Genomic DNA, 230686 nt, shown 5'->3' on the forward strand with positions numbered 1-230686 from the left:
GAATCATGGCGTTTTCTTCCGGTTTTTGGGCGAAACGGGGAGATTTATGGTGGATATTATACTCGAAACTCAAGCCAACTCATTGCTTTGTTTCAGTTTTTTGGTTTTGCAGGGACGACTACTTCTGAAAAAACGACCGATCATTCGTCCCTGCCAAAACATTCTTGCAGCTTCGATGCCGCCCGAATCAGTGGCCACGCGATCTTCGATTAGAGCTGCGTATCGAAACCCAATAGTGACAATAATAGGAAGAGGTATCAGGCCCAAAAAAAGGCTGGCGAAGCCGATGTATGCCGCGATGACAATACTTTCGTCAGTCATCACTTCGCACACAGTTAATATCAATCGGACGTATCCTAAAACAAACCCCAAGTAGCGCTAAAGGACAGCTCCGGCCACCAGAACAACAGCAAGAACCCCATACATTGCCAAGGCAGGTATCAAACACCAGGCCTGCCAACTTCTAGGCAAGGGCACATCCGGATCTCCGAGCAAAGCCGCTCTTTTTTTTAAGGGTGACACGCGGCAATTTCTCAGAACTATATACGCAAAAATATGGCTACTCCTTACCAAGCGGCCAATCACACCGTCGGACCAAATTGTCATTACACTAGATATGCTTCCCTCTTTCGTCGCTACAAGCTCCTCAACTTTGCGTACGTAAATAAACCCGCAAGTAACCATTACTAGAATCGGCAACAGACTGATAAAGATACCGCCATACACAATATAAGCTGCGATAATCCTAACTTCCTCAGTCAGCATTGTGCACCTCGTATATCAACTCTCCGGCCGAGGCTCCCAGCTCACCAAACACGTTGCCACCGACCACACTGCCTACACCTGAAGCAACAACTCCGCGCGCAATACCGCCAACGCCCACAGTTCCGACGCCAATAGCGACGCAGAGCAATGGGACAACGACAGCGCCAGCAGTTCCTCCAGCAACAGCTCCTACCAATCGCCCAGATTCAGTAAACCCAACTTGCTCGCACTGCTCCGCTCGACCAGCCGAACACGCCTCATAGATCTTATATCCCGTTAAGCCAACATCCAACGCTAGAGCCAATCGCCCTCCGTTCTCAATGAAACGAGCAGCACCAGAAACTTTTGTGTAATTCGTGCCATACCCCGGAATACCACCCACGCCCGAAGCCTTCCACTCATGAACAATGCTCTTGGACGACAACCCCAGCGCCCGCTTGAGTTTCGCATTATCATCCAGTGACATCCCTTTCTTGGCCACTTTACCAAGCGCGAAGTCCAGCTTGGTAAACAAACGTTGACGCTGCTCAAAGAACTCCGGATGGCTCAGCTTTCCATGCTTTCGGAAGGTATCCTGATGCAGAACCTCCAGTTCTTTCAATGTAGTGTTGATGCTCTTGATCTGTTGCCCAATCATGGTGGCCCCCACACCAAGACCCGTTGCGGCATTAGATGTCATCATTTCCAGCAGGTCGTAATGGTCGACAATGAATTGAGCTTCTTGCTCACTTAACTGACGAACCTCCTGGTTTACCTGTTGGGCAACTTCCATCAGGTTGTTTTCTTCAATCGTGCATTCAAGACTGTTGGGATCGGCGATCACAATCATTTCGCCAGGCAATATCCGGTTATTTAATCCGGGATTTAGGCGTTCAAAATTATCCGGTTTGGCAGACGCATCGCCATAGAGCAGTGTGAGTAATTCGTTTTTGCTCATTGGCTGACGAACAACGTGGAAACCAGGCTCACTCACCGTCGGATCCTGTTTGACGACAGGCTCACCAGTGGCTTTCTCAGCGGTGTTCAGGCTCGCAACAGGGGCGGACTGTTCTCGCTGTGTTCCCGTCTGACTGGGAGCTTTCGATGCTTCAGCGGTAGATGTGTTTTTCTCCGACAACGAAGCCTGTCTGGCTGCAGGTGCACTCCTGGCGGTTAATGCCATGGGCGTCACGCCAGAAAATGCTGCCGGCGCATGAATATCGCCAATGACCACCGACCCCGAACCAATCGTCACGCCACCACAAGTAATAGCACCACCAGTCACTGCTGCGGGCATGCCATTAATCAGCACAGTGCCAGAACCGGCAGCAATGGCGCGTGGGTGTGGAGGATGTTTCGGTTTGGAGTGAGGCGCCAATGGATCGCCCACTCGGGCGACTGGTTTGCCATCAATCAGTACATCGGGGGAGCCGGCTAGCACCGGCGTAGGCGGGAAACCTTGGTGATCAGAGCCCAAGTCTCCGAGAAGCACAACTGCTTTGCTCATGACGCATCCTTTGCGTTGTATTCATCCGTGAGGGCGCATTATAGCAGCTGCAGTATGGTTTCATACTCACGCTCTATTTTGGCGTGTGAGTCGTCTCTCAGAAATGCTGCGATCTTCTTACCCACCAGCGGCACATCGCAGCGCACACTCAGGGTCACATGATTGGTACAGGCATCATCTGAGCCTTCCAGCCTCATCATGCCTTTGATTTTTGCCGGCACGCCTTCAATGTGCACACGAAATTCGCAATGCCATTCGCCGTCACTTTTACGAAACCAGTGCTCTTCTTGCCGCACCTGGTTCCATTCACGGTGGAAGTGGGAAAGAAAACCTGGCACCTCCATGGAAGTTGTCATCTGCCGTTCAATAACCAGCTTTGCCGTAGTCTCGCCTTTTTCCAACTCTGCGACACGCACATTACGGGAGCCCAACAAAGCGTTTTTCTCAAGGATATGATCCTCGTTAAAGAAAGCCCCAAGCACTCGCTCAATGCCGGCCTGGTAGGGGTGGGTCAGTTGAACTTCCATCGTATATGCGCCTCTGTTTTATTGTGCAGGAATTGTCAGGGGGCAGCCAAGTGGGTGCATTGGCCATCCGGTCGATGGGTATTGGCATAGTAGTCAGTCGCCGCTGTTAACTGTATTATCACCCGAGGTTAACAGCCGCCACATTAACAGTTCAGAACCATCGCCTTACCGGAGACTCTCTATGCGCAATGCCGACCTCGTCGCCCGCGGCCTCAAATCTGTATGGCACCCCTGCACACAGATGAAAGACCACGAAACCTTGCCCCTGGTGCCCATCAAACGAGGCGAAGGTGTTTGGCTGGAGGACTTTGAAAACAACCGGTTTATCGACGCAGTCAGCTCCTGGTGGGTTAACCTCTTCGGCCATGCGAACCCCAGAATAAACGCAGCCATCAACAAGCAAATCAATGAGCTGGAGCATGTCATTCTGGCGGGCTTTACCCACGAGCCTGTGGTCAATTTGTCTGAACGGCTTATCGAAGTAACCCCCGAAGGCCTGAACAAATGCTTCTACGCTGACAACGGATCATCGGCCATCGAGGCTGCGCTCAAGATGAGCTTCCATTACTGGAAGAACCAGGGAAAACCCGGCAAAAAGAATTTTGTGAATTTGAGCAACAGTTATCACGGTGAAACCCTGGGTGCCTTGGCACTGGGCGACGTGGCTTTGTACAAGGACACCTATCAGCCATTGCTGATGGAAGTGCTGACCGCGCCCTCACCCGACGCCTACAACAAGGAAGAAGGCGAAGCCGACGAGGCCTATGCCCTGCGTCAGTTTGAAGCCATGGAAAAACTGCTGGAAGAAAAGCACGAAGAAATCTGTGCCGTTGTGGTGGAACCGCTGATCCAGTGCGCCGGCGGCATGCGCATGCACCATCCGATTTACCACACCAAGCTACGTGAAGCCTGTGACCGCTACGGCGTGCATTTGATTGCAGATGAAATTGCGGTGGGCTTTGGCCGCACCGGCACCATGTTTGCCTGTGAGCAATCTGGCATCACCCCGGATTTCATGTGCCTTTCCAAAGGCCTGACGGCTGGTTATCTGCCACTCTCCGTTGTGCTGACCACCGATACGGTTTACAACGCCTTTTACGATGATTACGAAACCCTGAAGGCCTTTCTGCACAGCCACAGCTACACCGGCAACCCCATCGGCTGCGCCGTGGCACTGGCCACTCTGGACATCTTCCGGGATGATAACGTGATTGAGAACAACCGCAGACTTTCGGCTTGCATGGCTGATTCCGTAGCTCACCTGGCTGATCACCCGAATGTTGGGGATATCCGCCAGCACGGAATGACTCTGGCAATTGAGATGGTGAAAGACAGAGCCTCGAAAACACCCTTCCCCTGGCAGGAGCGCCGGGGTGTTCGTGTGTATCAGCACTCTCTCACCCGCCAGGCCTTGCTTCGCCCCCTGGGTAATGTGGTTTACTTCATGCCGCCTTACGTCATTACTGAAGATCAGATACGCCATCTGGCCCAGGTTGCGACCGAAGGTATCGATATAGCTGTTAGGGACTGATCAAGGTACACACATGCGCATCCCCAGAATTTATACCGACTCGCCTTTGAGCGAAGGCTCTCATGCAGATCTGGATGAGAACGCTGCCCAGCATGTCGGCCGGGTGCTGCGCATGCAGCCAGGGCAAGCTTTGAGACTCTTCAACGGGGATGGCCAGGATTACCCTGCCACTATTACGGAAGCGAGCAAGAAGCGTGTTGAAGTGCTAGTCGCTGCGCCCGAAGCCAACCTTACTGAATCCCCCCTGTTAATCACCCTTGGTCAGACTTTGTCGAAGGGTGACCGCATGGATTACGCCATTCAAAAAGCGGTAGAGATGGGCGTGTCCCGAATCGTGCCGCTCACCACTGAGCGTTGTGAGGTAAAGCTTAAAGGCGACCGGGAAGACAAGCGTTTGCGCCAATGGCAGTCAATTGCCATAAGCGCTGCCGAACAATGCGGTCGTGCTCGTATACCGGAAATCCTGCCGGTTATGACCGTAGCGCAATGGCTGGAGCACAGTCGTAGCTGCGATTTGCGGCTGGTGCTGCACCACCGCACTGAACAATCACTGAGCTCTATGGCCAAGCCTGACAGCGTAGCCTTGATGATTGGGCCCGAGGGCGGTCTCACCGCCGATGAAATTGCCCAAGCGGAGAAGGAAGGGTTTTTGCCTGTGGCTCTCGGTCCGAGAGTGCTGAGAACAGAAACTGCACCCGTTGCCGCCATGGCTTTGTGTCAGTGGTTATGGGGTGACATGGCAGGCTAGATCATTCCGCCATCCCGGGAGGGCTCTCAGGTCATTGACAGCCGCGCACCTTCCAAACATGCTTCTGCCCGCAGACATAAACAAAAAAGCGAGTGCAACCTCCGGATGACAAACCTGTTTAGCAACCCCGAATTCTGGCAATACCTCAGTATTCCCATTATTGCTGCCCTGATTGGCTGGATCACTAACTGGCTTGCCATCAAAATGACCTTCTTTCCGCTAGAGTTTGTTGGCAAGCCCCCTCTGCTGGGCTGGCAGGGCATCATTCCCTCCAAAGCAGGTAAAATGGCCGCCATCGCCGTAGACGCCACTATTTCCAAAATCGGCACCGTGCGGGAGATTTTTGAACAGATTGACCCCAAAATACTCGCGGCTCATATTGTCCAATCTGTAGAGCCCCGCATCGAAGAGTATGTGGACGAAATGATGCTGCGGGAGTACCCGACGTTCTGGGAAAACCTCCCCGCTTCTGCCCGGAAAATGGTCTACGACCGGGTGCGCAAATCTGCACCGCAACTGGTAGACAACCTGGTCGACGATATCGCCAACAACGTAGAAGACCTGCTTGATATCAAAACCATGACCATTGAGAAACTGACAGCCGACAAGCAATTGCTGAACCGCATTTTCCTGGAGTGTGGCGACGCAGAGTTTCGCTTTATTGTGAATTCCGGTCTCTATTTCGGCTTCCTGTTCGGCCTTATTCAGATGGCTGTCTGGTACTTTTATCAAAGCTGGTGGGTACTGCCTTTCTTCGGCTTGATGGTGGGCTGGGCCACCAACTGGATCGCCCTGAACGTGATCTTCCGGCCTCTGCATGCCAAAAAGGTCGGCCCTTTCAAGATTCAGGGGCTGTTCCTCAAGCGGCAACCTGAGGTGGCCCATTCTTTCTGCCACATTATCACTCACGAGATTCTAACGGTTGGCAATATCATTGAAGCCATAATGGAGGGCCCAAAAGGTGATCGCGCCCGCAATATGGTTAAAAAGCATATCAAGCCGCTGGTTGATGAAACCGCTGGCATGGGCAAAGCTCTGACCCAAATGGCTTTTGGTCCAACCGGTTTTGCTACTCTGAAAAACCAGGTGGGCGAAAAGGCTATCGAAATATCAAAAACATCTTTCAGCAACCCGATGTTTGAGACTGACCGTGCCCGTGCTGTTGAAGCAATTATGGTGGAGCGAATGATTGCCCTCTCCTCCGAGGAGTTTCAGGATTTGCTTCGCCCCTGCTTCCAGGAAGATGAAATCAAGCTGATTCTTGTAGGCGCAATGCTTGGGTGTGCGGCAGGTGTCTGCCAGCTCATTTTTGTATTCGGTGGAGCGCTGGTGTAAATAGTCTACTGGCAGCAAAGGTTTAGCCTGTGCAATGCAGCGACGGCCCCCTATACTGCAAGTTACAGGCACGTACAGTTTCACGACTGATTCATTCGGAGGCAACGGATGCCAGGCTTTTTTTCCTGGGTAGCAGATTTTTTTAAAACTGAGCAACCCTCACCTCCTCCGGCTCCTGAGGCGCGACTGTTCAATCCTGCGAAAACTACTGAGCCTGCCGAATCAGCCGAAGACGCACAAAGCCTGACAATGCAGCTTGAAGAAAATCTCTTCTGCTGGTTACTCGACACCGGCCCCGCAAAGCTACGGGATGAGCAGTCATTATCTGAACGCGCCTTGCAAGAGCTGGAACACCGCCTCACGAACAAAAAGATGGAAGAGCTGCCACGGCAGCCCATGACGCTCCCCATGCTTATGAGAGCCCTCTCGGACGAGTCTGGCGATCGGCAGAAGCTGAGCCAGATTATTCTGGGAGACCCCTCTTTAACCAATCAGATACTGCAGATTGCCAACAGCCCTTATTTCCGCACCGGCGATCACACCATTGAGTCTGTCGACCAGGCCGTGTTCATCCTTGGTATTGATGGCATCCGGAATGTGATTTCAGCAGCTGTTATGCGTCCTATGATGGCAGCCCGAAATAGCCGGGAAGCACTGTTTGCCCAGCGTGCCTGGCAATGGGGCCTTACGTGTGCCCGTGCAGCAGAATTTATAGCAAAGCTTCGTGGGGAGGACGCAAGCGCCTGCTTCACCGTCGGCCTGCTACCGGCATTATCCTATATCACCCTCCGTAGAGAGCTTCAGCAGATATGCAAGGCTCAGCCTGGGGCTGGAGAGCCAAACGTGGTACTGGTTCGCACAGCTCTGGCACGCTATCAGTGGGTGGCTTCGCAGGTGATTGCCAGTGAGTGGGGGCTTCCGCCCAAATACCATGCGTACCTTATGTCTGCAGAACGCCCGGCGCCCGCTCGGGAAGGTACAACCCTGGTGGATGGCATGGTGATAGGCAGCCGAGAAGTATTACGTCATGCCCACCAGCGCAACCTGCCCGAGGAAGACCTCGAGAAAATCCTAAGCCTTGATACAGAACAGACAGGCCGCGTACGGGTAGCTTTGAAGGCCGCTCTCAGCGCTGGCGCTCGCGGTTAGCCTCTGCGCCAGGGGCATTTTTCAGCAAGACGGCAAACGTAGTAGATTCATTCTCCCGCTCTCCTTTGAGCAACTCAGGGGGGAACACCGGAGGCAGCCGGTCCACCACGCGATCCTCGTCGTGGCGAACGGCCTTCAGCACATCTCCCACCGTAATAAGATCCAGCGCCCGCCCCGGCACCAACTGATCACCCTGGCGGCCGGCAAGCGTGAGTATGCCGGCACGAATCAGCTTGTCACTTACTCCTCGCGTAACTTCTCCTGGCACTCGTAAGGATTGCTCCAGAACCTCCTGCTGCGGTGCTGTACTGCCCTCACTGAAGGGGCGAGCCACCAGCCACATCATGGCCAAAGCAATTTTTTCCTGAAGCTCTGGAGACAGTTGAACATGACTGCGCTTGGCAACCGAACCCGGGTTTTGCAAATAGAACGCGAGGCTGGCGCCCAAAAGCAGAATCATCCAGTTCAGGTATATCCAGGTCAGCATGATAATGCCGATCGCAAAGCTGGAATATATTGCGGCATACTTGGCTGAGCCTGCGACAAACGACGCAAACAGCATTCCGCCAGCCTGCCAGGAAACCCCGGCAACCAGACCACCAATAAACGCATACCGCAGCTTTACGCGGGTATTGGGCATAAACACGTATACAAAGGTGAAGGCGCCCACCACAAGAAAGAACGGCGTAAAGCGGCTGAGCACAAGAATCACTGAGCCAAATGGCTCAATGGCAATCAGCGTCTGCACAAAAGACGAAGAAAAAATCGTCGCACTTACGCCAATAGCCGATACCATTAACAGAGGCCCAACCATGATAACGCTCAGGTAGTTACTGAACCTCTGGGCCACGGAGCGCATCTCTGGCACCCGCCAGATCATGTTGAATGACCGCTCTATTTTCTGAACCAGCGACACCACGGTGTACACCAGTAACGCAAGACCCACAGAGCCCAGCACTCCCACCTTCATGTTGTCTACGAAGCCCAGTATGCGCTCTGCCATTTCAACGCCTTCAGGCCCCATAGGCTGAAAAAACTGAAACAGGAAAGGCTCCATGCGCTGATGCACACCAAGTGCTTTCAGCACCGAAAAACTCAACGCCAACAGCGGCACAATACTCAGCAGTGTGGTGTATACCAGGCTCATGGCGTGCAGGGTTAACTGGCCGCTGACGACATCACGTATGAGAGCATAAATGGAACGCCCGGCCTTGTATAACAGGGTCCAGGGCCAGGTTTGCGGCGGATTCGGGTTTGCAAGAATCCATGTCTCTGCTGCCTGGAGTCGTTCTTTGAATTGGAAAGAGGCCACTTTAGATCCTGTTGTTCCTGTTTTGTTCAGATTATCAGCTAGATATCCGATACCGCTCAAGTATGACTGATTAACAGTTTTTTGCGAGGCACTCAATTCGATATAACCACATCATCATTTTTCACTTCCCCTTATAACAACAATTCTGTAAAAAGATGCCTACCTAAGATATGTCGCTTAACCAACCGGGTCTTTACATGCGCATCAAATCTGCGTTAGGAGCTATAGCTCTCGCAACTCTCCCAACCACCGTTCTCGCAACCAACGGCTACTTCAGCCATGGCTACGGAACCATCAGCGCTGGTATGGCAGGCGCAGGTTCGGCGTTATCACAAGACAGCCTGGCAGCGGCGACCAACCCGGCAGGCATGGCGTTTGTTGGCAGCAGATCAGACGGTGGGCTGGAAATTTTCTCTCCTCGCCGGAGCTACACAGTTGAAGGTGGTGCCCCCAATACAGCGCAGACCTTCTATCTGGCGCCAGGTGCTGTATCCAGTGAGAACAAAGCCTTTTTCATTCCTCACTTCGGCTATAACCGTGATCTGGACAACGGCCACAGCCTGGGTCTGTCTATATTTGCCAATGGCGGCATGAACACCGAATACTCTGGTGATAATGGCGGGACGTTTGGAGGGGGTAAAACCGGAGTAAATCTGGAGCAGGTTTTCATTGCGCCCACCTGGTCCTGGGAGTTCTCTGAAGGGCAAGCTTTGGGCATTTCACCACTGATTGCCTACCAGCGCTTCAAGGCCGAAGGTTTGCGCAATTTTTCGGGCTTCTCCTCCAACCCGAACGCATTAACCAACAACGGCACCGATGATGCCTGGGGCTATGGCCTTCAAATTGGCTGGCAGGGGCAAGTAACAGAAACTCTTCGCGCTGGGGCTAGCTGGCGCACGATTATCGAAATGGAAGAGTTCAGCAAATACGAAGGTCTGTTTGCCGAGCAAGGTGGTTTCGATATTCCACAAATGTTCAACGCAGGCGTTGCATGGTCTGGCATTCAAAACCACTGGCTTCTGCTGGATGTTCAGCACATCCGTTACAGCGACATCAACAGCGTCGGCAACCCGATGATGCCTAATCTGATGCAAGCTCAACTGGGTGACGATCAGGGTGCCGGCTTTGGCTGGGACGACATGACCATCGTCAAACTGGGGTGGCAGTGGCAGCAAGACGCAGCTCAAACCTGGCGCGCCGGTGTCAGCTACGGCAAACAACCGATTCCCGATGAGGAAGTACTGTTTAATATCCTTGCACCGGGCGTTCAGGAGTGGCACTTCACCGGCGGCTTCACCCATCACTTCAGCGAAAGCCTGGAAGTGTCCGGCATGGCATTTTACTCACCACGTAAAAACGTCCGGGGCGATAACCCCATGGGCCCCGGCCAGGAAATTGAACTGGGTATGACCCAGATCGGTACATCTTTAAGCGTTGGCTACCAGTTCTGAGCTTAAAGCAGGCGGGCACCCCCGCCTGCTTTTACCAGGTAACCGACTTGTCAGACCCCCGTTTGATGATAGGGGTTTCACCTTCCCAAATGGCCAGACCAGACGCCAATTCTGTCAAAGACAGCTGGATGTAATACTCAACCTGCTGCTCTTTTCCTACCTTGTGATTACGCTGGAGAATCTTTCCTGAAAGGCTCAGGTCGGGCGCCTGGAGCGTGCCTTTGCGCTGCACGCCAGATTGATCAAACTCCTCGGAATCTCGCAGCTCTCGCGCCTTCATATTCATTTCATCTTCAGCACCGTTGAGACCAACAGCGGTGGTAGTCACAACCTTGCCTGAGCGCAGCAGTGATACGCGGATTTTCTTGGTGAGCTGGTCGGTATCAATGCGCTGCATGGTGTCGTTGGTTATGCGGCTTACCACCATGATGTAACGGCTGCCGTCCGGGTTGTTCACGGCACCGCTGGAAAGCATATCTTCTACAGCGTCGGTTGCCGCTTTTTCAAAGTCCCGGTAATCCATGGTCATTGCTACAGGACCATCGTCTGCAGCCGGGTCAATATAGCGGGTGGGCGCGGCACAGCCGGCCAGAACAGCAATACCGACAGAAATGGCAAGGGCACGTATCAACATTGGGTTTTCCTTCTTATTTAGGTTCACGAAGATGTAACTGGAAACTGGTGGCTCGGGAATGCGGAGCGGTCGCTTTAAAATAGCGGGGCTGGCCAGTTAGCAACGTCGCCTGGCGGTAGCTCTCGCCAACACCCTTCACCACCCTGCCAAGGTCATCGAACCAGGTAACCTTCCAAGCCAGCTCTGTATCTGATCTCGCTTCCACAGCAAACTGCACCTGCAGGAGGCTGCTGCCATCAGGCAGTGTCAGTCTCGATTTGAAGAGTTCTGTTACGTCTGCGGCATAGACCACTTCAGGATCGACCCTCAGCTCCTGACGGTCGATCATTGTAGTGTTGGTTTCTGGCTGAGAAGCGCAGCCCGCCAAACCAAGAACCAGCAAGCTGGCCAAGAATAACGATTTCATAACGAACATCCTGCTTTTCTGGTGTATTGATTACTTGATCTGTGAAACCCGTGAAGGTTCATGCTACTCGGGAAAGCGTGCAAAAGTCGCATTCGTTTTACCCTGCAAATCCATGATTATCACTGTTGCCGGTGCCTGAGCGGTCGGTCGTTTAACATACACCAGGGTGAAAGGCTGTTGTGGAACGTCCAGGTTACCCAACACCTCACCCCGATGACCCAGCAGTGTCAGGTGCCCATCGTCCGGGCGGTCGATGCGAGCAGCCTGCCAATGGTTAGGCAGGGCTTGCCAACTGCGCAGATCCGCCTGGGTTGTTGCAACAGTCAATACGGTCGCGAAAAGCTGGCCTATCGGGCCGAACTGATCAGCGGCTTCCTTTTGAAGAACTGCCTTGCCAATCGCCGATGTAACGGCCCGGGCCAACACCCCCGGAAAGCGCTCTTTCATTTCAGTACGAAACACCTTGCCCATATCCGAGATTCGTTCCGTTGTTGCCACTTGGCCAGAGGCGTTTGACACACCAATACTACCGGGTATAGCGGGACGTTCGGCGTATTCAGGCAACGCAATTCCAAAATAGGCCGGTACTTGCTGGTTGCCATGAAGCAATATCAGAGGCACATCGAGGCGCGACTCTCTCAAAACCGGGCCCAACCCGTTTTCATACACAACCCACACCTGTGATGGCAAGGCTGCAAGGCTCTGAGTACCGGAGGCAAGGCCGGTTGCCAAGTCTGCATCAGCCCGCAGCGCAGCGCTTTGCGGGCTCATTTCTGCCACCCGCTTGAGTGAGGTGGCGGCACGCTCATAGTCAGCACCGCCTTCGGCATTGGCCAGAAAATAGATGCCGTGTAGCCAGGTGCTTGCGGGTACAATAAATTCAGGGAACACAGACCAGGTCGACGATGAACCGTAGCGATTATGGACTGCTGACTGGAATTCCCTGCTCCCGAGACTGCTTTGCACCATAGAGGCTTTTCTGTTGCCGCTCTGAGCCTCACTTTTCAGAACGGCTTGCTGCTCCGCGATTTCCTTGCGAAAAAATTCAACGGCGCGCCGGGTACGATCATTGGCTCTGTTAAATTCCACTCTGGCATAGTCATTGTTGCCCTCAGCCAGGAACGCCAGTGCTTTGTATGTGTTGACGAGAACCGCCTCAGACATCAGCGCTTTGTAGTCGCGCTCGGAGTCGTTAACCATCACGGCCATCAAGCCTTCCACGGTGTTTTCAAACAGTCCCGCCGTGTCGAGGTTTTTCATTCCGTCTTCAGCCAGATCATAAGCCTTCACAGACTCACTGTTGCGATCAGTCAAACGGTACATTTCGCCCTGATGCAGCAATTCGAGCAGGTGCGCCCCGGAATCAACTGGCTTGTTTTCGGGTTGGCTAAAGCTCACCGCCTTCAGTGCAGAGTCGTAGTCCCCGGCAGCATAGGCTGAGTTGAACAAGGCTAGCTGGTCGCGATGCTGCGCTGTCGAACACCCTGAAAGCATGGCCGCCGCAACAACTACAAAAACTGCACACCAAGGTTTTATCAAACCGTCATACCCTGCAAACCATATCCCCCTGCCACTCTCTGTTGCTCCCCCGCCTTATGATCCTTCAAGAAACCGATGCAAGATTATGCGCGGTAATTTCCACAATCCGCTGCCGCGCTTCGCGACTGGCCCAAGCCGAGTGCGGTGTAACAATCAGATTCGGAATTCCATCGGCGAGTAAGGGATTACCATTTTGTGGCGGCTCCTCTGTCAGCACATCAAACCCGGCGCCGCCGATCACGCCATTACGAAGTGCATCGGCCAGCGCCTGTTCATCCACCAAACCTCCGCGGCTGGTATTAATCAGCAGGGCATCGGGCTTCATCATCTGCAACTCTCGAGCGCCAATCAAATTTCGGGTTTCGTCGGTGAGCAGGCAGTGCAACGAGAGCACGTCTACTTGCGGCAGCAATTCATCGAGGGGAATCCGCGGGTAGCCATCTGTCTCCCCCGCCGGCTGCCCGGGCCTGGCACCGAGTAATATTTTCATACCAAAGGCTTTGGCCCGCTCAGCAACGCCTTGGCCCAGATCGCCATAGCCAATAATACCGAGGGTTCGGCCTTCCAGTTCCAGGATCGGGTGATCCATCAGGCAAAACATGTCGCTTTTGCCCCAGCGCCCTGCCCTCACATCCCGGTCATAATCCAGCAGGCGTGTTGCCAGCGCCAGCATCAGTGCCATGGTGTGCTGCGCCACGGTTGAGCGCCCGTAATTCGTGACATTCAGCACCCGAACGCCGTGATCTTTTGCCGCCTTCAGGTCAACGTTGTTCAGCCCGGTAGCTACAACAGCAATGGTTTTCAGCTCCGGGCATCGTTCGATATGCGCCCGGGTAAGTACCACCTTGTTCACCAGCACCGTATCGAAGCCCCTAATTCGCTCAAGCACTTCACCCGGCGCTGTCGCGGCATGTTTCACTATGCCGCCGGCAACCTGCTCAATGGGGGTCAAATCGACATCGTTGCCAAGCGTAGTGGCATCAAGAAACACGGCTTTCATAGGTTTGTCCTTCGTCAATATGCGCAAAGATTAGGGTAGACTGAATCAAACGTCCAAGTAAGGGAGCAGCAACCATGGAACATGACTTTTGGCACGAACGCTGGAGCAAAAAAGAAATCGGCTTCCACGAAGGTTCCGTCAACAAATACCTGTACGACCATTGGCCCGAACTCTCTGGCGGCGGCACAGAGGGTGTTTTGGTGCCCTTGTGCGGCAAAGCTCACGATATGTGGTGGCTACATGATCGCGGGCACCCGGTCATCGGCGTGGAGCTGAGCGAAATCGCCTGCAAGGATTTCTTTGCTGAGGCTGGCGAGAAAGCCATGGTGCACCCAAGCGAGCCATTTACCACCTTCGAGCACGGCAGCCTGCAACTCTGGTGCGGTGATTTCTTTCAACTGGTGCCAGATGATCTGCGACACATACGTCTGGTATATGACCGCGCCGCCTTGATCGCCTTACCCCAGTCGATGCGCAAGCCTTATGTGGATCATCTTACGGCCGTCATCCCCGACGGCACACGCATTCTGCTCATTACTCTGGACTACAACGCAAAAATCACCGGGCCGCCATTCAACGTTAGCGACGATGAAGTTCACGAGCTCTACAGCGCTGACTATGACATCAAGTGTGTTCTTACCAACACTCTTGCCAGCGACAATCCATTCACCAAACGCAAAGGCCTTGCCAGCGCTACGGAGAGTGTTTTCCAGCTTACCAAACGCTGAGGCTGAGGCCATGGCAATAACATAATTTAATGAACCTTAACCATTTGCTCCCTGTCCAACCTCGTGACCGTGGACTAAGCTCAGACAGAGCAGGCCGAAACCCGACACAGATCGCGGCCGGCCAGAACGGATGATTCCAGCCACCCATAACCAAAACGAATCGCCACCAAGGCGACCGTAAACCCAACGGGGATATTGCGTGCATTAGAAGCTAAAGAACCGCGAGCGAGGGGCTACCCATGAGCATACTGCAGCAGTTTAAAAACCGGTATGAGAGCACCCAGGAAGAAGAATACAGCCTCGAGGAATATCTCGAGATCTGCAAGAAAGACCCAACGGCCTATGCATCGGCCGCAGAACGACTACTGATCGCCATCGGCGAACCTGAGTTTGTCGATACGTCCCGCGACCCACGTCTGTCGCGCATCTTTTCCAACAAAATCATCAAGCGATACCCGGAGTTTTCCGAATTCTATGGCATGGAAGAAGCCGTAGAAAACATCGTGTCGTTCTACCGGCACGCAGCTCAGGGCCTGGAAGAAAAGAAACAGATCCTTTACCTGCTGGGACCGGTTGGTGGCGGTAAATCATCACTGGCGGAAAAGCTCAAATACCTGATGCAGAAGGTGCCCTTCTATGCCATCAAGGGCTCCCCGGTAAACGAATCCCCCCTGGGGCTTTTTGATCCGGCAGAAGACGCGGCCATCCTGGAAGAAGAGTACGGGATCCCAACACGCTACACCAAGAACATCATGTCCCCCTGGGCAGTGAAACGCCTGCACGAGTTTGGCGGCGATATCAGTAAGTTCCGCGTGGTAAAAAAATACCCTTCTGTGCTGGACCAGATTGGCGTATCCAAAACCGAACCGGGAGACGACAACAACCAGGACATTTCTGCCCTGGTGGGCAAGGTGAACATCCGCATGCTGGAGGATTACTCCCAGGATGATCCCGATGCCTACAGCTTCAGTGGCGGCTTGTGCAAAGCCAACCAGGGGCTGATGGAATTTGTGGAGATGTTCAAAGCGCCCATCAAAGTACTGCACCCACTGTTAACCGCAACTCAGGAGGGCAACTACAACACCACCGAAGGCATGGGTTCGGTGCCATTCGATGGCGTTATTCTGGCTCACTCCAACGAGTCGGAGTGGCAAACCTTCCGCAACAACAAGCACAACGAGGCGTTTCTTGACCGGGTGTATATCGTCAAGGTGCCTTACTGTGTGCGGGTTACGGAAGAAGTGGAGATCTACAAGAAGCTGCTGAAAAACAGCTCCCTTGCCGGCTCGCCCTGCGCACCGGACACTCTGGACATGCTGGCGCAGTTCTCTGTGCTCTCCCGCATCAAGGAGCCGGAGAACTCCAGCATCTTCTCCAAGATGCGGGTTTACGATGGCCAGAACATTAAAGACACAGACCCCAAAGCCAAATCCATTCAGGAATACCGGGATGCTGCAGGCGTAAACGAAGGCATGGACGGCCTCTCTACCCGGTTTGCGTTCAAGATTCTCTCCAAGGTGTTCAACTTTGACACCACCGAAGTGGCCGCCAACCCGGTTCATCTGCTGTATGTAATTGAGAAGCAGATTGAACAGGAGCAATTTGCGCCAGAAGTTCAGGAGCGCTACCTGCGCTTCATCAAGGAATTCCTGGCACCGCACTACGTTCAGTTTATTGGCAAGGAAATCCAGACAGCCTATCTGGAAAGCTACAGCGAATACGGGCAGAACCTGTTCGACCGCTATGTGACCTATGCCGACCTGTGGATTCAGGATCAGGAGTTCCGGGATCCTGAAACCGGTGAAATTCTCGACCGCTCTTCTATCAACGAGGAACTGGAAAAAATCGAAAAGCCGGCGGGCATCAGCAACCCAAAGGATTTCCGCAACGAGGTGGTCAACTTTGTGCTGCGGGCACGAGCCAATAATCAGGGTGAGAACCCGTCCTGGCTCAGTTATGAAAAACTCCGCAGCGTGATCGAGAAGAAGATGTTCTCCAACACCGAAGACCTGCTGCCGGTTATTTCATTCAATCCCAAAGCCAGCCAGGAGGATCAAAGCAAGCACAAGCAGTTCGTCGAACGTATGGTCGATCGGGGCTACACCGAGAAGCAGGTGCGCCTGCTTGCAGAATGGTACCTGCGAGTTCGCAAGTCGCACTAGCAGGGCAGTATGGCCGGGCACAACCGGCCTGCAGCTTTTGCCCCGAACGTGTAAGTGGAGTGTGAATTATGGGTATGACCCACATTGTCGACCGACGACTGAATGGCAAGAACAAGAGCGCGGTGAACCGGGAGCGGTTTTTGCGCCGCTACCGGCATCACATCAAGAAGGCGGTTTCGGATGCGGTGCACCGGCGCTCAATCACCGACATAGAACGGGGGGAGAGCGTCAGTATTCCCACGCGGGACATTGATGAGCCGGTGTTTCATCACGGCCAGGGTGGTCATCGCGAGATGGTTCACCCGGGCAACCGGGATTTTGTAACGGGAGACCTGTTGCCCAAGCCCGAAGGTGGTGGCGGCCAGGGTCAGGGGCAAGGCAATGCCAGCCCAGATGGCGAAGGCATGGATGAATTTGCCTTCCAGATTACCCAGGACGAGTTTCTGAACTTCCTGTTCGATGATCTGGAACTCCCGAACCTTGTCCGAAAGCAGCTCAAGGATACCGAGTCCTTCAATTATGTGCGTTCCGGGTTCAGCACCCAAGGCGTACCCGCCAAGCTCGACGTTATCCGGTCACTGCGCGGTGCCCATGCTCGCCGGTTGGGTCTGGGTGGCGCACGCAAGAAGAAAATTCGTGAACTTGAGGCCCAACTCGCGGACCTCAAAAGCGCGCCTGCCGATCTGGATGCAGCCTTCAGCCACGATGATCAAATCCGGGTGCTTGAGGACGAAATTGCCCGGCTGAAAGCCAATGTAAAACGCATCCCCTTCATTGATGAAATCGACCTGCGCTACCGACAGCACCTGAAGCAGCACAAACCGGCCACCAGCGCCGTCATGTTCTGCCTGATGGATGTGTCCGGTTCCATGACCCAGATGCACAAGGATACCGCCAAACGGTTTTTCATCCTTCTCTACCTGTTCCTGAAAAAGAACTACAAGAAAATCGATGTGGTGTTTATCCGCCACCACACCAGCGCCAAGGAAGTGGATGAAGAAGAGTTTTTCTATTCCCGGGAAACCGGTGGCACCATTGTTTCCAGTGCTTTGAAGTTGATGCACAAGATCATCGACTCCCGCTACTCGCCTGCAGAGTGGAATATCTATGCAGCCCAGGCCTCCGATGGCGACAACTGGAACGACGACTCCCCCATCTGCGGCAAGCTTTTAACTGACCGCATTCTGCCCCTGGTGCAGTACTTTGCCTATGTGGAGATTACGCCTCAGGATCACCAGATGCTCTGGCACGAATACGAGCGGGTACAGGAGCAATTTCCGGGGAGCTTTGCCCAGCAGCAAATTGCCGACCCGAGCGAGATCTACCCGGTTTTCCGTCGGTTGTTTGAAAGGAAAGCGGCATGAGCGATGCAATAGACCGCCCCAATGCGCCAGGCAATGACAGCCCGGCCACTCGCAAGCCCATCTCCACTGGCTCGGAATGGACCTTCGATCTGATTCGGCAGTACGATGAAGAAATCGCCAAGTGCGCTGCCGAGTTCGGCCTGGACACCTACCCCAATCAGGTTGAAGTAATCAGCGCCGAGCAAATGATGGATGCCTACAGCTCGGTTGGCATGCCGGTTGGCTACAATCACTGGTCCTTCGGCAAGCAGTTTCTCAGCACCTCCAAAGGCTACCAGCGCGGGCAGATGGGGCTGGCCTATGAAATAGTCATCAACTCCAACCCCTGCATTGCCTACCTGATGGAAGAAAACACTCTGCCCATGCAGGCACTGGTCATCGCCCATGCCTGCTATGGCCACAACTCCTTCTTCAAAGGCAATTACCTGTTCCGCACCTGGACAGACGCCAGTGCCATTATTGATTACCTGGTGTTTGCCCGGAATTATGTATCCGAATGCGAAGAGCGCTATGGCGTGGATGCAGTTGAGCAAATACTGGATTCCTGCCACGCGTTAATGAACCACGGCGTTGACCGTTACAAGCGACCTGCACCCATTTCTGCCGCCAGGGAAGCCCAGCGCCAGGAAGAGCGGGAAGAATACCTGCAACGGAGGGTGAATGATCTGTGGCGCACCATTCCAAAAATGAGCGAGGATGAAGACCCGGTAAAGCGCAAAAAACGCTACCCGGAGGAGCCCCAGGAAAACCTGCTGTACTTCATCGAGAAAAATGCCCCGCTACTGGAAACCTGGCAACGGGAGATTATCAGGATTGTGCGCAAGCTGGCTCAGTACTTCTATCCACAGCGCCAGACCCAGGTGATGAACGAAGGCTGGGCTACCTTCTGGCATTACACCTTGCTGAACAGAATGTACGAGAAAGGTCTGGTAACCGATGGCTTCATGCTGGAGTTCCTGCAGAGCCACACGGCGGTTGTGTACCAGCCACCATTCAATAGCCCCTGGTACTCCGGCATCAACCCTTACACTCTTGGCTTTTCGATCTTCACCGATCTGCGCCGAATCTGCGAAACACCCACCCATGAGGATCGCGAATGGTTCCCCGACATCGCCGGCACAGACTGGGTGAAAACCCTGCACTTTGCCATGGCCAACTTCAAGGATGAGAGTTTTATCCAGCAGTTCCTTTCGCCCAAAGTGATGCGGGACTTGAGGCTGTTTGCCATTGAGGATGACGATATGGAAGACAACTACAAGGTAACGGCCATTCACGACGAGCCAGGCTACCGGGAATTGCGGGAGAAACTGGCACGCCAGTACAACCTCAGTTACCGGGAACCCAATATTCAGGTGTGGAACGTGGATTTACGGGGCGACCGCTCACTGATGCTCAGGCATGTGCCGGTGGACAGAGTGCCTCTGGGCAAAGATACAGAAGAAGTGCTGCGGCATGCACACAGGCTCTGGGGCTTTGATGTGCATCTTGAAAGTGTCGACGAAGGTAGGGTGTTGCATGAGTACCATTGCCCGCACCCGCCGCCGTTAACCCCCTGAGCGCAGCTGGGCCAGGGGCAGAATCACTTCGGCTCGCAAGCCGCCTTCGGGGCTGTCATCCAGCCGGAGCTCGCCGCCGTGCAACTCCACCAATTCAGTAACTATCGATAGCCCCAGCCCGGAACCGGACTTTGCTTCATCCAGCTTGCCACCACGGCTCAGAGCCTGCTGACGGGTTTCCGGAGACATGCCAGGCCCATCGTCTGAAACGCTGAGCACCAGCCAGCCCCCTTCAACGGTGCCGGTCAAATTTATGAAACTTTTAGCCCAGTTGATCGCATTTTCCAGCAGATTTCCGACAATTTCCTGCAAGTCCTGGGCATCAATCCGCACCCTGAGCCCTGAGTTCAACTCGCTATGAAACTCCAGGCCGCGCCTGCCCGCTAGGCGCCGAACACCCTCAACCACGGGCTTGAGTACGACAATGAGTTCCTGTTCCGCTCCCAGTGCGACCGGTCCTGCTGCGGAAGCACGGGCAAGATGGTGCCTTACAGCCTCATCCAGGCGTTTAAGTTCCGCAGCCATGGCCTGTTGCTGCTCCTGGGGCAAGCGCTCTACCAGAGTGCCCAGTACCGCGACCGGAGTTTTCAGGGCGTGAGCCAGATTACCGGCAGCTGTTCTACCCCGCTCCATCAGGCGCTGATCTCTATCCAGCACGGTATTGATCGCGTCCGCCAGCCGTGCCAACTCTCTGGGCAGGTTCGTCTCAATGGCTGGTTGGCGACCCTGTTCTACCGCTTTCAGGCTTTGTTCAATCCGGCGCAGAGGCGCCAGTCCCCAGCGGATCTGCAATCCGGTCAGCACAATAAGAAGACCGCCCAGTGTCGCCAACGACAACCACAGTAAGGTCTGAAACCTCGCAACCTGTGCTTCGACTTCATCCAGGCTGGCGGCCACCTGCACATGTAAAACCTCATCAAGGTTGGGAAGGCGTATATCGCGCTCCAGCAACCGGAGCTGTTTATCTCTGGGCCCGATGATGGTTCGAAAGGCCATGCCAGGCTCATGAGAAATGGCCAGCCGTTGATCCCATAGCGAGCGGGAAGTAAGCACCCGCTCACCCTCATCACGCACTTGCCAGTACCAGCCCGAAAACACACGATCAAAACGGGAATCACCCAGCTGTCTGTTGGTCACCAGAGTGTCTTGCCGAACATCATAACTGACGCCGGCAATGACCACATTGAGCAGGCTTTCAAGTCGTTCATTGAAGGCGGTATTCACCGCCTCCCTGAAATTCCACGACAACAGAGCGCCGGCAGCCGGCAGTATCAGCACAGTCAGCACCAGTGCCGACGCCAGCATTCGTGTGGCTATTGGAAGTCGGCGCAGCTTGTCTGCCGATATCATGATGCCGTGTTATCCGAAACCATCCGGTAGCCCCGGCCGCGCAAGGTTTCAATACTCCGGCTGCCCAGTTTTCGCCGCAGGCGGCTGACTTGAACATCAATCACATTGGAATCAGGCTCTGTGTCGCCGTCATACACATGCTCGGTTAACTCCGCACGGCTGACCACGCGAGGCGCGGCATGTACAAGATGGGAAAGCAGCCGGAATTCCTGAGCCGTCAGGGATACCGGCATTCCGGCACGGGTAACCTGTGCACTGTGTGTATCCAGAGAAATATCTCCTATGCGGATAACCGGGTGGGCGTGGCCATGGGCCCGGCGCACCAGGGCTCGCAACCGGAACAGGATTTCGGCCGTTTCAAACGGTTTGGTGACGTAGTCATCGGCGCCCGCAGAAAAACCTGCGGCTTTGTCTGACCAGCGTTCACGCGCGGTCAGAATCAGAACCGGCAACTCAATGCCCTGTTCGCGCCATCCGGACAACCATTGAGCGCCGTTGCCATCGGGTAGCCCGAGATCCAGAATCACTGCGTCGTAGCGCTCGGTAGTGATCAGAAAATCCGCGGTACGGCCGTCTCCTGCGATCTCCACCAGCAAGCCGGCATCCTCAAGTGAAGCGGCAAGCCCCTGTGCCAGCGGTTGATCATCCTCTACCAGTAAAATTTTCATTGGCGCTTCATTCCCTTGATGTTTTTGCCCTCAATGCCGATCAGCTCACCGGTTACTGCGTCCACTTCAAACTCCACCACCTGGCCTTGTGAGCCCAGCAGTTCGATTTCGTAGATCCGCCGGCCATCGTCTTCCTCAAACTCCACATCAATCACCTGGCCATCCCAGTCGCGCAGCAGGCTGTCCAGAATATCACCCAAGGGCTTTATGCGGCCGGCCTGCACCTCTTCATGGAGTTTGCGCCAGTCTTCATCTGCGGAGGCTGGCATGGGAAGGGTCAGGCACAAGGCAATGGCAAACGCCGCAACAATAAACGCAGCGGTGGGGATGATCAGCTTCAGAAGATAGCAGGGCAGTTTTTTCATGGGTTCATTCTGTCAGAGCCAACATGAATGAACCATGAACGAAACACTCACCCTCCTGCAAGCAGGCGTTACTTAAGATGCACTCAACGCTCAGGAAGCCCTGCATCAGCCAGCTTGCCTCGGGCGCATTGCCACAAGCACTGAAAAGACGATTGAAAGACACATTGCAACCAACGAGTCAGGAGTAACACAATGAAAAAACTTATCGCATCTGTACTTGCCGCCAGCCTTGTTGCCGCACCACTGGTCTTTGCATCCGGAACCATTGACGACGCCAAAGGCGCCATCCAGATCGGTTCGGACTATGGTATTTCCCACTTTCACAGCATTGAACTGGAAGATGACCGCAACGATGATGGCAACATGGAAATCGAAGGCTGGGTAGATGGGGAGTGGTTTGTCGAGCTGGATGTAAGCAGCGATGGCACCATTCAAAAAGAAGAGCGCCGCAAGCGTACAGATGGCCCCTGGGGCCTGTCTGCCGCCGAAGTATCTGATTACATTGATGCCAGTATGAATCAGGGCATGAGCCGGATTGAGGAAATCAGCATCAACGCCAAAGGCGATATTGAAGTGGAAGGTGATAACGCCGACGGGTATGAGTTGGAAATCGATTTCCGCAATGGCAGTCTGGAGCCTACCAAAATAGATAAAGACGGCCGGAAGTAATTACCTGATCATTGCCGGCGAGGGAGCGCCGGCAGCTCCTACTCCCCAAGGCCCGCCGTGGTTTTGGGGATAACGCGCCGACCATACATAGCCAGCAAAAATCCGATCGGGAACATGAGCACGCCGTAGACCGCTGCCGGAATGGACATAGTGCTGGACTCCAGCAGAGTGAGCGTGACCATCAGGCCAATCGTTCCATTCTTAACTCCCAGTTCCACCGCCACCGCCAGGGATTCCCGCTGCGTCAGGCTAGCTGCACGGCCGGCGAGCAAACCGATAAAAATGCCCGCCCCGTTCAGCAACAGGGTTGCCGGTCCCGCTTGCGCAAGAAGCTTCCAGATCTGATCCCGCGTTCCGTAGACAAGCGCCACAATCAGCACCGCCAGCACAATGCCGCCAAACACACTCACAATACTCTCTGCCTTGCGCGCCACTTCAGGTTTGCGAGAACGCACCAGCATACCTATCGCCACCGGCAACAGAACAATACCAACCAGCATGCCAATGGTTTTCCCTACCGGCAGCGTAATGTCCTCTTCGGTACCCATGTAAAACTGAAGAGCCATATTGGTGATCAGTGGCAGAGTAATAATGGTAATCAGGCTGGCGCTGACGGTCAGCACAATGGAGAGGGCGATATTACCCCGGGCAAGCAGTACAAACAGGTTGGAGGTGGTCCCACCGGGGCAGGCGGCAATAATAATCAACCCCACCGCGATGGCGGGCGGCAGTGCCAGTAACGACGCCAACGCAAAGGCAATAATGGGCATTAATACAATCTGCGCGACTGTGCCCACAACCATGCCTTTGGGGTAAACGGCCACCTGGCGAAAATCACGAAGGGTGAGGGTCATGCCTATACCGATCATAATAATAAACAGAGCGATTGGCAGTCCGGCTGAGATAAGGGGGCTGGATTCCACAGCGCCTCCGATGTTGTTGTTTTTATTAATCCAATACTGTGAACCTATCACAAGCGTTTCACTTTCGGGAGCATGAATGTAACAAAAGCCTCGAACAGCTTGTGATCCATTCTTACTTTTTTTCATCCAGGTGATCGTCTGTCGGGTCTACAACCCGTATACTTGCAAGCAACAACTAAAAGTCCAACTTTTCAAAGTCCAACTTTCAAGCCCCCAATTGGGCAGAGGTGCGCAAGGAATGAAACGCCTGGGAACACTGGATGCCTCGTGGCTCGCTGTAGAGTCTGAAGACACACCAATGCATGTCGGTAACATGCTGATCTTTTCGCTACCGGAGGGTGCTCCTGACACCTTCCTTCGCGATATGGTGCGCAGCATGAAGGAAACCGGGGAAATTGCGCCCCCCTGGTGTACAAAACTGGCCTGGTCAGGCGCGATCGGCCGGCTAATTGCACCGGCCTGGATACGCGATAAGAATCTCGATCTTGACTACCACGTACGCCACTCAGCCCTGCCAAAACCTGGCGGCGAAAGGGAACTCGGCGTTCTGGTATCGCGCCTGCACTCCAACCCTCTTGATTTCGCTCGCCCGCTCTGGGAATGCCACGTTATTGAAGGTTTGGAAAACAACCGCTTTGCGCTTTACACCAAAATGCACCACTCAATGATTGATGGTATCAGTGGCGTGCGTTTACTCCAGCGGGTTTTGAGCAAAGACCCTGGTGAGCGAGGCATGTTGCCGCCTTGGGCTATGCGGCCAGAAAGGCTCAAACCCCGCAAGGGCGAGACCAGGCATAGTGTTCCCGCCATTTTTTCTCAGGCATTGGGGGCGGTCAAACTGCAGGCTGATATGGCACCCACGCTGCTGCGTGCGGGTAACCGTCTCATGCAGTCTGCTCGCCACCCGGAGACCGGCCTTACTGCACCCTTTGCCGGGCCGGTATCCAAGATCAACCACCGGGTAACAGGCCAGCGCCGCTTCGCCACGCAGCACTACCAGCTTGATCGCCTGAAAGATCTGGCCCACATATCCAAGTCATCCCTGAACGACATCGTTCTTTATCTATGCGGCACGGCACTTCGGCACTTTCTGATGGAGCAGGGTGATCTGCCAAATACCGCTCTTACAGCAGGCATTCCCGTAAACATACGGCCTGCAGATGATCAGGGCACGGGCACGGCAATCAGCTTTATGATCGCATCTCTGGCCACAAACGAATCCGATCCACTTACTCGTTTGCAGAACATCAAGACATCCACCCATCAAGCAAAAGAACACCTGCAAAAGCTGCCAAAGAGCGCCCTCACCCAGTACACCATGCTGCTGATGTCGCCTTATATTCTGCAGCTTTTATCAGGCCTTGGCGGCCGTATGCGCCCAGTGTTCAACGTTACCATCTCGAACGTACCCGGCCCTCAGGAACCCTTGTATTACGAGGGTGCCAAACTGGAAGCCATGTATCCGGTTTCGTTGATTGCCCATGGCGGCGCACTGAACATTACCTGCCTGAGCTACGCGGGATCGTTGAACTTCGGGTTTACCGGATGCCGGGATACCCTGCCCAGCATGCAGAAGCTTGCGGTGTACACAGGAGAAGCTTTGGATGAACTGGAGAAGTTGATTCTTCCGCCCAAGCGCAAACCGAAAAAAGCACGGGTCAGCAAAAGCGCGAAGCCTTGACCGCAGGCAGCCCTGTGTTCAGGGCTGCGGGTTGTTCCAGTGGGCCGCACCCACAAAGATAAGCTGAAGGAAGCGGCATGTTCGCTTCCTTATTTGCTCTACCTGATACTCGTCTTCTGCCGACACACCGATCAGATCTGTAAGGCTGAAGGCCACACTGCGAACTACCAGATCACAGGTCATATCCAGATCGCCATCTGAAAGATGATCCGCCATTTTCAGACGCCGCAAATCGTTCGCCAGCTCACTGGCAAAATACCGCATTTCACTGCGAATACCGTCCTGAATTGCCCGACTTTCACCGGCTAGCCCCTGCGCCATAAACAGAAAAAAGCTGCGGTTTGCCTGGGCGTGACTGACAAAAATCCCCACCGACTCTTCAATCAGCTTGTCTGCCTGAAGCACGTTTTCCCGCGCCTCCCGCATCATTCGGCGCAGGACTAGTCCAAGCTCATCAACCAGCTGCAGCCCGAGATCGTCCATATTGCGGAAGTGCCGGTAAAAAGATGTGGGCACCACGCCAGCCTGGCGGGTCACCTCACGAATACCAAGACTGGCAAAATGCCTGCCCTTGCCCACCAATGTAAGCACCGCACTCATCAGCTTGTCACGGGTTTCACCGGGCTTGCGCCTTTTTCGTTCCGACATCACCTGCCCATACTGCCGTTATCATTGAGTCCAAGTCACAAGTGTACACAGACGAGGACTTTAAAACACCGGATACTTGTCATATTGCGCCAAAGAAACCATCTCCATTGTGCGCCCGAAAGGCCATGTGTACAGTCGTACACAACATGTGAACAAGTGTACACATTAGTCAGACCGCATAAGGAGAAAGCATCATGCTGGCAAGAATTCCCCAAACACGAGCTCTGCACTGGCTAGGAAGGCAGCTTTTTAACCGGAATGATCCGGCTGCCTTCTTCGATCCATTGCTTGAGACACTCAACCCCATGCTGGTGCAGGGGCAAACCCTCGCAAGGGTTGAGCAAGTAATTCAGGAAACCTCTGATACCCGCACATTTACACTGAAACCTGCCGCACGCTGGGCGGGTTTTCAAGCGGGCCAACACGTAAACATTTGCGTTGAGATTGATGGCGTTCAGCGCACCCGCACCTTCAGTCTTTCAAGTTCTCCGGAGTTGTGGGCCAAACAAGGGCTTGTCACCTTGACCATCAAACGTCTGCCGGGCGGCCTGGTAACCAACTGGCTGCACGACAACCTGAGTGAGGGTCAGGTGCTGGGACTGGGCGAGGCCTTCGGCGATTTCCTGCTGCCAGAACCCCCGCAGCCTGTGCTCTTTATTGCCGGCGGTAGCGGGATTACGCCCGTTTTAAGCCATCTGGAAACTATGGCAGCTCAGGATTTCCGGGCACCGGTCACTCTGCTCTATTTCGTGCGCACCCAGCAGGACATCATTGCCGCCGAGCGTTTGCATGCTCTTGAACGCCGCTACAGCGCGCTGACTTTGAGAATCATCGCGACGGATGAAAGCGACAAACCCCGGTACTTAAAAAGCCAGGACCTGAGCACTGTGCCCGGGCTCAAAGCAAGGCAGGTCTACCTGTGCGGCCCCAAGGGACTGATGGACCTGGCCAAAAAGCAATTGCACGAGCATGGCATACGCAAAAAAGACATCCACAGCACCTTTTTTTCCACCGCAGCGCCGGCACTGAATGCCGACCTTGCGAACCAGGTTCTTGGCGGCAAGGTTCAGTTTGGAAAGAGCAATCTGGAAGCCAGTTCTGAGGGCGACGCCAGTCTTCTGGAAATCGCAGAGGCGTCCGGTCTTTCGCCCCGCCACGGCTGTCGTATGGGCATATGCCACCAATGCAGCTGCCGCAAAACCAGCGGCACAGTGATTAACCGGCTCACAGGCAAGGCTTCCGGGCCAGGGGAAGAGAGCGTTCAGCTTTGCATATCCATCCCCCATGGCCCTGTCACCATCGAGATTTAAGGAGCAACCCCATGTCACAGATGACCGAAGACCAGCTCCAGGAATTGGCACAAGATCTGAACAGCATCCGCGATGAAATCGTCGCGGATCTGGGAGAGCGTGACGCCAATTACATTCGCCGCGTAATTCGCTTGCACCGCGCCCTCGAAGTGGGTGGCCGGGTAATGATGCCGTTCGGTTTTATCCCACCCGTTTTTGTGGCGGCAACGGTCTCACTGGGCCTTTCCAAAATCATAGAGAACATGGAAATTGGCCATAACGTGATGCACGGCCAGTATGACTGGATGAACGACCCCTCTCTGCATTCTCAAACCTACGAGTGGGACACCGCCTGTTCATCCGACTCCTGGCGCCGCACGCACAATTACGAACACCACACCTACACCAACATCATCGGCAAGGATCGGGACTACGGCTATGCACTTCTGCGCCTGAGTGATGACGAACAATGGCATCCAGCCCACAGCCTGCAGTTTTTAAGCTATGTGATGCTCAGCGTGTTCTTCCAGTGGGGCGTTGGCTTGCATGAACTGGAGTTTGAGCGGGTAAGGCGCGGCGAGATTCGCCTGCGCGACAAGCTTCCGTTTTTGAAAGACGCGCTTCACAAAGGTGGGCGTCAAGCCTTCAAGGATTATGTGTTCTTTCCGCTCATTACCTTTCCTGTGGCGCCCATCGTGCTGGCCGGAAACCTTGGCGCCAACCTGATGCGCAATCTGTGGTCGTCCACGGTGATTTTCTGCGGCCACTTTACGGAGGACGCTGAAACCTTTGATGAGAAAGACTGCGAGAATGAAAGCAAGGGGCACTGGTATCTGCGCCAGCTTACCGGCTCGTCAAACTTCACCGGCAACAAACTTATACACCTGCTTAGCGGGCACTTGAGTTATCAGATAGAGCATCACGTTTTCCCGGACCTGCCAGCACACCGGTACCCCGAGGTTTCCGAAAGGGTTCAGAGCGTCTGCCGCAAGCATGGCATCCGCTACAACACCGGTAGTTTCAGGCACCAATACGGCACGGTCGTAAAAAGAATACTGAAGTACTCGTTACCGGACCGTTTGCGCATGAGGCTTGAGAGCCAACCGGCCTGAAACAGGCCGGGAATGGAAAAGAAAAAAGGGGGATATCAGGCGATCTGCAGCAGTCTTAATAATTGCGGTTGATGCTGCTCATTCATGATGTCTTTCAGCGTGTACTTATCGAGCACCGAGAGGAACGCCTGCAAGGCCTCCCCAAATATGGGTTTGAGACCACAAACCGGGGAGATTTTGCAGGTGTTTTTAGAGGAGTAACACTCAACAAGACTGAGGTCATGCTCTGTGTCACGCACCAGCACACCCACGTTGATGTCTTCAGGCGCCCTGTGCAATCTCATACCACCTTTTTTCCCACGCACCGTTTCAATGTAACCCTTCTTGTTAAGCTGGTGCACGACCTTCATCAGATGGTTTTTGGAAATGTCGTAGCTGTCTGCAATTTCCTGGATCGTTGTCAGGCGATCACCCTGCACCGTCAGATAAATCAACACGCGAAGCGAGTAATCGGTGTAACGGGTAATGTGCATTCAACACTCCGGTTATTCTGTGAAAGCGATCAGTACGAGGGTCTGGTAAGCAAATAAGACGCTACACCCGCGAGGAAAGTTCCCGAAATGGCCAAAACCACAGTGGCAGCGCCCATCGCGAACAAAATTCCCCAGCTCAGCAACATCATGCCACATGCGAGAACTTTGGCCCTTAAGGGTATAACCCTATTCCGGCGCCAATCCCTGATAGCAGGGCCAAAAGACGGATGCTCTTCAAGCCAGCTGGCAAAAGCAGGGGAGCCCTTGCTCGCAAAAAAGGCCGCCAGCAGCACAAAGGGCGTGGTCGGCAACAATGGCAAGACCACCCCGATTGCGGCTAACCCTATGGATATGTACGCAAGAACCCTGAAACCGGTCTTTCCGGATCGCACGGTCATAGCGGGACCCTCAGCACTGTTCAATCTTTCACCTATTCTATCGCTAATCAGTGAACAGGTCTCCCCAAGCGGCTTAAAAACACGAGCCGTGCGACGTAGGATATTTTGATACCAACGGCAAACAACAAGGTACCCACATGGGCAAGGATTTGAATCATCATGGGAAACCGGCCTGCCAGCGGATACGCCATCAAGACTGTGGCAACCAACCCAATCAGAGACCACACCATCGCACTATTGGCTCGAAACAGCAGTTTTTCCATTCTATCCCCCAGCAAAATATTTTCTGGCTTACGCCGCCAGCCATTAACATGTATTTTATAGTAATGTTACGGTCAAAAATCAATCATTTTCTGACCGGATCAAAAAGACCCGCACAATGCTTGCCATTAAACTGAGCTGCCAGGCTTACCCCGCGAGGGGTATCTGATTAGGGGTTTGATTCTGCGATACTGGAGCTATACTCAATCCGTAAGCGCATTCAGCAGTTACAGGAAAGAAACCAATGCCCAACAGCAAGCTGACAGACCGTTTTGGCAGAACCGTCAACTACGTACGCCTGTCCGTTACCGACCGCTGCGACTTCCGCTGCGTTTATTGCATGGCAGAGGAGATGACTTTTCTCCCCCGGCAACAGGTTCTGACGCTTGAGGAGATTGCCCGGGTTGCCAAAACATTTGTATCCCTGGGCACGGAAAAAATCCGTCTTACAGGTGGCGAGCCTCTGGTTCGCAAAGACATTATTGAGCTGGTTCGGGAGATAGGCACCTACGGCCTGCGTGATTTCGCCATGACCACCAATGGCAGCCAGCTGCCCACCATGGCAGAACCTCTGCGCAAAGCGGGCCTGAAGCGACTGAATATCAGCCTGGACTCTCTGGACCCGGAAAAATTCGCAAGCATTACGCGCACCGGCAAACTGTCGCGGGTACTGGAAGGCATAGACGCTGCAAAAGACGCCGGCTTTAAAGGCATCAAGCTGAACACCGTTGTAATGAAAGGCGGGAATGATCACGAAGTTCCGGATTTGATCGAGTTTGCCCGGAAGAAAAACGTCGACATTACCTTTATCGAAGAAATGCCTTTGGGCGAGATTTCCGAGCACGATCGCGGGCAGGCACTGTGCACCAGTGATGAGGTGCGCGACATTGTTCGCCAACACCACGACCTGATGCCAACCCCTGAAGACTCAGGCGGCCCCGCTCGCTATTACCGAATGTCAGACAGCCCAATCAAGGTAGGCTTCATTTCGCCCCACTCCCACAACTTTTGCTCCACTTGCAATCGGGTGCGGGTAACCGTTGAAGGCCGATTACTTCTATGCCTGGGTAACGAGCATTCTGTAGACCTTCGCCGGGTACTTCGGGGCCACCCGGTGACCGATGACAAACTGCGGCAAACCATCATAGACTCCATGGACCTGAAGCCGGAGCGTCATCACTTCTCCAGCAACGGCGATGTGCAGATCCTGCGCTTCATGAATATGACCGGAGGGTGATCCCCTCCGGTATTAGTCACGCTCCCCGCCAAACCATGCAAAGCACTGCTAACCCACAATAATAATTATCAGGGCATACCCATGAAGAAAACTGGCGCGACTCTCGTTCGCCATGCGTTGGAACAGCTCGGCATACGTCGCACATTCGGCATCCCAGGCGTTCACACCACCGAAATCTATGATGAACTGAACCGCTCAGAAAGCATTGAGCCAACCCTTGTCACCCATGAGTGTGGTGGAGCCTTCATGGCCGATGCCATCAGCCGCACCGGTGCCGAACTTGGCACCATGCTGATCGTACCGGCGGCAGGTGTTACCCACGCTGCCAGCGGCATTGGTGAAGCGGGTATCGATGGCATCCCCATGATGATCATTTCCGGTGGAATCCATTCAGAATCCGGACACAGATACCAACTCCATGAGATGGATCAGCACGCTCTGCTCAAACCGATCACCAAAAAGACCTGGCGCATTGCCAGCCACCGGGAAATCATCCCTACCCTTTACGAAGCCTACGACATAGCCATGGGCGGCGAGCCCGGGCCGGTCTTTATCGAAATCCCGGTCAACATAAGCAATTTTTTGGGCGACGTGGATGACATGCCTCTTTACAAGGCGCAACCCGAACCAAAGCAGCCAGAGCAGTCGCTGGTTGATGCCGCAGCCCAGGCACTGGTGCAAGCAAAGCAACCGGGAATTTTCGCAGGTTGGGGTTCGGTTGACGCACAGGCTGAGCTGATCGAGCTGGCAGAACTGCTGGATGCACCCGTTTCAACAACCCTTCAGGGCCTTAGCGCCTTCCCGGGCAACCACCCTCTGCACACCGGGATGGGCATGGGTAATTACGCGGTTCCCGCAGCAACCAATGCTTTCGCAAAGATAGATTGCCTGTTAGCTATAGGAACCCGGTTCTCCGAAATCCCCACCGGAAGCTATGGCATTAACCCGCCAGAAACCCTGATTCACATGGACATCAACCCTGAGGTATTCAGCGCCAACTACCCGGCCAGCCATACCATCGAGGGAGATGCGAGGGTTACACTGCCCGCGCTTCTGAAAGCGGTAAAAACCTTGCAGCCCACTGCAGCCAGCACTGGAATTCGCGAGCAGATTGCCCAAGACAAAGCCGCCTACAAGAAAGAGTGGCGGGACCACGACAGCGGCGACCGGGTAAACCCGGAGCTGTTTTTCAGCCACCTGCGCGAACGCCTTGATGACGATGCAATTGTCGTCGCCGACGATGGTAACCATACCTTTCTGGTGGCCGAGCTATTGCCCATATTGGGCGCACGGAACTACATGTCTCCCAGCGATTTCAACGCCATGGGCTACTGCGTTCCTGGTGCTATCGGTGCAAAGCTGGCAAACCCAAAGCGCCAGGTAGTCGGCATTGTAGGCGACGGGGCTTTACTGATGACTGGCATGGAACTGGTAACCGCTGCGCGCCTTGGCGTCGGAGTGATGATTTTTGTGTTCAACGATGGCGAGTTGTCGCAAATCGCCCAGGCACAGCAAATTCCGTACAACCAGAAGACCTGCACTGTACTTGGCGCAATGGACTACGAGGCATTTGCCAAAGCCGTTGGCGTGGAGTTTGTTTCAATGGCGGGAAATGAGGATATTTCTGACAGCCTGGAGATCGCACTGCTGAAGTCGGCCGCCGGGCGGCCGGTTCTGGTAGACGTGCGCATCGACTATTCCAAATCGACCCGGTTCACCAAAGGCGTGGTAAAAACCAACCTTGGCAGAATGGCGACCCGGGACAAGGTGAGGATTGTAGGACGGGCTCTTTGGAGAAAAGTCCGGCCTTAGGCCTTAGTGCTTCATCTCCCCATGCATATCGCTATGCATGTCACCGTGCATATCACCCATGGGCATCTCAGTATTGAGATGCTCGAGGGTGATTGCGTCGTAGCGCAGCAATTCACCACCGTATTCCTTCATGAAATCATGGGCGGCCGCCTCTGTAGAGAAGGACGCCATAGTCTGGCCCATGGCACCTTTGCGTTCTGAACCAATTACGTAAACCGCTTCACGGGCGTCGATCAACGCCGTGTCGTCAGGGCTGGCCCATTCGGTTTGGCTCATGTCGTGAACGTAGAGAGTATGCTTGCGCATAACGTTCTCTGGCTGCAGTACCCAGGCAAACATGTCGCGAGTGGAGCAGAACTTGTGAACGGCTTGCTCTTTCTCGGTAATAACCTCGCCCTTGGGCCCTGGGAAACGGGTTATAGCCATGCCGCATACGTGGCACTCGTCACCGGATTCAATGTGCACTGGCGCAGGCTTTTCGACAACCTTATCTGCTTCGCCCGAGCATCCCACCAAAAGCAGTGCGAACATCAACAATAACGGCAGGGATTTTAATTGAGCAAACTTCATGGAGCTCTCCATAGTGTTTTAGCCATAGTGTGGTTACGTGAATCAGATACGGCGGCCACGGAACAGTGCCCAGGCGCCGGCTAAAGGAATAACAAACCAAAGGACCAGTGCCAGCCAAAGCCCGTTCGGGCCAATGGGCAAATCAGAGCCAAGACTAAGAACACCGCTAAGCTGAGTGCTATCACTAAAAGTAACTATGTTCAGCAAACGGTATATGTCGGTCGGGTTGAGCAGCAGAAGCCATGGCAACAACTCCGGGTTGAACTCGCCCTGGCTGGCGACCAGCATGCCCAGCAACAATAAATCGAAAATAAGCACAAAAAAGAACCAGATCGCCAAGGCCAATCCAGCGGCAATGGGCTTCTCACTGACCCGCACACTAACCACATACGCCAGCGCAATGAAGCTCCAACCCAGCAGAGTGGTAGAAATAATAAAGCGCAGCATGGCGACAGCCAGCGCACCAACGGCAACGTCTTTTACCAGTATGGCAATGGCAACACCCGCTACGCCAAACCCTATCAAGGTAGCCAGAGCCAATGTCAGCCCGTGCCCCAGAAACTTACCGAACAACAGCTGCCCACGGCTTAGTGGGTAGGTCATCAACAACAGAAGCGTGCCGCCCTCTTCCTCACCCACAATGGCGTCGTAGGCGAGTAACAGAGCAATCAGCGGGATCAGGAAGATACCCAGGCTCGCCAGGCTGGCGATGGTTGCAGGGGTAGACGCATAACCCACCTGCCCGGAAGCCGCTGCACCAAACCAGGCAATGCCCACCGCAAGGGTAGCAAACACTAATGCAATGGCGATCAGCCAACGGTTGCGCAGGCTGTCGCTTAACTCTTTACGCGCAATGGTCCAAATGCTGTTCATTGGGCGCCTCCTCGATGAGCAAGGCCACCAGACCCGATAAAGTGCACGTACACATCCTCCAGAGTCGGCTCGTAAATACCCAGATCACGCACCTGGCCCGATTCCATTAACGCTTTCACCAAGTCCATCTTCTCGGCGGGCCGAACATCCACGTGAAGCCGCCCATTTTCGTGTCGCATCATCAACCCCGCAGAAGCCTTGGCATCATTCACAACCGTTTCCAGCGCTGCCACAGTGCCTTCGGGCTCAATAGACAGCGTTGTGGCCATGTTGGCCTGCCTGCGCAGTGAAGCAAGATCTCCCGCCGCCTTCAGACTGCCATCGGTCAGAATCGCGGCCCTATCAATATAAGGCTCTACACCCGGAAGTACGTGGGAGCACAAAACAATGCCCGTTCCATCATCCCGTAGCGTGCGCAACAAACGGTAAAGGTCAGCGGTAGCAATAGGGTCGAGGCCTACCGTAGGTTCATCCAGCATCAGCAGACGCGGCTTTCCAAGCAAAGCCTGAGCAAGGCCCAGGCGCTGGCGCATGCCTTTGGAATAGGTTTTGACTCGTGCATCCATGGCATCATCCAACCCCACCTGCCCCAGCAACTCAGGAACCTGGCGCAGATTAGCGCCTTTCAGGCGTGCAAAATGCGCCAGGATTTCGCGACCAGTCAGCTGCGGGTAGAACATGACATTTTCAGGCAAGTAGCCGATGTACTGGCTGATTTTAGGATCGCCCGCTTCGCCACCAAGCACAGATACCTTACCTTGGGACGGCGTCATCAACCCCAGAATCAGCTTGATGCTGGTGGTTTTGCCAGCGCCATTGTGGCCAAACAACCCGAGGATCTCTCCGGGCTCAAGGCGCAGATCAACGCCATTCAGCACCAGCGCTTTATCATACCGGTAGCTCACATTCTCAAGACGAAAACAGCTCATCAGGACTCCGGCTCCAACAATTTTGGGGGGCTCATCAAGGGGTGAGAATCTTTGACACCCGCGGCCTTAACAACAGGAAACGCTTCCTGAACCCAACGCAGCGTATCCACCGCTGGACTGAACATCAGGATTTTTGCTTCAGGGTAGGTCCATAACAGACGATCAACATTATCGTTGGGCTCATAAGGCACATCACCAATGCCATCCTGGTTACGATCCCAGCCCAGGTAATCACTCCAGAAATTGCCCACACCATCCTTCGACCACTCCTGGGTGCGCAGCGCTACATATTTGACCTGGCGCTGATTGTTGATAAACGCATTACGGAAAACGTGATTATCTTCCGAGCCTGCGGTCAGGTGAATGCCTACACCGCTGTCCCGAAACACATTATTTTCGAAGGTATTGTACAAAGAGTTATAAATGAAAACGGCCTTACCCTCTGCCCCGGAAACTGACACCCCGGCAGTCTGGCCTTGAGACACCCCTGAAACCACATTCCCCCGCAGCACCGACTGGGTAATAAAGTTCATCAGAATGCCGTAATTCTCATCGTTCTCGGAACGGTTATTGATCACCGTTAGACGCTTACTCTGCATCAACGCATAACCGGTTCGAGTGCCTTGGGTCACATTGCCTTCCAGGAGGTTGTCCATGGAATACATGTAGTGAATCCCGTAACGCAAATCCGCCATGGTGTTATTGCGAATCCTGTTCTTGTTCGCCGTCTCAATATAAATCGCATCCCGGGTTTGGCGAATATCATTCCCTTCAATCAAAGCACCGGTGGTATTGAACAGGTGAATACCGTTACCCCGATCATTCGAGCGAACCGTCGCATCGCCACGAATAGTATTGCCTCTAACCGTCACATCGGGAGTCGCATCCAGCCAAACACCAAACGCCGACCCTTGCAGATCGTTGCCCTCCACCGTCGCGCCTCGGGCTTCGCGCTTAACAAAAATGCCTGCATTCAGCTCATTCAAATCCGTACCCCAATTCCGGATACGACAGCCCGTAAGCGTTACACTCTCCGCCTGAATCTCCACCCCATTGCCTGCGCCACCCCCATCAATAAGGGTTTCAGGGCCACAGGCCACAGTCACACCTGGTACCCGGATAGCTATAGATGGAAGGATTTCGGAAGGAAGATCAAAAGTCGCGCCCGGCTCCAAATCATCCAACTGTTGCTGAATATCGGCCTGAGCGGTCAGCGATAGCAAGGCGACTATCAGGGCCACCCCTAAACGCAAAATGTGGTGCATTAACGATCACTCAATAAGTTCGAGGCTAGCGAAACTGTCTGGCAAAGCAAGGGAAGAGGGTCTTTCAAAACTGTGCGGAGCCAGGGATGGCGGAGCCAAGCGTACACGGACGTATCCACAGCGTGTTTTGAAAGACCCTCTTCCCTTGATTTGCTTCTCCGAATTACGATTAAAACACCGGAGCCCAGTATAGGGCCCCGGATTTCATTTCTAAATTAAGCCGGCTCTACCAGCATCCGCCCCGTCATCTCCATGTGCAGAGCGTGACAGAACCAGTTGCAGTAGTACCAATGAACGCCCGGTCTATCCGCAACAAAGGTCACCGAAGACGTCTGCTGAGGGCTGATCTCCATGCTCACGCCGTGGTTTACCATACAGAAACCGTGAGTCACATCCTCAATGGTATCCTGGTTGGTAACATACACAGTCACCTCGTCGCCCTGTTTTACCTTGAACTCATTCAAGCCAAACATAGGTGCAACCGACGTCATGTATACGCGAACCTTGTTACCGTCGCGAATCACCTTGTTGTCAGACTCCAGCGTAACGCCATCTTTCTCTGCCTGAGCACGAGCACCGGCGAAATACGGATCGTCGCGAGTGTATACCTTCTTGGTCTTGATCTGATCACGACGAACCAGAATACAGTCGTGTGGCTCTGCGAACGCAGGACCATCGTGAACCAGCTTCATTTCCTCGCCAGAAATATCGATCAACTGATCGTTCTCCGGGTGCAGAGGGCCAACCGGCAGGAAACGGTCCTTCGAGAACTTCGACAACACAACCAGCCACTTGCCATCGGCATCGCGGGATTCCGTCAGAGACGCATGGTTATGGCCTGGCTGATAATGCACATCCAGCTTCTGGCGCAGGTAGTTCACCTTTTCACCATTGTAGTGCTTGATGGCATCTGCAATGTTCCACTTGGCTACCTGACTGTCGATAAACAGCGTGGTGTATGCGTTACCACGGCCATCGTAGGTAGTATGCAGAGGCCCAAGACCCAACTCCGGCTCAGCAACAATCACATCGCGAAGTTCAATTTTGTCATCAAACACATCGTCCAGCTTGTCGATGGCAATCACCGAGCAGGTTGGCGACAACTTACCGGCGGCAATGAAGTACTTGCCATCTGGTGAGGTGTTAACGCCGTGCGGATTCTTTGGCACAGGAATGTAACGGGTCAGCCTGGATTTGCCACGGCCATCAACCACTGGAACTTTAGAGTCGCCCAGGGTCTTGAAATCGCCATTCTTGACGGCTTCCTCAATGCGTTCAATGTTGAACACAACTACCCAGTCGCGGTCGTTACGCATGGTACCGGCCAGATCCGTGGCTTTCTCGGAGTTATAGCAGGTAGAAGCCGCATATTTGCCAGTGTAATCGGCGTCGGTGTTGTCCAGGTTGCCGTCTACAATTACCTGCCAGGCGACTTCCATGGTTTCCGCATCCAGTGCGTTAAACATGGTGTAGCTGTTCTCCATGGAGAAATCGCTACCATCGTTGGGATGCGGAATCATATATTCTGCGTTGCAGAACACATACTTGGTGTGCGGCACTTTCTGCAGGCGCAAACCGTGAATAGCCTGCACGTTCGGAATGTGAGTAATCTTGTCGCACTTCATGATATCCAGACGGATACGCGCTACACGAGTGTTGGCTTTATCGTTGATGAACAGGTATTTGCCATCGTAACGACCGTCGGTCATGGAAACGTGCGGGTGGTGACAATCGCCGTTCAGGTAGGTTTTGTCGCGGCCCAGAATATCCTTACTTTCGTTGGTGATACCCCAGCCTGTAGCTGAATCAACGTTGAATACGGGGATCCGCATGATTTCACGCATGGAGGGAACGCCAAGAACACGAACCTCGCCCTGGTGACCACCGCTCCAGAATCCGTAGTATTCGTCCAGCTCGCCTGGCCCAACGTGGATCTTGTTCTGGGCTTCCTTCGCTGCAGCAGCAAAAGACTCACGAGTCATTACAGCGCCACCCAGGCCAGCAGCACCCACTGCACCAGCCAGTGCAGTCGCTCCCAGGAAACGGCGACGGCTTAGCCCACTTTCGCCATTTTCGGCAACCTCGGTTCCTAACTCATCTTTCTTTTTCATAGCATTGAACTCCGTTATTGGTAATGGCGGTTCTATTTCTGTTTCTCTTTTTTTTGGTTTTACACTGCTACGTCACCTGCACCACTGGAATTCCCTCCGGGTGGCCCGGTGCGTTATGACCACGACGCTTGCCACGACGCTTAACGATAAGCGGAGGACATTTATGGTCATCGAAATAAGTCATCTGGCAATCCAGACAGTAATGACATTCCTGATAGTTGATGGTGCCGTCAGGATGAATAGCCTGAACTTCACATTCCTTGGCACACAGCTGGCAGGGGTTGCCACATTCCTTACGACGCTTCAGCCAGTCGAAAACGCGCAACTTGGTTGGCAGTGCAAGCGCAGCTCCCAGCGGACACATATAGCGGCAGAAGACCTTGCGGGTGAAAATATTCACCACCAGCAGGAGCAGCGCGTAAGTCACGAAGGGCCAGCTACGATCAAAATGCAGGGTGATCGCAGTTTTGAAGGGTTCGATCTCTGCCATTTTCTCAGCCGTCGCCAGGGAGTCCAGAGACACCCCGAACAGCACCAGCAGAATGATGTACTTCAACGCCCACAAGCGCTCATGGATGGGCCAGGGCACGGTGTACTGAGGTATTTTCAAGAACCGTGCAATCTCGTTGATCAGTTCCTGCAAGGCTCCGAATGGGCACAGCCAACCGCAATAAACAGCACGTCCCCATAGCAGCACGATGCCAGCCACGGCAGCCCAGAGCACAAAGATAATCGGATCAATCAGGAAGGTTTCCCAGGTGAAGCCGCTGACCAGACTGTGTACAAACGCCAACACGTTAACGATGGACAACTGGCCCAGCGCATACCAACCAATGAAGAACAGGGTGTAGGTAAGAAATGCGTGGCGAATCCAACGGGTGATCTTTGGCTTTTTCACCAGCCAGTCCTGGAAGAACAGAATCAGTAACAGCACACCAATTCCGATGCCCAGAACGATTACCTGGAACTGGCGCTGATACCAAACCTGAACCCACAGTGGCTGAGACTCCAGCCATTCCTCTTCGGTAAGGACAGGCTCTGCACGGGTGTAATACTGGTCCGGCAGCTGGAATTCGAGTGGAAAGACCTGAAACTCACTGTCCAGAGGGCCCGTCTGACGCTTTACAGTCAGCTCCAGAGTCCAGGGCGCGCCCGGGTCAAAGTTGTGCTGCTGACGAATAATGAAAATCGCCATTTCCTTGAAGCTGGGCATGCCCGCTGCGTAAACATCGCTGAGGCGGAAAAAGTCGAGGTCGCGGAAGTTGAAGGTATCGCCGTACTGACGAATCTGAACGCGGTCGAATATACCCCCGCGCACATAGCCTGAACCCTTGAAGGAATACTCGCCGTTAGCCATTACGGCAATCGCCTGCTCGCCTTCCTTCAACTCAGACATCAACCAGTCATACTGTTTTTCGCCCAGCAGGTTCCGGCCAATTACAGGTGTATCCAGGTAGGTCGCATACAGATCAATCAGCGGCTCATCACGCTCACCAGGAGCTGCAATTTCAACGCCTTCTGCCTCGGTGCCCTTGAAGGAGTCATCTACCTGACCCTTGCTGAGCAACATGCGGCGAATTGAGCCGTCGCCGGTCAACTCTTCCCAAGTGCGAGGCACAAAACCGTCTTTGATAACCTCGGCCGTTGGCGGACGCTTGGTGCCACTGCCTTCTACAAGCCCAAGCTCGACACCCACCCGATGGGCAGTTCGCATTATGACTTCGTTGATTACCATAACCGTTACTGTGGCACCGGATAGGCCATCAACAGCAATCTTGCGCTCAGTAGAGGTGCCACCAACAGTGACCCGCTGATCTGCCTTCAAGCCGGTGTACTGATCGGTAAAAGCGTGCATTTTGCTTTCGGGAATACCCACAAGAAGTATGGGCTCATCATGGTGAATCACTTTGGCAAAGCGGATAGTGCCTTCGGTATCCAGCACCACCATGGCATTGAGTGGCTTGCCGGAATAGGCAGGAGTCTGGACAAAATCAAGAGACTGATAGGCATAACCTTTCAGCTCGTCATCGGCGTACAGCTCTTGAATGGCTCGGTTGCCTTCCCGTGGTTCAAACCGGGTTACTTCGGGGAAGGCCGCTTGGATGACCTGTCGACCGGAGATTGGCTCATACTGGCTGAGCGGCTCGGCCTGAGCCATCGGCATGGTCGCCAGAAACAGGACAAAGAAACAAAAGACACTGCGGAAAATAACGTTCAAAACAAGCTCCCGACGAAACCAACGAATCACTTATGCCTGAATCAAACAGCCTAAAAGATTGTCAGATAAAACAAATACCTCTTTATGGATACTGTTTGCAATGAATGGGAAAACAACGAGTCAGATCAACCGAGGCTAACCGCGTTCCCACTCTTATCCAACGGAAGGTAATTGCTGACATGTCCCAAACGAATAGACTCAACCATCATGGTCAGTGGCTGCTGGGCTTCATCGGTAGATGGAGGTGTGCCCCCTCTGCCAGACATGGCCGCAACGAATACCACGTCCCATGACTGGCCCGTGCCTTCCGACTCTTCAACCAGTGCTGCAAACTCCAAAACCTCTTCCAGTGCTTTGTCTACGCAGATAACAGGCGTAAGCGCGCCGCCCTCGCCTCGCTCGAACGCGGCTTTTTCGTCTGCAGATGCATCATCTGGCAGTTCCGCCCGACAAAAAACAAACAAAAGGCGCTGGGGCTCGTGTTCGCTTTTTGCTGTTTTGATCAAATCACTGTAACTGCTAATCATGAAGACAATATCCTTTCGATTTTCTACTGACTGATTTCGATCAATCGCTTGGGGTCGGAGATAAACAGTTTGCTCCGGTTTACGCGCACCAGTCCGTTAGACTTCAAATCTGCCAAAATCCGCGAAAAGGTTTCCGGTTGCATGGCAAGCCTGGACGCAACCAGACACTTTGGCAAAGGCAATTCGACCTCTCCCCCCTCGGAAACACCATTGGGCAGCAAGTCGATCAGGTATCGGATCAATCGATCACGGGCGTTTTGAACCGTCATAATCTCAAGATCGTGAAACCGGGAAACAGCGCGCTTGGCGTAATGCCGCAGGGCTGCATTGGCGTACTCCGGCTTGCTCTCAAGCAGGTCCTGATAGGCTTTCACCGGAATCATCAGAACTTCACTGGATTTCAATGCCTCAGCGTAGCAGGCATAGCGGGCCGGATCGGCATAAATCATCACTTCTGCAAAGCAGTCGCCAGGGGCAATGCTGTCAAGAGTGCGGTCAATGCCGGAGGAATCCAGCCGATACAAGCGCAAGCGCCCGGATACCACAAAGAAGAAATGGTGGGCCGGCATATCCTGCCGGTAAAGCAGTTGGTGGTGCCCCAGGCGAAGGCGGCGGGATTGCAGTACGAGATTTTCAAAGTCTTCGTCGCTGAGCGTGTTAAACAGGGCGTGGCTGCGCATTGGCTGCAGTCCACTTTCACCGCTGGTGAACTCATTGACCGCCAACACAACAGGTTTGGCGTAGCGGGTTTGTGCAGATTGCGCAGCTATCATTGATTTATCCCCTTTCAAATCATGCATTCAAAATCATGTTTTAGATAATAGGAGGATACTCCTGAAAAATCGCTCCCCCCATGGGGGTAGTATCACGGATACTTGGCAATAATTGACTTAACGCAATATTTCGCATTGCTACCTATTTTCCAGAAAAACGCCCGTGTTCATGTTTTTAATTACTGCATCAAGGGTGAGTCAGGCAGCTCAAGGTCCACACCCTCAACGCCAGTCTCGACGGCCAGAACCTGCAAATACTGGCGAAACGCCCGGCGGGTCACACTTTCACTGAGGTACTGACGAATTTGCGGTTTTACATGCTCGTACGGCAGCTGTTCGCCATCAATACGTTGATCGACTCTCACAATGTGCCAGCCGTACCGGCTTTCGATCAATTCCGGGTTCAGGCCCTCTTTGAGCGTCAGTACTGGCCGCTCAAACTCTTCTACGGTCTGCCCCTTGCTTATCTGCCCGAGGCTACCACCCTGGTAACGGGATTCACACGCAGAGTACTGCTTGGCCAGCGGCGCAAACTGGGCGCGGCCTTCGACCAGCGAAGTCAGTAACTGCTGCCCGATTTCTTCCTGACGCATACGCTCCTGCACATCGTCCGGCGCTGCAGCCAGCAGTATGTGGCTCACTGCCATCAGGGTCGGGCTACGGAAGCGCCCGGGATTGGCTGCATGGAAGCGCTCACAGTCGGCTTCGCTGGGTTCCGGCACATCCAGTTCCTGCTCCAGCACCCGGGCAATCATGGCCTCTTCATCCAGCTCTTCTGGTAGCTTCAGCGTTTGGGCCTGCTGTAACAGAAGTTCGCGAATAACAAGACTCTTGGCAGCTTCGTGCCAGGCTTCGGCAACTTCTTCTGCCGGGTGGTGCTGCATTTCCCTGGCAATATCCTCTTCAGATATCAGGGTTTCACCCACATACACTGGCGGAAACTGGTTTCTGGGATTTTCGGGTTCACCGGTGGGGATCAGTTGCATGGTAGGTCTCCGTAGATGTTTTCAGTGTGGCTACCCCCTCTCCCCCAGCCCCTCTCCCGCGAGGGGAGAGGGGAGAGGGGAGCTACACATCCCAACCTGCGGGATTGCCCTCACGCCAGAGAGCAGTGCAGTAAAAGCCCCTCTCCCCCTGCGGGAGAGGGGTTGGGGAGAGGGGGCGCTTTATCTCTTACGCCCGCTTGCGCACAACCTGGTATTTCCGGCCGAAGTACTCCAGCGGCACACTCAACATGTGCACCAGACGGGTGAACGGGAAGAGTACAAAGATCGTCAAGCCCAAGAACATATGAAGCTTGTAGATCCAGTGTACGCCTACCACGTAGTCAGCCGCCCCACCCTGGAAGGTGAAGATTGCCTGCGCCCAGCCTGCCAGTTGCAGCATGGTGCCGCCATCAAGGTGGCCCAGTGTCGGGAAGATGGTCAGCAAACCCAGCACCACCTGAACAACAAGTATGATGATGATCATGTTGTCAGCGAAGGTACTGCTGGCTTTAACTCTTGGGTCTGTCAGCCGGCGATAAGCCAGCATGGCGCCCCCTACCAGACACATCACACCTGCAATACCGCCAACCACAATTGCCAACACCTGTTTGGTGCCTGCGGTCATGAACGGCTCGTACATAAAGTGTGGCGTTAACAGACCAACCAGGTGGCCAAAGAAAATCACCAATATGCCCACATGGAAAAGCACGCTGGCCATCACCATGTTTTTCTTGCTCAACATCTGTGTGGAGTGAGCCTTCCAGGTGAACTGGCCGTGGTCATACCGCGCCCAGGTACCTACAACCATCACTACCAGAGCGATGTACGGATAAATTCCGAAAAGCAGTGTATTCAGATAAGACATCATCTTGGTCTCCTCTTGCGCCTTCAGGCGTCTCTCGCGGCAGCACGCGCCTGAGCGGGCGTTACATCCGTCATCAGATGATCACTGAGGTGAATGGTTTGGGTCTGTTCCATCTCACGGCGGCGCTGGCCAACAACACCACCTGTATTGCAGGAACTGCCCTGGTCATCCACAAACTTGACCATTTCTTCTTCCCAGACCTTATCCAGCGCCTCTGCTGTATCGTCCCGTTCTTCAGATGCCACAAGCTGTGCCAGCTCCTGACGATCTGTTTTTCGGCCCGACAACTCCAGCAAAGAATCCATGGCTACGTGATACATGCTTTCGCGCTGATACAGGCGCTCACCCAGCAACCCAAGAATGTGGTGGATATCTTCCAGCCAGTTCTTGATTTCGTCCCAGGGGCGAGTCGACAGGTACTCCAGAAACAGCGGGAGGTAATCCGGCAGTTCCTTGGCATCGATTTCCAGCCCGTTGGCGCGATATTGCTCCATCAGATCAACCATGGCCTGACCACGGTCACGGGACTCCCCATGAACGTGCTCAAACAGCAGCAGTGAGGTGGCGCGGCCTTTGTCAAAGGTGCCTGTGTAGGCCTCTTCGAGATCCAGCAGGTCGCCATCGCACAGACGGTCAATACACTGGAGCAATTGCTCCTTGTTTTTCCGTGGTAGCCGGCTGTCCTCCAGGACAGCGGTTACCATGGCGTCTTTGGAGGCCTGAAGTTCAGCCGTGGGATACTCCAGAATCCGTGCCAGTACTTTCAATAGTTTCATGTGGCCTCCTTACTCCTGCAGCTGTTTCGGATCGACTTGCTTCACAGTGGTCAGCTTCTGCACCATGGAAGTGGTGTTTTTACGACCTCCAAACATGCTGAATTCACTGTCTCCACCGCTGCAGCCATCGCCGAAGCTGAAGCCACAACCACCGCGCTCACCGTGTGCATCCGGGAAGGCTTCCTTCGCCAGCTCACGATGGCTGGTGGGAATCACGAAGCGATCCTCGTAGTCGGCAATGGCCAGATAACGGTACATTTCATCAGCCTGCGCTTTGGTCAGACCAACTTCTTCCAATGCCCGCAAATCTTCAACGCCGTCTACGGTTTCTGCACGCTTGTACAGGCGCATGGCCATGATGCGCTTGAGCGCACGCACTATCGGCTTCTCGTCACCCGCGGTAAGCAGGTTGGCCAGATACTTCACCGGGATACGCAGGCTTTCGATCTTCGGCAGTATGCCGTCGAACTCAACCTTGCCAGCCTCCGCTGCCGACTGGATAGGGCTCAGTGGTGGTACATACCAAACCATCGGCAGAGTGCGGTATTCCGGGTGCAGTGGCAGAGCCAGTTTCCAGTCCACCGCCATCTTGTATACCGGGCTTTGCTGCGCAGCCTTGATGACGTTCATCGGTATGCCGTCTTTCGTGGCCTGCTCAATTACCTTCGGATCGTTCGGATCCAGGAAGATTTCAAGCTGCTTTTCATAGAGCTCATGCTCGCCCGGAGTGCTGGCAACCTCTTCAATGCGGTCAGCATCGTAAAGCAGCACGCCCAGATAGCGGATACGGCCTACGCAGGTCTCTGAGCACACGGTCGGCATACCAGCCTCAATACGCGGGTAGCAGAAAATGCACTTTTCAGACTTGCCGGTTTTCCAGTTGAAGTAGATTTTCTTGTACGGGCAGCCGGATACACACATCCGCCAGCCGCGGCACTTGTCCTGGTCAATCAGTACAATGCCGTCTTCTTCGCGCTTGTAGATGGCACCACTTGGGCAGGCCGCTACGCAGGTCGGGTTCAGGCAGTGCTCGCACAGACGCGGCAGGTACATCATGAACGTGCTTTCAAACTGACCGTAAATGTCGGCTTGAATCTGGTCGAAGTTTTTATCCTTACGACGCTTGGCAAATTCAGTACCCAGGATTTCTTCCCAGTTTGGGCCCCACTCGATTTTCTGCATGCGCTTGCCGGAGATCAGCGAGCGTGGCCGTGCAACCGGCTGGTGCTTGCTGTCGCCTGCGGTGTGCAGATGCTGATAATCGAAATCAAACGGCTCGTAGTAATCGTCAATTTCCGGCAGGTCCGGGTTGGCGAAAATATTCGCCAGTACCCGAAACTTACCGCCAATGCGCGGGCGGATCTTGCCGCTGGCATCACGCATCCAGCCGCCTTTCCACTTTTCCTGGTTTTCCCATTCTTTCGGGTAACCAATACCGGGCTTGGTCTCAACGTTGTTGAACCAGGCGTATTCCATGCCTTCACGGCTGGTCCACACGTTTTTACAGGTCACTGAACAGGTATGGCAACCGATGCACTTGTCCAGGTTCAGCACCATGCCTACTTGGGAACGGATCTTCATTTTACAGCCTCCTGAACAGTGTCGTTGCCTTCGCCGTCAAGCCAGTCAACTTTCTTCATTTTGCGCACCACAACAAACTCGTCGCGGTTGGAACCCACGGTTCCGTAGTAGTTAAAGCCGTAGGAGAACTGCGCGTAGCCGCCAATCATGTGCGTTGGCTTCGGGCAGGCCCGGGTGACTGAGTTATGGATACCACCGCGGGTACCGGTAACCTCAGAGCCCGGAATGTTCACAATTCGCTCCTGAGCGTGGTACATCATCATCATGCCCGGCATAACCCGCTGGCTGACCACCGCCCGGGCTGCAATAGCACCGTTGGCGTTGAACACTTCTACCCAGTCGTTATCCTCCACACCCACATCGCGGGCGTCGTCTTCACTCAGCCACACAATGGGGCCACCGCGAGACAGGGTAAGCATCATCAGGTTGTCACTGTAGGTACTGTGAATCCCCCACTTCTGGTGCGGCGTGAGGAAGTTCAACGCTTTCTCAGGGTTGCCGTTAGGCTTGGCATTCAGCAGAGGTGCAGCCGCTTTGGTGTTAATGGGCGGACGATACACCAGCAGGCTTTCACCAAACGCGCGCATCCATTCGTGATCCAGATAGAACTGCTGACGGCCTGTCAGCGTGCGCCAGGGGATCAGCTCATGCACGTTGGTGTAACCTGCGTTGTAAGACACGTGATCGTCTTCCAGTCCAGACCATGTGGGGCTGGAGATGATCTTGCGCGGCTGCGCAACTATGTCGCGGAAACGAATCGCTTCGTGTTCCTTGCCCACCGCCAGGTGGCTATGATCCAGGCCGGTAAACTCTGACAGAGCCTTCCAGGCTTTAACTGCCACGTGACCGTTGGTTTCCGGCGCCAGAGACAGAATGACTTCTGCAGCATCAATGGCACTTTCAATCTTCGGCCGGCCTGCGTTGGCACCTTCAAGGTGCTTGTAGTTCAGATCGCCCAGGAACTTCACTTCTTCTTCAGTGTTCCAGTTAATACCCTTACCACCATTACCCAGCTTGTCCATCAAAGGCCCAAGGGAGGTAAAGCGCGCGTAGGTATTGGGGTAATCCCGTTCTACAGTGATGAAGTTCGGCGCCGTTTTGCCCGGAATCAGCTCACACTCGCCTTTTTTCCAGTCTTTAACATCGAACGGCTGGCCCAGCTCAGCTGCGGCATCGTGCATCAGCGGCAGGGTAACCACGTCTTTCTCAACACCCAGGTGGCCTTCCGCCGCCTTGGAGAAGGACTTGGCGATGCCCTTGTAGATTTCCCAGTCACTGCGGGATTCCCACGCGGGGTCGGTCGCAGCGGTCAGCGGGTGAATGAACGGGTGCATATCTGATGTGTTCAGATCGTTCTTTTCGTACCAGGTAGCGGTCGGCAGAACTATGTCTGAATACAGACAGGTAGTGGACATACGGAAATCGAGAGTAACCAGCAGGTCCAGCTTGCCCTCAGGCGCCTCATCACGCCACTTCACTTCCTCTGGCTTCATGCCGCCGTTATGGCCCAGGTCTTTGCCCTGCAGTCCACTGGTAGTACCCAGCAGATACTTGAGCATGTACTCGTGGCCCTTACCGGAAGAGCCCAGCAGGTTGGAACGCCAGATAAACATGTTGCGCGGGTGGTTCTCAGGCGCTTCAGGGTCTTCCGACGCAAAGGCCAGTGAACCGTCCTTCATGGACTGGGTAACGTAGGCAGGCACGTCCATACCGGCCTTCTCAGCTTCTGCAGCGATGGTCAGCGGGTTGCGGTTAAGCTGTGGCGCAGATGGCAACCACCCCATGCGCTCGGCACGCACGTTGTAGTCGATCAGGCTTCCACCGAACTTGGACTTGTCGGCCAGAGGCGACAGAATCTCGCTTACATCCAGCTTCTCGTAGCGCCACTGCCCGGAATGGGCGTAGAAGAACGAGGTGCCGTTCATCTGACGTGGTGGGCGCTGCCAGTCCAGACCAAATGCCAGCGGCTGCCAGCCAGTCTGCGGGCGCAGTTTTTCCTGACCCACGTAGTGAGCCCAGCCACCACCGCTCTGGCCGATACAGCCACACATAACCAACATGTTGATTAGCGCGCGGTAGTTCATGTCCATGTGATACCAGTGGTTCATACCGGCACCAACAATGATCATGGAACGGCCTTTGGTTTTATGGGCGTTCTCACCAAATTCACGGGCAATACGAATCACTTTTTCAGCGGGTACGCCGGTGATCTTCTCCTGCCAGGCCGGAGTGTACGGCTTGATTTCATCGTAGGAGGTTGCGCCGTCGTCTTCGCCCAAGCCACGGCTGATGCCGTAGTTGGCCATCATCAGGTCGTACACGGTAACCACGAGAGCTTCGCCACCATCGGCCAACTCTATTTTGCGGCTACCCAACTTGTGAGTCAGAGTGTCGCTGATTTCAACGGACTTGAAGTGGTCATGCTTGATGCCGCCAAAGTACGGGAAAGCTACATCAACCACTTCGTCATGCTTTTCAACCAGGGACAGTTGCAGGCTGACATCTTCAGTTTTGGCAGTTTGCTTCAGGTTCCACTTGCCCTTTTCGCCCCAGCGATAGCCGATAGAGCCGTTAGGCGCGGTCAGCTGGTTGCTGGCTTCATCAATGGCAATGGTTTTCCACTCGGGGTTGTTCTCTTCACCCAGACCACCCACCAGATCACTGGCGCGCAGGAACCGGCCAGGTACGTAACGGCCATCTTCCATTTTGTCGAGCTTTACCAGGTACGGCATGTCGGTGTAGCGACGCACGTAATCGGTGAAATACTCACTGGGGTTGTCGAGATGGAACTCTTTGAGGATGACATGCCCCATAGCTATACCCAGAGCGGCATCTGTACCCTGCTTGGGGTTCAGCCACTCATCCGACAGCTTGGAGACTTCTGCGTAATCCGGGGTAATGGCAACGGTCTTGGTGCCCTTGTAGCGCACTTCGGTAAAGAAGTGGGCATCCGGCGTACGGGTTTGAGGCACGTTGGAACCCCAGGCAATGATGTAGCCTGAGTTGTACCAGTCGGCAGATTCAGGAACGTCGGTCTGCTCACCCCAGACTTGCGGAGAAGCCGGTGGCAAATCGCAGTACCAGTCATAGAAGCTCAGACACACGCCGCCGATCATCGAAAGATAACGGCTACCAGAGGCGTAGGACACCATAGACATAGCCGGGATTGGCGAGAAGCCGATGATGCGGTCCGGGCCAACTTTCTTGGCGGTGTATACGTTTGCCGCACCAATCAGTTCGTTAACTTCATCCCAGCTAGAACGCACAAAACCGCCCATACCACGGCGGGGTTTGTACTCGGCGGTTTTCTTGGGGTCTTCTACAATGGAAGCCCAGGCTTCAACCGGGTCATTGAACTGGATGCGGGCTGCGCGCCAAAGCTGCATCAAATGCTTACGCATCAGTGGATACTTCAGGCGGTTGGCACTGTACATGTACCAGGAATAACTGGCGCCACGTGGACAGCCGCGAGGCTCGTGGTTAGGCAGATCCGGACGGGTACGGGGGTAATCGGTTTGCTGGGTTTCCCAGGTCACCAGGCCGTTTTTGACGTAGATCTTCCAGCTACAGGAGCCAGTGCAGTTTACGCCGTGGGTGGAGCGCACAATTTTGTCGTGCTGCCAGCGCTGGCGATAGCTATCTTCCCAGTCACGATTTACATCGTGGGTTTCGCCGTGGCCGTTCGCGAAGGACTCGCGCTTTTTACTGAAGTAGCTCAGCTTGTCGATCAAATGACTCATGGTCTCTCTCTCCATCAACCCGTCTGCGGATCGTTTTTCCGAATTAGAACCATTGTGTGGGAGAAAAACCCTGAAATCTGCGTGGTTACTACCACATAACCCGGCTCTACCACCGAGGAGGTATAACCGTTATATCCCCGGATGGAGGAGTGCGTTTCGTTCGTGGCGGCGGTTAAAGCGGGCAAACATGAATTGGCACACACAGAGCAGGATAAACACGATCATGAATACGGCACTGCGAACCCCCAACCAGTGATTCACCGCACCGAACAGAACAGGCAACAGGAAAGCCACTGAGCAGGCGCCGACCAGCAGCAGCCCAGCGACAAATGCAGCATTGTTACGACTCTCGATAATAACCATTCTCTGCAGACTGCCCATGGCACTTCCAAGCGCCACTCCGAGCACAACCACAAAAATCCTTTCAACATTCATGGGTAGAGCAAACTCAATCCTGATGGTTGCATCCACACCCCGAATAAACAGTGTCATAGGCGGGTAAGACAACACCACCAAGGCCACCAACCCAACAAAAAGAGACCGACTAATAACTTTAGGACTGCCATATCGATCAGACATGCCTCCGCCGAGAATCTGCGCCAGCGCTCCGGGTATAATGAACCACTGCGCCAGCCTGGCACCCGTTCCCACCTGAAGCCCAAACTGAGAGGAAAGGTAATCCGGAAGCCACAAAGCCAACGCAAAAAAACTTCCGGCAACCACGCCAAAGAAGGTACCCAACTGCCAAACACTTTGTTGGTTGAGGTGCCCGAACAAAACCTTCAGGGAGGTTTCCGTTTGCGGGTCAGCAATCGCATCATCAGGATCGGTAAGCAAAAGCAGCAGCGCCAGCACCAGCAACAGAACAATGAGGTACGCCAAGGGAACGCCATGCCAGGAGAAGGCTTCATGAAAGAGAGGAACAAGATAATAGGTAAACCCGGCACCGGTAACGCCGGCACCAAACACTCCCAGCACCAGGCCAAGCCTCTGGGGTTGGCAATTGCTGGTAACAAACTGCAATCCGGCACTGTAAAAGCCGCCGGCAAGCCCCAGCCCGCCCGCTGCCAGCAGATAACCCGGAAACGTATCTGTGGTAAGTAACACCACCATGCAGACTGCAAGCCCGGCAAGACAAAAAAGCATTATGCGCCGGGCACCAAACTTCCGGGCGGCGAGCCCGGCAGGTACAGCAAGCAAAGCGCTAACCGCCATGGGCATGGCGAGCAGCAGGCCAAACTGAAGATTGCTAAGGCTGAGCTCGGCTCTCAAGTGTATCCCAGCCACTGCAAACAGCGTCCAGCAGCCAGCCGCAATAACAAAACCTGTTACTGCAAGTGGCAAAACAACGGCAAGCGATGCCAGCCGTTCATCTTCCTGATCCGCCTCTGACCCCATCCGCTAGCGCCTATGTGAACCACTTTTAACACCGCCTTTCAGTGTCAACTTTTGCCCTGAGACAGGTCAAAGACTATGATGGGTTACCAACCATTGGGGTAATTGACTATCCTCAAGGAGGTATTCGATTCCAGCGCCTGCAAAGACGAGATTCAATGAAATCCAGAAGCCCCCTTGTTAACCGAATTACTATCGTTGTTTGCGCCGTTGTGCTGACATCCATTGTCAGCATGGCTACAACGCTGGCGGTTTCAAAAAGCATTGAAGGGAACGCAACTGCTATTAACCTGGCCGGCGCCCTGCGCATGGGCGCTTTCCGCTTGCTTGCCCAAGCTGCAGGCCCCGGGGACAACCATAATACCGCAGAGCCCAACATCAGCAGCTTCTTGGACAAATATGAAGCCAGCCTGTTTGACCGGTTGATTACTCGCGCAATTCCCCGCACAGCGGATCACCCCCTCACAAACCAGTACCGCGCTATCACAAGCTATTGGGAAACCACCCTGCGCCCAGGTCTGGAGAATCACCCACAGGGGTCACCCGTCAGCGTCGAGATGCATGCCAATACGGAGACTTATGTAGACTCCGTAAACCAACTGGTCAGCATGCTGGAACGGCGCACTGAAGCGCGTATAGGATTGCTGCACCTTATCCAGATCATAAGCCTGGCTTTTTCCATACTGATTATAGTTGCCCTGTTTGTTGACCTGCGAAACAGAGTGCTCAAGCCCTTGCGAAAGCTGGTAAGCATTGCAGGAGCTGTGGGCGAGCAGGACTTCTCCCAGAAGGCCAACATGACGGGAAGCGACGAACTGGCGCAGCTTGGCAGCGCGTTTGATCAAATGAGCAGTGAACTTGCCCTCACCTATTACGAGCTTGAAGAGCGCGCCCGCAGCAAAACCGAGGAGCTGGAAAAAAGCCATGCTGCCCTGCAATTACTGCACACCGCCAGCCGCAACCTGTTTGCCAATCATGACCTGTGCAGTGGTGCGGTGCCCATGCTGCAAGAACTGGAAGAGCTTTTGGGCATAGGACCGATTCGGCTATACCTCCACGACAAAGAAGCTGCAGAGCCAGTGGAAGTGGTTACCACCGCCTCGACAGATCGCCCCTTCTACTGCCGCGACCACCACTGCAATGCCTGCCTGGTGTCGCCGGAGGACTACGACGAACTCCCCATAGAAGACAACGACGGGCGCAGATTGCTGCTGCCCATTCGTACACCAGGCAAACTCCTGGGTACGCTGGAGGTTTGGTACCCCGCTGAAACGGGTCTGTCAGATACAGCCAGACGCCTGCTGGAAATACTCAGCGACCAGCTGGCAACCGCCATTTTCCTTGAGCGCCAGATTACAGAAGAGCAACAGCTTACGCTGGCCGAAGAGCGCACTGTTATTGCCCGGGAGCTACACGACTCTTTGGCCCAATCGCTGTCCTATCTGAAAATGCAGGTGGCCAGATTACGCAGGCTGAACATTGAGGGCGACCAGAAAAGCGCCCACGAGTCCATTCTGGAAGAGTTAAGCACCGGCCTGAACAGTGCCTATCGCCAGCTAAGGGAGTTGCTGGCCACCTTCCGGCTGAAGCTGGACACTCCGGACCTTGCCACAGCTATGCGCAAAACTATTGAGGAATTTTCAACGCGTTTGGGCAAACCCGTTGGGTTGAATTACAATCTACCTCCCCAGGCCCTGTCGCCCAACGAGGAAATTCACACGCTGCAAATTATACGTGAGGGCCTTGCCAACGCGGTTAAACATGCAGACGCCACAGAAGTTATCGTGGAAATACTATTTGAATCACCACAGGTAAAGGCAAAGATACGGGATAATGGCAAGGGCTTGCCCGTGGGCGAGCAACCGGTTAACCATTACGGACTGGTGATCATGCAGGATCGTGCCCGTACTTTGGGCGGGCAGATTGTGGTAAAAAACCGCGACAGTGGTGGCGTTGAAGTTATCCTGACATTCGTTCCTAAAAGCCGGCACCTGATTCCCACTGAAGCGCCGAGCACCTGAATATCAAAAAAAGCGGCATCTCACATGCGCCGCTATGCAATCAAGAGAGAGGAAGCGAAGTACCATGCCCGATGTAGCGTCTGACACACCCGCCAGCATATTGCTGATCGACGACCACCCATTGTTGCGCCAAGGCATCAAACAGCTCGTCGAAATGGAAGGGGATATGGTAGTCGCTGGCGAGGCAAGCAATGCCTCCGACGGCATACAACTGGCAACCGAGCTTGAACCAGATCTGATTCTTATGGACCTCAACATGCCGGAAGTCAGCGGCATTGACGCCCTGAAGAAGCTGCGGGAACTGAATGTAAGCTCCCGCATCGTGATGTTTACCGTGTCTGACCAGGAAGACGACGTGGTAGCGGCCCTGCGCGCCGGGGCTGATGGCTATCTTCTGAAATACATGGAACCGGAAGACATGATTGCCCAGTTGCGCCAGGCTGCACTGGGGAAAATGGTCATCAGCGACAGGCTGACCACACTTCTGGCAGAGGCTCTGCGTTCCAACAAACCCCAACAGGCGTCGCGCCCTGACTACGACAGCCTGACCCCTCGGGAAAAAGACATCCTGCGCCTGATTGCCGAAGGCTTGTCGAACAAGATGATTGGCCGCAAGCTGGATATCAGCGACGGTACGGTAAAAGTGCACGTAAAGCATCTGCTTAAAAAGCTCAGTCTGCGCTCCCGGGTAGAGGTCGCCGTATGGGCCGTAGAAGAAGGTCTGCATAAGGGCTGAGCTATATCAAATCAAACACGGTGCATTTTGGTTACTCTGGGCAGTCTGAATTCACTGCCCGGAGTTGATTATGGCCCTGCCCGTGTCTATTACCCTGCCCCTCCCTCCCAAACCACTGATCAGCGATTCTCTGGCATTGCTTTCTGAATATCTCCCATCGCCATTTCCCTTGCTCGGCGCCATTGATCGCTCGATCCCGATTCCCATAAAGCAACTGGTTGCCGAAGCACCTCTGAATCGTTTTTTTGCTGAGGCCATTGCAGATGGTGAATTTGACGATTTTGAAGGTCGCCGTATCCGCCTGGAAGTAAATGGCGGCCACCCCGGGATTACCATCGGGTACTGGGCGGGCAGGCTCCGGGTACTGGACGGCCCGGGCGAAGCTACCATAAGAGGCTCCCTTCTGGCTTTCAAAACCCTCGCGGAGCGCCGGCAAGACCCTGACCAACTATTCTTTCAAAGACGCTTGGTAGTTGAGGGTGATACTGAATTGGGCCTGGGGCTGAAAAATCTGCTGGACAGCCTGGAGTGGGATTTCAAACTCCCGAAGTTGCATTTATTCTGACACCCTCTGTTACTGGAGCCATATTAAACCCATGCGACCCTGTGCGATGGTTCAACAACAGACACACAGAACCTAAACACAGAATCCTGCACGGATTCACACAGTGAGCGCACGGATGGACAACATTCAAATAATGACTCTGGCTGAGAAACTCAGCCTTACAGCGGCCTTTGTATTCTTTATGACAGGGCTACTGACAGGCATCTGGAAATACTGGTGCATGGCCAATAGTCCGAAGGCCGCAGCGCCCCGGTATGTGGACATAGCCCACCGCAGCTCCCTCATGTACAGCTTCGCGGCCATGTTACTGGGTTGGTTTGCCAGCCACAGTGTGTACCCGGATTGGCTGAACACACTGGCCGCCGCGTGCGCATTGGGCTTTTTTGCCTTTGCTATTGGCACCTATATCATCCATGGTTTTCTGCGGGATACCAGTAACCAGCTCCGCAAGCCCCACCGACTGGGAGCCATAAACTTACCGTCCTGGATCGTCCACGGCTTTATGGTGGCATTGATTGTGGCTGAGGTGGGAGGCTCACTGATTTTGGGTAGCGGCGCCATGCTGTCAATCTGGTGATGTGATTCCGATTCGGGAAATTTTGGAGAACCCAAATGGAAAAAAGTGTTGTGATCCGACAGCTCCGAATCGGCAGCCTCAAGACATTGGCCGATACCGCCACCCTCAGCGGTATCTACAAGCAAGAAGTTGGCTCGGCCTACCTCAATACAAACGGCCTGAGCGACGACCACCAAGGTGACAAACACCACCATGGCGGGCCGGAAAAGGCCTTGCATCACTTTGCATCAGAACACTACAACCGGTTACGGCAGTTGCTTCCTGAGCCCGCTTCCGGACATTGCCAACCGGGTGCCTTTGGTGAAAACCTTGTCACCGAAGGGTTTACCGAAACCGATGTCTGTTCCGGCGATGTTTTCAGGATTGGGGAGGCTATTGTTCAGGTATCCCAGCCGCGTCAGCCCTGCTGGCGACTGAATCTGCGCTTTGGCATTCCGGATATGTCCCAGCGACTGCAAAGCAGCCTGAGAACCGGGTGGTATTACCGGGTATTGCAGCCAGGGATCATTCACCGGGGTGACACCCTGACTCTCGACCAACGGCCAAACCCCGAATGGCCTCTGAGCCGGATACTATCGCTGCTGTACGATTCCACACTGGAGCGAACGGCCCTGAAAGACATGGCTGAGCTGAAACAGCTCACTCCTAACCTGCGCGGGCTGGCACAAAAACGGCTGGAAACCGGCAAGGTTGAGGATTGGGAAAGGCGGCTATTTGGGCCGGTGATTAGTGAATAACTTTCTGGCTACTCACTACTCACTAATCGCTATCGTTTGTTCCTGAGCGCCCGCTGCATGCAACTCCCCTATGGGCATTAGCGTCAAACCCAGATCCCGGGCACGACTCTCAAAAGCCGGTGACTCCGCCGGGGCCACAGTAACAAGCAGCCCACCACTGGTTTGAGGGTCACAGAATATCAGGGTGTCTGCATCGGCCATGTCGGCAATTTCCCCGGCAAAGGCTGCAGCATTGCGATAGGTGCCGCCCGGGATACAACCCTCCTCAATGTAGCGCTGTACATTCGGCAGAACCGGTACCGCCTTGCGATTGATACGAGCGCACAGGTTGCTGCCACGGCAAACTTCCAACAAGTGACCGGCAAGCCCGAACCCTGTGACATCGGTCATCGCGCTTACGCCAGCCAGCTCCGCAAATACCTCACCGGCTCTGTTCAGGGTCGCCATGGTTTCAACGGCTGTGGCCAAATCCGCCGGAGTAATCCGCTCCTTCTTCAAGGCGCTGGTCAGAATGCCCACACCCAGGGGCTTGGTGAGGTACAGCAAATCCCCCGCTTTAGCCGTGTTGTTGTGAATGATGGGGTTTGTGGCCACCTGCCCGGCGATTTCCGGTGCCAATATCGCCACTGGCCATCTCAAAATGGCAATGGCCAAAATCGTAGGGATCATCCGCAACGGCTGCAATCTTGCAGCCACAACCCGCCCCGTGGCTGAATTTGGTCAATCTGACGCTCAAATGATCTATCCCTTATCGTTAAAGGCTGGAGGATGGAACCTGGTCCATGCCTGGTTTGCCGTACCAGTACCCATTACAGGGTGGCGCTTCCACCAGCTGTAATGGGTCGGTCGCGGGCATCTCTCCGCGGCGAACCTGATCAAAACGGCGAACAACCTCTTCCATACCCTGGTGTTCCGGGCTCAGACGCACAGTCGCCACACCCATTCGCTCCATGCCCGGCATTTCCCGCATCAGGTCGTAGCGCGAGCCAGACAAGGTGGAGGTCCCGTTCAGGCGAAACAGCTCCTGGGATTCCCGGGAGCGCAACTCCAACCCATCCGGGTGCTGCAGACAGCGAAATTCGCAATTATCTTTAGGCAGATTGTAGTGCCTGGCAGTAAAGCAGCGGGATGACCAGGCCAGAGGCAGAAAGCCCCAGGCAAAGACTTCCGCGGGCAAATCCAGCCCTTCCGCTTTTAGCTCGGCAATCAATTGCTGCAAGGTGTCCTGGCCCAATTCAACGGGCAAGCTCCACCCCTTCAGCCCCTGCTTTGCCAATAGCTTAAGGGTTGCGCTGTTGTAGATGTTCATCGAAGGGCCGGTCACAAACGGCAGATTGTTCTGGGTGGCCAGTTGCAGTGCACTTTGATCGTTTGCCTCGATCAGATAGTCCTGCTGGCTACAAATTTTGCGCAACGCCCGCAGGTCTGCCTCCGATTCGATCAGGGTTTGTGTAGAAAGCACCACTTGCTTACCAGACTCCTTGAGCACACCGGCAATCTCCAGCCAATCAGCCAGCCTCAGCTCGCGGCGGCGGGAACAGACGGTTTCCCCCAGGTACACAGTATCAACCGGCCATTCAGCGGCATTGGCGTAAAAATCAAACACGGACTGCTTGGACCAGAACCAGAGGATCGGGCCCAGAGAAAGTTTCATCATGGGTTGCTCAGCCTTATTTCCATTTGCGGTGGTAGGCGCCGATGGTGGTCAAGCCACCTTCCGACAAACCCGCCAAGGTGCTATTCCAGGCGGGGTCCACATGGAAGTCCCCATTGCCCGAGCCCAGCCTGTCCAGCGCTTGCCGCCAGGTGCTGGCAACATCTGCGATGTAAGAGGGGCTACGTTGGCGCCCTTCAATTTTAACCGCACTGATTCCCAGCTCTTGCAGCTCTGGCAGCAAATCCAGTGTGTTCAGGCTAACCGGCTCCTCAATAGCATGGTAAACGCTGCCCTCCACCTCAAAACGACCTTTGCACAATGTTGGGTAGCCCGCAGATTCGCCTTTGCCATAGCGATCAATCAGCACGTCGTTAAGACGGGATTCCAGACCGTTCGGGGTTTCCTGCCAGCGCACAGCCTTGGCCGGTGAGCAGGCACCACGGGTATTAGGGGATTCGTCGGTAAGGTAGGAGGACAGGTAGCACCGCCCCTCTGCCATGATGCACAAGCTGCCAAAGGCAAACACTTCCAGCTCTACCGGGCTGTGTTTTGCGACACCGCGTACCTGATCTATAGACAGCACGCGAGGCAACACGGCGCGGCGGATATCAAAATTGTCCTTATAGAAGCGCAGGGCCTCGTAACTGGTGGCCGAGCCCTGCACCGAAAGGTGCCGGTGTACCTGCGGGTGTTTGTTGGCGGCATACTCCAACAGCCCCATATCGGCCAGAATAATTGCATCCACACCGAGGGCAGCAGCCCGATCAACGGCAAACTTCCAGGTTTCCCAGCCGTCCGGCTGCGGGTAGGTGTTGATGGCACAGAACACTCTCGCGCCTTTGCTGTGGGCGTACTCAATCCCCTCACCTGCACGCTTGTCGTTAAAGTTGAGTCCTGCAAACTGGCGGGCATTGGTGCTGTCTTTGAACCCCAGGTACACCGCATCGGCGCCGTTATCCACCGCTGCTTTCAGTGCCGGCAGGCTGCCGGCCGGGCATACAAGTTCCATAGACGATCTCCCCCGTAAAAGTTGCACAAACCATACGCGGGGGAACCTTTTCGGGCATTGACCTTTGTCAGCAGAACAGCGGGTACCCGAAATTACCCCTAAGCCTACTCACAAAGTGGTACTCCACGCACCATTACTTATTGCCTGTTATTCCCTTTTGAAACCAAGCCCTTAACATTAAAAAACATAGAGTTACCGGCTTATACCTACCTCCAAAATACCTCGTCCTGCTAATGGTGAGAGCAACTACACTTATCCACAATGGGCACCATTCATGCACAAGGGTGATTCCGATGAAAAGCACCATCAACAACCTTTCCATGCGAGGAAAGCTAACCACGCTTGTGGTGCCAGCCTTGCTGGTAATTATCTACTTTGCGGTTGAAAGCATCACAATGAACGCTAGGCAGTTGAGCGACATGCAGCAGCTGCGCTCGCTGGTTCAGCTCGCGGGTATAGGTGACCCTCTGATTGAGACTCTTCAAAAAGAACGCGGCCGCTCAGTCGTTGTGCTTTCTGCTGGCTCAGACCTAGATGCGGCGCGCCAAGACAAACAGGCGCTAGCTTCCCAGCGCAGGCAAACGGATGACCGTACAACCAACTACCACACGCGCCTTGCCAGCCTCCAAGAGGAAGCCGACTTCGGGCCAGAACTCACCAGCAGTATTCAGGCGGTTTCACAGGAGTTGGCTGGCCTCGACCGGCTTCGCAGCAACGTCGACAAGGGTTCCCTGAACGGCCTGGAAGCAGGAAAGCACTACACACAACTGATTAACGCGCTACTCAACCGGATCCCCCTGATCATTTCACGCTCAACGGACTCGGCACTCACCCGGGACACCAGCGCCTACTATGCGCTGGCAGAGGCCGCTGAGGCGGCAGGCAAAGAACGTGCGGCGGGCGCCGCACTCATAAGTAGCGGCGATTTTGATCTTCCTGCCATTCAGAGAATCGCGGCATTCGAAGGTCACCAGGAAGCGTTTGTGCGAGAAGCCGCCGCCATGCTTATCGGCGAACCCACACTGCTTGCGGCACTGAACAGCCTTCCAGCAACCGAAGAGAGCCGAAATCTGCAGGAGAAACGCGACACCCTGTTCAGCAGCCCTTCAGGTATGTATGCGCTGAACTCTGCTGAGTGGTTCGGTATCACGACTGACCGACTGGGCAATCTGAACCAGTTCCGTAAAACTCTGCTCGACCGTACCTATGCTGCCGCGGAAAAGGGCGCAGCGGACGCCCGGAGCGATCTGTTCATGGCATCAGGAATAGCAGCAGCCTCGATCATTATCGTTTTTGCGCTGATACTGGTGATGGTTCGTATGATTAACGGGCAGATCAACAGCCTGCTCCAGGGCGTAAGATTCGCCATGGACAACAAAGACCTCACTCGGCAGATCCAGAACACCTGCAAAGACGAAATCGGCAACATTGGGCGGGCAATTAACGAACTGTTCGGCAAGTTTGGCAGCGCTCTTCAGCACATCGACAAGGCCAGCGTACAGCTTGCTACAGCAACCGAAGAAACCAGCTCGACCGCCAATCAGAATGCTACTCAAGCAAAAAACCAGCAGGCGCAGATAGAGCAAGTTGCTGCTGCAACCGAGGAAATGTCTGCTACTTCAGAGCAGATTTCCCAAAATACTCTGCAAGTCGCAGATGCTGCAAATAACGTTATGGAACGAAGCCGAACCGGAGAAGAAGTTTTACAGGGCAGTGTAAGGCGCATTCGCTCGCTGGCGAGCTCGGTGAATGACGTGAACACGGTAATCGAACAACTGGAAAGCCGCAGCAGCAGCATTGTGGAGGTTGTGGATGTCATCCGGAAAGTCGCAGATCAGACTAACTTGCTGGCTTTGAACGCCGCCATTGAGGCCGCTCGGGCGGGTGAGCACGGCCGGGGCTTTGCTGTCGTGGCTGATGAAGTTCGTGCCCTGGCCCGCCAGACTCACGATTCCACCACACAGATCGAAGACATTGTTAACGGCTTCAAAGTGATCACTGATAACGCGAGCCTGTCTATCACCACCAGCCACAAGCTGGCCAATGAAACGAGCGAGCAATCCTCAGAACTGGAGCAGACATTTGCCGCTATTCTGGGTGACATCAACAGTATTTCTGACATGGCCACGCAAATAGCCACAGCATCCGAGCAACAGGTGGCTGTAACCCGGGAGTTGGCGGGGAACATGGAGGCGGTCAGTGAGGTAGCCATACTGACCCTTACCGGCTCTCAGGAAATTTCCCATGTGACCGGTGAACAGGCGCGGTTGGCGCGGCAACTGCAGGATCTGGCAAATGATTTCAAAGTGTCCGTGGCCTGAATTGGCCAGGCCATAACAAAAACGGGAGCCCGTAGGCTCCCGTTTCACAAGCTCGATCGTCAGACCATATCGCTCTCAGTCTTGCGCGCCTGTACGGCATCTTTGACAACCGCACTGCAAATCACTGCCAGTACTCCCAGTGTCAGTGCCGGCCAAACCAGAATATAAGTTCCATAGACGAGTTCACTCATGAACGTGCTCCTTGAGGGATCATTGTGGGTTCATTTTCATTTTCATCTGCAGGCGCGTCATAGCTTCCGACGCGCTGCTTGATCAGGTCAAAATCGAATCTTTCCTGGCTGCGCAGAGTCATTAGGGTGCACACGATGGCGCTGGCACCGTAGGCTGTCAGGGACGCTGTAAGAACCATGTAGTCCCGCAGGAAGCCGGTGGCATAAATCAGCAAAATCACGCCGGAAACAGCCCCGACAACCAGGCCCACCGCGCGGCCGAAGAAGCCAAACGCCATAAGCCCGAACACTACCGCGCCGCCAACAGAGGCCAGTATTTCAAAGAAAAGTACGGTCGCACCGGTCATTTCCAGCAATTCAAAGCGTGCGATACAGAACAGAGCCATGGCTACAACAACAGACCATGTGAATGCCGCGTTGGTTACCCTGTCCCAGTAGCAGCTGATAATGACCGGGAATACGATGGCACCCCAAAGCGCACCAACGAACACCAGCATCACCAGAATATCCAGTGAAAAGCTGGCAAAAATCAAACCGGCCACGGTTGCCACAATCATGGTGGAGCGACCAATCAGCAGCATTGTTTTGGGATTAGGATTGTCCCCTGCGATGTTTTTGCCATAAATATCGGCCATCACAATGGTCGACAAGGCTGACAAATCTGAATCGGCGGTGGACGACAAGGCACCAATCACCAACACAAAAAACAGGCCTACAAATACCGGAGGTAAGTAAGTGGACACCATCTGAGGTATCAGGTTGTTCATGTTGCCGTTTACCGGCTCCACCCCGACCGTTAATGCCATCAACCCAATCATGCCAAGGCCGATAACGATGGCCCCATAGCCAAGTGTTGCGGTAACAAAAGTTCGTTTGATGTGTTTTTCCCGCACCGCAAACAAGCGCTGGGAGATGGTCTGGTTACCAATGGCATAGGCAAGCACCGCCACAAAGAAAGGCGCGCCTTGATTCATGATCGCATCGACAGAAAGGAAGTCAGCCTGCTGATTCGTCAGGTTCTTCATGCCATCAACCATTACAGACGGCCCGCCAACAGAAAACAGTACGGCGGGGATGATGACAACTGTAATAGCCATCAACGCGACTAGTTGCGCAAAGTCTGTAAATACAGAGGCCCGGAATCCTGATGTAAGCGTGTAACTGAGCACCCCAACTCCGGCAACGATTACGCCTGTCTGGAAAGACAGGGGCGAAAGCACGGATACCAACGCGCCTGCAGCGGTGAAGTTCACCATCAGGCTGATAATACTGCCCAGAATGTTGGAGCCGGCCAGGATCAACTGGCTGGATGATCCGTGGCGGGCATGGATGAGCTCGCCAAGGGTATGGCCATTCGGCGCCAGCTTGCGGAAACGCCGGCCAAAGGGGTAGATGAACAAAATCATCAAGGCGCCCCAAAGGCCATAATGGATCGGCCCGGATATACCATAGGTATAACCGGAGGTGGCCGCGGCGTAGAAGGAGGCCGCCCATATCCAGGTGGCGGTCATGCTGGACGCGCCCATGCCAAAGCCAACGTTATGCCCCGCCACCATGAAACCGGAGGTATCTTCTTCTTTTTTGCGGATCAGCAGCGTGAGCAGGTAGGTGCCGCCATAAAAGCCGACCAGCAAAATCACGATTGTCAGTATTGAGAACTGAACAAAGCCACTTTCGTTCAAACCAAAACCTCTTTACTACCACAGTGCCATCTGAACAGCGTGCGAACACACATATTCGATTACTTGGGGCACAAGTATTCAGAAAGACCGCAGAGCGCGGAAAATGAAAATTACGGGAACACCAAGGGGTGTCAGCGAACAGCAACGATGCTAATTCGCCAAGGCATGAGGGACGCTAAAGAAAGCGGAAGTGAATATAGAGCCTTGAAGTTTGTTTAGTCGTCATTGCAATTACAACCTCTTCTGCCCTGAACTTATCTGGCGGCGGCTGTTTTTAGACCAAAAAGGAGGGTCACAAAAGAATTACTACAAGCGCAAAGCCTTTAATCCAGAGCGTTTCACCTGAAAGGAAGCACTAGAAGTTACTCGATATACAGGAAAGAGTCCAGTATTTAGAGGTCATAACAATTTTACCGGGGCGCAGAACGGCCCCGGGGTGGTGGAAATCAATAAAATCAGATGATGCGGGAAAACCGCTGGCTCGCGCCCTCTTTGCGGTACAGATCAAAAATCTGGCAGATGGCGCGAATCAACAGACGGCCGGCAGGCTCTACCTGCAAAATCTGACCATTATCGCCAATGAGCTCATCGACAATCATCGGCCTCAGGCGGGCAAGTTCATCCGCAAAATAGCTGTCGAAATCTTCCTGCCACTCAGCAGCAAACTGTTGGCGATCCAGACGGAACTGGCAAATCAGTTGTCCAATCACCCAGCGCCGCAAGCGATCGTCACGGCTCAGGTTCACGCCCTTGGTAATGGCCAGTTGACCGGCATCTATGGACGCTTCCCAGGCAGGCAGATCGTGGTTGTTCTGGAAGTAGGCATCGTCTGTCTGACCGATGGCCGACACTCCCAAAGAAACCAGATCGCAGTCCGAGTGGGTGGTGTAACCCTGGAAGTTCCTGTGCAACCGGCCGGCACGCTGGGCCACCGCCAGGCTGTCGTCCGGTTTGGCAAAGTGGTCCATGCCGATGTATTCATAACCCGCCTCAAGCAGCCGGTTGATGGTGTTATGCAGAATGGTCAATTTTTGCTGCGGGGATGGCAACGTGTCGTTTTTAATGCGCGTTTGCGGATAAAAACGATCTGGCAGATGCGCGTAACTGAACACAGACAGCCTGTCTGGCGACATTTCGAGCACCGCTTCCAGGGTTTCTGAAAAGCTTTCCGGAGTCTGGTGAGGCAAACCGTAGATCAGATCCAGGTTAATGGAACCGAAGCCAAGGCGCCGGGCTTCCTTCAACACCGCCTCGGTCATTTCCCGGGGCTGTATGCGATTAACCGCCTTCTGAACCTCCGGATTGACATCCTGAACCCCGAGACTGATTCGGTTAAAGCCAAGCTCCCAAAGGGTTGGCAGGGTGTCCTGATCCACCTCACGCGGGTCAATTTCCACACTGTAATCGTGCTCGGCACCGCTTTGCAGATTGAATAGCTCTGCGTACCCACCCATCAGTTCCTGCATCACATCCCTGGGTAAAAATGTGGGTGTTCCACCACCCCAGTGCAGCTGCTTTACCGGGCGATCCGCACCAAACAGCTTCGACTGCATCGCCGCTTCTTTAAGAACACGCTCAACATAGGGCATGGCCTTGTCACGCTTCTTGGTAATCACCTTGTTGCAGGCGCAGTAGTAACAAAGGTGCGCACAAAATGGCAGGTGCGTGTACAGCGACAGCGGTCGGTTGCTGGCCTTGCTGCGCGCGGCCGCTTCCACCATCTGCTCAACCGGGTAATTCTGATCAAACTCCACAGCCGTCGGATACGATGTATAGCGCGGACCACTGAGATCGTAACGCTTGATCAGCGCATCATCCCACATGAATTCCGGAAGGGTGGATTCAGCAGTTTTCGGTGCGGGTCTGGAAGTCATAATAAAAGCTCTGAGCCTGTGATGTGTGGTGCCAGCCGGAGAGCGACGCATTCTAGGCGAGGCAGGCTGAGCGCATCTTGATGCGAGTCATTTCGACGACTGTTGGTCGACCGTAGACTGGATTTTAACAGCTTGGCACCTGAACCACCCTTGTGCCTAGTGCGTATTCTGGCTACCTACTATGGGTTAACAGTCCCAGCGACTTTCAGGGAAAACAAGCCAAAAACCGGAGCGCATAACCTCATGGCCAACCTCATTCTGATTCTTGGTGATCAGCTGGCAAACGATATCAGCGCCCTTGAAGGGGCTGATCCGAACCGCGACACCCTTGTGATGGCAGAGGTTCACGAAGAGGCCAGTTACACCAATCACCACAAGAAGAAACTGGTTCTGCTGTTCAGTGCCATGCGCCATTTCGCAAAGCGGCTGGAGCAAGACGGCTGGCAGATTCATTACCAGCACTATCATCCGGACAACCAACATCAAAGCCTTGAAGGTGTTGTGTCTTCCCTGCTTGAAGATTTGCGCCCGGACAAGATAATCACAACCGAATGCGGCGAATGGCGCTTGCATGAGCAGATCAGCCAGTGGCAGGAGCGCCTCGGCGTGCCGGTGGAGATCCGCGCCGACACACGTTTTATTGCCAGCAAACACGAGTTCGCAGACTGGACCGAAGGCCGCAAACAGTTACGCATGGAGTTCTTTTACCGGGAAATGCGCCGCAAGACCGGGCTGTTGATGAATCCAGACGGCAAACCGGAAGGCGGCAACTGGAACTTCGATGCCGACAACCGGCGCAAATGGACCGGCAAACCACCCGCGCCCGCGCCCTTCAGAATAGAGCCGGATGCCATAACCCGGGAGGTAATTGATCTGGTGGAGCAGCACTTCCCCGACCACTTTGGAGTCACCGAGGGTTTTCACTTTGCGGTCACGCCAGAGGATGCGCAGGAAGCCCTGAATTACTTTATCGAGTTCGCCCTGCCCTGCTTTGGCGATTACCAGGATGCCATGTCTGACACCGAGGACTGGTTATTCCACTCGATTCTCTCGCCCTACATCAACTGCGGTCTGCTCGATCCTCTTGCTGTATGCGAAGCCGCCGCAAGAGCCTGGTACGCCGGGCAAGCACCAATCAATGCAGTAGAGGGCTTTATCCGCCAGATTCTTGGCTGGCGCGAGTTCGTTCGGGGAATCTATTGGCTGCACATGCCCGGCTACGCGCAGGAAAACCGCCTTGGTAACACCCGCGCCCTGCCCTGGTTTTACTGGACCGGCGAGACAAAAATGCGCTGCATGCACAAGACCATAGATGCAACCCGACGCAACGCCTACGCCCATCACATCCAGAGACTGATGGTGACCGGCAACTTCGCACTGCTGGCAGGCATAACGCCGGATGAAATTTGCGACTGGTATCTGGCCGTCTATGCGGATGCGTATGACTGGGTAGAACTGCCCAACGTGCTGGGCATGGTGATGCATGCCGACGGTGGCTACCTTGGCTCAAAACCCTACGCCGCCAGCGGCAAGTACATTCAACGCATGTCTGACCACTGTGCCAATTGCCACTACAAGGTCAGTAAAAGCACCGAGCCCGACGCCTGCCCATTCAATTCCCTGTATTGGCATTTCATCGATCGGCACCGGGCGGATTTCGAGGGTAATCCGCGTATGGGCATGATGTACCGCAATTGGGATAAACAGAAACCGGAAAAGCGAGAAGCCCTGCTCAAACGGGCCGATTACCTGCTAAAGCACATTGAAGAGCTTTAAGCCGAGGCATCAAGGCGGCCCAACTTCGCACGCCAAAACCAGCGCCCAGAACTCCGAGAAATCATTTACCACCACATCCGGCTTGTCCGGGTGCTTGTGGGTACCCGGGAATATGCGGTTCAGCCAAGGCAAATCCCACTGGGCGCCGTTGAAAAATACGGAAGTCATGCCCGCACGTTTGGCGGCAATCACATCGGTGGTGCTGTCACCCACGTACCAGACGCTGGGGTCGGGCGGGTAATCCAGCTTTTGCACCGCCAGCAAGAGCTGATCCGGGTGGGGTTTGCGCAGGGGCGTGTCATCGCCGCAAACGTCCACATCAAACAGCTCCACCCAGCCGGTATCCTCAACAGCCGCCAGTTCGTGCTCGAAAAACTCCCGGTCCCGATTGGTAATCACGCCCACCTGAATGTTCAGGCGGCGCAAACCTTCCAGCACTGCCCGCACTTTAGCCTCAAAGGCTTTTACGGTGCCGTAGTGATTGCGGTAATGGTGATTGAACGCCTTGTGAGCGATCTGCTTTGCTTCCTGATCGTCACCGAAGAGCACTTCAAAAATATCCGTACGGGAGATCTTGCGGTCGGCCTTTACCTTGGGGTGAAGTTTGGCAAACTCGCGCACATAGGCCACCAATCGCGCATCTTCTGGTGTTTTACTGTCTTCAGGGGCGACCATGCGCTCCATCAACCCGAGCTTGTGAAAATCCGGGAACATGTCATCCACTGCGTGGTACATGGCATCGAGGGTGTCCACTAGAGTGGCATGCCAATCAAAAAGGATCACTTCGGGCCGTATAAGCTTGACCACTGCGGGGTGCCAGTCTGGTTCTATGCGGGGTTCCGGGCGCTCCGGTGGCGGGAAGGGAGCCGGCCGCACTTCTGCTGGCAGTTGCAGGAATTGCTCAGGTTCATCCCGCTCAATCAGCGCCAGCAGATCCATCAATTCTTCAAAACTGTCCAGAACCGCCACGGGCTCGTCCCGGCGGGTAAACCAGCTTCGAATACGGTTCGCCTCCCATTGGGCACCGTTATAAAAAACGCCGGAAATCCCGGCACGGTGTGCAGTCAGCATATCCACGTAGCTATCGCCCACATACCAGGCACACCCGTTTGCCGGGAGGTTCATTTTTTCCAGTATAGAGTGAATCACCTGGGGGTCAGGTTTGTATTCCGTAACATCGTCAGCACACACTGCCACCTCAAACAGATCCTGCCAACGCCCCTCGTCAACGGTTTTCAGCTCCTTATCGAAAAACTCCCGGTTTCTGTTGGTGGCCACGGCCAAACGGATGCCCATGGCTTTCAGCGCTGACAGGTATTCGTAAGCACCCGGCTGAAACGGCCGAACCTGCCCGAAATAGCGCCGATAGGCCTGATTGTAGGCCTGATGGGCTATCAGTTTGGCCGCTGTATTGTCGCCAAAAATCGCATTGAAAATATCCGTTCTCGATACGCGCCGCTCAGCCAGAATACGCGGGTGCAAACGCCGGAATATGCGAATGTATCGCACCAATCTGGCATCGTCATCGGTGCGGCACTCTTCTTCCGGTAACAGCTGATCCACCAGTCCAAGCTCTTCCAACTGCGGCAGCATGTCTTCCATAGCGCTGAACATGGCATCGTGGGTGTCTACCAGAGTCCCATGCCAGTCAAAGATCAGTACCGAGGGTGCTGCCACATGTTCACTCAAGCGATCCATAAACAATCCTTCAGCTATTCAGAATCCTGTGATTGCCGCCGATCAGTTAACGCCATATTGACCAAATATACAAAAGCCGTTCCAATGTGGCTTGACCCTGTATTAGCTACAGGGTTTTTACTGACACAAATCCACTTCATTGGTTCAGAGCCCGCTTATGCACAATCATAGCCATAGTCACGGTCACAGCCATGCAGACCACTTTGACACCCACAACCGGGCGTTTGCCATAGCGGTCGTTCTCAACCTCGGGTTCGTGATCATTGAAGCCGTTTACGGTGTGCTGTCGGGCTCTCTGGCTCTGCTCGCCGATGCAGGTCATAACCTGAGTGACGTTCTGGGGCTGGTTATGGCCTGGGTTGCCAGCTGGCTGGCCAGCCGCAAAGCCACAGACCGCAATACTTATGGCCTCAAGAAAACCACCATTCTGGCGGCGCTGTTCAATGCCCTGTTTCTGATTGCCGCCGTTGGTGGCATCGCCTGGGAAGCCATTCGCCGGTTCAACGAGCCCGCCGAACTGGCAGGCCTAACCATCATTATTGTGGCCAGCATCGGCGTGCTGATTAACGGCGTGACCATGCTGCTGTTTCTCAAGGGCCAGGAAGGCGACCTGAACATTCGGGGTGCATTCCTGCACATGGCAGCGGATACGCTGGTGTCGGTAGGCGTAGTGATTGCCGGGGTAGTTATTCTGTTCACCGATGTGCGCTGGATTGATCCCGTTGTCAGCCTGGTTATTGCTGTTGTGATTTTTATCGGCACCTGGCGGTTACTGAAAGACTCTGTGAGCCTTGCAGTAGACGCAGTACCCAAGAGTATCAATCCGGCTGAGGTACTTGAGAAGCTGCAGGCTCTGCCCGGCGTGGAATCAGCCCATCACCTGCATATCTGGGCACTCAGCACCACCGAAAACGCGCTGACCGTGCACCTGATAAAGCCCGATTCCGCAGATGACGATCAGGTGATCGAACAGGCTACTCACATGCTGAATCACAACTTCAATATTCAGCATGTGACCATTCAATGGGAGCGCGCGGTTACCGGCTGCCCGAACACTTCGGGATGCCGGTAACAGGCACAGCCTCGGACCAAAGATTAACGGCGAACAGGGCAAACAAACTCAACTGCAATCAGGGGAGCGTAAACAGTATGAAAATCGGTGAGATATCCAAGTACTCATCTGTTGCCGTGGAAACCATCCGGTACTACGAGAAAATCGGCCTGTTGCCGAAACCCGAGCGGGACCCTAGTGGCTATCGCGCCTATCGAACAGCCCATCTGGATCGCCTTTTATTTATCAAGCGCTGCCGCAATCTTGATATGGCCCAGGACGAAATACGCGAGTTGATCCGGCTTTCTGAAAACCCCGAAGCAGACTGCCAGCAAGTGGATGACCTACTCGCCAGCCATCTCAGCCATGTGCGCGAGCGCCTGCAAGAACTCACAAACCTCGAAAAAACACTACAACAACTACAAAGAGCCTGCTCTGATGCCGGCACAGTTCAGGAGTGCGGAATTATGGGCGGACTCAGCAATGCAGATATGGAAGCCCCAAACAAAGAGCATGGCGGCCATGAAAACCATGTGCCCGGCACTCACCGGCCAGGTAAAAACTAAAATCTCACAAATCCTTGGCTGAAGGGGTTGACCTTTTAGTAGCTACAGGGTTTTCAATACAAGCCTACCTACCAAGGAGGTGTTTTATGGCATGTAGCTGCTCCGAGCCAGAACTGAAAGCCCCTGCCCCCGGCTTTCGTCGCGCGCTTTGGATTGCGCTCTGGGTGAACCTGGCCATGTTTTTTGTGGAAGGTGTTGCCAGCCTCACCTCGGGTTCTGTGTCTTTGATGGCCGATGCCATCGACTTCTTTGGCGACAGCGCCAACTACATTTTGTCCCTGTGTGTACTGAACATGGGACTACTCTGGCGTGGCCGTGCGGCTATGGTCAAGGGCATCACCATGGCCATTTTGGGCACGATTGTCTGGGCGCGTGCTCTGTGGATATTACAGCAGGGCACCACTCCGGAAGCCTTAACCATGGGCACTGTCGGCTTGCTGGCTCTGGTCGCTAATGTTTCTGTAGCACTTATTCTGTTCAAGTTTCGAGATGGTGATTCGGATATGCGCTCGGTGTGGCTGTGCAGCCGGAATGACGCCATAAGCAATCTGGCGGTAATGGCTGCAGCACTTGGCGTGTTTGGTACCGCCAGTGCCTGGCCGGATCTTGTAGTTGCCGCCATTATGGGCACATTGGCGATAACCGCAGGAGTGAGCGTGGTTCGCCATGCCCGGGAAGATATTGCAGAGGCCAGTCAGGGCGCTAGAACGCCAACGAAATCATCACCGGTATAAACACCAGCGCAAACATCGTTGACAGCATAACCGTACCTGCGGCCTGCCGCGGGGAGGTGTCCAGCAAGGTGGCTATAACAACAGTATTAGCGGCTATCGGGGTAATGGATATGAGGAAAATAGCCTTGTGTACCGCTGGGTCATAAACCCCAAGAAACTGTGAATCCAGCCACCAGAACACCGTTGCCAATAATGGCCAGGCTACAAACTTGCCGAAAAATGCCAGGGCAGTAAACCGTATATTACCAGCCAGCCCCCGGAAGCTGCTGATGCTCATGCCAATAATCATCATGCCCAGTATGCTGTAGGCGCCGCGCAGGTTATCGAACAGCGGCACGAACACCTCAGGAATACCGACATCCGAAAGGTTAAGCAGTACAGCCGCCAAAAAGGCGTATACCGAAGGCAGCTTGGCAACACGCAAAAGTGAATCTTTCAGGTCATGCCGGCCCCGTGCGGCCAGGTAATACCCCACCGAACTTTCAAACAGGGTGACGCCCAGCATGCACACAATATAAATCGCCAGCCCTTCTTCCCCGAACAACAGCAGCGCGACCGGCACACCAAAGTACCCCGTATTCCCCGAGGCAACACACAGGGGAATCATGCCGGCACTGCCATCAGTCAATACCCGCCGCGCCAGTTTTAAATGGGCAAGCGCCAGTACCGACGCAAATCCGAACACCAAAAACGGCAGAAAGATCACTTCGGGCGAAAGCGGTGCCGCCATCACGCCGGAGAAAACCACAGAAGGCGTAACAATGTAGAGCATGATGCCCGCAATATGTTTGCCGCTCGCCTCCAGATAACGGCCAGCCACCCAGCCAAGGGCAACGGTGACATAAAGCGGAATAAGCTTGATAAACAGCGCCAGTGCTGCGGCCATAAAGGCTCCGGGCATTCGGGTTCAAAAAAAACAGGTTGGGCAGTCTATCACCTACCCCTCAGGAGGTAACTCCCCTGCACAGTAGTGTGATTTTCAGCCATGATTGATAATCATCAACAGCATTGCTAATACATCTTTATATCCTAGTGAGGCAGTCAGGTATTCCACAACGACCAAGGAGAGAGACCAATGGCCGAACGCTTTACCAAAAGCATGGCCAGAAACATATATCTGGGAGGAAGTACATTCTTCATCCTTTTGTTTCTGGTTCTGACTTTTGACACCCAATCGCGGGCAATGCCCGAAAGGGATAACAGGGATCAACTTACCGAAGAGGTTGTAAGAGGCAAACACGTCTGGGAAAACAACAACTGCGTCGGCTGCCACTCCCTCATGGGTGAAGGTGCGTACTTTGCACCGGAACTTGCCAACGTATTTGACCGTCGTGGCGCGGCTGATAGCGAAGTCTTCAAGGCATACATGAATGCCTGGATGAACGCTATGCCCACCAACATACCCGGTCGCCGGCAAATGCCCAATTTCAAACTGACCGACCAGGAAATCAACGATCTGTCCTCGTTCCTCGAGTGGACATCCAAGATCGACGACAACGGCTGGCCACCCAACATCGAAGGGTAAGGGAGAAAACATGAAATACGAGTCTCAACGGGTCGCCATGCCCTACTTCATCTTTGCTTTGGTACTCTTCGCCGGTCAGATCGTGTTCGGTCTGGTGCTGGGCATGCAATATGTGGTGGGCGATTTCCTGTTTCCGGAAATCCCTTTCAACGTTGCGCGGATGGTTCACACCAACCTGCTGATTGTGTGGTTGCTGTTCGGTTTTATGGGTGCAACCTACTACCTGGTGCCGGAAGAAGCACAAACCGAGCTTTACAGCCCGCTGCTTGCCTGGATTCTGTTCTGGGTGTTTGCCGTTGCCGGCACGCTGACCATTCTTGGTTATCTGTTTGTGGATTACGCCACTCTGGCAGACATCACCATGAACAAGCTGTTGCCAACCATGGGCCGGGAGTTCCTTGAGCAGCCAACGATTACCAAGGTAGGCATAGCCCTGGTGGTGGTCGGGTTCCTGTTCAATATCATGATGACTGCCCTGAAAGGCCGTAAAACCGTGGTCAACATTGTGTTGATTACAGGCCTGATTGGTTTGGCAGTACTCTGGCTCTTCTCCTTCTACAACCCAAGCAACCTGACCACAGACAAGTACTTCTGGTGGTTTGTGGTACACCTGTGGGTTGAAGGCGTGTGGGAATTGATCATGGCGGCCATTCTGGCTTACGTACTGATCAAACTCACCGGGGTAGACCGGGAAGTCATCGAGAAGTGGCTGTACGTGATCATTGCCATGGCGCTGATTACCGGCATCATCGGCACAGGTCACCACTTCTTCTGGATTGGGCCACCTGAATACTGGTTGTGGTTGGGCTCTGTGTTCTCCGCTCTGGAACCCCTGCCGTTCTTCATGATGGTGCTGTTTGCCTTCACCATGATTAACCGGCGCAAGCGTAATCACCCAAACAAGGCAGCCATTCTCTGGGCCATGGGTACTGCGGTAATGGCATTCCTCGGCGCAGGTGTATGGGGCTTCCTGCACACACTGGCACCGATCAACTATTACACCCACGGTACCCAGCTAACAGCGGCCCACGGCCACATGGCCTTCTACGGCGCCTATGTGATGATTGTGCTTACCATCATTTCCTACGCTGTGCCGATCATGCGCGGCCGACCTTATGGCAACAGCAATACTGCTCAGGTTGTGGAAATGTGGGGCTTCTGGCTGATGACCATCTCCATGGTGTTCATCACCCTGTTCCTGACCGGTGCCGGCATCCTGCAAATCTGGTTGCAACGCATACCGGATAGCGGCGAAGCCCTGTCATTCATGGCTACCCAGGACAACATCGCACTCTTCTACTGGGCGCGTATGATTGCCGGCTGCTTCTTCATGGCCGGTCTGGTGGTGTACTTCGGTAGTTTCTTTATCAAGGGACAAGCGTCTTTTGACGAAGAAGTTCGAGGCGCTGCCATTCAGGACGCGTAAATCAGCGTCCGTCTAACCCACAGGGCCGGAACTTGTTTCCGGCCCTGTCTACCTTGGAACTGACCTGTGACCGTGCAGCAAGCAAACCCCAAAGACACACTCCAGAACAAGCGCCTGATCACTCGCGCTGCGTTTTTTGGGCTGTTCCTGCTGGCACCGGTTCTGAACATTTTTCGCTACGACTTAACGGAAGCCCGATTTGTAGTGCTTGGCTTTCCGCTTTCGTTCAATCTGAATCTCGACTGGGTGGCGCAAAGTTCGCCTGCGGACGTCGCCAGCCAGGTTCTACTGTGGTTTATCCTCCCCATTCTTGTTCTGGTTCCCCTTGTGCTTTGGGTTGCCTGGAAATGGGGCCGTATTTACTGCGGTTGGCTGTGCCCACATTTTTCTGTGGTGGAAACCATCAACGACTTGATGACCCGCATTACCGGCCGCCCGACACTCTGGGAAGCCTTAAAAAAAGGCCGTCGTGGCAAGGTTATACATTGGGCTGGCCTAACGCTGGTATGCGGCCTGATTGGCTTCTCCTGGGCTTTGGCGATGCTTTCTTACCTGCTGCCGCCCATTCCATTATATACAGACCTGGTGACAGGTAATCTGGCGTTTTACCCCGCTATTTTTCTGGCCATAGCAACCCTGGTGTTTACCCTGGATTTCCTGTTCGCGCGCCATCTGTTTTGCAAATATGGCTGCGCCTTCGGTGTGGTACAGAGTATTGCCTGGATGACTCACGGTCGTGGGCAGTTGGTTACTTTTGATACTACCCGCGCCGCGGCCTGTCGCGACTGCACCAAGGCCTGCGACGAAGCCTGCCCCATGCGGCTGCCCACCCGCAGCCACAAGCGCGCAAAATTCTCCTGCACCCAGTGCCTGCAATGCGTGAGTGCTTGCCGTGAGGTGCAAAAAAACAATCCGGAGGGCAGTCTGCTGCAATGGCAGCCAGGCGAGCCCAGCCGGCAAACAATTCTGATTCCTGTTCGCCAATTAACCACCGCCCCCCGACGCGACAGCAAACCTGTCAGCACGCGGGCCTAAAAGGAACTCGAAATGGAAGAGTGGGTCGGCTACAAATGGCATGAGTACATTACTCGCCAGGCTCTGGGGGAATTCCCCGAGCACGCCGTTTACCTGAAAGACGAAGCCCGCAGTTTGGGCATTGTGTTCCGTGCCTTTGGAGGCGATCCGGCGTTAAGCCTGGTGACCGCAGAGCCCCGGCACTTTCGCCTGCGCCGTAAATTTTTGCACAAGCTTGCAGGAACACATCGTAAATTTGAACTGGCATGGCGGGACGACCAAAACCTGCGCCTGCCTGAAAAAGTTGCACGCTTCCCATCGAAGCAGTTAAACCGGGATCTCTATATCTGGCTGGCTGCGCTTGCGGCCACCCCGCCCCCGGCGGACAGTGATTGGTTTACCGGAAACCAGGCTCTGGTACAGGATGTTCTCTCACGTTGGCCAGGCCTGGAAAATGTATACCAGCGTCTGGTCAAACACGTTCTGTACTGGCGCCCTGACCCGGACAGCCTGACTGATCCGGAATCCATCCGCGAACAGGCTATCTGCCAGGCACTGATTCACCCGGGCAGTGTCCCTGCCCTGCCATCTGCCGACACCGACCTCTGGCCTGTTATCCTCTGGTTGTACCCGGCTCTGGAACAAGGAAAAGCCAGCGGTCAGGTAACCGGAGATGAGGACACTCAATCCAGCCCGGGCGGCCTTACCAAAAAGAACAAGCGCAAGCAGGCAGAGCGGGTAGAGGCTTTTGACCGCGACCAGGGCCTGATGATTTTCCGGCTGGAAAGCCTGTTCTCCTGGACTGAATTTATACCGGTTGACCGGGCAGGCGACGATACCGACGAGGAAGATGCCGAAGCCGTTGCCAATGATATGGACATGATTTCCGTATCCAACGACCGCAAAGAAGCCTCGTCTGCGATCAAGTTTGATCTGGATTTGCCCTCGGAAGAACACGACGATTTGCGCCTCGGCCCTGGCATTCACCTGCCGGAATGGGACTGGCGCAGCCAAAGCTATCGCGAAGCCTTCTGCTGTCTCCAGCCCTTGTTAGCCAAGGACGCGGTACCTGCGGAGCTTCCCGAAGTATTACGCCGGCCAGCAAAGCGCCTACAGCGCCAATTCAGCGCCCTGAAGCCACTCAAGCAATGGCAAAAACGGCAATTGGACGGAGATGAACTGGATCTTGATGCTTGCCTAGAGAGGGAAGTACAACACCGGCGCGGCCAAGGCATTATCGATCAAAAGCTGTTCCGCCGCTGCCAGCAAAGCCAGCGCGACCTTGCCTGTCTGGTACTGGCAGACATATCGCTCTCGACCGAAACCTACATCAACAACCAGCAGCGCGTTATCGACGTTGCCCGTGACGGCCTGCAACTGCTCAGTGAAGCCTTACAGGCAAGTCGCGACCCCTTTGCGCTGTTCGCGTTTTCATCCCGGCGTCGCGACCATGTGCGATTCCACCATCTGAAAAGCTTTGACGAGCCCTATACCAGCACCATTCGGGGCCGTATTCAGGCATTGGAACCGGGGTTCTATACCCGCATGGGCGCCGCCATTCGCCAGGCTACCAAACTACTGGAGACGCGCCATGAGCATCAGAAAATCCTGTTGCTGCTGACCGATGGCAAGCCTAACGATCTGGACATCTACGAAGGGCGTTACGGCGTGGAAGATACACGCATGGCGGTGCAGGAAGCGCAAAGAGCCGGGCTGACCCCCTTCTGCGTCACCATTGATGACGAGGCCAGCGAATACCTGCCCTATGTATTCGGCAGCAGCAACTTCGTAGTCATCCGCGACCCGGCACAGTTGCCATTGCAGCTTCCTAAACTCTATCTGAACCTGACGCAATGATAAGAGCGACATGAGCAATATGACGAACCAGAACCTTTCTCCAGACCCCAATACTCGCCAACTTCCTGGTGACATAGCGGTGTGGATCTTTATTTTCGCCGAACTGGCGGTATTCGGCATCATGTTCATCGGTTTTGCGGTTGCACGTAGCATGGACCCGGCGACGTTTCACGCTGGCCGCGAAGTTCTGCACCCTCTAGTTGGGCTTCTGAATACCGCTGCGCTGATTACCGCCAGCTATTTCGTCGCAACCGCTGTTCATCAACTTCGCCACAGGCGATCTGGAACTCAATGGCGGCTTTGGCTTGCTGTTGCGGTTTCCTGCATTTACACCGTGGGCAAAATGTACGAGTACGTGAACCTGTACAGCCAGGGCTATAACCTGGGTACAGATACTTTCTTCATGTTCTACTTTTTTCTGACGTTTTTTCACTTCATGCACGTCATTCTGGGGCAGGTCATTCTGGTTGTTCTAGCGGTTAAAGTCGGCAACGGTGACTACGACGGTTCGGATATGAATGGCATGGAGTCCGGTGCTTCATACTGGCACATGGTGGATCTGGTGTGGCTGGTGTTGTTTCCAATGATTTACGTACTGGCCTAGGGAGGGCTTGGGATGCTGACTGTCTATTTTGCACTGATGATTTGCACGGCCTTGCCGGTGATTGCTCTAAAGGCTGGTATAGGCCCCGAGTTTCTGGCCTGGCTGGTTTTTGGAATGGTGATTGTGAAAGCCATGTTGCTGGTAGATCACTTCATGGAAATGAAGCATGCACCGCGCGGCTGGAGACTGATTGCCCAGTCCTGGGCGCCGGTGGTCATTGTTGCGGTTGCGGGATTTCATACCATCACATAATCCCAGAAAAACCTAACACCCCATAAAGAAGAAGGCAGACACCGCAATAGCCCGATAAGCTCCGGGGCAGAGGCCCTCCCAAAACTGTGCGGAGCCAGGGATGGCGGAGCCAAGCGTACACGGACGTATTCACAGCGTGTTTTGGGAGGGCCTCTGCCCCGGGGCTACCTCCCATCTATCAGACTAGAGCCACTTGGCGGGAAAGTAAGGCATCTTCTCAGACATAGCCTGTGCCAGAGAAATCATCCCCCACAATACAAACCCTGTGTGAAGCGCGATTGCCCATACCAGAGCAAAGGTACCGAAGTGGCCCACATCGCCAATGAAAACCCAGCTAATAACTATCCCGGAGCTGATCAGAATAAAGCCAAGCAGCGACATGAACATAGCCGCACGGGTATGAGCCCTGCGAAGTTCATTTGTTCCTGAACTGTTAAGAAACAGCCAGAGCAAAACCAGGAAACCTATAACCGGCGTTGCCAACAAGTTCAGCAAATACCAGACTACAGGTACAACCGCCCCGCTAGCGGGTTTCTTCCGGGCGCCCGAATACTGCATATACCACCTCCATCAATGAAATAACTGTTGCTTCGTCGTCTGACAATGGTTCGATCATGCCTGCACGGCATGCTTCTGCCGCTGGCAGGCCAGCGCGTATCAATAAGGCTGTGTGTATCAGCAGCCGGGTTGATGCGGCCTCTTCGAGATCGTGATCCTTAAGGTTGCGCAGGGCTGTGGCGAGGCTCACGAGCTGTTTGGCAAGATCGCGGTCGCATCCAGACTCTTCCGCCACGATGGTTTGTTCCGCCTCTTCTGCGGGGTAATCAAATCGCAAGGACACGAATCTCTGACGCGTGCTGGGCTTCATGCCTTTGAGCAGGCTCTGATAACCCGGGTTGTAAGAGACCACCAGCATAAAGCCGGGTGCTGCGGTGAGCAGTTCCCCGGTGCGCTCTATGGGCAATTCCCGGCGGTCATCCGCCAGCGGGTGCAGAACGACTGTAGTGTCCTTTCGGGCTTCAACCACTTCATCGAGGTAACAAATGCCGCCTTCACGAACGGCTCGAGTCAGGGGGCCGTCTTGCCAATAGGTGCCTTCAGGGCCGATCAGGTGCCGCCCGACCAGGTCGGCTGCGGTCAGGTCGTCGTGGCAGGCTACGGTATAAACCGGCCGGTTAAGCTTCTCCGCCATGTAGCGAACAAACCGGGTTTTACCGCAGCCTGTGGGGCCTTTGATCAGAACCGGCAAACCGTTGTCGGCTGCCGCCTGGAACAACTCTATTTCATTACCAACTGGCTGGTAAAACGTCATGTATCACAATCCTCTGTTACTGATTGTCGGTTCTGGCAAAGCCATGAACCCATTCAGGAAAAACCGTAAACGCCTGTTTGTCATCCGTTCGACTCAGCCGGCTGAGGGCCTCTTCACAGTTCTGTGCCTGCTCACTCCAACCTTTACCCCGATACCAGCCCACTGTTTTTACCGGGCTTCCGAGCCAGAGAATCTCGAGATCCCGGCTGGTAAGAAACTGCCCGGCAAACCCTGCTTCGGACACCGCTGCATGGGTGTTGTTATGCAACAGCAAGCTCAGCGCTGAACTGTAATCCCCAGCTTCGTAGATCTTCTCTTGCGGCGGATATATTCCGGCAGCTCCCAGGGCGGCAAGCGGCAGTTTCGATGCAAAAGGATCCTCCCCCGCAACCGTGGCCAAGTCCCGATCCTTTAGCTCAGAAATCGACCGAGCACCTGCGGTTCTGCGCGTAATCCAGACCGGCCTGGCCCAGTCGCCATCGCGGTTGTTTGCGATTAGTGCAGCTGCCCCCGGATTGCCCTCGCCGGACAAGCTGAACACCAGTGCTGCTTTATCGGGGTCGCGGTTAAAACGAATATCGGCCTGGCATCCCTGCTTAGCCAGATGCTGGCCGAGGCGGTAGCGCGCAACGTCGGTTACCTGGGTAACCGAATCAATCGTCAGCACCACCCGCGCCTCTCTTGCCGCCTGGGCCACAGGCATGGCGAGCAGAAGCGCCGTAAACGCGACAGCTCCTGTGCGCCTATAATCCAAGCACATGGGCTCTGCTGGTAAAGAAAATCCCACTGGGCTTTTGTGCTTCCAGTTCGGCAACAGGCTCCAATGTGTGGGTGTTGTATACCGTTACCCGGTTACTGTCTCTGGACGACACCCAGACTTCCTCTCCCCTCGGTGTAAACTCCATGTGAAGCACTGCCTTGCCCGGCTCCAGTGTGCGGATTATTTTCCGGGTCTGGGAATCAATTACCTGAACCACATCGTTTTTCGGGTGCGCAAAACTCACCCATATTCTGCGATTATCGGGGCTGGCCATTACAAAAACCGGCTGTCCCTGCACCGGGATTTTGTCCACCAGCGACCAATCGTTCATATCCGCCACCAACACCTGGTGATGACCGACTGCCGGTACGAACGCCCGCCCATCAGCCACCGTCCAGCCTTCAAGGTGAGGCATTTTGTACACAGGAAGCTGTTGTTCGCCTTTACCGTAATTGGGCAAGATCTCATTCACACCGGCATCGGTATCCCACAGGTCCAACATGGACAGGCCGTCTTCTCCAAACAGCCCCGCAATGTAAAAGCGCCCATCTGGCGTGATCATGGAATCGTAAGGGGCTTTTCCGGCATCGAAACGGGTCACTTCAGGCTTGCTGTTTTCAGCGTCATCCGGCATGTCCAGAATCCAGATTTCTCCCGCATCGAACAGGCTGAACACAAAACGATTACCCGGTGCATCTACCAACCCGACCGTTTTTGATTGGGCGGTTTCACCATTTTGCCGGGTGTAGGTAGCAGGGATATCAGCCACCAGCTCCAGGGTTTTGCTGTCAAAAACCTTTACTCCACCCGGCTCGTAATTCGACACGGCAACGTATCGACCATCCTGTGAGATAGCACCACCAATGCTGTTACCGGACTGGATGACCCGGCCAACGATGGACTGAGTGAGCAGGTCCACTTTGGTGAGACCACCGTCGCGGCCAAACACGAAGCCGTAACGAGCATCCCGCGAATACACCACTGATGCATGGGAGAGATCCCCCAGCCCTTCGATACGATTGATCACGCTGTGACTGGTGGTGTTTACAACCAGCAATGAGCCGGTGGCGCGCTCGATAATCAGGCCCAGATCGCCGGTACCCATCAAACCGTCACCCGTCTCCTCAGAGCCGGAAAAAACCTGGCAACCACTCACCAGCATCGCCAAAAATGACAGTAAAAACACGCGCTTCGCACAGCGGGTTATCCATAGCATCGGGCTATTCCTCCAAACAAATTGTCAGGGCGAGACCAGTTTACCGGTCTTTAACTGATGACTGATCCATTCAATATCGGCAGGCGTGAGGAGTGGTTTCCAGGGCGGCATGGCCGTGCCAGGGATGCCTTCACGGATTATTGCCGCGATGGCTGCCTCTGGAAGGTGGTCAAGATTTTCAGGGCGTAGCGGCGGGCCCAATCCTCCTTTAAGGGCCAACCCATGGCAGGAGCCACAATCCTGAATCACAAAGTTTTCAAGCTCCGCCACATCGGACATCGGCTTTGGCAAAGTTCCTGCCGGCAGCGACAACGGCGCGCAAAGTATCATGAAAAATACACCTTTGAATCCATTATGTCGCCTGGCATTCCTTGTTTTGGAACCCTTCACAACTTGTGCTCTCCCATGAATCTGTAGCGGGCTTTTAATATAGTGGTGCCGCTTCTCAAACACATCTTTGATATTGGTTAAAAACAGCTCCCTCCACAACCACTCTTTGGTTATACCCATGGGTGGGTACTCACTGGATATTTTAAAACGGCCTGACTTAAATCAATGTTCATCGGAGTAAAGAAGAGAAACCTAGCACTACTCTTAAATCCAAGGAGAGACCCTGATGAGAGCAACCAACCCATTTCTGAAACCACTGGCAATTGCCGTGGCTGTAGCGTCTTTCGGCGTGATGTCCGCAAACGCCGCCCCAAAGAATCCCGATCCTGCTGTAACCGCCTACGAAGGAACCGCCAGCCCTATCGACGCGGCGTCTGCGAAGACAGTCCGTACACCCGGGGCCCCGGATCTTTCTGACGCAGAATTTGAACAAGCCAAACAGATCTACTTCGAGCGCTGCGCTGGTTGCCACGGTGTGCTGCGTAAAGGCGCCACCGGCAAGCCGCTGACTCCCGATATCACCCAGGAGCGCGGAATCGATTACCTGAAAGCGTTCATCAGCTACGGCTCCCCTGCCGGCATGCCGAACTGGCTGACCTCGGGTGACTTTGACGAAGCAACCGTGGAACTGATGGCCAAGTACATCATGCACGAGCCACCCATGCCTCCCGAATTCAGCCTGGCTGACATGAAGAAAACCTGGGAAGTGATCGTGCCACCAGAGGATCGCCCCAAGAAGCAGATGAACGATCTGGACCTGGAGAACATCTTCAGCGTTACCTTGCGTGATGCCGGCCAGATTGCGCTGATCGACGGCGACTCCAAGGAAATCGTAAAAATCATCGATACCGGTTACGCGGTACACATCTCCCGGATGTCTGCCTCAGGCCGCTATGTAATGGTTATTGGTCGTGACGCTCTGATCAACATGATCGACCTGTGGATGGAAGAGCCACAAACCGTTGCCAAAATTAAAGTGGGCATGGAGGCACGCTCTGTTGAAACCTCCAAGTACAAGGGCTGGGAAGACAAGCTTGCTATTGCAGGCACTTACTGGCCGCCGCAGTTCGTGATCATGGATGGCAACACCCTGGAGCCCAAGAAAATTGTAAGCACCCGGGGCATGACCGTAGGCGAGCAGGAATATCATCCTGAGCCACGAGTTGCCGCCATCGTGGCTTCCCACGAGCACCCGGAGTTCATCATCAACGTAAAAGAAACCGGCAAAATTTTGCTGGCCAACTACGAAGATCTGGACAACATGAGCATCACCTCCATCGATGCCGCACAATTCCTGCACGATGGCGGCTGGGATGCCAGCATGCGTTACTTCATGACGGCAGCTAACAACTCCGACAAAATTGCGGTTGTTGATGCCAAGGACCGTAACCTTGAAGCGCTTATCGATGTGGGTAAGATTCCTCACCCGGGCCGTGGCGCCAACTTTGTAGACCCGGACCACGGTCCTGTCTGGGCAACGTCCCACCTGGGTGATCCAACCATCCAGATGATCGGTACCGACCCCGAAGGCCACCCCGACAAAGCCTGGAAAGTGGTTCGCACCGTTAATGGCCAGGGCGGCGGCTCACTGTTTGTGAAAACCCATCCGAAGTCCACCAACCTGTGGGTAGACACTGCCCTGAACCCGGCGGAATCTGTAAGCCAGAGCATCGCCGTATTCGACATCAATAACTTTGATGCGGGCTACAAAGTGCTGCCGATTGCCGAATGGGCTGAACTGGGTGAAGGTCCCAAGCGTGTGGTACAGCCGGAATACAACAGGGCGGGCGACGAAGTCTGGTTCTCTGTCTGGAATACCCAGGACAAGAACTCCGCGATTGTTGTAGTCGATGACAAAACACGCAAGCTGAAGAAGGTTATCAAGGGCGACTACATGGTCACCCCGACCGGTAAGTTTAATACTTACAACACTCAGCACGACGTGTACTGATCCCGGCCCCGGCCTGAAGGAGCACAATGATGAGACTGGATGCGGCAGACAGACAATTGATCGACAGCTACCAGCGTAGCCTGCCAGTCTGTGAACGCCCCTACGAGGAAATGGGCCGAACCCTGGGCCTGACCGAAGAGGAGGTAATCCAGAGGCTGTCTGCCCTCCAGGATCAAAAGGTGCTCAGCCGGGTCGGTCCGGTGTTTGAACACAGCCAAGCGGGCGCAAGCCTGCTGGCTGCCGTGGCGGCTCCTGAGGAGCAAATGGACCTGGTGGCCGCCCGCATAAATCGTGCTCCCGGGGTGAATCACAATTACGCCCGGGAGCACACCTACAATCTCTGGTTTGTCATGACTGCACCGGATAACGAGCTTCTGGAAGAGCATCTCGACGAACTGGAAAAGGAATTGAAATTGCCCATGCTTCGCCTACCCATGGTTGAGGGTTACCACATTGACCTGGGCTTCGATATCGACTGGGAGGCCTTGTCATGAGCCAACTTTTTTCGGCCGATTGCCTGCCCATGGACTCCCCGGATTCAGACGCGACCAAAGTTAGCGCCTGGGGACTACTGCGGCTCAGGCAGCAACTCGAACAGGGGCTACCACTTGTACCTCGCCCCTATCGCGTCCTTGCAGAGCGCACCGGCCTTTCCGAACAGGAAGTGATGGATGCCATTAGCCAATGGCAAAGCAATGGTCTGATCAAACGCTTGGGGCTGGTCGTGAAGCACCGCACCCTGGGCTACACCGCAAATGCGATGGTGGTCTGGGACATCCCTGACGAGCAAGTGCAGGCGTTGGGTAAAGCCATGGCCGACGTGCCTTTTATCACCCTGTGCTATCAACGCCCAAGACGACTCCCGGACTGGCCCTACAATCTGTTCTGCATGATTCACGGCACCAACCGTGAACGCGTGCTGGCACAACTGGACAGTCTGATTGCTGGCCACAACCTTCAGCACATTCAATATGCGGTGTTGTTCAGCAACAAAGCCTACCGCCAGCGAGGAGGTCGTTATGTCAGCCACGACTGAATCCCGGCGCCAGGCCCCGGTTGCAGACCTGACCCCGATTGAAAAAGTTCTGATCAACCGTTTACAGCACGGCTTACCACTTGTTCGCAACCCTTTTGCAGCCGTTGCAGATGAGCTGAAACTCAGCGAGCAACAAATCCTCGATACGGTAAAAAAACTACTTTCTGACGGCGTACTGACTCGCTTTGGCCCCATGTTCCACGCTGGCGAAATGGGCGGCGCACTCACACTGGCCGCCATGCGCATTCCAGAAGCGGATTTTGAGCGGGTTACCGAGCAGGTAAACAGCTTTGATGAGGTGGCCCACAACTACCGCCGTGAGCACGACCTGAACATGTGGTTCGTACTGGCAACCGAAACCCAAAGCGCCATTGCCAGCACCATCAGCGCCATAGAAGACACAACCGGCCACCCGGTTTACAACATGCCAAAGGAGCAGGAGTTCCATGTCCACCTCCACTTCCCTGTCTGAAGCCGCAGCACCAAACGGCTTTGCAATATCCGAACGCGACCGCGAGCTGATCCTCGCCACTCAAGCCGGCCTGCCTCTGGTCTCCGATCCCTGGGCTGAACTGGGCAAGCAACTGGACATGGATGCCGACGAGGTTCTTGCTCGCTTTCAGGCTATGCAACAGGCCGGCGTAATACGCCGTGTCGCTGCAGTGCCTGATCACTATCGCCTGGGTTATCGCTACAACGGCATGACGGTGTGGGACGTTGCGGATGACCGCATTGCAGAACTCGGCACTGCCGTTGGTGAACTACCTTTCGTGAGCCATTGTTACCGCAGGCCACGCCACCTGCCTTACTGGTCATTCAACCTGTTTGCCATGGTGCACGGCACCACACGGGAAGAGGTGGAAGACAAAGCCGCACAAATTCGTGCCGTGCTGGGCGATGACTGCCGCCAGCACACCATTCTTTACAGCTCGGCCATCCTGAAAAAAACCGGCCTGCGGCTGCGCAAATAACGCAAGGGGAAGCACCATGTTCAGAATGACCCGCTACATCAAAAGCCTGATGAATCCGGCCCCGGTGAGAGCCATCCCCAAGCCCTCCGGCCCCGTGGTGATCTGGAATCTGATCCGCCGCTGCAACCTCACCTGCAAGCACTGCTATTCGATCTCTGCGGATATCGACTTCAAGGGAGAGCTGAGCACTGATGAGGTCTATACCGTTATGGACGACCTCAAGTCCTTTGGCGTTCCGGTGTTAATCCTTTCAGGGGGCGAACCTCTGATGCGCCCCGATATTTTCGACATTTCACGCCGGGCTAAAGACATGGGCTTTTACGTAGGCCTGTCCAGCAACGGCACTCTGATTACCGAGGACAACATTCAGCAGATTGCCGATGCCGGCTACGATTACGTGGGCATCAGCATTGATGGTCTGGAAGAAACTCACGACGAATTCCGCCAGAAAAAAGGCGCATTCGCCGCCTCCATGAAGGCCGTCAAGCTGTGCAAAGATGTTGGCATCAAAGTAGGCCTGCGTTTCACTCTCACACAGGATAACGCTGTTCAGTTGCCAGACATGCTAAAAATGCTGGACGAGCACGACATCGACAAGTTCTATCTCTCGCACCTGAACTACTCCGGCCGGGGCGGTCGTAACCGCAAGCGCGATGCCTGGTATGACATGACCCGTGATGCCATGAACCTGCTGTTCAACCACTGCCACGACGAATTGAAGCGCGGTATCGAGCGGGAATACGTAACCGGCAACAACGATGCCGACGGCCCTTTCCTGCTCCAGTGGGCGGCTGAACACTATCCTGATCAGGTACCCGCTCTGGAACAGCGGCTTGTTAACTGGGGTGGTAACTCCTCAGGCCAGAACGTTTCCAACATAGACAACCTGGGTGTGGTGCATCCGGACACCTTCTGGTGGGACTACAACCTGGGCAATGTACGTGAGAAACCTTTTTCGCGAATCTGGTCCGAGGCCAGCGACGAATTAATGCTGGGCTTCCGGCAAAAACCAAGACCAGTGAAAGGTCGTTGTGCAGAGTGCAAGTATCTCGCCATCTGTAACGGCAACACCCGGGTAAGGGCCTACAACGTTTCCGGTGATTTCTGGGAGGAAGACCCCGGCTGTTACCTCACCAATGAAGAGATTGGTGTAATTGATATGCCCAGGCGCGTCGCCACTCCGGTGGTCGAAATTCCAGTCAACAATCTGTAAGGAACGCAGCATGACAATTAGCCAGAGAAAGAAGTGCCTGGTGGAATTCCAGCTGGCGGAACAGCCCTTCCGAGCCGGTGAGGTCGCCATTGTAGGTGCCGGCCCGGGCGATCCCGGTCTGCTGACCCTCAGAGCCCTGATGCTGATCCAGCAGGCCGACGCCATCGTTTACGACCGACTGGTGTCGCCACAGATTATGGAACTGGTTAACCCGGCCGCCGAGCGAATCCACGTGGGTAAAGCCAGCGGCTGCCACTACGTTGCCCAGGAAGATACCAACGAACTTCTGGTGCAGCTGGCGGTAAAGCAACGCCGCGTTGTACGACTGAAAGGCGGCGACCCGTATATCTTTGGCCGCGGCGGTGAAGAAGCCGAGTTTCTGGTGGATAACGACATAGATTTTCTGGTTGTGCCGGGCATTACCTCTGCAGCCGGCTGTGCGTCATACTGTGGCATTCCTCTCACACATCGGGACTACGCTCAAAGCGTCACATTCGTAACTGGCCACCGCAAAGCGGACCATGCACTGGATCTGAACTGGAAGGTTCTGGCGGCACCAAACCAGACTCGCGTGTTCTACATGGGCCTGCATAACGCACCCACCATTGTGCGCGAGTTGATGGCCAACGGCCTGTCCGGAGAATGCCCTGTGGCTCTGGTGGAACGTGGCACAACCCCGCAACAGCACATGACCGTGACCACGCTTAAAAACCTGGAAGAAACCATCAAAATGGAAGGCTTTCAGCCGCCCACGCTGATTATTGTTGGCGAGGTTGTGCAGCTGGCAGAAAAGCTCGCACAACCGGGCCAGGCAGGCTGGAACAGCGCGTTAGTTGGTTCGGCCGCTGCCACCGCTACGCAGCGGCCAGCATAAACGAAACGGGCCTGAAGACATTACCAATGCTCCAAACTGGAAACTCGATGCAACAGACTCTGAAAACCCTGATGCTGACTGCAGGCCTGCTGGCCTCGCCCTTGATTAACGCAAACACAAGCGAACAGACAACAGAAGCCCTGTATCAACAACACTGCGCAAGCTGCCATGGCAGCGACAGACTTGGCGGCATGGGCCCGGCCTTGCTGCCGGACAATCTCTCTCGCCTGAAAAAAGACCAGGCTGAGGACGCCATTCGCAACGGCCGGCCCGCCACTCAAATGCTTGGGTTCGCCGACGTGCTGAACGAGGGATCCATTACCGCTCTGGCTGAATATATCTATCAGCCACCAGAGCAGGAGCCCGTATGGGGCAAAAGCGAAATTGCCGCCAGCCACCTGCTGCCTCACCCGGCGGGCTCGCTCCCTGACAAGCCGGCTTATGAAGCCGACATGATGAACCTGTTCCTCGTAGTGGAGATCGGCGACCACCACGTGACTCTGCTCGACGGCGATAGCATGGAACCCATCCATCGTTTTGCCAGCCGCTATGCCCTGCACGGTGGCCCAAAGTACAGCCCCGATGGCCGCTATGTATACTTCGGCTCACGGGATGGCTGGATTACCAAATACGACCTCTACAACCTCAAAGTAGTCGCAGAAATCCGCGCTGGCATCAACATGCGTAACATTGCTGTCTCCGCTGATGGTGGCCACATAATGGCGGCCAACTACCTGCCCCACACGCTGGTGCTGTTCGATGCAGACAACCTTGACCTGCTGGAAATCATCCCCGTTGAGAACGATGCAAAAGAAAGCTCTCGGGTAAGCGCCGTTTACGCCGCTCCACCCCGGAATAGCTTTATCGCTGCGCTGAAAGACATTCCGGAAGCCTGGGAGATCACCGTAGAAAACGACAAAGCCAAAGTGCGCAGAATGCAAACCGATACCTGGCTTGATGACTTTTTCTTCGACCCGGGTTACCAGCATCTCATTGGTGCAGCCCGCGATGGCAAGCACGGTTTGGTAATCAACATGGACACCGGCAAAACCACCGCCGACCTGCCCCTGCCTGGCATGCCTCACTTGGGCTCCGGCATTACCTGGGACTATCAGGGCACCCGGGTAATGGCCACTCCGCACTTCCGCTCCAGCGCTGTTTCCATCATCGACATGGACACCTGGAAGGTAATCAAAACTCTGGAAACGGCAGGCCCCGGCTTCTTCATGCGCAGCCACGAAAACTCACGCTACGCATGGGTAGACGTCTTCTTCGGGCCAAACAAAGACAAAGTTCATGTGATCGACAAACAAACTCTGGAGATCGTAAAAACCCTCCAGCCAGCTCCCGGCAAAGTAGCGGCACATGTTGAGTTCGACCGCTACGGTAAAAAACTGCTGCTGAGCATCTGGGACGAAGACGGAGCCGTTATTGTCTATGACGCCGAAACCCTGGAGGAAGAAAAGCGAATCCCGATGAACAAGCCATCGGGAAAGTACAACGTATGGAACAAAATCAACTACGAGGAAGGCACCAGCCACTAGGTTAGAGGCATCAGCTGAGCCGGCTCAGGTTTTCAGCCGGCTCAGTTCGCTATCGAGTATTTTAACTTCTTCATCAAGGGACTCGCCGCTGCTCCGCGCCTGATGGGCGAGCTCGCGCAGATCGCTGGCTGCATCACCAATGGCCGTCAGATTGCGGTTAATTTCCTCGCTGACCGAACTTTGCTCTTCGGCTGCAGTCGCCACCTGGGTAACATGCTCCACGATGGTTCCAATACGATCGACTACGGCTGCCAGCGAGTGGCCTGCCTCACGGGTCCCATCGACGGCCATGCTGGCGCGGTCAACACCAGCATCGATGACAGAAACTGTCTGGCGTACCTCCTGCTGCAGACCCTCAATCATCTGGCTGATTTCATCGGTTGACTCCCGGGTACGTGATGCCAGGGTGCGGACTTCATCTGCTACCACAGCAAATCCCCGGCCTTGCTCGCCAGCCCGGGCAGCCTCAATGGCGGCATTAAGTGCCAAGAGGTTAGTCTGTTCAGCAATGCCCCGAATCACTTCAAGAATACGGTTAATCTCATCACTGCGATTGGCAACATGGCCAATCGCCTCACTGGCCTCGCCCATATCGCTGGCCAGGGCACTAACCCCCTCAACGGCAGAACCAAGCGTAGCCTGAGTAAAGCCAATTCCATCCCGAGCCTGGCGGGCGTTTTCGGCAGACTCACTGGCAAAGCCCGCAACCTCACTGGCCGCTGCTGACATTTCATTCATTGCAGCAACCACGCTATCCACCTCACGGTGTTGCCGTTCGGTATTTTCCTCTGTCTCCCGTGCAACAGTACCAACATCTGATGCCTGCTGGTGCACACGAGCATTCACGGCCTTAAGATCATTGATCATCTCCCGCAGGCGCGAAGTGAAGGCATTAAAGCCGCTGGCAAGCTCAATCAATTCAGCATGGGTATCAATATCAAGCTCATGGGTGAGGTCACCTTCGGCACTGCTAAGGTTATTCATCCGGTCACGAATTTCATCCAACGGCCGGGTTACCGAGCGCACCATCACGATCAGCATCAATACCGATAATACTGATACGACAATGCCCACCAGCAACTGTCGCTGGGCTGTTGCTGAAACCTCAGCTGAGAGCAGTGCGGTGATCTCTGTGAGTTCTGCCAATGCTGCAGCTCTTGGCAACTCGATCAGCAAAGACCACTCTTTGCCAGTATCGGCGACCCGAACCGGGTAAGAAACGGCCAAGGTTTCGCCATCATCATAACGACCATCCGTGCGGTGCAACTCGGCCATTTGCCCCGCCAACCCGGGCATTACCTCCGCCAGAGGCCTGGCCAGAGCATTGCCATAATGGCTCGCTGCCACTATCAGGCCCCTCTCGCTCAGCAGAGTGACTCGCGACTGCCCACCGTAAAGCTGCTCACTTACTGTTTTCACAGTTTCCTGCAATGTATCAAGATTGATATCTACACCCACAACACCGGCAAAGTTGCCGCCTGCCATCACGGGCACCACCAGCGTGGTGACGAGCTTGGTGTAGCCGTCTTCGATCTGGTAATTGTATGGCTCCATAATGCAGCTGGACTTCGTTTCCATCGGGCAGAAATACCACTCTGCTTCACGCAAGCCAAACTCGTTCAATGTGTCGTCATACTTCTCGTTGGGATCATCAACCTGCTCAAGCTTGATATCCCCCATACGGTCACGAAAATAGTAGATTTCCAATGTGCCTATATCTGTACTGTGCTCCTCAACCCCCCCGGTGAAATAGCGATCTTGGCCATCGTACCCGTCAGGCTCAAACTGGGCGTAGATTGTGCTCAGGTCCTCCTCTGCAATCAGCACCGAACGCACGGCATCAGACAGTGCACTGCGGCTGATCCGGTCGGAGTTATCCGCCGCTATATTTTCCTCGATTATGTTTCTCACCACCCCCGGCACTTTGAACGCTGAATTGAACTTGCCACTCACCTGCTCGCCATACTCACCTGCCGTTGCTAACAGGCGGTCCATTACTATCCCCTGCACCAGTGTGCCGGTTTCCAGGGCCAGGCGGTTCTCCATTTGACGGAGTGACAACTGCGCAGTCATCACCATGCTGATACCCATTAGCAGCAGCAAGCCAATGACCAGAGCATACAGCTTGATCTTGAGGGGGAGCTTTTTCATATTTCCAACGCCTTTCGGAGGTTCGACAATCAACCGGTGCAGTGCAATCGATCATGCCTATTATAGTAGATACTGACGACAGACAGGTCGGCTGCCAGTAAAGTAGTGGATTTGCGGTAACAGGGTGTCACCCCGAGATGCTTGCTTATCGAGTGAATGAAAAAGCCTTAATGATTTAAGTCATTTCCTGTAGCCTCTCTCTGTTAGGATAATTGACACATATTCCAATGGCGACTACGCAATGATCCGCAACACAAATCCAAAACTGTCCTCCTCCCCCTGCATGCTTGGAGAAAGTAATCCAGACATCGTTCAGTACGGGACAGCGCCGCAGTCAACGGCCTTGCTCAACGGTCTGAGCCGAGTGTTCGGGATACGTGTAACCGAAAAGCAGGACACCCCTGAGGCCAGGTTTTTGAGTGACCTCACGCGATTGTTTCATCAGCGCCGAGTCGACGCCGAAGCACAAATGGAAAAGCATGACACCCCTTGGGCCAACGTATACCTGATTCAGCACGGCATCATGCGCCTGTTCAGAGAAGCGCCCAGTGGCAAGGTAGCGATACACCACTTTTTTACTGAAGGCGATATGGTCTGGCCTGTGTTTGGCCGCAGTCGCACAGTGCGCAACACCCTTTGCCTCACCACTGTCACACCAGCCACCGTATGGGTCGCCGACTTTGCAGCTTTCCGAGCTGCAATTCACTCTCACGGTGACGGAATCTGGCCAAAGTTCGCAATGGCACTCACAGAAGAACTGGCAGAGCTTGCCAGCATGCGGGAGTTCCGCAAGCACACCATGTCGGCCAAAGAGCGCTATCAATTACTACTCGAAGAGTACCCGGAGCTGGTAAAGCGCGTGCCAGACAACCAGCTTGCCTCATGGCTGGGCGTTGTACCTGCAACCTTCTCCCGGCTTAAAACCGGTGCCATAAAATACTGACGGCCAGCTCACAAAACCGCTACCGTCAGTCATTGCGTACAGGTGTACGCTGAAGTACCGTGTTGCGACGATACAACACGGACTTTGCCCCAATGAATACGCCACAACTCCCCTGCCAACCTGCCCATAAACGGATAGAGGAATGGCTGAACAGCGCCACTCACAGTATTGGCGCATTGCTCAGCGTCATAGGCACCATCGCACTGATCATTGGCGCCACGCAGTTACACGACACCTGGAAAATTGTCAGCTTCAGCATATTCGGCGCATCCTTGATTCTATTGTATATGGCCTCCGCCCTATACCATGGCGCACGCCGGCCTGAGCTGAAAAAAGCCTTCAAAACCCTCGACCACTGCGCCATTTTCCTGCTGATTGCGGGCACCTATACCCCATTTCTTCTGGTAAACATGCGCGGAACCGTCGGCTGGACACTGTTTGCAATAATATGGTCGCTGGCCATTACCGGCGTGGTCTTGAAAGTCATCTTTGCCAATCGCTTCAAGCTGGTGCGGGTGGGCATCTACATCGCCATGGGTTGGCTCATCACGTTTGCCTCCTCAGATCTGGTGGCAAGCCTGAACGAAACCGCACTAACCCTCACTATTGCTGGCGGCATTGTTTACACCGCTGGTGTTGCCTTTTACCTGGCCGATCGCATTCCCTATATGCATGCGGTTTGGCACCTGTTCGTAATCGGCGGCAGTGCCTGTCATTTCAGTGCCATTTATTTTGGTGTACTTCCTTACGCTACATGATGGCAGCGATTAATAAGCGTGCTACTCTTCTGATGCATTGAATCCACATTCATTTATGTCGATTATCTCAAAGCCCAGACAACCGCGGGTCAACGGGTAATCACAGAACAAAGCAATCAGAACAAAAAGGTGCGTGAGTGAAATTCAACAAGCTACTGATCGCCAACCGTGGCGAAGTCGCCATTCGAATCGCCAGAGCAGCCGGGGACATGGGGCTGGAGTGTGTTGCTGTCTACTCTGAAGACGACAGCGAATCCCTGCATATCCAGCATGCGAATCAGGCTATCAAGCTGCCCGGTAAAGGTGCTAGAGCCTATCTGGATATTGAGGCGATCATAGCAGCCGCGATTGAGGCAGGAGCCGATGCCCTGCACCCTGGGCATGGCTTTTTGAGCGAGAATCCGGAACTGGCCCGCCGCTGCGTGCAACAAGGCATTACGTTTATCGGCCCGGATGCCAGCACGCTTGAACAGCTTGGGGATAAGGCAGCAGCACGGCACCTTGCCCAGAGTTGTGGCGTGCCCATTACACCCGGCACTCAAGGCCGCACCTCTCTCGAGGAGGTTAAAGCGTTCATTGCCAACCAAAATGGCAATGCCTCAGCTGTGATCAAAGCCATATCCGGCGGCGGTGGCCGGGGCATGCGCATTGTTCAGCCCGGCGATGATATTGAAGCCAATTTCCACGCCTGTGCCCGTGAAGCCAAAGCCGCTTTCGGCGACGACGATCTGTACGTTGAACAACTCATTGAGCGGGCCCGCCATATCGAAGTGCAGGTGTTGGGCGATGGCCTTGGAAACGCCGTACACCTATGGGAGCGTGAGTGCAGCCTGCAGCGGCGCAACCAGAAGCTGATTGAAATTGCTCCCAGCCCCACGCTTTCCGAAGCCACCCGAAATCGACTTCTGGAAGCGGCTTTACGCCTGGCACAGGAAGTAAACTACGCAGGCCTTGGTACCTTTGAATTTCTGGTGGACGCAAACGGCTCTGACTTCTACTTCATGGAGGCCAACCCCAGGCTTCAGGTAGAACACACCATTACCGAAGAAATCACCGGAATTGATCTGGTTCAGGCGCAGATTGCTGTGCTTGGCGGAGCCAGCCTCCAGAGTCTTCAGCTACAACAAGCCGATATCCCTGCACCAAACGGATTTGCCATTCAGTGTCGTATCAACATGGAGTCCCTGGACGCCAGTGGCGCCACCCGCCCAAGCGGCGGCACGCTGAGTGTGTTCGAACCACCCGGCGGCCCGGGTGTGCGGGTCGACACTTACGGCTACAACGGGTACACCACCAACCCTAATTTCGACTCCCTGTTAGCCAAGGTTATCGTGCACAGCCGCTCACAGGATTACGCCCATTCGGTAAGAAAAGCCTACCGGGCACTGTGCCAGTTCAGGGTTGAAGGTGTCAGAACAAACATCAGTTTCTTGCAGGCTTTGTTGTCGCAATCCGATGTTGCGGATAACCGCGTGTATACCCGTTATGTGGACGACCAGATGGCGGCGCTGGTTGCCAAGTGCGAGCAGGAGCATCCTCGCCTGTTTTCCACCACAGGACCTGCACAAAAAACCGAGAGCACCACGCCCGGAACAGAGGCGCCGGAAGGTACAGAGGCTGCCTCAGCTCCCATGCAGGGGCAATTAATCAAGTCTCTGGTGGCGGTAGGTGAAAGCGTACACAAAGGCCAAACCCTCGCCATTATTGAAGCCATGAAAATGGAGCATGAAATACAAGCGTCTGTTTCAGGCAGTGTTCATAGTCTTCCACTTGAACATGGCGACTACGTGAGCGAAGGCCAGGCAATTGCCTATATCGAGCCTGGCGAGGGAACCCAAAACACAGAAACGACCGAGAAAGCGGTCGACCTGAACCACATACGCCCGGATCTGGCAGAGTCCTTTGAGCGTCACCGGTTGACTCAGGATGAAGCCCGCCCGGAGGTAATGGCCAAGCGCCACAAGCGGGGCATGCTGTCGGCACGGGAAAACGTCGCCAATATCTGCGACCCGGGCAGTTTCATGGAATACGGTGCCCTCACCTTCGCCGCCCAGCGCAAGCGTCGGTCAGCCGAAGAGTTGATGCAATCGACACCGGCCGACGGTTTGGTAACGGGCGTGGGCGCGGTGAACGGTGACAGTTTCAGCGAAGATCAGGCTCGCTGTGCGGTGCTGGCTTATGATTACACTGTACTTGCCGGCACCCAGGGCACCATGAACCACCGGAAGACTGACCGGATTCTGCATGTCGCGGAAGAGCAACATCTACCGGTAATATTCTTCACTGAAGGTGGAGGTGGCCGCCCCGGTGATACCGATGATGCAACCCTGATCGCTGGCCTGCACACTCCCAGCTTTCTGCAATACGCCAGGTTAAGCGCTTTGGCGCCACGCATTGCCATAGTGTCTGGCCGCTGCTTTGCCGGGAACGCGGTGTTCGCCGGCTCCAGTGACCTGCTGATTGCCACCCGCAACGCAAGCCTGGGCATGGCAGGCCCCGCAATGATCGAAGGTGGTGGCCTGGGTGTATTTGCGCCAGAAGATGTTGGCCCCATGTCTGTGCAGGTAGCCAACGGTGTAGTGGATTGTCTGGTAGAGAACGAGCAAGAGGCCGCTCAGGTAGCCCGCAAGCTCATGTCCTATTTCCAGGGGGCCACCCCCGATTGGCGATGCGACGACCAACGCCTGCTGCGCTCAAGCATTCCGGAAAACCGCCTGCGCTCCTACGACATTCGTGCATTGATTCGCACCTTGGCCGATACCGACAGCTACCTTGAGCTAAGGCCAGATTTCGCCTCGGGCATGGTCACCGCCTTTGCCCGCATTGAAGGCCGCCCCGTAGGAATCATGGCCAACGACCCGAGACACCTTGGCGGCGCCATTGATGCCAATGGTTCAGACAAAGCCGCACGGTTTATGCAGCTGTGCGATGCCTTCGATGTGCCGCTGGTAAGCCTGTGCGACACCCCGGGCTTCATGGTCGGGCCAGAGGCCGAGAAATCCGGACTGGTTCGTCATACCAGCCGCCTGTTTGTGACGGCAGCCAGCCTGCAGATTCCCGTGTTCACCGTTGTGCTGCGCAAAGGCTATGGGCTTGGCGCTATGGGCATGGCCGCAGGCTCCTTCCACAACCCTTTCTTCACCGTGGCTTGGCCCACCGGGGAGTTTGGAGGCATGGGGCTGGAAGGTGCAGTACGCCTGGGGTACAAGAATGAACTTGCGAAGGCTGGCGACGAGGCCGCGCAAAAAGCTCTATTTGATAAGCTGGTCGCCAAGCACTATGAGCAGGGTAAAGCCCTGAGCATGGCGGTATCGCTGGAAATTGACGCGGTAATTGACCCCCTCGAAACCCGAAGCTGGATTATTCGGGGGCTCAAGTCTGCGAAGAAAGCGGGGCCAAGGCAGGGCCGGCGCAGGCCGATGATCGATACCTGGTAAGCACATTTTTGCAGGAACAAGGAAAGCAACAATGACAAAAACACTGGAGACACCTGAGCAAAAGCCTTCTGAAGACAAGCCGTTCAGGTATTTCATGCAGGTTCGGTATAGCGAATGCGACGCTCAGCTTGTGGTTTTCAATGCCCGCTACGGGGATTACATTGAACTGGCAGCCACTGAGTTCCTGTACATTGTGGGCGCTGAGTTGCCAGATCTGGAGAGCAGTTTTGACTATCAGGTGGTCAAGCTGACCATTGAATGGCAGGCTCCGGCTCGCTATCGCGACACCCTGGAAATATCAGTCAACGTCACCCATGTGGGCAACACGTCGTTTGAGCTAACCACGGAGTTTCGAAATGCGAAGACCGGGCAGTTCCTTGCCAAGGGCGAACTGATCGGGGTTGCCGTTAATCCGCAAAACGTCGAGAAGATGTCGATTCCCGACACCATGAAGCACGAAATGATAAATGGAGCACGAGGAAAGTTTGTTGACCACGCGGGGCTTTTTACAGCCCCACAGGCCAAATGATTTACCGCGGCTGAATCAATATGCCCAAACCAGCGCCATCAATACTCCCCATGCCAGCAGGGACGCTGCCATTACGGTGTAGGCAACGGACATACTGATAACATCGCCAGGACTGCGGTGGCACAAGGATCTCATGCCCTGATACACAAGGGTGCAGGACAGTGCCATTGCAACCAGCACTGCCAGCACACTAACCATAACCACAGGCACAAGTAGCGCCAGTGACGATAGCCATAGTGGCAAGGGCGCAATCGCCGCAAGCAAATAGGCGTCGTTGTAACTGATTTCCAGCTTATGACCTTCAACCACACTGTGTATCAGCCAGCCCATCACAAAAAAAGTCAGTAGCTCCGCCAGAAAGAGAATGGTGGTAATAAAGCGCCATTCCTTGTCTCCGAAGCCGGCAATGAAGTCGTTGCCGTAGTGAGTGCCAGCGTAATACAACATCACAGGCGGTATGAGCGACATGGGCACAACAACAAACCAGGCAAGAACTGGTATGGAGATCTGCCTATCCTGAAGTTCAGCCCACCCCCCATTGCTGGAAAACGGGAGTTTTAACAGGTTTGAAACATTCATGGTGAACCTCCTTGCTCTCGAGTGGGCGGAGTTGCCTCACGGGACAGCTTTTGCAATATTATGATGGCTTTTACTTATTCTTTTTAGGCGCCTTTCCCTGAACCGTCAATTAGCCGGGATGACCTTGAACAACTCAACTAACATACGAAAACACAAGTCTCAGGCCTTCTGGTTGTTTTTCCCGGCGGCAAGCTTACTGGCTGCACTTGCCGTTCCGCTGACTGTGTGGGCAGTTTGGTCAAGTACTGGCTGGCCCGCTGGATTGCTTGGTTCCGGGCATGGCCATGAATTAATTTTCGGCTTTGCTCTGGCGCTGGTTGCGGGTTACACACTGGGTCCACAGTCTGCCACTCTGCTTTATCCGCTGTTTGGTCTGTGGTTGGCTGCAAGGCTGAGCTGGATTTTCCAGCCTCACAGCCTTCTGGCTGAGATTTTGGGCCCTGCATTCGCTCTATTGCTTGCCTGGCACGTGGTGCCTCGCTTCAGCGCTGCGAAAAAATGGCGAAACAAAATGGTCGGGCCGCTGATTCTGCTGATCTGCCTGCTGGCGCTCGCATTCTGGTTTTCTTCCTCCCTGTATTCCCCGATCGCGGCCTGGTTACCTGGCCCAATCCCGCTTATGCAATCCGCCATTGTTGGGCTGCTGTTGTTAATGACCTTCATGGGAGGGCGACTCATTGCACCAGCGGTTGCAGGCACCTTGGAGAAAAAGGGCATACCTCTGGAGGCGCGGGTTCAACCGCGAATTGAGGGTTTATTAATCCTCGTACTGGGGAGTTCCATTTTTCTCATGGCATTTCCAGCCGCAAATCTGCTAACCGGCAGTTTGCTCATTGCTGCTGCCGCGCTGATCGCCATTCGCACCTTGCGCTGGAAGCTTTGGTACTGCCTTGAACGCGCTGATTTACTGGTTTTGGCCCTGGGTTACATGTGGCTAGCCATTGGCGCTCTATGCACAGGCATTGCTCTCATGCAGGGCTGGTTGCCAGCAGCCGCCCTGCACCTGATTACTATTGGGGCACTGGGAACCTTGTCTACAAGCATAATGCTTCGGCTGGCCTGGCAAAGAAGCCACCGAAAACCGCCGCCCGCCAGCGAGGTTTTCCCTATTGCGGCACTTCTGGCTATCGCCGCCATTAGCCGCTTTATTGCAGGCAGCTCCCCCTTTAGTGCGCCAACACTGCTTTGGCTATCTGCCGGCACTTGGGCGCTGGCTTATCTATGGATCACCCTCAGGCTCCTGTTTCTTGCAAAACATTCCAAAAACCGCAGGAAATGAATGGCTACCTCTCCTGCGCTTTTGCCCGAAATGGCTACCTACTTGGTGATATCACCGCTGTATCCACATGATTTATATAGATTAATAACGCCAATTCCAGCATCGGGCATCAAGCGTCCCGGCACACCTCGCTGCCAAATTTTTTTCCTTGACTAATATCATGATTAGTCAGGTGCATCACTTTGCACAATGGTAACAAGAAGCCCGCAAACCGCGCCCCATGCGGCACCGGGCAGGCTAACCGAGGAGTATTCTTATGGCTAAAACCAACGCCGACATCGAGCACTGGGATGTCGAAAATGATGAATTCTGGGAAAAGGAAGGCAAACGTATTGCCTCCCGTAACCTGTGGATATCCATACCCAGTCTGTTGATGGGCTTTGCCGTCTGGCTGATGTGGGGAATGATCACAACCCAGATGAAAAACCTGGGCTTTGACTTCACCATTGAACAGCTTTTCACTCTTTCGGCGATTGCCGGCTTGTCCGGTGCTACTCTGCGGATCCCGGCATCGTTCATGATCAAGATTGCCGGTGGCCGCAACACCATCTTTCTGACCACTGCGCTGCTCATGATACCCGCTGCGGGCACCGGTATTGCACTGATGAATCCCGATACTCCATTCATCGTGTTCCAGGCTCTTGCCCTGCTCTCGGGCATCGGTGGCGGCAACTTTGCCTGCTCTATGAGCAACATCAGCTCCTTCTACCCCAAAAGCAAGCAAGGCTATGGTCTTGGCATGAATGCGGGCCTCGGTAACTTTGGCGTTACCACCATGCAGGTTCTGATCCCTTTGGTGATGACAGTCGGCATATTCGGAGTCCTGGCCGGCGACCCTATGCAACTGCAAAGTCCAAGCGGAACCCTCATCGGCCGTATTGAAGCCGGCACCGACACCTGGATCCAGAACGCCGGCTTTATCTGGCTGGTATTCCTCATTCCCCTGGCCTTTGCCGGCTGGTTTGGCATGAACAACCTCAAGGTCGTTACCCCTAACCCGGGCAACCCTGTGTCTGCCTTCAGCAAAATACTTGGTCTCTACGGTGTGGGCATTCTCACCTCGGTAATCGGTGTCTGGGCCCTCACAGTAATGAACATGTGGCTGGCCCTGCCGCTAACCATCATTCTGACTGTGGTTCTTCTGCGTCTGATCCCCGGCGACATCAAGCCCAACATCAAGAACCAGTTTGCCATTTTCAGCAACAAGCACACCTGGTCGATGACCGTGCTGTACATTCTGACCTTTGGCTCGTTCATTGGCTTCTCTGCTGCGCTGCCACTGTCTATAGGCGTTATCTTCGGCAACATGATGGAAGTGGCTGCCGACGGCACTGTAACCCGCGTTGTTAACCCGAATGCACCGAGCGCACTGACCTGGGCCTGGATGGGACCCTTTGTAGGCGCTCTGATTCGCCCTGTAGGTGGCTGGATTTCCGACAAGTTCGGTGGCTCTATCGTTACCCAGATCATCTCGGTGGTAATGGTGGTGGCCTCTGTAGCGACTGGCTATGTGATGATGCTGGCCTACAACTCCACCGACCCCAACAGCTACTTTGCCCTGTTCCTGATCCTGTTCATTGTGATGTTCGCGGCCAGCGGCATCGGCAACGGCTCTACCTTCCGCAGCATTGGTTATATCTTTAACCAGCAGCAGAAGGGCCCGGTACTTGGCTGGACCAGCGCCATAGCCGCCTACGGTGCCTTTATTGCGCCCAAGCTGCTAGGTCAGCAGATTCAGGCGGGCACTCCGGAAGTGGCTATGTACGGGTTCGCAGTGTTCTACGCTTTGTGCCTGGTCGTTAACTGGTGGTTCTACCTGCGCAAAGGCGCATACATCAAGAACCCTTAAAGCGCCCAGCTAAACCGCAGACAAAAAAAGCCCGCCGAGGATATCCCCGGCGGGCTTTTTAGTGTGGCTGGAATGCTTTAACTATCCAAAGACATCAGCCTGCAGCCAACACACCGCCTACAACAGCAACCACTCCACCCAATGCACGGGTAACACGGTTATCGGCCTTCAACATCAAGGTTCCCAAACCACGCCCCACAAAGGTAATCGCCAGAGTAGCCACAACGAAGCCGGCCATGTATGCCACCAAACTGGAGCCTGCAGCCATTTCAGTGCCGTGCGCATAACCGTGGGTGATCATGAACAGAGCAACCAAAGCGCCCCCGACAACCGTTGGCAGTTTTGCCATGGTGGCAATCAGCACTCCGGCCAGGAGCACCGACATGGCAATGCCGGTTTCCACACCCACCAGGCTAACACCACCCCAGGCGATAGCTGCGCCCAACACCATGCCTCCCACTACAAATAACGGTATTGCGTTTTTCATGACCCGGTTCTGTCGAACGCTCCAGAAACCAATGGCGGCCATGGCCAACAAATGGTCTATGCCCAACATCGGGTGCAACAACCCGCTGAGAAAACCGCCATGGGTGTGGCCAGCCTCACCCGGGTGCGCCACAGCGAGGGTAGCAGTCAACATCAAACCAACGGTCATCAGCAACTTGGTTATTCTGGTCATAGTACTCTCCGTCTATTCTCTGCGTTTATTGTCAGGCTTGTGTACACTCAGGCGGTATCGGTGAGTTTTTCAGGTCGACGTTCGGGCAGCATGCCCTGTTTCAGAATGAAGCTGATTATCTCTTCAAGGCCAACACCGTCGTACAGATTGGTGAATACGAAGGGACGATCACCTCGCATTTTTCTGGAATCCCGCTCCATCACATCCAGCGAAGCATGCACGTATTCAGCAATGTCGATCTTGTTGATGATCAGCAGGTCTGACTTGGTAATGCCGGGGCCGCCTTTTCGGGGAATTTTGTCGCCAGCCGCAACATCGATAACGTACAGGGTCAAATCCGACAGCTCCGGGCTGAACGTTGCTGCAAGGTTATCTCCGCCAGATTCCACCAACACAAGCTCCAGGTTTGGATGGCGCGCCTGGAGATCATCAATGGCTGCTAGGTTCATGGACGCATCCTCACGGATAGCCGTGTGCGGGCAGCCTCCTGTTTCCACTCCTAAAATGCGATCCGCAGGCAGAGCCTCGTGTTTAAGTAGGAAGTCGGCATCTTCACGGGTGTAGATGTCGTTGGTAACTACTGCTATGTCGTAGTGATCTTTCAAAGCACTGCATAACTGCCGCAACAGGGCCGTTTTCCCGGAACCCACCGGCCCACCAACACCTACTCGTAAACAATGTTTCATCGTTGTTTGTCCCTCTGTGTACTCAAAGCCGTCAGCTTCGGAATAGTCTTGAATATTGGGTTTCATGCTGGGCACTGCCAAGCGCTAGCCCCGGCAGAATTGGGCCCATTTGTTCGTCAGGTAGCGACAATGCGGTTTCAACCGCAGTCACAAGCTTCGGACGTAGCTGTTCGTTCAGGCGTTGCGCTGCAGTGTGCCCCAAAGGCATTGCCTTACAGGCAACGGCGAGCTGATTTTCAAGCCACCCCCACACAAACCCGAGCATGCTATGGCGCACTGGCACTTGTCGCTGGAAAGCCGTCCAGGCAAACACCGTCACGTAATCCGGCTGTTCCGGCAGCTGGTCAGCCTGCGGCTCAAGCTTCAAACTGGTCAGCAGGCGAAGCAATGCCAGCCCTAACCGCGTTCCTTCGTCACTCAATTCGGCGGTTTCCCGGCTGGCATGCAACCAATCGTTCCAGTATGCAAGTCCGCGGCTATCACCCTTGGCCCAACAGTTGTGTAGCCTGCATAACACCGGCAACTCGCACCGGCTCAAGCCATCCTCAAGAACGCCTTCCAACCACTCGCCCAACTCCTCTTCGTTTCGAACCCACCCCATTTCAAAGGCGCTTTCCAGGCCTTGCGACCAGGCGAAAGCTCCTATCGGTAAAGCCGGGCTGACCAGTTGCATCAACCCAAGCAACGCCAAGTCGCTCGGCACGGTGGGCTGGCTGTCAGTGTGCATGGTTATGCTCTTCATCATGGCTATGACCATGGGAATGGTCGTGACGGTGAGAATGGCTATGGGAGTGCCCGTGACCATGTGAGTGCTCGCGCCCCGCATGGGCATAAGCACCGGACTCAGGATCAAAGGGCGCCAGATGGTGCTCCAGGCTTGCCCCCAACAGCTGGGCCAGCTCTTCCAGCACGTGATCTGGCGGAAACCTGACCCAGTGGCGCCCGTCTGCCTCAACACCCAGGGCAAGCGTTACATGGCGGTTGCCAAGGTGGTAGCACAGACGCGCCAAAGGCAATCCATTTTCAATATAGGCGGTTGTGACCGACTCATCAGCAGCACAAACACGAACTGTCTCGCCACCACTGGAGCGCAACAGATCTCCATGACGCAGCACAGGACCACGATCAAGGAATAATCCCACGTCGCGCCCCTTATCGGTCTTGGCCCGTAACCGACCCCGGATGCGTAATTCGTATGGCAGGGTCAGAGTGTCGTAGATCTCTCCTTCAGAACTGCCATCCAGCCTTTGTGTTAACTCAAGCATTTTGATGTCCTTACAAACGGTTAAAACAGGTGATAGCGCTGAGCCAGTGGCACTTCTGTGAGGGGTTCACAGGTCAGTAACTCGCCGTCTGCATGAACTTCATAAGTTTGCGGATCAACCGTCAGTTTTGGGCAGGCGCTATTCAACTTCATATCACTCTTGCGCATCTGGCGGACGTTTTTAACAGCCACCAGCGGGCTCTTCAGACCCAGTTTTTCTTCCAGCCCTGTGTTCATTGCCGCCTGGCTTACAAAGGTCATTCGGGTGGCTGCGGCCGCCCTGCCCAAAGCCCCAAACATGCGCCGGTAATGCACGGGTTGTGGCGTGGAGATGGCAGCGTTGGGATCGCCCATGGCCGCGCCTGCAATCATGCCGCCCTTGAGGATGATCGATGGCTTAACGCCGAAGAAGGCGGGCTTCCAAAGCACAAGGTCCGCCAACTTACCCACTTCCACAGAGCCAACCTCATGGCCAACACCGTGAGTAATGGCTGGGTTGATGGTGTATTTGGCGATATAACGCTTCACTCGAAAATTATCGGTACCGCGTTCCTGATCCTCCGGCAGCAAGCCTCGCTGAACCCGCATTTTGTGGGCGGTTTGCCAGGTGCGGCAGACCACTTCACCAATGCGACCCATAGCCTGGGAGTCTGACGAGATCATGGAGATCACGCCGATGTCGTGGAGAATATCTTCAGCGGCGATGGTTTCACGACGAATACGGGAATCCGCAAAAGCCACGTCTTCCGGGATGTTGGGGTCCAGGTTATGACACTCCATCAACATGTCGAGATGCTCATCAACAGTGTTGATGGTATATGGCCGGGTCGGGTTGGTAGACGACGGCAGCACGTTAGGCAGGCTGCAGGCAACGATAATGTCGGGCGCGTGGCCACCGCCTGCACCTTCTGTGTGGTAAGTGTGAATACAACGGTCTTTGAAGGCAGCCAGGGTGTCCTCGACAAAACCGGACTCGTTCAGGCTGTCGGCATGGATGGCAATCTGTATATCGTAGCGATCCGCTACATCCAGTGCATTGCTGATCGAGGCCGGCGCAGCGCCCCAATCCTCATGGATTTTCAGGCTCATGGCTCCGGCTTTCACCTGCTGCTCCAGCGCTTCTGGCGTACTGGCGCTGCCTTTACCGAGAAAACCTATATTGATAGGCAGATCATCCACCGCCTGCATCATTTTACCCAAGTGCCATGGGCCAGGAGTGTGGGTGGTCGCAACGGAACCCGTTGCCGGCCCGGTACCGCCGCCAATCATGGTGGTAAGACCGCTCATCAAGGCCTCATCAACCTGCTGCGGGCAAATATAGTGAACGTGAGTGTCGACAGCGCCCGCGGTAAGTATCTGGCCTTCTCCGGCGATGATTTCAGTGCCGGCACCAATAACTATGTCAATATCGGGCTGGGTGTCGGGGTTACCGGCTTTGCCGATGGCGGCAATGCGACCGTTTTTCAGCCCCACATCGGCCTTAACTATGCCCCACCAATCAATAACAACCGCATTGGTGATCACTGTATCCATTACGGCATCATCACAGCGCTGGCTTTGGCCCATGCCATCGCGAATAACCTTTCCGCCACCGAACATCACCTCTTCGCCGTAATGGGTGTGATCCTTTTCGATTTCGATCCACAGCTCCGTATCACCCAGGCGAATACGGTCGCCGGTGGTAGGGCCGTACATGTCTGAATAAGCTTGCCGGGAAATCTTCATGATTTTGCTCCCTCGTTCGGGTTCTTATCCAAAGGGCCCATCACTTCGCCACGAAAACCGTAGATGCGGCGCAAACCTACATAGGGTATCAATGTCACTTCGCGGGTCTGGCCAGGTTCAAAACGAATCGCTGTACCCGCTGCGATGGCGAGGCGATAGCCGTATGCTTTTTTTCGGTCCAGACGTAAAGCGGGGTTGGTTTCTGCAAAGTGATAATGGGAGCCGACCTGTATTGGGCGGTCGCCGGTGTTGGCGACGCTCATAGAAATACTTTCCCGCCCCACGCACAGCTCAATGTCTTCGCTCTTCAACTGATATTCACCAGGAATCATGGCGTGCCTCCTCAGACAATGGGGTTATGGACGGTGACCAGTTTGGTACCGTCGGGGAAGGTTGCTTCTACCTGAACGGACTGAACCATCTCGGCAACGCCTTCCATCACATCGTCACGGGTCAGTATTTCGCGGCCGGCACTCATCATATCCGCCACAGTACGACCTTCGCGGGCACCTTCCATAATGGCGCAACTGATCAGCGCGACTGATTCCGGGTAGTTTAATTTGAGGCCTTTTTCCTTGCGGCGCTCAGCAAGCAGGCCAGCGGTAAACAACAGCAGTTTGTCTTTATCTCTTGGTGCTAATTCCATCACTAACTCCGTTGTTGTCGATATTATTGTGTTAGTGGCCTGTACCCGTACGACAGCTTCAGCATGAGCAGTCAGGTCAGCCAGATCCTCGGTACAATAGCCTTGTGGCCTGTAAGGCGCGGCCGGAGCAGATCCCGCGCCTGCTGAAACAGATCCCACACCTGATTACGCTCAGTGCCCAGATAGCGCAGCAAAATCACTCCGCGACGACAGGTAACAGCCCAGTGACTGGACGCCTGCATGTGCTCTCTCAGCGCTTGAACAGCTTCTTCAGGATCGCTCAGCCCTACCGCCCACATGGTGGCGTGAACCGTGGCGCCGCCTTGGCCCCATTTGCCGGTAAACCGCGGATGGCCAGGATCAATGCGTTGGCGTTCCAGCCACAGCGGCCGGCCATTTCGGGTGAGTTTAAAGCCTTGCTCCAGATAGCCGCTTGCAAACGGCAATTCGCTCGCCGGGCGACCAAGGCCGAGAATCTCCCAGCCCAGGCATTTGGCGTTGTCTTGCAGATCAATAATGAGAGTTTGCTCACCTCGGGAGCCATCAAAAGCCAGAGTTTCCTGGGGCAGCCACTCCAACGTCCCACCATTAGCCACTTTAAGCTGGGTGTGCTGGCTCCAGGCGACACCGTTGCTGTCGGCTCTATAAAGTTTGTTCGCGGCGGGTGTAGTTAACAGGGTGTGAGCCCCCTCCCCGACATTGACATCTATATTGAGCGAATCCCCACTGGCTACGCCGCCTGGCGGGTGTAAAAGATAAACGTGGCAGCAGCCATCACGTCCTTCAGGATAAAACGGCCGTTGAACCCGCAGGGGGCCATAGTGGCGAGCTGTCGTCATGCGGGTGATGCTGACATCACCGTCTGCGCGGGCACAGAACCCCAGTGTGAGGGAGGCGGCCCAGTGGCGACTGGCATCAAAACGATGCCCGGAATCCACCACAGCCCCTTGTTTCAGAGGCATAAAAGATAGAGTCGTCATGCTATCCAATCCTTGTTATGAAGCCAGTGCGACGACGTCCACTGGTTTTTAGCCACCTTTCAATGTGTGCATAGGCATCATTTCAAGTTAGCAGAAGGATTTTGAACGTCCACTTGCGGGGGAGCTATCAACCAAAAAAAAGCCCACCGAGATCACTCCCGGCGGGCTTTGGTGCTGATTACAACTTTACTGAGTTACTGCCTCAACAGGTTACGCCTTGCCCATTGCTGCCTGGCGCTGGCGCTCCTCCTCTTCGATCTGAAGATCTACAGAAGACACATCGTACTCTTCAGCAAAGCCAGACTCAGGCTCCTTCAACCACATCAAGCAAAGTACCCAGCTGATAAAGGCGCCACCTGCAATGATGAAGAAGAACTGATTAGGCGTTACGAAGGTGAAGATAGTCAGGTAGACCACAGCCCCTACGTTGCCATATGCACCCGCCATTCCCGATATCTGCCCGGTTAAGCGGCGCTTGATTGACGGGATGATTCCGAAGGTTGCACCCTCTGCACCCTGCACAAAGAATGAAGTGAATACAGTGATACCTACCGCAATGATTAGCGGCCAGCTGGAGTTGAGCAAGCCCATCAGTGCGAAGCCAACGGATATACCCAGCATGTAGCTCAGCATCACGAACCGGCGGTTACCCATGCGGTCTGAAACCATGCCACCCATAGGACGAGCCACCAGGTTTACAAAAGCAAAGGAGGCAGCAACCATACCCGCAGCAGCGGCACTCAGGCTCCAGGTTTCTTCAAAGAACATTGGCAACATGGAAACCACTGCCAGCTCTGCACCAAAGTTGGCAAAGTAGGTACTGTTCAACGCAGCAACGCTGTTAAACGGGTACTTGTCGTCCTCAGGCACACCCTTTTTCAGGATAGGTACGTTTACTCGCAGAATCTGTACGATCTGATAAAGCACGATGGCAACAATGACTGAGTAGGCAATGATCGCACCAGTCACACTCAGGTAGCCCATGTTCTGGATGCGCCAAACAAGGATTGCCAGAACACCAATCAAGGGAATGGTCCACAGAATAAGTTTGACCATGTCACCCCAGGTGCTGACTTCCAGCGCAGTCGCTTTACGCGGCTTGCGGTGTACGGTGCCTGCAGGTCCATCGGTAACAGCAAACCAGTAGTACACGCCGTAAAGCGCCATCACGATAGCGCTCTGGGCAATAGCCCAGCGCCAGCCGTCATCGCCGCCATACATTTGCAGCGCAATAGTAGGTAGAGTCAGTGCTGCAGCAGCAGAACCAAAGTTACCCCAACCAGCGTAGAAACCCTCGGCAAAACCAATGTCCCGGGGTTTGAACCACATGGCGGTCATGTGAATGCCCACCACAAAGCTCGCACCGATGGAGCTGAGCACCAAACGGCTGACCAGCAACTGGGTCATGGTGTCGCCAAAGGCGAAGGTGAGTGCCGGAATCGACATCAGAATCATCAGTATGGAAAACACCCGGCGCGGGCCGAAGCGATCAAGGGCCATGCCCACGAGAATACGAGCAGGAATCGTCAGCGCCACGTTACAAATGGCGAATAGGCGAAGGTCGTCCGGGGTCAGCCAATCGACACTTTTGAGCATGCTGGACGCCAGTGGCGCCATGTTGAACCACACATAAAATGTGATAAAAAATGCTATCCAGGTCAGGTGTAATGCCTTAATCTCTGGATTTTTGAAGTGGAATACGTCTGCAACTCTCATTTCAGCCTCCGGGGGCTTCCAGTTCAGTGCCAGTGGCTTTTAGCGGCTGGGCAGGATAAGTAGCGGGCATTGCACCCGGCGAGCCAGAAACGAGCTGACTTTACCGAATGTCATGTAATCCAACTCATCCACAAAGTAAGTTAGCGAGCGGGCGATCAAGCCGCCGTCAACCTCATCACTGTGGCGAGCGATGATGAGCATGTCGGGCTTAACCTTGCTGTCAGCGGCATATAGCAGCATTTTTCGAGCGTCGCCCTCCAGAAGCAGCGTTTCAGAAGAAACTCCCTCCTTCTCACAAACCCCCTGCGCTTCAAGCAGATGGTTTTTGAGTTCCTCTAACTCCTCCTGAAACATGTCTTCATTGCTGGCCGTGATGTCTCTGGGGTTTTCCGCCACAGCCACCAGGATGATCTGAGGCTTCAGTTCGCGAAACATCGTAATCGTCTGAACCAGCGCCAGCTTCGCGTTCCTGGAGCCGTCGTAGGCAATCATGATTTTCATAGCAGTCTCCGAAGGCAAAAGTGCCACACAGGCACAGCGCCAATTGATATTACTCAGTATTAGCCCACACTCAGTAGTGGCGCATATTTGATTTAAGTCAAATACAGCGCCAGATACCCCACCAGAGCAATCGAAGCTCTACCCCCTGACAGCAAATCCCTGTCGGCACCTACCACCAGCCCACCCTGCTGGAGGTACCCCCAATGCCCCCACACGGAAAAAGCCGCTTTTGATATTGTTATAGAGGCTCTGAACAATGGCCCGTATATGCAAACAGACAAGGCCGCAGTAATGATCTCGCCAACCAAACCACAGCAGTACCGCGCACTTGGCCTTTCCACGCTGGCCTTCACTTTGTGTTTCGCCGTATGGACCATTTTCTCCATCATTGGCATCCGCATTGCGGAAGATCTTGGGCTATCTGACACCCAGCTTGGCCTTCTTATGGCCACCCCTATTCTGACTGGCTCAATCAGCCGGCTGTTTCTTGGTATCTGGACGGACCGGTACGGCGGGCGCTGGGTATTCGGCATCCTCATGCTGACCACGGCGGCCTGTGTTTACCTGCTCACCTTCGCCACCACTTACCTGATGTTGCTGATTGGTGCTCTGGGTGTGGGCCTTGCCGGTGGCGCGTTTATTGTGGGCGTAGCCTATACAGCAGCCTGGTTTACCCCCTCCCGACAGGGCACAGCGTTGGGCATCTTTGGTGCAGGCAACGTCGGCTCTGCTGTAACCAACTTTGGTGCACCCTTTTTGCTGGTGGCTTTTGGCTGGGAGACCACCGCCCAGATCTATGCCTCTGTGCTGGCGGTTATGGGCATTGCCTTCATCATTCTGGCAAAAGAAGACCCTGTTTCTGCAGGCCGAAAAAAAGACGAGCAACAACGTTCGTTTATGGAGCAGATGGAGCCGCTGCGGGATCTTCGGGTCTGGCGCTTTGCGCTTTACTACTTCTTCGTATTTGGCGCCTTTGTGGCCCTGGCACTCTGGCTGCCCCACTACCTGATTGGCGTTTACGGCCTGGACATAACAACCGCAGGCATGATCGCGGCCCTCTATACCATTCCCGCCTCCCTGTTCCGTATTCTTGGGGGCTGGATGTCTGACCGCTTCGGCGCTCGACGCGTGATGTACTGGACATTTATTGCGTCGGTCATCTGCACTTTCCTGTTGAGTTACCCCCCTACTGATTATGTGGTACACGGCATCGACGGCGACGTGCGCTTTACACTGGAAATGAGCTTGCCGGTGTTTATTATTCTGATTTTCACCCTGGGCTTTTTCATGTCTCTGGGCAAGGCAGCGGTTTACAAGCACATACCGGTTTACTACCCCATGCATGTGGGCGCTGTTGGTGGCGTGGTGGGGATGATCGGCGGACTGGGTGGATTCATTCTGCCGCTCACTTTCGGAGTTTTGAACGACGTTACCGGCATCTGGCAGAGCTGCTTTATGCTGATGTTCATAATTGCCGCCGCTGCTCTCGCCTGGATGCATTACGCCATTCGTTCAGCCGAACGCGTTGAGTGGGCCGCAAACAAGGAGCAAACCGACTTGCCGGAACTGGCATCACCTCAGCTCTTCTACCCCTTGAACCGCAAACACAGCCAGAAAGGCGGCACAGGATCAGCCCCGCAATAAAAGGTTCGGTGCGAGTTTCTTGAAATCTCTGTAACAGTACTGTTCCAGCGCTGGCAGTGCCTTTAGAATTCGCACTCCCGATTTCACCTGGAGCAGTAACCCCCATGTCCCTGGATCTTTCTCCCTCGGCCAGCTTCAACCAGTTGCGCCGTATTGAATCCAGCACGCTTTTTCAGGGCGTAGTGATCGCCATCATCATCCTGTCTGCCCTGACCATAGGCGCGAAAACCTATGACTTACCACCACTGGTGGAGCAGTCACTGGGCGTTATGGATACAGCTATCACCCTGTTTTTCCTGATCGAGATTCTTTTCCGCTTTGCCGCCAGCCCGGTCAAACGCCGCTTCTTCATGGACGGCTGGAACGTCTTCGACACACTGGTGGTGATTGGCAGCCTGATTCCTCTGGATAACTCGGAGGCGGTCTTGCTTGGAAGATTGTTGAGGGTTTTCCGGGTATTGCGTCTGGTCTCTGTGGTGCCGGAGCTGCGTTTTCTGATCAACTCCCTGCTCAAAGCCATCCCACGCATGGGTTACATTGCACTGTTGATGTTTATTATTTTTTACATCTATGCCGCCATGGGTTCGATGTTCTTTGCCAAAGTGGATGAGGATCTCTGGGGTGATGTCGCAATTTCCATGCTCACGCTGTTCCGCGTGGCCACGTTTGAGGACTGGACAGACGTGATGTACGCAACCATGGAGCAATACCCCCTAAGCTGGATTTACTATCTGACGTTCATTTTCCTCACGGCCTTCGTGTTCCTGAACATGATGATTGGAGCGATTCTGGAAGTGATGAGCGAAGAGCAGAACGCCAAACAGGCCCAGCAAGCCCACGACGAGCGGGATGAGATTGTTCAGCAGCTCCACTCGGTTCAGCGCAAGCTGGACGAGCTGTCAAAAAAGCTGGAGAGATAGAGAGGCGGCAAGCCGCCCGATCTATGCCTTGCGAGCCACAAACTGAACCACAGCCCCTTCACCATCATGAAGTGGGCCTTCACGAATATCACGGACGAGTTCGCGGGAAAGAAGTATTTCCTCGGGCTCAAAAAACTGTTCCAGCTCCTGCTTGCTGAACATCATGGCTTTATTGCCCGGCCCGCCAGTGCCTCGCCCAATTTGATCTTCTGTATAGCCTTCCAGAATCAAATGGCCACCGCTTCGCAACGCGTCTTTTGCGATTTGAAGCGAACGCTTGCGAATATCGGTTGGAGTGTGGGCAAAAATCATGACAACCGCCGAGCAGGTGTTTGATTCCGGGGTATAGGTTGCCAAATCGGCATGCACGGTTTCCAGCTCCACGCCACGAGTGGCAGCAAGCCGGGCAGATTTCTGCAGCCCGACTTCAGACAAATCGACCGTGGTTACAGTATGCCCTCGCTCTGCCAGATATACGGCATTTCGGCCCTCTCCCTCTGCCAGGCACAACACTTTGCCTTTGCTTTTATCCAGCTCGAATGCGTTCCACTGCTCCACAAGAAAGGAGTTTGGCTCTTCTCCGTATACAAAGTGTTCGCTACTGAATCGCTCGTCCCACATTGCTTGCTCCATATAACTGTCAGGATACTGGCCCACGGGGTTTGGGCTCGGGTATTGCGTACCTTGAATGAATCAAAATAAGACGGGTTTGGCCATGGCAAGGTGGAAAATAGCGGATACCTGCACCAGGGCCAATACTGCGGCCACAACGCGAATCGGGCGCGAGACGGTCACTTTCAAAGCGAATAGTCCGGCAGCGATGTAGCCCAGCAACAATGCGATTTTTGCCAGAAGCCAGCCTTGCTCCAGCGGGTTCCAACCACCCACAAACAGCAGGCTGATCGCCGCAACCAGCAGTACTGTGTCGTTAGCGTGGGGAATCCAGCGCAGTGGAGTCATACGCCAGCCGGGGCGCCCCACAGCGTCCATCAACAGCCTCAGTGAAAACAAGACAACCGTGAGGTAGGCTGTGGTCATATGGAGGTGCTTCAAAATCATGTATGAGTTCATAAACCATTCCATTGTGAATCAAAACGATAGCGGCATTGTACGCAAAGATACCCCTAACCGGGTATGTTAATTCTGCTCACAGCCGCTTAACATATAACTAACATATATGTATTGACAGGAACCAACATGCAAGCGACTTCAACACCCCAAAAAGCTGGGCCCGCCAGCTTCAACCAGCTTTTCGGCTACCCGTTCCGAATCTTCTTCCTGTCCATGACGGTATTGGCGATTGTCGCCATTCCTCTCTGGGTACTGCAGGTAACAGGCGCCGTCAGCATGCCGCTGGCCATGCCGGGATTGTTCTGGCATCAGCATGAGATGCTGTTTGGCTTTCTGACGGCTGCTATTGCCGGCTTTTTACTGACAGCTGTCTGCGTCTGGACTCAGACCGAACGCACCCACGGGTTCCGACTGATGCTGCTTTGGGGCGTATGGCTGGCCGGGCGCCTGCTGCTCGCATTTGGCGCAGATCTGCCAGAATGGCTAGTGCAAGGGGTAAACCTGGCGTTTCTACCGCTGGTGATGCTGGATGCCGGGTGGCGGGTTTGGCAGGCCAAGCAAAAACGCCAACTTATGCTTCTGGTGGTTCTCGGCTTGCTGTGGCTGATGCAAATTGGCTTTGTTACCCGCCTGGATATGACTTACAGCCACGGAGCACTGATTGCGGCTATGGCGCTTATCAGCATTGTGGGTGGGCGAATAACGCCGGCGTTCACTACTGGCTGGTTGCGCCAGCGAGGGCTGAATGCAGACGCGGTAAAAAACATCCCGGCGCTCGATATGGCTTCGCTGTTTTCCATGATTCTGCTTATGGCGTCGCTGGTAACCGGCTGGCAAGCCATCACAGGCATTCTGGCGATCATTGCTGGCTCTCTTGTGTTGGTGCGACTGGCTAACTGGAAAGGCTGGCTCGTTCGCAAAGAGCCTCTGTTGTGGGTTCTTCATCTCTCTATTCTCTGGGTCCCGGTGTCACTCTACCTGCTGGCCGGCACCATTTTCTCCGGCTGGCCATCTAACGCTTGGAGTCATGCAGCGGGAACTGGCGCTATTGGCTGCCTGATTCTGGGTGTAATCGCGAGGGTGACTCTCGGCCACACTGGCCGCCCCCTGGTGCTACCCAAAGGCATGGTTGTGGCATTTATTGCACTGCAACTCGCGGCAGTGGTTCGTGTTCTCACGGCTTTCGATATCATTCCCTGGCATCCCGGTATTGGCAGTAGCAGCCTGCTTTGGGTTTTCGCCTTCGGCATGTTCCTGGTGCGCTACACGAAAATACTTGCAAGCCCCAGACCGGATGGCCGTGCAGGCTGACGCCCTGGCCAGGTTTCCTGAAGTTTTAGATGCATGAGCAGGCTCGCAGTAGCCTGCTTTTTTTATTTTTTTGACCGCCCCCGGAGAGCAGCTCGGGCTTGCAACTGCAAACCTTAAACGTTAATCATCCACTAATGGTCAATAGCGACTCTCGAAATAACAGCTAAAGTAACAATAAATCATTCTGTAACAGAGACGATGGCACTATGAACCCGGATCATTTTGACAAGGAAGACCTGATTAAGTGTGGTCATGGCAAACTTTTCCCGGGCGCCACGCGGCTGCCCATTGATGAGATGCTAATGGTTGACCGCGTCACCCACATAGGCACAGATGACGGTATCTACGGCAAAGGCAGCTTGGTGGCAGAGCTGGATATCAATCCCGACCTCTGGTTCTTCAAAGTGCACTTTGTGGATGACCCGGTTATGCCTGGCTGCCTGGGCCTGGATGCCTTGTGGCAACTGGTTGGGTTCTACCTGGCGTGGAGCGGCAGCGAAGGCAAGGGCCGCGCGCTGGGCGCAGGAGAGGTCAAGTTCACCGGCCAGGTTCTCCCGACCAATAAAAAGGTAACCTACTACCTCGACCTCAAACGTGTAATCCGGCGCAAGCTGACAATGGCTATTGCCGACGGACGTATGGAAGTGGATGGCAAAGAAATATACACAGCCAAAGACCTGCGGGTTGGCGTGTTCACTTCCACCGATGATTTCTAGGAGTTAACAAGATGCGGCGTGTTGTTATCACCGGCATGGGGATTGTCTCCAGCCTTGGCACCAATCAAAAAGAAGTCACTCGCTCCCTGAAGGAGTCCATTCCCGGGATCGCCTTCAGTGAAGAAGCCCGTGACAACGGTTTGCGCAGCCACGTTTGCGGGCAAATCAACCTGGATTTGCCTGAGCTGATTGATCGCAAGCTTTTGCGCTTCATGTGCCCGGCTGCTGCATACACTTATCTCGCAGCCTGCGAAGCGATTGAGCAAGCTGGATTGACCGAAGAGCACCTCACAGCTAACAGCACTGGCGCTGTGTTTGGTACCGGCGGCGCGTCAACGGTTGAGCTTCTCGATGCAATCGACACTCACCGCGCCAAAGGTATTCGCCGCGTTGGGCCATATCGCGTGCCCCGTACCATGGGCAGCTCAATCAACGCGACCATTGCAACGGCATTTGGCATCACCGGCATCAACTACGGCATTACCTCAGCCTGTGCCACCAGCGCACACGCCATTGGCCACGCCGCTGACCAGATTGCCCTGGGGCGCCAGGATGTGATGCTTGCAGGCGGCGGCGAAGATATCCACTGGACTCTGAGCCTGATGTTTGACGCCATGGGTGCACTTTCAACCAAGTACAACGACACGCCTGAAAAAGCATCCCGCACTTATGATGCAGACCGGGATGGTTTTGTAATCTCTGGCGGCGGCGGCACTCTGGTGCTTGAAGCCCTGGAGCATGCAGAAGCTCGCGGCGCGAACATTATTGCCGAACTGGTTGGCTTTGGAGCCACATCAGACGGCGCCGACATGGTTGCCCCAAGCGGTGAAGGCGCTATTCGCTGCATGCACCAGGCTATGAAAAACCTGGATGGTGAGATCAGCTATATCAATACTCACGGCACAAGCACACCCGCTGGTGATGTAACTGAACTTAAGGCCCTGAAAGCAACCTTTGGCGACAAAATCCCGCCACTTAGCTCTACCAAGCCTCTTTGCGGCCACGCTCTTGGCGCAGCCGGTGTTCATGAAGCGATCTACAGCCTGATCATGCAGCGGGATGGCTTTATTGCGCCCTCAGCGAACATCGAGAACCTCGATGAAGGTGCCGAAGGCTACCCAATCGTGCGTGAGCGGCTCGACAACCAGAACCTGGATCTCGTCATGAGTAACAGCTTTGGTTTTGGTGGCACCAACGCAACACTGGTATTCAAAAAGTTCCAAGCCTAAGCGTCAGGACAGCCTGACAGAGCGATACTCAGCCGGGGAAGTGCCCATCCAGCGTTTGAATGCCCGGCTGAACGCGCTTAACTCTGAAAACCCAAGCTGCTCGGCAATTTCCACCAGCGGCTTGGTTTTATCCTGCATGTAAGTTAGCGCCTGCTTACGGCGCACATCCTCAAGTATGCGGGCAAAGGTCAAACCTTCACGCTTCAATTTCTTGTGAAGCGTATATCGGCTCATGTGCAACTGAGATGCCACCACCTCAACGCCCACCTTGCCCCGGGCAAGCTGAATACTGATCAGCGAACTCACTCTATTACCTAATGAAACCCGCGCCACGTCTTGGCTCAGGGGGCCTGACGCCATCTTTTTACCCTCCAGATTCATAACTATCCAATTGCTTACTCCAAGTTACAGCGTACACATGTTAGCTGAAAACAATCAATAAGACGTTTGAGCAGGATCAAGGGAATACACGTTAGCCTGCGGCAAAATAGCCCACCACTGATCTACCCGGAGCCCACATGAACATCCCGGAACTGCTGGCACCCGCCGGCACCCCTGAACATCTGGAGACCGCATTCGCCTATGGCGCTGATGCAGTTTACGCCGGCCAGCCGCGCTACTCCCTGCGAGTACGCAACAACAGCTTTAAAGACACCGCAGCATTGGGTTCCGGTATCCAGCGCGCCCATGAACTGGGCAAACAATTCTACCTGGTGTCGAACATTGCACCCCACAACGACAAGGTACGCTCTTACCTGCGGGATCTGGAACCGGTGCTGGAATACAAACCAGACGCACTGATCATGTCAGACCCGGGCCTGATTATGCTGGTTCGGGAAAAGTGGCCAGATCAGCCCATTCATCTTTCGGTGCAGGCCAATGCCGTAAACTGGGCAACAGTGGAGTTTTGGCGACGGCAAGGCATCAGCCGGGTGATTCTTTCCCGGGAGCTGGCTCTGGGTGAAATCCGCGACATTCGCGAACGGGTTCCGCAAATGGAACTGGAAGTATTCGTTCACGGCGCTCTGTGTATGGCCTACTCCGGTCGCTGCCTGCTCTCGGGCTATATGAATCATAGAGACGCCAACCAGGGCGCATGCACCAATGCCTGCCGCTGGAACTACAAGGAAGTTGCCCACACCCAGGACCAAACCGGCGACCTGATTGCCACATCCGCAGCAAGTGATGTTCAAAGTTTTGAGCCGAAAGAAATTCTGCTGGAAGAGCCCAACCGGCCCGGCAGCTTTATCCCTGCCTATGAGGATGAGCACGGCACCTACATCATGAACTCCCGGGATCTGCGTGCCGTGCAGCACGTGGCGGAACTGGCTGCCATGGGTGTTCACTCCCTGAAAATCGAGGGCCGCACTAAAAGCACCTATTACGTTGCCCGCACTACTCAGGTCTACCGCAATGCCATTGATCAGGCGGCACAGGGTAAACCTTTTGACATGACCCTGATGAATGAGTTGGAGGCACTATCCAACCGAGGCTACACAGAAGGCTTTTTGCGCCGGCACATGCCACAGGAATACCAGACCTACGAACGTGGCTCGTCCTATCTGGGCACTCAGCAAGTTGTGGGCACCATCACCGATGATGACGGGCAATGGCTCACCATCAATGTGAAAAACAAATTCGCCCCCGGCGACCAGATGGAACTGATCACTCCCTCTGGCAACCTGCAGTTCTCAATTCCAGCCATGGAAAACCGCAATGGCGTGCGTATGGATTGCGCTCCAGGTAGTGGACATATCGTTCGCATCCCCCGCCCAACCGGCACTCCGGAAGCTTTGGAATACAGCTACCTCACCCGTATCTTGCCGCCTGAAAGCTAACGCCACCCTGCGTTTCCAGCTCCGTATATACGCTTATCAAACCCGTGCTACACCCGCCAGACTTAGCGTCTGGCGGGTGTATTACGATATACTTGATCATCCTTACATTTAATACCTGACTAATTTAGTCTGGTATTGTACAATTACGATCCACAAGCTACAGATCAGGCCCCGCAACCCAGTCTTGGTTGCCGGCAAATCAAAGGGCCTCAGAGCCCGCGAGAGAGAATACGGAGCGACGATCATGACGACCGCCAACAAAGAGGTGAACGAACTGATCAAACGGGAATACGAACACGGTTTCGTAACAGACATCGAAGTAGATACCTTCGAGCCCGGTTTGAATGAAGACGTGATCACCCGCCTTTCTGAAATCAAGAAAGAGCCTCAGTTCATGCTGGAATGGCGCCTCAAGGCCTATCGTCGCTGGCTTGAAATGGAAGAACCCGATTGGGCTCACCTGGGCTATGAAAGAATCGATTACAACGATATTTCCTACTACTCAGCCCCGAAGCGCAAAGAAGACATGCCTCAGAGTCTTGATGAGGTAGATCCCGAACTGCTGAGAACCTATGAGCGGCTTGGCATCCCACTGCACGAGCACGCAAAGCTCGCCGGCGTAGCCGTTGATGCAGTATTTGATTCTGTTTCGGTGGCCACCACGTTCAAAGAGCCACTGGCAAAAGCAGGCGTTATCTTCTGCTCTATTTCAGAAGCCGTGCGCGATTACCCCGAACTGGTGCAAAAATACCTCGGCACTGTTGTTCCCCATACTGACAACTTCTTTGCCGGCCTTAACGCCGCAGTCTTCTCAGACGGAACCTTTGTATATGTGCCCAAGGGTGTTCGCTGCCCCATGGAACTGTCCACATACTTCCGCATCAACGCGGCAAACACCGGCCAGTTCGAGCGCACACTGATTATTGCCGACGAAGGCAGTTACGTGAGCTATCTGGAAGGCTGTACCGCCCCGATGCGCGACGAGAACCAACTTCACGCAGCGGTGGTTGAACTGATCGCTCTGGACGATGCCGAAATCAAGTACTCCACCGTACAAAACTGGTACCCGGGCGATGAGAACGGCAAAGGCGGCATCTACAACTTTGTGACCAAGCGCGCGGCTTGTATCGGCAAGAACTCCAAAGTTTCCTGGACCCAGGTAGAAACCGGCTCGGCCATTACCTGGAAGTACCCCAGCTGTATCCTGCGTGGTGAAGGCAGCGTTGGTGAATTCTATTCTGTAGCGCTTACCCACAACTACCAGCAGGCCGACACTGGCACCAAGATGATTCACCTGGGCAAGAACACCACCAGCACCATCATCTCCAAGGGTATTTCGGCCGGTAAAAGCTCCAACGTTTATCGCGGCCTGGTCAAATTTGGTCCCCGTGCCGAAGGCGCTCGTAACTTTACCGAGTGCGACTCGCTGTTAATCGGAGACCAGTGCGGTGCACACACCTTCCCTTACATTGAGAGCCTGAACAAGTCCGCCATCGTTGAGCACGAGGCCACCACCTCGAAAGTGAGCGACGAGCAGATGTTCCTTTGCCGCCAGCGCGGAATTGATATGGAGCGGGCCGTTTCCATGATCGTTAACGGTTTCTGTAAGGACGTGTTCAAGGAACTTCCTATGGAGTTTGCGGTTGAAGCCGGCAAGCTTCTTGAAGTTAGCCTTGAAGGTTCTGTTGGTTAAATTACACACACAGATTTTCAGATTAAAGAGAGAAGCCACAAATGCTGAGCATCAAAAACCTGCACGCCTCCGTTGAGGGCAAAGAAATCCTCAAGGGCATCAACCTGGAGATCAAAGCCGGGGAAGTACATGCCATCATGGGCCCGAACGGTTCGGGCAAAAGCACGCTGGCCCAGGTGCTTGCAGGCAACGACGCATTTGAAGTCACGTCTGGCAGCGTCACCATGCATGGTGAGGACCTGCTTGAGAAAGCGACTGAAGAGCGGGCGCGGGATGGTGTGTTCCTGGCGTTTCAGTACCCGGTAGAGATTCCGGGCGTCAGCAACCTGCAGTTCATGCGCACATCGGTAAACGCCCTGCGCCACCACAGAGGCGAGTCAGAAATGAACGCCGCTGAGTTTATGAAGATGGCTCGGGAAATTTCAAAGCAGGTAGATCTTGACCCTGCATTTCTCAAGCGCGGCGTGAACGAAGGCTTCTCCGGTGGCGAGAAGAAGCGTAACGAAATCATGCAGGCTCTGATGCTGCAGCCAAAGCTGGCCATTCTGGACGAAACTGACTCTGGCCTCGACATCGACGCACTCAAGGTTGTTTCTGACGGTGTTAATGCTCTACGTGCCGAAGACCGTGCCATTTTGATGGTAACTCACTATCAGCGCCTGCTTGACCATATTGTTCCTGATTTTGTTCACGTTCTGGCCGAAGGCAAGATTGTGAAGTCTGGCGGCCGTGAATTGGCCCTGGAACTGGAAGAACGCGGTTACGCATGGCTTGGCATCAAGGATGACGAAACTGCAGCCAGTTCAGCTCTCTCCAACTCTGCCAATTAAGGAGATAGCGGAATGAAACCAGCACCAAGTCTTCTTTCCAGCGCGTTCCTGCAGCCGGCTGGCCAGGCGTTACCAGCCCCCCTGCTTGCCCTGCGCAAACAGCGTGGTGCCGCCTTGGTAGATATGCCCATGCCAACGCGGAAAACCGAGAACTGGAAATACTCCAGCAAGTACCTGAAGCTGACCGACGAGATGGCCGCTTCTTTGCCAACTACTGGTAAAACAGGCAGCGCCCTTGCTGTGCCCGGCTACAAAGTCGTCTTTATCAATGGCGTTGTGATTCCGGAAGCCAGTGAGTATCCGGATCTGGATAACATCCTTATCCAGCGTTTTGGTGATCTTTCTGAGGCCGAAGCCAATGAGCTGGCTGAGCGCCTGGACAGCACTCTCGACGCCAAGGCCGTGCAATTTGCAGGGCTGAACACTGCGCGTTTTGAAGATGGCCTTCTCATTCGCCTGAAGCCAGACGCGGTTCTTGACCAGCCTCTGTTCATCATCCATGAAGTGACAGCCGACGCCAGCGGATCTGCCTTCCCACGAATTTTTGTAGAAGCAGGCCGAAGCAGCCAGATCACTCTGGTTGAAGAGTTTATTTCCAGTGGACAGGAAGCGGTGTTCGTGAACTCCGTTACCGAGTTCACTCTTGCAGAGGGCGCAAATGTTACCAACATCCGCCTGAGCATGGACGGCGAGAAGGTACAGCACATCGGCGCCACTGGCGTAACCCAGCAGCGTAGCTCCCGCTTCGAGAGCCACTGCGTAGGCTTCGGCGGCCCCCTGCGGCGCCACGACCTGAGGGTGCGACTGGAAGGCAAAGGCGCAGAGTGCAAGCTCAACGGCGTTGTTGTAACCCAGGGCACACAGCATTACGACAACCACACCACCATTGAGCACGTAGCGCCTAATTGCGACAGTGAAGAAACCTATCGCAACATCGCAGCGGATAAATCCCACGCTGTGTTCAACGGCAGAATCCATATTCATCCGGACGCCCAGAAGTCCAACGCCAATATGAGCAACAAGAACCTGCTGCTCTCCACTGGCGCTGAGATCGATACCAAGCCAGAGCTTGAGATCTACGCTGATGACGTAAAATGTGCCCACGGGGCGACAATCGGCCAACTGGACAAGGAATCGTTGTTTTATCTGGTATCGCGTGGCATCGGCCTCCGTGAAGCCAATGTTCTGCTGACCATGGCGTTCATCAACGAATTGGTTGCCCAGATTCCAGTGGATGCCGTGAAAGATACGGTACAAATCCGCCTGAACCAGTTTTTTGATCAAACCTTCCAGGAGGTCTGACCGGTATGAATGACCTGTCCATGGCAAGCACAGCAACCCAAAAGGCGTTTGATGTACAAGCCATACGCCGGGACTTTCCCATCCTGTCCCAACAGGTAAATGGAAAACCGCTGGTATACCTGGATAACGGCGCGTCGGCACAAAAGCCGCGCTCCGTTCTGGATGCCATGGACCGTTATTACCGGGAAATGCACTCCAACGTACACCGGGGTGCCCACACCCTTGGCGACCGCGCCACTGCCGCATTTGAAGGTGCCCGGGAAACCGTTCGCAGCTTTTTGAATGCTGGCAGTACCCGGGAAATCATCTGGACAAAAGGCACAACAGAAGCCATCAATCTGGTAGCGAATGGCCTGGCCCCCAAACTCAAAGCCGGCGACGAAATTCTGGTGAGCCACATGGAGCACCACGCCAACATTGTGCCCTGGCAGATGATTGCCGAGCGCACTGGCGCAAAAGTGGTGCCGATTCAGGTTACGCCTGCGGGCGAACTGGATCTTGAATCCTTTGATCGTTTGCTGAGCGACCGCACCCGTGTACTGGCCATCACCCACGTTTCCAACGTTCTGGGCACAATCAATCCGGTAAACGAATTGGTGGGCAAGGCGAAGGCGCGCGGTGTGATCACCCTGCTAGATGGCGCCCAGGCTGTCCCCCACTTCCAGCCGGATGTGCAGGCGCTGGACTGTGATTTTTACGTTTTTTCATCTCACAAGCTGTTTGGCCCGACAGGTATTGGCGTGCTTTATGGCAAAGCCGCACTACTGGAAGACATGCCTCCCTACCAGGGCGGCGGCGAGATGATTGAGCGGGTATCGTTTGAACGCACCACATGGAACGTTCTGCCTTACAAATTTGAGGCAGGTACGCCGGCAATCGCCGAGGCGGTGGGTCTGGGCGCGGCAATAGACTACCTTAACGGGCTGGACCGGCCGGCAATGGAAGCGGCGGAGAATGCCTTGATGGTACGTGCCAACCAATTGGTTGAGACCGTTCCCGGCATGAGCATTATCGGCACGGCAAAGCAGAAAGTTCCCGTGATGTCCTTTAAAATCGAAGGCTTGCACCCCAGTGATATAGGTACCTTACTGGATCAGCAAGGCATCGCTATTCGCACTGGCCATCACTGTGCCATGCCACTGATGGATTTCTACGGAGTTCCCGGTACAGCCCGGGCTTCCTTTGCGTTCTACAATACACTGGACGAGGTGGAACAACTGTTTACCGCCTTACAAAAAATCCAGCGCCTGTTTGCCTGATGGAGGAGACACCATGACAGCTGAAGTCTTCACGCCGACCGTAGGCGTCACCATGACGCCAAGTGCCGTCAAGCACGTGCGCAAGCAACTCGACAAAGCGTCGAGCGCCAAAGGTATCCGATTGGCGATCAGAAAAAGCGGATGCTCAGGCTTCAAGTACGAAACCCAGTGGGTGGACGAAGCTTCACCCGACGACAGAATATTCCACATTGACGGGGTTGATGTGTTTGTGAAAGAGGAACACCTTGCCATGGTGAATGGCATCGAGATCGACTTTGTGACCGAAGGCGTCAACTCCATGTTCCAGTTCCGCAATCCAAATGCCACCGCCGAATGCGGGTGTGGCGAGAGCTTTACCATAAGCTGATTCGTCCACTCTCCGCGCCAAACGAGGTATAACCAGGAATGCAAGAAAGAGAAGTTGTCCTGACCAAGCGCGAGGTGGAAGCCCGCCTTGTTCCTGTTGGCACCCAAATCATGATTCCGGCAGATAGTTTTGTAACCATCACGCAGTCTCTGGGCGGCACCTTCACGGTTGCAGTTAATGGCAACCTTGCCCGCATCGAAGGTCACAACGCAGATGCCTTGGGCAAAAAGCCACTGGAAAGCAGCTTTGATACTCCGGAAGACGGAACTATCAACGAAAACCAGGTGTGGGAAGCCATGCGCAACTGCTACGACCCGGAAATTCCGGTAAACGTAGTGGACCTGGGCCTGATTTACGAGTGCCGCATTGAAAACGGTACGCCAGAGGGCAATCACGTCTTCATCCTGATGACCCTCACAGCCGCTGGTTGTGGCATGGGGCCGGTTATTACTGAAGATGTGAAGACCAAGGTGGAGCACGTGCCCAACGTGGACAAGGTAACCGTAGAGCTTACCTTTGATCCCCCCTGGAACAACGATATGCTTACTGACGAAGCCAAACTCGAACTGGGAATGTTGTAAATGCCTGCGACAGAACAGGATTTTCTGGACAATCCGCTCGGAAAAAACCCGACTCTGGAAGACGTACTCGACGGCTTTGAGTTTCTGGACGACTGGGAAGAGCGCTACGCGTTTATTATTGATCTGGGCAAGCAGCTACCGGCTTTTCCGGACGAAGCCCGGATTGAAGAGAACTACGTCCACGGCTGTCAGAGCCAGGTATGGGTGATTTCCCACTTCCACGAAGCCAGCGGCAAACTTTATTTGCTGATCGATTCTGACGCAATGATCGTCCGCGGCCTTGCCGCCATGATTCTGATTGCGCTGAACGGGAAAACCCCAAGAGACCTGTTGGCTACCGATATCGACGAGCTGTTTGAACAACTCGACCTGTTCCGCCATATCTCTCCGACCCGCGGCAACGGCCTGCGCTCCATGATCGGAAAGATTCGCGACATAGCGGCAGCCCACGCGGCTGAGTGACCCGCTCACCGGTTTAGCGTGAGCTACCAGATTATGGCAATGTCGTCTCGCTGAATGTTTACCTGCCCACCCAGGCTGGGCATATTGCCATTGCTGAAGTCCGGATGAACATTATTCAGGGTGACTGTCACCTGGCTGTCGCTCAATTCAGGCGTCCCTCCCAGGGAATCAAAATACCGGGCACTGCGATACAAATGCAGCTCATCACCCGGCCTCAGGCCAGCGGTTGCACCTGAAGCCAGTGTTACCTGCTGACCATCTACCCGGGTAATGCGGGCCATAAACGGCTGGCATGCCAATGCTTCGGTGACTGCCTGAGTCATGTCACCCAGAACACCAGCAACCGCCTTTCCATATTGGGTTTTTCGAAATCCTTCTGAGCCAAACCCTGTAGAACTGCCCACGCTCCCATTCCAGTCCGCGGCCGCCTCAAAACGTTGCTGATAGACAGGCGAACCGCTAAAGCCATCGAGAACCACCAGATCCACTGCAAACCGCCGGCGCTTATCGACGGCACCAATACCTCTTTGCATCTTGTCCAGAACCGATGTGCCCCACGCCGTAGGGTCTGCAACGCCAAGATCCCGGATAACGCCCGTGACAACAAACTGAGCACCCATTTCACGGGCTACCTGAATCACATTGGTTAGGCGATTACTACCCTGCTGCAACGTTGGCGCGTTCAACAGATCGGGGAACAGACGGGAGGTAGAGGCGGAAAGCACCTGCAAATTTCCAGCTTCCCGCAAACCTTGCTGCAACAACTGCGGCAGAACTTCACCAGCATCATCAATGCGCCCTACACGGGCCTGCTCAGGGTATAGAAGCGGAAACCCGGTTACTGCCACCCGCTTCCTCAAACGCCCGGAGTCTCCGCCGTCACAACTGGCATCACCGGCAGAAATATCCCCCCGTACGGTCACACGCATAAGATTGCCAATGCGGTGCTCATCAATCACTTTAACATTCCGCGCCCTCGCACTGGAGGCCAGGCGCATTCTGGACTCGGTAAGAACACCGTTTTCCATGGTATCTCTGGTACTAACCTGCGCCTCATACTGAAGAGCGAGATCACGCATGGCCGCATTACGGGCCTCTGCACGGGCAGTCGCGAGGTCCTCGTTATGGATGCTGGCGTGGCCCACACCTTCCAGAACAACCGCCTGAGCGCTGGCAATAAGCATCAGCGGCGTCAACGCACACCAAAGCGCCAAGCGAAAAAACTGCTTCATAAACCCGCGCATCTTTTCATTCCCGCATTTCCAAATGTGCCACGCTTCCAAGGCCTCTACACCAGTATCCCTATAATCAAACCCCGATGGCGACATTAGTCGAGATAGTACAGGGAATCCACGTTTTTGCTCTGAACATCACCAACACTGTCGTTGTATCTGGGCATAGGTATCGGACACAAATCCTGCACCTGATCGGCATCTACTTTCGACACGCAAGCCCGGAAACGTGGTTCCAGCTTCAGCTCCATTACCGTTTCGACAACGCCGTCGCTATGTTCGTTAACAGCAACCATTTTTGCGCCACGAATGTAGCTATCCACGTATGTTCGAAAACTATCATTTCGTAGAACAAAGTCGTTTACTGTAGAGCTGCCATAGACGACCGTGCCATACACTCGCTCAGCGAGGTTCCTGTAGGCATCCATCTGGGAGGCCCGGCGCGCCATCAAACGCTTACGCGTGTTGAGGCGATCTTTACTGGCGTCTTCATAAGTTCCAAAACCGCTTACGCGCACGGTTATAGGCTCCAGCCTGGGTTCGCTTTGTGCTTTACTCTTCTCACTATCCCGGTGCCCACCAACAGGCGCACAGGCCGCCAGCATGAAAGCCAAAAAAGGAACTGTTATCCAGCGAATGGCCATTATCTTGTCTCCAGAATTCGTTTCAGCTAACCATTACCGGAAACCATGAAAAAATCGCGCCAGCTTTTCTAACACACTGATTGAATGGATTTTATTGAACAAAGCTACAATACAGCCCGCTAAACCGGCAAATAACTGCCTCCGCTTACATATCAAAAACAAACCGTTACCGGTTATGCCGTGTTCCCGTACGCATATTGATCTAACCTTTCAGTACTCTCATTGTTCATAGAAACACACTTATCTCCAAGGTACCGAAATGCATCAATATCGCCTGTCCAGATTGTTCATTGCCGTGGGACTGTCCCTTGCAACTTCCTCAGCGCTCGCCAGTCCGCAGTCGTTTATGTCTTCACGCTCCTTTGCAATGGGTGGCACCGGGGTGGCTATTGCGCATCCGGCTTCCGCCACGTCTGCAAACCCCGCAATGATGGCTGCAGACCAGCACGACTGGGCAGATGATTTCGGCCTCACGCTGCCGTCTGTCAACGTGCGGGTTGCGGATGAAGAAGAAACCATTGATCAGATTGATGATATCCAGGACTCAATTGACGGGCTTGAGAGCGCCATCAGCTTTAACAATTCAACCGAAACTAAAAAGCAGGCGGGGCAGTTGCGTGAACAACTTGCCGGATTTGATAGAGACACCGTCCGAGGCAACCTCGGCCTTGGCTTTGCTGTTGCCGTTCCCGGAAAGACAATTTCCATGGGTGTGTTCACCAACGGCAATCTGACTGCAACAGCCAGGGGAGAGTACGACGAAAGTGACGACGCAATACTGGCAGACATAGAAGACGGCACGGTAACCTCTCTCCCTGGTGGCACTCTGACGTTAAATTCCCGCGGTAAGGTCCTTGCTTCAGCGGTGATAGAGGCAGGCATAAGCTTTGCTCACGCGTTGGAGCTGAGTAATGGTGAATCTCTCCAGCTGGGTTTTTCCCCAAAATACGTAAAGCTACAAACGTTTCAATACACGGAAACCGTTTCCGGTTTTGATGACAACGATTTCGACAGTGATGAGTCCCAAACTGAAAAGAGCGGCTTTAACCTCGATATAGGTGCTGCTTATGCGTTCGGAGATGAAAAGCAGTGGAACGCAGGAATCCTGGTAAAAAACCTGATTCCCATGAAGCTCGACTCCGCTGCAAGCCGGGCGGATCTTGGAGAGGAAGTACGCACTCTGAAACTCAACCCCATGGCAACCGTCGGCATCGCTCATAAGAGCGACTATCACGTTGTGACTGCAGAGGTGGATCTCACCAAAAAAGAAGCCTTTGGCTTTGAAGATGACACCCAGTGGCTCGCCTTGGGTGCAGAGTTCGACGCGTTCCGTTACGCACAGCTTCGCGCGGGTGTTCGTTACAACCTTGCAAGCAACAATGACAACGACGGCATTGCCGAGGAAACCCAGTTCACAGCTGGCCTGGGAGTCAATCTGTTAGGCGTTCGCTTTGATCTTGGCGCCCTGTTTAGCGATGCGGATATCGGCGCATCTCTGGAGCTTGGCACAGCATTCTGATTATTGTTCGAGCACTTCTTTCGGTGTCAGGCGAACCCACCAGACTATACAGGTTTGCCTGACACGCCCGGGAAACGGATAATTCCCGGATACTTCTCGGAAAGGAACCGAACCCTCCATGCAAACCTATCTGGTTGGCGGCGCTGTTCGCGACGAACTACTGGGCCTGAAAGTTAAAGATCGGGACTGGGTGGTTGTTGGTGCAACCCCGGAACAAATGCTCGCCCGTGGATTTACCCAGGTAGGATCAGACTTCCCTGTATTCCTGCACCCCAAAACACATGAGGAATATGCCCTCGCTCGCACCGAGCGCAAACAGGGCCACGGTTATCACGGCTTCTCGGTTTACAGTGCTCCTGATGTCACGCTGGAAGAAGATCTGTTACGCAGGGACCTCACCATCAACGCCATGGCGCGCTCCGAACAGGGCGAGCTGAGCGACCCCTTTGATGGGCGCAAAGACCTTGAAGCACGAGAGTTGCGACATGTTTCAATGGCGTTCAAAGAAGACCCCCTGAGAATTTTGCGCACTGCACGGTTTGCTGCGCGCTTTCAACCCCTTGGTTTTCGTGTTTGCGCAGAAACCATGGAACTCATGCGCTCTATGGTTGCCGAGGGCGAGGTGGAACATCTGGTGCCTGAGCGAGTGTGGCAGGAGATTCAGCGAGCCCTGCATGAAAATAATCCGGCTACGTTCTTTCAGGTGTTGAGAGACTGCGGCGCGCTAGCCGTGTTGATTCCGGAACTTTCCCCTGAGGCGCACTTCAGCGCAGCCATTGCTGGCCTGCAACGGGTTCACGCCAGCAATGGCTCAACAGCAGAGCGATTTGCTTCACTGTTATGCGCACTTGACGAGCCTGCGGGCACAGCAAGAGCCAAAGCGTTGAAAGCACCCAACGATTGCCAACAACTGGCCCGCCTGACTATGATTTTCACGCCCGCCATACAGCAGCTCGACCCGCTGCAGCCAGATGCAGGCGTTTTGCTGAAGCTGCTGGAAAAGGCCGACTTGTGGCGACGACCAGAGCGGTTCGCGCAACTCCTAAATGTACTTGCATGCACTCTTGAACCCGCAAATCGGGCAAAACTTGAAGCACTCCAAAATGCGGCAAAAGTTGCGTCAACCGTTGACCCTAAAATACTGATGGAACAAGGCTTCCTGGGCAAAGAACTGGGCGATGCAATCCGTACCGAGCGTCTTGCGCGTATTAACCAGGCACTAAGCAGCTTACTATCCTGAGGAACCACCATGCCTGAACATGCGCCTGTTGCCCTGATTACCGGTTCTGCCCATCGCCTTGGAGCCCGCACTGCGCAAATACTCCAGGAGCGGGGCTGGAACATCGCTATCCATTATCGTAACCGCAAAGATCAGGCTCACAGTCTTGCTGAATCAATGAACCAGCAGCGGCCAAACTCTGCCGTCGCACTGCAGGCAGACTTGAGTAACATCACCGACATCAGGCGCTTGGGCACCGAAGCAGCAGCTCAGTGGGGACGTCTGGATGCACTGGTTAACAACGCATCCGTGTTTTATCCAAACCCAACGCCTGAGGCCACGGAAGACGACTGGGACAGCATTATGCACACTAACCTGAAGGCGCCATTTTTTCTGCTGCAGGCGTGTCTTCCGGCTTTGCGGGCAAGCTCAGGCAGTGTCGTAAATCTCATTGATATCTATAGTGAAAAGCCGCTGGCAGACCACCCACTCTATTGCGCCAGCAAAGCAGGACTCGCGGCACTCACCCGGTCCTGGGCCAAAGACCTGGCTCCAGAGGTACGGGTAAATGGTGTATCTCCCGGGGCTATCCTCTGGCCAGAGGGCGACGCAGCGGTTGATGCAGGCTACCAAAGTATAATACTGGCCAAAACGCCCCTTAATCGCACCGGCACTCCGGATGATATAGCCCGCACCATCGTGTTTCTGCTGGCCGAAGCGCCATTTATTACCGGGCAAATCATTTCAGTCGATGGTGGCAGAAGCCTCAACATGTAGGCCGAGGGTTGGGCCTACGCTTTTGCCCGCTCGTCCTTTCCGGCTACAATGCGGCCAACTTTTAAAACGGAGAACTCTCATGCGTGATGTCGTCATCGTTGCCGCTCGGCGTACAGCTATTGGAGCATTTGGCGGAGGCCTTTCCAGCCTTCGTGCGGATCAGCTCGGCGCCGCTGTTATTAAAGCACTGCTGGAAGAAACCGGTGTTGCCGGCAACCAGCTCGATGAAGTTGTTCTGGGCCAGGTTCTGACCGCAGGTTCTGGCCAGAACCCGGCACGCCAGTCGGCGATCAATGCCGGCCTTCCCAATTCTGTCCCGGCCATAACCATCAACAAAGTATGCGGCTCTGGCCTCAAAGCTGTTCACATGGCGGTTCAGGCGATTCGCTGTGGCGATGCCGAGATAGTGATTGCCGGCGGACAAGAAAACATGAGCCAGGCACCCCACGTTCTGCCCAACAGCCGCAATGGCCAGCGCATGGGCAACTGGACCATGATCGATACCATGGTTACCGATGGTCTTTGGGACGCCTTTAACGACTACCACATGGGCATCACTGCTGAAAATATTGTTGAGAAGTACAACATCAGCCGCGAAGAGCAGGACGAGTTCGCAGCAGCCTCCCAACAAAAGGCAGTTGCAGCCAGAGAAGCCGGTCGCTTTGATGGTGAAATCGTGCCGGTATCCATTCCTCAGCGGAAAGGCGATCCAATCGTTATCAGCAAGGACGAAGGCCCCCGCGATGGCGTAACCGGCGAAGGCTTGGGCAAACTGCGCCCGGCGTTCAAAAAGGACGGCACGGTGACCGCAGGTAATGCATCATCCCTGAATGATGGCGCAGCAGCGGTCATGGTGTGCAGTGCTGAAAAAGCAAAAGAGCTGGGCCTGACCCCGCTGGCAACCATCAAAGCCCACGCCAATGCCGGCGTTGACCCGACCATCATGGGAACCGGCCCAATCCCCGCCAGCCAGCGCTGCCTGAAACTGGCCGGCTGGAGCGTTGATGATCTGGATCTGGTTGAAGCCAACGAAGCCTTTGCTGCCCAGGCTATCTCTGTAAACCGGGAAATGGGTTGGGATACCAGCAAAGTAAACGTCAACGGCGGCGCTATTGCTCTGGGCCACCCTATTGGCGCTTCGGGCTGCCGCATACTGGTTTCACTTTTGCACGAAATGGTACGCCGTGATGCGCACAAAGGTCTGGCGACTCTGTGCATCGGTGGCGGCATGGGCGTTGCCCTTGCAGTCGAGCGCTAAAGCCGAATGCTGAATGTGGTGCTGTACGAGCCGGAGATTCCACCCAATACGGGCAATATCATCCGGCTCTGCGCCAATACCGGCTGTAACCTGCATCTGATTGAGCCTCTGGGATTCACTCTGGAGGACAAGCAGATGCGGCGTGCCGGGCTCGACTACAGCGAATACGCCACGGTAAAAGTGCACAAAAACTATCAGGCGTTCCTCGACAGTGAGGAGCCTCGGCGCCTGTTTGGCCTCACCACAAAAGGCCACCGTTACTACCACCAGGTGGCCTATCAGGAAGGCGACTACCTGATGTTCGGCCCGGAAACCCGTGGCCTTCCAGAAGATGTACGCGAAGGATTATCTGCAGAGCATTGCCTGAAGGTACCTATGTGCCCGAATAGCCGAAGCCTCAACCTTTCCAACACCGCCGCTTTAGTGGTTTACGAAGCCTGGAGGCAACTGGGCTTTGAGGGCTCACCAGGCAGCACCTCATAAACAAAAAACCCGGCAGTTGCCGGGTTTTTTTGCAGTCAGGGTAGAGCAACACTCTTAGTGAGTTTTCTGCTCGGCACCGGCTTCACCGGCTGCCTCTTCCTGCTTGCGCTGCAATGCCTGAGCGTAGATAGCATCGAAGTTAACAGGCGCCAGCATCAATGCCGGGAAGCTACCCTTGTTAACAACACCATCAATTGCTTCACGGGCATAGGGGAACAGAATAGTGGGGCAATAGGCACCCAGCATCTGGCCAAGCTGCGGCCCGTCAATACCTGAAACAAGGAAAACACCCGCCTGCTGAATCTCGACAATGTAAGCAACCTTGTCGTCAATTTTCGCCGTAACGGTCAGCGACAAAACCACTTCATACTGGTTATCACTTACTTTTGTGTGAGCGGTGTTCAGATCCAGATTTACATGGGGCTTCCACTGCTCCTGAAATACCACCGGTGAATTCGGGGACTCAAAAGACAGATCCTTCACGTAGATACGCTGAAGAGCAAACTGAGCTTGGTTCTGGTTTTCGTTGCCTGCGGCGGCTTGCGGATTCTCAGCCATGTTAAGTCCTTTTGCTTTAGTAGGGAGTCTTAGAGAGGGCTCGGGGCCCGTTGTTATGGTTACATCTGCCGTGACAGTCTACTGTCTGGCGTCGATCAGTTATGTGAAACAGTGCGGCAGATCGGCGCGCAGATCAAGTTATGTCGCAGTTTCTACTTTTTTACCAGCGGCAAGTTACTGGCCTTCCAGTCGCTAACCCCGCCGTTGAGTCGCACCACATTGGTGAAACCCTCTGCGTTCAGCTGTTTGACGGCCATGGCGGAATGCTGCCCCATTTTGTCCGCCACAATAATCTGTTTGCTCTTGTGTTTGTTCAGCTCGGCAGCCCGACTTTTGAGACTGCTCAACGGAATATTGACTGAGCCGGTAATGCGGCCCTCGCCAAACTCTTTGCGGTCACGGATATCAACCACTATGGCTTCGTCCCGGTTGATCAGGCTAACAGCGCCTTGAGCAGAAATCTTGGCTCCACCCCGCCGGGACTCCAGCACCAGAATAGCAACAAGAAAAGCCACAAAAAGTGAAGCGAGAACGTAGTGGTTAACGACAAATTCAAACAACCGATCCATGAGGTTACCCTGAAAATAAGTTTGGGCGGATTATACACAGCCTGCTCGCCGGACAGAAGGTGACCATACAGGTGACGACTGTGGCCTCAAAGTGTAAAAATGGATAAGCTTCACGCCTACTTCTGTAAATTTACTGCAACTCTACCTCCGGACTGAATGATGACAGCATTGCGCAAGCCGACAGCACTGATAATTCTCGACGGCTGGGGCCATCGTAAACCCGCCGAAGATAACGCCATCAGCAACGCCAATACGCCTTTCTGGGACAAGCTTTGGGCTTCCAGACCCAAAACGCTCATCAACACCTCCGGTATGTTTGTAGGTTTGCCCCAGGGCCAGATGGGCAATTCCGAAGTCGGGCACATGAACCTTGGCGCGGGCCGCGTGGTTTACCAGAGCCTGACGCGCATCGACAAGGATATAGAGGAAGGAACCTTTAACGAAAACAAGGTTCTTTGCGCAGCAATCGACAAAGCCATAAGCAATGGCGGCGCTGTTCACCTCATGGGCCTGCTTTCTCCCGGCGGCGTTCACTGCCATGAAGACCACGTGCTTGCAGCCGCTGAGCTTGCAGCTGCCAGGGGCGCTAAAGAAGTCTACATTCACGCATTTCTCGATGGCCGCGACATGCCACCTCGCAGCGCTCGCCCCTCCCTTGAAAAGGCGGCTGCAAAGCTGAAAAGTCTGGGCGTAGGCCGTGTAGCCTCAATTGTCGGCCGCTATTTCGCTATGGACCGGGACAACCGCTGGGACAGGGTGGAAGCAGCCTACAACCTGATGACGTTAGGTGAGTCAGAATTCATGGCCGCCGATCCTGTTTCAGGCCTGGAGCAAGCATACGAGCGTGGTGAAAACGACGAATTTGTTAAACCAACCCTCATACAAAGCGCCGGCGAGCTTGCGGCCACAATCAATGATGGCGACGCCGTCCTGTTTATGAACTTCCGGGCTGACCGAGCCCGGGAAATGACCCGCACGTTTGTAGATGAGGGTTTTGACGGGTTTGAACGCAAGAAACACCCGAATCTCGCAGACTTTGTAATGCTCACCGAGTACGCGGCAGATATCAAAACCTCCTGCGCCTACCCGCCAGAACAGCTGATCAACGGTTTGGGTGAATACCTGGCAGGGCTAGGCAAAACCCAGCTCCGCATTTCCGAAACCGAGAAATACGCCCACGTCACCTTCTTCTTTAACGGCGGGCAGGAAACGCCTTTTGCCGGCGAAGACAGAATTCTGGTGCCCTCCCCTAAAGTGGCAACCTACGATCTGCAGCCTGAGATGAGCGCTCCGGAAGTTACCGACAAGCTGGTAGAGGCCATCAAAAGCGGAAAGTATGACCTGGTGGTATGCAACTACGCCAACGGCGACATGGTGGGCCATACGGGCAAGCTGGATGCAGCCATCAAAGCAGTAGAATGCCTCGACCAGTGCGTACAGCGCGTAGTTGAAGCACTGGATGAAGTCGGTGGCCAGGCACTGATAACAGCTGACCACGGTAACTGTGAACAGATGACAGACCCCGACTCTGGTCAGGTGCACACAGCACACACCATCGGGCCAGTTCCCCTGGTCTACACAGGTAGCCGCGAAGTAAGCCTGAGTGATGACGGCAGCCTGAGCGATGTAGCTCCCACCCTGCTCGCATTGATGGGCCTGGAACTACCGAAGGAAATGACCGGGCATAGCCTGGTTAAAGTCGGTTGATCCGGAAACAGGCCACAGCATTGCGACTGACTGCAGTACTGACGCTGACTCTCGCACTGTTATTGGGTGCAGCACCGTTAGCGTTTGCTAAAGAGGTAACGCCAGCCCAGATCGAAGCCCTCAAGAAACGTATTGAGGGTATCGACAAATGGCTGGCCAATGCCGAAAAGGACCGCTCCTCTCTTGAACGACAGCTGGCTGAAGCTGAACGCACCATCAGCCGGTTGACTCACGAGCGCAGATCCCTGCGAGAACAGGTAAAGGTACAGCAGCAGAAACTGACCACACTGCAAAGTGAAGAGCGGGAGCTGGCGCGCACCCTGGAGAGCCAGAGGGAAAGCCTGAAAAAACAGATACGCACCGCCTGGATGGAAGGCGATGCACCCGTTGTAAAAGTGCTGCTCAACGAAATCAATCCGGACAACATTGCCCGGACCATGACCTATTACGAATATCTCAGTCGCGACACAGTACGGCGATTGGAAATTTTCCATAAGAACCTCGAAGAACTCAAGGTCACACAAGCGGCCGTGCAAAGCACCCGGGCCGAACTCGCGAACGCTGAAGAGGGCGTAATAAAACGCCAGCAGGCGTTAAAAGCGTCCCGCCTGGAACGCGAAAAAACCCTCGCAGCGCTTAACCAGGATATCCGCAGTCACCGTAGCGAAAAAGACGAACTGGAATCCGATCGAAAGCGATTGGAGCAGCTGCTTTCCGAGGTTCAGCAAGCCATCGCCAGCATCCCGTCGCCCAATGAATCCAAGCCCTTCCCGTCGCTGCGCAACAAGCTTCCATGGCCTGCACAAGGCAAGGTAGTCAGTCGTTTTGGAGAAAAATACGCAGATGGCAAACTGCGCAGGAACGGGCTGATCATTCAGACCGGGGAAGAAGCCGAGATCAAAGCCATTCATTATGGCCGGGTTGTTTTTGCCAACTGGCTCCGGGGCTTTGGCCTGATAACAATTATTGATCATGGCGATGGCTACATGACACTCTATGGCCACAGCAGCAGCCTGTTCACCAGCCCGGGGGACTGGGTTGTAGCAGGGGAAGCCATCGCACAAGCAGGCCGTACCGGTGGAACAGACGCGCCAGCACTCTATTTTGAAGTTCGCCATAACGGCAAACCTGATAACCCGGGCCGCTGGCTGACCAACTGAACAGCCGGGCCGGGGCTGACAAATGAGCCCGCTGCCGCCATACTGTCGGGATTATAGAAGGTTCAGTCCAACTACCGGAATAACCACGGGATATGTGAATGAAACGGGTCCGAAGTACACTCCAAGCATCACCTTTGCGCTCAGCCATCCTTGCCGTCTGTTTCATCTCATTCCCCGGTTTGGCTTTCGCCCAGGATAACCCGGGAGACGACACCCAGGTACTGGAAGGCATTCAGGAAGGTGAACGCATTGAAATCACCCTGCCTGACCCGGAAAAACAACTTCCCCTGGACGATCTGCGCAAATTCACCGAGGTTTTCAGCCGCATCAAGGCAGCCTACGTTGAAGAAGTAGAGGACCGCCAACTGCTGGAAAGCGCAATTAAGGGCATGCTCTCCGACCTCGACCCGCACTCCACCTACCTGGCCCCAAAAGACTACGAAGAGCTTGAAGAAAGCACTTCCGGCGAGTTTGGCGGCCTGGGCATTGAAGTGGGCATGGAAAATGGCTTTATAAAGGTTATTGCCCCCATTGATGACACACCCGCTCAGCAAGCTGGTGTTCGGGCCGGCGACCTGATTATCAAGCTTGGCGAAAAGCCCGTAAAAGGCATGAGCCTGGAAGAATCCGTTCAACTTATGCGGGGCAAGCCTGGCACCGTCCTCACGCTGACCATTATGCGAGAGGGGCAAACCGGCCCCATAGAGATCGATGTTGAGCGCGCGGTTATCAAGGTAACCAGTGTAAAGAGCCGCATGATCGAAAACGGATACGGCTACGTGCGGGTGACCCAGTTCCAGGCTGAAACCGGCGGACAGTTTACGAAAGCCCTGAACAAACTGAAGAAAGAACACGGCGGTGATCTGGACGGATTGGTACTGGACCTTCGCAACAATCCCGGCGGTGTATTGCAGGCGGCCGTAGCAACCGCTGATGCCCTGCTGGACGAAGGATTGATTGTATACACCGAAGGCAGAATTCAGAGTTCCCGCCTCCGCTTCAGCGCCAAAGATGGCGACGTGATGGCTGGCACCCCCATTGTTGTGCTGATTAACGGCGGCTCGGCCTCTGCATCTGAAATTGTTGCCGGCGCCCTGCAGGATCACAGGCGGGCTGTCATTATGGGCACACAGTCCTTTGGCAAAGGCAGCGTTCAGACTGTTATCCCACTGGATGAAACTCACGCCATCAAAATGACAACGGCGCGCTATTACACCCCTGACGGTCGCTCCATACAGGCCACCGGCATCAAGCCAGACATCGAAGTAAAGCCGGCCGAACTGAAAGAACTGGATAGCCGCCCATTTTTTACCGAAGCGGATCTGAGCGGACACTTGATTGGTCAGGACGAAGAAACGGAAGGCAAAGGCAAGCAGTCGGAGGGTGAAGACCAACCTGGTTCTATTGCCGACAGGGATTATCAGCTACGCTCAGCACTCAATCTGCTGAAAGGGCTGAACATTCTGAACCGCAAGGGAGCTGACGCAGCACAGTGAAGGCACTCTCTACTCGAGCCCTGGCGACTTCAACTCTGCTGAGGTTTGCATTGGCTTTATTGGCAAGCATTACTGCCAGTAAAGCAGCTGCAGATCCTGCCCCGCAGGGTGTTCCGCCAACTATTGCCATCATCATTGATGACATGGGGCACAACCTGCACGAGGGCGAGCGCCTGGCCAATATGGATCAGCCGCTTACCCTGGCGTTTCTGCCCTACCGGCGGCACACAGACTCCCTTGCGCGTTTGGCCCATAGCCAGAGCAAGGAGATCATGCTACACGCACCTATGGCCAACACCCGGAACTTTGGCCTCGGGCCTGGCGGTTTGACGCCAGACATGGATGAGCCAGCCTTAACAACGACCCTGCGTCGGGCCTTGCAGTCCATCCCTTTTGTACAAGGTGTGAATAACCACATGGGCAGCTTGCTAACCCAGCAACTGAAACCCATGGATTGGGTAATGAAGGAACTGTATCGCTACCCGGTTTATTTTGTCGATAGCCGCACCATTGCCTCATCCATTGCGGGCGACGTTGCCGCGGCTTATCAGATTCCCACACTGACACGGGACGTATTCCTGGACCACGAGCAAACGGAAGAGTTTGTAGATCGGCAATTCAAGGAATTGATTCGGCAAGCGAAGGAAAACGGTAGTGCGATTGGCATCGGCCACCCACACACAGTGACTGTCGACTATCTGGAAAAGCATCTTCCCCTACTGGATGAGCAGGGCATCGCTATTGCTACCGTGAGCGGGCTATGGGCTATTCGCAACAACAACCAGAGAATGTTTGCGGTAGGCGAAAAGCAGACCATACGACCTGCTTTTGCCAAGAAAGACTAATCCCGGACTTCAATTCCTTGAGCCCTCATGAAGGCCTTTGCTTCGGGAATGGTGTACTCACCAAAGTGAAATATCGAGGCCGCCAGCACCGCATCTGCACCACCCTTGGTGACGCCATCTGCCAGATGCTGAAGCTCGCCAACGCCGCCCGAAGCGATCACAGGAACAGATACCGCATCACTTACTGCGCGAGTCAGGCCCAGATCAAAACCGATTTTGGTTCCGTCTCTATCCATGCTGGTAAGTAAAAGCTCGCCAGCACCCATTTCTACCATTTTGCGCGCCCATTCCACGGCATCCAGCCCTGTCGGCTTACGCCCACCATGGGTAAAAATCTCCCAGCGGGGCTCTTCGCCTTCAGCACTTACCTGCTTGGCATCAATCGCAACCACAATGCACTGGCTACCAAACCGCTCTGCAGCTTCTTTTACCAGCTCTGGATTAAACACGGCAGCCGTGTTGATCGCGACCTTGTCTGCGCCAGCGTTTAGAAGTTTGCGGATGTCCTCAACGGCACGAACACCACCACCAACGGTTAGCGGAATGAAGACTTCTGCTGCCATGCGCTCAACCATTTCATAGGTCGTATCGCGACTCTCACTGCTTGCGGTGATATCCAGAAAGGTGATCTCGTCGGCGCCCTGTTCGTTATAGCGGCGAGCCACTTCTACCGGGTCTCCGGCGTCCCGGATATCCACAAAGTTTACGCCTTTTACAACGCGCCCCTTGTCCACATCCAGGCAGGGAATAATGCGTTTTGCCAATGCCATAATATTTGCCCTAATCAGCCTTTCAGTGAGTCACAAAACGCCTGAGCTTCAGCAACATCCAGCGTGCCTTCATAGATCGCCCGGCCAGTGATCGCACCAATGATGCCCTTATGGGCAACTGGCGCCAAACGCCTAAGGTCATCCATATTGGTTACGCCACCGGAAGCAATTACCGGAACTCCACCTTCTTCAGCAAGAGCAGCCGTGGTTTCCACGTTTACGCCCTGCATCATGCCGTCGCGGTTGATGTCGGTGTACACAATTGATTCAACGCCATCGTTGGCAAATCGCTTGGCCAGATCAATAGCCATAACTTCGGAGACTTCGGCCCAGCCATCTGTAGCAACGCGGCCGTCTTTGGCATCCAGACCCACAATGATGTGACCAGGGAAGCGCTTGCACATTTCCGTCACGAATTCAGGCTCTTTGACCGCCTTGGTTCCAATAATCACCCACTGCACGCCGGCTTTCAGGTAGGCCTCGATGGTTTCTGCTGAGCGAATGCCGCCGCCAATCTGAATAGGCAAATCCGGGTATTTCCGGGCAATGGCCTTAACAATTTCCCCGTTAACCGGCTCGCCTGCAAAGGCACCATTCAAATCGACAAGATGCAAACGACGGGCTCCAGCCTCCACCCAGCGGGTGGCCATATCAACCGGGTCGCCACCAAACACGGTGGAATCTTCCATACGACCCTGGCGCAAGCGAACGCATCGGCCGTCTTTCAGATCAATGGCGGGAATAATCAGCATGTTCCGTTCCAATCAGTAAAGTTTTTGAGTAATTGCAGCCCCGCCCCGGCACTTTTCTCCGGGTGGAACTGCACTGCAAAAATATTGTTGCGCGCTACTGCCGCTGCCAAATCAACGCCGTAATGGCTGCGCCCGGCGATGTCTGCGTTAGCTTCTGCCTCAGCGTAATAACTGTGCACAAAGTAGAAGCGCTCGCCATCGGGAATACCCTGCCACAGAGGATGCTCAACCGTGTGGTAAACCTCGTTCCAGCCCATATGTGGCACTTTCAGGCGCTCGCCGTTTTCTACCAGGCTGTCGCCAAAATAGCGGACTTCGGAAGGAAACAGACCAATGCAGTCAACTCCGCCATTTTCTTCACTGCGGGACATCAGCGCTTGCATGCCTACGCATATGCCGAGAAACGGGCGGTCGCGGGAAACTTCGCGCACCAGTTCATCCACACCAAGCCGACGAATTTCTGCCATGCAATCACGAATGGCACCTACACCGGGCAGAATCACCCGGTCGGCTTCACGAATCTGGTCTGCGTTGTCGGTCACCAGAACTCTGGTATCCGGGGCAACGTGCTCTACCGCCTTGCGGGCAGAGTGAAGATTACCCATGCCGTAGTCTATGATGGCAACGGTTTTCATGGTCAGCTCTGTGTCCTTCAGTGGCTTGGAATGGCAGCTTACAGCGAACCTTTGGTAGACGGGGTAACACCCGCCATCGCCATGCGCTCATCCATTTCAACCGCCATGCGCAGAGCACGGCCGAATGCCTTGAACACAGTTTCGATCTGGTGGTGGGTATTCTTGCCGCGCAGGTTATCAATATGCACAGTCACCATGGCATGGTTGATAAATCCACGGAAAAACTCTTCGAACAGATCCACATCAAAGCCACCCACAACAGCCCGGGTAAAGGGTACTTCCATAATCAGGCCAGGGCGACCAGACAGGTCAATCGCAACCCGCGAAAGGGCTTCATCCATAGGTACATAAGCGTGGCCATAGCGGCAAATGCCTTTTTTATCTCCCACAGCCTGTTTGAACGCCTGGCCTAGAGTAATGCCAACGTCCTCCACTGTGTGGTGGTCATCTATGTGCAGATCGCCTTTGGAAACGATATCCAGATCCATCATCCCATGACGGGCAATCTGCTCCATCATGTGCTCCAGAAATGGCACTCCGGTATCAAATCTGGATTTGCCGGTGCCGTCGAGATTAATGTCGACAGTGATCTGGGTTTCAAGGGTATTTCGTTCTACCCGAGCCTTACGTTCGGCCATGGAGACTCCGTAGCAAATTAAGTGGCACAACGCCGGAAGATATCAATTCCGGGATTATACCTTTTATGCTCTCAGGAGTCCCATAACCGGGTTAATCGGTACAATAGTTTGCCTGACCAAAAAAAATCAGAAGGCTTTCTTCAGGTTGGCCATATAGGTATCCACCAGGCCGTTAAACTCATGTTTGATAACAGGGCTGATGGCCAGTTTTAAAAGCCCAGGCAGTGGCAGTGTCAGCTCAGCACTGGTCTGAAATTTGGCAGTGGTGGCAGTATCACCTTTAGCCTTCAGCACCCAGGACCCACGCACCACGCCATTACCCTCGCCTTTCACAGGCTCCCAGGTGATTTTCCCTGTGTCTTTATCTGAAACGTACTTGCTTGCGTACACAGACTGAATTGCGTGCTTGTCGATACCCACCTTTTCCATTTCCCAGCGGTAGGTGTTGTCACCCAGATCAGTGAGTTTATTCACTTTTGGAAAATGAGCAGCAGAGCGCGGCACATCTGCCAGCAGGTCGAACACCTCGTCATAACTGCCGGGTATTTCGAGCTCTCGGTTCAGTTCAATCGAAACAGTAATAGCCACAGCGAACTCCTTTTTATGGTTATTCAGTAATTTCAGCGCAGAAACAATGGGAGTATTTTGGCCTAACACTACGGCATTGTCATACTCCCACCCTGTTAATTTGTTAACCCTGCGTTATCCTTTAGCTTATTCGCATACGGATTCACCTTGAATCCTGAAAACTCTCGCAGCTAGTTCTCGCAACAAAAAGGACGCCCGAAACATGAAAGCCATACGTTATGTGCTGATCGCCATCGTTGCAGTTATTGTTCTCGCCATTGCCGCGATTGCTATAGCCATGGCTGTTATCGACCCGAACGATTACAAGCCGCAAATCGAAAAAGCTGTTGAGGATAACACCAACCTTGACCTCATTCTGGAAGGCGATATTGGCTGGTCTTTCATTCCTCTCGGGCTCGAACTGAACGATGTAGAAGCCACTCTGGATGGCCAGCGCTTCGTTGCGCTGAAGCAGCTGGTGGCGCAGATTGACCTCTGGTCTCTGATAGCCATGTCGCCACAGGTAGACACCTTCGTGCTCGACGGGCTAGAGGCCCATCTGAGCATTAACGAGCAGGGGGAAGGCAACTGGACTCGCATCATGCCTGAACCCGCAGAAGGCGATGCCAAGGGCAGACAGGACCTTACCAACACACCAGAGCAAACTGCCGCTGCAGATACCAGCGATGAACAAGGCGGCAAGGCCCTCAACTTCAATGTCGATAACGTGCAAATCAGCAATGCCCAGGTGCATTACAGCGATCTGAGCACCGGCCAGAAGGTGACTCTTGACGATTTTTCGGTAAACGCCAGCGATATCACTCTGGGCTCTGAGTTTCCGCTGGAAATTGGTTTTCGTGTAGAAACAGCCCAGCCACAATTCGCAGTGGATGGCAGCATCGAAGCCCGTCTTGCCGCGAACGAAGCACTGAACGATTTCGCAGTCTCCGGCCTGAAAGCAGAATTCAAAATGAACGGAGAGCCATTTGGTGGCAAATCCGTGACCGCCAAGCTGTCGGGCTCAGCGAACGCCAATCTGGAAAATGAAACTGCAACGCTAAGCGACTTTACCGCCAGCCTCGCAAATCTGACCCTGAACACGAACCTGGACGTTAAAGGCTTTGGCGCCAAGCCAGCCCTCAAAGGCACACTGGCCATCGATGAGTTTTCCCTTAAAGATCTGCTCGAAAACCTGGGGCAACCTGCTATTGCAACAACCGATGAAGCAGTTCTTCAGGCCATCGCGTTGTCCACCAATATCGGCGGCCCTGCAGGCAAGCCTGCGCTGTCTGACCTGATGATCAAACTGGATGACACCACCTTCAAAGGTTCAGGTAGCTACAACCTCGACAATGGCGGCATTGTGTTCAACCTTCAGGGTGACAAGCTCAACGCAGATCGCTACCTGCCTCCAGCCGTTGAGGGTGCTGAAGCAAAAAACAATGCACCTGCTCAAACCGCTGCCAGCGGCACGGAAGGCGACCTGCTGCCACTGGAAACCCTGCGCGGCCTGCTGCTGGATATCAACTTCGGACTGGGTGAACTGATTGTAAGCAACCTGAGCATCAATGAGATCAAAGCCAGTACAACCGCCAGCAAGGGCGTACTGAAAGTGGACGAGTTCAGCGGCAAACTCTATGAAGGTAGCTTTGGCGCAAATGCCACTATTGATGCCCGCACCGACAATCCAAAATGGACCATCAACTCAGACGTGAGCAATGTGCAAACGCTTCCTCTGCTGGCAGATCTTGCAGAAATCACCATGCTGTCCGGTGGCGCTAACCTCAAAGTGGATGCCACAACCTCCGGCAACCGCATCTCGGTATTGAGAGACAAGGCCGACGGCAAGATCAGTTTCAATCTTGCAGAAGGTGAATTCCGCAAAATGAACCTGACTCACCTGGCATGCCAAGGCATTGCTCTGGTCAACCAGGACCAGCTGTCAACGGATGACTGGGGCGACACCACGCCGTTCAACGACATGCATGGCGTTCTCGAGATTGATGGCAACGTATTCAATAATACCGATCTGGTCGCCTCGCTCGCCGGCATGAAACTGGAAGGCAAAGGCAACGTTGACCTGAAGCAAACCCTGGTCGATTACGAATTAGGCCTGAGAATTGTGGGCGATATCCACCGCGACAACGCCTGCCGCGTAACTGAATATGTGGAAGACGTGGTTATACCGGTGGAATGCCGTGGCGACTTCTCTGGCGGCGCAGCCAGCCTGTGCTCCTTTGATGGCTCACGCTTCCGCGATACGCTAAAAACCATTGCAGCCAATGCCGCGCGCAAAAAGGCCAATGAGGAAGTGGACAGGGCGAAGGGAAAGGCGGAAGAAAAAGTACGCGAAAAACTGGAAGAGAGTCTCGGAGAAGGGGCTGCCGATAAAGTAAAAGATACGCTCAAAGGCCTGTTCAAGTGACAGCAGACTGCTTCGCTGAAAATCTTCTGAAATGGTACGACCAACACGGCAGGCATGACCTGCCGTGGCACCACAACCGCACGGCATACCGGGTTTGGGTTTCTGAAATCATGCTTCAGCAAACCCAGGTAGCAACCGTTATCCCCTACTATCAAGCGTTCATGGTGCGCTTCCCGGATGTTCAATCTTTGGCGGAGGCGCCCACAGACGACGTACTCAGCCACTGGTCGGGGCTTGGCTACTACGCCCGCGCCCGCAACCTGCAAAAGGCCGCCCGCACCGTTATGGAAGATTTCGGCGGCACCTTCCCGTCCGCACAGGAAGAACTGGAAACCCTCACTGGCATTGGTCGCTCTACTGCCGCCGCTATCGTTGCCCAAGCGTATAACAAGCGTGCAGCCATACTCGACGGTAACGTAAAGCGGGTGCTTGCTCGCTACCACGCCGTTCCCGGCTGGCCCGGCCAAGCCTCAGTGCAAAAGCAGCTTTGGGTACACGCAGAAGCGCACACACCCAATGAGCGTGTTCGGGACTATACCCAAGGCATCATGGATCTTGGCGCACTGGTGTGCACGCGCACACGCCCAGCCTGCGAGGACTGCCCTCTGAAAAAAGGCTGCACGGCATACGCCAGAGGAGAAGCCACCCTCTACCCTGGCTCAAAACCGAAAAAAACGAAGCCGGAAAAAACCACCTGGATGGTAATACTTGAAGACCGGGATGGTCGCATACTGCTGGAACGCCGACCACCTAGCGGCATCTGGGGAGGGCTGTGGAGCCTACCTGAACTGGACCCGGCATATGGCGCAGATGAATTGCAGGATGCTTGTGAGAGAAGCCTTGGGGTTGATTGCACAGAGCCAGAGTTGATCGATGGCTTTCGTCACACATTTTCCCACTACCACCTGCACATTCAGCCCGCTCGGCTGAATGTAACCAGGCAAAACACCGTGAAGGACGATGCCCATCAGAAATGGCTGCACCGGCACGAAGCCCTGGCTCTGGGCTTACCAGCGCCAATCCGCACACTGCTCACCAGCCCGGAGCAGGTCAGTCTGCTGTGACGACAGCCCACACACTGGCTCAGCCAGTGCCATCTGTTATCATCCAACAACTTACCTTTGACATCAGGAGCGATCATGAGCCGCACTGTTTTCTGCCGAAAATACCAAAAAGACATGGAAGGCCTGAGCTTTCCACCCATGCCCGGCGCCAAAGGCCAGGACATTTTCGACAACATCTCCAAGCAGGCCTGGGAAGAATGGCAAAACGAGCAAACAATGCTCATAAACGAAAAGCACCTTAGCCTGATTGATCCAAACACTCGCAAATACATACAGGCGCAAATGGAGCACTTCTTTAACAACGAGCCTTACGACAAAGCTGAAGGCTACGTGCCACCAGAAAAATAACCCCGGTTTGGTCAAAGGCTGATCAACCCTGAAAAGATTCAGATATTTTTCCGGGCCGGCCTTGACTCACTACACCGAAACCGGTTTAATAGCGCCCCGTTGCATAGCAGTAAAGCAACTTGCCCGGATAGCTCAGTCGGTAGAGCAGAGGATTGAAAATCCTCGTGTCGGTGGTTCGATTCCGCCTCCGGGCACCATTAAGAATTCAGATGAAACCCGCCTCGTGCGGGTTTTGTTGTTTCTGTACATCCATTATTCGAAATACAGCCATCAGGCCGCAGAGCACACGCGGTTTCGCCCTCCGGCTTTGGCCTCATACAGCGCCTTGTCGGCCCGCTCGGCGGCGTCTTCAACCGATTCTGCAGCACTATTAACTTGTGCAACGCCCATACTTACCGTAATCCGAATGCTCACACCGTTGCCGACCTCGACAACGTGCTTTTCAACGCCTTGGCGAATGCGCTCAGCACAGCCTTCGGCCTCTGCGTGGTCGGCGCCGGGTAAAAGAATCATAAATTCCTCACCGCCAAAGCGGGCAACCAGATCTCTGTCTCGACTGAATTTCTGAAAAATACCCGCCATATCCTTCAAAACCAGGTCTCCGGCGTGGTGCCCGTAGGTGTCGTTGACTGCCTTAAAATGATCGATATCCAGGGCAATGACAGACACCTGCTCCCCTGTAGTTCTAGCCTGTTGAACCAGACACTCACCCTCAGTCATAAAAAACCGCCGATTATAAAGCTGAGTAAGTGGATCAGTGGCGGCCTGTCGTTTGAGTTCATCCTGCTGGGCCCGGATATCCTCCAGCACTTTAATCCGGTACGAAATGATGAACGCCAGCGTGATCGCTTCCAGCACAATGCCAATCCCGACACCGCGGCTATTGAGGTAGTTTGGCTCAATCAAACCCTTATAGAACAGCACCGCGAGGCCGTTGAATACCACAAAGAAACTGTGCCCCACGAGAAAGAATTTCGCCAAGGGGTGGCCTTTGCGTAATATCGAGAGGCTTACCGAAAAAGTGACTACCATCATTAGCGCAGCCAGGGTGCTTGCGGGTATTAAAGCCCCCTCAATATCAAACAGGCCGTAACAGAAGCCTGCAACGAGCAAAACCAGCAATCCCTTCAGAATTCGATGCTCGGTAACGTAAAACCCTCGAGTCTCGAAAATCACCATCATGAACAGCACAAGAAAAATCGGCATAGTAAATACCGAAAGGTTCAATATAAAAACGGCATCTCCGTATACGTTGAACGCTTTGGCAAGCAATCCGTAAGAAAGCGCTATCCAGATAACGCCAGATATCAGGTAGAGGGAGTAAAGTATGTTCTCTTTCTTGCTGGTGGCGAAGTAAAGCAGGCCGTTGTAGAACACCAGCGCCATCATCATTCCTACCAGCAGTGCGATGTCGAGATGGCCGCCAACCAAAGCCTTTCGCGAGTTCTTATCGTCATAAATTTCCGCCGCAAACCACTGATGGGAGTACAGATGACTGCGGATATAGAAAACCGTGGTTTCTCCTGCTGGCACCGAAAACGGATAGACGATTGTGCCCCGATACATCAGGGGGTTGTCGCTGGCATCGTTAAGATTAACCGTCGCCCGGCCCACCAAGCCTTGGGAACGCTCCTCATAAATATCTATTGCCCGCACCTGATAAGCCGCAGGCATGTGCAGAAACAGGGCCCTTGCCTCAAGCCCCGGGTTATGCAGCTCAATCCGGTGCCAGGTAACCGATGCCCCCGTGCCGAGCGTAGCGGTGCTGTTTGCGGGCTCGAAGGCGTGATTGCGGGCAGTTTCGTAATCAAGCGATTGCTCGTTATCCACGAAATAACCCACCGGAAAGTCCGCCAACCGGATCTCTTCACCACTCACATCCAGAGGCGGCGCTGCGTACCCCGCAAAACTCACAGCCCAAAGCAGAAGAATGTATAAAATTCCTCTGCCAGGTGTTTTTGTCGGTGCCCTTGGGGAAATCCGCATCATCCATTCACAACAGTAACTGGCCCCGTAGCATGCCGAACGACCTTTTCGCTGATACTGCCAAGCGTGAGACTCCGTAATAAAGAATGTCCTCGCCTCCCCAAAACCAGGTGGTCACCCGGATTACTTTCCAGGTAGTCGATAATTTCCTTGGCAGGGTCACCCCTGAGTAGCACTTCTACAGCTGGCTCAACAACGTCGCCGATAGCTTCCTTGGCAGCGGCAAACACTTCGCGTCCGTAGCTTTGCACCTCTGCATCAATATTCTCCGGCATTTTTCCACTAATTACCTTTTTTTCTATCCGGGCACTCGAAAACACCGTTAAGAGTTTGAGTGGCTGCCCCGTCGCCTTGGCTAGTAAAGCCGCCATTCTGGCCGCCTCCGCTGAGTGCTTTGAGCCGTCACATGCAACCACTATGCAGGCAGGATCTTTTGCCATGACACGTCTCCATTTCTATTGAGTACTCAATCACCATAGCATAGACCGCTTCTGGCATTGCCAAATGCCACAGGCCCTTGGCCCCGCGCCTAAAAACAACCAAGTGTCGCATTAGCACAAGCTTTTGTTTTGCTGCCACTGTAACTTCAAGCCATCAATAAAAATAATGAGGGTAGCAATGGCTGATCACTTTGTAGCTTTTTCCATTCCGTTTTTCTTGCTGTTTATAGGTCTGGAATCACTGTTTTTCTGGCGTAAAAACCGGACTTCGCTGCGTGTGAACGATAGCCTCACCAACATGAGTTGCGGAATAATCACGCTGATATTCGAACTGTTCACCAAGGGTGGCTTGTTCGTGATTTTTGCCTATCTGTCCAACAGGTTCGGCCTGTTTGAATGGAGCATGAACTCTGCGTTTACCTGGATTCTGTTTTTCTTCGTTTACGACTTCTTTTACTACTGGGGCCACCGACTGTCCCACACCATCAACTTTATGTGGAATGGCCACCTCCCTCATCATCAAAGTGAGGAATACAATTTTACGGTAGCCCTTCGCCAAGGCGCCCTGCAAGACACTTTGGTATTCCCGATTTTTCTTCCAATGGCATTTATGGGCTGCCCCATCGAAGTCTTCGCAACCGTTCTGTTGCTGAACAAGTTCTTCCAGTTCTGGATACACACTAAAGCCATTGGCAGGGTGCCGTTTATTGAGGGTATTTTAAACACGCCATCGGCTCATCGTGTACACCACGCGGTTAATCCACGGTATGTCGACAAAAACCACGGCGGGGTAATCATGCTTTGGGACAAGCTTTTTGGAACCTGGGCAGAAGAGCGGGATGACGAGCCCTGCATCTACGGCGTGCGTAAGCCCTATCGAAGCTGGGACCCGCTATACGCTCATGTTGACTGGTGGGCAAGGCTGTGGAAAGACGCAGTGAATACAGAAAAATGGAGCGACAAAATCAAACTCTGGTTCATGCCAACAGGCTGGCGCCCCGCGGATGTCACTGAAAACGATCCCTGGAAGCCCTATGATATTGAGAACTATAAAAAGTACGACCCGGAAGTAAACCTCTGGCAAAAAATTACGGCGATTGCCCTGTTTTTAGCCACTCTTCCTGTTATCAGCCATCTGCTTTTTGAGCAGTTCAGCTTGCCTCTGTGGAAAAAAGCAGCCCTGTCAGTGGTAGTAGTGGTCTGTCTGTATGCCTGCGCTTACCTGCTCAATGGCACCAAACGCAAATCTCTGGAGGGAATTACAACGAAGAGGACGAACGAAGAATTTTCGTAAAACAGCCCATCAGGCAGCTTTGCGAAAATCCTCCATCCGTAAACTCTTATCGCGGTTGCGGCGGTACTTGCTCTTATCTTCAACCACGCGCATCTGATACTTCGGGGTTTTGAGTTCCCGCTGCACCGCACTGTGCTTTGTAGGCATCGCCTTCTTTTTAGCCATAGTAATGTCTCCATTGGCAGTTATATTCAACTCGCCCATCATAGCACTTACCGATACATCAAAGAGCATAAGCAAAGACACGCATCCCACAGCACGCCTGCTCTAGGCCCCATTTCTGACACCCTAATCCGGCTCTGTCGTTAACAAAACTCAACAGAAGAAAATCCGCCCAACCATTACCCTTAGCGCCCTATTTAATTACCCGCTATTTGTAGAGGATTGCTAAACGCATATGAACAACACCGATCTGGTTTTCCAAAGCTACGGAAGGTGCTGCAACCGTGATGAGTTTTTCGTGGATTTTTACGACCATTTCATGTCGAGCTCGGATGCCATCAAGAACCGCTTTGTGAATACAGATATGCCCGCACAACGACACCTTCTTCGTCACGGGGTTTTGCAGCTGATTCTCACGTCTCGCGGCATGTCAGACCGCAAGCTCAGAGCGCTTGGCGAAAGCCACAACCGCTCAAACTTCAACATCAATCCCGAGTGGTATTCACTGTGGCTGGATGCGTTACTGAAAACTGTTCGCCTTCATGACCCGGAATACACCAGGGAGCTTGGGGAAGCCTGGAGAGAAGTGCTCACGCCTGGAATCGATCTGATTCGCGGCGCCTACTAAGGGCACCCGCTGATACTGCTTGATTCAGCCAATTGATTTCCACACACTTGTAGGCCAGCCCTCAAGCGATAAGCTGCGTTTATGCTCTACAAACTATTTCCCGGCTTGCTCTGGCTGCAGGGATACACGGCCCACACCCTAAGACAAGACGTGGTGTCGGGCCTGGCTATTGGCGTCATGTTGATCCCGCAAAGCATGGGCTACGCGGTGCTGGCCGGCTTGCCACCAGAGTTTGGGCTCTACGCTTCGATCTTTCCACCGCTGCTTTACGCATTACTGGGCACCTCGAACAAAATCTCTATCGGGCCGGTGGCACTGGATGCCATTCTTATTCTTTCCGGGCTCAGTGTGCTCGCCGAGCCCGGTTCTGATCAATACCTTCAGCTTGCGATTGAATTAACCCTTCTGGTTGGCTTGATTCAGTTTCTGTTCGGGCTGCTGCGTTTTGGATTTATCGCCAACTTTCTTTCCTATCCGGTTGTTGTGGGTTACACCTCAGCGGCGGCCATCATCATTATCGGCAGCCAACTTCAGAGCCTGACTGGGGTTCATGTCGAAAGTGCCAACGTGCTCGACCTTTGCTATCAGCTATTACTGAGAATTGGTGACTGGCATGGCATTACGGTGGGAATTTCTGTAGCCAGTTTGCTGTTTATTTTTCTTTGTAAACGCCGGGCACCCAAGGTGCCGAACACGCTCATTCTGCTGGTTGGCACCATGCTGTTATCCGGGCTCTTCCATGCCGGCCAGGCTGGTGTTGAGGTTATTAATTCTGTGCCTCAGGGCTTCCCTTCTCTGCAATTCCCCGAGCTCAGTATGGCAAAACTCGGCGAGTTACTTCCGGTGGCATTTACCGTAGCCCTCATGGGCTTTGTAGGCACCATGTCGATTTGCAAATCCCAGGAGTCGCCAAAGGACAAGCGCAGTGTACAGCCTAATCAGGAGTTGATTGCGCTTGGCCTGGCCAATGCTCTGGGCGCCATGTTCCGAAGTTTTCCTGTTTCTGCCAGTTTTTCACGCAGTGCTGCCATGCGCGAGGCCGGGGCGCTGACTCAAATATCAGGGCTCATCTCTTCTGGTCTGATTGCCATTACAGTGGTTTTCCTTACACCACTATTCACCGACTACCCCCTGCCGAAAGCGGCACTGGCAGCAATTATCGTTATGTCTGTGCTGGGGCTATTCAAGTACAAAGAGATAAAGGGATTGTTCCAACAGGACAGGAGGGAGTTTCTGATTCTGCTGGTTACCTTTGTTATCACCATTTTACTGGGCGTACAGCAGGGCCTGCTTATTGGTGTGGCTGTGTCTTTGATGCTGGTGATTTATAACAGCACAACCCCACACATGGCTGAGCTTGGGAAGCTTGATGGCGAAGATCTTTATCGCAACATCCACAGATTCGAAAGCATTAGCGTGCGTAAGGATTTGCTGATTTTCCGCTTTGATGCGCCGCTCTATTTCGCCAACAAAGACTATTTCAAATCCCGGCTATACAGCCTTATCAAGAAGCGGCCGGAAGGTGCCTTGAAAGCGGTGATACTGGATGCTCAATCTGTAAGCAGCATCGACAGCACCTCCCTGATCATGCTGGAGAGCGTGATCGAAAATCTGCAGGAGCAAGGGATTGAGTTTTATCTGGTTAGCCTGATAGGCCCTGTGCGCGACACGCTTACACAATCAGCGGCACTGCGTGAGTATTTTCTGGCCGAACACATGTTCCCCCAGATACCAGATGCGGTGCTGTACATTGATCAGGGCATCAGCTCCCGCGCCTCAATTGCCAAACAGAGCAATGCAGCAAAGGCGCGGCGCGTCAAAAGCTAGCTTGTGGCAACCAGCTCCTGTTTCTTACGCTCAATGGCTGCTGGTCCGCCAGCAGCCAGCACAGCAGCGCCATAAACGCACACCGCCATAACCAATACGATTGGCAACAAGGTTCCACCAGCCAGGGTGGCTGACAGTGCACTTATCGCACCCGCAATCGTGAACTGTGCAGCACCCAACATTGCTGCTGCAGTGCCGCCAAGATGGGGAAAAAACTCCAGGGCATTGGCCATGTTGTTGGGAATAATGGCACCCATAAATCCAACCGCAACAATAATGCAGCCAGCTATAACCCAGTATGGCGCGCCCGCCCAGGCACATATAATCAGTGCACTGACAGCTACAGCCTGCAGAAAAACACAGGCTCTGAGAATCCGCACCGACTCATACTTGTTCAGCAGGCGGCGGTTAAGCAGATTCAGGCCAGCCATAGCCACTATGTTTGCAGCAAACAGGCCTGAGAACATGGAATTTGAGAGCCCGAACCACTCCTGGTAAATGAAGGATGCGTGGGTGATAAACACCATCATGGAGCTGAAGCACAGGGCTTGCAGACCAACAAAGCGCATGGTTACACCATGGCGGAGTACCAGCCCATAGTTGGTGATCAATGTAACTATTGGCGTGCGCTCTGTTTGCCGGGCAGGTAACCGCTGGAAAAGCATAAAGTGCAGAACAACGGCTAGCAGGGCTGCGTAGCCTGCCAGCATAAGGAAGATCACGTGCCACTCGCTAAAGTACAGCAATGCTGAGCCTATGGAGGGGGCGGCGGCAGGCGCGATAAACATAACCAGGCCAATCAACCCGAACAACCGGGCAGCATCCTGACCACTGGTTTGATCGCGAACAATGGCTGGCACAGACACTGCACAAAAGGCACCACCAATGCCCTGAACGATTCGCCATCCCAGCATGTTTGTAAGCGTTTCCGACTGGGCAACCATGTAGGCGGCAATAGCAAACACCAGCAGCCCGGCGAACAATATCCGCTGCCGGCCATAGCGGTCGGACAATGGCCCACCCAGCAACTGCGCAAGCCCCAAAGCGCCAATATAAGCGCTCAGCGTGAGGCCGACGCCTCCATGGCCAACACCTAATTCATCAGCAATTTCCGGGAAGGCCGGTAGGTACGCATCAAGTGCCAATGGCCCCAAGGCAACGGTCATGCCTAGCAGGACAGCTAGTTGAAGGTGGGACATAGGGGTTGTATTCAAATCGGTATCCAAATGAGAGAGGCCAGGCAGAAGATGCTGAAACCGTGGATTGTTAGCGTGCTTACAACTTAGCAGTCTAGCGCATAGCAGCAAAATACACTCCCTTAGTGACGGAAATCACTGAGGGAGCATCACAATCATCATAAGGAATACAGAGCAGGCTAGCCTTACTACTTATTGATCAAGCAGCTCTATCCAGTGCTGCACCGGCACTTGGGCTTTGGTCTCAAGGTGCATTTGGCAACCTACGTTGGCCGTTACAATGCAGTCAGGGTTATCCACCGTCAGTGCTTTGAGCTTATTGCCCAGCAGTTTCTGGCTTAGTTCTGGCTGCAACACCGAATAGGTACCGGCAGAACCACAGCATAAGTGCTTGTCTTTGGTGATGGCCAAGCTGATGCCTGCCTTGGTAAGCACCTGCTCCACAACACCGCTCTGCTTCATAGCGTGCTGAAGTGTGCAGGGGCAATGAAAGGCAACTTTGCCAGAGGTGTTCTGCACCTTGAGGCTTTCGAGGTCCTGTTCTAGCAAAAATGCACCAAGGTCGGTGCATAGCTCGCTGACCTTAGCGGCTTTAGCTGCGTAAACCGGGTCGTTTCTTAACAAGTGCCCGTAGTCCTGCACCATGGCGCCACAACCTGAGGCGGTCATAATCAGCGCTTCTGCGCCGGATTCGATGGCTGGCCACCAGGCATCGATGTTCTGGCGCATGCGCTCCAGGCCCTTCTCGTGCTCTGAGAGGTGGTAGTTCACCGCGCCACAGCATCCGGCTTCCGGGGCTTCGATCATGGTGATGCCGAGCTTGTCCAGCACTCGAGCGGCAGCGGCGTTGGTGTTCGGTGTTGCAGATGGCTGTACACAGCCCGCCAGCGCCAAAACTATTCTGTTGTGGCTTGCGGCGGGCCAGGGGCTGGCCTGTTTTTTCGGGGGTACTTTGGCTCGCAGTTTGGCGGGCAGTATTGGGGCGAAGGTTTGCCCGAGTTTCAGCAGGTATCCAAACAGTACCCGGTTGGGGACTACTCGCGCGAGCGCCCAGCGCATCCACTTTTCTTTCGGGGGGCGTGGCAGTTCTTTATCAATAAGGTCGCGGCTGATATCCAGAAGGCGACCGTACTTAACGCCCGAGGGGCAGGTGGTTTCGCAGCTGCGGCAGGTTAGGCAGCGGTCGAGGTGTTCACGGGTTTTTTCGGTAACTTCGGCGCCTTCGAGGAACATTTTCATGAGGTAGATGCGGCCTCGGGGGCCGTCGCGCTCGTCGTTCAATTCCTGGTAGGTGGGGCATGCTGCGGTGCAGAATCCGCAGTGGACGCAAGCCCGCAGTATGGCTTCTGCTTCCTGTCCTTCTGTTGTGTTGGCGAACTGTTGGACTATATTTGTTTGCATATCGTGCCTGCTAAAGCTTCAAAATCGGTGGTGTCGCGATGAGGCGGATAACTCTCTGAAACACGCTGTGAATACTTCCCTGTACGCTTGGCTACGCCATCCATGGCTTCGCACAGTTTCAGAGAGTTATCCGCCCCATCGCTGTTCTGACTTTGGCGAATCTACATCCAGCTATATAACCTGCCCGGGTTAAATATTCCGTCGGGATCAAATGAGTTCTTCACCCGCTGCTGAATCCTTTTAAGCGCATCAGGCTGGCTGTGCATCACTTCACCACTTCTGTCGCCACCCCGGAACAGGCCTACCTGCCCGCCAGCGACGCGAGCCAATGGTTCCATATCGCTCAGCTGTCCCGTACCCCGGAACCAGCGCTGGGAGCCTGCCCAGTCTATGAACCAGTCGCCTTCGATGGCGGGGTTCGCAGCAGTGGAGTTAACGGAGAATCGCCATAGCGCTTCGTCGCTTCCGGTGAAGAAGTCGTGCTGCATGTCTTGTACTGAGCGCCAGAATTCTGCGCCTGCTTCCATTACCTCACCACTCCACTTTTCTGCGGTGGCTTCTACGGCTGTTTTGGCTCCGGAGAGGCGTAGATAGACTTTGCCGTCTACCCAGCAGGCGGCTGTGATGGGTTTGGGTTCGGCTGAGCGGCTGTTCATGTAGTGGAGGACTTCGTCCATGCCCACTTCCTGCACTAAGGTCATGCTAGCGGCGGGGCTGGGCATTACTTTCAGGCTGATTTCAGTGATGAGCCCCAAGGTGCCTAAAGCTCCGGCTTGAAGTCGGGAGACATCATAGCCGGCGACGTTTTTCATCACTTCGCCGCCAAACCGCAAATGCTCGCCTTTGCCGTTAATCAGGCGAATGCCCAGAACTTGATCTCGGACCGATCCAGTCCAGGGTCTGGCTGGGCCAGACAGGTTGCAGGCGAGTGTGCCACCAATGGTGGATTCTGGGCCAAAGTGAGGGGGTTCAAAGTGGAGCGCTTGGCCTTGTTCGGCCAGCACCGCTTCAATGTCAGCCAGGGGCGTGCCTGCACGTACGGTCATTACCAACTCTACGGGATGGTAATCCACTATGCCTGTGTGCTCGCTCACGTTGAGGGTGCCGGCATCTGCACTGGGCTCCCGGCCGATGAAGGCTTTGGTGTTGCCGCCCACTATGTTGAGCTTCTCCCCGCCAGCGCGGGCCTGGAGCACTTGCTCCTGCAGTTGTTGAGAGATATCAGCCATGTTGTGCGGCTTCCGTATGTTCGTGCTTGTGTTGTTTGTATTCGAGCGACCGATATTCCTGACAGTACTTCAGCGCAGGCACAGCTTTGCCCGGATTGAGAATGCCTGTTGGATCAAACGCGGCTTTCACATCGTGAAATTGCTGAAGTTCTTCATCGTTGAATTGAATCGCCATTTGGCGAATCTTCTCCACGCCCACGCCATGCTCGCCGGTAATACAACCACCAACATCCACACACATTTTCAGTATTGCCGCACCAAAGGCTTCGGTACGCTCGAACTCTCCCGGCACGTTTGCATCAAACAGGATCAACGGGTGCAAATTGCCATCACCGGCATGGAATACGTTGGCGACTCGCAAGCCGAACTCTTGAGACATTTTGTCCATCTCAGACAACACATAAGCAATGTGTCGGCGGGGAATGGTGCCGTCCATGCAGTAGTAATCAGGGGAAATGCGCCCGACTGCAGGAAACGCGCATTTCCGGCCCAGCCATAACAGCGCCCTCTCCTCTTCGCTTTGGGAGGTGCGAACCGAGGTGGCGCCAAGCTTTCGGAAAACCTCTTCGGCCTCTGCAATGTGCTCGTGAACTTCTTCTTCGGTGCCATCCACTTCGCAAAGAAGCAGCGCTTTGGCGTCTCGGGGGTAGCCGGCACCGGCAAAGTCGTCGGCTGCCACAATGGCGTAGCCGTCCATCATCTCCAGGCCGCCTGGAATTATGCCGTGGGAAATAATGCCACCAACGGCATCACCCGCTTTTTGTACGCTATCGAAACCGGCCATCACTACCTGTGCCACTTCAGGCTTGGGCAATAGCTTTACTTTAACTTCTGTTACCACGCCCAGCAGGCCTTCCGATCCGGTTAGCAGAGCGAGTAGATCCATACCACAGCTATCCAGCCCGTCGCTCCCCACAGTTACCACATCACCTTCAGCGGTGACTATTTCCACACTGAGGAGATTGTGTACCGTCAGCCCGTACTTCAGGCAGTGCACACCACCAGAGTTCTCCGCCACGTTGCCACCAATGGTGCAGGCAATCTGCGACGAAGGATCGGGGCCATAGTAAAGACCGTATTGAGCCGCCTCTTCGCTGATAGCGAGGTTGCGAACTCCAGGTTGCAGGCTGGCCGTTCGTGCCAGCGGGTCGATGTTCAGAATGCGATTAAACTTGGCAAGCGACAGCACCACGCCTTCCTTGTTCGGCATGGCACCGGCACTGAGCCCCGTACCCGCTCCGCGGGCAACAACCGGAACCCCATGCTTATGGCAAATCCGCATGATCCGCTGCACCTGGGTTACGGTTTCCGGTAGCACTACCAGCAACGGCATTTCGCAGTACATGGACATGCCGTCGCATTCGTAGGGCTTCATGGTTTCGTCATCAGTGATAACGAAATCTGCATCAACAAAGGCCCGGAGCTGTTCAGCCAGCTCCGCTTTGCTGATGGTTGGCTTGGTTTTCATAAGGCCTTCCTCAAACCGCCTGTTTCAGCCTCGTTGGGCTGCAAAGTAATCAAGCCCCGCCTGGGCGCAATCCATGTCCTGCTGTGGCGTGCCGGAACTCAATCCGATACCACCCACAACCTCGCCATCGACGATCACGGGCAAACCTCCACCCACAGAACTTACGCGCCCGCCTACTTCTGTATGGATACCAAAAGCCAGGCTGCCAGGTACGTTAACGGCATTGTATTCATGGGTTGCTTTCCTGGCCGCTGCCGCCGTGAACGCTTTGTCCTGGGCAATGGTAACGCTCGTGATTTTGCCTCCATCCATGCGCTCGAAGGCAATCACGTTGCCAGACTCATCAACAACCGCGATGCACATGGGCACTCCGATTTCCCGGGCCTTTTCAGCCGCCCCGGCAATCAACAGCCGGGCTTCGGCCAGATCAAGTCTCTTGATAGTTAACATGTTACTAACCTCCAGAATGGATCAGCCGTAAACCAGCCCTGGCAACCAGGTAACAACACCCGGAATAGCGATGCACACCATCAAACCAAAGGCTTGAATGGCAAGGAACACCAGGGAGGATTTGAAGATAGTGCCCATGGATATTTCCGGAGGGCACACGCCACGTATGTAAAACAGTGCATAGCCAAAGGGAGGGCTAAGGAACGACATCTGCATGTTCACCAGATACAGCACCCCGAACCAGAGCACGACGTCATCACCCTCTACTGGTGGCAATCCGAAAAGGCCTTCAAACGTCAGCGCTTTCACAATCGGGATGAAGATAGGAACAGCCAAAAGCAGGATGCCAACCCAATCCAGGAACATGCCCAGCACGATCAACAGTCCCATCAGCAGAAACAGAATGCCGTAGGAGGACATGCCGGTACTCAGAATGGAGTCTGTTACAAACTGCTGGCCACCCTGCAGAATGTAGAAGCCAACGAACACAGAAGCCCCGAACATGATCCACAACACCATGGCAGAGGCTTTAGCCGTGGTTATGGAGGCTTCACGCAGGCCACTGATATTGAACTTGCCGTGCATGATGGCAACCACAATGGCACCGAATGAACCGATACCCGCGGCCTCAACCGGCGTGGCTATGCCACCGAACAGCAGCCCAAGAACCAGCGCCACCAGAATCAGAGGAGCAATCAAACCTTTCAGCAGAAGCAGCTTTTCCCTCAGGGAAATACGCTCATCAACCGGAACAGGAGGCCCAAGGCTTGGGTTCAGCCAACTGCGAATCAGAACATACGCAATATATAGGCCGGAGAGCATTAGCCCGGGAATAACTGAACCCAGGTAAAGCTCGCCCACCGACTGCTGCGCTACCACTGCATAGAGTATGGCAAGAATGGACGGTGGGATAAGAATACCCAAGGTACCGCCCGCCATAATGGAGCCAATGGCAATTTTGTGGTCGTAGCCACGCTTCAGCATGGCAGGCAACGCGATGATTCCCATGGTTACAACCGCAGCACCGATTACGCCAACCATGGCAGCCAGAAGCGTAGAGGCCAGTATGGTTGCTGTTGCAAGACCACCACTTAGGCCGCCCATCCATTTGTAGACCACACTGAACATTTCCTCGATCAGCCCGGCACGCTCCAGCATGGACGCCATGAAAATAAATAGCGGAATCGCAGCCAGATCGGAGTTGGTCATCATCGGGAATATGCGGCTGGGCACGATGTTGAGCATCATGGAATCGCCCACCAGATACACAAACAGCACCCCGAGGCCGCCCGTAACGAAGGCCAGTGGCAAGCCCATCATCAGGGCAACGAAAAGCGAGCCAAACATCAGATAAGTAAGCAGGCCGATTTCAACACTGGCAAGGCTGCCAGCAAATTTGAAAAGGAATTTCTCGTCGCTGAATGGATCGTAGAACAGGATATTGATCATCTCGACACAGATGACAAACCCGAACCCTATGGTGGCCAGAATCATCAACCAGGTGCCGAGCTTACCCGACAGAGTAGGACCTGAAGCAGTCGGTGTACTGGTAGTCATGCGACACGCTCCTGTCCCAGGCGAACAAACAGGACAATATCCTTAATGAGCTTGGATATGCCCGCGAGCAGCAACAAGGTGGAGCCAAGCATCATCATGCCTTTTACCGGCCAATACTGAATGCCCCAGGTCTCAACAGTGGTTTCATTCATGGAGTATGAATTCTCGAAGAAGGTCCAGGAGGTAACCATGAGTACCAAGGCAAACACGAAGAAGAACATTGAAGTGAAAATATCCATGCCAATCCTGCCCCGCACCGGCAAGAGGTTGTAAACCACATCCACTCGCACATGAGCGCCATGGAGCATGGCAAAGGCGCCTGCCAGCAGGTACTGCATCCCCAGCAACAGGAAGCTGGCTTCATGCACCCACACCGTGGGCTGGTTGAACATGTACCGCATGACAACTTCGAAAAAATAGAAAACCACTGCGTTGACCGTCCAAAAGGCGACAAACTCGCCAGATTTCTCACTGATCCAGTCAATAATGCGGGTAAACCAGTTACCTTCGAACTTCAGGTAAACCAGAGGGTCATCTTCCATAGCCTGCAACTCACCTGGCGTCATGCCAGGCTCTGCGGGTTCGCCGCCGCGAGCGCAAGCCCACTTATGCCATCCCATCATGATGAGCGGCATCACTGCCAGCCAGCCCCAATACATCCAGTGCGGCATTACAAATCCGAAGCCTTCCAGATCAGACATGTCGTTACTACCTCAGCCATAAAACGGGGAAGGAGGCGCTCCGCTTTTCAAGAGCAATCCCTAGCCTTCCCCACTGTGCTTTTATTGTTGTCAGATAACGCAGGCTTACTTGCCTTTGACGCCTTCCAGATCAGACTCGCTCACATAACCAACGGTGTCGTTCATCATGTACTCAAGCTGCATGTCGAAGATGGCGCGGGCATCCTCATCCTTGTTTGCCCACTTGTACCAGATGGGAATCGCGGCACGGCGGAACTCGGCAAGGTCATCCTGGCTGAGGCGGGTTACCGTATCGCCGTCGGCCCGGAACTTCTTCATGGCTTCGATGTTGCGCTTCTGAATGGTGAGGTAGTGAATCTGGGAATAATTGCGGACTTCATCCTCAACCAGTTTTTGCAGTTTCGGATCAAGGTTGTTCCAGTTTCGCAAGTTGACGGTGAGGTCCATCAAGTCCACTGGCTGGTAGATAGACATAACACCGGGAGGGCCGAACATGATGTAGTCGGTTACCTGGGAGAAGCCCAGCTCATAGTTCACCGCCGGGCCAACATAATCCGCCGCATCAATGGTGCCTTTCTCCAGTGCAGGGAAAATATCAGAGCCGGGTAAGCTTACAGTCGAGACACCAAACTGCTGGAACACTTCGGCGACCATTCCGCCGGGCACACGAATCTTCATGCCCTTCAAGTCGCTCAGTTTGTTAACCGGCTTTTTGGAGTGAATGATGTTGGCATCGTGCTGAATGGGGCCTACGTAAAACAAGCCATACTTTTTATAGATTTCCCGGGTCTTTTCCAGCATACCCATGGAGTAGAACATGGTGTCCCACTGGTGCGGCTGATCCGGGCCTGCAGGATATGAAGACAAAAACACCGATGCCGGAATCTTGCCAGACCAGTACAGGGTGAACGGGTTCATGCCTTGCAGCACACCATTACGCACGGCCTCAAACAGGGCGTTGTTATCGGCAGCAACCGCCTTGGCCGGGAACGGCTTGAAAATAAGCTCTCCACCGCTTTTTTCCTTGATGCTCTCGCACCATTCTTCAAACAGGTCGTAACCGACAGTGCCTGCATCCCAAACTGACTGTATTTTCCAGGTTGTTGCAGCGTGAGCCTGGCCTGCCCCCATCATCAGCACACCCGCCAGAGCGGTGCCAAGGGCTGCCGTTTTCAAAAAACTCCGGCGTTGCGAAACTGCGCCGGCTCCGCAATTATTTGTATCGATCTTGCTCGGTTTCATTGGGACATCTCCGCTGAAATTGTTGTTATATTTTTTGTAGAGCTCTGAGCAACACCGGTTTCATACCCGGCATCAGAAACGATATTCGTTGGCGGTACCTGTTTAGTCCAGCACAGAGACCACTGGTCAGACCAGTTTCTGTAACTGGCAAAATGGACGAATGCGGCCCAATCGGCCATATTCAAAGGGCTGTCGTATTGCAGGCAGCATTAACCTGAAAACAACAATGACGATCGACACTGGTCCGACCAGCGTCCCCGCAGGCAAGAAAATGGCTATTTCACGTGAAGTTTCGTACCGGCTGGAAAGGCTCATCCTTGATGGAGGGCTAGCGCCAGAGCAAAAGATCCCCTCAGAACGGCAACTTGCAGCACGGCTTCGGGTTTCGCGGTCGGTGATTCGCGAGGCACTTCATGAACTTCAGGGGCGCGGAGTTATTGAAACTCGCCACGGCAAGGGCTCCTTTGTTTCCACAATGGTGCCCGGGTCTGACGACCTTCGTGAGCAAGGCCCCCTGATGCACCTTTTTGAAGGACACCCACGAACCCTTTACGATTTGCTGGAAGTTCGTGAACAGCTGGAAGGGCAAGCAGCGTTCCTGGCTGCCAAGCGTGCAACTAGTTTGGATCATCATCGGATCACCAAAGCCTACAGGGCGTTGGAGGAAACCGACCCGCTAAGCAATGCCCGGCCAGATCACGGTTTCCATCAAGCAATTGTTGAGGCTTCGCACAATCCGATTCTGGTTCATGTACTTAACAGCCTCAAAAACATGATGCTGATGACAGTGCAGGCATCTGTCGCCAACCTGAACCCCAGGGCCGAAAAGCGTAAGAAAATTGTGCAGCAGCATCGCCAACTCTATGACGCCATTATGGCTGGCCGACCCGCAAGCGCACAGAAAGTCGCCATGGCCCATGTACGCTTTGTAAGTGAATCCATGCGCGACATGGAAAGCGAAGGCAGCGAGCTTATACGCATTCCAGTTTTGCCGGAAACAGCGGGGAGCTCACACCACATTAGCGGCTGAAACCAGCAAAATGCTTGCATTGAGCACTCATTACGCCACAATACGTGGTCTCAATTACAGGCGCTGAAAAATAACAATACTGTGTACGTAAGGCATTGATTTCTTCAACCACAGTCCGTAAAACAAGCGCCTTGATTTCCAGTTTCAGGAGCCATCCATGGCGGACCAAGCGCCTTTGATCTGCAAGGACATACACAAAACCTTTGCCGAGCTTGAAGTGCTCAAAGGTATTTCACTTGAGACCCGCAAAGGCGATGTGGTTTCTCTGATCGGCAGTTCCGGCTCAGGCAAAAGCACCTTCCTGCGCTGCATTAACCTGCTGGAAACTCCCACCTCCGGTGACATCATTGTTCACGGCGACCCCATAAGGTTTACCAACAACCGCAAGGGCGAGCGAATTCCCGCGGATAACAAGCAGGTAGAACTGATCCGCGCCAAGCTTTCCATGGTTTTCCAGGGTTTCAACCTCTGGTCTCACATGACGGTGCTGGAAAACATTATTGAAGCGCCAATCAACGTGCTCAAGGTTCCCAAAAAGGAAGCCATTGAGCGGGCCGAGGCGTATCTGAACAAGGTGGGTATATATGAGCGCAAGGATTATTACCCGGCCCAGATGTCCGGCGGCCAGCAGCAGCGGGCAGCCATAGCCCGAGCATTGGCCATGGAACCGGAAGTGATGTTGTTTGACGAGCCAACCTCAGCTCTGGACCCGGAGCTGGTTGGGGAAGTATTGAGAGTTATGCAAAGTCTGGCCGAGGAAGGCCGCACCATGATCGTAGTAACTCACGAAATGGCATTTGCAAAGGATGTGTCGACTCAGGTGCTGTTTTTACACCAGGGCGTTATCGAGGAACAGGGAACACCCCGGAAGGTGTTTGATAACCCTGACTCGGAGCGCATGAAACAGTTTCTGGCTCCCAAGTTCTGACAGGCGGTGCTATCTTTATCGCTGTTGGACATATTAGTTTCCAAAAAAATAACGCCCTAGAGGCGATACACTGGAGAAGTGACACATGAAAAAACTGATGATTGCAGCAAGCTGCGCGCTGGCCATGTTTGCTACAAGTGCACAGGCAGACGAGCGTAATTTGCGCATTGCTTTCGACGTACCTTATGAACCGTTCGAATACAAAGATGAAAATGGTGAGCTGACAGGCTTCGAAGTTGATCTGGCCGCTGCCATGTGTGAAGAAATGAAGGCTGACTGCGAGTTTGTTATTCAGGCTTGGGACGGCATGATTCCTGGCCTGCTGGCCCGTAAATTCGATCTGATCATGTCCTCCATGTCGATCACCGAAGAGCGTGCTGAGCGGGTTCTTTTCTCTGAGCCGTACTACAACACCCCCGGTGGCTGGTTTGGCCCGGACAGCTTCAGCGCAGACGTTACCGACATGGACGCCATGGAAGGTAAAACGGTTGGCGTTCAGCGTGGCACCACCATGGATACCTTTGTTACCGAGGAAATGAGCGGCGTCGTAACCATCAAGCGTTACACCACCGCAGATGACATGGTTCTGGATCTGGAAGGCCAGCGTCTGGATGTGGTTTTCGTTGATTACCCGGTAGGCGAGCAAACCGTTCTGACCAAGAAAGGCTTCAAGGAAGTCGGCGAGCCCGTAAAGCTGGGTGAAGGCGTTGGTGTTGCCATGCGCAAGCGCGACAAAGATGTTGCCGAAGAGGTGAACGCGGCCCTGCGTAAGCTGAAGGAAGACGGCACCTACGATGCCATCATGAAAAAGTATTTCGCTTACGACGTAAAAGTCTGACCGTTAAGATCCGATACTTCCAGCTCCAGGGGTAGCCGTAGTGGCTACCCCTGACTACCGGACACTCCCATGTTTGATCTGAAAGGCTATGGTCCGGCCCTTTTGAACGGGGCAGTTGTTACCGTAGAGCTCGCTTTCCTGTCTCTTGCTCTGGCACTGATTCTCGGGCTTATTGGCGCGGCTGCAAAGCTGTCAAACAGCCGTGTGGCTGTGGGCATTGCGACCACTTACACCACCCTGATTCGTGGTGTTCCTGATCTGGTGATGATGCTGCTGTTCTATTATGGTGGCCAGGTGGGCGTGAACATGCTCTCCGACTATATTTGGGAAACCTACGAAGTCGACTTTTTCTTCCAGTTCAATCCGTTCATTTCTGGCGTGATAACCATTGGGCTGATTTTCGGCGCCTACATGACAGAAACCTTTCGAGGTGCCTTTCTGGCGGTTGAAACCGGGCAGATTGAGGCGGCGCGAGCCTACGGCTTTAGCAAATGGCACACCTTCCGCAGAGTGATGGTTCCACAAATGTTGCGCCACGCCCTACCCGGCATTGGCAATAACTGGCAAGTTTTGCTCAAAACCACAGCACTGGTTTCTATTATCGGCCTCACGGATATGGTGCGTGTAGCAGAGGAAGCAGCCAAGGCGGAACGCATGCCCTTTCACTTTTTCATTCCGGTGGCGTTTGTTTATCTCGCCCTCACGGCAGGCTCCGAGCTCTTCATTAAGTGGCTCGATAAACGAGCCAATGTCGGCGTGATTCAGGAGACTTGATAATGCCACCCGACTTTATTGCTGCCTGGCTCAACAAAAACGACATTTTTACCGCCATGACCATCATGGAATACTGGGACGGGATGGTTACGACTGTTCAACTGGTATTTCTGTGCCTGATTATCGGGTTGGCGTTTGCGGTTCCTTTGGCAATTCTTCGTACGGTTAAGAACCCGTTTGTGTCTGGCCCGGTGTGGCTTTACACCTATCTTTTCCGTGGCACGCCGCTGCTGATTCAGCTGTACATTATTTACTATGGCGTTGCCCAGATTCCCGGCATTCAGGAAACTTTCTGGTGGGAGATTTTCCGGGAGCCCTTCTACCCTGCCCTGCTGGCATTCACTTTGAATACCTGCGCCTACACCACTGAGATTATTCGCGGTGCGATCATTTCGACACCCCATGGTGAGATTGAGGCTGCGAAGGCTTACGGTATGAATTGGTTTATGCGGATGCGGCGTATTGTGTTGCCCAGTGCTGCGCGGCGGGCGGTGCAGGCGTATTCCAATGAGGTTATTTTCATGCTGCACTCGAGTGCGATTGCGAGTGTGGTTACGATTGTGGATCTTACGGGGGCTGCGCGGAATATTTACTCCCGGTTTTATGCGCCGTTTGATGCGTTTATTTTTGTGGCGCTTTGCTACATGGTGCTTACGTTTATTCTGGTGTTTGCGTTCCGCAAGCTTGAGAATCATTTGTTGCGGCATCAGCGGCCTGTGGGCTCTTGATCAATGATTAAAAGCACCGCCTGAAACAATGTGCCAGGGCAGGCGGTTACGCTCCTTCCGGGAGACGCTACGAGCACATCCATGTGGGCTTGACTGAAGCCATCCATGGCTTCAGACACTCCCGGAAGGAGCGTAACCGCCCGCCCTCCGAGCTCTTCGGGGAGCCTTCATGACAGCAACTGCACAAATACACTTATTTGAACCCAATCCTGACTGGCTAGCTCATACGCTTGCCCACGCCGCAGTCGATCTCCCGGAAACCAAAACCATCCTTTCTGATGGCACCTGCATCAGCCGCAAAGCTGTTGGTGTTTTACAGCTTACGCCGCCACCTGATCGTGCCAATCCGAATCAAGAGGCGCTGATTGTCTCAGCCGGAATTCACGGCAATGAAACCGCTCCCATAGAAGTTCTTAACGCGCTGCTCAGCGAGCTAGTGAACGGAGAGTGGCAGTTGGCTTGTCCGCTGTTGCTGATTATGGGAAACCCGCCAGCCATGGTGGCGGGGGAGCGGTTTTTGGATGTGAACCTTAACCGTTTGTTTAACGGTGCCCATGGCAAACCGGAATATGCTGGGCTGCCGGAAGCGGGTCGGGCGCTGTTTCTTGAGGAGGTGTGTCGGCAGTTTGCTATGGCGCACCCACAGGCTCTCTCTCACTATGATTTGCATACGGCCATAAGGCCTTCCCAACGGGAGAAGTTTGCGCTTTATCCGTTTGTTGAAGGCAGGCAGGTGCCGGAGGTGCAGTGTAATTTCTTGCTGGAGGCGGAGGTGGAAACTCTGCTGTTGCAGCATAAGGTGGGCACTACGTTTTCGTCGTTTTCTTCATCCGTGCTGAACGCTGAAAGTTTTACGGTGGAGCTGGGCAAGGTCCATCCTTTCGGTATGAATGATCTCACTCGATTCGAGGGTGTTAAAAATGCACTTCGGCGGCGGTTTTGTGGTGAACCCGCTCCTGCCACACAACCACCCTTTGACCATCTCACGGTGTTTGAGGTGGTGTACGAGATTCTGAATACAGGGAAAAACTTTCAGTTTCACATTCCGGATGATGTGGCCAACTTTACCGAGTACGCCCCGGGTACCGTCATCTGGGAGGATGACGATACCTGTTACAAGGTTGGCGAGATTCCAGAGGCGATTGTGTTTCCAAACCGGGATGTGCCGGTTGGCCAGCGGGTGGGCCTGTTGATCAGGCCCCGTTAAGCCCCGCCGGCACAACGCTACGCCGGAGCGTTTTCCGGTTCAGCCACTTTCACCTTGATCAGCTGCGTACACACCGCGGGGATGACCAGCAGGGTCAGTACAGTTGAAGCCAGTAGCCCTGAGATGATCGCCCAAGCCATGGGTGGCCAGAGTGTGGAGCTGGAGAAGGCTAGTGGCAGCAGGCCTGCTACGGTGGTTGCCGTGGTCAGCAGGATGGGCCGGGTTCTCTGGATTACGGCTTTGCGCATGGCTTCGTGAATGTTCTCGCCGTTTTCCAATTCTCTGTCCATCACATCGAGCAGTACTATGGCGTTGTTCACCACAATGCCCACCAATGCAATCACACCCAACAGCGACTGAAACCCGAAGGGTGAGCCGGAAAGCACCAGGCCGGGGATTATGCCCACAGTGGCCAAGGGTACGGTCAGCAGAATGATGCCCACGCGGCGGAATGAGTTGAACTGCAGCAGCAGGAAGAAGAGCAGCAAGAGTATGCCGATGGGTGCTGCGGTTAGCAGTGCGCCATTAGCATCGCCGGAGCCTTCAGCATCACCACCCATTTCCAAACGGGTACCTTCAGGCAGAGGATTATCTTCCAGCGCGCGCTGCAATCCGTCCAGCGCCTGACTGAAGCTGTAGCCCGTCAGCAGGTTAGCCGTAACTGTATTGAGTCGGGTACCGTTGCGCAGATAGCGGGCGGCGGGCTCCCAAGTGGTTTCCACACTGGCAACAGCAGAAAGCGGAACAGCTTGCCCCTGATCGTTATAGATATTCACCGAAAGCAATCGTTCCAGTGGCAGCGACGTGCCCTCCTGGGATCGCAGCACCAGTGGTATGGGGTCTTTCTCCTGGCGGTAACGCTCGGCAACCACACCAAAGCTTTGGCCATACAGGCTCTGGGCCACATCCGCACGGGTAAGCCCGTATCTTGCAGCGGTGGCATCGTCCACATTTATGGCAATGCTGGGCACACCAATATCCAGGTCGTGCCGCACATCCACGGTGCCTTCGACTTGGCGCAATGCACTGAACAACTGTTCCACCGCGTGCGTGCGGGTCTGTTCATCGGCGTGATAAACGCGCACCTCCACGGGGGCAATGCTTGGCGGCCCTTGTCCCAGAACACCTACGCCAACATCCAGCTCGGGCATCTGTTCATCTACGTGGGCACGAATCCAGCGAATCATTTCGGTTGTGTCTTCCAGCGTTGGTGTCGCTATCACTAGCCGGCCTCTGTTTGGTGCTTGAGGTGCGCGCTGGAGGTTGTAATAGAATGCGGGGCCGGTAAAGCCAACAAACCGGTGAATTTGTAGCGCTTTGGGCTGAGTACGTATGGCGTGCTCCAGATTGGCGGCCGCTTCAGCAGTTCGCTGCTGATCTGTGCCTTCGGGCATAAAGAGCTCGACAATCACCTGAGGCCGATCGGCATTGGGGAAGAATTGCTGTGCCATAAATGTCGTCATGGACAAACTGACCACAACCAGAAAAGCACCAGCAGCAATCAGGCGCTTTGGATGGCGGTACACCATGCCACCAAGAAAACGCGCCAGGCCTAGCAGCCGGTCGGCCTCGGCATTGCGGCGGGGCTTGAGGAAGCGTGCTGCCAGCAGGGGCACCACCGAGATCGCCAACAGGTAACTCACAGACAACGTGAGCATGATCATCACTGGCACGCCCCGCGTGAAGTCTGCCGCACCGCCCTTGGCAAGCAAAAGCGGAGCAAAGGCGGCGAGTGTAGTGCCGGTAGAAGCTCCCAGTGGTCCCGCAAGCTCACTAACCGCTTTGCGCAGAGCATCCAAACGGCGCATGCCCTCATCCAGATGGCCCTGAATGTTCTCCACGATCACAATGGCGTTGTCGATCAGGATACCCAGGGAAATAACCATCCCGATAACGGCTATCTGATGCAGCACGCCACCGCCAAGATCGTAAAGCCCAACGCTGATCAAAGCCACCATCGGCAGAATGGAAGCCACCAGCAGGCCCATTCGAATACCCATGCCGGTGAACACCACAGCCACGATGATCAACACCGAAAGCACCAGGCTCCAGGCCAGATTATCCAGGCGCTCCGAGACCTTATCCGGCTGGAAGAACATCTCGCGGATTTCGTAGGGCTCAAAGTCAGGGCGAATCTGGGCAAGCCGTTCTCGCACCCGTTCACCAAAGCGGATCGCGTCAGTCGAACCTTCTTCCATAATCAACGAGAGCAATACAACTCGCTCACCATCGAACCAGGTTTCTGGCTGGCGTGGCTCTGCGGGGCCACGCCATACATCGGCCGCCGCCGCCAGCGGCACCTGAGAGCCGTCCGGAAGTTCGATCGGTGTCGCTCGAATGGCATCAATATCCGCAAACTCGGTATTGGGGAGCACTGACAATCGCCGGCCGTCGACAACCACAAAACCGCCGGGGGTGGTCTGGTTGCGCTGGGCAAGGGTTTGCAGAATTCGCGCCGGCGAGATGCCCAGGCGGTAAAGCGCCGCATCATCCAGAGCCAGGGTAATCTGCTCGTCGGCATCACCTTCCAGCTCAATTCGGGATACACCGCTGAGATCGGAGAGGTTTTCTTTCAGGCGTTCCGCCACACCCGTCAGCTCACTCACCGAAGGCGCGCCGCCAATAGCCAGAACAATGGCCGGGTTATCGATCAGGCGATCATCCAGAGCCATCTGACCAACGTCGTCCGGGAAGTCCTGCTGTGCACGCTCCATTGCTTGGCGAACTCGATCCCAGGCAGGGTCTGTATTGTAGATGTTATCGTTGAGGCGCAATCTTACAAGGGCAACGCCGGTGCGCGCCGTGCCCTGGGCAACATCCACTTCTTCAACCTGGCGCAGCTCATCGCTAAGAGGTCTCAGTACCAGTCGCTCTACAGCATCGGCACTGGCCCCCGGGTAGCTTACCGAGACCAGCCCGGCCCGGTAGGGAAATGAGGGATCTTCCTGGCGCGGCATGGTGCTGTATGCCGCGATACCCAGCAAACACAGCATGGTAACCACCATGCCCAACAATCGCTGGTAATTGAGCAAACGGCGCGTCATCAGCGCACCTCCACGGCATCACCGTCTGCAAGGCGCGTCATACCTGCATAAACCACTTGATCGCCGGGTTCCAGCTCACCTGTCCGCACCACAACGCGCTCACCTACAACACGCTCAACCTGTATGGGAACTCGCCGGGCAATGCCCTCACGTACCCGAAATACCGTCATGCCATCAGCGCTGCGGAGCACGGACAAAAGCGGCACTGTCATGGCTGATTCCCGAGTGGGTGTAATACCCACTTCAACAGGCTCACCGGTATCCAGGGTATTGATCGGCAAGCTAACCAGAACCGGATGCAACTCACCCCGGATAGCGCCCGCCTGAGCAATTTCAACAACCGAGCCAAGTACCGGAGCCTCAATTCGATTCTGCACAGACCATACCGGCAATTCTTCATCTACCGCAACATGGGCGAGCAGGTAGGCAGGCACCCGTACCTCTACTTCCTTACCTTCAGGAGAAGACAGGCGCATTACCGGTTGGCCGGCCGCTACAAACTCGTCTCTTTCGACCAGTAGCGCTTCCACACGACCACCAAACGGCGCTCGCAAAGCACTTTCTTCCAACAGTTGAGCGGCCTCAGCCAATGCGGCCTGGGCTGTTGCTACGCTGGCCTTCAACGAATCCCGGCGAGCCGCAATCTGCTCAAGGTTTTGCTCTGAAACAACACCCCGCTCGTGCAGACGACTCGAACGCTCCCACTCACGCTTGGCTTGATCATAACGGGTGTTCAACTCGTCCAGCTTGGCTTTTGCCGAATCTCGCGCCGGTTCCAACGCCGGATTGTAAACTCGCGCCAACAAGTCGCCGGCGGCGACGGTCTGGCCCAATTCCACTGCCCGTTCCCGAAGCGTTCCGCTAACCTGGAAGGTAAGCGTTGCACGCTGGGTTGACCTTACAATGCCGGAAAAACGCAGGGTGATTTCCTGAGCTTCGCCACCCGTAACCTCTGAAACACGCACCGAAACCACATGCCCACCCGAGGCAGCGGGGGCATCATCAGCCAGGCAACCAGATAAAAACAGGCCGCAGGCAGCAAGAAATAAAAGGGCAACAGGGGTACGCGATGGTGTCATAAAGTATCCTTTCGTCCGTGCTCAAGTTGTTGTTGATACCGCTTCCTGCGGAAATCCGGGGCGTTAAGCCCGACATGATGTCATTCTTTGACATTATGTCAATAATCAGCTTTCATTCTCCAATTGAAAAATTAACCGTTGAAAGAGCCTGACGAGAGAACCCGATGACTGAACCGCTGAAAACACGCCGTGAACGGGAAAAACAGGCCCGCTACGACACGATTCTGGACGCCGCTGAACGGGTCTTTTCAGAGAAGGGCTACGAACGCACCTCCATGGATGACATTGCCCGCACGGCAAGCCTGAGCCGGGCTCTACTGTATGTCTACTTCAAGGATAAGGCGGCAATTCAACGGGGCATCATGCTGCGTGCAGGGCATAGCTTGTATGAACGCTTCAGAAAGGCACGGCTGACTGCCGATACGGGGCTGGCGCAAATTCGCGCTATGGGGGAATCCTATTATCGTTTCTATCTGGATGAGCCAGATTATTTCTCTGCCCTCACCAAAGCCTCCACCGCTATGGCTGAGGCAGATGAAACCCAAGCCAAAGAAATGCTTTGCTCAAAGACAGAGCTGATGGCGCTGATGACTGAGGCCATAGAGCTGGGGCTGAAAGATGGCACCATGAGCCGTCAACGTATCCACAGCCCGGAGCAGACCGCGCTCTATCTACGCGGGGCACTGCACGGCGCTCTCTTGTTGTGCCAATCCGAAGCCAGCGAGAGTGGCGATAACTTCCCGGCCGAAAGCCTTATCCGACACACGATGGATATGCTGGCTTCTTCGATTGCGGCACCCTGACCATGCTTTTTCGGAGCAACCGGGAAGGCTGCTACATCTGGAAATCGTAAATAGAACCCAGCCCCAGAATTCCGGTCAGTTCATCCAGCGCTTTGCGCACTTCTTCCAGCAGCATGGGGTCGGCCAGGTCTTCCCTGCCAAGTTCGCTACGGTAGTGGGCTTCAACCCAGGTTGTCAGGCGCTCATAGAGCGCATCGGTCAGAATCACGCCCCGATGCATGGCCTTTAGTTCGTCGTCATTCAGAACCACTCGCAAACGCAGGCAAGCAGGGCCGCCGCCATTGCGCATGGACTGCTTCACATCAAACACTTCCACTGAGGTAATAGGCCCGCCAGAGGCCAGCAGCTTATCGAGGTACTTGCTCACAGAGGGCACTTCCCTGCACTCCCCCGGAACCGCCAGCAACATGCCATCGGGCGTATTCAGCAACTGGCTGTTGAACAGGTAAGAAGCCACCGCGTCTGAAACAGGCACTTCCGCACTGCTTACACGAACAGCCTCCAGCTCAGCGCCAGTCAACCGGGCACGAATATCTGACAGCACCCGCTGTTCATCAAGAAACGCCAGGTCGTGATAGAAGAGCGTATTACCGTTACCCACCGCGATAACGTCGTTATGAAACACTCCCGCATCAATGGCTGCCGGGTTTTGTTGAGCAAATACCAGATGCCCATCTTTCAGGCCGTGCAGGCGGGCGATAGCCTGTGAGGCCTCAAGAGTCTGCCGGGCCGGGTATTTTTTCGGAGCCGGTGCTTGCTCGTTGAATGCAATCTGGCCATACACAAATAGCTCCACCCCCGGGTCACCATATCCGCCGCAAAGACGGGTGTGGTTGGCTGCGCCTTCATCACCAAAGTGACTGACCGAAGGCAGCGCCGGGTGATGGGCAAAATACCCTTCGTCCGCGAAGATAGATTTGAGCATGCGGCCAGTTACCCTGTGCTCAATGGAGCGATGGAACTTGGCGCTCAAGTTGGCGGGGGTGAAATGCACCCTGTGGTCGTCTGTATCGGCACTGGGTGAAACCGTAGCCGCATTAGCTGTCCACATGGACGAAGCCGAGGCCACAGCCGCCAAGATCGACGGGCTGGATTTAGCTGCTCGCGCCAGAATTTGTGCATCCGTGCCGCTGAACCCAAGCGCTTTCAGAGAAGGTATATGAGGGCGCTCATGGGGTGGCAATACACCCTGAACGTAGCCCCGATCTGCCAGGCGCTTCATTTTCGCCAACCCCTGAAGCGCTGCTTCCCGGGGGTTGGATAGCGCATTCACATTGGACTTCGATGCCACATTGCCCCAGGACAGGCCCGCATAATTGTGGGTTGGGCCAACCAGGCCATCAAAGTTTGCTTCTACCGCATGTTTTGCCATGTCTGGGAATTCCGTCCATCCGGATTCAGGGAATAAATCTCAACGTTGCCAATCAGGAATCGAAGTTAAGGCCCGGCGCCAGGCTTTCCGGCACCTCACTTTTGCCCGCTTCAAGAGAGGCCATAGGCCAGGCGCAGTAATCAGCCGCATAGTAGGCGCTGGCCCGATGATTTCCGCTGGCGCCTACGCCTCCAAAGGGTGCGGCACTACTGGCGCCGGTCAGAGGGCGGTTCCAGTTAACAATGCCTGCCCTTGCCTCTTCCAGTAATCGTTCGTAGAGCTTTCTGTCGTCTGAAAGCAGGCCGGCAGAAAGCCCATAACGGGTTTTGTTAGCCAACTCCAGGGCATCATCAAAACTCTTGTACCGATAAACTGTTAACAGCGGTCCGAAGAACTCCTCATCCGGCAGTTCCAACCCGGTTACATCCACAATGCCCGGAGAAAGAAGGCCGGTATCTGGCTTGAGTTGTTTCATCTCCAATAGCGATATTGCGCCTTTTTCGAGCATGCTGGCCTGAGCCGCCAAAAGCTTTTCCGCCGCCTGTGCGGAGATTACCGACCCCATAAACGGTTGGGGTTTGTCATCAAACTCCCCCACCTGGATACGGGCAGACACAGTCACAAGGCGATCCAGAAACTCGTCGCCCTTCGCGCCTTTTGGAACCAGCAACCTTCGCGCGCAAGTGCAACGCTGGCCAGCAGACAGAAATGCGGACTGCAGAGCGTGATGGACAGCGCCATCAACATCCGAAACATCTTGCACAATCAGCGGGTTGTTGCCGCCCATTTCCAGGGCAAGGATCTTCTCCGGCTGACCGCCAAGTTGCTCATGCAGCTTATGGCCCACCGTTGAGCTACCCGTAAAGAACAAACCATCAATTGCAGGGTGGCCCGCAAGCGACTTGCCTGTATCCGCAGCACCCTGAACCAGGTTGATTACACCATCCGGCAGTCCCGCCTTTTCCCACAACTTAACCGTCAGTTCCGCCACGCCGGGGGTCAGCTCACTGGGTTTGAACACAACCGTATTGCCCGCCAACAGTGCAGGCACAATATGGCCATTAGGGAGATGGCCGGGGAAGTTATACGGGCCAAATACAGCAACCACTCCGTGGGGCTTATGGCGAAGTACTGCATGACCACCGGCGACATCCGATTCAGAATGCCCGGTGCGATCATTATAGGCTTTCACCGAAATGCCGATTTTGCCTGCCATGGCAGCCACTTCCGTGCGGGACTCCCACAGGGGCTTGCCGGTTTCCAGGCCAATCTGGTGGGCCAGATCTTCCTTGTTTGCGTCCAGCAACTCAGCAAAAGCTTCAACAACCGCCAGGCGTTCGGCAAAGCTCTTGCGTCGCCATTTCAGGAAGGCGTCCCGCGCGCTCCGCACGGCTGCATCCACATCGGCCAGGCTCGCGCCGGTGCCTTCCCATACGGCCTCACCGGTAACGGGCTGAACAGACTCAAACGCGGCCCCGTGGCCTTGCAGCCAAAGCCCGCCAATAAACAGTTCGCCTGTCAGGTTTGCCATATCACTAACTCTCCTGCTGCTGGAATAATAAGTTTTTAGTTTGCGGCCTTTGCCGGTGCCTGAGACCTTTCCTTAAGAGGCGCCAATCGAACCGGATCGCCAGATTCGATTTGCAAGGCCTCTGCCACTTCCGGTGGCAGACTGACCGTATCTATGCCAACGCAACTGGCCGGCACCGTTGTTACCCGGAAGTTACGGAACGAACGATTGGAAATCATCACCCGCTTATCAGCTGGCACATCAAGATCAATGGCTTTGCGGGTCACCGAGGCATAGCGGTTGAAGCTGTCCCGAACTGTGCGAATGGTGTGCACGAACGCCTCAACTACCGGGCCACCATCAAAGATGTCGACCATGCCATTAAAGTTAAATCCTTCGGCTTTCAGCATGGTGAGCGCCGGAGCCGTATTGCCATGAACCCGCCCAATAACTGCCCGGGCCGAATCCGGCAACATGGGCAGGTAAATTGGGTACTTGGGCATCAGCTCAGCAATAAACGATTTATTGCCAAGCCCGGACAGCATGTCGGCTTCTATAAACTCCATATCAAAAAATTTGCTGCCCAGCGCATCCCAAAGCGGGCTCATTCCCTGCTCATCAGACACGCCGCGCATTTCTGCAAATACTTTTTCAGAGAAGTGCTTTCGAAACTCATCAAGAAACATGAAGCGACAACGGGACAAAAGCAGACCATTGCCACCGCCGTGGTAATCGCTGGATAGCAGCAACGAGCATATCTCGCTGGTGTCTGTCATATCGTTTGAAAGGTGCAGTGTGGGCGTACGCACATGCACACCCAGCTCTTTGGAGGCGTTTACGGTAACGCTGAGCCGATAGTTATAAAACACCTCATCCAGGCCCACACGGGCCTGAATACCGCTAATCCCTACAGCTTTGCCAGTATCTGTATCTTCCAGGGCAAACAGGTACAGGCCCGCTTCCGGTGCACAGCGCTGATTGAAGGTTTCCTGTGCCTGGTTAATTTTACGCTGCAACATGTCCCGGTCGGCTGGCAGCGAAGTCAGTCCTTTGCCCGCTCTCTGCGCCATAGTATAGAGATCTTCAAGATCGCTTTGCTGGAGCGGTCGGATGACTAACATGGCGCTACCCTCACTTCATCACCAGCGGTCTTCTCCAGTAAACTCCAGACCTTCACAGGTACCTTAAGGGTACCCTCAAGCGTGCCGGCTGCGCGGGCCAGAGTGCAACGAAATCCGGCGCCGTCACCCGCTGCAATCAGGCAAAGATCCCCACCTCCATCGTCAGCATCACCCACAGCACCATGGAGAGCTTTGAGCTGGCTGGTCACCAGCGTGTGTAAGGCATCAGTGCGCGCTTCCAGCACTGGCCCGCCGTCAAAAATGTCCAGATAACAGCCGGCCTGGAACCCTTCTCTCTGTAGCAGTTCAAGGTTTGGCACTGTCAGTTCATGGGGCTGCCCTAACGCCTCCTGCGCTGCCTCGGAAAGCAAAGTGACATACACAGGATGCGGCGGCATAAGCTCCGCAATAAAGGTTTTACTGAGCGCACCCGAGTGCTGGTCCGCCGTTTCAAAGTCCATATTGAAAAAGTGACGCCCCAGGCTGTCCCAGAATGGCACGCTGCCATCTGCATGCTGAACGCCCTGAATTTCCACTGCAACGCGCTGGGTGAACCAGTCGCGATGCCCGGCAATGAACAGGATTCGGGCTCTCGACAAGAGTTCAAAGGCTTCCGTGTTGCGCAATTCCGGGGTAATGGAAAACGAACACAGCAGTGTGTGATCGGTCAATCCGTGGCTGGGATAGAGAACGTCTACGCGGCTTGATATGCCAAGTTCGTGGGAGGCGTGAATCAGTGCATCACGGCGGTAGTTATAAAACGGCTGACCATTGCCCGCACGGGCATCGATACCAGCTGCGCCGTGAACCCTGCCAGTGGCGGTATCTTCCAGAACAAACAGAAATCTTGGCAATGGGCCGCCAGCAATGGTTTTACCGGCGAGAGACGTAAGCGAGTGTTTTATTTTTTCGGCAAGGGCTTCACGCTGCCGGGGCAGCGTGGATGAAAGGCGGACGGTTTCTGAACCAGCCGCGCCTGCAATTTCCAGTATCTGGTTCACGTCATCCGGTAGTGCCGGACGTACCAACCACATAAGATCTCCTAGGCAGTCAGTCTCTTCACCGCCGCTTCGAAACGCTCAAGCGCTTCATCAATATCAGTATCCGGAATGATCAGCGAAGGTGCCAACCGAATCACATCAGCGCCAGCAATCAACACCATCACACCTTCATCCAGGCCAGCGTTGAGAAACTCTTTCGCCTTGCCTTTCCATTTTTCAGTCAGCACACAACCCAGCAAAAGCCCCTCACCGCGCACTTCACTGAAGACATCATAACGCTTGCCAATATCCATCATGCCTTTACGCAGGTGATCAGCGCGGGCCTTAACGCCTTTCAGGATCTCGGGCTGGCTCACGGTATCGAGTACCTTCTGGGCAACGGCACAGGCCAGCGCATTGCCGCCATAGGTGCTGCCGTGGGTGCCAATACCAAGGCTGGCTGCCACTTTTGCCGTGGTCAACATGGCGGCTACCGGGAAACCACCGCCCAAACCTTTGGCGCTGGTAAGAATATCAGGCACCACACCGTACATCTGATATGCATACAAATGGCCTGTACGGCCTACTCCAGACTGCACTTCATCAAAAATCAGCAAGGCATTGTTATCATCACAGAGCTTGCGCAAACCTTCCAGAAACTCAGGGTCAGCCGGAACCACACCGCTTTCACCCTGAATCGGCTCCACAACCACAGCGCAGGTCTTCGCCTTGGAGATCAGCTTTTTGACGGATTCCAGGTCGTTAAAGTCTGCGTGGTGAATACCACCTGGCGCAGGCTCAAATCCCTCCAGGTATTTTGCCTGTCCGCCCACACTCACGGTGAACAAGGTACGGCCGTGGAAGGCGTTCTTGAAGGAGATAATTTCGTGCTTCTCCGGGCCTGTGTGCTCCCAGCCATAACGACGTGCCAGCTTGAACGCCGCTTCGTTGGCTTCACCACCGGAGTTGGCAAAGAACACTCGCTCGGCAAACGTGAGATCGCATAAAGTTTTGGCCAAACGCAAAGCCGGCTCGTTAGTCATCACGTTAGAGAGGTGCCAGATTTTCTCTGCCTGCTCCATCAATGCACCAATCAGCCCGGGATGCGAATGCCCGAGACAGCTCACCGCAATGCCACCCTGAAGATCTATAAACTCGCGGCCGTCCTGATCCCAAATCCGGGAACCCTCGCCTCGCACGGGAATAATAGAACCCGGTGCGTAGTTGGGGACCATAACTTCATCAAACAGTTCTCGGCTGACAGGTTCTTTGTTCATAGATCTCTCTCGGAAAAGCAGTTAAGCCTATAAAAATAGTAGAGTTGCCGGCGTAGGCAAGTAAGTAGGTGTGCGGATCAGTCACTTATACTACGCCACTTGATGCCTCAGCACATCTGGCGCTATCGCCGCTGTAAAGTTCCGTCACACCACTGCAACACAGCCTCTTCTGAAAAAGGCAGGTCTATTGCCTGGCCACCACCAAACTCATGCCACTGGGAAAGGAACTTGCGCTTGACCACCGTCAAAACCGGAATACCAGCATCAAGCAACTGAATAATCTCTGCGCGGCAGCCTTTGCCATCTATTTCCTGCTGCCCAAACCGATTCACAACAGCCAGCCGCGGCGGCTGATTCAGTAACGCTCGCAACACCTTGGTTGCATCCGCAAGCCCGTGCGGGTCGAGGCAACAGGATTGCGACTCCTTCCCCAGGTTCTGGGCAATGGAATATTCCTTGCCGGTTTCCAGATCCTGAAGCGCCATTGGCGCTCGGCGCAGGCCCTGTTCATTCAATACCATCGCCAGACCGGCGGTTCTGTCACCACGCTGGTTCAGTGTCGCTGCGACCATGTGCAGCAGTTTATCCACGGGCTGCTCGTCGTTGTCGTAGATAACAGCGGCGAGGTTCAATTCTGTGCTCATAATTTCGGACCTATTCACCAGCGCGCAACCGGGTTCTGACGCCCCTGGTTGTCATTACACCCAGTACTTCAACCAGTGACCACAGCCCCCGGTCGTGCTGTCGAGGCGGCTTGCCATTGCCCATGCGCCCAAGTTGGCGCGCGTACCAGCTCACCTCCATCAACGCCATGTTGTCGATTGCCTTAATACCGGTTTTGATCGGTTTTACAAGGCTGGTGAAGGCTTCCCCCGACATGACCCGGTTTGGCAGATCCGGCTCCACCGCAAGCGGCCGGGCCAATCCCACCAGATCCGTCGCTCCGGAGGCCAGAGCATGGGCCATACCCTCGCTGGTACGAAAGCCCCCGGTAACCATCAAAGGCACATCCGCGCGCTTGCGCACCTTCTCTGCAAATGCCAGAAAGTATGCTTCCCGTGCCAGGGTGCTCTGCTTTACGTCTCCATCCCCTTTGCCTTTATTGGTTCCCTTCGCCATGGCAGGGCTCTCGTAATTGCCCCCTGAGATCTCAACCAGATCAATTCCCTCGCTCGCCAGAGCATCGATAACCGCCAGGGACTCCTCCTCGGTGAAACCACCACGCTGAAAATCCGCCGAGTTCAATTTGATACCCACGCAAAAACCGGGTTGAGTTGACGCACGAATCGCTCGATAAACTTCAAGCACAAACCTCATCCGTTTCTCTGCGGATCCGCCCCACTCATCCGTGCGCTGGTTGTGGTGCGGCGACAAAAACTGACTTACCAGATACCCGTGAGCGCCGTGGATCTGCACGCCATCAAATCCTGCCTTCTCGGCAATGGCGGCACTGCGGGCAAATCGCTGAACAATGTCCTCAACTTCTGGCCCGGTGAGTGCTCTGGGCGTGCCGAACATGCTTTGCATTTCCTTGCGGAACGGGATAGCACTCGGCGACACCGGCGCCTTGTTGAGCATCTTCGGGATCTGTTTACCCGGATGGTTCAGCTGCATCCAGATCTGCTTACCCCCCACCTTGCCGGCTGCAGCCCACGCCTTGAGAAGCTCGATGTCCTGCTCATCCTCCAGCACAATATTCTGTGGCTCGCCAATATGCCGGCGATCGATCATCACGTTTCCGGTAATCGACAACCCCGTTCCGCCTTCAGCCCAGGTGCGGTAGAGCGTAACCAGTTCTTGGGTAGCCCGGTTATCAATCGTGCCCAGAGCCTCACTCATGGCAGACTTGGCGAAGCGATTGGGAATAACGGATCCGTTCTTGAGCTTTAGCGGTTTGGAAAGAACTTCAGCGGGGTTCATGACGAGCATCTCTGATGGGTCTCTGAATCACTTTATGGTGACAGAATACAAAAAATCCGCCCCAGCCAGGAAGACTGAAGGCGGATTCAACGTTATCAACCTACCAGAGCTTAGAGCAACAGGGTACGAATATCCCCTAGTAGCTGACTGAGCAGCGAGGTAAAGCGCGCCGCATCAGCGCCATTCACGGCACGATGATCGTAGGACAAAGACAGCGGCAGCATCAGCCTTGGCTGAAACTCGCTTCCATCCCACACAGGCTTCATAGCCGCTCTGGAAACCCCCAGTATCGCTACCTCCGGCGAATTCACAATCGGCGTGAATGCCGTACCACCGATACCGCCCAAGCTTGTGATGGTGAAACAGGCGCCCTGCATTTCTGCAGGTTTTAACTTCCTGTCACGGGCTTTCTGGGCAAGCTCGGCACTTTCTGCCGCCAGCTCCCACAGTCCCTTCTGATCCACATCACGAATCACCGGAACCATCAGCCCGTTGGGTGTATCCACTGCAATACCAATGTGAATGTATTGCTTGTGAACCACCTCTTTGCGCTCCATATCAAGAGACACGTTGAACTGCGGCAGCTCGGCCAGTGCCGTTGCACAGGCCTTCAGAATGAACGGCAGAGGCGTCATCTTCACGCCTTTCTTCTCACCCGCCGCTTTCTGGGATTTTCGGAATGCCTCCATATCGGAGATATCCGCATCCTCAAACTGGGTTACGTGGGGCACATTAAGCCAGCTACGCTGCATGTTGCTGGCAGTAACCGCCATCATCCGTGACATAGGCTCTCGCTCTATGTCGCCGAACTGGCTGAAATCTGGCAGCTTCACACCCGGTATTCCCGATCCCGTACCAGCGCCCGAGCCTCCCTGCTGAGTCTGTTGCAGCTGACTTTTCACATAGTCGTTCACATCGTCTTTCAGAATCCGGCTTTTCGGGCCAGATCCTTTGATGCGAGTCATATCTGCACCCAGCTCTCTAGCCAGTTTGCGCACAGCCGGGCCAGCATGAACTCTGGCACCCGGTGAGGGTGGCTCGTAGGTTGAACTTTGCGGCTGCACCTCCGGCTCTTTCGGTGGTGCTCCCTCTGACTTGGGCTCAGGCTTCGAATCCTGGCTGGAGCCTGACGATTCCTCGCTCTGCTCTTCAACTTCTTCATCACCGTCGTCGGCAACCATCATCTCCAGAAGTTTGTCACCCTCTGAAAGCTTGTCACCTTCGGCAACCAGAACCTTTACCACTTTGCCAGCATAAGGTGACGGTATATCCATGGATGCCTTATCAGATTCAACCGTCACCAAAGATGCATCTACCTCAATGGTATCGCCTTCAGATATGTTGACTTCGATAACCGGCACTTCTTCCATCCCATCCAGAGGCGGAACCAGCACCGTTTCCTTGCGGGAGCCGCCAGACTTTTTCTTCGGCTCCGGCTTGCTCTTTTCAGGCTCTGATTTGTCCTCGGAACTGGCGCCACTTTCTGCTTTCGCTTCCGGCTCATCCTCCGCTCCGCCAGCGGCGCCTTCCGCGTCCATCATCGCCACCACGTCGCCTTCTTTCACCTTGTCTCCAACCTTCACGGAAAGCTTGGTGATCTTACCGGCACCAGGGGATGGCAAATCTACGGAGGCCTTATCGGTTTCAACAGTCAGAATCGAGTCCTCTGCCTCCACCGAATCGCCGACACTTACCAGAATCTCAATTATCTCAACTTCATCTGCCCCGCCGAGATCGGGAACCTTGATTTCCTGTTCGCTCATGACGGTCTCCTTAGCAGTGCGCCGGGTTCGTTTTGTTACGATCGATACCGTACTTGCGCATGGCTTCAAGAACCTGTTCCTGCTTGACCTCGCCATCTTTCGCCAAGGCAGACAGAGCAGCAACCGTTACGTAATAACGATCCACCTCGAAGAAGCTTCTCAGCTTCTCGCGAGTGTCGCTGCGACCAAAACCATCTGTACCCAATGTCAGGAATGTTTTGGGGATAAACGCCCGCAACTGTTCGGAGTGCAGCTTGATGTAGTCTGTCGACGAGACGACCGGGCCTACCTGATTTTCCAGGCACTGAGTGACATGGGCCTTGCGGACTTTGTCATCCGGGTGCAGCAAGTTCCAGCGTTCCACGTGCTGACCATCACGGGCAAGCTCGTTAAAGCTGGTCACACTCCAGACATCCGAGGCAACACCCCAGTCCTCTTTCAGCATCTGAGCAGCGGCCCGCACTTCATTGAGAATGGCGCCTGCACCCAATAGCTGTACACGCAGCTTTTTCTTGCCGCCTTTCACTTCAACAGATTCGAACTTGTACATGCCTTTGATGATGTCTTCTTCACAACCCTTGGGCATGGCCGGCTGTTCATAGTTCTCGTTTTCCATGGTGATGTAGTAGAAAACGTTTTTGTTCTCTTCAAACATCTCCTTCAAACCGCGATGAATTACCACAGCCATTTCATAGCCGAAGGCAGGGTCATAGGCCTTACAATTGGGAATGGTGTTTGCCAGCACATGGCTATGACCATCCTGGTGCTGCAAACCCTCGCCATTCAGCGTGGTGCGCCCTGCGGTACCGCCAATCAGGAAGCCACGCGCCTGAATATCGCCCGCGGCCCAGGCCAGATCTCCCACCCGCTGGAAGCCAAACATGGAGTAGAAAGCATAGAAAGGAATCAGCGGGAAGTTGTTGTTGCTATAGGATGTCGCAGCCGCTATCCACGCGGCCATAGCACCACCTTCATTGATACCTTCCTGCAGGATCTGCCCCTTCTTGTCCTCCCGGTAATACATGATCTGTTCACGATCCTGGGGCACATATTTCTGGCCTTCAGATGTGTAGATACCCAGCTGGCGGAACATGCCCTCCATTCCGAAGGTGCGGGCTTCATCAGGCACAATCGGCACTATGCGCTTGCCAATGCGTTTGTCCTTGACCAGCGCGCCAAGCAACCGCACAAACGCCATGGTTGTGGATATTTCACGGCCGTTTGAACCTTCCAGAACCTGCTTGAAAATATCCAGATCAGGAATCTGGAGTGGCTGGCAGTCCTTGCGGCGCCGAGGATAGAAGCCACCCAGTTCCTGCCGGCGCTTATTCATATACGTCAGCTCTGGACTGTCTGGCGCCGGGCGGTAATAGGGTACGTCTTCCAGCTCTTCGTCTTTCAGCGGAATCGCAAAGCGATCACGGAATGATTTGAGGGTTTCAAGATCCAGCTTCTTCAAGGAGTGAGCCGTATTCTGGGACTCACCCGCTGCACCAAAACCGTAGCCCTTGATGGTGTGGGCGAGAATAACCGTGGGCTTGCCATTGGCCTCAGTCGCCGCTTTTTTATACGCGGCATATACTTTGTATGGGTCGTGACCACCACGGTTGAGCTTGTTGATGTCTTCGTCCGTCCAGCCTTCTACCAACTTGGCCAACTGCGGGTACTTGCCGAAGAAATGCTTGCGGGTGTGAGCAGGCCCGTTGTGGGTAAAGTTCTGCAGATCGCCATCGCAGATCTCGTCCATGGCACGCTGCATAACGCCGTGTTCGTCCTGATCGAACAAGGTGTCCCACACCCTGCCCCAGACTACCTTGATCACGTTCCAGCCAGCACCCCGGAAGGCGCCTTCCAGTTCCTGGATAATCTTGCCGTTACCCCGCACCGGCCCATCCAGACGCTGCAGGTTACAGTTCACTACGAACACAAGGTTATCGAGATTCTCCCGACCAGCCTTTGAAATACACCCGAGCGTTTCAGGCTCGTCAGTTTCACCGTCACCTACAAAACACCAGACTTTGCGGTCACCCATTTCAACGAGTTCGCGGCTGTCCAGATACTTCATTACGTGGGCCTGGTAGATAGCCTGAATCGGCCCAAGGCCCATGGAAACTGTAGGGAACTGCCAGTAATCCGGCATCAACCACGGGTGCGGGTAGGAAGAAAGGCCGTCTCCGTCAACTTCTTCGCGATATTTATCAAGCTGCTCTTCTGTGAACCGCCCTTCCAGAAAGGAGCGGGCATAATTCCCCGGCGATGCGTGGCCCTGGAAATAAACCAGATCAGACTCGCGCTTTTCATCACCGCCGTGGAAGAAGTAGTTGAAGCCCACGTCGTAAAGCGTGGCTGCCGAAGAAAATGTGGAAATGTGGCCGCCCAGATCGCCCGGGCGCTTGTTCGCCCGCACTACCATGGCCATGGCGTTCCATCGAATCAGCGAACGAATCCGGCGCTCCATAAACAGATCGCCCGGCATCCTCGCTTCCTGCGTTGCTGGAATGGTGTTCCGGAAAGGCGTCGTGATCGAATAAGGTAATTCGGTACCATCCCGGCTGGCGCGTTCGGAGAGGCGCTCCAGAATGTACTTAACCCGATCTATTCCTTCGTTCTCCATGAGCGATTCAAGCGCTTCAAGCCATTCGCTCGTTTCAATGGGATCATCATCCTGGTACATCAAACCTTCCCCCTTCGCATCCAAAAATGCTGCAGGTGCCAGTCGTGGCATCCGCGCATGCGGTAACAATAAAAACTGTGACAACGACAGTTTTTTCTATGAGTGTTCTGCCGGAAGACTTACCGGCCAAGGGTACAAACTGTATTCATCAAGCATAGAACAGCTTTTCCACTTTTACTGCCTGCCCCCTGTAAGGATGGCCAACTTGCAACACGAACTCGACCAACCCCCTGGACAAGAGCCCAAATTCCGTAGTCTTTTTACTACACAAAACTCCAAATCCACCCTTGAGAACGTGATGCCTTGCGGAAAACAGCAAAATTATTTCGATTAGTTACGCAATAATGCCTTTTTTCCGAACACCAAACAACCAGCCTCAGACCAACGTCTTAGTCCCGCAAACCATCACTTTTTAATTACCACGCTAAATGATCAAAACAGAAACTACCCGAGAAAAAACTCAAACAATACTCTTATATTTCAACGCTATAGAAAACAACTGAAACCTGGAGCAACTTTATTCAACTCATTTTTAATTAGACCTGAAACTAAACAACAATTTATGTATACTCGCCTGCCCATTTTTTGACCATCGGAGCGGCGTTACTTTTGCCCTCCAGTCACTTCATTCTTTTAACCACAGAGGGCGAACTATGAATTCAATCGTCACCTTCCCTAATCGGATTCCCACCACAGAATTCGAGGAGCGACGCTTCAAGGTTTATACAGACCGCCAGCTAGACAAAATCGAAATCATCCAGAACCTTCCGGAAGAGACTCTGTTTGAAATGAAGGTGGTGGCCAGCGTGCTGCCGTTTCGCGTAAACGAATACGTGATCAATGAGCTGATCAACTGGGACAAAGTACCCAACGACCCCATCTACCAACTGGTATTCCCGCAAAAGGGCATGCTCAAAGACGAACACTTTGAGCGCATGGCCAAGCTGCACCGTGAAGGTGCCGAGAAAAAAGAGATTCAGGCCGTCGCCAAAGAAATTCGCGACGACCTGAACCCGCACCCGGCTGGCCAGATGGAAATGAACATGCCGGAACTGGAAGGCGAAGTGCTCGACGGCGTGCAGCACAAATACCGCGAAACCGTGCTGTTTTTCCCGGCCCAGGGCCAGACCTGCCACTCCTACTGCACCTTCTGCTTCCGCTGGGCGCAGTTTGTGGGCGACAAAGACCTGAAGATGTCCAGCACCGAGGCAGACAAGCTGCACGGCTACCTGCAGGAGCACACCGAAGTAACTGACCTTCTGGTTACCGGTGGCGACCCCATGGTGATGAAAACCAAGAGCCTGGCTCAGTACCTTGAGCCTCTGCTGCAGCCGGAATTCGACCACATCCAGACCATTCGCATTGGCACCAAGGCTTTGACCTTCTGGCCTTACCGCTTTGTAACCGACAAGGATGCAGATGAGCTGATTGACCTGTTCGCCAAGTTGGTGGATGCGGGCAAACACATTGCGATCATGGCCCATTACAACCACTGGCAGGAAATCACCACCGACATCGCCGAAGAGGCCATTCGCCGCATTCGTGCCACAGGTGCGGAAATCCGCGCACAAGGCCCACTGATCAAGCACGTTAACGACAATGCGGATGATTGGGCCAGGCTCTGGAAGAAAGAAGTACAGCTGGGCATCATCCCTTACTACATGTTTGTGGAGCGGGACACAGGCGCCAAGAACTACTTTGAAGTGCCCCTGGCCGAAGCCTTTAACATTTACCGCGAGGCCATGAAAAAGGTCAGCGGCCTGGCCCGAACCGCCCGCGGCCCCAGCATGAGCGCAGGCCCCGGCAAGGTTGAAGTTCAGGGCATTGCGGAAGTCGCTGGCGAGAAAGTCTTCGTGCTGCGCTTCCTGCAGGGCCGCAACCCGGACTGGGTACAGCGTCCTTTCTTCGCGAAATACAGCGAGACAGCTACCTGGCTGCATGAACTGGAACCAGCGTTTGGAGAGGAGAAATTCTTCTTTGAGGATGAGTTTGAGGCGATGAAGCAGGGGATTGGCTAACGCTGCTGCATGAGCAGCATCGCAGATTGCGAGTGAGGCCGGGTGGAAGGATTAACCCGGCCTTTTAGTATGCTGTCTTCTCTTCAAAATCTGTCAAACAATGTAGAATTGTGTTTCTTTATATATCTGCAGTTTAACCACCTATCCCCCTCGAAAGCCTGCCCTTACTGGGCTAAACCCTCTTTTTGCTAAAACCACCTCGAAAATACTGAACCCGGGACACCCCCATATAGGGGCATGCACCCCAAAAGGCACATGCTAACTTCTTCGCCGTTAACATTGTCGATTCATAAGGGGTTTCCAGTGAAAAAATAAAACATATTGCTATGGCGGGCGCGCTGTCCTCCACATTGTTACTTGTTGGCTGCGGTGGATCATCGAGCAGCGAGAGTGGTGCGACGGTTGAACTTATCCGGGTCGACAATAGTGGGGCCCAAGTAGGGGGTGTGCTGGCAACTACAGCAACCTCAATCACCGGGGACTATACCCTCACCCTTCCTGAAGGAGTCAATCTTGCAGGCAACCTGGTTGTAAGAATTACCGGTAGCAATGATGCTCTCCACGCCCAAGTAGTAGAGAGGGATGTGGACATCTCGCCGGTATCCGAGTTCGTGCTGCAGAAGTTCATCGACCAAGGCGCAGCACTGGACCAACTGGCAGTATCGGATGTTGTTAAGCTTTCTGGCCGAGTGGAGGAGTTTGACATCACTCTGGCAACCGCAGCCAATCTGGACGCCGTTTTTGCAGCCCTGGAAAGTGAAATAGGGGATTTCGTTGAAAATGAAGTGGCCGTTTCCACCGCACCTGCCGGTAACGCTGCCAGCATTGCAGGAAATTACCGTAACGCCGCTTTTTCATTCGGGCTCAGTGACAGTGAGAGCAATGGCTATGGCTCCTTTGCAATCGACGTATGGACGGGCGATTTTGCGTTTGCAGACAATGGAGCCAACAATCTTTCACTCACAATTCTAAACGAGGAAAGCGCATTCGGCGACCTACGTGGTACAGCAGTAAACCAGGGTAGCGTTTACTATGAGAGCGAGGTGGAGCCCAATATCAACGAGACCTTCCCCGGGAAACTCTCTGCCAATGGCATCCTTTCCGTTTCTGGCGAGTTCGAAGAAGATATCGATGGCGATTTTGGCTGGCGCTACCCTCCAATGGCATACAACTTTTCACAAGTTGGCGATTCGGGGCTTTTCTTTCTTCTTACTAACGAAGCGTCTGTCCGGTATGTCACCATTGATGCCAATGGCGATGGAATAAAGGATGCAATCGACCCACAACAAAAAAGTGGCGACGAAATCTTCCGAAATCTCGAAATGTTCAGTCGTCAACCGACAAATTTCAGCGACACTGATCTAGTGGGCCAGTTTGGCCGAGTCTATATCGAGGCCGGCATGTCCACGAGTCATATTGAACTACTCACGGAGACCAACACTCTCACGTTTGCAGGGGACGGCACCTTCACTTACGGCGCCTTTACCGATGCGGACGGCACCAATACGCAAGATGCAAACTTTGGCCAGACGTTCTTGCTGAAGCTCCCAACTGTCGCGCCCGATGTAACGAACAACAAATACCGAATGCTCCTGGTGGCTATGCAGCTGAGTGATAGTGGCGAACTCATTCTCTCTTCAAGCAAATTTAACAGTTATGTGAACATGAGTTCCGCCATAGAGGGAACTGTGGACGGCGCATTCATTGAAGTCATAAAGCCGAATCTTGGTGGCGACATTTCAGTCGAGACGTATACAGAGTCAGGTACAGATCTTACAGCCAATATCGCCAGTAATGGGGCGGCGACACTTACAGTAGGAGACACTGAAGGCACAATGACCATGGAGGGCTTCTTCAACAATGGCGCGACCTTGGGTATCTTCACGCTCCGCTATGCTGATTCTGGAAGCGATCCTGACGAGCTCGGCATCGTTATTCTGGTAAAAACCAACAGTTAATAAACACCCGAAACAGCAGAGCGCCCCTTATTCGAGCGCCCTGCTGTTCACCACACAAGCAGCACATCTACCGCAACAAAGCCGAAAGAATCGTACTAATCAATTGCCCCTGCCGACTCTGACCGGTTTTATGGAATATCTGTTTCAGATAACTACGAATGGTCGCCTCACTTTTATGCCGTTTTGCGGCAATGTCTTTCAGGCTGAGGCCGGTAACAAGATCCTCACAAACCTCCGCTTCCACCGGGGAAAGTAAAAAGTACTCGGCAATCTCTTCGGCACTGGGAAACACTCTCGAATCTGAATTTATCACCGTTATCAATACACCCCCGGTCAGCAAATCATTATGCTCAAGAGGCCTTAAGGTCATTACCAGCGGGGTTTCTTTATCCCGACCAATGATCAGGGTTTCAGGACGCGCGGTCTCATCGCCTACAACGACACCAGAAGCGCGCGTAACTGCACCAAGAAAGGCCTTTTGAACAACACTGGACTGAAAGCAGATGCGCTGATCCCGAATAGCCAGGCACTGTTCCCGGCCCATCAACTCATCACCTCGCTGATTCGAAAGCACCACATGCCCCCGGTTGTTCAAAACAAACGCCGCCTCGGAAATCAGCTCTGCTATTGCTGAAAGTGATTGTTCCGCGCTTGGATGCTGGTGAAAGGTCTGCGCCAGGCCGACCGTTTGCCGTACAAATGGCACAAGGCGGTTCAAGGCTTCAAGCTCTCCCGGTACATAGGGGCCTTGAGCGACAGTACGTTGAACGGTAAGCAATATAATGTGGGTGCCTGATGCATCAACCACCAACCACGCCGAATCAAGCATGCTCTGATCTGACTCCCACCGATCATAATCGTCGCCGGGAGGGCCATTCTCCAATAGCGGCAAGGCGGAATTGAACTCGCCTGGCGGCTGAGTAATCGCATAATTGGTGACTGCATCATGCTCAATCATATTGTTGTCAAGATACCAGGCTAGAACCTCATCAGAGAGCCCGGCGTGCCAGAGATGCTCTATCGCCCGGGGCGCCTTGCGGATGAAGGAAAGCTGGGCTGCACATCCGTTAATGGCAGTCGTCAGCATAGCCAGAAAATCATGGAAGCCGGCTTGGTGCTGTAAAGACTCATACAGGCACCGAATCAACTCAGCCTCATCTGGAAGGACTTCCTGGTGGCTATATGCCCCATGAAGCGATTGAGACTCCATCAGCTCTCCCACGTAGTTGGTTTTTATTGTTACGGGAACTTATTACTTGCTTCCGCTAACCAAACTATAGAAGAAACTCAACGATATGTAGAGAAAAACGGGCTATCAGGGATTTTCGAGGAAGTTAGCGGGCCATCGTCATGGCGGACAACCCGCTAAATAATGGGATCAGTGCATAAGGGTATAAAGCTTGCGCCGGTATACGCGCACATCCGGGTTGTTATTCCCCAGCTTCTCAAACAACTCAACCAAGGTGGTTTTAGCCACCTCGTCTTTGTATTTACTGTCTACCTGCATAAGTTTGATGAGTAGTTCCATCGCTTCCGCATTTTTGTCCTGCAGCACATTGTGCAGCGCCAAAAGGTGCAAGGCATTGGGGTCTTTCGGGTTCTGCTCCAGCGCCATTTCAAGATCCTTCATGGGCGGTAGCTCTGCAGACTGCTTCAGGAACTTTATTCTGGCCGCCAGCTGTTTTGCCTGATGCTGCAGCTTTTCCTCTGGCGGAAGGCTTTCAAGCACCTGCTCGGCGGTTTCTATGTCACCACTTTCGGCTTTCAGCTGGGCCAGATCGATCAGCACCTTCATATTTTCCGGATCTTTCCGGTTCATCTCAGTGAGAATAGCCAACGCTCCATCAACATCACCTTCCTCCCAGATGCGGTGGGCTTTCTCGTATGGCGCTTCCTCAGGAAGCTCAACATGTTTCTCTAGCACCTTGCGGATTTCACTCTCAGGCAATGCCCCGTTGAATCCATCAACGGCCTGTCCATCCTTCACCATAATAACGGTTGGCAGGCTGCGCACACCCAGGCTGGTGGTTAGCTGCTCCTGCTCATCCGCATTGACCTTCGCAAGCCGAAAGGCCCCCTCGTACTCGATAGCCAGCTTTTCCAGCAAAGGCATTAGCTGTTTGCAGGGCGCGCACCACTCGGCCCACACATCCACAAGTACGGGCGTGGTAGAGGAGGCATCCATAACCTCCTGCTGGAAGTTTTCCATGGTGGCTTCAAAAATATGGGGAGAGCTGCTCATGTAGGGCACCTGAAATGTTCGTATATTGGTTAAAGCATAAATGGGGTTACAGAACTGGAATTCAAGAGCGTCAGGCCAAGGCTTGTGTGCCCTTGAGCTTGAAAATATAACTTTAGGCTCTAGGTAGTGAACAGACACGCCTCTTATCAGGAAGCATTAGCAGCATGAATCACGACACCGACAAAGACTCGCTGGAAGAATTCGAGGAAGACATCACCGAATACATTGGCAAAAATGAACACAGCAAGGAGTTGGCACTGCCGGCACAATCCTTGCCCAAGCGAATGTATGTATTGCCTGTATCAAACCGGCCATTTTTTCCGGCACAGGTGCAACCTGTCGTGGTTAATCAAAACCCATGGCAGGAGACCCTCAAACGCGTAGCCGAAACCGACCACAAAATGCTTGGCATTTGTTTCGTCGATGATCACCAGCCAGGGCAGAACATACCCGAGAGCGGCGAACTGGCCACGATTGGCTGCGCTGTACGGGTTCACCATGCGCAGAACAAGGATGGCAACGTTCAATTTATAGCCCAGGGTCTGCAGCGCTTCCGCATAGTTCAGTGGCTGCGCCGCAAACCGCCGTATCTGGTCGAAGTGGAATACCCTCAGGAGCCCGAAGAAGACGCCGATGAAACAAAGGCATACACCCTTGCCATCATCAGCGCCATTAAAGAACTGCTACGCACCAACCCGCTCTATGGCGAGGAAGTAAAGCAGTATCTCTCCCGCTTTGGTCCGGAAGACAGCTCCCCGCTGACAGATTTTGGCGCATCCATGACCAGCGCGCCCGGCACGGAGCTGCAAGAAGTTATAGACACTGTCCCGCTGCTCCGACGCATGGAAAAGGTGCTGTTACTGATGCGCAAAGAGCTGGAAGTTGCACGGCTCCAGACTGAAATCAGCGACGAAGTGAATGAGAAGGTGCAGAAGCACCAGCGAGACTTCTTCCTGAAAGAACAGCTCAAGGTTATCCAGCGCGAACTGGGCATGTCGAAAGACGACAAAACGGCCGATGCAGAGCGCTTCGAAGCGCGCATGGCGGAACTTGATCCGCCCGAGGCTGTGCAGGAGCGCTTTGATGAAGAACTGCAAAAGCTGCAGATTCTGGAACAGGGATCGCCGGAGTATGGTGTTACCCGCAACTACCTCGACTGGCTCACCCAGGTGCCCTGGGGCCAGCATTCCGCGGATCAGTTTGATCTGGCAAAAGCCCGCAGCATTCTGAACCGCGATCACGATGGCCTCGATGATGTAAAAGACCGGATTATCGAGTTCCTCGCCGAGGGTACGTTCAAGGGCGAAGTGAGCGGTTCCATACTACTGCTTGTTGGCCCGCCGGGTGTGGGTAAAACATCCATTGGCCACTCAGTGGCGGACGCGCTCGGGCGCAAGTTCTACAGATTCAGCGTTGGCGGCATGCGCGATGAAGCTGAAATCAAGGGCCACAGGCGCACCTATATCGGCGCCATGCCCGGTAAATTTGTGCAGGCACTGAAAGACACAAAAGTGGCCAACCCGGTGATCATGCTGGACGAAATCGACAAGATCGGTGCGTCTTATCAGGGCGACCCCGCGTCTGCACTGCTGGAAACCCTGGATCCGGAACAGAACAAGGAGTTTCTGGATCACTACCTGGATGTGCGTATGGACTTGTCCAAGGTGCTGTTTATTTGCACAGCCAACCAACTGGATACCATTCCCCGCCCGTTGCTGGATCGCATGGATGTTATTCGCCTGTCCGGGTATATCACCGAAGAAAAGCTGGCGATAGCCAAACATCACCTGCTTCCACGTTTACTGAAGCGGGCCGGATTGCTCAAGAAGCAGTTCAATATTACCGATGCTGCCATCCGCCAGATTATTGAAGGCTATGCCCGGGAGGCGGGCGTGCGGAACCTGGAAAAGATGCTTCACAAGGTCATGCGAAAAGGCATAGTAAAGCTGCTCGAATCCCCGGACGAGCCAATAAGGGTAGGCGTATCGGACTTGCAGGAATATCTGGGCCAGCCTGCGTTCCGCAAAGAGAAAGCCCTGAAAGGAATTGGGGTGGTCACCGGATTGGCCTGGACCTCTATGGGCGGCGCAACGCTGAGCATTGAGGCGTCACGAATTCATAGTAGCCAACGAGGCTTCAAGCTGACCGGCCAGCTTGGTGATGTCATGAAGGAATCCGCAGAGATTGCCTACAGTTACGTTGCCTCGAATCTGAAGCGGTTCAAGGGCGACCCTGGCTTTTTCGACAAGTCATTCGTACACCTTCATGTACCGGAAGGCGCAACACCTAAGGATGGGCCAAGTGCAGGTGTCACCATGGCAACAGCACTGCTTTCCATTGCCCGCCGGGAAGCACCTCAGCAAAACACAGCAATGACAGGAGAGCTGACACTCACCGGCCAAGTGCTACCCGTGGGAGGCATTCGCGAAAAGGTCATCGCGGCCCGCCGACAGAAAATCAGCAACCTGATTCTTCCGGAAGCGAACCGAGGAGATTACGACGAACTACCGGACTATCTCAAAGAGGGTCTGACCGTTAACTTTGCCCGACACTATAACGATGTGTTCCAGGTGTGCTTTGGCAACAAACCCAAAACCGGTTCAGTGGTGCATTGAGGCCGGGGAAAGAAAAGGCTCAGGCCTTTTCTTTCCAGCCATCATCCTTCAGCACAGGGCCGACATCCAGCACGGGTGAAGCATCAATGTCGTCGGCATCCATCATGTTGGCGACTCGCTGAAGGGAGGCCAGAATCATGTTCTGCTCCCATTCATGAAGGCTCTGGAATTTCTTGATGAAGTCTTCTTGCAAGGGGTTGGGCGCGCGAGAAAGTATGTCGGCACCACTCTCCGTCAGATGCGCATGAACCTTGCGTTTGTCTTGCGTACTGCGAACACGGTAAACCAGTTGCCGATGCTCCAGGCGATCAAGAATGGTAGTGACGGTTGCCTGGCTCAGGCTCACCTTGTCGGCAATGGTGCCAATCGTGACTTCACCCAGATCCCGGATGGTCCGCATAATCAGGAGTTGCGGCCCGGTAAGCCCCGCATTCTTGCTGAGTCGCTTGGAATGAAGATCTGTTGCCCGGATAACACGTCGGAGTGCCACCAGAACATGTTCATAATTCTGCACTGTATTACTGCTCCAATAAGGCCTACCGGCCATTGCTTACACCACTAACTATTAGAGGTTTTCGTACCCCTGAATGCAAGCAAATACACGCGCCTGCTTCCTTTTTTCCCCACTGCACGCAATACTTTTTTAATGTGAGCTTTGAACAGTTGCGCGACAACGAAAGCTTCCGCACACTGGCACTCACAGATCATCTCTACATCACCGGGACTTTAACTGGAAAATGTTAAATGATCGCAGAAGCCTCGGGCTAGCTTGACAAGGCAGGATGTGTAGTGTTTGTTTAGCTATCTGAGAACATAAGAATAACCCTGAACCTAACAGGACAGACTCAATGACAACTTCACTAAAAAAACTCGTAACCGCCGTTAGCACTTCCGTTGCACTCATGGGCGCAGGCTACGCAGCTGCAGACATCCAGATTGGTATCGCTGGCCCAATGACCGGCCCGGTTGCCCAGTATGGCGACATGCAGTTCTCCGGCGCCCGTATGGCCATTGCACAGATCAACGCAGCCGGTGGTGTAATGGGCGAGAAGCTCGTCGCTGTAGAGTACGACGACGTTTGCGACCCCAAACAGGCCGTTACTGTTGCGAACCGGTTGGTAAATGATGGCGTCAAGTATGTCATTGGCCACCTCTGCTCAAGTTCAACCCAGCCTGCGTCTGACATTTATGAAGACGAAGGCATTCTGATGATCACTCCTGCATCAACCAGCCCGGAAATCACCGAGCGTGGTTATGAACTGGTGTTCCGCACCATCGGCCTCGATAGCATGCAAGGCCCGGTTGCCGGCAACTACATCGCCAGCCAGAACCCCAAGCGCGTTGCTGTCGTTCACGACAAGCAGCAGTACGGTGAAGGTATCGCCACCGCCGTTCGCGACACTCTGAAAGACAAAGGCGTCGAAATCGCCATGTTTGAAGGTGTCACCGCCGGTGACAAAGACTTCTCTTCTCTGGTGACAAAGCTCAAGCAAGCCGACGTGGACTACGTTTACTTTGGCGGCTATCACCCTGAACTGGGCCTGATTCTGCGCCAGGCGCGCCAGGCAGACCTGAAAGCCAAGTTCATGGGTCCTGAAGGCGTTGGCAACAAAGACATCAACACTATTGCCGGCGAAGCCGCAGAAGGCCTTCTGGTAACTCTGCCACCCAGCTTTGATGAAAAGGCCGAGAACAAGGAACTGGTTAAAGCATTCGAAGCCAAAGGTGAAGATCCATCAGGCCCGTTTGTGCTGACATCTTACGCCGCTGTCCAGTTGGTCGCCCAAGGCATTGAAGCAGCGAAATCCACGGATGCATTCGACGTGGCAGCAGCACTTCGCAGTGGCAGCTTTGAAACGCCAATCGGCACAGTGCAGTACGACAAAGCCGGCGATATGAAGTCATTCGAGTTTGTTGTGTACGAATGGCATTCAGATGGCAGCAAAACTCCGGTAAACTAAGCCAGATCGTTACTAAACGGTAATCAAAAGAGCACCTTCTCACCGCGATCCGGGAGAAGGTGTTTTTCTAGGCTCCCGTTAATTCTGTCTCATTTCTGGCGCAGTTATCCTGCGCCAGGCTGATACAGCGGAGGGAGCGGGCCTCCGGAGTCAAACAATAATGCAAGACCTCCTTTATTTCTCTCAGCAGCTCATTAACGGGCTTACGATCGGGAGTGCCTATGCCCTGATCGCCATCGGCTACACGATGGTTTACGGCATCATTGGCATGATCAACTTTGCCCATGGTGAGATCTACATGATCGGCGCCTACACCGCGCTCATCGCCATTACCGGCCTGACAGCGCTCGGCCTTGCCTGGCTACCACTGATTCTTATCGTTGCACTTCTGTGTGCCATGCTCGTCTCCAGTTCCATGGGCTGGGCAGTAGAACGAGTCGCCTATCGGCCAGTTCGCGGCCGTCACCGCCTGATCCCATTGATCTCTGCAATCGGCATGTCCATCTTTTTGCAAAACTATGTTCACCTGGCTCAGGGCTCCCGCAACATCGGCTTTCCTGCGCTCATAGAAGGCGGGTTCAACTTCAGCGCTGATGGTGCATTCGAGATGTCGCTCTCCTATATGCAAATCACCATCTTTATTACCACATTGATTTGTATGACCGCACTGTCGCTCTTTATTTCCCGCTCCCGCACAGGCAGAGCCTGCCGGGCTGTTTCCCAGGATATCGGCATGGCCAGCCTGCTGGGCATAGACACCAACCGCATCATTTCCGCCACCTTTATCATCGGCGCAGCACTGGCAGCAGTTGCCGGCCTGCTCCTTGGCATGTACTACGGCTCGGTTGATCCATTATTCGGCTTTATCGCGGGGCTCAAAGCCTTTACCGCGGCAGTACTTGGAGGTATCGGCAGCATTCCCGGCGCCATGCTTGGCGGCCTGATTCTCGGGGTCTCGGAAAGCATGACATCTGGCTATCTCAGCGGTGAGTATAAAGACGTGGTCTCCTTCGGCCTGCTCATTCTCATACTGCTGTTCAAACCCACGGGCCTGCTCGGCAAACCGGAGGTTGAGAAGATCTGATGGCTGCTAACAACATAAGACACGCCCTGTTCTGCGCGATTGTCACACTAATCATTTCTTTCCCTATTCTTGGCCTTAGCCTCGAAGCCAAGGGCGTCAACATCACGCTCTCCGGCGCAAAAACCTCAACCTATGTCGCCATAGTGCTGGCTGCGGTTGCCGTGTTTGTGTTCCAGATCTTCCGCGATACATTCATGGGCGCGCTGGGCAAGCTACCCAACCTCAACCCCTTGGCCGGCAGAGAGCCAATGGAACAGAACAAACGGGTAAAGCTCGAATCCTGGTTACTGACAGGTATCGTGGTGTTTGCACTGTTCTGGCCGTTCCTTGTGTCACGGGGCTCGGTGGATCTGGCAACGCTGGTACTGATCTATATCATGCTGGCTCTGGGCCTTAACGTAGTCGTAGGCCTCGCGGGCCTGCTGGATCTCGGGTACGTGGCATTCTATGCAGTTGGTGCTTACACCTTCGCCCTGCTGTCCCAGTACACTGGCATTTCGTTCTGGATGGCCTTGCCTATCGGGGCCTTGCTGGCCGGTTTGACCGGAATGATTCTGGGCTTCCCGGTATTACGGCTGAGGGGGGATTATCTGGCGATCGTCACCCTGGGCTTTGGCGAGATCATCCGCATCCTGCTCAACAACTGGACAACTCTGACCGGCGGCCCCAATGGCATTGGCGGCATTCCCGAGCCCACCCTGTTTGGCATGGAGTTCGGCCGTCGCGTGAAGGAAGAAGGCAACACCTCCTTCCACGAAACCTTTGGCATTGCTTATAGCGGCGAGCACAAAGTTATCTTCCTGTATCTGATTGCTCTGGTGCTTGCGGTTATTACGGCGCTGATCATCCGACGCTTCATGCGGATGCCAGTTGGCCGGGCCTGGGAAGCCTTGCGGGAAGACGAAATCGCAGCTCGCTCCCTTGGCCTTAGCCGGACCGCGGTCAAGCTATCTGCCTTCACCATTGGCGCTTTCTTTGCCGGGTTTGCGGGCACTGTATTTGCCTCCAAGCAGGGGTTTATCAGCCCCGAATCTTTCGTGTTCCTTGAATCCGCCATCATCCTGGCAATCGTGGTTCTGGGCGGCATGGGCTCTCAGCTTGGCGTTATATTGGCGGCTATTGCGGTAACCATCCTGCCGGAACTGGCACGAGAGTTTTCCGAGTACCGCATGCTTATTTTCGGCGCTGCCATGGTGCTGATGATGGTGTGGCGACCACAAGGCTTGCTGCCTGTGCGCCGTGTCCAAATCACACTGAACAAGCAGGGGTGACAGACGATGCTTGAAGTACAAAATCTGTCCATGCGTTTTGGCGGCCTGCTGGCAGTTGACGGCGTTTCACTGGACGTGCAGGAACGGGAAATCGTTTCCATCATCGGCCCTAACGGCGCCGGAAAAACCACCGTATTCAACTGCCTGAGCGGGTTTTACAAACCCACGGGCGGCAAAGTCATTTTTGAAGGCAAAGAGATACAGGGTATACCGGACTACAAGATTTCCCGGCTGGGTATGGTGCGAACCTTTCAGCACGTGCGCCTGTTCACTCAGATGACCGTTGTGGAGAACCTGCTTGTAGCCCAGCACCGCCACCTTAACACCAACATGATTGCCGGCCTGCTGGGCACGCCCAATTACAAGGAACGGGAACAGAAAGCGCTGGATCGCGCAGCCTATTGGCTGGAGCGTGTTGGCCTTCTGGATCTCGCCAACCGGGATGCAGGCAATCTGGCTTACGGCCAGCAGCGGCGGCTTGAAATTGCTCGCTGCATGGTCACCGAGCCCAAACTGCTAATGCTCGACGAGCCCGCGGCTGGCCTGAACCCGGCGGAAACCAAAGAACTCAACCAGCTGATTGTGAGCCTGAAAGAGGACTACAACGTTTCCGTGGTGCTGATTGAGCACGACATGAGCCTGGTAATGGATATTTCCGACCGGATTAACGTCATCAACCAGGGCAAACCCCTGGCCAGCGGCACCCCGGAAGAAATCCGCCACAACGACGACGTGATCAAAGCCTACCTGGGCGAGGCCTGACTATGAGCATGCTTGTACTAGAAGATGTCCACACCCACTACGGCAAGATTGAGGCCCTGCATGGGGTATCTGTTGAGGTAAACAAAGGGGAAATTGTCTCGTTAATCGGGGCCAACGGCGCTGGGAAAACAACGCTGCTGATGACAGTATGCGGAATGCCTCAGGCCAGTTCTGGCCGCATCATTCTGGAAGGCCGGGATATCACCAATCTTCCTACCGCGCAGATCATGCGCTCCGGGTTGGCAATAGTGCCTGAAGGTCGGCGTATATTCTCTGGCCTGACGGTTGAAGAGAACCTGCACATGGGCGGGTTCTTCACCAGCAAATCCGAGATTCGCAAAAGCCAGGCCCATGTATACGAGCTCTTCCCTCGCCTGAAAGAACGTGAGAATCAACGCGCGGGCACCATGTCTGGTGGCGAGCAGCAGATGCTGGCCATAGGCCGGGCACTGATGAGCAGCCCCCACATGATCATCCTGGACGAACCCTCACTCGGGCTGGCGCCACTGATCATCAAACAGATCTTCGAGATCATCGGCCACCTGCGGGACGAAGGCATTACGGTGTTCCTGGTGGAGCAGAACGCTCACCAGGCGCTGAACCTCGCCGACCGGGGTTATGTGCTGGAGACGGGAAAAATACGCCTGCACGATACCGGTAAAAACCTGCTGGCCAATCCGGATGTGCAGAACGCCTACTTGGGTGGCTGAGCGGCGGCTGTTACAGTCTTTAACACCCAGAACTCTTAAAGAATGTTAATATTTTTGCGGCCCAAACTTGGCCTCTATAATTCAACCTCTTGGACGTAAGGGAAGAAAGCATGAAAAAAGTATTTATCGCAACAGCACTTGCGTTGGGCCTAAGTGGCTGCTCTGCTGTAGCCATGAACTCGGGAAACTCGACTGACCTCAATCAAGTTGATTTCCAGAAAGAATTCAAGACTGGCAAAGCCTGCGAAACATCAGTCCTTCTCTTTGGACCCTTTGGCTACTCGTCTGTTGTAGATGCTGCAAAGAATGGGGGCATTTCAAAAGTGGAAGTGGTAGAGCAGCGCGTTAATAACTTTATCCTGTTTGGTCAGCGCTGCACTATCGTTTACGGCGAGTAAAGCATTCACTGAACACAAAAAAGCCGGAGTACTGTGGCGTACTCCGGCTTTTTTGTGTTCAGCAATTCAAAAAGGCATCACTTGATGCTTTTGATAGTGCCTTTGTAGCCTTCAACTGTTACGTTGATAGTACCGAAAACCAAGAAGTCTTCAGTTTCAACGGTATAGCGCGGAGCTACAATAATGTCTGCGCCAGAAGCTGTGACAGCCTTGTAGGCTGCTGCAGACTTAGCTTTTGAAACAGGGTCGCCAAAAGGCAGGCCCATGCCGCCGCTAGAACCGCCGTAAGAAACGCCGTCAGCAAACTGCTTATCACTACCGATAGTGAAGAACAGGATCTTCGTTACAGAAGCTTTGCCTGTGATTTTCTCACCAACTTCTACGTCAGCTTTAATGTCGGTCTGCAGAGGAGCAGTGATCGGCATAGAGTTAGAGCTAACATTCATTGAGCTACAGCCAGACAACGCGCCTGCCATTACCAGTGATGATGCAATTAGAATTTTTTTCAAAAAATTGTCTCCGTGTTTTGTTGCTAGGCCTTCATGGCCGGCCGTAACTATACGGAAGGAATCGCCTCATAACAATAGAGATAATATAGAGCGTCTCTTGCTCAGCCGTGAAATATTGACAGCTGATCATTTGCATGCATCTCAATGACTTAAAAACTTAATGATCAACCAGCCTGTCAACTCCTCATATTGAACTATACTCAGATCCACGGCCGTCTTGTCTCAACAAACAAACCCATTCAGGGTCATGTCCACATTGAGAGCACAAATGGCTAGTGTGAGCTACGAAACCGCGAACAATATAGAACTAGGAGCAAATAATGAAAAAACTGATTGCAGGTGCAATTCTTCTGGGTGCCTCTTCCATGGCCTTTGCCCAACCCGGCTGCGGCGTTGGCGCCATGATCTGGAAGGGACAGTCCGGTATCGCCCCCCATGTGCTGGCAGCGACCACTAACGGTATAGCTTCGCAAACAGTTAGCATGACCTTTGGTATTGTTGGTTGTCACACGAATGAAAGCGTTCAGTCCATGGCAATGCTAATGGATGCTCGCGGTGCGGCGATTGCTGCTGACATCTCACGCGGCGAAGGTGAAAACCTCGAGGCCATGGCGGCTGCACTGGCTGTTACCCCGGAAGATAGAAGCGAGTTTTACAAACTACTTTCTCGCAACTTCAACATAATTTTCCCCAACTCCGAAACCACCTCCGGTGAAGCCGTTAGCAACATTGTTGCTCTGCTAGAGAAAAACAAATCACTGAGCAAATACGTAACAGCCTGACAGCTAAAGGATAAGGATATCTGAACGCCAAGGATGGCGAGCGTACTCCCCCTTCACTTTTACAGACCGGAATTCTCAATTCGCATGGGCAACTCGCTTCGCATTGGGCCAGTTATTTTTTGGCTCATCGTCAGTCTGCCTTTACAGGCTCAGACTCAGGCCACCAAAGACCCGCTCCATCTGGATCCGGCCTGGCTCACACTCATTCATTATCAGCCCGACCTGCTCGGGAATGGCCATACCAGCCAAGCCGACGACCCGGACTTTTTTCTGAGCGAGGATGGCAAAACCTCCCCCAAGGCAGAACTGGAGGCGACACTGGCAGCAATACAACAAACTGGCAGCGGCGATAATCATGCCCGATGCCGTTTTCCTGCGCGGGATGCCTGGCTTCGTGAACGTCTGGAGCTACCGGCAACGGCAGCAGCGTGCCCGGGTTATCAGAAATGGACGGAAACGCTGAATACTGAAAGCGTTACGCTGGTTTTTGCTGCCTCATATCTGAACAGCCCTTCATCAATGTTCGGGCACACATTTCTGCGACTGGACCCACCCCAGGAAGACGAGCAAACCAACCTGCTGCTCGCCAATACGATCTCTTATGCGGCTGATGCCGCTGCCCACGACAGCGAATTGCTGTTCGCCTATCGTGGAATCTTTGGTGGTTACCCCGGCATTACAACCATTCAGCCTTATTACGAAAAAATCCGGCTCTACTCGGATATAGAGCACCGGGATCTTTGGGAATACAAACTCAACCTGAATCAGCAGGAAGTAGACTTCATGCTGGCTCACGCCTGGGAAATCCGGGACCGGAATTTTGATTACTACTTTTTCGATGAAAACTGCGCCTACCGGCTGCTGGCACTCATCGACATCGCGCGCCCTGGCACCAACCTCCTGGGCGAAGTCAGCACTCACGCCATTCCTTCTGACACCGTGCGCTGGGTGGTCGATAAAGATCTGGTTGAGAAGGTGCACTACCGTGCGTCTGCCGCCACGGCTGTAGCCCACAGCCTGGATGCGCTACCCAAACCACAGCAGACTCTTGCAGCAGCCATCGCAAATGGCTATGTGGAGCCAGACAGCGACGAAGTACTTGCCCTGCCAGCTCAAGAACGGGCGCACCTGCTAGACGCCACCTACGATTACGTGCGCTATCAAACTGAGGCGGATAGCTGGCCTAGAGAGGTCGCTGCTCCTCTATCCCACAACCTTCTACGCGAGCGCAGCAAAATTCACGGTGTAGTTTCCCTTGATGAACCACCAGAACCTCAGGTGCGTGACGATCAGGGACATGACACTTTCCGCATAAGCCTGGGAGCCGGCCAGTTGGACCATCGTGAGTTTACCCAGCTCACATTCCGACCGGCCTACCACGACGTTCTTGACCCACCGGCCGGCTATCGCAGTGGGGCACAGTTACAATTCCTGCGCCTGGATGCTCGCTACTACACAAACAACGACGAACTTCAGCTAGAGCAGCTTACTGGCGTTGAAATCCGCTCCCTGAGCCCGAGAGATGCGTTTTTCTCACCTTTATCCTGGCAGGTGGGCTTTGGTGGTCGTCGTACCGATACCGGCTACAAACGGGTTCTGACGCCCTACCTGGAAGGTGGTGCAGGTGGGAGCTGGCGCTTGGGCCAGCAAACGCAGGCCTTCGCCGTTTTTACTGCAGATGTGGAAATCGATGACGACCTTCGTCGCGGCTACGATGCGGCACCCGGCGCTGACATCGGCCTGTTGCACCAGAACAACCAATTCAGCCTGCTGGCCGGTGCAAAAACCAAGGCCTGGATCGTCAGCAGTCAACACCGGCAAGATCAACTTTACGCCAAAGGCGACTGGCACTTCGGCCGCGAATTCAGCCTCTTCGCCGAATTTACCAGAGAAGATCACTACGACAGGTACCAGAGCGCATGGCACGCCGGACTCCACGTTTACTTCTGAAAACACGCTCGCTGAAAGCGCCCCTGCTGGCGCTTTTCGTCTCAGCCGCAGTACTTATGCAGGGCGGCTGCAGCAGCCTGTTCTTCTTTCCGGACAAGAACACCTACATAACCCCCGATCGCCTGAATCTTTCCTACGAAAACATCCACCTCAACACCGCAGACGGTGAAACCCTCCACGGCTGGTGGTTACCCGCAAAGGGCGAAGTACAAGGCACCGTATACTTCCTCCATGGCAACGCCCAAAACATCAGCAGCCACCTGCTCAACGTGGCTTGGCTGCCAGCCGAAGGCTACAACGTATTCGCCATAGACTACCGGGGCTACGGTAACTCAACAGGCGCGCCCGACATAGAAGGCGCCCTGCACGATTCCGAAACCGGCCTGCGCTGGCTAGCCACAAAGCCTGAAACCAAAAACACCCCCATCTTCCTCCTGGGCCAAAGCCTGGGCGGCGCCTTAGGGCTAACTCTCGCCAGCGAATGGGTACAAAGAAACGAAACCCCGGAACTCAACGGCGTCATCCTCGACGGCACCTTCTCCGGCTTCCGTGGCATTGCGAGAGAAAAGCTCTCAGACTTCTGGCTAACCTGGGCCTTCCAGGTCCCCCTGAGCTGGACCATCCCGGACGAATACGAAGGCGTAGACCTTATCGCCAATATTAGCCCCACCCCGATTATGATCATCCACAGCGTGCGCGACGGCATCATCCCTTTCCATCACGGGCAGGCGCTTTATGAAGCTGCTGGCGAACCAAAGCAATTCCTGCCAACAGATACTCCTCATACGGCTACGTTCATAATTCCTGCTTATAAGGAATCCGTACTGGAGTTTTTGAAGAAGGAGTAATTTCGCAGGCGGCAGGGTGTTGGGGAGGGCTTTTCAAAACTGTGCGGAGCCATGGATGGCGTAGCCAAGCGTACAGGGAAGTATTCACAGCGTGTTTTGAAAAGCCCTCCCCAACACCCTGCCTTCTCCACACTAAAGCCCGGAAAACAAAAAACCCGCCAATCCATAGGAAAGGCGGGTTTTTATTAGCTGCTAACTATCAGTCAGAAAAGTCAGTCGGCTGCTCGCCTTCTTTCACTTCCTTCATGGACAGCTTCACACGGCCTCGGTTATCAACATCCAGAACCTTGACCAGAACTTCCTGACCTTCACTCAGCTCGTCAGTCACGTTCTCAATCCGGCGCTCGGAGATCTGGGAAATGTGCACCAGACCATCCTTGCCAGGCAGAATGTTAACAAAGGCACCAAAGTCCACAATGCGCTCAACGCGGCCCTTGTAGATAGCACCAACCTCAATCTCAGCAGTAATTTCCTTAACCCGGTTAACCGCCGCCTGAGCCGCTTCCTGGTTATCTGCGTAAATCTTCACGTTACCGTCGTCGTCCAGATCAATGGAAGCGCCAGTTTCGTCACAGATAGAACGGATCATGGAGCCGCCCTTACCGATAACGTCACGAATCTTCTCAGGGTTGATCTTGATCGCAGTGATGCTTGGAGCGCGCGGAGAAAGCTCGGTACGCGACTCAGAGATAACCTTGTTCATCTCACCCAGAATGTGCTGACGCGCGCCATAAGCCTGCTCAAGAGCAAGTTCCATGATTTCGTCAGTAATACCCTGGATCTTGATGTCCATCTGCAGTGCAGTAATACCGTCTTTGGTACCGGCAACCTTGAAGTCCATATCACCCAGGTGATCCTCATCACCCAGAATGTCGGTCAGGATGGCAAACTTGTCGCCTTCCTTGACCAGACCCATGGCGATACCGGCAACTGCTGCCTTCAGCGGAACACCAGCATCCATCAACGCCAAGCTTGAACCACAAACAGACGCCATAGAGCTGGAGCCGTTGGACTCAGTAATCTCGGACACCGAACGAACGGCATACGGGAATTCTTCCAAAGTCGGCATAACAGCCATCACACCGCGCTTGGCAAGACGCCCGTGGCCAACTTCACGACGACCTGGGGTGCCAACACGGCCCGCTTCACCTACCGAGTACGGAGGGAAGTTGTAATGGAACAGGAACGGATCCTTACGCTCGCCTTCGAGTGCATCGATAGTTTGCACGTCGCGGGAAGTACCCAGAGTCGTCGTAACGATTGCCTGAGTTTCACCACGGGTAAACAGTGCAGAACCGTGAACGCTTGGCAGAATGCCCACTTCGATTTCGATCGGACGAACTGTCTTGTTGTCACGGCCATCGATACGGGGCTTACCGTCGATAACCTGCTGACGAACAACTGCCTTCTCGATCTTACCGAAGTTCTTCTTAACATCTTCCGCAGAAGGCTCGCCTTCCTCTTCGCCGGCAAGCTTTTCAACCGCAGCGGCTTTGATTTCGCCAAGACGCTCGTAACGAGCCATCTTGTCGCGAATTCCGTAGGCTTCTTCGATCGCACCGGCAAACTCGGCTTTGATCGCGCCCAGTAGTTCAGTGTTTTCAGCAGCTGGCTGCCAATCCCAACGGGGCTTGCCATTTTCGGCTGCGAATTCCTTGATTGCAGTAACGGCTGCCTGCATTTCCTGGTGAGCATAAAGCACGCCGCCAAGCATCTGGTCTTCGGTCAGGCCTTTTGCCTCAGACTCAACCATAAGTACGGCTTCGTCCGTACCGGCCACAACCATATCCAGCAGTGAGCTTTCCAGCTCTTCAAAGCTTGGGTTTACGAAGTAACCTCTTTCGTTGGTGTAACCAACGCGACAAGCACCAATAGGGCCGTCAAAAGGAATACCGGAGATAGCCAGAGCGGCTGAAGCAGCCAGCATGGCAGCAATATCCGGATCCTGCTTCTTGCTGGACGACATTACCGTACAGATGACCTGGGTTTCGTTCATGTACCCGCTCGGGAACAGCGGACGAATCGGACGGTCGATCAGACGGGACGTCAGAGTTTCTTTCTCGGAAGGACGTCCTTCACGCTTGAAGAAACCGCCGGGGATTTTGCCCACAGCGTAGGTTTTTTCAAAATAGTTAACAGTCAGCGGGAAGAATGGCTGACCCGGCTTGGCTTCTTTGGCGCCAACAACAGTACCCAGAACCGAAATATCACCAATGGTGACCAGAACGGAACCTGTAGCTTGACGAGCAATACGGCCCGTTTCCAGAGTGACGGTTTCGCCACCCAGTTCAAATGATTTCTTACGCGGTTGCAGATCCACAACGAACTCCTGCGTTATCTGTTCAGAATGATTGAAGTGTGATTCTGAAGACACTCTGCCTGAAAGCTAACAGGCTGTTGTAAAACCCCGGCTGGATAGTCGGCACGCTGACATCGCGTACCGCCCGGGCTTTCAACAACCTGCTATCTAATTCAGCTTTCCAATACGACAGAAAAGCCCAGTTTCACCAAATTACTCAATGCAGTGATGAAAAGCACAACCGGCAGGCCCCCTGAGGAACCCGCCGGCTGGTGGCTACTTCCGGAACAATGCCGGAGCAGCCGTCAGGTCGTAAGACCGGATTTAGCGACGCAGACCCAGGCGCTTGATCAGCTCCAGGTAACGATCGCCGTTCTTCTTACGAAGGTAGTCCAGCAGCTTACGACGCTGGTTTACCATCCGAATAAGGCCGCGGCGGGAGTGGTGATCCTGCTTGTTAACCTTGAAGTGATCCTGCAGCTTGTTGATGTTGGCGCTCAGCAGTGCAACTTGCACTTCCGGGGAACCTGTATCACCTTCAGCTTGCTGATAATCTTTAACGATCTGTGCTTTCTCATTGGCAGACAATGCCATAACTCACCTCAATGTTTGCGATGCTGTCTAATCCGGCCGAACCGCGCATCTCTACAGCCCGGCTAAACAGCGGCGCGCTTAACGCTTGCCGCTGTCACTCACCAGCCGACGTGGAACCAGTTTGGTCTCCTCGCCTTCCGGCAATGCTTCTGCCAGCCCGACAAAACCTTCGTTGCCATAAATGCGAACGAAGCCGTCATAAGCCTGGCCCAGTATTCTAACCGGTTGTCCATTCAATATCGACACCAAAGGCTGCCCCGACAGGCGGTGCTCCGGGAACATCGAAAGTGCTGCATCCGGTGCAACCAGAAGGCCATCCAGACTTTCATCACGCTCTCGCATAGCCTCAAGATCAGGCACTGCATGCACATCCGCCAGGGTAAACCCGGCAGCCAGAGTGCGCCTCAGCTCAATCACATGAGCCCCGCAACCCAAGGCCTCGCCGATATCTTCAACGAGTGAGCGAATGTACGTACCCTTGGTGCATTTAACCGCAATATCCAGCTCATTTTCGCGCACAGCCAGAAGCTCAAGTTCGTAAATGGTTACCGGGCGTGCCGGGCGCTCAATTTCGATGCCTTCGCGGGCATATTCATAGAGCGGACGTCCATTGTGCTTGAGCGCGGAATACATGGAAGGGACTTGCTGGATATCACCACGGAACTGTTCAAGCACCGGCTCAAGCACTTCCGGTGTAAGATTTTCAGGTACTGGTTTGGTAGCAACCACAGCGCCTTCACTGTCACCGGTTTCGGTACGCTCACCGAGCCGCGCGGTAGCGATGTAGGCTTTATCGCTGTCCAGCATCATTTGGGAGAACTTTGTCGCTTCGCCGAAACACAGGGGAAGCACGCCAGTTGCAAGCGGGTCGAGAGCACCGGTATGGCCAGCCTTGGCAGCACCGTAAAGGCGCTTTACCTGCTGCAAAATGCCGTTGGAGGTAATACCCAACGGCTTATCGATTACCAGAATGCCATTAACTTCACGGCCTTTGCGTCTGCGGCTCAAGCGTTTGACTCCGGATCACTCTGACTGTCGTCCTGACTTTCTTCATTCAGCGTAACGGCTGGCTTGTCGCCAACCGCCTCGCGAATCAGGTTGTCCATTCTGCGGCTGTAGCCTTGAAGCGCATCAAAGTGGAAGCGAAGTTGCGGTATAACCCGCAGTTTCATGGCTCTTCCCACTTGCCCACGCAGGAACCCCGCCGCTCTGTTCAGTACGGAAATCGAATCCACGACCTCGGGAGACTCAGCAGTGAGCTCCTCGGTAGTCAACAGGGAGACATAGATATCGGCGTAGCCAAGGTCACGACTGACCTTGACCGCATTCACCGTTACCATGCCTAACCGCGGATCCTTGACCTCACGCTGAATCAGCAGGGCAAGCTCACGCTGCATCTGATCGCCAATGCGATCAATACGACTGAACTCTCTAGCCATTAGGCCCCCGTGGATTCGAGCTTACGCTCGACCCTGATACGATCAAAGACTTCGATCTGGTCACCGACCTTCACATCGTATCCCTTAACACCGATACCACATTCCATGCCGTTACGGACTTCGGGTACGTCGTCCTTGAAGCGGCGCAGGGATTCCAGCTCACCTTCAAAGATAACCACGTTGTCACGCAGCACACGAATCGGCTTGTTCCGGTATACGTTGCCCTCGGTCACCATGCAGCCAGCTACCTGACCAAACTTTGGTGAACGGAACACGTCGCGAACATCGGCAATGCCAACAATATCTTCGCGGAATTCCGGTGCCAACATACCTGTCAACGCGCCTTTAACATCGTCCAGCAAGTTGTAAATGATGCTGTAGTAGCGCAGATCCAGACCTTCCTGTTCAACCAGGCGCTTGGCTGATGTATCAGCACGCACGTTGAAGCCGAAAATTACGGCATTGGTTGCCATAGCCAGGCTTACATCTGTCTCAGCAATACCACCAACGCCAGACGACACAATTTTCACCTGAACTTCTTCGTTACCCAGATCCTGCAGCGACTTGGTAATCGCTTCCAGAGAACCGCGCACGTCTGTCTTGAGAACCAGGTTGAGGGTTTTAACTTCATCCTTACCCATGTTCTCGAACAGGTTCTCAAGCTTGGCTGCCTGTGCCCGCTGCAAACGCTGCTCGCGCTCACGTACGTGGCGGAACTCTGCCAGCTCTTTCGCCTTGCGCTCATCAGCTACAGCGAAGAACTCATCACCGGCGTTAGGCGTACCGTTCAAACCCAGAATCTCAACAGGGATAGACGGACCCGCTTCTTTAACTTGCTTGCCAGCCTCATCAGTCATTGCCCGGACCTTACCGAAGAAGGACCCAGCTACAACCATATCGCCCCGGCGCAATGTGCCGTTCTGAACCAATACAGTAGCTACAGAACCACGACCGCGCTCAAGACTGGACTCAACAACAACGCCATTAGCTGGCGCGTCAGGAGAGGCTTCAAGCTCAAGAATTTCGGCCTGAAGCAAAACTGCTTCCAGAAGCGTATCAACGCCTTCGCCCGTGTGCGCGGAGATCGGTACGAACTGTACGTCGCCGCCCCAGTCTTCCGGGATAACTTCGATAGCAGAGAGCTCGTTCTTTACGCGATCCGGGTCGGCCTGCTCTTTGTCCATCTTGGTGATTGCCACAACAATGGGCACACCAGCAGAGCGGGCATGCTGCACCGCTTCTTTAGTCTGTGGCATAACGCCATCATCAGATGCAACTACCAGGATAACGATATCCGTACACTGGGCTCCACGAGCACGCATCGCTGTGAAAGCCGCGTGGCCCGGGGTATCCAGGAAAGAAATCATGCCGTGGTCGGTTTCAACGTGGTATGCGCCAATGTGCTGCGTAATGCCACCGGATTCACCTGAAGCGACCTTGGTACGCCGAATGTAATCCAGCAGCGACGTCTTACCATGGTCAACGTGGCCCATAACACTCACAACAGGGGCACGCTTGGCCTTTTCCTGGCCTTCCACTTTGAATTCGCTGAGCACGTCGTGCTCAAAAGCGTCATCGCTAATCGGCTTGGCCTTGTGACCCAACTCCTCAACAACCAGTGTCGATGTTTCCTGGTCCAGAGGTTGGTTAATGGTTGCCATCACGCCCATGCCCATCAATGCTTTGATGACATCACCGGATTTGACGGCCATCCGCTGGGCAAGATCGCCAACGGTAATCACTTCGGGAACTTCTACTTCTCTGACCATTGGTTTGGTCGGCCTCTCGAAGCCATGACGCTTCTCTTTGGGTTTCTTTTTCGCCCGCAGTGGTTTGCGCAGCGTGGTGTCATCATCATCTTCCGAGACTACCAGCGGTGCATCTGCAGGACGACTGCGTGGCCCACGATGTCCAGCCTGCTTTTTCTTGGGCTTACCATCTTCAGCATCGTCGCCACGTTCGCGAACTTTTTCTTTCTTCTTCTTGGGCTTGCGATCTTTACCATCACCCTCAGGCGGCGGCATCGGGATATCTTCCGGAGCAATCACCGGATCAGCTTCTGCCGCTTTCTTGGGCTCAGCTTTTTCAGCTGCTGCCGGCTCGTCCACAACCGGTGCTTCCACCTTGGCTGCCTCAGAAGGCACTTCCGTCTCGGCCTGAGGCGCAGTTACCTTTGGCGCCTGCTCTGCCTGGGACTGCTCTACTTTTTGCTCTTCCGGCAACTCTTCTGCTACTGGTGCTGGCGTTGCCACTTCTGGCTCCGGTTGCAGCTCCGCACGCTTGACATAAGTGCGGCGCTTGCGTACTTCCACATTAACGGTCTTGGCTTTACCAGCCTTGAGCGTGGTAGTGGTCTTACGCTTGAGAGTAATCTTGTTCGGCTCAGCGCCTGCTTCACCGTGGGTCTTTCTCAGATAGGTCAGCAGCTGCTGCCTCTCATCACTGGATACAGCGTCGTTTTCCGAGCGGGCTTTCAGGCCAGCTTCCACGATCTGTTTCAGCAAACGATCCACGGGAGCGCCTACATCTTCGGCCAGTTGTTTTACCGTTACTTCAGCCATACTGGTCTCCTCCCGAATTAAGCCTGGTCTTCAAACCAGGGGGCGCGTGCTGCCATAATCAACTGGCCTGCACGCTCTTCATCCATACCTTCGATATCGAGCAAATCATCAACCGACTGCTCCGCCAGATCTTCCATGGTACGTACACCCATGCCGGCGAGTTTAAACGCCAGACCACGATCCATTCCATCCATGCCCAGAAGATCTTCTGAGGGTTCTGCGCCGTCGAGGGCCTCTTCGCTAGCCAGAGCCTGGTTCAATAGGACATCTTTGGCTCTGCGGCGCAGCTCGGTGACTGTGTCTTCATCAAAACCTTCAATTGCCAGCATTTCTTCCATGGGTACATAGGCAACCTCTTCAATAGAGGTAAAGCCTTCGTCAATGAGCACGCCGGCAAATTCTTCATCCACATCAAGATGCGCAGTAAATGTTTCAACCAGAGTATTGTACTCCTGCTCCTGACGCTCACCGGCCTCCTCTTCAGTCATAACGTTAAGAGTCCAGCCTGTCAGCTCGGTCGCCAGGCGCACGTTCTGACCGTTACGGCCTATAGCTTGAGCCAGGTTGTCTGCCGCTACAGCTACTTCCATGGTGTGGCGATCTTCATCCATCACAATGGAGGCCACTTCTGCCGGAGACATGGCGTTAATAACCAACTGTGCGGGGTTGTCGTCCCAAAGAACGATATCAACACGCTCACCGCCCAGTTCGTTGGAAACAGCCTGGACACGGGAGCCGCGCATACCTACACAAGCACCAACAGGGTCAATACGACGGTCGTTGGTTTTCACTGCAATCTTGGCGCGGGAGCCAGGATCACGGGCAGCACCACGAATTTCGATCAAGTCCTCGGCGATCTCGGGAACCTCAATGCGGAACAGTTCAACCAACATCTGCGGAGCCGAACGGCTAAGAATCAGCTGTGGACCGCGGTGATCCGTGCGGATCTCCAGCAACAGCGAACGAACCCGGTCGCCCATGCGGAAGGTTTCACGCGGAATCAGGTGTTCTCTGGGCAGCAAGGCTTCAGCATTAGCGCCAAGATCGACAATTACGTTATCCCGAGTAACCTTTTTGACGGTACCTGAAACCAGCTCGCCAACACGGTCACGGTAGCTGTCGACAATTTTGCTGCGCTCAGCTTCACGAACCTTCTGGAAGATAATCTGCTTCGCGGCCTGAGCCCCGATGCGACCGAAGGCAACCGACTCAGCCTTTTCTTCATAGGTATCGCCCGGTTTCAGTTCGGGATCAATTTCTTCGGCTTCCTGAAGCGTCAGCTCGGTGCCAAGAGCAGGCACCGCATCGTTATCAACGATCAGCCAGCGACGGAAAGTTTCATACTCTCCGGTGCGACGGTCGATAGAAACACGCACATCCGACTCTTCATCTTCGTAGCGTTTTTTTGCCGCGGTGGCGAGTGCCAGTTCGATTGCCTCGAAAATCACTTCCTTCTCGACGCCTTTTTCGTTCGAGACGGCCTCAACTACCAGCAAGATCTCTTTACTCATTGGATTGCCCTGCCCTGAAAATAAACTGTGCATCTACTGAGTTGTTCAAATAGCTCACTCGAATACCGGAATGATTTGGGCTTTTTCAATGCTGTCAAAAGGCAACAAATACTCATGATCGTCTACAACAATCACAACTTCGTCGTCTTCCACACCCTTTATAAGCCCTTGAAACTTGCGTCGACCTTCAAACGCCATGCGCAAGCGAATTTGTACTTGATGCCCCACAAACGCCTGATATTGCTCAGGCCGGAACAGCGGTCGATCCATTCCCGGTGATGAAACCTCAAGCGTGTACTCGGTCTGGATGGGGTCTTCTACATCCATAACACCACTAATCTGACGGCTGACTTTCTCGCAATCGTCGATACCAATGCCTTTCTCGGCATCGTCTATAAATACCCGAAGCATGGACTGATAGCCCTTGGAGCGATACTCAATGCCCCAATACTCGTAACCCATGCCTTCGACCACAGGGCGAAGAATGTCTTCCAGTTGTTTAAGCTTGCCTGACAAGTTAGGCGGTCTCCGTATGAAATTTACCGGCCCAAAAAACAAAAAAAGGGCTGTTGATCAGCCCTTTTTACGCACCAGGGCCTGTTGCGCCAGGCCCCTTAATCAAAAAGCCCCGATAACCGGGGCCTTTTGTTGCAAGAACTCGCAGGAAGCAAACCGGTAAACCGCTTCCTGCTGACAGACACCTGGCCTGCCAGAAGCCCAACAACAAAAGATGTCAGACTCCAATATCCGCCGGAGTATAGAGACGCCGAACGGACTGGTCAAGGACTGCTCAAAAAAACGGCCTGGATAATCCAAGCCGTTTTCTCATTCAATTGGTGCCCAAGGCCGGACTCGAACCGGCACAGCTTTCGCCACTACCCCCTCAAGATAGCGTGTCTACCAGTTCCACCACTTGGGCAAACCTCACTCGAGCTCGGGAAGATCAGACTCCCCGCTCCCGGTTTCGCTTCCAGCCGCATCCTGAACCGGAGCCTGACGGGATTCCTTAACAGTTGGAATACCGGCTTCTCCAGCCACCTCAGCGCGCTGCTTGGCAAATACTGCCAACGAAAAACTTGTTACAAAAAACACGATTGCAAGCAAGGTTGTCATGCGGGTCAGGAAACTGCCACTACCCTGACTACCGAATACTGTTTGCGACGCGCCGCCACCGAAGGCTGCACCTGCGTCCGCACCTTTGCCTTGCTGGATCAGAACAAGACCCACCAGTGCCACCGCGATAACCACGTGCACAACGACTACCAGTGTCTCCATCCAATCCATATCGATTCTCGCAAACCTTTAACTTTATGCACCCGCCGGGAAATACCGGCAAATACTAACAAAATCTTCTGCGACCAGCGATGCGCCACCGATTAAACCGCCGTCTATATCGGGCTCAGAAAAAAGCGCCGCTGCATTATCCGCTTTTACACTGCCGCCGTAAAGCAATGAAATCTCTTCGCCCGGGGCGCCCATACCTTTAAGTACGCCGCGTATTGATGCATGCATAGCCTGAGCGTCTTCTGCAGTAGCCGTCTTACCGGTACCGATAGCCCAAACTGGCTCGTAGGCGACTACGATATTCTTCCATGCACTTGCGCTACTTGCCGCCCGAACTACTGACGACAATCCTGCACGAACCTGAGCAGCAACAACCGATTCTGCCTGCCCGGACTCCCGCTCTTCGAGCGTTTCGCCAACACACACAATGGCCGTCAAACCACTGGCAAGAACCAGCGACACCTTCTCAGCGACCTGCTCATCAGTTTCACCGAAAAGCTGACGCCGCTCCGAGTGCCCAACCAGCACATAGCGACAGCCGGCATCTTTTGCCATTTCCGAAGAAATCTCTCCGGTATAGGCGCCTGCCTGCCACTGCCCTACATTCTGGACGCCAACTGAAACAGCATCCTGCGCCAGCCTCAACACATCCCCGACATATAGTGCGGGAGGAATAATAACAACCTCCACGCCATTATCAAGAGATCCGGTCTCAGACCGGACATAGCCAACCAGTTTTTCCGAAAGGTCTTTCGACCCGTTCATTTTCCAGTTACCGGCTACAATCCTGCGACGCATAACAGTTCCCGAATGTAAGGGAGGGCGCACTATACAGCAGTCCCTCATAACAGACAACCGCCTGAATTCAACAAAATCAGGGCGTTGAGTTTTCTACAACTTTCACCAGCTTTTCCACAACGCGACGTATATCTCCGGCATTCCGGCCTTCCGCCATCACTCGAATCAAGGGCTCAGTCCCCGATGCCCGCAGCAAAATCCTGCCCGCATCACCAAGCTCCAGCTCTGCTTTCTTCACGGCCTCAACAATATCCGCACGACTGAATGGATCAAAGCGCTGCTCTACGCGCACGTTTATCATGGTCTGGGGCAACTTACTCATGCCTTTGCGCATTTCAGCAAGCGTTTTTCCAGACTTCCAGATTGACAAAAGCACCTGGAGCGCCGAAACGATACCATCACCGGTGCTGGTGCAATCCCGAATGACCATATGCCCAGAGCCCTCGCCACCTAGCACCCAATCATTTGCGATCAACCGCTCCATCACATAGCGGTCACCGACATTGGCACGCTCGAATGATATTCCCATTTCTGTCAGGGCCAACTCAACCCCAAGATTGGTCATAAGCGTACCTACCACGCCACCCTTGAGACGCCCCTCTTCAAACCTCTGGGCAGCCATGACGTACAGTAACTCGTCGCCATCAACTTCGGAGCCGTCACGGTCAACCATAAGTACCCGGTCACCATCGCCATCGAAGGCAATTCCCAGATCAGCATCTTTATCGATAACTGCCTGCTTGAGAGCATCCAGATGTGTAGAGCCAACATTCAGATTGATGTTCAGCCCGTCTGGCTCCGCACCAATAACAAACACCTTGGCTCCCAGCTCGCGAAATACCTTTGGTGCTACGTGGTACGTAGCGCCGTGCGCGCAGTCAAGTACAATCTTCAGGTTATCCAGGGTAAACTCATTCGGCACGGTGCTCTTGCAGAATTCAACGTAACGCCCCGGCGCATCCTCTATTCTTGAGGCCTTACCCAACTCTCCCGGACCGCAAACCTCAATGGGCGTCTCGAGCCAACGCTCAATTTCTGCCTCCAGAGCATCATCGAGTTTGGTGCCCTCAGCGGAGAAGAACTTGATACCGTTGTCGTGATGGGGATTGTGGGAGGCACTGATCACGATACCTGCAGATGCCCGAAATGTACGAGTCAGATAGGCTATGGCCGGCGTGGGCATTGGCCCCAGAAGCTTCACATCCACTCCCGCTGCTGACAGACCTGCCTCGAGCGCAGATTCGAACATATAGCCAGATAAGCGGGTATCTTTGCCAATCAGCACACTGTTGCGCTGACCCGCTTTCTTGAATGCCTGTCCGGCAGCCCAACCCAAATGCAACATAAACTCAGGGGTAATTGGATGCTCACCGACCCTGCCGCGTATGCCGTCCGTGCCGAAATATTTTCTACCGGCCATTAACCTGCCTCCTTTACGGCCGTCGCGATCTTGACGGCATCTATAGTTTCCCTGACATCGTGCACACGAATAATACTGGCACCCTTCATTGCAGATATTGTCGCGGCCGCGAGGCTCGCCGGCAACCTTTCATCAACGTCCCGACCCGTAATATGGCCAAGCATGGACTTTCGGGACATACCCACCAGCAACGGATGCCCCAGCGCCCGAAGCTGATCCAGATTAGCCAGCAGGCGCAAATTATGCTCAAGGTTTTTCCCAAACCCAAAGCCAGGATCGAGAATGATGTTCTCCGCAGAAATTCCAGCCTTCGCTGCAAGGTGAACGCGCTGAACCAAAAACTCCCCCACCTCTCGCATTACGTTCTGATATTCGGGGCGCTCCTGCATGGTTTGCGGCTCCCCCTGAATATGCATAATGCACACAGGCACATCGGCAGCTGCTGCTGCAGCCAAGGCTCCATCTCTTTGCAGTGCACGTACATCGTTAATGAGCCCAGCCCCCAGTTCAACCGCCTGAGCCATGACTGCCGGAGTACTTGTGTCGACGGAAACCACCACATCCAGCTCCCGGGAAATAGCCTCAACCACAGAACAAACCCGATCAAGCTCTTCCTGGACCGACACAACTGCAGCACCAGGGCGGGTTGACTCACCACCCACATCAATAAATGCTGCACCATCAGCGACCATCTGACGGGCTTTCAGAAGCGCCACATCAAACTGATTGAACCGACCGCCATCGGAGAACGAATCTGGTGTCACGTTAAGGACACCCATTACATGACAACGGGACATGTCCAACGCTCGTCCGGCAAATTTCATTTCCATAAAAAACCTTTCTGGACTGGCATACCTGAACCGGGGGAAGAGCAACTTGCAAAAACAAACGCCGCCCATAGTCAGGGCGGCGTCAATCAGCTTGAGCGCTTTGAAGCCAGGAAGCTTAATGCTCTCCCGCTGGACGACCTACATCTGGCCGCTTGCCATCGTCAGCCGGCCTGGATTCGGAAGCACTGTCGGAACCGCCTGCTTTGGCACCACCTGCTGAACCCCGATCATCCCAGCCTTTGGGCGGACGCGGAGTGCGACCTTCCATAATGTCATCGATCTGATGACGATCAATGGTCTCGTACTTCATCAAGGCTTCTGCCATAGCATCGAGCTTATCCCGGTTAGCGACCAGAATCTCTGTCGCCTTCTCGTAGCACGAATCGATGATATTTCTGACTTCCTCATCAATACGCTGCGCCGTTTCGGGAGAGTATACCGTTTGCGCCTGGCCGGCCGAACGACCAAGGAACGGCTCTTCGCTGTCAGTATCGTACTGCAATGGCCCGAGCTTTTCGGACAAGCCCCAACGAGTGACCATATTACGCGCCAGACTGGTGGCACGCTCAATATCATTCGAGGCACCGGTGGTAACGCCGTCAAAGCCTAGCGTCAACTCTTCCGCAATACGACCGCCAAACAAACTACAAATAGAGCTGATCAGGAAGCGCTTGCTGTGGCTGTACCTGTCCTCTTCGGGCAGGAACATGGTCACACCCAGAGCGCGACCACGAGGAATAATGCTCACCTTGTAAACCGGATCATGCTCAGGCATCAACCGGCCAACAATCGCGTGGCCCGCCTCGTGGAAAGCAGTATTCAGCTTTTCCTTTTCACTCATCACCATGGACTTGCGCTCGGCGCCCATCATGATTTTATCTTTCGCGAGCTCAAATTCTTCCATGGATACCAGGCGCATATTCCGGCGAGCTGCAAAGAGCGCTGCCTCGTTAACCAGGTTTGCAAGATCAGCACCTGAGAAGCCCGGAGTACCACGAGCAATCAGCGCAGGTTCAACGTTCTCATCCAGGGGCACTTTTTTCATATGCACCTTGAGAATTTGCTCACGACCAATGATGTCGGGCAGACCAACAACCACCTGGCGATCGAAACGACCTGGGCGCAGCAGCGCCGGATCCAGAACGTCCGGGCGGTTAGTGGCAGCGATAACGATAACGCCTTCGTTGCCTTCAAAGCCGTCCATTTCAACCAGCAACTGGTTAAGGGTCTGCTCACGCTCGTCGTGACCACCACCCATGCCAGCGCCACGGTGACGACCGACCGCATCAATTTCGTCAATGAAGATGATGCAAGGGCTTTGTTTCTTCGCCTGTTCGAACATGTCCCGCACACGGGATGCACCAACACCCACGAACATCTCAACGAAGTCCGAACCGGAAATCGAGAAGAACGGAACCTTCGCTTCGCCGGCAATGGCCTTGGCCAGCAGGGTTTTACCTGTACCTGGCTGCCCCACCATCAATACGCCTTTGGGAATGCTGCCACCAAGACGCTGGAACTTACTGGGATCCCGAAGAAAATCCACCAGTTCTTTAACATCTTCTTTGGCCTCATCCACACCGGCCACATCGGCAAACGTGGTTTTGATCTGATCTTCGCTCATCAGGCGCGCTTTACTCTTGCCGAACGACATGGGGCCTTTGCCACCACCTCCGCCCTGCATCTGGCGCATGAAGAACACAAACAGCGCAATAATGATCAAAATCGGGAAAGCTGCAACCAACAACTGCGTCCACAGGCTCTGGCGCTCGGGTTCTTTACCGATCACCTCCACCTTGTTCGCCAGCAGATCGTCCATCAGCTTGTTGTCCGCCACTTGTGGGCGAATTGTCTGAAACTGGGAACCATCGCCACGGGTGCCCTGAATTTCCAGACCATCAATAGTGACTTTATTGACCTGGCCCTGCTGGACCATCTCAACGAATTGGGAGTAATTGACTTGCTGACCGGTGGTGGTGGGAGAGAAGTTCTGAAACACCATCAACAGTACCGCGGCTATTATCAGCCAGAGAACCAGATTTTTTGCCATATCGTTCAAGGATCATCACCTGTGAATTGAAGAGCAGGCCATCGAAGGAACTACTCTTTACTGACACCTTACACCAATTATACGTCTATCCACCAGAAACGGCCCATCCGTAACGGCCACAGAAAAACGTAGCTGCGGATCAACCTGAAGACGTTCCTGAACGCCGGATAAATCCCCATGTTCCTTGTATGTGGGCCTTATCTCGGAAATTACAACGCCTGCAGGGTGATCTGTATACAAGGTTGTCTGTTACAATCCGCCGATTATACGACGTTGCCAGCGAATATGCCGCTGACCTTTTGTTAATTGCACCGATAAAGAGAATACATCATGAGCCTTTCAGCGGAACAGCGCCGGGAATACCGGGCCATCGCCCACAACCTGAAACCCGTCATCATTGTGGGCGACAAGGGACTCTCCGAAAACCTCCAGGAAGAACTGGAGCGCGCCCTGAACGACCACGAGCTTATCAAGATCAAAGTGGCGAGCCAGGATCGGGAAGCCCGCCAGGAAGCAATCACTGCCCTGTGCGAAGCCAGTGGCGCTGAGCTAGTGCAAACCATTGGCAAGATTGCTGTGTTGCTGCGCAGAGCCAAGAAGCCAAACCCGAAGCTGTCTAACCTCTTGCGCCTCAGGAACTGACTTTCCCGTAACTCATAAAACAAAAAGCCGGCTGCATATCACTCAGCCGGCTTTTCTTTGTGGACTGGATTTACCAGCGCTGCAAAATCAGATGTATTCAACCTTTCCGATTTCGTACTCCACAGTACCTGATGGCACACGGATGGCGACAACATCATCTTCGCTCTTGCCTACCAGTGCCCGCGCAATGGGCGAAGAGATCGACAGTTTGCCTTCCTTGATATCCGCCTCATCTTCACCGACGATTTTGTAAACCACCTCTTCGTCAGTATCCATATTCAACAGATGGACCGTGGTGCCGAAGATCACCCTGCCGGTATTTTCCATTTCCGTTACGTCGATTACCTGCGCCGCAGAAAGCTTGCCTTCGATTTCCTGAATACGGCCCTCTATGAAACTCTGTTGCTCACGGGCAGCATGGTATTCAGCATTTTCCTTGAGATCACCGTGCTCGCGAGCATCCGAAATGGCCGCAATAACCCGCGGCCGATCCTTGGATTTCAGCTGCTGGAGCTCCTCACGTAAGCGGGCTTCGCCCGCCTTGGTCATAGGCACTCTATCACTCATAATCTTACTTCCCTGCGTGGAGGTCTTGCAGGCGGCGTACTGTACGCTCCGGGCCAAATTTGATGGCCCGACAGAAGGCTTCGCCGCCCGCCAGTGTTGTTGTATAAGCTACTTTGGTCTGCAGAGCTGACTGGCGAATCTGCGCCGAATCAGACACAGCCTTGCGACCTTCGGTAGTATTAATGATGAGCTGAACCTGGCCATTCTTGATGGCGTCCACAATATGCGGGCGCCCTTCGCCAACCTTGTTAACCCGCTCCACTTCGATGCCCTCAGCACGGAGCGCTTTCGCAGTTCCAGTGGTAGCAACAAGTTCGAAGCCAATAGCCACCAGATCACGGGCAACCTGAATTGCACCTGCCTTATCTACATCACGAACCGACATAAATACGGTTCCGCTGGACGGCAAACGCTCGCCAATCGCCAGCGACGCCTTGGCAAAGGCCTCGTCAAAGCTATCACCAAGCCCCATTACCTCACCCGTGGACTTCATTTCGGGCCCCAGGATCGGATCAACCGAGGGGAACTTGTTGAACGGGAATACAGACTCTTTTACCGCATAGTAGCTGGGCACGACTTCTTTGGTGAAGCCCTGCTCGGCAAGTGAGATGCCCGCCATAACACGCGCTGCAACCTTGGCCAGAGACACTCCAATAGCCTTGGATACGAAAGGCACCGTTCTTGAAGCACGCGGGTTGACCTCGATCACGTAGATCTCGTCATCCTGCCATGCCAACTGAACGTTCATCAACCCGACAACCTCAAGCTCGAGAGCCATCTTCCTGACCGCATCACGCATGGCATCCTGAACTTCCGGCGGCAGCGTGTATGGCGGTAAGGAGCACGCAGAGTCACCGGAGTGAATACCCGCCTGCTCAATATGCTGCATGATTCCACCAATAACGACATCGGTACCGTCGCAGATGGCATCGATATCGACTTCAATGGCTGCATTCAGGAAGTGGTCCAGCAAAACCGGGCTGTCGTTGGAAACCAGCACGGCGCTGCGCATGTAACGCACCAACTCGTCCTCGCCGTAAACAATCTCCATTGCCCGACCACCCAACACGTAGGAGGGGCGAACCACCAGCGGATAGCCAATCTTACTGGCTGCAACAATTCCTTCTTCAAGACTGCGCACGGTGGCGTTTTCCGGCTGCTTGAGCCCAAGGCGCTGAATCATCTGCTGGAACCGCTCACGATCTTCCGCGCGGTCTATCGCATCCGGGCTGGTACCAATAATGGGCACACCGGCGGCTTCCAGGCCACGAGCCAGTTTCAGGGGTGTCTGCCCGCCATACTGGACAATCACGCCTTTGGGCTTTTCTATGTGGATAATTTCCAGCACGTCTTCCAGAGTAATTGACTCAAAGTACAAGCGGTCAGAGGTATCGTAATCGGTGGATACCGTCTCCGGGTTGCAGTTGATCATGATGGTTTCGTAGCCATCTTCCCGCATGGCCAGTGCCGCGTGAACACAACAGTAATCGAACTCGATGCCCTGACCAATCCGGTTAGGGCCACCACCAATAACCACGATTTTTTCGCGATCAGTCGGCTCTGCTTCGCACTCTTCCTCGTAGGTGGAGTACATGTAAGCGGTATCGGAGGCAAACTCTGCTGCACAACTATCAACACGTTTGTATACGGGGCGAATATTCAGATCGTGCCGCAGCTTACGCATGCTCACGTCCGTAATGCCCAGCAACTTGGCCAAACGGGCATCCGAGAAGCCTTTACGCTTTAGGCGGAACAGGGTGGCGTGATCAATATCGGCCTTACCGGCTGATTTCAGCGCCTGCTCTTCTCGAATCAGATCTTCGATCTGCACCAGATACCAAGGGTCTACATGGGTGTACTCAAATACATCTTCCACGGTTAGCCCGGCACGGAACGCATCACCGATGTACCAAATACGCTCGGCACCGGGAACACTGAGTTCGCGAGTGAGGGTTTCACGAGAGGTTTCCGAGGTAAATTCTTCGAGCCGCTCATCAAATCCGTCTGAGCCGACCTCCAGCCCACGAAGGGCTTTCTGCAGGGATTCCTGGAAGGTGCGACCGATGGCCATGACCTCACCCACAGATTTCATCTGGGTGGTAAGGCGGGCGTCGGCCTGGGGGAATTTTTCGAATGTAAACCGGGGGATTTTGGTAACGACATAGTCGATGCTGGGCTCGAACGATGCCGGTGTTATACCACCGGTAATTTCATTGCGCAGCTCGTCCAGCGTGTAACCAACGGCCAGCTTGGCAGCAACCTTGGCAATCGGGAAACCCGTTGCTTTGGAGGCCAGCGCCGATGACCTGGAAACCCTTGGGTTCATTTCAATCACAACCATGCGGCCGGTGTCCGGATGGATACCAAACTGCACGTTGGAACCACCGGTTTCCACGCCGATTTCACGCAGTACAGCCAGGGAGGCGTCCCGCATGATTTGATATTCTTTATCAGTCAGCGTCTGCGCTGGTGCGACGGTGATGGAGTCACCCGTGTGGACACCCATGGCATCGAAGTTCTCGATGGAGCACACGATTATGCAGTTATCTGCCTTGTCGCGCACAACTTCCATCTCATACTCTTTCCAACCAATCAGCGACTCATCGATGAGCAGCTCGTTGGTGGGCGAGAGATCAAGCCCGCGGGTACAGATTTCTTCAAACTCGTCCCGGTTGTAGGCAATACCGCCACCAGAACCGCCCATGGTGAACGAGGGGCGAATGATGCAGGGGAAGCCAATGTCGTCGGCAACCTTCCAGGCTTCTTCCATGGAGTGTGCGATGGATGCGCGGGGGCACTCGAGGCCAATGGCCTTCATGGCCTTATCGAAACGGCTGCGATCCTCGGCCTTGTCGATGGTGTCAGCATTGGCACCGATCATTTCCACACCGTGCTCAGCCAGCACGCCGTGCTTTTCCAGCTCCAGCGCGCAGTTCAGCGCAGTCTGGCCGCCCATGGTTGGCAGTACTGCATCAGGCTTTTCTTTTTCAATAATCTTGGCAACGGTTTGCCATGTAATCGGCTCGATGTAGGTGGCATCCGCCATCACCGGGTCGGTCATAATGGTGGCCGGGTTCGAGTTAACCAGGATGACGCGGTAGCCTTCCTCACGCAGGGCTTTACAGGCCTGGGCTCCGGAGTAGTCAAATTCGCACGCCTGCCCGATTACAATCGGGCCTGCGCCCAGAATCAGGATGCTTTTAATATCGGTCCGTTTTGGCATGTCTTGGTAAACCTGTAAGCAACATTTAAATTCTTGCAGCGCATAAACGCGGCGCGTGTCTGGTGTGGCACTTTTGCCATGAATCGGCTTCAGGCCGTTCTGGCTTCCATCAGCTGGACAAACTCATCAAACAATGACGCCACATCACCGGGACCCGGGCTTGCTTCGGGGTGCCCCTGAAAACTGAATGCTGGTTTGTCGGTACGGCGAACACCCTGCAAGGTGCCATCAAACAGCGACTTGTGGGTAACTTCCAACACCGCAGGCAAGGATGCCTCATCCACTGCAAAACCGTGGTTTTGGCTGGTAATCATGACTGTGCCGTTGGGTATCCTCTGAACCGGGTGGTTAGCACCGTGGTGGCCGTGCTTCATCTTCATGCTTTTCGCACCGCTGGCAATGGCAAGAAGCTGATGCCCCAAGCAGATGCCAAACACCGGAATTTCGGTTTCGAGCACTTCCTGGATTGCCTTGATTGCATAATCGCAGGGCTCTGGATCGCCCGGGCCGTTAGACAGGAAGATGCCATCCGGATTCATGGCCAGCACTTCGGAGGCAGGGGTTTGGGCAGGCACAACAGTGACTTCGCAGCCGCGGGAGGCAAGCATGCGCAAGATGTTGAACTTAACTCCGTAATCCCAGGCCACAACTTTAAACTTGGTCTCGCCGCCTTCTGCGTATCCTTTACCGAGCGTCCAGTCTCCCTGGGTCCACTTGTACGGCTTTTCGCAGCTAACCACTTTTGCCAAATCCATACCTTCGAGCCCGGGAAACGCGTTTGCGAGTTCCAGTGCGCGCTCGGCAGTGGCGTCAGCACCAGCCACAATGGCGCCGCTTTGTGAGCCTTTGTCGCGGAGGATGCGCGTTAGGCGTCGGGTGTCTATATCGGCTATTCCGACAATGTTGTTGCTTCGCAGGTATTCGTCGAGCGATCCGGTGCTGCGCCAGTTGCTGGCAACCAGTGGCAGGTCGCGGATAATCAGGCCGGCAGCCTGTATACGGTCTGATTCTACGTCTTCTTCGTTTACGCCTGTGTTGCCGATGTGCGGGTATGTCAGGGTAACGAGTTGGCGGGCATAGGACGGATCGGTCAGTATTTCCTGGTAGCCGGTCATCGCGGTGTTGAACACCACTTCGCCGCTGGTTTCGCCGTCAGCGCCAATGGCGGTGCCGTAAAACAGGCTTCCGTCTGCGAGTGCAAGGATTGCGGGTGTGCTCAAGGCTTGTATCCTCATCGAGTGGCGTTTCGTTTCGTCACGTGCAGGAACGCAAGCGCAAATTCAGGTCGCAAAAAAGCGAGAGGGAGTAAAAACTCCGTCCCGCTTATTGTTATCCGGGGACTTTTTGGTCCCTTGGGCTTTTCGAAGCCTACGCTTGGTGCAGTTAAACCGCCTTATTGTATGAAATTTGCGGTTTTGTGTCCATGCAAAATCGCCCTGCTTTAGAGTACGGCTGAAACACCGGCCGGCACTTGGGATCTTTGCTCCGGGAACCGCTACGAGCACATCCATGTGCGCTTGTCTCCGGCCGTCCCTGGCCTACGACATTCCCGGAGCAAAGATCCCAAGCCCCTGCCTCAGAGCAAGTCGTCAGAACTCCTCGGAAAGAATGCTCACTTCAAGCTCAAAACATCCTGCATGTCGTACAAGCCAGCAGGCTTGTCTTTCAGCCACAGAGCTGCTCGCATTGCGCCTTTTGCGAAGGTCATCCGGCTGCTTGCCTTGTGAGTAATTTCAATGCGCTCACCTTCGGTGGCGAACAGGACTGTGTGATCGCCCACTACGTCACCTGCGCGGATGGTTTCGAAACCGATTTCCTTGCGGGTACGCTCGCCAGTGAAGCCTTCACGGCCATAGACTGCACACTCTTTGAGATCGCGGCCCAGTGCATCAGCAACCACTTCGCCCATGCGCAGAGCTGTGCCGGAGGGCGCGTCTTTTTTATGGCGATGATGGGCTTCGATGATTTCGACGTCATAGTCGTCGCCCAGCGTTGCTGCAGCGGTGCGCAGGAGGTTGAGCACTACGTTAACGCCAACGCTCATATTGGGCGCAAATACTACCTGGGTAGATTCTGCCGCCATGGCCAACTGCTGCTTTTCGGCATCGGTCAGGCCGGTGGTTCCGATAATCAGCATTTTGCCGTTGGCTGCGCAGAACTCGGCGTTTTCCAGGGTGAGGTCCGGGAAGGTGAAATCGACAAGCACGTCGAAATCATCTTTCACGTCAGCCAGGGCGCCCGCTATCTTTACGCCGGTTTTGCCGATGCTGCTCATTTCGCCGGCATCGGCTCCGATAAGGCTGCTGCCTGGCTCGACAATGGCCGCGCCCAACTCGAGCCCCTCTGTGCCGTCAACCGCCTCAATCAGCACTTTGCCCATGCGCCCGGCGGCGCCGATGATTGCTACCCTCATGGCCTTTTCCTTATGTGAAGCTGATCAGAATTTCATTTCGTCGAAGAAGCTCTTAACACCCTCAAACCAGGACGTTTTCTTCGGGGCATGGTTCGTGCCGTTGTTGCTGCCGTCGAGAGTTACCTGAAACTCCTGAAGCAGTTCTTTCTGGCGTTTGGTCAGGTTAACCGGTGTTTCGATAATCACACGGCACAAGAGATCACCTGATGGGCCACCGCGCACAGGGCTAACGCCTTTGTTGCGCAACCGGAACAACTTACCTGTTTGGGTCTCGGCCGGGATTTTCAGCTTCACGCGACCATCCAGCGTTGGCACTTCCAGCTCACCACCCAGCGTGGCGTCAATAATGCTGATCGGCACTTCACAGTACAGGTTGCGCCCGTCGCGGGTAAAGATTGAGTGCTCACGAACCGACATCTGCACATACAGATCGCCTGGCGGACCACCATCTATGCCCATCTCGCCTTCACCGGAGAGCCTTATACGGTCGCCAGTATCAACACCGGGCGGCACTTTAACGGAGAGGGTTTTCTCTTCCTGCACCCTGCCCTGTCCATGACAGGACTTACAGGGGTTCTTGATAATCTGACCGGAACCACGGCAAGTGGGACACGCCTGCTGCACGGCAAAGAAACCCTGCTGCATGCGCACTTGCCCCATACCCTTACAAGTACCGCAGGTTTCAGGACGGGAGCCTTTTTCCGCACCACTGCCATCACAGGTATCGCACTCCCTGTGTCCGGGAATGGTTATTTTTACGGTTTTGCCTTTTACCGCTTCTTCAAGATCCAGTTCCAGGGTGTAACGCAGATCCGAACCACGGGTATTGCGGCCGCCTCTGCCACCGCCACCAAAGATGTCGCCAAACACATCACCGAAGATATCGGAGAAGTTACCACCACCGCCGAATCCACCGCCGGCTTGCCCATCTACGCCGGCATGGCCATATTGGTCGTATGCCGCACGCTTGGTCTGGTCTGCCAGCACTTCGTAGGCTTCAGTGGCCTCTTTGAATTTGCTCTCGGCATCTTTGTCTTCGGAGTTGCGATCGGGATGGTATTTCATCGCAAGCTTTCTGTAAGCTCGCTTAATCTCTTTCTCGTCCGCGCTCCGGGAAACCCCGAGAACTTCGTAATAATCGCGCTTGGCCATGCTTCAAAACCCTGTTTTTTAAACGCGGAAAACGCGGATCAACTCCGCGTTTTCCAACCAACTACCTGATAAACGTCCGAATTACTTCTTTTCGTCGTCTTTAACTTCTTCGAACTCGGCATCCACTGCATCGTCGGCGGACTGAGCTTCTTCCTGTCCACCAGCCTGCTGTGCCTGGCCATCCTGATCTGCGTACATCTTCTGAGCCAACTCACCAGAAACCTCCGTGAGCTTCTGCGTTTTAGCTTCGATGTCGTCTTTATCAGAACCGGTCAGTGCTTCTTCCAAGTCCTTGATGGCCGCTTCAATAGACTCTTTCTCGCTGTCGCTGACTTTGTCTCCAGCGTCAGTCAAGGTCTTGCGCACGGCGTGAACCATGCCGTCACCCTGGTTGCGAGCCTGAACCAACTCTTCAAACTTGCGATCTTCCTCAGCATTCGCTTCGGCGTCCTGCACCATTTTTTCGATTTCGTCATCGTTCAAGCCAGAAGAGGCCTTGATAACGATGGACTGCTCTTTGCCGGTAGCCTTATCTTTCGCAGACACGTTCAGAATACCGTTGGCATCGATATCGAAAGTAACCTCGATCTGCGGCACGCCACGTGAAGCAGGTGGAATATCAGCCAGATCGAAACGTCCCAGGGACTTGTTCTGCGTCGCCTGCTTGCGCTCACCCTGAACAACGTGAATGGTAACCGCTGTCTGGTTGTCTTCTGCCGTAGAGAAGGTCTGCGACTTCTTGGTCGGGATCGTGGTGTTCTTGTCGATTACTGGTGTAGCAACGCCACCCATGGTCTCAATGCCCAAGGTCAGAGGAGTTACGTCCAGAAGCAGAACGTCTTTCACATCGCCAGACAGTACGGCCGCCTGAATCGCTGCTCCCATTGCAACAGCTTCGTCCGGGTTCACATCCTTACGCGCTTCTTTGCCAAAGAATGCCTTAACTTTTTCCTGAACCAGCGGCATACGTGTCTGACCACCAACCAGGATAACTTCGTCGATCTCACCAACGCTCAAACCTGAGTCTTTCAGGGCAACCTTACAAGGCTCGAGACTGCGTTCAACGAGATCTTCTACCAGAGATTCAAGCTTGGAACGGGTCAGCTTCACGTTCATGTGCTTGGGACCGCTAGCATCTGCAGTGATGTACGGCAGGTTAACGTCGGTCTGCTGGCTGCTGGAAAGCTCAATCTTGGCCTTCTCACCCGCTTCTTTCAGGCGCTGCATGGCCAGTGAGTCACCGCGCAGATCAATGCCGCTGTCTTTCTTGAACTGGTCGGCCAGGAATTCGATGATTTTCATATCGAAATCTTCACCACCCAGGAAGGTGTCACCGTTGGTCGCCAGAACTTCAAACTGGTGCTCGCCATCAACATCTGCAATTTCGATAATGGAGAGGTCAAACGTACCACCACCCAAGTCGTAAACTGCTACTGTGCGGTCGCCAGTTTTCTTGTCCAGACCATAAGCCAGGGCTGCGGCAGTCGGTTCGTTAATGATGCGCTTCACATCCAGACCTGCAATCCGGCCCGCGTCTTTAGTAGCCTGACGCTGACTGTCGTTAAAGTAGGCCGGAACAGTAATTACCGCTTCGGTTACTTTCTCGCCCAGATAGTCCTCTGCAGTCTTCTTCATTTTCTTCAGGATTTCTGCAGACACCTGGGGAGGAGCCATTTTCTGGCCCTTTACTTCTACCCACGCATCGCCGTTATCTGCCTCGGCAATCTTGTAAGGCACCATCTTGATGTCTTTCTGAACAACATCATCTTTAAAACGACGACCAATCAAACGCTTGATAGCGAAGATTGTGTTTTGCGGGTTAGTAACCGCCTGACGCTTGGCAGACTGACCCACCAGAATTTCATTGTCATCAGCGTAAGCGATGATAGATGGAGTGGTGCGATCACCCTCTGCGTTTTCAATAACCCGGACTTTATCGCCATCCATAATGGCGACACACGAGTTCGTTGTTCCAAGGTCAATACCGATAATTCTGCTCATTTAATCACTCCAGTTCTTCTGAATGCGGTACTTAATGGTTGCCCGGAAAAATATAAATCCGGTTAGTTTTGCTTAATGGCTATATTGGCGCTTTAAGTGACTTTTCAAGCCTGCTCATCAATTTTTGGTGCATCCTGAGCCTTGGCCACCATCACCATTGCCGGACGCACTACGCGCCCGTTCAGCAGGTAGCCCTTCTGGATTACCGCTACCACGCTGTTGGGCTCAGCATTGGGTGCTGGCACCATCGACATGGCTTCGTGCTGCTGGGGATCAAACGGCTCGCCCACAGGGTTCAGCGGCTCCACATTGAATTTTTTCAGACTGGAAACAAACAAGCTGAGCGTCATTTCCACGCCCTGACGGATAGACGCCACTAACTCACCAGCACCTTCCTGCCCTTCTGTGCTCTCAACCGCCTTCTCAAGACTGTCTGCCACAGGCAGCAACTCTTTAACAAACTTTTCCAAGGCAAACTTATGCGCCTTCTCAACATCCATCTCGGCGCGGCGACGCACGTTTTGCATTTCCGCATGCAAGCGCAACATTTGCTCCTGCGAATCCTGAAGCTGCTCTTTCAGGGAGTCCAGCTCGGAAACCTCTTCCTGCTCTACTACCTGCTCGCCAGACTGCGCATCCTCAGCTGCTGCCTTGGCGGCTTCATTCAACTCATCCAACTGCTCGTTGCGGTTTTCTTCGGTGCTCATGAATACTCCTGCCAGATCTTCGGCGGCCGGCTTGAACGCGGCCAATTGAACATAGGCTCTGACCCCACGGAGCCAGAAGAATGCTATTGCGAACCGATATGGGGTTCAGCGCTCAGGTTTCAACCGTTAAAAGCACCATTCCTTGAGAAAATATCTGCGAAGTGATTGCAAACCCGAAAACCCCTGTATATATTCACAGTCACTGTATGAACGAACAGTATATTTTCAAGAGCGGAGGTTATCTGCATGCTCACACAGCTCACCGTTTCCAACTACGCGATCGCCGAAAGAGTAGAACTGCAATTCAGCAAGGGCATGACAGCTCTTACTGGCGAGACAGGAGCAGGCAAATCCATTGTGCTGGACGCACTGGGGTTGGCCATGGGCGGACGCGCCGATGCGGGTGCTGTGCGCCATGGCGCCAAGCGTGCAGACATTACAGCCACTTTTGATGTTTCGGGCATATCAGATGCCCAACAGTGGCTGGAAAACCACGAACTGGATGACGACAACGACTGCATTTTGCGCCGCGTCATCAGCAAGGACGGTCGGTCTCGAGCATACATTAATGGCCAACCCTGCCCTCTGGCGCATCTGAAAGACCTGGGTGGACTGCTGATGGACATCCACAGTCAACACCAGCACCAATCACTCCTGCGAAAAGAAACCCATCGCAAGCTGATAGATGAATACGCGGGCGCGGAAAATCTTGCCAACCAGACTCGCGAAGCATGGAAAGCCTGGAACCAGATTCGCACAAAACTGATCGAGCGCCAGCAAAATGCAGAGGAGTCCGAAGCCCGACTGCAGTTGCTGCGCTATCAAGTGGAAGAACTTGACCGCCTTGCTCTCGAAATCGGGGAGCAAGAGCAACTTGAGCAAGAGCAGGAACAACTGAGCCAGGCCGATGCAATTCTTCACAATAGCCATCAGGCAGCACTGCTGTGCACAGAAGATGAAACCAGCGCAGCTGGCTTATTGCGCCAGGCGCTACAGCAATTAGAGCAGTTACCGGTTGAAATACCTGCGCTGGCCGACACGATTCAAATGCTCAACGAAGCGCAGATCCAGATCAGTGAAGCGGGCGACAACCTTCGCCACTTTGTAGATGACTACGAAGCCGACCCTGCGCGCCTGACCGAAGTTGAAGACAGACTAAGCGCCATCTACCAGATGGCGCGCAAACACCGCATCAACCCCGAAGATCTCCCGGAGTTTCATTTGCGGCAAAGTGCGGAACTGGCCGAACTGGATGGCGGCGAAGGCAGCCTGGAACAACTGGAAATAGACCTTGAAAGCCACCGCACCACCTTCAATGAACTGGCAGGCAAACTCTCCGATCTCCGCGCTAAAGCAGCAGCTGAGCTGGATCAGCGCATTGCCGGTGAACTTGCCCAGCTGAGCATGCCATCGGTTCAGTTTGTTACCCACCTGAGCAACAACAACCAGAACGAACCGGCACCTCATGGGCTGGAAGAAGTGGAATTTCTGGTTAGTGCAAACCCGGGGCAACCCGCAAGACCTTTGGCAAAAGTTGCCTCCGGCGGCGAACTTTCACGAATCAGCTTGGCAATTCAGGTAGTAGTCGCGCAAACGTCTACCACTCCAACCCTGATCTTTGACGAAGTCGACGTGGGCATTGGCGGCGGCACAGCTGAGGTGGTTGGCAAGCTACTGCGCTCGCTGGGAGCCAACGGACAGGTTATCTGCGTCACTCACTTGCCGCAGGTTGCGGCCCAGTGTCACCAGCACTTGTTTGTGAGCAAATTCACCCAGCAAGACGCAACTTTCTCGAAAATCGAATCGCTGGACGATCAGGGAAGAATCAGTGAGGTGGCAAGAATGCTGGGGGGTGTTGATATGACAGAGCACACCATAGCCCACGCAACAGAAATGTTTTCCAAAGGACAGGCGACCCACCACTGAACGGATGCCGCCAAACACTCCCCCTCTCGACCCTGAGAGCTGTTGGGGCAGGCTTCACGGCCTGCCCCTTTTTTATTCAGGGATAACTCTGCGGCTTCAGGACTTCAGGGGTTTCACATACAGAATCAGGCTGTGCTCGACTATTTCATAGCCGTGCTCTTTCGCAATTATCTGCTGACGCTCCTCAATCACTTCATCAACAAACTCAATCACTTGCCCTGTCTGGGTACAAACCATGTGATCATGATGATCTTCGCCGGCCATCTCAAATACTGCATGGCCGCCTTCAAAGTTGTGACGTAACACCAGTCCCGCTGTCTCAAACTGAGTAAGTACGCGGTATACGGTGGCCAGACCCACATCATCACCCTGATCCAGGAGCCGTTTGTACACATCTTCTGCGCTGAGATGATGGTCCTTGGCGTTTTCCAGGATGTTGAAGATCTTCACTCTTGGCAGAGTTACCTTGAGACCGACTTTTCGTAGTTCGGCGTTTTCAGATGACATGTTACTATTCACTCTTTGGTGTGCCTCACGGCTTCCGGTATGATGAAGCCGCCATTTAACGGTTAACCCGTGCCACACCTGCCCTTGGCAGGCGATTTCAAGATAGAGGATTTCCTCCGGCGATGCAAAAGCTCACAGCTCTCATTCTTACTATCATTCTCTCCGGTTGCGCTTTCCCGGGCGTATACAAGATCAATGTCCAGCAAGGCAACATTGTTACCGATGAAGAGCTGTCCAAACTTAACGAAGGCATGCCCCGTAGCCAGGTTCAGGCGTTACTCGGGACCCCTTTGATGCTCAACCCGGTTGATAGCTCCCGGGAGTACTATGTATACACCTTCCAACGCAGAGGCGGCTCTATTGAAGAGCAGCGCATCATCGTCTTTTACGACGCTGACCGTTATACCCACTATGAAGCAGAACTCCTGAACGAGACCCCGGCCTACTGATCAGCTGCGGGCTTCTTTTTAGCCCGGTTCAATCGCGCCTGCTTCGGATCAATCTGGAGCGGGCGGTATAGCTCAACTCTATCCCCTTCTCGCAGTTCGTGATCCGCGGGCTTTTTTATCACCTTGCCAAATATCCCCATACTGATGGAGTCCACATCAATCTCCGGGAAAATAGTGGCAATTCCTGACAGCCGGGCAGCGTCGACGGCTGTCGCGCCATCAGGCACTTGTACCGATATTATTTCCTGCTTGTCTGGCCGCGCGTAAGCCACTTCAACCCTGAGCATCAGCCACCCCCTTTATAGATGTCATCCGCACGACGACAGAAGGCATCCACCATGGTTGTTGCTGCCTGATTGAATACAGGCCCGAAGGTCATGCGCGAAAGAGAACCCGAGAACTCGAATTCCAGCGTCAGAATCACCTTGCAGGCATTTTCATCCAGAGGTTTAAAGTGCCAGCGGCCCTTCAGGTTGCGAAACGGGCCATCCACCAGATTCATTTCAATGGCTTCGGGCATCAGCAACTGGTTGCGGGTGGTGAGCTTATGGCGAACGCCTCCCTTGGCAATTTCCAGCGACGCCATAATTTGCTCAGGGTTTTGCTGATGAATCTCAGCACCCGCACACCAGGGAAG

At 54.2% G+C, this 230686-nt stretch carries 209 protein-coding genes, 2 tRNA genes and 1 pseudogene (1 of these 212 cut by a window edge); 97 read left to right on the top strand and 115 right to left on the bottom strand.

From position 1 onward, the window contains the following. Positions 1-213 (top strand): hypothetical protein (locus tag FE848_RS18715; RefSeq protein ID WP_227715295.1); only part of this gene is annotated, 213 nt, incomplete at its 5' end. A gap of 541 nt (positions 214-754) precedes the next feature. On the opposite strand, the gene FE848_RS10650 is transcribed toward FE848_RS18715, so the two are convergent. Continuing rightward, positions 755-2251, bottom strand: coding sequence for a type VI secretion system PAAR protein (locus tag FE848_RS10650; RefSeq protein WP_200202796.1), 1497 nt, complete (start codon positions 2249-2251; stop codon positions 755-757). Between the two features lie 38 nt (positions 2252-2289). Next, entirely contained in the window at positions 2290-2778 is a 489-nt protein-coding gene (locus FE848_RS10655; protein ID WP_200202797.1) for a DUF2505 domain-containing protein, read from the bottom strand. Between the two features lie 181 nt (positions 2779-2959). On the opposite strand from FE848_RS10655, the gene FE848_RS10660 reads away from it, so the two are divergent. From FE848_RS10660 to FE848_RS10675, 4 genes are all read left to right on the top strand, one after another. Further along, complete coding sequence (locus FE848_RS10660; protein WP_200202798.1) at positions 2960-4309, top strand: adenosylmethionine--8-amino-7-oxononanoate transaminase; 1350 nt, start codon at positions 2960-2962, stop codon at positions 4307-4309. A gap of 13 nt (positions 4310-4322) precedes the next feature. Continuing rightward, positions 4323-5057: a 16S rRNA (uracil(1498)-N(3))-methyltransferase gene (locus FE848_RS10665; protein WP_200202799.1), complete on the top strand. Its 735-nt coding sequence runs from the start codon at positions 4323-4325 to the stop codon at positions 5055-5057. Between the two features lie 105 nt (positions 5058-5162). After that, on the top strand, positions 5163-6392 hold the full coding sequence (locus FE848_RS10670) for a DUF445 domain-containing protein (protein ID WP_200202800.1): 1230 nt from the start codon (positions 5163-5165) through the stop codon (positions 6390-6392). A 108-nt stretch (positions 6393-6500) separates the two neighbouring features. Beyond that, a complete protein-coding gene (locus FE848_RS10675) occupies positions 6501-7541 on the top strand; it encodes an HDOD domain-containing protein (RefSeq protein WP_200202801.1) in 1041 nt (346 codons plus the stop codon). Here FE848_RS10675 and FE848_RS10680 read toward each other — a convergent pair. Further along, positions 7519-8853 (bottom strand): YihY/virulence factor BrkB family protein, encoded by a 1335-nt coding sequence (locus FE848_RS10680; RefSeq protein WP_200202802.1) that lies wholly within the window; start codon positions 8851-8853, stop codon positions 7519-7521. The genes FE848_RS10675 and FE848_RS10680 overlap by 23 nt on opposite strands. 197 nt (positions 8854-9050) lie before the next feature. On the opposite strand from FE848_RS10680, the gene FE848_RS10685 reads away from it, so the two are divergent. Then, entirely contained in the window at positions 9051-10304 is a 1254-nt protein-coding gene (locus tag FE848_RS10685) for an OmpP1/FadL family transporter (RefSeq protein WP_200202803.1), read from the top strand. Between the two features lie 31 nt (positions 10305-10335). Here the strand turns inward: FE848_RS10685 and lpoB are convergent, their stop codons facing one another. From lpoB to FE848_RS10705, 4 genes are all read right to left on the bottom strand, one after another. Then, positions 10336-10938: a penicillin-binding protein activator LpoB gene (gene lpoB / locus FE848_RS10690; protein WP_200202804.1), complete on the bottom strand. Its 603-nt coding sequence runs from the start codon at positions 10936-10938 to the stop codon at positions 10336-10338. Between the two features lie 13 nt (positions 10939-10951). Next, entirely contained in the window at positions 10952-11344 is a 393-nt protein-coding gene (locus FE848_RS10695) for a DUF1425 domain-containing protein (protein ID WP_200202805.1), read from the bottom strand. Between the two features lie 63 nt (positions 11345-11407). Then, positions 11408-12883 (bottom strand): COG3014 family protein, encoded by a 1476-nt coding sequence (locus FE848_RS10700; protein WP_227715297.1) that lies wholly within the window; start codon positions 12881-12883, stop codon positions 11408-11410. A 64-nt stretch (positions 12884-12947) separates the two neighbouring features. Continuing rightward, positions 12948-13883: a D-2-hydroxyacid dehydrogenase gene (locus FE848_RS10705; RefSeq protein ID WP_200202806.1), complete on the bottom strand. Its 936-nt coding sequence runs from the start codon at positions 13881-13883 to the stop codon at positions 12948-12950. A 74-nt stretch (positions 13884-13957) separates the two neighbouring features. On the opposite strand from FE848_RS10705, the gene tmpT reads away from it, so the two are divergent. The 4 genes from tmpT to FE848_RS10725 all read left to right on the top strand — a co-directional run bounded on the left by tmpT (position 13958) and on the right by FE848_RS10725 (position 19693). Continuing rightward, on the top strand, positions 13958-14611 hold the full coding sequence (tmpT, locus tag FE848_RS10710) for a thiopurine S-methyltransferase (RefSeq protein ID WP_200202807.1): 654 nt from the start codon (positions 13958-13960) through the stop codon (positions 14609-14611). Between the two features lie 239 nt (positions 14612-14850). Beyond that, a complete protein-coding gene (locus tag FE848_RS10715; protein WP_200202808.1) occupies positions 14851-16773 on the top strand; it encodes a PrkA family serine protein kinase in 1923 nt (640 codons plus the stop codon). Between the two features lie 68 nt (positions 16774-16841). Then, the gene (locus FE848_RS10720; RefSeq protein ID WP_200202809.1) at positions 16842-18137 is read left to right on the top strand and encodes a YeaH/YhbH family protein; all 1296 of its coding nucleotides are present in this window, start codon (positions 16842-16844) and stop codon (positions 18135-18137) included. Then, the gene (locus FE848_RS10725; RefSeq protein WP_200202810.1) at positions 18134-19693 is read left to right on the top strand and encodes a SpoVR family protein; all 1560 of its coding nucleotides are present in this window, start codon (positions 18134-18136) and stop codon (positions 19691-19693) included. Before FE848_RS10720 ends, FE848_RS10725 begins: the two co-directional genes overlap by 4 nt. On the opposite strand, the gene FE848_RS10730 is transcribed toward FE848_RS10725, so the two are convergent. The 3 genes from FE848_RS10730 to FE848_RS10740 are packed head-to-tail and all read right to left on the bottom strand — an operon-like array spanning position 19682 to position 22076. Further along, the gene (locus FE848_RS10730) at positions 19682-21043 is read right to left on the bottom strand and encodes a sensor histidine kinase (protein ID WP_200202811.1); all 1362 of its coding nucleotides are present in this window, start codon (positions 21041-21043) and stop codon (positions 19682-19684) included. The two genes, FE848_RS10725 and FE848_RS10730, sit on opposite strands and share 12 nt — an antisense overlap. Then, entirely contained in the window at positions 21040-21711 is a 672-nt protein-coding gene (locus FE848_RS10735; protein ID WP_200202812.1) for a response regulator transcription factor, read from the bottom strand. The genes FE848_RS10730 and FE848_RS10735 overlap by 4 nt, the downstream gene beginning before the upstream one ends. After that, positions 21708-22076 (bottom strand): PepSY domain-containing protein, encoded by a 369-nt coding sequence (locus FE848_RS10740; protein WP_200202813.1) that lies wholly within the window; start codon positions 22074-22076, stop codon positions 21708-21710. The genes FE848_RS10735 and FE848_RS10740 overlap by 4 nt, the downstream gene beginning before the upstream one ends. A 192-nt stretch (positions 22077-22268) precedes the next feature. On the opposite strand from FE848_RS10740, the gene FE848_RS10745 reads away from it, so the two are divergent. Beyond that, a complete protein-coding gene (locus FE848_RS10745; protein WP_200202814.1) occupies positions 22269-22745 on the top strand; it encodes a hypothetical protein in 477 nt (158 codons plus the stop codon). A 38-nt stretch (positions 22746-22783) separates the two neighbouring features. Here the strand turns inward: FE848_RS10745 and FE848_RS10750 are convergent, their stop codons facing one another. Further along, complete coding sequence (locus FE848_RS10750) at positions 22784-23668, bottom strand: bile acid:sodium symporter family protein (RefSeq protein ID WP_200202815.1); 885 nt, start codon at positions 23666-23668, stop codon at positions 22784-22786. 238 nt (positions 23669-23906) lie between these two features. Between FE848_RS10750 and FE848_RS10755 the strand changes: the two genes are divergently transcribed. Further along, positions 23907-25349 (top strand): WS/DGAT/MGAT family O-acyltransferase, encoded by a 1443-nt coding sequence (locus FE848_RS10755; RefSeq protein ID WP_200202816.1) that lies wholly within the window; start codon positions 23907-23909, stop codon positions 25347-25349. Positions 25350-25367: 18 nt separating this feature from the next. Here FE848_RS10755 and FE848_RS10760 read toward each other — a convergent pair whose 3' ends face one another. Continuing rightward, entirely contained in the window at positions 25368-25997 is a 630-nt protein-coding gene (locus tag FE848_RS10760; protein ID WP_200202817.1) for a TetR family transcriptional regulator, read from the bottom strand. A gap of 194 nt (positions 25998-26191) precedes the next feature. On the opposite strand from FE848_RS10760, the gene FE848_RS10765 reads away from it, so the two are divergent. Together FE848_RS10765 and FE848_RS10770 are read left to right on the top strand one after the other, a co-directional pair. Next, positions 26192-27307 (top strand): ferredoxin reductase, encoded by a 1116-nt coding sequence (locus tag FE848_RS10765; protein WP_200202818.1) that lies wholly within the window; start codon positions 26192-26194, stop codon positions 27305-27307. An 11-nt stretch (positions 27308-27318) separates the two neighbouring features. After that, on the top strand, positions 27319-28398 hold the full coding sequence (locus tag FE848_RS10770; RefSeq protein WP_200202819.1) for a fatty acid desaturase family protein: 1080 nt from the start codon (positions 27319-27321) through the stop codon (positions 28396-28398). A gap of 35 nt (positions 28399-28433) precedes the next feature. Here the strand turns inward: FE848_RS10770 and FE848_RS10775 are convergent, their stop codons facing one another. The 3 genes from FE848_RS10775 to FE848_RS10785 are packed head-to-tail and all read right to left on the bottom strand — an operon-like array spanning position 28434 to position 29532. Beyond that, the gene (locus tag FE848_RS10775) at positions 28434-28871 is read right to left on the bottom strand and encodes an RrF2 family transcriptional regulator (protein ID WP_200202820.1); all 438 of its coding nucleotides are present in this window, start codon (positions 28869-28871) and stop codon (positions 28434-28436) included. A 29-nt stretch (positions 28872-28900) separates the two neighbouring features. Beyond that, on the bottom strand, positions 28901-29269 hold the full coding sequence (locus FE848_RS10780) for a YbaN family protein (RefSeq protein ID WP_200202821.1): 369 nt from the start codon (positions 29267-29269) through the stop codon (positions 28901-28903). A 47-nt stretch (positions 29270-29316) separates the two neighbouring features. Next, positions 29317-29532 (bottom strand): hypothetical protein, encoded by a 216-nt coding sequence (locus FE848_RS10785; RefSeq protein WP_200202822.1) that lies wholly within the window; start codon positions 29530-29532, stop codon positions 29317-29319. 242 nt (positions 29533-29774) lie between these two features. Here FE848_RS10785 and moaA point away from each other — a divergent pair, with 242 nt between their 5' ends. Then, complete coding sequence (moaA, locus tag FE848_RS10790; RefSeq protein ID WP_200202823.1) at positions 29775-30767, top strand: GTP 3',8-cyclase MoaA; 993 nt, start codon at positions 29775-29777, stop codon at positions 30765-30767. Positions 30768-30848: 81 nt separating this feature from the next. Next, positions 30849-32579 (top strand): thiamine pyrophosphate-binding protein, encoded by a 1731-nt coding sequence (locus FE848_RS10795; protein ID WP_200202824.1) that lies wholly within the window; start codon positions 30849-30851, stop codon positions 32577-32579. Positions 32580-32582: 3 nt separating this feature from the next. Here the strand turns inward: FE848_RS10795 and FE848_RS10800 are convergent, their stop codons facing one another. The 14 genes from FE848_RS10800 to FE848_RS10865 all read right to left on the bottom strand — a co-directional run bounded on the left by FE848_RS10800 (position 32583) and on the right by FE848_RS10865 (position 51191). Next, entirely contained in the window at positions 32583-33149 is a 567-nt protein-coding gene (locus tag FE848_RS10800) for a nitrous oxide reductase accessory protein NosL (protein WP_200202825.1), read from the bottom strand. Between the two features lie 42 nt (positions 33150-33191). Then, the gene (locus FE848_RS10805; RefSeq protein ID WP_200202826.1) at positions 33192-34022 is read right to left on the bottom strand and encodes an ABC transporter permease; all 831 of its coding nucleotides are present in this window, start codon (positions 34020-34022) and stop codon (positions 33192-33194) included. Beyond that, on the bottom strand, positions 34019-34951 hold the full coding sequence (locus FE848_RS10810) for an ATP-binding cassette domain-containing protein (protein ID WP_200202827.1): 933 nt from the start codon (positions 34949-34951) through the stop codon (positions 34019-34021). The genes FE848_RS10805 and FE848_RS10810 overlap by 4 nt, the downstream gene beginning before the upstream one ends. Continuing rightward, positions 34951-36216 (bottom strand): nitrous oxide reductase family maturation protein NosD, encoded by a 1266-nt coding sequence (locus tag FE848_RS10815; RefSeq protein WP_200202828.1) that lies wholly within the window; start codon positions 36214-36216, stop codon positions 34951-34953. The genes FE848_RS10810 and FE848_RS10815 overlap by 1 nt, the downstream gene beginning before the upstream one ends. A 215-nt stretch (positions 36217-36431) precedes the next feature. Beyond that, positions 36432-38327, bottom strand: coding sequence for a TAT-dependent nitrous-oxide reductase (nosZ, locus tag FE848_RS10820; RefSeq protein WP_200202829.1), 1896 nt, complete (start codon positions 38325-38327; stop codon positions 36432-36434). Between the two features lie 67 nt (positions 38328-38394). After that, complete coding sequence (gene nosR, locus FE848_RS10825) at positions 38395-40491, bottom strand: transcriptional regulator NosR (RefSeq protein WP_200203104.1); 2097 nt, start codon at positions 40489-40491, stop codon at positions 38395-38397. 179 nt (positions 40492-40670) lie between these two features. Next, positions 40671-41072: a ribonucleotide reductase subunit alpha gene (locus FE848_RS10830; protein WP_200202830.1), complete on the bottom strand. Its 402-nt coding sequence runs from the start codon at positions 41070-41072 to the stop codon at positions 40671-40673. A gap of 23 nt (positions 41073-41095) precedes the next feature. Next, positions 41096-41845, bottom strand: a complete 750-nt coding sequence (locus FE848_RS10835) for a Crp/Fnr family transcriptional regulator (protein WP_200202831.1) — start codon at positions 41843-41845, stop codon at positions 41096-41098. Between the two features lie 179 nt (positions 41846-42024). Continuing rightward, entirely contained in the window at positions 42025-42831 is an 807-nt protein-coding gene (locus FE848_RS10840; RefSeq protein ID WP_200202832.1) for a peptidylprolyl isomerase, read from the bottom strand. Positions 42832-43018: 187 nt separating this feature from the next. Next, the gene (narI, locus tag FE848_RS10845; protein WP_100638747.1) at positions 43019-43696 is read right to left on the bottom strand and encodes a respiratory nitrate reductase subunit gamma; all 678 of its coding nucleotides are present in this window, start codon (positions 43694-43696) and stop codon (positions 43019-43021) included. A gap of 23 nt (positions 43697-43719) precedes the next feature. Next, positions 43720-44472: a nitrate reductase molybdenum cofactor assembly chaperone gene (gene narJ / locus FE848_RS10850; RefSeq protein ID WP_200202833.1), complete on the bottom strand. Its 753-nt coding sequence runs from the start codon at positions 44470-44472 to the stop codon at positions 43720-43722. Positions 44473-44481: 9 nt separating this feature from the next. Beyond that, complete coding sequence (gene narH / locus FE848_RS10855; protein ID WP_200202834.1) at positions 44482-46053, bottom strand: nitrate reductase subunit beta; 1572 nt, start codon at positions 46051-46053, stop codon at positions 44482-44484. Continuing rightward, positions 46050-49793 (bottom strand): nitrate reductase subunit alpha, encoded by a 3744-nt coding sequence (locus FE848_RS10860; protein WP_200202835.1) that lies wholly within the window; start codon positions 49791-49793, stop codon positions 46050-46052. Before FE848_RS10860 ends, narH begins: the two co-directional genes overlap by 4 nt. A gap of 129 nt (positions 49794-49922) precedes the next feature. Further along, positions 49923-51191 (bottom strand): MFS transporter, encoded by a 1269-nt coding sequence (locus tag FE848_RS10865; protein WP_200202836.1) that lies wholly within the window; start codon positions 51189-51191, stop codon positions 49923-49925. A 155-nt stretch (positions 51192-51346) separates the two neighbouring features. Between FE848_RS10865 and FE848_RS10870 the strand changes: the two genes are divergently transcribed. From FE848_RS10870 to FE848_RS10890, 5 genes are all read left to right on the top strand, one after another. Then, on the top strand, positions 51347-53209 hold the full coding sequence (locus FE848_RS10870) for a histidine kinase (RefSeq protein ID WP_200202837.1): 1863 nt from the start codon (positions 51347-51349) through the stop codon (positions 53207-53209). A 64-nt stretch (positions 53210-53273) separates the two neighbouring features. Beyond that, positions 53274-53945, top strand: a complete 672-nt coding sequence (gene narL, locus FE848_RS10875) for a two-component system response regulator NarL (RefSeq protein ID WP_200202838.1) — start codon at positions 53274-53276, stop codon at positions 53943-53945. 70 nt (positions 53946-54015) lie between these two features. Then, the gene (gene ubiT / locus FE848_RS10880; protein ID WP_200202839.1) at positions 54016-54510 is read left to right on the top strand and encodes a ubiquinone anaerobic biosynthesis accessory factor UbiT; all 495 of its coding nucleotides are present in this window, start codon (positions 54016-54018) and stop codon (positions 54508-54510) included. Positions 54511-54625: 115 nt separating this feature from the next. Then, positions 54626-55087: a hypothetical protein gene (locus FE848_RS10885; protein ID WP_227715298.1), complete on the top strand. Its 462-nt coding sequence runs from the start codon at positions 54626-54628 to the stop codon at positions 55085-55087. Between the two features lie 35 nt (positions 55088-55122). Then, positions 55123-55824 carry an MOSC domain-containing protein gene (locus FE848_RS10890; RefSeq protein ID WP_200202840.1) on the top strand — a complete coding sequence of 234 codons (702 nt, stop codon included), beginning with the start codon at positions 55123-55125 and terminating at the stop codon, positions 55822-55824. A 15-nt stretch (positions 55825-55839) separates the two neighbouring features. Here FE848_RS10890 and selD read toward each other — a convergent pair. From selD to ubiU, 3 genes and pseudogenes are all read right to left on the bottom strand, one after another. After that, positions 55840-56560: pseudogene (gene selD, locus FE848_RS10895) on the bottom strand (selenide, water dikinase SelD). A gap of 18 nt (positions 56561-56578) precedes the next feature. Further along, a complete protein-coding gene (locus FE848_RS10900; protein WP_200202841.1) occupies positions 56579-57481 on the bottom strand; it encodes a U32 family peptidase in 903 nt (300 codons plus the stop codon). Between the two features lie 13 nt (positions 57482-57494). Next, positions 57495-58490: a ubiquinone anaerobic biosynthesis protein UbiU gene (gene ubiU / locus FE848_RS10905; RefSeq protein WP_200202842.1), complete on the bottom strand. Its 996-nt coding sequence runs from the start codon at positions 58488-58490 to the stop codon at positions 57495-57497. Between the two features lie 293 nt (positions 58491-58783). Here ubiU and FE848_RS10910 point away from each other — a divergent pair, with 293 nt between their 5' ends. Beyond that, positions 58784-60811, top strand: a complete 2028-nt coding sequence (locus FE848_RS10910) for a methyl-accepting chemotaxis protein (protein WP_227715299.1) — start codon at positions 58784-58786, stop codon at positions 60809-60811. Positions 60812-60870: 59 nt separating this feature from the next. Here FE848_RS10910 and FE848_RS18720 read toward each other — a convergent pair whose 3' ends face one another. The 3 genes from FE848_RS18720 to hemN form a co-directional block, all read right to left on the bottom strand. After that, the gene (locus FE848_RS18720) at positions 60871-61002 is read right to left on the bottom strand and encodes a putative transporter small subunit (protein WP_227715300.1); all 132 of its coding nucleotides are present in this window, start codon (positions 61000-61002) and stop codon (positions 60871-60873) included. Further along, a complete protein-coding gene (locus tag FE848_RS10915) occupies positions 60999-62684 on the bottom strand; it encodes a sodium:solute symporter family protein (RefSeq protein ID WP_200202843.1) in 1686 nt (561 codons plus the stop codon). The genes FE848_RS18720 and FE848_RS10915 overlap by 4 nt, the downstream gene beginning before the upstream one ends. A 455-nt stretch (positions 62685-63139) precedes the next feature. After that, positions 63140-64558, bottom strand: a complete 1419-nt coding sequence (gene hemN, locus FE848_RS10920) for an oxygen-independent coproporphyrinogen III oxidase (protein ID WP_200202844.1) — start codon at positions 64556-64558, stop codon at positions 63140-63142. Positions 64559-64801: 243 nt separating this feature from the next. Between hemN and FE848_RS10925 the strand changes: the two genes are divergently transcribed. Further along, positions 64802-66334 carry a cryptochrome/photolyase family protein gene (locus tag FE848_RS10925; protein ID WP_200202845.1) on the top strand — a complete coding sequence of 511 codons (1533 nt, stop codon included), beginning with the start codon at positions 64802-64804 and terminating at the stop codon, positions 66332-66334. 9 nt (positions 66335-66343) lie between these two features. On the opposite strand, the gene FE848_RS10930 is transcribed toward FE848_RS10925, so the two are convergent. Beyond that, positions 66344-68032, bottom strand: a complete 1689-nt coding sequence (locus tag FE848_RS10930; RefSeq protein ID WP_200202846.1) for an HAD family hydrolase — start codon at positions 68030-68032, stop codon at positions 66344-66346. A gap of 157 nt (positions 68033-68189) precedes the next feature. On the opposite strand from FE848_RS10930, the gene FE848_RS10935 reads away from it, so the two are divergent. The 3 genes from FE848_RS10935 (at position 68190) to FE848_RS10945 (ending at position 70383) form a co-directional block, all read left to right on the top strand. Further along, a complete protein-coding gene (locus FE848_RS10935; protein ID WP_200202847.1) occupies positions 68190-69104 on the top strand; it encodes a cation diffusion facilitator family transporter in 915 nt (304 codons plus the stop codon). 77 nt (positions 69105-69181) lie between these two features. After that, positions 69182-69649, top strand: coding sequence for a Cd(II)/Pb(II)-responsive transcriptional regulator (gene cadR / locus FE848_RS10940; RefSeq protein ID WP_200202848.1), 468 nt, complete (start codon positions 69182-69184; stop codon positions 69647-69649). An 86-nt stretch (positions 69650-69735) separates the two neighbouring features. Further along, entirely contained in the window at positions 69736-70383 is a 648-nt protein-coding gene (locus FE848_RS10945) for a cation transporter (protein ID WP_200202849.1), read from the top strand. Here FE848_RS10945 and FE848_RS10950 read toward each other — a convergent pair. After that, on the bottom strand, positions 70352-71269 hold the full coding sequence (locus FE848_RS10950) for an AEC family transporter (protein ID WP_200202850.1): 918 nt from the start codon (positions 71267-71269) through the stop codon (positions 70352-70354). The genes FE848_RS10945 and FE848_RS10950 overlap by 32 nt on opposite strands. 189 nt (positions 71270-71458) lie before the next feature. On the opposite strand from FE848_RS10950, the gene FE848_RS10955 reads away from it, so the two are divergent. The 6 genes from FE848_RS10955 (at position 71459) to FE848_RS10980 (ending at position 77061) form a co-directional block, all read left to right on the top strand. Then, positions 71459-71908, top strand: a complete 450-nt coding sequence (locus FE848_RS10955; protein ID WP_200202851.1) for a c-type cytochrome — start codon at positions 71459-71461, stop codon at positions 71906-71908. A gap of 10 nt (positions 71909-71918) precedes the next feature. After that, on the top strand, positions 71919-73334 hold the full coding sequence (locus FE848_RS10960; protein ID WP_200202852.1) for a cbb3-type cytochrome c oxidase subunit I: 1416 nt from the start codon (positions 71919-71921) through the stop codon (positions 73332-73334). 66 nt (positions 73335-73400) lie between these two features. Then, entirely contained in the window at positions 73401-74369 is a 969-nt protein-coding gene (locus tag FE848_RS10965) for a 4Fe-4S binding protein (protein WP_200202853.1), read from the top strand. Positions 74370-74381: 12 nt separating this feature from the next. Continuing rightward, on the top strand, positions 74382-76205 hold the full coding sequence (locus FE848_RS10970; RefSeq protein WP_200202854.1) for a nitric oxide reductase activation protein NorD: 1824 nt from the start codon (positions 74382-74384) through the stop codon (positions 76203-76205). Positions 76206-76215: 10 nt separating this feature from the next. Continuing rightward, positions 76216-76809: a cytochrome c oxidase subunit 3 gene (locus tag FE848_RS10975; protein ID WP_227714522.1), complete on the top strand. Its 594-nt coding sequence runs from the start codon at positions 76216-76218 to the stop codon at positions 76807-76809. Between the two features lie 12 nt (positions 76810-76821). Continuing rightward, the gene (locus FE848_RS10980; RefSeq protein WP_200202855.1) at positions 76822-77061 is read left to right on the top strand and encodes a cytochrome C oxidase subunit IV family protein; all 240 of its coding nucleotides are present in this window, start codon (positions 76822-76824) and stop codon (positions 77059-77061) included. Between the two features lie 183 nt (positions 77062-77244). Here the strand turns inward: FE848_RS10980 and FE848_RS10985 are convergent, their stop codons facing one another. The 5 genes from FE848_RS10985 to FE848_RS11005 form a co-directional block, all read right to left on the bottom strand. Beyond that, positions 77245-77619 (bottom strand): hypothetical protein, encoded by a 375-nt coding sequence (locus FE848_RS10985; protein ID WP_200202856.1) that lies wholly within the window; start codon positions 77617-77619, stop codon positions 77245-77247. Next, positions 77585-78373: a CbbQ/NirQ/NorQ/GpvN family protein gene (locus tag FE848_RS10990; RefSeq protein WP_200202857.1), complete on the bottom strand. Its 789-nt coding sequence runs from the start codon at positions 78371-78373 to the stop codon at positions 77585-77587. The genes FE848_RS10985 and FE848_RS10990 overlap by 35 nt, the downstream gene beginning before the upstream one ends. Positions 78374-78389: 16 nt before the next feature. Then, positions 78390-79133: a PhnD/SsuA/transferrin family substrate-binding protein gene (locus tag FE848_RS10995; protein ID WP_200202858.1), complete on the bottom strand. Its 744-nt coding sequence runs from the start codon at positions 79131-79133 to the stop codon at positions 78390-78392. Further along, a complete protein-coding gene (locus tag FE848_RS11000) occupies positions 79117-80295 on the bottom strand; it encodes a cytochrome D1 domain-containing protein (RefSeq protein WP_200203115.1) in 1179 nt (392 codons plus the stop codon). The genes FE848_RS10995 and FE848_RS11000 overlap by 17 nt, the downstream gene beginning before the upstream one ends. A gap of 78 nt (positions 80296-80373) precedes the next feature. Then, a complete protein-coding gene (locus FE848_RS11005) occupies positions 80374-80838 on the bottom strand; it encodes a c-type cytochrome (RefSeq protein WP_227715301.1) in 465 nt (154 codons plus the stop codon). 193 nt (positions 80839-81031) lie between these two features. Here FE848_RS11005 and FE848_RS11010 point away from each other — a divergent pair, with 193 nt between their 5' ends. Genes FE848_RS11010 through FE848_RS11045 form a run of 8 tightly spaced genes read left to right on the top strand, consistent with a single transcriptional unit; the run spans position 81032 to position 88328 of the window. Next, positions 81032-82690: a cytochrome D1 domain-containing protein gene (locus tag FE848_RS11010; RefSeq protein WP_413785009.1), complete on the top strand. Its 1659-nt coding sequence runs from the start codon at positions 81032-81034 to the stop codon at positions 82688-82690. Positions 82691-82719: 29 nt separating this feature from the next. Next, entirely contained in the window at positions 82720-83184 is a 465-nt protein-coding gene (locus FE848_RS11015) for an AsnC family transcriptional regulator (protein WP_200203120.1), read from the top strand. Positions 83185-83213: 29 nt separating this feature from the next. Next, positions 83214-83726 carry an AsnC family protein gene (locus FE848_RS11020; RefSeq protein WP_200203123.1) on the top strand — a complete coding sequence of 171 codons (513 nt, stop codon included), beginning with the start codon at positions 83214-83216 and terminating at the stop codon, positions 83724-83726. Between the two features lie 28 nt (positions 83727-83754). Then, on the top strand, positions 83755-84198 hold the full coding sequence (locus tag FE848_RS11025; RefSeq protein ID WP_227714614.1) for an Lrp/AsnC family transcriptional regulator: 444 nt from the start codon (positions 83755-83757) through the stop codon (positions 84196-84198). Continuing rightward, a complete protein-coding gene (locus FE848_RS11030) occupies positions 84173-84697 on the top strand; it encodes an Lrp/AsnC family transcriptional regulator (protein ID WP_200202861.1) in 525 nt (174 codons plus the stop codon). Before FE848_RS11025 ends, FE848_RS11030 begins: the two co-directional genes overlap by 26 nt. 16 nt (positions 84698-84713) lie before the next feature. After that, positions 84714-85910, top strand: coding sequence for a heme d1 biosynthesis radical SAM protein NirJ (gene nirJ / locus FE848_RS11035; protein WP_200202862.1), 1197 nt, complete (start codon positions 84714-84716; stop codon positions 85908-85910). Between the two features lie 10 nt (positions 85911-85920). Continuing rightward, a complete protein-coding gene (cobA, locus tag FE848_RS11040; protein WP_200202863.1) occupies positions 85921-86784 on the top strand; it encodes a uroporphyrinogen-III C-methyltransferase in 864 nt (287 codons plus the stop codon). A gap of 47 nt (positions 86785-86831) precedes the next feature. Further along, positions 86832-88328 carry a nitrite reductase gene (locus FE848_RS11045; protein WP_200202864.1) on the top strand — a complete coding sequence of 499 codons (1497 nt, stop codon included), beginning with the start codon at positions 86832-86834 and terminating at the stop codon, positions 88326-88328. Positions 88329-88352: 24 nt separating this feature from the next. Here FE848_RS11045 and FE848_RS11050 read toward each other — a convergent pair whose 3' ends face one another. Beyond that, on the bottom strand, positions 88353-90479 hold the full coding sequence (locus tag FE848_RS11050) for a methyl-accepting chemotaxis protein (RefSeq protein ID WP_200202865.1): 2127 nt from the start codon (positions 90477-90479) through the stop codon (positions 88353-88355). A gap of 241 nt (positions 90480-90720) precedes the next feature. Here FE848_RS11050 and FE848_RS11055 point away from each other — a divergent pair, with 241 nt between their 5' ends. The 4 genes from FE848_RS11055 (at position 90721) to FE848_RS11070 (ending at position 96146) form a co-directional block, all read left to right on the top strand. Continuing rightward, on the top strand, positions 90721-91422 hold the full coding sequence (locus tag FE848_RS11055) for a Crp/Fnr family transcriptional regulator (protein WP_200202866.1): 702 nt from the start codon (positions 90721-90723) through the stop codon (positions 91420-91422). A 92-nt stretch (positions 91423-91514) separates the two neighbouring features. Then, on the top strand, positions 91515-92180 hold the full coding sequence (gene trhA / locus FE848_RS11060) for a PAQR family membrane homeostasis protein TrhA (protein ID WP_200202867.1): 666 nt from the start codon (positions 91515-91517) through the stop codon (positions 92178-92180). Between the two features lie 137 nt (positions 92181-92317). Further along, the gene (locus FE848_RS11065) at positions 92318-95617 is read left to right on the top strand and encodes a carboxyl transferase domain-containing protein (protein ID WP_200202868.1); all 3300 of its coding nucleotides are present in this window, start codon (positions 92318-92320) and stop codon (positions 95615-95617) included. Positions 95618-95648: 31 nt separating this feature from the next. Then, entirely contained in the window at positions 95649-96146 is a 498-nt protein-coding gene (locus FE848_RS11070) for an acyl-CoA thioesterase (protein WP_200202869.1), read from the top strand. Positions 96147-96161: 15 nt separating this feature from the next. Here the strand turns inward: FE848_RS11070 and FE848_RS11075 are convergent, their stop codons facing one another. Continuing rightward, the gene (locus FE848_RS11075; RefSeq protein WP_200202870.1) at positions 96162-96725 is read right to left on the bottom strand and encodes a Yip1 family protein; all 564 of its coding nucleotides are present in this window, start codon (positions 96723-96725) and stop codon (positions 96162-96164) included. A 118-nt stretch (positions 96726-96843) separates the two neighbouring features. On the opposite strand from FE848_RS11075, the gene FE848_RS11080 reads away from it, so the two are divergent. After that, the gene (locus tag FE848_RS11080; protein ID WP_200202871.1) at positions 96844-98004 is read left to right on the top strand and encodes an NnrS family protein; all 1161 of its coding nucleotides are present in this window, start codon (positions 96844-96846) and stop codon (positions 98002-98004) included. Positions 98005-98260: 256 nt separating this feature from the next. Further along, the gene (locus FE848_RS11085) at positions 98261-99853 is read left to right on the top strand and encodes an antiporter (RefSeq protein ID WP_200202872.1); all 1593 of its coding nucleotides are present in this window, start codon (positions 98261-98263) and stop codon (positions 99851-99853) included. 94 nt (positions 99854-99947) lie between these two features. Here the strand turns inward: FE848_RS11085 and FE848_RS11090 are convergent, their stop codons facing one another. The 10 genes from FE848_RS11090 to FE848_RS11135 form a co-directional block, all read right to left on the bottom strand. Further along, positions 99948-100532 carry a HupE/UreJ family protein gene (locus FE848_RS11090; protein ID WP_200202873.1) on the bottom strand — a complete coding sequence of 195 codons (585 nt, stop codon included), beginning with the start codon at positions 100530-100532 and terminating at the stop codon, positions 99948-99950. Positions 100533-100579: 47 nt separating this feature from the next. After that, positions 100580-101218, bottom strand: a complete 639-nt coding sequence (gene ureG, locus FE848_RS11095; RefSeq protein ID WP_200203125.1) for an urease accessory protein UreG — start codon at positions 101216-101218, stop codon at positions 100580-100582. A 31-nt stretch (positions 101219-101249) separates the two neighbouring features. Continuing rightward, complete coding sequence (locus FE848_RS11100) at positions 101250-101945, bottom strand: urease accessory protein UreF (protein ID WP_200203127.1); 696 nt, start codon at positions 101943-101945, stop codon at positions 101250-101252. Then, on the bottom strand, positions 101935-102483 hold the full coding sequence (gene ureE, locus FE848_RS11105; protein WP_200202874.1) for an urease accessory protein UreE: 549 nt from the start codon (positions 102481-102483) through the stop codon (positions 101935-101937). Before ureE ends, FE848_RS11100 begins: the two co-directional genes overlap by 11 nt. A 20-nt stretch (positions 102484-102503) precedes the next feature. After that, positions 102504-104207, bottom strand: coding sequence for an urease subunit alpha (gene ureC, locus FE848_RS11110; protein WP_200202875.1), 1704 nt, complete (start codon positions 104205-104207; stop codon positions 102504-102506). Next, entirely contained in the window at positions 104204-104539 is a 336-nt protein-coding gene (locus FE848_RS11115) for an urease subunit beta (protein WP_200202876.1), read from the bottom strand. The genes ureC and FE848_RS11115 overlap by 4 nt, the downstream gene beginning before the upstream one ends. Positions 104540-104550: 11 nt before the next feature. Continuing rightward, positions 104551-104853, bottom strand: a complete 303-nt coding sequence (gene ureA / locus FE848_RS11120) for an urease subunit gamma (RefSeq protein WP_100638258.1) — start codon at positions 104851-104853, stop codon at positions 104551-104553. 71 nt (positions 104854-104924) lie between these two features. Further along, positions 104925-105833: an urease accessory protein UreD gene (locus FE848_RS11125; RefSeq protein WP_200202877.1), complete on the bottom strand. Its 909-nt coding sequence runs from the start codon at positions 105831-105833 to the stop codon at positions 104925-104927. Between the two features lie 210 nt (positions 105834-106043). Continuing rightward, a complete protein-coding gene (locus FE848_RS11130; RefSeq protein ID WP_200202878.1) occupies positions 106044-107549 on the bottom strand; it encodes an MFS transporter in 1506 nt (501 codons plus the stop codon). Between the two features lie 39 nt (positions 107550-107588). Next, positions 107589-108050: a universal stress protein gene (locus FE848_RS11135; protein ID WP_200202879.1), complete on the bottom strand. Its 462-nt coding sequence runs from the start codon at positions 108048-108050 to the stop codon at positions 107589-107591. Between the two features lie 267 nt (positions 108051-108317). Here FE848_RS11135 and FE848_RS11140 point away from each other — a divergent pair, with 267 nt between their 5' ends. Both FE848_RS11140 and FE848_RS11145 read left to right on the top strand, forming a co-directional pair. Next, positions 108318-109694, top strand: a complete 1377-nt coding sequence (locus FE848_RS11140) for an MFS transporter (RefSeq protein ID WP_200202880.1) — start codon at positions 108318-108320, stop codon at positions 109692-109694. A gap of 104 nt (positions 109695-109798) precedes the next feature. After that, positions 109799-110614: an ion transporter gene (locus FE848_RS11145; protein WP_200202881.1), complete on the top strand. Its 816-nt coding sequence runs from the start codon at positions 109799-109801 to the stop codon at positions 110612-110614. 21 nt (positions 110615-110635) lie between these two features. On the opposite strand, the gene FE848_RS11150 is transcribed toward FE848_RS11145, so the two are convergent. Both FE848_RS11150 and FE848_RS11155 read right to left on the bottom strand, forming a co-directional pair. Further along, complete coding sequence (locus FE848_RS11150; protein WP_200202882.1) at positions 110636-111235, bottom strand: class I SAM-dependent methyltransferase; 600 nt, start codon at positions 111233-111235, stop codon at positions 110636-110638. A 72-nt stretch (positions 111236-111307) separates the two neighbouring features. Beyond that, on the bottom strand, positions 111308-111685 hold the full coding sequence (locus FE848_RS11155) for a SirB2 family protein (protein WP_200202883.1): 378 nt from the start codon (positions 111683-111685) through the stop codon (positions 111308-111310). Between the two features lie 126 nt (positions 111686-111811). Here FE848_RS11155 and FE848_RS11160 point away from each other — a divergent pair, with 126 nt between their 5' ends. The 3 genes from FE848_RS11160 to fabB all read left to right on the top strand — a co-directional run bounded on the left by FE848_RS11160 (position 111812) and on the right by fabB (position 114941). Continuing rightward, positions 111812-112996: an NnrS family protein gene (locus FE848_RS11160; RefSeq protein WP_200202884.1), complete on the top strand. Its 1185-nt coding sequence runs from the start codon at positions 111812-111814 to the stop codon at positions 112994-112996. A gap of 206 nt (positions 112997-113202) precedes the next feature. Next, complete coding sequence (fabA, locus tag FE848_RS11165; RefSeq protein ID WP_200202885.1) at positions 113203-113712, top strand: bifunctional 3-hydroxydecanoyl-ACP dehydratase/trans-2-decenoyl-ACP isomerase; 510 nt, start codon at positions 113203-113205, stop codon at positions 113710-113712. 11 nt (positions 113713-113723) lie between these two features. Then, complete coding sequence (fabB, locus tag FE848_RS11170; RefSeq protein ID WP_200202886.1) at positions 113724-114941, top strand: beta-ketoacyl-ACP synthase I; 1218 nt, start codon at positions 113724-113726, stop codon at positions 114939-114941. 3 nt (positions 114942-114944) lie between these two features. Here fabB and FE848_RS11175 read toward each other — a convergent pair whose 3' ends face one another. Next, positions 114945-115301, bottom strand: a complete 357-nt coding sequence (locus FE848_RS11175) for a helix-turn-helix transcriptional regulator (RefSeq protein ID WP_200202887.1) — start codon at positions 115299-115301, stop codon at positions 114945-114947. A 158-nt stretch (positions 115302-115459) separates the two neighbouring features. Here FE848_RS11175 and yegQ point away from each other — a divergent pair, with 158 nt between their 5' ends. The 8 genes from yegQ to FE848_RS11215 all read left to right on the top strand — a co-directional run bounded on the left by yegQ (position 115460) and on the right by FE848_RS11215 (position 123273). Next, positions 115460-116779, top strand: coding sequence for a tRNA 5-hydroxyuridine modification protein YegQ (yegQ, locus tag FE848_RS11180; RefSeq protein WP_200202888.1), 1320 nt, complete (start codon positions 115460-115462; stop codon positions 116777-116779). A gap of 244 nt (positions 116780-117023) precedes the next feature. Continuing rightward, positions 117024-118472, top strand: a complete 1449-nt coding sequence (gene sufB, locus FE848_RS11185; protein ID WP_200202889.1) for a Fe-S cluster assembly protein SufB — start codon at positions 117024-117026, stop codon at positions 118470-118472. Positions 118473-118513: 41 nt separating this feature from the next. Then, the gene (gene sufC, locus FE848_RS11190) at positions 118514-119302 is read left to right on the top strand and encodes a Fe-S cluster assembly ATPase SufC (protein WP_200202890.1); all 789 of its coding nucleotides are present in this window, start codon (positions 118514-118516) and stop codon (positions 119300-119302) included. Between the two features lie 12 nt (positions 119303-119314). Further along, positions 119315-120604: a Fe-S cluster assembly protein SufD gene (gene sufD / locus FE848_RS11195; RefSeq protein WP_200202891.1), complete on the top strand. Its 1290-nt coding sequence runs from the start codon at positions 119315-119317 to the stop codon at positions 120602-120604. A 5-nt stretch (positions 120605-120609) separates the two neighbouring features. Continuing rightward, positions 120610-121863: an aminotransferase class V-fold PLP-dependent enzyme gene (locus FE848_RS11200; RefSeq protein WP_200202892.1), complete on the top strand. Its 1254-nt coding sequence runs from the start codon at positions 120610-120612 to the stop codon at positions 121861-121863. A 13-nt stretch (positions 121864-121876) separates the two neighbouring features. Then, positions 121877-122230, top strand: a complete 354-nt coding sequence (locus FE848_RS11205) for a HesB/IscA family protein (protein WP_200202893.1) — start codon at positions 121877-121879, stop codon at positions 122228-122230. Between the two features lie 38 nt (positions 122231-122268). After that, entirely contained in the window at positions 122269-122811 is a 543-nt protein-coding gene (gene sufT, locus FE848_RS11210) for a putative Fe-S cluster assembly protein SufT (RefSeq protein ID WP_200202894.1), read from the top strand. Continuing rightward, positions 122812-123273, top strand: coding sequence for a SufE family protein (locus FE848_RS11215; RefSeq protein ID WP_200202895.1), 462 nt, complete (start codon positions 122812-122814; stop codon positions 123271-123273). Between the two features lie 23 nt (positions 123274-123296). On the opposite strand, the gene FE848_RS11220 is transcribed toward FE848_RS11215, so the two are convergent. Together FE848_RS11220 and FE848_RS11225 are read right to left on the bottom strand one after the other, a co-directional pair. Continuing rightward, the gene (locus tag FE848_RS11220) at positions 123297-124505 is read right to left on the bottom strand and encodes a flagellar assembly protein T N-terminal domain-containing protein (RefSeq protein ID WP_200202896.1); all 1209 of its coding nucleotides are present in this window, start codon (positions 124503-124505) and stop codon (positions 123297-123299) included. Between the two features lie 95 nt (positions 124506-124600). Further along, positions 124601-125149 (bottom strand): LPP20 family lipoprotein, encoded by a 549-nt coding sequence (locus FE848_RS11225; protein ID WP_200202897.1) that lies wholly within the window; start codon positions 125147-125149, stop codon positions 124601-124603. Positions 125150-125408: 259 nt separating this feature from the next. Here FE848_RS11225 and traF point away from each other — a divergent pair, with 259 nt between their 5' ends. The 5 genes from traF to trmL all read left to right on the top strand — a co-directional run bounded on the left by traF (position 125409) and on the right by trmL (position 130405). Continuing rightward, the gene (traF, locus tag FE848_RS11230) at positions 125409-126668 is read left to right on the top strand and encodes a conjugal transfer protein TraF (RefSeq protein WP_200202898.1); all 1260 of its coding nucleotides are present in this window, start codon (positions 125409-125411) and stop codon (positions 126666-126668) included. 118 nt (positions 126669-126786) lie between these two features. Next, positions 126787-127908 carry a multifunctional CCA tRNA nucleotidyl transferase/2'3'-cyclic phosphodiesterase/2'nucleotidase/phosphatase gene (locus tag FE848_RS11235; protein ID WP_200202899.1) on the top strand — a complete coding sequence of 374 codons (1122 nt, stop codon included), beginning with the start codon at positions 126787-126789 and terminating at the stop codon, positions 127906-127908. 9 nt (positions 127909-127917) lie between these two features. After that, entirely contained in the window at positions 127918-128664 is a 747-nt protein-coding gene (locus FE848_RS11240; protein ID WP_200202900.1) for a pteridine reductase, read from the top strand. A gap of 79 nt (positions 128665-128743) precedes the next feature. Next, a complete protein-coding gene (locus FE848_RS11245) occupies positions 128744-129922 on the top strand; it encodes an acetyl-CoA C-acetyltransferase (RefSeq protein ID WP_200202901.1) in 1179 nt (392 codons plus the stop codon). A gap of 6 nt (positions 129923-129928) precedes the next feature. Continuing rightward, positions 129929-130405 (top strand): tRNA (uridine(34)/cytosine(34)/5-carboxymethylaminomethyluridine(34)-2'-O)-methyltransferase TrmL, encoded by a 477-nt coding sequence (trmL, locus tag FE848_RS11250; RefSeq protein ID WP_200202902.1) that lies wholly within the window; start codon positions 129929-129931, stop codon positions 130403-130405. 54 nt (positions 130406-130459) lie between these two features. Here the strand turns inward: trmL and secB are convergent, their stop codons facing one another. Together secB and FE848_RS11260 are read right to left on the bottom strand one after the other, a co-directional pair. Then, positions 130460-130963: a protein-export chaperone SecB gene (gene secB, locus FE848_RS11255; protein ID WP_200202903.1), complete on the bottom strand. Its 504-nt coding sequence runs from the start codon at positions 130961-130963 to the stop codon at positions 130460-130462. A gap of 152 nt (positions 130964-131115) precedes the next feature. Continuing rightward, entirely contained in the window at positions 131116-131532 is a 417-nt protein-coding gene (locus FE848_RS11260) for a rhodanese-like domain-containing protein (protein WP_200202904.1), read from the bottom strand. A gap of 159 nt (positions 131533-131691) precedes the next feature. Between FE848_RS11260 and gpmM the strand changes: the two genes are divergently transcribed. The 4 genes from gpmM to FE848_RS11280 all read left to right on the top strand — a co-directional run bounded on the left by gpmM (position 131692) and on the right by FE848_RS11280 (position 136740). Then, the gene (gene gpmM / locus FE848_RS11265) at positions 131692-133239 is read left to right on the top strand and encodes a 2,3-bisphosphoglycerate-independent phosphoglycerate mutase (RefSeq protein WP_200202905.1); all 1548 of its coding nucleotides are present in this window, start codon (positions 131692-131694) and stop codon (positions 133237-133239) included. A gap of 20 nt (positions 133240-133259) precedes the next feature. Beyond that, positions 133260-134399, top strand: a complete 1140-nt coding sequence (locus tag FE848_RS11270) for a murein hydrolase activator EnvC family protein (protein WP_200202906.1) — start codon at positions 133260-133262, stop codon at positions 134397-134399. 98 nt (positions 134400-134497) lie between these two features. Beyond that, a complete protein-coding gene (locus tag FE848_RS11275; RefSeq protein ID WP_265091918.1) occupies positions 134498-135895 on the top strand; it encodes a S41 family peptidase in 1398 nt (465 codons plus the stop codon). Between the two features lie 38 nt (positions 135896-135933). Continuing rightward, entirely contained in the window at positions 135934-136740 is an 807-nt protein-coding gene (locus tag FE848_RS11280) for a divergent polysaccharide deacetylase family protein (RefSeq protein WP_413785010.1), read from the top strand. Here the strand turns inward: FE848_RS11280 and hisF are convergent. From hisF to FE848_RS11305, 5 genes are all read right to left on the bottom strand, one after another. After that, complete coding sequence (gene hisF / locus FE848_RS11285; RefSeq protein WP_200202907.1) at positions 136737-137510, bottom strand: imidazole glycerol phosphate synthase subunit HisF; 774 nt, start codon at positions 137508-137510, stop codon at positions 136737-136739. The two genes, FE848_RS11280 and hisF, sit on opposite strands and share 4 nt — an antisense overlap. Positions 137511-137524: 14 nt before the next feature. Then, a complete protein-coding gene (hisA, locus tag FE848_RS11290; RefSeq protein ID WP_200202908.1) occupies positions 137525-138262 on the bottom strand; it encodes a 1-(5-phosphoribosyl)-5-[(5-phosphoribosylamino)methylideneamino]imidazole-4-carboxamide isomerase in 738 nt (245 codons plus the stop codon). After that, positions 138256-138897, bottom strand: coding sequence for an imidazole glycerol phosphate synthase subunit HisH (gene hisH, locus FE848_RS11295; RefSeq protein WP_200202909.1), 642 nt, complete (start codon positions 138895-138897; stop codon positions 138256-138258). Before hisH ends, hisA begins: the two co-directional genes overlap by 7 nt. 38 nt (positions 138898-138935) lie before the next feature. Beyond that, positions 138936-139535: an imidazoleglycerol-phosphate dehydratase HisB gene (gene hisB, locus FE848_RS11300; protein WP_200202910.1), complete on the bottom strand. Its 600-nt coding sequence runs from the start codon at positions 139533-139535 to the stop codon at positions 138936-138938. Positions 139536-139661: 126 nt separating this feature from the next. Continuing rightward, on the bottom strand, positions 139662-140123 hold the full coding sequence (locus FE848_RS11305; protein WP_200202911.1) for an SRPBCC family protein: 462 nt from the start codon (positions 140121-140123) through the stop codon (positions 139662-139664). Positions 140124-140325: 202 nt separating this feature from the next. Between FE848_RS11305 and FE848_RS11310 the strand changes: the two genes are divergently transcribed. The 4 genes from FE848_RS11310 to FE848_RS11325 all read left to right on the top strand — a co-directional run bounded on the left by FE848_RS11310 (position 140326) and on the right by FE848_RS11325 (position 144136). Beyond that, positions 140326-142527 (top strand): AsmA family protein, encoded by a 2202-nt coding sequence (locus FE848_RS11310; RefSeq protein ID WP_200202912.1) that lies wholly within the window; start codon positions 140326-140328, stop codon positions 142525-142527. Next, positions 142524-143591, top strand: coding sequence for an A/G-specific adenine glycosylase (gene mutY / locus FE848_RS11315; RefSeq protein WP_200202913.1), 1068 nt, complete (start codon positions 142524-142526; stop codon positions 143589-143591). Before FE848_RS11310 ends, mutY begins: the two co-directional genes overlap by 4 nt. Before the next feature lie 75 nt (positions 143592-143666). Beyond that, positions 143667-143939: an oxidative damage protection protein gene (locus FE848_RS11320; RefSeq protein ID WP_200202914.1), complete on the top strand. Its 273-nt coding sequence runs from the start codon at positions 143667-143669 to the stop codon at positions 143937-143939. Between the two features lie 121 nt (positions 143940-144060). Continuing rightward, positions 144061-144136 (top strand) — tRNA-Phe (locus FE848_RS11325). A gap of 73 nt (positions 144137-144209) precedes the next feature. Here the strand turns inward: FE848_RS11325 and FE848_RS11330 are convergent. Both FE848_RS11330 and FE848_RS11335 read right to left on the bottom strand, forming a co-directional pair. Next, positions 144210-145853 (bottom strand): diguanylate cyclase, encoded by a 1644-nt coding sequence (locus FE848_RS11330; RefSeq protein WP_320159515.1) that lies wholly within the window; start codon positions 145851-145853, stop codon positions 144210-144212. A gap of 71 nt (positions 145854-145924) precedes the next feature. Beyond that, positions 145925-146365: a universal stress protein gene (locus FE848_RS11335; RefSeq protein ID WP_200202915.1), complete on the bottom strand. Its 441-nt coding sequence runs from the start codon at positions 146363-146365 to the stop codon at positions 145925-145927. Between the two features lie 178 nt (positions 146366-146543). Here FE848_RS11335 and FE848_RS11340 point away from each other — a divergent pair, with 178 nt between their 5' ends. Next, positions 146544-147659, top strand: a complete 1116-nt coding sequence (locus tag FE848_RS11340; protein WP_200202916.1) for a sterol desaturase family protein — start codon at positions 146544-146546, stop codon at positions 147657-147659. 9 nt (positions 147660-147668) lie between these two features. Here the strand turns inward: FE848_RS11340 and FE848_RS11345 are convergent, their stop codons facing one another. Continuing rightward, positions 147669-147824, bottom strand: a complete 156-nt coding sequence (locus FE848_RS11345) for a hypothetical protein (RefSeq protein WP_200202917.1) — start codon at positions 147822-147824, stop codon at positions 147669-147671. A gap of 232 nt (positions 147825-148056) precedes the next feature. Here FE848_RS11345 and FE848_RS11350 point away from each other — a divergent pair, with 232 nt between their 5' ends. Both FE848_RS11350 and FE848_RS11355 read left to right on the top strand, forming a co-directional pair. After that, positions 148057-148449: a globin gene (locus tag FE848_RS11350; protein WP_200202918.1), complete on the top strand. Its 393-nt coding sequence runs from the start codon at positions 148057-148059 to the stop codon at positions 148447-148449. An 81-nt stretch (positions 148450-148530) separates the two neighbouring features. Continuing rightward, a complete protein-coding gene (locus FE848_RS11355) occupies positions 148531-150276 on the top strand; it encodes a SulP family inorganic anion transporter (RefSeq protein ID WP_200202919.1) in 1746 nt (581 codons plus the stop codon). On the opposite strand, the gene FE848_RS11360 is transcribed toward FE848_RS11355, so the two are convergent. The 8 genes from FE848_RS11360 to dctP all read right to left on the bottom strand — a co-directional run bounded on the left by FE848_RS11360 (position 150273) and on the right by dctP (position 159520). Then, on the bottom strand, positions 150273-151490 hold the full coding sequence (locus FE848_RS11360; RefSeq protein WP_227715304.1) for a multidrug effflux MFS transporter: 1218 nt from the start codon (positions 151488-151490) through the stop codon (positions 150273-150275). The two genes, FE848_RS11355 and FE848_RS11360, sit on opposite strands and share 4 nt — an antisense overlap. A gap of 174 nt (positions 151491-151664) precedes the next feature. Beyond that, positions 151665-152873, bottom strand: coding sequence for a glycolate oxidase subunit GlcF (gene glcF, locus FE848_RS11365; protein ID WP_200202920.1), 1209 nt, complete (start codon positions 152871-152873; stop codon positions 151665-151667). A 161-nt stretch (positions 152874-153034) separates the two neighbouring features. After that, positions 153035-154102, bottom strand: coding sequence for a glycolate oxidase subunit GlcE (glcE, locus tag FE848_RS11370; protein ID WP_200202921.1), 1068 nt, complete (start codon positions 154100-154102; stop codon positions 153035-153037). Then, positions 154095-155570 carry an FAD-linked oxidase C-terminal domain-containing protein gene (locus FE848_RS11375; RefSeq protein WP_200202922.1) on the bottom strand — a complete coding sequence of 492 codons (1476 nt, stop codon included), beginning with the start codon at positions 155568-155570 and terminating at the stop codon, positions 154095-154097. Before FE848_RS11375 ends, glcE begins: the two co-directional genes overlap by 8 nt. 24 nt (positions 155571-155594) lie before the next feature. Next, complete coding sequence (locus FE848_RS11380) at positions 155595-156020, bottom strand: GlcG/HbpS family heme-binding protein (protein WP_200202923.1); 426 nt, start codon at positions 156018-156020, stop codon at positions 155595-155597. Positions 156021-156041: 21 nt separating this feature from the next. Beyond that, on the bottom strand, positions 156042-157577 hold the full coding sequence (locus FE848_RS11385; protein WP_200202924.1) for a TRAP transporter large permease: 1536 nt from the start codon (positions 157575-157577) through the stop codon (positions 156042-156044). Further along, on the bottom strand, positions 157574-158278 hold the full coding sequence (locus tag FE848_RS11390; RefSeq protein WP_200202925.1) for a TRAP transporter small permease subunit: 705 nt from the start codon (positions 158276-158278) through the stop codon (positions 157574-157576). The genes FE848_RS11385 and FE848_RS11390 overlap by 4 nt, the downstream gene beginning before the upstream one ends. A gap of 105 nt (positions 158279-158383) precedes the next feature. Then, positions 158384-159520 (bottom strand): TRAP transporter substrate-binding protein DctP, encoded by a 1137-nt coding sequence (gene dctP / locus FE848_RS11395; RefSeq protein WP_200202926.1) that lies wholly within the window; start codon positions 159518-159520, stop codon positions 158384-158386. A gap of 271 nt (positions 159521-159791) precedes the next feature. Between dctP and FE848_RS11400 the strand changes: the two genes are divergently transcribed. From FE848_RS11400 to FE848_RS11425, 6 genes are all read left to right on the top strand, one after another. Beyond that, a complete protein-coding gene (locus FE848_RS11400; RefSeq protein ID WP_200202927.1) occupies positions 159792-160550 on the top strand; it encodes an FCD domain-containing protein in 759 nt (252 codons plus the stop codon). Between the two features lie 157 nt (positions 160551-160707). After that, the gene (locus tag FE848_RS11405; protein WP_200202928.1) at positions 160708-161478 is read left to right on the top strand and encodes an ABC transporter ATP-binding protein; all 771 of its coding nucleotides are present in this window, start codon (positions 160708-160710) and stop codon (positions 161476-161478) included. 85 nt (positions 161479-161563) lie between these two features. Then, on the top strand, positions 161564-162316 hold the full coding sequence (locus FE848_RS11410) for a transporter substrate-binding domain-containing protein (protein ID WP_200202929.1): 753 nt from the start codon (positions 161564-161566) through the stop codon (positions 162314-162316). 69 nt (positions 162317-162385) lie between these two features. Then, positions 162386-163090 carry an ABC transporter permease gene (locus FE848_RS11415; protein WP_200202930.1) on the top strand — a complete coding sequence of 235 codons (705 nt, stop codon included), beginning with the start codon at positions 162386-162388 and terminating at the stop codon, positions 163088-163090. A 2-nt stretch (positions 163091-163092) separates the two neighbouring features. Beyond that, positions 163093-163818 carry an ABC transporter permease gene (locus tag FE848_RS11420; protein WP_200202931.1) on the top strand — a complete coding sequence of 242 codons (726 nt, stop codon included), beginning with the start codon at positions 163093-163095 and terminating at the stop codon, positions 163816-163818. 169 nt (positions 163819-163987) lie between these two features. Beyond that, on the top strand, positions 163988-165025 hold the full coding sequence (locus tag FE848_RS11425) for a succinylglutamate desuccinylase (protein ID WP_200202932.1): 1038 nt from the start codon (positions 163988-163990) through the stop codon (positions 165023-165025). A gap of 17 nt (positions 165026-165042) precedes the next feature. On the opposite strand, the gene FE848_RS11430 is transcribed toward FE848_RS11425, so the two are convergent. Together FE848_RS11430 and FE848_RS11435 are read right to left on the bottom strand one after the other, a co-directional pair. Then, positions 165043-168069 carry an efflux RND transporter permease subunit gene (locus FE848_RS11430; RefSeq protein WP_200202933.1) on the bottom strand — a complete coding sequence of 1009 codons (3027 nt, stop codon included), beginning with the start codon at positions 168067-168069 and terminating at the stop codon, positions 165043-165045. Beyond that, a complete protein-coding gene (locus FE848_RS11435; protein ID WP_200202934.1) occupies positions 168069-169148 on the bottom strand; it encodes an efflux RND transporter periplasmic adaptor subunit in 1080 nt (359 codons plus the stop codon). The genes FE848_RS11430 and FE848_RS11435 overlap by 1 nt, the downstream gene beginning before the upstream one ends. Before the next feature lie 164 nt (positions 169149-169312). On the opposite strand from FE848_RS11435, the gene FE848_RS11440 reads away from it, so the two are divergent. After that, a complete protein-coding gene (locus FE848_RS11440; protein ID WP_200202935.1) occupies positions 169313-169951 on the top strand; it encodes a TetR/AcrR family transcriptional regulator in 639 nt (212 codons plus the stop codon). A gap of 31 nt (positions 169952-169982) precedes the next feature. On the opposite strand, the gene astB is transcribed toward FE848_RS11440, so the two are convergent. The 9 genes from astB to aceE form a co-directional block, all read right to left on the bottom strand. After that, positions 169983-171323: an N-succinylarginine dihydrolase gene (gene astB, locus FE848_RS11445; protein ID WP_200202936.1), complete on the bottom strand. Its 1341-nt coding sequence runs from the start codon at positions 171321-171323 to the stop codon at positions 169983-169985. A 52-nt stretch (positions 171324-171375) separates the two neighbouring features. After that, positions 171376-172854 (bottom strand): succinylglutamate-semialdehyde dehydrogenase, encoded by a 1479-nt coding sequence (gene astD, locus FE848_RS11450; protein ID WP_200202937.1) that lies wholly within the window; start codon positions 172852-172854, stop codon positions 171376-171378. A gap of 35 nt (positions 172855-172889) precedes the next feature. Beyond that, positions 172890-173954, bottom strand: a complete 1065-nt coding sequence (astA, locus tag FE848_RS11455; RefSeq protein ID WP_200202938.1) for an arginine N-succinyltransferase — start codon at positions 173952-173954, stop codon at positions 172890-172892. Then, a complete protein-coding gene (locus FE848_RS11460; protein ID WP_200202939.1) occupies positions 173948-174988 on the bottom strand; it encodes an arginine N-succinyltransferase in 1041 nt (346 codons plus the stop codon). Before FE848_RS11460 ends, astA begins: the two co-directional genes overlap by 7 nt. A gap of 8 nt (positions 174989-174996) precedes the next feature. Next, positions 174997-176211 carry an aspartate aminotransferase family protein gene (locus FE848_RS11465; RefSeq protein WP_200202940.1) on the bottom strand — a complete coding sequence of 405 codons (1215 nt, stop codon included), beginning with the start codon at positions 176209-176211 and terminating at the stop codon, positions 174997-174999. Positions 176212-176333: 122 nt separating this feature from the next. Next, entirely contained in the window at positions 176334-176855 is a 522-nt protein-coding gene (locus FE848_RS11470) for a DUF2478 domain-containing protein (RefSeq protein ID WP_200202941.1), read from the bottom strand. 10 nt (positions 176856-176865) lie between these two features. Next, positions 176866-178131, bottom strand: a complete 1266-nt coding sequence (locus FE848_RS11475) for an NADH:flavin oxidoreductase/NADH oxidase family protein (protein ID WP_200202942.1) — start codon at positions 178129-178131, stop codon at positions 176866-176868. A 110-nt stretch (positions 178132-178241) separates the two neighbouring features. Continuing rightward, entirely contained in the window at positions 178242-179894 is a 1653-nt protein-coding gene (aceF, locus tag FE848_RS11480) for a dihydrolipoyllysine-residue acetyltransferase (RefSeq protein WP_200202943.1), read from the bottom strand. 10 nt (positions 179895-179904) lie between these two features. Continuing rightward, the gene (gene aceE / locus FE848_RS11485) at positions 179905-182568 is read right to left on the bottom strand and encodes a pyruvate dehydrogenase (acetyl-transferring), homodimeric type (RefSeq protein WP_200203137.1); all 2664 of its coding nucleotides are present in this window, start codon (positions 182566-182568) and stop codon (positions 179905-179907) included. Positions 182569-183221: 653 nt separating this feature from the next. Between aceE and FE848_RS11490 the strand changes: the two genes are divergently transcribed. Further along, on the top strand, positions 183222-184586 hold the full coding sequence (locus FE848_RS11490) for a KamA family radical SAM protein (protein WP_200202944.1): 1365 nt from the start codon (positions 183222-183224) through the stop codon (positions 184584-184586). Positions 184587-184912: 326 nt separating this feature from the next. Further along, positions 184913-186544: a hypothetical protein gene (locus FE848_RS11495; RefSeq protein WP_200202945.1), complete on the top strand. Its 1632-nt coding sequence runs from the start codon at positions 184913-184915 to the stop codon at positions 186542-186544. A gap of 67 nt (positions 186545-186611) precedes the next feature. On the opposite strand, the gene FE848_RS11500 is transcribed toward FE848_RS11495, so the two are convergent. Both FE848_RS11500 and trxA read right to left on the bottom strand, forming a co-directional pair. Next, complete coding sequence (locus tag FE848_RS11500) at positions 186612-187754, bottom strand: helix-turn-helix transcriptional regulator (protein ID WP_200202946.1); 1143 nt, start codon at positions 187752-187754, stop codon at positions 186612-186614. 168 nt (positions 187755-187922) lie between these two features. Beyond that, the gene (gene trxA / locus FE848_RS11505) at positions 187923-188786 is read right to left on the bottom strand and encodes a thioredoxin (RefSeq protein WP_200202947.1); all 864 of its coding nucleotides are present in this window, start codon (positions 188784-188786) and stop codon (positions 187923-187925) included. 164 nt (positions 188787-188950) lie between these two features. Here trxA and lon point away from each other — a divergent pair, with 164 nt between their 5' ends. Beyond that, a complete protein-coding gene (lon, locus tag FE848_RS11510; RefSeq protein WP_200202948.1) occupies positions 188951-191401 on the top strand; it encodes an endopeptidase La in 2451 nt (816 codons plus the stop codon). Between the two features lie 19 nt (positions 191402-191420). Here the strand turns inward: lon and FE848_RS11515 are convergent, their stop codons facing one another. Then, positions 191421-191915, bottom strand: coding sequence for a MarR family winged helix-turn-helix transcriptional regulator (locus tag FE848_RS11515; protein WP_200202949.1), 495 nt, complete (start codon positions 191913-191915; stop codon positions 191421-191423). Between the two features lie 334 nt (positions 191916-192249). Here FE848_RS11515 and FE848_RS11520 point away from each other — a divergent pair, with 334 nt between their 5' ends. The 6 genes from FE848_RS11520 to FE848_RS11545 all read left to right on the top strand — a co-directional run bounded on the left by FE848_RS11520 (position 192250) and on the right by FE848_RS11545 (position 197587). After that, entirely contained in the window at positions 192250-193362 is a 1113-nt protein-coding gene (locus FE848_RS11520) for a branched-chain amino acid ABC transporter substrate-binding protein (RefSeq protein ID WP_200202950.1), read from the top strand. 160 nt (positions 193363-193522) lie between these two features. After that, the gene (gene livH / locus FE848_RS11525) at positions 193523-194446 is read left to right on the top strand and encodes a high-affinity branched-chain amino acid ABC transporter permease LivH (protein WP_200202951.1); all 924 of its coding nucleotides are present in this window, start codon (positions 193523-193525) and stop codon (positions 194444-194446) included. Further along, positions 194446-195717: a high-affinity branched-chain amino acid ABC transporter permease LivM gene (gene livM, locus FE848_RS11530; RefSeq protein ID WP_200202952.1), complete on the top strand. Its 1272-nt coding sequence runs from the start codon at positions 194446-194448 to the stop codon at positions 195715-195717. Before livH ends, livM begins: the two co-directional genes overlap by 1 nt. A 6-nt stretch (positions 195718-195723) precedes the next feature. Then, complete coding sequence (gene livG, locus FE848_RS11535; protein ID WP_200202953.1) at positions 195724-196479, top strand: high-affinity branched-chain amino acid ABC transporter ATP-binding protein LivG; 756 nt, start codon at positions 195724-195726, stop codon at positions 196477-196479. An 8-nt stretch (positions 196480-196487) separates the two neighbouring features. Continuing rightward, entirely contained in the window at positions 196488-197189 is a 702-nt protein-coding gene (locus tag FE848_RS11540) for an ABC transporter ATP-binding protein (RefSeq protein ID WP_200202954.1), read from the top strand. A gap of 110 nt (positions 197190-197299) precedes the next feature. Next, positions 197300-197587, top strand: a complete 288-nt coding sequence (locus tag FE848_RS11545; protein WP_200202955.1) for a TRL domain-containing protein — start codon at positions 197300-197302, stop codon at positions 197585-197587. 77 nt (positions 197588-197664) lie between these two features. Here the strand turns inward: FE848_RS11545 and FE848_RS11550 are convergent, their stop codons facing one another. Further along, positions 197665-198096: a hypothetical protein gene (locus FE848_RS11550; protein WP_227715305.1), complete on the bottom strand. Its 432-nt coding sequence runs from the start codon at positions 198094-198096 to the stop codon at positions 197665-197667. A 320-nt stretch (positions 198097-198416) separates the two neighbouring features. On the opposite strand from FE848_RS11550, the gene FE848_RS11555 reads away from it, so the two are divergent. From FE848_RS11555 to FE848_RS11565, 3 genes are all read left to right on the top strand, one after another. Continuing rightward, complete coding sequence (locus tag FE848_RS11555) at positions 198417-198878, top strand: DUF3015 family protein (protein ID WP_200202956.1); 462 nt, start codon at positions 198417-198419, stop codon at positions 198876-198878. A gap of 84 nt (positions 198879-198962) precedes the next feature. After that, entirely contained in the window at positions 198963-200828 is a 1866-nt protein-coding gene (locus FE848_RS11560; protein ID WP_200202957.1) for a DUF4105 domain-containing protein, read from the top strand. Further along, on the top strand, positions 200798-201676 hold the full coding sequence (locus FE848_RS11565) for an alpha/beta hydrolase (protein WP_200202958.1): 879 nt from the start codon (positions 200798-200800) through the stop codon (positions 201674-201676). Before FE848_RS11560 ends, FE848_RS11565 begins: the two co-directional genes overlap by 31 nt. Positions 201677-201875: 199 nt before the next feature. On the opposite strand, the gene pnp is transcribed toward FE848_RS11565, so the two are convergent. From pnp to ftsH, 13 genes are all read right to left on the bottom strand, one after another. Further along, entirely contained in the window at positions 201876-203990 is a 2115-nt protein-coding gene (gene pnp, locus FE848_RS11570) for a polyribonucleotide nucleotidyltransferase (RefSeq protein WP_227714746.1), read from the bottom strand. A gap of 309 nt (positions 203991-204299) precedes the next feature. After that, the gene (gene rpsO, locus FE848_RS11575) at positions 204300-204569 is read right to left on the bottom strand and encodes a 30S ribosomal protein S15 (RefSeq protein WP_100638168.1); all 270 of its coding nucleotides are present in this window, start codon (positions 204567-204569) and stop codon (positions 204300-204302) included. 78 nt (positions 204570-204647) lie between these two features. Continuing rightward, positions 204648-205577 carry a tRNA pseudouridine(55) synthase TruB gene (gene truB, locus FE848_RS11580; RefSeq protein ID WP_200202960.1) on the bottom strand — a complete coding sequence of 310 codons (930 nt, stop codon included), beginning with the start codon at positions 205575-205577 and terminating at the stop codon, positions 204648-204650. Further along, complete coding sequence (gene rbfA / locus FE848_RS11585) at positions 205574-206008, bottom strand: 30S ribosome-binding factor RbfA (RefSeq protein ID WP_200202961.1); 435 nt, start codon at positions 206006-206008, stop codon at positions 205574-205576. Before rbfA ends, truB begins: the two co-directional genes overlap by 4 nt. Next, complete coding sequence (infB, locus tag FE848_RS11590) at positions 206008-208569, bottom strand: translation initiation factor IF-2 (RefSeq protein ID WP_200202962.1); 2562 nt, start codon at positions 208567-208569, stop codon at positions 206008-206010. The genes rbfA and infB overlap by 1 nt, the downstream gene beginning before the upstream one ends. 17 nt (positions 208570-208586) lie before the next feature. Beyond that, positions 208587-210080 carry a transcription termination factor NusA gene (gene nusA / locus FE848_RS11595; protein WP_200202963.1) on the bottom strand — a complete coding sequence of 498 codons (1494 nt, stop codon included), beginning with the start codon at positions 210078-210080 and terminating at the stop codon, positions 208587-208589. Between the two features lie 54 nt (positions 210081-210134). After that, positions 210135-210596 carry a ribosome maturation factor RimP gene (gene rimP / locus FE848_RS11600; protein ID WP_200202964.1) on the bottom strand — a complete coding sequence of 154 codons (462 nt, stop codon included), beginning with the start codon at positions 210594-210596 and terminating at the stop codon, positions 210135-210137. Positions 210597-210914: 318 nt separating this feature from the next. Continuing rightward, a tRNA-Leu gene (locus FE848_RS11605) sits at positions 210915-210999 on the bottom strand. 5 nt (positions 211000-211004) lie between these two features. Beyond that, positions 211005-211364 (bottom strand): preprotein translocase subunit SecG, encoded by a 360-nt coding sequence (gene secG / locus FE848_RS11610; RefSeq protein WP_200202965.1) that lies wholly within the window; start codon positions 211362-211364, stop codon positions 211005-211007. Positions 211365-211388: 24 nt separating this feature from the next. Continuing rightward, positions 211389-212162: a triose-phosphate isomerase gene (gene tpiA, locus FE848_RS11615; protein WP_200202966.1), complete on the bottom strand. Its 774-nt coding sequence runs from the start codon at positions 212160-212162 to the stop codon at positions 211389-211391. Positions 212163-212238: 76 nt separating this feature from the next. Then, complete coding sequence (gene glmM, locus FE848_RS11620; RefSeq protein WP_200202967.1) at positions 212239-213582, bottom strand: phosphoglucosamine mutase; 1344 nt, start codon at positions 213580-213582, stop codon at positions 212239-212241. Beyond that, positions 213582-214412 carry a dihydropteroate synthase gene (gene folP / locus FE848_RS11625; protein WP_200202968.1) on the bottom strand — a complete coding sequence of 277 codons (831 nt, stop codon included), beginning with the start codon at positions 214410-214412 and terminating at the stop codon, positions 213582-213584. Before folP ends, glmM begins: the two co-directional genes overlap by 1 nt. Before the next feature lie 115 nt (positions 214413-214527). Continuing rightward, positions 214528-216471 (bottom strand): ATP-dependent zinc metalloprotease FtsH, encoded by a 1944-nt coding sequence (ftsH, locus tag FE848_RS11630; protein WP_265091919.1) that lies wholly within the window; start codon positions 216469-216471, stop codon positions 214528-214530. Positions 216472-216792: 321 nt separating this feature from the next. On the opposite strand from ftsH, the gene yhbY reads away from it, so the two are divergent. After that, a complete protein-coding gene (yhbY, locus tag FE848_RS11635) occupies positions 216793-217104 on the top strand; it encodes a ribosome assembly RNA-binding protein YhbY (protein WP_200202969.1) in 312 nt (103 codons plus the stop codon). A gap of 87 nt (positions 217105-217191) precedes the next feature. Here yhbY and greA read toward each other — a convergent pair whose 3' ends face one another. The 7 genes from greA to grpE form a co-directional block, all read right to left on the bottom strand. Then, positions 217192-217671 carry a transcription elongation factor GreA gene (gene greA / locus FE848_RS11640; protein WP_200202970.1) on the bottom strand — a complete coding sequence of 160 codons (480 nt, stop codon included), beginning with the start codon at positions 217669-217671 and terminating at the stop codon, positions 217192-217194. Between the two features lie 4 nt (positions 217672-217675). After that, on the bottom strand, positions 217676-220894 hold the full coding sequence (carB, locus tag FE848_RS11645; RefSeq protein WP_200202971.1) for a carbamoyl-phosphate synthase large subunit: 3219 nt from the start codon (positions 220892-220894) through the stop codon (positions 217676-217678). Between the two features lie 89 nt (positions 220895-220983). Continuing rightward, entirely contained in the window at positions 220984-222114 is a 1131-nt protein-coding gene (gene carA / locus FE848_RS11650) for a glutamine-hydrolyzing carbamoyl-phosphate synthase small subunit (protein ID WP_227715306.1), read from the bottom strand. A 392-nt stretch (positions 222115-222506) separates the two neighbouring features. After that, on the bottom strand, positions 222507-223307 hold the full coding sequence (gene dapB, locus FE848_RS11655; RefSeq protein ID WP_200202973.1) for a 4-hydroxy-tetrahydrodipicolinate reductase: 801 nt from the start codon (positions 223305-223307) through the stop codon (positions 222507-222509). 24 nt (positions 223308-223331) lie between these two features. Beyond that, positions 223332-224459: a molecular chaperone DnaJ gene (gene dnaJ / locus FE848_RS11660; protein ID WP_200202975.1), complete on the bottom strand. Its 1128-nt coding sequence runs from the start codon at positions 224457-224459 to the stop codon at positions 223332-223334. 81 nt (positions 224460-224540) lie between these two features. Continuing rightward, on the bottom strand, positions 224541-226460 hold the full coding sequence (dnaK, locus tag FE848_RS11665) for a molecular chaperone DnaK (protein WP_200202984.1): 1920 nt from the start codon (positions 226458-226460) through the stop codon (positions 224541-224543). A gap of 104 nt (positions 226461-226564) precedes the next feature. Beyond that, positions 226565-227167 (bottom strand): nucleotide exchange factor GrpE, encoded by a 603-nt coding sequence (gene grpE, locus FE848_RS11670; protein ID WP_200202986.1) that lies wholly within the window; start codon positions 227165-227167, stop codon positions 226565-226567. 246 nt (positions 227168-227413) lie between these two features. On the opposite strand from grpE, the gene recN reads away from it, so the two are divergent. Next, the gene (recN, locus tag FE848_RS11675; RefSeq protein ID WP_200202989.1) at positions 227414-229093 is read left to right on the top strand and encodes a DNA repair protein RecN; all 1680 of its coding nucleotides are present in this window, start codon (positions 227414-227416) and stop codon (positions 229091-229093) included. 96 nt (positions 229094-229189) lie between these two features. On the opposite strand, the gene fur is transcribed toward recN, so the two are convergent. Beyond that, positions 229190-229600, bottom strand: coding sequence for a ferric iron uptake transcriptional regulator (fur, locus tag FE848_RS11680; protein WP_200202991.1), 411 nt, complete (start codon positions 229598-229600; stop codon positions 229190-229192). Between the two features lie 122 nt (positions 229601-229722). Between fur and FE848_RS11685 the strand changes: the two genes are divergently transcribed. Continuing rightward, the gene (locus FE848_RS11685) at positions 229723-230049 is read left to right on the top strand and encodes an outer membrane protein assembly factor BamE (protein ID WP_200202993.1); all 327 of its coding nucleotides are present in this window, start codon (positions 229723-229725) and stop codon (positions 230047-230049) included. On the opposite strand, the gene FE848_RS11690 is transcribed toward FE848_RS11685, so the two are convergent. Both FE848_RS11690 and FE848_RS11695 read right to left on the bottom strand, forming a co-directional pair. Continuing rightward, positions 230043-230336, bottom strand: coding sequence for an RnfH family protein (locus FE848_RS11690; protein WP_200202996.1), 294 nt, complete (start codon positions 230334-230336; stop codon positions 230043-230045). The two genes, FE848_RS11685 and FE848_RS11690, sit on opposite strands and share 7 nt — an antisense overlap. Next, positions 230336-230686, bottom strand: the 3' portion of a protein-coding gene (locus tag FE848_RS11695; protein ID WP_200202998.1) for a type II toxin-antitoxin system RatA family toxin. Its footprint extends 93 nt past the window's final position; 351 of the gene's 444 nt are visible here — the last part of the coding sequence; its start codon lies beyond the right edge, outside the window; the stop codon is at positions 230336-230338. Before FE848_RS11695 ends, FE848_RS11690 begins: the two co-directional genes overlap by 1 nt.

The sequence above is a fragment of the Marinobacter sp. 1-3A genome (assembly GCF_016597775.1).
GTDB classification, from domain to species: Bacteria; Pseudomonadota; Gammaproteobacteria; order Pseudomonadales; family Oleiphilaceae; genus Marinobacter; species Marinobacter xiaoshiensis.

What these genes read in the sequence shown, in the direction of transcription:
- FE848_RS10950 (WP_200202850.1), bottom strand. Translation starts at nt 71,269, where the DNA reads ATGGCCGCAGCACTGGCGCTGTTTATCAAGCTTATTCCGCTTTATGTC.
- FE848_RS10800 (WP_200202825.1), bottom strand. Translation starts at nt 33,149, where the DNA reads ATGAAGTTTGCTCAATTAAAATCCCTGCCGTTATTGTTGATGTTCGCA.
- FE848_RS10675 (WP_200202801.1), top strand. Translation starts at nt 6,501, where the DNA reads ATGCCAGGCTTTTTTTCCTGGGTAGCAGATTTTTTTAAAACTGAGCAA.
- dnaJ (WP_200202975.1), bottom strand. Translation starts at nt 224,459, where the DNA reads ATGGCCAAGCGCGATTATTACGAAGTTCTCGGGGTTTCCCGGAGCGCG.
- FE848_RS11115 (WP_200202876.1), bottom strand. Translation starts at nt 104,539, where the DNA reads ATGATTCCTGGTGAATATCAGTTGAAGAGCGAAGACATTGAGCTGTGC.
- cadR (WP_200202848.1), top strand. Translation starts at nt 69,182, where the DNA reads ATGAAAATCGGTGAGATATCCAAGTACTCATCTGTTGCCGTGGAAACC.
- FE848_RS11380 (WP_200202923.1), bottom strand. Translation starts at nt 156,020, where the DNA reads ATGTTAACTATCAAGAGACTTGATCTGGCCGAAGCCCGGCTGTTGATT.
- FE848_RS10985 (WP_200202856.1), bottom strand. Translation starts at nt 77,619, where the DNA reads ATGCAGTATTCGGGCGCCCGGAAGAAACCCGCTAGCGGGGCGGTTGTA.
- recN (WP_200202989.1), top strand. Translation starts at nt 227,414, where the DNA reads ATGCTCACACAGCTCACCGTTTCCAACTACGCGATCGCCGAAAGAGTA.
- FE848_RS10720 (WP_200202809.1), top strand. Translation starts at nt 16,842, where the DNA reads ATGGGTATGACCCACATTGTCGACCGACGACTGAATGGCAAGAACAAG.
- FE848_RS10885 (WP_227715298.1), top strand. Translation starts at nt 54,626, where the DNA reads ATGGACAACATTCAAATAATGACTCTGGCTGAGAAACTCAGCCTTACA.
- sufT (WP_200202894.1), top strand. Translation starts at nt 122,269, where the DNA reads ATGCAAGAAAGAGAAGTTGTCCTGACCAAGCGCGAGGTGGAAGCCCGC.
- FE848_RS10925 (WP_200202845.1), top strand. Translation starts at nt 64,802, where the DNA reads ATGGCCAACCTCATTCTGATTCTTGGTGATCAGCTGGCAAACGATATC.
- FE848_RS11125 (WP_200202877.1), bottom strand. Translation starts at nt 105,833, where the DNA reads ATGACGACTCTATCTTTTATGCCTCTGAAACAAGGGGCTGTGGTGGAT.
- hisA (WP_200202908.1), bottom strand. Translation starts at nt 138,262, where the DNA reads ATGCTGATTATTCCCGCCATTGATCTGAAAGACGGCCGATGCGTTCGC.
- nosZ (WP_200202829.1), bottom strand. Translation starts at nt 38,327, where the DNA reads ATGAAAAAGAAAGATGAGTTAGGAACCGAGGTTGCCGAAAATGGCGAA.
- FE848_RS10770 (WP_200202819.1), top strand. Translation starts at nt 27,319, where the DNA reads ATGTCACAGATGACCGAAGACCAGCTCCAGGAATTGGCACAAGATCTG.
- FE848_RS11495 (WP_200202945.1), top strand. Translation starts at nt 184,913, where the DNA reads ATGGCGGGCGCGCTGTCCTCCACATTGTTACTTGTTGGCTGCGGTGGA.
- FE848_RS11545 (WP_200202955.1), top strand. Translation starts at nt 197,300, where the DNA reads ATGAAAAAAGTATTTATCGCAACAGCACTTGCGTTGGGCCTAAGTGGC.
- cobA (WP_200202863.1), top strand. Translation starts at nt 85,921, where the DNA reads ATGACAATTAGCCAGAGAAAGAAGTGCCTGGTGGAATTCCAGCTGGCG.
- nusA (WP_200202963.1), bottom strand. Translation starts at nt 210,080, where the DNA reads ATGAGTAAAGAGATCTTGCTGGTAGTTGAGGCCGTCTCGAACGAAAAA.
- FE848_RS11145 (WP_200202881.1), top strand. Translation starts at nt 109,799, where the DNA reads ATGTCCCTGGATCTTTCTCCCTCGGCCAGCTTCAACCAGTTGCGCCGT.
- rpsO (WP_100638168.1), bottom strand. Translation starts at nt 204,569, where the DNA reads ATGGCATTGTCTGCCAATGAGAAAGCACAGATCGTTAAAGATTATCAG.
- hemN (WP_200202844.1), bottom strand. Translation starts at nt 64,558, where the DNA reads ATGACTTCCAGACCCGCACCGAAAACTGCTGAATCCACCCTTCCGGAA.
- folP (WP_200202968.1), bottom strand. Translation starts at nt 214,412, where the DNA reads ATGGAAATGAAATTTGCCGGACGAGCGTTGGACATGTCCCGTTGTCAT.
- narL (WP_200202838.1), top strand. Translation starts at nt 53,274, where the DNA reads ATGCCCGATGTAGCGTCTGACACACCCGCCAGCATATTGCTGATCGAC.
- FE848_RS10650 (WP_200202796.1), bottom strand. Translation starts at nt 2,251, where the DNA reads ATGAGCAAAGCAGTTGTGCTTCTCGGAGACTTGGGCTCTGATCACCAA.
- FE848_RS11475 (WP_200202942.1), bottom strand. Translation starts at nt 178,131, where the DNA reads ATGAACCCCGCTGAAGTTCTTTCCAAACCGCTAAAGCTCAAGAACGGA.
- FE848_RS10655 (WP_200202797.1), bottom strand. Translation starts at nt 2,778, where the DNA reads ATGGAAGTTCAACTGACCCACCCCTACCAGGCCGGCATTGAGCGAGTG.
- FE848_RS10995 (WP_200202858.1), bottom strand. Translation starts at nt 79,133, where the DNA reads ATGTGCTTGGATTATAGGCGCACAGGAGCTGTCGCGTTTACGGCGCTT.
- ureE (WP_200202874.1), bottom strand. Translation starts at nt 102,483, where the DNA reads ATGCTTGAGTTAACACAAAGGCTGGATGGCAGTTCTGAAGGAGAGATC.
- FE848_RS10695 (WP_200202805.1), bottom strand. Translation starts at nt 11,344, where the DNA reads ATGAAATCGTTATTCTTGGCCAGCTTGCTGGTTCTTGGTTTGGCGGGC.
- FE848_RS11020 (WP_200203123.1), top strand. Translation starts at nt 83,214, where the DNA reads ATGGACTCCCCGGATTCAGACGCGACCAAAGTTAGCGCCTGGGGACTA.
- nosR (WP_200203104.1), bottom strand. Translation starts at nt 40,491, where the DNA reads ATGCCGATGGCTCAGGCCGAGCCGCTCAGCCAGTATGAGCCAATCTCC.
- FE848_RS11045 (WP_200202864.1), top strand. Translation starts at nt 86,832, where the DNA reads ATGCAACAGACTCTGAAAACCCTGATGCTGACTGCAGGCCTGCTGGCC.
- FE848_RS10830 (WP_200202830.1), bottom strand. Translation starts at nt 41,072, where the DNA reads ATGATTAGCAGTTACAGTGATTTGATCAAAACAGCAAAAAGCGAACAC.
- lpoB (WP_200202804.1), bottom strand. Translation starts at nt 10,938, where the DNA reads ATGTTGATACGTGCCCTTGCCATTTCTGTCGGTATTGCTGTTCTGGCC.
- glcE (WP_200202921.1), bottom strand. Translation starts at nt 154,102, where the DNA reads ATGGCTGATATCTCTCAACAACTGCAGGAGCAAGTGCTCCAGGCCCGC.
- FE848_RS11010 (WP_413785009.1), top strand. Translation starts at nt 81,032, where the DNA reads ATGTCCGCAAACGCCGCCCCAAAGAATCCCGATCCTGCTGTAACCGCC.
- FE848_RS11205 (WP_200202893.1), top strand. Translation starts at nt 121,877, where the DNA reads ATGACAGCTGAAGTCTTCACGCCGACCGTAGGCGTCACCATGACGCCA.
- narJ (WP_200202833.1), bottom strand. Translation starts at nt 44,472, where the DNA reads ATGAAACTATTGAAAGTACTGGCACGGATTCTGGAGTATCCCACGGCT.
- FE848_RS11310 (WP_200202912.1), top strand. Translation starts at nt 140,326, where the DNA reads ATGAAAGCCATACGTTATGTGCTGATCGCCATCGTTGCAGTTATTGTT.
- trxA (WP_200202947.1), bottom strand. Translation starts at nt 188,786, where the DNA reads ATGAGCAGCTCTCCCCATATTTTTGAAGCCACCATGGAAAACTTCCAG.
- FE848_RS10970 (WP_200202854.1), top strand. Translation starts at nt 74,382, where the DNA reads ATGGAAGAGTGGGTCGGCTACAAATGGCATGAGTACATTACTCGCCAG.
- FE848_RS11070 (WP_200202869.1), top strand. Translation starts at nt 95,649, where the DNA reads ATGACAAAAACACTGGAGACACCTGAGCAAAAGCCTTCTGAAGACAAG.
- FE848_RS11075 (WP_200202870.1), bottom strand. Translation starts at nt 96,725, where the DNA reads ATGAATGTTTCAAACCTGTTAAAACTCCCGTTTTCCAGCAATGGGGGG.
- dctP (WP_200202926.1), bottom strand. Translation starts at nt 159,520, where the DNA reads ATGAAACCGAGCAAGATCGATACAAATAATTGCGGAGCCGGCGCAGTT.
- FE848_RS11275 (WP_265091918.1), top strand. Translation starts at nt 134,498, where the DNA reads ATGAAACGGGTCCGAAGTACACTCCAAGCATCACCTTTGCGCTCAGCC.
- ubiT (WP_200202839.1), top strand. Translation starts at nt 54,016, where the DNA reads ATGGCCCTGCCCGTGTCTATTACCCTGCCCCTCCCTCCCAAACCACTG.
- FE848_RS11240 (WP_200202900.1), top strand. Translation starts at nt 127,918, where the DNA reads ATGCCTGAACATGCGCCTGTTGCCCTGATTACCGGTTCTGCCCATCGC.
- narH (WP_200202834.1), bottom strand. Translation starts at nt 46,053, where the DNA reads ATGAAGATCCGTTCCCAAGTAGGCATGGTGCTGAACCTGGACAAGTGC.
- livG (WP_200202953.1), top strand. Translation starts at nt 195,724, where the DNA reads ATGCTTGAAGTACAAAATCTGTCCATGCGTTTTGGCGGCCTGCTGGCA.
- FE848_RS11015 (WP_200203120.1), top strand. Translation starts at nt 82,720, where the DNA reads ATGAGACTGGATGCGGCAGACAGACAATTGATCGACAGCTACCAGCGT.
- FE848_RS11200 (WP_200202892.1), top strand. Translation starts at nt 120,610, where the DNA reads ATGAATGACCTGTCCATGGCAAGCACAGCAACCCAAAAGGCGTTTGAT.
- FE848_RS10780 (WP_200202821.1), bottom strand. Translation starts at nt 29,269, where the DNA reads ATGACCGTGCGATCCGGAAAGACCGGTTTCAGGGTTCTTGCGTACATA.
- FE848_RS11520 (WP_200202950.1), top strand. Translation starts at nt 192,250, where the DNA reads ATGACAACTTCACTAAAAAAACTCGTAACCGCCGTTAGCACTTCCGTT.
- FE848_RS10865 (WP_200202836.1), bottom strand. Translation starts at nt 51,191, where the DNA reads ATGGGGTCAGAGGCGGATCAGGAAGATGAACGGCTGGCATCGCTTGCC.
- FE848_RS11350 (WP_200202918.1), top strand. Translation starts at nt 148,057, where the DNA reads ATGAACAACACCGATCTGGTTTTCCAAAGCTACGGAAGGTGCTGCAAC.
- aceE (WP_200203137.1), bottom strand. Translation starts at nt 182,568, where the DNA reads ATGTACCAGGATGATGATCCCATTGAAACGAGCGAATGGCTTGAAGCG.
- trmL (WP_200202902.1), top strand. Translation starts at nt 129,929, where the DNA reads ATGCTGAATGTGGTGCTGTACGAGCCGGAGATTCCACCCAATACGGGC.
- FE848_RS10735 (WP_200202812.1), bottom strand. Translation starts at nt 21,711, where the DNA reads ATGAAAATTTTACTGGTAGAGGATGATCAACCGCTGGCACAGGGGCTT.
- FE848_RS10745 (WP_200202814.1), top strand. Translation starts at nt 22,269, where the DNA reads ATGAAAAAACTTATCGCATCTGTACTTGCCGCCAGCCTTGTTGCCGCA.
- FE848_RS11160 (WP_200202884.1), top strand. Translation starts at nt 111,812, where the DNA reads ATGCAAGCGACTTCAACACCCCAAAAAGCTGGGCCCGCCAGCTTCAAC.
- FE848_RS11415 (WP_200202930.1), top strand. Translation starts at nt 162,386, where the DNA reads ATGTTTGATCTGAAAGGCTATGGTCCGGCCCTTTTGAACGGGGCAGTT.
- yegQ (WP_200202888.1), top strand. Translation starts at nt 115,460, where the DNA reads ATGAACATCCCGGAACTGCTGGCACCCGCCGGCACCCCTGAACATCTG.
- traF (WP_200202898.1), top strand. Translation starts at nt 125,409, where the DNA reads ATGCATCAATATCGCCTGTCCAGATTGTTCATTGCCGTGGGACTGTCC.
- FE848_RS11560 (WP_200202957.1), top strand. Translation starts at nt 198,963, where the DNA reads ATGGGCAACTCGCTTCGCATTGGGCCAGTTATTTTTTGGCTCATCGTC.
- FE848_RS11100 (WP_200203127.1), bottom strand. Translation starts at nt 101,945, where the DNA reads ATGCACACTGACAGCCAGCCCACCGTGCCGAGCGACTTGGCGTTGCTT.
- ureA (WP_100638258.1), bottom strand. Translation starts at nt 104,853, where the DNA reads ATGGAATTAGCACCAAGAGATAAAGACAAACTGCTGTTGTTTACCGCT.
- FE848_RS11420 (WP_200202931.1), top strand. Translation starts at nt 163,093, where the DNA reads ATGCCACCCGACTTTATTGCTGCCTGGCTCAACAAAAACGACATTTTT.
- FE848_RS18720 (WP_227715300.1), bottom strand. Translation starts at nt 61,002, where the DNA reads ATGAGTGAACTCGTCTATGGAACTTATATTCTGGTTTGGCCGGCACTG.
- FE848_RS11260 (WP_200202904.1), bottom strand. Translation starts at nt 131,532, where the DNA reads ATGGATCGGTTGTTTGAATTTGTCGTTAACCACTACGTTCTCGCTTCA.
- FE848_RS11405 (WP_200202928.1), top strand. Translation starts at nt 160,708, where the DNA reads ATGGCGGACCAAGCGCCTTTGATCTGCAAGGACATACACAAAACCTTT.
- FE848_RS10975 (WP_227714522.1), top strand. Translation starts at nt 76,216, where the DNA reads ATGAGCAATATGACGAACCAGAACCTTTCTCCAGACCCCAATACTCGC.
- FE848_RS11055 (WP_200202866.1), top strand. Translation starts at nt 90,721, where the DNA reads ATGATCCGCAACACAAATCCAAAACTGTCCTCCTCCCCCTGCATGCTT.
- yhbY (WP_200202969.1), top strand. Translation starts at nt 216,793, where the DNA reads ATGAGCCTTTCAGCGGAACAGCGCCGGGAATACCGGGCCATCGCCCAC.
- ureG (WP_200203125.1), bottom strand. Translation starts at nt 101,218, where the DNA reads ATGAAACATTGTTTACGAGTAGGTGTTGGTGGGCCGGTGGGTTCCGGG.
- FE848_RS10910 (WP_227715299.1), top strand. Translation starts at nt 58,784, where the DNA reads ATGAAAAGCACCATCAACAACCTTTCCATGCGAGGAAAGCTAACCACG.
- astB (WP_200202936.1), bottom strand. Translation starts at nt 171,323, where the DNA reads ATGGCAAAACATGCGGTAGAAGCAAACTTTGATGGCCTGGTTGGCCCA.
- sufB (WP_200202889.1), top strand. Translation starts at nt 117,024, where the DNA reads ATGACGACCGCCAACAAAGAGGTGAACGAACTGATCAAACGGGAATAC.
- FE848_RS11340 (WP_200202916.1), top strand. Translation starts at nt 146,544, where the DNA reads ATGGCTGATCACTTTGTAGCTTTTTCCATTCCGTTTTTCTTGCTGTTT.
- FE848_RS10990 (WP_200202857.1), bottom strand. Translation starts at nt 78,373, where the DNA reads ATGACGTTTTACCAGCCAGTTGGTAATGAAATAGAGTTGTTCCAGGCG.
- dapB (WP_200202973.1), bottom strand. Translation starts at nt 223,307, where the DNA reads ATGAGGGTAGCAATCATCGGCGCCGCCGGGCGCATGGGCAAAGTGCTG.
- FE848_RS10935 (WP_200202847.1), top strand. Translation starts at nt 68,190, where the DNA reads ATGCACAATCATAGCCATAGTCACGGTCACAGCCATGCAGACCACTTT.
- ubiU (WP_200202842.1), bottom strand. Translation starts at nt 58,490, where the DNA reads ATGGAACTTGTATGCCCGGCCGGCAGCCTGCCGGCACTGAAAGCAGCG.
- FE848_RS11540 (WP_200202954.1), top strand. Translation starts at nt 196,488, where the DNA reads ATGCTTGTACTAGAAGATGTCCACACCCACTACGGCAAGATTGAGGCC.
- FE848_RS11085 (WP_200202872.1), top strand. Translation starts at nt 98,261, where the DNA reads ATGGCTAAAACCAACGCCGACATCGAGCACTGGGATGTCGAAAATGAT.
- nirJ (WP_200202862.1), top strand. Translation starts at nt 84,714, where the DNA reads ATGTTCAGAATGACCCGCTACATCAAAAGCCTGATGAATCCGGCCCCG.
- glmM (WP_200202967.1), bottom strand. Translation starts at nt 213,582, where the DNA reads ATGGCCGGTAGAAAATATTTCGGCACGGACGGCATACGCGGCAGGGTC.
- FE848_RS10840 (WP_200202832.1), bottom strand. Translation starts at nt 42,831, where the DNA reads ATGCAACTGATCCCCACCGGTGAACCCGAAAATCCCAGAAACCAGTTT.
- FE848_RS11465 (WP_200202940.1), bottom strand. Translation starts at nt 176,211, where the DNA reads ATGAACAAAGAACCTGTCAGCCGAGAACTGTTTGATGAAGTTATGGTC.
- carB (WP_200202971.1), bottom strand. Translation starts at nt 220,894, where the DNA reads ATGCCAAAACGGACCGATATTAAAAGCATCCTGATTCTGGGCGCAGGC.
- FE848_RS10900 (WP_200202841.1), bottom strand. Translation starts at nt 57,481, where the DNA reads ATGATGAAACTTTCTCTGGGCCCGATCCTCTGGTTCTGGTCCAAGCAG.
- FE848_RS11400 (WP_200202927.1), top strand. Translation starts at nt 159,792, where the DNA reads ATGGCTATTTCACGTGAAGTTTCGTACCGGCTGGAAAGGCTCATCCTT.
- FE848_RS11235 (WP_200202899.1), top strand. Translation starts at nt 126,787, where the DNA reads ATGCAAACCTATCTGGTTGGCGGCGCTGTTCGCGACGAACTACTGGGC.
- FE848_RS10795 (WP_200202824.1), top strand. Translation starts at nt 30,849, where the DNA reads ATGAAGAAAACTGGCGCGACTCTCGTTCGCCATGCGTTGGAACAGCTC.
- FE848_RS11430 (WP_200202933.1), bottom strand. Translation starts at nt 168,069, where the DNA reads ATGACGCGCCGTTTGCTCAATTACCAGCGATTGTTGGGCATGGTGGTT.
- FE848_RS10740 (WP_200202813.1), bottom strand. Translation starts at nt 22,076, where the DNA reads ATGAAAAAACTGCCCTGCTATCTTCTGAAGCTGATCATCCCCACCGCT.
- FE848_RS10960 (WP_200202852.1), top strand. Translation starts at nt 71,919, where the DNA reads ATGAAATACGAGTCTCAACGGGTCGCCATGCCCTACTTCATCTTTGCT.
- FE848_RS11245 (WP_200202901.1), top strand. Translation starts at nt 128,744, where the DNA reads ATGCGTGATGTCGTCATCGTTGCCGCTCGGCGTACAGCTATTGGAGCA.
- FE848_RS11080 (WP_200202871.1), top strand. Translation starts at nt 96,844, where the DNA reads ATGACCTTGAACAACTCAACTAACATACGAAAACACAAGTCTCAGGCC.
- FE848_RS10715 (WP_200202808.1), top strand. Translation starts at nt 14,851, where the DNA reads ATGAGCATACTGCAGCAGTTTAAAAACCGGTATGAGAGCACCCAGGAA.
- lon (WP_200202948.1), top strand. Translation starts at nt 188,951, where the DNA reads ATGAATCACGACACCGACAAAGACTCGCTGGAAGAATTCGAGGAAGAC.
- FE848_RS11390 (WP_200202925.1), bottom strand. Translation starts at nt 158,278, where the DNA reads ATGTCTGATCTGGAAGGCTTCGGATTTGTAATGCCGCACTGGATGTAT.
- FE848_RS11435 (WP_200202934.1), bottom strand. Translation starts at nt 169,148, where the DNA reads ATGACACCATCGCGTACCCCTGTTGCCCTTTTATTTCTTGCTGCCTGC.
- FE848_RS11690 (WP_200202996.1), bottom strand. Translation starts at nt 230,336, where the DNA reads ATGCTCAGGGTTGAAGTGGCTTACGCGCGGCCAGACAAGCAGGAAATA.
- FE848_RS10810 (WP_200202827.1), bottom strand. Translation starts at nt 34,951, where the DNA reads ATGAGCTGTTTTCGTCTTGAGAATGTGAGCTACCGGTATGATAAAGCG.
- rbfA (WP_200202961.1), bottom strand. Translation starts at nt 206,008, where the DNA reads ATGGCTAGAGAGTTCAGTCGTATTGATCGCATTGGCGATCAGATGCAG.
- FE848_RS11220 (WP_200202896.1), bottom strand. Translation starts at nt 124,505, where the DNA reads ATGAAGCAGTTTTTTCGCTTGGCGCTTTGGTGTGCGTTGACGCCGCTG.
- FE848_RS11440 (WP_200202935.1), top strand. Translation starts at nt 169,313, where the DNA reads ATGACTGAACCGCTGAAAACACGCCGTGAACGGGAAAAACAGGCCCGC.
- FE848_RS10955 (WP_200202851.1), top strand. Translation starts at nt 71,459, where the DNA reads ATGGCCGAACGCTTTACCAAAAGCATGGCCAGAAACATATATCTGGGA.
- FE848_RS11425 (WP_200202932.1), top strand. Translation starts at nt 163,988, where the DNA reads ATGACAGCAACTGCACAAATACACTTATTTGAACCCAATCCTGACTGG.
- greA (WP_200202970.1), bottom strand. Translation starts at nt 217,671, where the DNA reads ATGAGTGATAGAGTGCCTATGACCAAGGCGGGCGAAGCCCGCTTACGT.
- FE848_RS10705 (WP_200202806.1), bottom strand. Translation starts at nt 13,883, where the DNA reads ATGAAAGCCGTGTTTCTTGATGCCACTACGCTTGGCAACGATGTCGAT.
- FE848_RS11140 (WP_200202880.1), top strand. Translation starts at nt 108,318, where the DNA reads ATGCAAACAGACAAGGCCGCAGTAATGATCTCGCCAACCAAACCACAG.
- tpiA (WP_200202966.1), bottom strand. Translation starts at nt 212,162, where the DNA reads ATGCGTCGCAGGATTGTAGCCGGTAACTGGAAAATGAACGGGTCGAAA.
- FE848_RS10760 (WP_200202817.1), bottom strand. Translation starts at nt 25,997, where the DNA reads ATGTCGGAACGAAAAAGGCGCAAGCCCGGTGAAACCCGTGACAAGCTG.
- FE848_RS11555 (WP_200202956.1), top strand. Translation starts at nt 198,417, where the DNA reads ATGAAAAAACTGATTGCAGGTGCAATTCTTCTGGGTGCCTCTTCCATG.
- livH (WP_200202951.1), top strand. Translation starts at nt 193,523, where the DNA reads ATGCAAGACCTCCTTTATTTCTCTCAGCAGCTCATTAACGGGCTTACG.
- FE848_RS11135 (WP_200202879.1), bottom strand. Translation starts at nt 108,050, where the DNA reads ATGAAAATCATGATTGCCTACGACGGCTCCAGGAACGCGAAGCTGGCG.
- FE848_RS11385 (WP_200202924.1), bottom strand. Translation starts at nt 157,577, where the DNA reads ATGACTACCAGTACACCGACTGCTTCAGGTCCTACTCTGTCGGGTAAG.
- grpE (WP_200202986.1), bottom strand. Translation starts at nt 227,167, where the DNA reads ATGAGCACCGAAGAAAACCGCAACGAGCAGTTGGATGAGTTGAATGAA.
- FE848_RS10785 (WP_200202822.1), bottom strand. Translation starts at nt 29,532, where the DNA reads ATGGAAAAACTGCTGTTTCGAGCCAATAGTGCGATGGTGTGGTCTCTG.
- FE848_RS11470 (WP_200202941.1), bottom strand. Translation starts at nt 176,855, where the DNA reads ATGAGCACAGAATTGAACCTCGCCGCTGTTATCTACGACAACGACGAG.
- FE848_RS11685 (WP_200202993.1), top strand. Translation starts at nt 229,723, where the DNA reads ATGCAAAAGCTCACAGCTCTCATTCTTACTATCATTCTCTCCGGTTGC.
- FE848_RS10670 (WP_200202800.1), top strand. Translation starts at nt 5,163, where the DNA reads ATGACAAACCTGTTTAGCAACCCCGAATTCTGGCAATACCTCAGTATT.
- FE848_RS11375 (WP_200202922.1), bottom strand. Translation starts at nt 155,570, where the DNA reads ATGAAAACCAAGCCAACCATCAGCAAAGCGGAGCTGGCTGAACAGCTC.
- FE848_RS10945 (WP_200202849.1), top strand. Translation starts at nt 69,736, where the DNA reads ATGGCATGTAGCTGCTCCGAGCCAGAACTGAAAGCCCCTGCCCCCGGC.
- FE848_RS11175 (WP_200202887.1), bottom strand. Translation starts at nt 115,301, where the DNA reads ATGGCGTCAGGCCCCCTGAGCCAAGACGTGGCGCGGGTTTCATTAGGT.
- FE848_RS11155 (WP_200202883.1), bottom strand. Translation starts at nt 111,685, where the DNA reads ATGAACTCATACATGATTTTGAAGCACCTCCATATGACCACAGCCTAC.
- FE848_RS11030 (WP_200202861.1), top strand. Translation starts at nt 84,173, where the DNA reads ATGTCCACCTCCACTTCCCTGTCTGAAGCCGCAGCACCAAACGGCTTT.
- secB (WP_200202903.1), bottom strand. Translation starts at nt 130,963, where the DNA reads ATGGCTGAGAATCCGCAAGCCGCCGCAGGCAACGAAAACCAGAACCAA.
- moaA (WP_200202823.1), top strand. Translation starts at nt 29,775, where the DNA reads ATGCCCAACAGCAAGCTGACAGACCGTTTTGGCAGAACCGTCAACTAC.
- FE848_RS10685 (WP_200202803.1), top strand. Translation starts at nt 9,051, where the DNA reads ATGCGCATCAAATCTGCGTTAGGAGCTATAGCTCTCGCAACTCTCCCA.
- FE848_RS10815 (WP_200202828.1), bottom strand. Translation starts at nt 36,216, where the DNA reads ATGCACCACATTTTGCGTTTAGGGGTGGCCCTGATAGTCGCCTTGCTA.
- glcF (WP_200202920.1), bottom strand. Translation starts at nt 152,873, where the DNA reads ATGCAAACAAATATAGTCCAACAGTTCGCCAACACAACAGAAGGACAG.
- sufD (WP_200202891.1), top strand. Translation starts at nt 119,315, where the DNA reads ATGAAACCAGCACCAAGTCTTCTTTCCAGCGCGTTCCTGCAGCCGGCT.
- fur (WP_200202991.1), bottom strand. Translation starts at nt 229,600, where the DNA reads ATGTCATCTGAAAACGCCGAACTACGAAAAGTCGGTCTCAAGGTAACT.
- FE848_RS11335 (WP_200202915.1), bottom strand. Translation starts at nt 146,365, where the DNA reads ATGGCAAAAGATCCTGCCTGCATAGTGGTTGCATGTGACGGCTCAAAG.
- FE848_RS10665 (WP_200202799.1), top strand. Translation starts at nt 4,323, where the DNA reads ATGCGCATCCCCAGAATTTATACCGACTCGCCTTTGAGCGAAGGCTCT.
- FE848_RS11490 (WP_200202944.1), top strand. Translation starts at nt 183,222, where the DNA reads ATGAATTCAATCGTCACCTTCCCTAATCGGATTCCCACCACAGAATTC.
- hisH (WP_200202909.1), bottom strand. Translation starts at nt 138,897, where the DNA reads ATGAAAACCGTTGCCATCATAGACTACGGCATGGGTAATCTTCACTCT.
- FE848_RS11410 (WP_200202929.1), top strand. Translation starts at nt 161,564, where the DNA reads ATGAAAAAACTGATGATTGCAGCAAGCTGCGCGCTGGCCATGTTTGCT.
- FE848_RS11500 (WP_200202946.1), bottom strand. Translation starts at nt 187,754, where the DNA reads ATGGAGTCTCAATCGCTTCATGGGGCATATAGCCACCAGGAAGTCCTT.
- FE848_RS11460 (WP_200202939.1), bottom strand. Translation starts at nt 174,988, where the DNA reads ATGTGGTTGGTACGTCCGGCACTACCGGATGACGTGAACCAGATACTG.
- FE848_RS10775 (WP_200202820.1), bottom strand. Translation starts at nt 28,871, where the DNA reads ATGCACATTACCCGTTACACCGATTACTCGCTTCGCGTGTTGATTTAT.
- hisB (WP_200202910.1), bottom strand. Translation starts at nt 139,535, where the DNA reads ATGGCCGAACGTAAGGCTCGGGTAGAACGAAATACCCTTGAAACCCAG.
- FE848_RS10765 (WP_200202818.1), top strand. Translation starts at nt 26,192, where the DNA reads ATGCTGGCAAGAATTCCCCAAACACGAGCTCTGCACTGGCTAGGAAGG.
- FE848_RS10930 (WP_200202846.1), bottom strand. Translation starts at nt 68,032, where the DNA reads ATGGATCGCTTGAGTGAACATGTGGCAGCACCCTCGGTACTGATCTTT.
- FE848_RS10730 (WP_200202811.1), bottom strand. Translation starts at nt 21,043, where the DNA reads ATGATATCGGCAGACAAGCTGCGCCGACTTCCAATAGCCACACGAATG.
- FE848_RS10755 (WP_200202816.1), top strand. Translation starts at nt 23,907, where the DNA reads ATGAAACGCCTGGGAACACTGGATGCCTCGTGGCTCGCTGTAGAGTCT.
- FE848_RS11050 (WP_200202865.1), bottom strand. Translation starts at nt 90,479, where the DNA reads ATGAAAAAGCTCCCCCTCAAGATCAAGCTGTATGCTCTGGTCATTGGC.
- fabA (WP_200202885.1), top strand. Translation starts at nt 113,203, where the DNA reads ATGAACCCGGATCATTTTGACAAGGAAGACCTGATTAAGTGTGGTCAT.
- FE848_RS10860 (WP_200202835.1), bottom strand. Translation starts at nt 49,793, where the DNA reads ATGAGTCATTTGATCGACAAGCTGAGCTACTTCAGTAAAAAGCGCGAG.
- FE848_RS10725 (WP_200202810.1), top strand. Translation starts at nt 18,134, where the DNA reads ATGAGCGATGCAATAGACCGCCCCAATGCGCCAGGCAATGACAGCCCG.
- sufC (WP_200202890.1), top strand. Translation starts at nt 118,514, where the DNA reads ATGCTGAGCATCAAAAACCTGCACGCCTCCGTTGAGGGCAAAGAAATC.
- FE848_RS10890 (WP_200202840.1), top strand. Translation starts at nt 55,123, where the DNA reads ATGGAAAAAAGTGTTGTGATCCGACAGCTCCGAATCGGCAGCCTCAAG.
- FE848_RS11345 (WP_200202917.1), bottom strand. Translation starts at nt 147,824, where the DNA reads ATGGCTAAAAAGAAGGCGATGCCTACAAAGCACAGTGCGGTGCAGCGG.
- hisF (WP_200202907.1), bottom strand. Translation starts at nt 137,510, where the DNA reads ATGGCATTGGCAAAACGCATTATTCCCTGCCTGGATGTGGACAAGGGG.
- secG (WP_200202965.1), bottom strand. Translation starts at nt 211,364, where the DNA reads ATGGATTGGATGGAGACACTGGTAGTCGTTGTGCACGTGGTTATCGCG.
- livM (WP_200202952.1), top strand. Translation starts at nt 194,446, where the DNA reads ATGGCTGCTAACAACATAAGACACGCCCTGTTCTGCGCGATTGTCACA.
- FE848_RS10980 (WP_200202855.1), top strand. Translation starts at nt 76,822, where the DNA reads ATGCTGACTGTCTATTTTGCACTGATGATTTGCACGGCCTTGCCGGTG.
- FE848_RS10660 (WP_200202798.1), top strand. Translation starts at nt 2,960, where the DNA reads ATGCGCAATGCCGACCTCGTCGCCCGCGGCCTCAAATCTGTATGGCAC.
- FE848_RS11000 (WP_200203115.1), bottom strand. Translation starts at nt 80,295, where the DNA reads ATGCTGGTGAGTGGTTGCCAGGTTTTTTCCGGCTCTGAGGAGACGGGT.
- tmpT (WP_200202807.1), top strand. Translation starts at nt 13,958, where the DNA reads ATGGAACATGACTTTTGGCACGAACGCTGGAGCAAAAAAGAAATCGGC.
- aceF (WP_200202943.1), bottom strand. Translation starts at nt 179,894, where the DNA reads ATGAGCGAACAGGAAATCAAGGTTCCCGATCTCGGCGGGGCAGATGAA.
- FE848_RS11565 (WP_200202958.1), top strand. Translation starts at nt 200,798, where the DNA reads ATGGCACGCCGGACTCCACGTTTACTTCTGAAAACACGCTCGCTGAAA.
- fabB (WP_200202886.1), top strand. Translation starts at nt 113,724, where the DNA reads ATGCGGCGTGTTGTTATCACCGGCATGGGGATTGTCTCCAGCCTTGGC.
- astD (WP_200202937.1), bottom strand. Translation starts at nt 172,854, where the DNA reads ATGGCAAACCTGACAGGCGAACTGTTTATTGGCGGGCTTTGGCTGCAA.
- FE848_RS11215 (WP_200202895.1), top strand. Translation starts at nt 122,812, where the DNA reads ATGCCTGCGACAGAACAGGATTTTCTGGACAATCCGCTCGGAAAAAAC.
- FE848_RS11225 (WP_200202897.1), bottom strand. Translation starts at nt 125,149, where the DNA reads ATGGCCATTCGCTGGATAACAGTTCCTTTTTTGGCTTTCATGCTGGCG.
- FE848_RS10870 (WP_200202837.1), top strand. Translation starts at nt 51,347, where the DNA reads ATGAAATCCAGAAGCCCCCTTGTTAACCGAATTACTATCGTTGTTTGC.
- FE848_RS11150 (WP_200202882.1), bottom strand. Translation starts at nt 111,235, where the DNA reads ATGTGGGACGAGCGATTCAGTAGCGAACACTTTGTATACGGAGAAGAG.
- FE848_RS11320 (WP_200202914.1), top strand. Translation starts at nt 143,667, where the DNA reads ATGAGCCGCACTGTTTTCTGCCGAAAATACCAAAAAGACATGGAAGGC.
- FE848_RS11090 (WP_200202873.1), bottom strand. Translation starts at nt 100,532, where the DNA reads ATGACCAGAATAACCAAGTTGCTGATGACCGTTGGTTTGATGTTGACT.
- infB (WP_200202962.1), bottom strand. Translation starts at nt 208,569, where the DNA reads ATGGCTGAAGTAACGGTAAAACAACTGGCCGAAGATGTAGGCGCTCCC.
- dnaK (WP_200202984.1), bottom strand. Translation starts at nt 226,460, where the DNA reads ATGAGCAGAATTATCGGTATTGACCTTGGAACAACGAACTCGTGTGTC.
- FE848_RS11355 (WP_200202919.1), top strand. Translation starts at nt 148,531, where the DNA reads ATGCTCTACAAACTATTTCCCGGCTTGCTCTGGCTGCAGGGATACACG.
- narI (WP_100638747.1), bottom strand. Translation starts at nt 43,696, where the DNA reads ATGTCTTATCTGAATACACTGCTTTTCGGAATTTATCCGTACATCGCT.
- FE848_RS10805 (WP_200202826.1), bottom strand. Translation starts at nt 34,022, where the DNA reads ATGAACAGCATTTGGACCATTGCGCGTAAAGAGTTAAGCGACAGCCTG.
- gpmM (WP_200202905.1), top strand. Translation starts at nt 131,692, where the DNA reads ATGACAGCATTGCGCAAGCCGACAGCACTGATAATTCTCGACGGCTGG.
- FE848_RS11130 (WP_200202878.1), bottom strand. Translation starts at nt 107,549, where the DNA reads ATGAGAGTTGCAGACGTATTCCACTTCAAAAATCCAGAGATTAAGGCA.
- ureC (WP_200202875.1), bottom strand. Translation starts at nt 104,207, where the DNA reads ATGAAGATTTCCCGGCAAGCTTATTCAGACATGTACGGCCCTACCACC.
- astA (WP_200202938.1), bottom strand. Translation starts at nt 173,954, where the DNA reads ATGTTAGTCATCCGACCGCTCCAGCAAAGCGATCTTGAAGATCTCTAT.
- FE848_RS10835 (WP_200202831.1), bottom strand. Translation starts at nt 41,845, where the DNA reads ATGATAGCTGCGCAATCTGCACAAACCCGCTACGCCAAACCTGTTGTG.
- trhA (WP_200202867.1), top strand. Translation starts at nt 91,515, where the DNA reads ATGAATACGCCACAACTCCCCTGCCAACCTGCCCATAAACGGATAGAG.